The 230686-nt window shown below is 70.6% G+C and carries 193 protein-coding genes, 2 tRNA genes, 3 rRNA genes, 6 pseudogenes and 2 riboswitches (1 of these 206 cut by a window edge); of the genes and pseudogenes, 113 read left to right on the plus strand and 91 right to left on the minus strand.

All coding sequences use genetic code 11. The features are described from left to right. The 3 genes from hemL to cofD form a co-directional block, all read left to right on the plus strand. A protein-coding gene (gene hemL / locus QE412_RS14045; protein ID WP_307485042.1) for a glutamate-1-semialdehyde 2,1-aminomutase crosses the window boundary here: on the plus strand, positions 1–758 show its 3' portion. It extends 583 nt beyond the left edge of the window; 758 of the gene's 1341 nt are visible here — the last part of the coding sequence; the start codon falls outside the window, past its left edge; its stop codon occupies positions 756–758. Positions 759–856: 98 nt separating this feature from the next. Beyond that, positions 857–1336 (plus strand): DUF2087 domain-containing protein, encoded by a 480-nt coding sequence (locus tag QE412_RS14050; RefSeq protein WP_307485044.1) that lies wholly within the window; start codon positions 857–859, stop codon positions 1334–1336. Positions 1337–1843: 507 nt separating this feature from the next. Continuing rightward, positions 1844–2809 carry a 2-phospho-L-lactate transferase gene (cofD, locus tag QE412_RS14055; RefSeq protein WP_307485047.1) on the plus strand — a complete coding sequence of 322 codons (966 nt, stop codon included), beginning with the start codon at positions 1844–1846 and terminating at the stop codon, positions 2807–2809. Between the two features lie 221 nt (positions 2810–3030). Here cofD and QE412_RS14060 read toward each other — a convergent pair whose 3' ends face one another. The 6 genes and pseudogenes from QE412_RS14060 to cofG all read right to left on the minus strand — a co-directional run bounded on the left by QE412_RS14060 (position 3031) and on the right by cofG (position 10596). After that, on the minus strand, positions 3031–4101 hold the full coding sequence (locus tag QE412_RS14060; RefSeq protein WP_307485050.1) for a CU044_5270 family protein: 1071 nt from the start codon (positions 4099–4101) through the stop codon (positions 3031–3033). Continuing rightward, on the minus strand, positions 4094–4675 hold the full coding sequence (locus QE412_RS14065) for an RNA polymerase sigma factor (protein WP_307485052.1): 582 nt from the start codon (positions 4673–4675) through the stop codon (positions 4094–4096). Before QE412_RS14065 ends, QE412_RS14060 begins: the two co-directional genes overlap by 8 nt. A 234-nt stretch (positions 4676–4909) precedes the next feature. Further along, entirely contained in the window at positions 4910–5545 is a 636-nt protein-coding gene (cofC, locus tag QE412_RS14070; protein WP_307485057.1) for a 2-phospho-L-lactate guanylyltransferase, read from the minus strand. A gap of 108 nt (positions 5546–5653) precedes the next feature. After that, positions 5654–6664 carry a glucose-6-phosphate dehydrogenase (coenzyme-F420) gene (gene fgd, locus QE412_RS14075; protein WP_307487224.1) on the minus strand — a complete coding sequence of 337 codons (1011 nt, stop codon included), beginning with the start codon at positions 6662–6664 and terminating at the stop codon, positions 5654–5656. 888 nt (positions 6665–7552) lie between these two features. Next, positions 7553–8101: pseudogene (locus QE412_RS14080) on the minus strand (flavin-containing monooxygenase); the annotation flags it as partial. Between the two features lie 47 nt (positions 8102–8148). Continuing rightward, on the minus strand, positions 8149–10596 hold the full coding sequence (cofG, locus tag QE412_RS14085; RefSeq protein ID WP_307485059.1) for a 7,8-didemethyl-8-hydroxy-5-deazariboflavin synthase CofG: 2448 nt from the start codon (positions 10594–10596) through the stop codon (positions 8149–8151). 141 nt (positions 10597–10737) lie between these two features. Between cofG and QE412_RS14090 the strand changes: the two genes are divergently transcribed. Beyond that, on the plus strand, positions 10738–11127 hold the full coding sequence (locus QE412_RS14090) for a hypothetical protein (protein WP_307485062.1): 390 nt from the start codon (positions 10738–10740) through the stop codon (positions 11125–11127). A 129-nt stretch (positions 11128–11256) separates the two neighbouring features. Here QE412_RS14090 and QE412_RS14095 read toward each other — a convergent pair whose 3' ends face one another. From QE412_RS14095 to QE412_RS14105, 3 genes are all read right to left on the minus strand, one after another. After that, positions 11257–12075 carry a sulfite exporter TauE/SafE family protein gene (locus tag QE412_RS14095; protein ID WP_307485066.1) on the minus strand — a complete coding sequence of 273 codons (819 nt, stop codon included), beginning with the start codon at positions 12073–12075 and terminating at the stop codon, positions 11257–11259. Between the two features lie 86 nt (positions 12076–12161). After that, the gene (locus tag QE412_RS14100; protein ID WP_307485070.1) at positions 12162–12980 is read right to left on the minus strand and encodes an ABC transporter permease; all 819 of its coding nucleotides are present in this window, start codon (positions 12978–12980) and stop codon (positions 12162–12164) included. Beyond that, positions 12977–14269 carry an ABC transporter ATP-binding protein gene (locus tag QE412_RS14105; protein WP_307485074.1) on the minus strand — a complete coding sequence of 431 codons (1293 nt, stop codon included), beginning with the start codon at positions 14267–14269 and terminating at the stop codon, positions 12977–12979. Before QE412_RS14105 ends, QE412_RS14100 begins: the two co-directional genes overlap by 4 nt. Positions 14270–14378: 109 nt before the next feature. Between QE412_RS14105 and QE412_RS14110 the strand changes: the two genes are divergently transcribed. The 4 genes from QE412_RS14110 to QE412_RS14125 all read left to right on the plus strand — a co-directional run bounded on the left by QE412_RS14110 (position 14379) and on the right by QE412_RS14125 (position 18003). Continuing rightward, positions 14379–15443, plus strand: coding sequence for an enoyl-CoA hydratase/isomerase family protein (locus QE412_RS14110; RefSeq protein WP_307485077.1), 1065 nt, complete (start codon positions 14379–14381; stop codon positions 15441–15443). A 34-nt stretch (positions 15444–15477) separates the two neighbouring features. Beyond that, positions 15478–16302, plus strand: a complete 825-nt coding sequence (locus tag QE412_RS14115) for an LssY C-terminal domain-containing protein (RefSeq protein WP_307485079.1) — start codon at positions 15478–15480, stop codon at positions 16300–16302. Continuing rightward, positions 16299–16823, plus strand: coding sequence for a hypothetical protein (locus QE412_RS14120; protein WP_307485082.1), 525 nt, complete (start codon positions 16299–16301; stop codon positions 16821–16823). The genes QE412_RS14115 and QE412_RS14120 overlap by 4 nt, the downstream gene beginning before the upstream one ends. 253 nt (positions 16824–17076) lie before the next feature. Further along, positions 17077–18003 (plus strand): DnaJ domain-containing protein, encoded by a 927-nt coding sequence (locus tag QE412_RS14125; RefSeq protein WP_307485087.1) that lies wholly within the window; start codon positions 17077–17079, stop codon positions 18001–18003. A 27-nt stretch (positions 18004–18030) separates the two neighbouring features. Here the strand turns inward: QE412_RS14125 and QE412_RS14130 are convergent, their stop codons facing one another. The 7 genes from QE412_RS14130 to QE412_RS14160 all read right to left on the minus strand — a co-directional run bounded on the left by QE412_RS14130 (position 18031) and on the right by QE412_RS14160 (position 25641). Continuing rightward, positions 18031–19533: a bifunctional hydroxymethylpyrimidine kinase/phosphomethylpyrimidine kinase gene (locus QE412_RS14130; RefSeq protein ID WP_307485090.1), complete on the minus strand. Its 1503-nt coding sequence runs from the start codon at positions 19531–19533 to the stop codon at positions 18031–18033. Next, the gene (gene thiE / locus QE412_RS14135) at positions 19530–20174 is read right to left on the minus strand and encodes a thiamine phosphate synthase (RefSeq protein WP_307485093.1); all 645 of its coding nucleotides are present in this window, start codon (positions 20172–20174) and stop codon (positions 19530–19532) included. Before thiE ends, QE412_RS14130 begins: the two co-directional genes overlap by 4 nt. Further along, entirely contained in the window at positions 20171–20980 is an 810-nt protein-coding gene (gene thiM / locus QE412_RS14140; protein WP_307485095.1) for a hydroxyethylthiazole kinase, read from the minus strand. Before thiM ends, thiE begins: the two co-directional genes overlap by 4 nt. Then, a riboswitch (TPP riboswitch) is annotated at positions 20972–21063 on the minus strand. Its footprint overlaps the gene before it by 9 nt. A gap of 7 nt (positions 21064–21070) precedes the next feature. Then, positions 21071–21766 carry an SDR family oxidoreductase gene (locus QE412_RS14145; protein WP_307485099.1) on the minus strand — a complete coding sequence of 232 codons (696 nt, stop codon included), beginning with the start codon at positions 21764–21766 and terminating at the stop codon, positions 21071–21073. A 230-nt stretch (positions 21767–21996) separates the two neighbouring features. Further along, positions 21997–23328, minus strand: coding sequence for an HNH endonuclease (locus QE412_RS14150; protein ID WP_307485104.1), 1332 nt, complete (start codon positions 23326–23328; stop codon positions 21997–21999). 172 nt (positions 23329–23500) lie between these two features. Beyond that, positions 23501–23857 carry a GntR family transcriptional regulator gene (locus QE412_RS14155; RefSeq protein WP_307485110.1) on the minus strand — a complete coding sequence of 119 codons (357 nt, stop codon included), beginning with the start codon at positions 23855–23857 and terminating at the stop codon, positions 23501–23503. Positions 23858–23862: 5 nt separating this feature from the next. After that, positions 23863–25641 (minus strand): D-alanyl-D-alanine carboxypeptidase family protein, encoded by a 1779-nt coding sequence (locus tag QE412_RS14160; RefSeq protein WP_307485114.1) that lies wholly within the window; start codon positions 25639–25641, stop codon positions 23863–23865. 37 nt (positions 25642–25678) lie between these two features. Continuing rightward, positions 25679–25789, plus strand: a riboswitch (TPP riboswitch). Here QE412_RS14160 and QE412_RS14165 point away from each other — a divergent pair. The 7 genes from QE412_RS14165 (at position 25782) to QE412_RS14195 (ending at position 32282) form a co-directional block, all read left to right on the plus strand. After that, the gene (locus tag QE412_RS14165) at positions 25782–26414 is read left to right on the plus strand and encodes an ECF transporter S component (RefSeq protein ID WP_307485116.1); all 633 of its coding nucleotides are present in this window, start codon (positions 25782–25784) and stop codon (positions 26412–26414) included. It overlaps the preceding riboswitch by 8 nt. Then, on the plus strand, positions 26414–27862 hold the full coding sequence (locus QE412_RS14170) for an ABC transporter ATP-binding protein (RefSeq protein ID WP_307485120.1): 1449 nt from the start codon (positions 26414–26416) through the stop codon (positions 27860–27862). The genes QE412_RS14165 and QE412_RS14170 overlap by 1 nt, the downstream gene beginning before the upstream one ends. Positions 27863–27896: 34 nt before the next feature. Next, positions 27897–28682 (plus strand): energy-coupling factor transporter transmembrane component T family protein, encoded by a 786-nt coding sequence (locus tag QE412_RS14175; protein ID WP_307485123.1) that lies wholly within the window; start codon positions 27897–27899, stop codon positions 28680–28682. A 227-nt stretch (positions 28683–28909) separates the two neighbouring features. After that, positions 28910–29875 carry a hypothetical protein gene (locus tag QE412_RS14180; RefSeq protein WP_307485125.1) on the plus strand — a complete coding sequence of 322 codons (966 nt, stop codon included), beginning with the start codon at positions 28910–28912 and terminating at the stop codon, positions 29873–29875. 45 nt (positions 29876–29920) lie between these two features. Then, positions 29921–30682: an SDR family NAD(P)-dependent oxidoreductase gene (locus QE412_RS14185; RefSeq protein WP_307485130.1), complete on the plus strand. Its 762-nt coding sequence runs from the start codon at positions 29921–29923 to the stop codon at positions 30680–30682. Then, positions 30679–31455 carry an enoyl-CoA hydratase/isomerase family protein gene (locus tag QE412_RS14190; RefSeq protein ID WP_307485133.1) on the plus strand — a complete coding sequence of 259 codons (777 nt, stop codon included), beginning with the start codon at positions 30679–30681 and terminating at the stop codon, positions 31453–31455. The genes QE412_RS14185 and QE412_RS14190 overlap by 4 nt, the downstream gene beginning before the upstream one ends. Further along, positions 31452–32282: an SDR family oxidoreductase gene (locus QE412_RS14195; protein ID WP_307485136.1), complete on the plus strand. Its 831-nt coding sequence runs from the start codon at positions 31452–31454 to the stop codon at positions 32280–32282. The genes QE412_RS14190 and QE412_RS14195 overlap by 4 nt, the downstream gene beginning before the upstream one ends. 33 nt (positions 32283–32315) lie before the next feature. Here the strand turns inward: QE412_RS14195 and QE412_RS14200 are convergent, their stop codons facing one another. From QE412_RS14200 to QE412_RS14205, 3 genes and pseudogenes are all read right to left on the minus strand, one after another. After that, on the minus strand, positions 32316–32627 hold the full coding sequence (locus tag QE412_RS14200; RefSeq protein ID WP_307485139.1) for a hypothetical protein: 312 nt from the start codon (positions 32625–32627) through the stop codon (positions 32316–32318). 38 nt (positions 32628–32665) lie between these two features. Then, positions 32666–32761: pseudogene (locus QE412_RS17770) on the minus strand (hypothetical protein); the annotation flags it as partial. Positions 32762–32963: 202 nt separating this feature from the next. Continuing rightward, the gene (locus QE412_RS14205) at positions 32964–33800 is read right to left on the minus strand and encodes a Cof-type HAD-IIB family hydrolase (protein WP_307485142.1); all 837 of its coding nucleotides are present in this window, start codon (positions 33798–33800) and stop codon (positions 32964–32966) included. Between the two features lie 433 nt (positions 33801–34233). Here QE412_RS14205 and rlmN point away from each other — a divergent pair, with 433 nt between their 5' ends. Then, positions 34234–35571: a 23S rRNA (adenine(2503)-C(2))-methyltransferase RlmN gene (rlmN, locus tag QE412_RS14210; RefSeq protein ID WP_307485145.1), complete on the plus strand. Its 1338-nt coding sequence runs from the start codon at positions 34234–34236 to the stop codon at positions 35569–35571. A 284-nt stretch (positions 35572–35855) separates the two neighbouring features. Here rlmN and QE412_RS14215 read toward each other — a convergent pair. Continuing rightward, positions 35856–37229 (minus strand): annotated as a pseudogene (locus QE412_RS14215) (glutamate decarboxylase). Positions 37230–37361: 132 nt separating this feature from the next. Between QE412_RS14215 and QE412_RS14220 the strand changes: the two are divergent. The 3 genes from QE412_RS14220 (at position 37362) to QE412_RS14230 (ending at position 40830) form a co-directional block, all read left to right on the plus strand. After that, on the plus strand, positions 37362–38375 hold the full coding sequence (locus QE412_RS14220; protein WP_307485149.1) for an aldo/keto reductase family protein: 1014 nt from the start codon (positions 37362–37364) through the stop codon (positions 38373–38375). Between the two features lie 299 nt (positions 38376–38674). After that, on the plus strand, positions 38675–40354 hold the full coding sequence (locus tag QE412_RS14225; RefSeq protein WP_307485152.1) for a DUF4407 domain-containing protein: 1680 nt from the start codon (positions 38675–38677) through the stop codon (positions 40352–40354). Further along, the gene (locus tag QE412_RS14230; protein ID WP_307485155.1) at positions 40351–40830 is read left to right on the plus strand and encodes an NUDIX domain-containing protein; all 480 of its coding nucleotides are present in this window, start codon (positions 40351–40353) and stop codon (positions 40828–40830) included. Before QE412_RS14225 ends, QE412_RS14230 begins: the two co-directional genes overlap by 4 nt. Positions 40831–41020: 190 nt before the next feature. Here the strand turns inward: QE412_RS14230 and QE412_RS14235 are convergent, their stop codons facing one another. Next, positions 41021–41992: a zinc-binding dehydrogenase gene (locus QE412_RS14235; protein ID WP_307485158.1), complete on the minus strand. Its 972-nt coding sequence runs from the start codon at positions 41990–41992 to the stop codon at positions 41021–41023. A 130-nt stretch (positions 41993–42122) separates the two neighbouring features. Between QE412_RS14235 and QE412_RS14240 the strand changes: the two genes are divergently transcribed. Continuing rightward, entirely contained in the window at positions 42123–42710 is a 588-nt protein-coding gene (locus QE412_RS14240; protein WP_307485162.1) for a TetR/AcrR family transcriptional regulator, read from the plus strand. A gap of 91 nt (positions 42711–42801) precedes the next feature. Continuing rightward, positions 42802–43002, plus strand: a complete 201-nt coding sequence (locus tag QE412_RS14245; protein WP_307485165.1) for a hypothetical protein — start codon at positions 42802–42804, stop codon at positions 43000–43002. Positions 43003–43077: 75 nt separating this feature from the next. Here QE412_RS14245 and QE412_RS14250 read toward each other — a convergent pair whose 3' ends face one another. Next, positions 43078–43443 (minus strand): YbjQ family protein, encoded by a 366-nt coding sequence (locus QE412_RS14250; protein WP_307485167.1) that lies wholly within the window; start codon positions 43441–43443, stop codon positions 43078–43080. A gap of 92 nt (positions 43444–43535) precedes the next feature. Between QE412_RS14250 and QE412_RS14255 the strand changes: the two genes are divergently transcribed. The 5 genes from QE412_RS14255 (at position 43536) to QE412_RS14275 (ending at position 49476) form a co-directional block, all read left to right on the plus strand. Further along, positions 43536–44165, plus strand: coding sequence for a GntR family transcriptional regulator (locus QE412_RS14255; RefSeq protein ID WP_307485171.1), 630 nt, complete (start codon positions 43536–43538; stop codon positions 44163–44165). Next, positions 44162–45688: an MmgE/PrpD family protein gene (locus QE412_RS14260; protein ID WP_307485174.1), complete on the plus strand. Its 1527-nt coding sequence runs from the start codon at positions 44162–44164 to the stop codon at positions 45686–45688. The genes QE412_RS14255 and QE412_RS14260 overlap by 4 nt, the downstream gene beginning before the upstream one ends. Before the next feature lie 310 nt (positions 45689–45998). Beyond that, positions 45999–46898 (plus strand): methylisocitrate lyase, encoded by a 900-nt coding sequence (prpB, locus tag QE412_RS14265; protein ID WP_307485176.1) that lies wholly within the window; start codon positions 45999–46001, stop codon positions 46896–46898. A 113-nt stretch (positions 46899–47011) separates the two neighbouring features. Beyond that, complete coding sequence (locus QE412_RS14270; RefSeq protein ID WP_307485179.1) at positions 47012–48298, plus strand: citrate/2-methylcitrate synthase; 1287 nt, start codon at positions 47012–47014, stop codon at positions 48296–48298. After that, positions 48298–49476 (plus strand): thiolase family protein, encoded by a 1179-nt coding sequence (locus QE412_RS14275; RefSeq protein WP_307485183.1) that lies wholly within the window; start codon positions 48298–48300, stop codon positions 49474–49476. The genes QE412_RS14270 and QE412_RS14275 overlap by 1 nt, the downstream gene beginning before the upstream one ends. 53 nt (positions 49477–49529) lie before the next feature. Here the strand turns inward: QE412_RS14275 and QE412_RS14280 are convergent, their stop codons facing one another. Beyond that, a complete protein-coding gene (locus QE412_RS14280; RefSeq protein WP_307485186.1) occupies positions 49530–49946 on the minus strand; it encodes a hypothetical protein in 417 nt (138 codons plus the stop codon). A 38-nt stretch (positions 49947–49984) separates the two neighbouring features. On the opposite strand from QE412_RS14280, the gene QE412_RS14285 reads away from it, so the two are divergent. Continuing rightward, positions 49985–50692 (plus strand): Type 1 glutamine amidotransferase-like domain-containing protein, encoded by a 708-nt coding sequence (locus QE412_RS14285; protein ID WP_307485190.1) that lies wholly within the window; start codon positions 49985–49987, stop codon positions 50690–50692. Between the two features lie 144 nt (positions 50693–50836). Here the strand turns inward: QE412_RS14285 and QE412_RS14290 are convergent, their stop codons facing one another. After that, complete coding sequence (locus QE412_RS14290; RefSeq protein WP_307485193.1) at positions 50837–54298, minus strand: choice-of-anchor I family protein; 3462 nt, start codon at positions 54296–54298, stop codon at positions 50837–50839. A gap of 180 nt (positions 54299–54478) precedes the next feature. Here QE412_RS14290 and QE412_RS14295 point away from each other — a divergent pair, with 180 nt between their 5' ends. Then, complete coding sequence (locus QE412_RS14295; RefSeq protein ID WP_307485196.1) at positions 54479–55198, plus strand: VIT1/CCC1 transporter family protein; 720 nt, start codon at positions 54479–54481, stop codon at positions 55196–55198. A gap of 11 nt (positions 55199–55209) precedes the next feature. Here the strand turns inward: QE412_RS14295 and QE412_RS17775 are convergent, their stop codons facing one another. Continuing rightward, positions 55210–55569, minus strand: coding sequence for a DUF2262 domain-containing protein (locus tag QE412_RS17775; protein WP_373426576.1), 360 nt, complete (start codon positions 55567–55569; stop codon positions 55210–55212). A gap of 6 nt (positions 55570–55575) precedes the next feature. Then, entirely contained in the window at positions 55576–55917 is a 342-nt protein-coding gene (locus QE412_RS14305) for a DUF7021 domain-containing protein (RefSeq protein WP_307485200.1), read from the minus strand. Between the two features lie 239 nt (positions 55918–56156). Here QE412_RS14305 and QE412_RS14310 point away from each other — a divergent pair, with 239 nt between their 5' ends. From QE412_RS14310 to QE412_RS14315, 3 genes and pseudogenes are all read left to right on the plus strand, one after another. After that, positions 56157–56945, plus strand: a complete 789-nt coding sequence (locus tag QE412_RS14310) for an enoyl-CoA hydratase-related protein (RefSeq protein WP_307485203.1) — start codon at positions 56157–56159, stop codon at positions 56943–56945. After that, positions 56946–57068 (plus strand): annotated as a pseudogene (locus tag QE412_RS17780) (electron transfer flavoprotein subunit alpha/FixB family protein); the annotation flags it as partial. Between the two features lie 233 nt (positions 57069–57301). Next, the gene (locus tag QE412_RS14315; protein ID WP_307485206.1) at positions 57302–58204 is read left to right on the plus strand and encodes a cytochrome b/b6 domain-containing protein; all 903 of its coding nucleotides are present in this window, start codon (positions 57302–57304) and stop codon (positions 58202–58204) included. Positions 58205–58330: 126 nt separating this feature from the next. Here QE412_RS14315 and QE412_RS14320 read toward each other — a convergent pair whose 3' ends face one another. Continuing rightward, complete coding sequence (locus tag QE412_RS14320; protein WP_307485210.1) at positions 58331–58948, minus strand: TetR family transcriptional regulator; 618 nt, start codon at positions 58946–58948, stop codon at positions 58331–58333. Positions 58949–59002: 54 nt separating this feature from the next. Here QE412_RS14320 and QE412_RS14325 point away from each other — a divergent pair, with 54 nt between their 5' ends. From QE412_RS14325 to QE412_RS14335, 3 genes are all read left to right on the plus strand, one after another. Then, a complete protein-coding gene (locus QE412_RS14325; protein WP_307485213.1) occupies positions 59003–59608 on the plus strand; it encodes a biotin transporter BioY in 606 nt (201 codons plus the stop codon). Positions 59609–59744: 136 nt separating this feature from the next. After that, entirely contained in the window at positions 59745–60401 is a 657-nt protein-coding gene (locus tag QE412_RS14330; RefSeq protein ID WP_373426552.1) for an energy-coupling factor ABC transporter ATP-binding protein, read from the plus strand. After that, the gene (locus QE412_RS14335; protein ID WP_307485216.1) at positions 60395–61003 is read left to right on the plus strand and encodes a CbiQ family ECF transporter T component; all 609 of its coding nucleotides are present in this window, start codon (positions 60395–60397) and stop codon (positions 61001–61003) included. Before QE412_RS14330 ends, QE412_RS14335 begins: the two co-directional genes overlap by 7 nt. A 161-nt stretch (positions 61004–61164) precedes the next feature. Here QE412_RS14335 and cofE read toward each other — a convergent pair whose 3' ends face one another. After that, positions 61165–61917 carry a coenzyme F420-0:L-glutamate ligase gene (gene cofE, locus QE412_RS14340; RefSeq protein WP_307485221.1) on the minus strand — a complete coding sequence of 251 codons (753 nt, stop codon included), beginning with the start codon at positions 61915–61917 and terminating at the stop codon, positions 61165–61167. Between the two features lies 1 nt (position 61918). Next, positions 61919–62425 carry a GNAT family N-acetyltransferase gene (locus tag QE412_RS14345; protein WP_307485223.1) on the minus strand — a complete coding sequence of 169 codons (507 nt, stop codon included), beginning with the start codon at positions 62423–62425 and terminating at the stop codon, positions 61919–61921. Positions 62426–62661: 236 nt separating this feature from the next. Between QE412_RS14345 and QE412_RS14350 the strand changes: the two genes are divergently transcribed. Then, positions 62662–63222: an acyl-CoA thioesterase gene (locus QE412_RS14350; protein ID WP_307485227.1), complete on the plus strand. Its 561-nt coding sequence runs from the start codon at positions 62662–62664 to the stop codon at positions 63220–63222. 27 nt (positions 63223–63249) lie between these two features. Here QE412_RS14350 and QE412_RS14355 read toward each other — a convergent pair whose 3' ends face one another. Continuing rightward, entirely contained in the window at positions 63250–64227 is a 978-nt protein-coding gene (locus tag QE412_RS14355) for an acetylxylan esterase (RefSeq protein WP_307485230.1), read from the minus strand. A gap of 149 nt (positions 64228–64376) precedes the next feature. Next, positions 64377–65471 carry a S1 family peptidase gene (locus tag QE412_RS14360; RefSeq protein WP_307485232.1) on the minus strand — a complete coding sequence of 365 codons (1095 nt, stop codon included), beginning with the start codon at positions 65469–65471 and terminating at the stop codon, positions 64377–64379. Positions 65472–65694: 223 nt separating this feature from the next. Here QE412_RS14360 and QE412_RS14365 point away from each other — a divergent pair, with 223 nt between their 5' ends. The 5 genes from QE412_RS14365 to rocD all read left to right on the plus strand — a co-directional run bounded on the left by QE412_RS14365 (position 65695) and on the right by rocD (position 73694). Then, a complete protein-coding gene (locus tag QE412_RS14365) occupies positions 65695–68487 on the plus strand; it encodes an aldehyde dehydrogenase family protein (protein ID WP_307485236.1) in 2793 nt (930 codons plus the stop codon). After that, positions 68456–69574: an aldehyde dehydrogenase family protein gene (locus tag QE412_RS14370; RefSeq protein ID WP_307485238.1), complete on the plus strand. Its 1119-nt coding sequence runs from the start codon at positions 68456–68458 to the stop codon at positions 69572–69574. Before QE412_RS14365 ends, QE412_RS14370 begins: the two co-directional genes overlap by 32 nt. Positions 69575–69681: 107 nt before the next feature. Then, a complete protein-coding gene (gene arfA / locus QE412_RS14375; RefSeq protein WP_307485241.1) occupies positions 69682–71229 on the plus strand; it encodes an arabinosylfuranosidase ArfA in 1548 nt (515 codons plus the stop codon). A gap of 369 nt (positions 71230–71598) precedes the next feature. Continuing rightward, the gene (ddaH, locus tag QE412_RS14380) at positions 71599–72480 is read left to right on the plus strand and encodes a dimethylargininase (RefSeq protein WP_307485243.1); all 882 of its coding nucleotides are present in this window, start codon (positions 71599–71601) and stop codon (positions 72478–72480) included. Beyond that, positions 72477–73694: an ornithine--oxo-acid transaminase gene (rocD, locus tag QE412_RS14385; RefSeq protein ID WP_307485246.1), complete on the plus strand. Its 1218-nt coding sequence runs from the start codon at positions 72477–72479 to the stop codon at positions 73692–73694. The genes ddaH and rocD overlap by 4 nt, the downstream gene beginning before the upstream one ends. Before the next feature lie 333 nt (positions 73695–74027). Here the strand turns inward: rocD and QE412_RS14390 are convergent, their stop codons facing one another. Both QE412_RS14390 and QE412_RS14395 read right to left on the minus strand, forming a co-directional pair. Further along, complete coding sequence (locus QE412_RS14390) at positions 74028–74858, minus strand: PIG-L family deacetylase (protein WP_307485250.1); 831 nt, start codon at positions 74856–74858, stop codon at positions 74028–74030. Further along, the gene (locus QE412_RS14395; RefSeq protein WP_307485253.1) at positions 74855–75409 is read right to left on the minus strand and encodes a class I SAM-dependent methyltransferase; all 555 of its coding nucleotides are present in this window, start codon (positions 75407–75409) and stop codon (positions 74855–74857) included. The genes QE412_RS14390 and QE412_RS14395 overlap by 4 nt, the downstream gene beginning before the upstream one ends. A gap of 456 nt (positions 75410–75865) precedes the next feature. On the opposite strand from QE412_RS14395, the gene QE412_RS14400 reads away from it, so the two are divergent. Next, positions 75866–77032: an alpha/beta fold hydrolase gene (locus tag QE412_RS14400; RefSeq protein ID WP_307485256.1), complete on the plus strand. Its 1167-nt coding sequence runs from the start codon at positions 75866–75868 to the stop codon at positions 77030–77032. Between the two features lie 184 nt (positions 77033–77216). Next, entirely contained in the window at positions 77217–77855 is a 639-nt protein-coding gene (locus QE412_RS14405; RefSeq protein WP_307485260.1) for a glycosyl transferase, read from the plus strand. A 158-nt stretch (positions 77856–78013) separates the two neighbouring features. On the opposite strand, the gene QE412_RS14410 is transcribed toward QE412_RS14405, so the two are convergent. Further along, entirely contained in the window at positions 78014–79237 is a 1224-nt protein-coding gene (locus QE412_RS14410) for a carbamoyl-phosphate synthase large subunit (protein WP_307485264.1), read from the minus strand. 107 nt (positions 79238–79344) lie between these two features. Here QE412_RS14410 and QE412_RS14415 point away from each other — a divergent pair, with 107 nt between their 5' ends. Genes QE412_RS14415 through QE412_RS14425 form a run of 3 tightly spaced genes read left to right on the plus strand, consistent with a single transcriptional unit; the run spans position 79345 to position 82852 of the window. Then, on the plus strand, positions 79345–81084 hold the full coding sequence (locus QE412_RS14415) for a circularly permuted type 2 ATP-grasp protein (RefSeq protein WP_307485266.1): 1740 nt from the start codon (positions 79345–79347) through the stop codon (positions 81082–81084). Next, positions 81078–82010, plus strand: a complete 933-nt coding sequence (locus QE412_RS14420; RefSeq protein WP_307485270.1) for an alpha-E domain-containing protein — start codon at positions 81078–81080, stop codon at positions 82008–82010. Before QE412_RS14415 ends, QE412_RS14420 begins: the two co-directional genes overlap by 7 nt. After that, positions 82007–82852, plus strand: a complete 846-nt coding sequence (locus tag QE412_RS14425; RefSeq protein ID WP_307485272.1) for a transglutaminase family protein — start codon at positions 82007–82009, stop codon at positions 82850–82852. The genes QE412_RS14420 and QE412_RS14425 overlap by 4 nt, the downstream gene beginning before the upstream one ends. 93 nt (positions 82853–82945) lie before the next feature. Here QE412_RS14425 and QE412_RS14430 read toward each other — a convergent pair whose 3' ends face one another. Then, the gene (locus tag QE412_RS14430; protein WP_307485275.1) at positions 82946–83563 is read right to left on the minus strand and encodes a TetR/AcrR family transcriptional regulator; all 618 of its coding nucleotides are present in this window, start codon (positions 83561–83563) and stop codon (positions 82946–82948) included. Positions 83564–83635: 72 nt separating this feature from the next. Between QE412_RS14430 and QE412_RS14435 the strand changes: the two genes are divergently transcribed. Next, positions 83636–85105 carry an MDR family MFS transporter gene (locus QE412_RS14435; RefSeq protein WP_307485278.1) on the plus strand — a complete coding sequence of 490 codons (1470 nt, stop codon included), beginning with the start codon at positions 83636–83638 and terminating at the stop codon, positions 85103–85105. 1 nt (position 85106) lies between these two features. On the opposite strand, the gene QE412_RS14440 is transcribed toward QE412_RS14435, so the two are convergent. Then, positions 85107–86096, minus strand: coding sequence for a LacI family DNA-binding transcriptional regulator (locus QE412_RS14440; RefSeq protein ID WP_307485281.1), 990 nt, complete (start codon positions 86094–86096; stop codon positions 85107–85109). 139 nt (positions 86097–86235) lie between these two features. Here QE412_RS14440 and QE412_RS14445 point away from each other — a divergent pair, with 139 nt between their 5' ends. The 6 genes from QE412_RS14445 (at position 86236) to QE412_RS14470 (ending at position 93896) form a co-directional block, all read left to right on the plus strand. Continuing rightward, entirely contained in the window at positions 86236–86616 is a 381-nt protein-coding gene (locus QE412_RS14445) for an L-rhamnose mutarotase (protein WP_307485284.1), read from the plus strand. Beyond that, positions 86613–87779, plus strand: coding sequence for an L-rhamnose isomerase (gene rhaI / locus QE412_RS14450; RefSeq protein ID WP_307485288.1), 1167 nt, complete (start codon positions 86613–86615; stop codon positions 87777–87779). The genes QE412_RS14445 and rhaI overlap by 4 nt, the downstream gene beginning before the upstream one ends. 2 nt (positions 87780–87781) lie before the next feature. Continuing rightward, positions 87782–89098: an MFS transporter gene (locus tag QE412_RS14455; RefSeq protein ID WP_307485292.1), complete on the plus strand. Its 1317-nt coding sequence runs from the start codon at positions 87782–87784 to the stop codon at positions 89096–89098. Between the two features lie 26 nt (positions 89099–89124). Continuing rightward, positions 89125–91161: a bifunctional aldolase/short-chain dehydrogenase gene (locus QE412_RS14460; protein WP_307485296.1), complete on the plus strand. Its 2037-nt coding sequence runs from the start codon at positions 89125–89127 to the stop codon at positions 91159–91161. Between the two features lie 32 nt (positions 91162–91193). After that, positions 91194–92573: a rhamnulokinase gene (locus QE412_RS14465; RefSeq protein WP_307485299.1), complete on the plus strand. Its 1380-nt coding sequence runs from the start codon at positions 91194–91196 to the stop codon at positions 92571–92573. 66 nt (positions 92574–92639) lie between these two features. Then, the gene (locus QE412_RS14470; protein WP_307485301.1) at positions 92640–93896 is read left to right on the plus strand and encodes an alpha-hydroxy acid oxidase; all 1257 of its coding nucleotides are present in this window, start codon (positions 92640–92642) and stop codon (positions 93894–93896) included. 199 nt (positions 93897–94095) lie between these two features. On the opposite strand, the gene QE412_RS14475 is transcribed toward QE412_RS14470, so the two are convergent. Beyond that, a complete protein-coding gene (locus QE412_RS14475) occupies positions 94096–94755 on the minus strand; it encodes a TetR/AcrR family transcriptional regulator (protein WP_307485303.1) in 660 nt (219 codons plus the stop codon). 105 nt (positions 94756–94860) lie between these two features. On the opposite strand from QE412_RS14475, the gene QE412_RS14480 reads away from it, so the two are divergent. Both QE412_RS14480 and QE412_RS14485 read left to right on the plus strand, forming a co-directional pair. Next, the gene (locus QE412_RS14480; protein ID WP_307485307.1) at positions 94861–95685 is read left to right on the plus strand and encodes a sugar phosphate isomerase/epimerase family protein; all 825 of its coding nucleotides are present in this window, start codon (positions 94861–94863) and stop codon (positions 95683–95685) included. Next, entirely contained in the window at positions 95682–96812 is a 1131-nt protein-coding gene (locus tag QE412_RS14485; protein ID WP_307485310.1) for a Gfo/Idh/MocA family protein, read from the plus strand. The genes QE412_RS14480 and QE412_RS14485 overlap by 4 nt, the downstream gene beginning before the upstream one ends. Before the next feature lie 18 nt (positions 96813–96830). Here the strand turns inward: QE412_RS14485 and QE412_RS14490 are convergent, their stop codons facing one another. From QE412_RS14490 to QE412_RS14505, 4 genes and pseudogenes are all read right to left on the minus strand, one after another. Beyond that, positions 96831–97817, minus strand: coding sequence for a hypothetical protein (locus tag QE412_RS14490; RefSeq protein ID WP_307485314.1), 987 nt, complete (start codon positions 97815–97817; stop codon positions 96831–96833). A 10-nt stretch (positions 97818–97827) separates the two neighbouring features. Beyond that, the gene (locus tag QE412_RS14495) at positions 97828–98379 is read right to left on the minus strand and encodes a hypothetical protein (protein WP_307487229.1); all 552 of its coding nucleotides are present in this window, start codon (positions 98377–98379) and stop codon (positions 97828–97830) included. A 382-nt stretch (positions 98380–98761) separates the two neighbouring features. Then, positions 98762–100124: pseudogene (locus QE412_RS14500) on the minus strand (MFS transporter). An 8-nt stretch (positions 100125–100132) separates the two neighbouring features. Then, complete coding sequence (locus tag QE412_RS14505) at positions 100133–100612, minus strand: MarR family winged helix-turn-helix transcriptional regulator (protein ID WP_373426553.1); 480 nt, start codon at positions 100610–100612, stop codon at positions 100133–100135. A 241-nt stretch (positions 100613–100853) separates the two neighbouring features. Between QE412_RS14505 and QE412_RS14510 the strand changes: the two genes are divergently transcribed. Then, complete coding sequence (locus QE412_RS14510; protein WP_307485316.1) at positions 100854–101171, plus strand: hypothetical protein; 318 nt, start codon at positions 100854–100856, stop codon at positions 101169–101171. Positions 101172–101202: 31 nt separating this feature from the next. Then, a complete protein-coding gene (locus tag QE412_RS14515; protein ID WP_307485318.1) occupies positions 101203–102051 on the plus strand; it encodes an alpha/beta fold hydrolase in 849 nt (282 codons plus the stop codon). 64 nt (positions 102052–102115) lie between these two features. On the opposite strand, the gene QE412_RS14520 is transcribed toward QE412_RS14515, so the two are convergent. Then, positions 102116–103024, minus strand: a complete 909-nt coding sequence (locus tag QE412_RS14520) for a LysR family transcriptional regulator (protein WP_307485322.1) — start codon at positions 103022–103024, stop codon at positions 102116–102118. A 71-nt stretch (positions 103025–103095) separates the two neighbouring features. Between QE412_RS14520 and QE412_RS14525 the strand changes: the two genes are divergently transcribed. From QE412_RS14525 to QE412_RS14535, 3 genes are all read left to right on the plus strand, one after another. After that, a complete protein-coding gene (locus tag QE412_RS14525; RefSeq protein WP_307485325.1) occupies positions 103096–104046 on the plus strand; it encodes a DMT family transporter in 951 nt (316 codons plus the stop codon). A 9-nt stretch (positions 104047–104055) separates the two neighbouring features. Next, positions 104056–105105, plus strand: a complete 1050-nt coding sequence (locus QE412_RS14530) for a lipoate--protein ligase family protein (protein WP_307485329.1) — start codon at positions 104056–104058, stop codon at positions 105103–105105. A 62-nt stretch (positions 105106–105167) separates the two neighbouring features. Next, a complete protein-coding gene (locus tag QE412_RS14535; RefSeq protein WP_307487236.1) occupies positions 105168–106112 on the plus strand; it encodes a DNA-methyltransferase in 945 nt (314 codons plus the stop codon). A 333-nt stretch (positions 106113–106445) separates the two neighbouring features. Here the strand turns inward: QE412_RS14535 and galK are convergent, their stop codons facing one another. After that, positions 106446–107597 carry a galactokinase gene (gene galK / locus QE412_RS14540; RefSeq protein ID WP_307485331.1) on the minus strand — a complete coding sequence of 384 codons (1152 nt, stop codon included), beginning with the start codon at positions 107595–107597 and terminating at the stop codon, positions 106446–106448. Beyond that, positions 107594–108770, minus strand: a pseudogene (gene galT, locus QE412_RS14545) (galactose-1-phosphate uridylyltransferase). Before galT ends, galK begins: the two are co-directional and overlap by 4 nt. 48 nt (positions 108771–108818) lie before the next feature. On the opposite strand from galT, the gene QE412_RS14550 reads away from it, so the two are divergent. Further along, the gene (locus QE412_RS14550) at positions 108819–109784 is read left to right on the plus strand and encodes a LacI family DNA-binding transcriptional regulator (RefSeq protein WP_307485334.1); all 966 of its coding nucleotides are present in this window, start codon (positions 108819–108821) and stop codon (positions 109782–109784) included. A 71-nt stretch (positions 109785–109855) separates the two neighbouring features. Here the strand turns inward: QE412_RS14550 and QE412_RS14555 are convergent, their stop codons facing one another. From QE412_RS14555 to QE412_RS14580, 6 genes are all read right to left on the minus strand, one after another. Further along, positions 109856–111517: a sensor histidine kinase gene (locus QE412_RS14555; RefSeq protein ID WP_307485336.1), complete on the minus strand. Its 1662-nt coding sequence runs from the start codon at positions 111515–111517 to the stop codon at positions 109856–109858. A 180-nt stretch (positions 111518–111697) separates the two neighbouring features. Further along, positions 111698–113419, minus strand: coding sequence for a glycoside hydrolase family 35 protein (locus tag QE412_RS14560; protein WP_307485346.1), 1722 nt, complete (start codon positions 113417–113419; stop codon positions 111698–111700). Positions 113420–113433: 14 nt separating this feature from the next. Then, positions 113434–114951 carry an arabinosylfuranosidase ArfA gene (gene arfA / locus QE412_RS14565; protein WP_307485350.1) on the minus strand — a complete coding sequence of 506 codons (1518 nt, stop codon included), beginning with the start codon at positions 114949–114951 and terminating at the stop codon, positions 113434–113436. 68 nt (positions 114952–115019) lie between these two features. Continuing rightward, a complete protein-coding gene (locus QE412_RS14570; protein WP_307485354.1) occupies positions 115020–116372 on the minus strand; it encodes an ABC transporter substrate-binding protein in 1353 nt (450 codons plus the stop codon). A gap of 67 nt (positions 116373–116439) precedes the next feature. Next, on the minus strand, positions 116440–117249 hold the full coding sequence (locus tag QE412_RS14575) for a carbohydrate ABC transporter permease (RefSeq protein WP_373426577.1): 810 nt from the start codon (positions 117247–117249) through the stop codon (positions 116440–116442). 116 nt (positions 117250–117365) lie between these two features. Continuing rightward, entirely contained in the window at positions 117366–118289 is a 924-nt protein-coding gene (locus QE412_RS14580; protein WP_307485359.1) for a carbohydrate ABC transporter permease, read from the minus strand. A 111-nt stretch (positions 118290–118400) separates the two neighbouring features. Here QE412_RS14580 and QE412_RS14585 point away from each other — a divergent pair, with 111 nt between their 5' ends. Then, positions 118401–119444, plus strand: a complete 1044-nt coding sequence (locus QE412_RS14585; protein WP_307485361.1) for a LacI family DNA-binding transcriptional regulator — start codon at positions 118401–118403, stop codon at positions 119442–119444. Positions 119445–119512: 68 nt separating this feature from the next. On the opposite strand, the gene QE412_RS14590 is transcribed toward QE412_RS14585, so the two are convergent. Beyond that, positions 119513–120088: a hypothetical protein gene (locus QE412_RS14590; RefSeq protein WP_307485364.1), complete on the minus strand. Its 576-nt coding sequence runs from the start codon at positions 120086–120088 to the stop codon at positions 119513–119515. A gap of 179 nt (positions 120089–120267) precedes the next feature. Between QE412_RS14590 and QE412_RS14595 the strand changes: the two genes are divergently transcribed. Continuing rightward, positions 120268–123822 carry a glycoside hydrolase gene (locus QE412_RS14595; RefSeq protein WP_307485366.1) on the plus strand — a complete coding sequence of 1185 codons (3555 nt, stop codon included), beginning with the start codon at positions 120268–120270 and terminating at the stop codon, positions 123820–123822. Between the two features lie 177 nt (positions 123823–123999). Next, positions 124000–125046, plus strand: coding sequence for an NAD(P)-dependent alcohol dehydrogenase (locus QE412_RS14600; protein WP_307485371.1), 1047 nt, complete (start codon positions 124000–124002; stop codon positions 125044–125046). A 434-nt stretch (positions 125047–125480) separates the two neighbouring features. On the opposite strand, the gene pgm is transcribed toward QE412_RS14600, so the two are convergent. Continuing rightward, positions 125481–127127, minus strand: coding sequence for a phosphoglucomutase (alpha-D-glucose-1,6-bisphosphate-dependent) (pgm, locus tag QE412_RS14605; RefSeq protein ID WP_307485374.1), 1647 nt, complete (start codon positions 127125–127127; stop codon positions 125481–125483). 162 nt (positions 127128–127289) lie between these two features. Here pgm and QE412_RS14610 point away from each other — a divergent pair, with 162 nt between their 5' ends. Further along, the gene (locus tag QE412_RS14610; protein ID WP_307485377.1) at positions 127290–127943 is read left to right on the plus strand and encodes a response regulator transcription factor; all 654 of its coding nucleotides are present in this window, start codon (positions 127290–127292) and stop codon (positions 127941–127943) included. Next, a complete protein-coding gene (locus QE412_RS14615) occupies positions 127936–130080 on the plus strand; it encodes an ATP-binding protein (protein ID WP_307485381.1) in 2145 nt (714 codons plus the stop codon). The genes QE412_RS14610 and QE412_RS14615 overlap by 8 nt, the downstream gene beginning before the upstream one ends. Here QE412_RS14615 and QE412_RS14620 read toward each other — a convergent pair. Then, on the minus strand, positions 130047–131591 hold the full coding sequence (locus QE412_RS14620) for a chitinase (protein WP_307485384.1): 1545 nt from the start codon (positions 131589–131591) through the stop codon (positions 130047–130049). The genes QE412_RS14615 and QE412_RS14620 overlap by 34 nt on opposite strands. Then, a complete protein-coding gene (locus QE412_RS14625; protein ID WP_307485387.1) occupies positions 131588–133816 on the minus strand; it encodes a glycosyltransferase family 2 protein in 2229 nt (742 codons plus the stop codon). Before QE412_RS14625 ends, QE412_RS14620 begins: the two co-directional genes overlap by 4 nt. Before the next feature lie 260 nt (positions 133817–134076). Between QE412_RS14625 and pheA the strand changes: the two genes are divergently transcribed. Continuing rightward, a complete protein-coding gene (gene pheA, locus QE412_RS14630; protein ID WP_307485390.1) occupies positions 134077–135039 on the plus strand; it encodes a prephenate dehydratase in 963 nt (320 codons plus the stop codon). A 179-nt stretch (positions 135040–135218) separates the two neighbouring features. Here the strand turns inward: pheA and QE412_RS14635 are convergent, their stop codons facing one another. Continuing rightward, positions 135219–136277, minus strand: a complete 1059-nt coding sequence (locus QE412_RS14635) for an LLM class flavin-dependent oxidoreductase (RefSeq protein WP_307485394.1) — start codon at positions 136275–136277, stop codon at positions 135219–135221. Between the two features lie 113 nt (positions 136278–136390). Between QE412_RS14635 and QE412_RS14640 the strand changes: the two genes are divergently transcribed. Together QE412_RS14640 and QE412_RS14645 are read left to right on the plus strand one after the other, a co-directional pair. After that, positions 136391–136651, plus strand: a complete 261-nt coding sequence (locus tag QE412_RS14640; protein ID WP_307485397.1) for a hypothetical protein — start codon at positions 136391–136393, stop codon at positions 136649–136651. 121 nt (positions 136652–136772) lie between these two features. Beyond that, on the plus strand, positions 136773–137192 hold the full coding sequence (locus tag QE412_RS14645; protein WP_307485402.1) for an Asp23/Gls24 family envelope stress response protein: 420 nt from the start codon (positions 136773–136775) through the stop codon (positions 137190–137192). Positions 137193–137212: 20 nt separating this feature from the next. Here the strand turns inward: QE412_RS14645 and QE412_RS14650 are convergent, their stop codons facing one another. The 3 genes from QE412_RS14650 to QE412_RS14660 all read right to left on the minus strand — a co-directional run bounded on the left by QE412_RS14650 (position 137213) and on the right by QE412_RS14660 (position 140901). Beyond that, positions 137213–138043, minus strand: coding sequence for a nucleotidyltransferase domain-containing protein (locus tag QE412_RS14650; protein WP_307485405.1), 831 nt, complete (start codon positions 138041–138043; stop codon positions 137213–137215). 43 nt (positions 138044–138086) lie between these two features. Next, a complete protein-coding gene (locus tag QE412_RS14655) occupies positions 138087–139457 on the minus strand; it encodes a cryptochrome/photolyase family protein (protein ID WP_307485409.1) in 1371 nt (456 codons plus the stop codon). A gap of 103 nt (positions 139458–139560) precedes the next feature. Beyond that, positions 139561–140901 (minus strand): diacylglycerol kinase family protein, encoded by a 1341-nt coding sequence (locus QE412_RS14660; protein ID WP_307485411.1) that lies wholly within the window; start codon positions 140899–140901, stop codon positions 139561–139563. 164 nt (positions 140902–141065) lie between these two features. Between QE412_RS14660 and serS the strand changes: the two genes are divergently transcribed. Continuing rightward, positions 141066–142331, plus strand: a complete 1266-nt coding sequence (gene serS / locus QE412_RS14665; protein ID WP_307485414.1) for a serine--tRNA ligase — start codon at positions 141066–141068, stop codon at positions 142329–142331. After that, positions 142328–143224 (plus strand): HAD family hydrolase, encoded by an 897-nt coding sequence (locus QE412_RS14670; RefSeq protein ID WP_307485418.1) that lies wholly within the window; start codon positions 142328–142330, stop codon positions 143222–143224. Before serS ends, QE412_RS14670 begins: the two co-directional genes overlap by 4 nt. Positions 143225–143241: 17 nt before the next feature. On the opposite strand, the gene QE412_RS14675 is transcribed toward QE412_RS14670, so the two are convergent. Next, on the minus strand, positions 143242–144492 hold the full coding sequence (locus QE412_RS14675) for a DUF2254 domain-containing protein (protein ID WP_307485420.1): 1251 nt from the start codon (positions 144490–144492) through the stop codon (positions 143242–143244). Between the two features lie 80 nt (positions 144493–144572). Between QE412_RS14675 and QE412_RS14680 the strand changes: the two genes are divergently transcribed. The 6 genes from QE412_RS14680 to QE412_RS14705 all read left to right on the plus strand — a co-directional run bounded on the left by QE412_RS14680 (position 144573) and on the right by QE412_RS14705 (position 149255). Further along, a tRNA-Ser gene (locus QE412_RS14680) sits at positions 144573–144660 on the plus strand. An 834-nt stretch (positions 144661–145494) separates the two neighbouring features. Beyond that, positions 145495–146772 carry an LCP family protein gene (locus tag QE412_RS14685; protein ID WP_307485422.1) on the plus strand — a complete coding sequence of 426 codons (1278 nt, stop codon included), beginning with the start codon at positions 145495–145497 and terminating at the stop codon, positions 146770–146772. Between the two features lie 95 nt (positions 146773–146867). Further along, positions 146868–146956, plus strand: a tRNA-Ser gene (locus QE412_RS14690). 114 nt (positions 146957–147070) lie between these two features. Then, the gene (locus QE412_RS14695) at positions 147071–147226 is read left to right on the plus strand and encodes a PrsW family glutamic-type intramembrane protease (RefSeq protein ID WP_307485427.1); all 156 of its coding nucleotides are present in this window, start codon (positions 147071–147073) and stop codon (positions 147224–147226) included. Between the two features lie 107 nt (positions 147227–147333). Further along, on the plus strand, positions 147334–148227 hold the full coding sequence (locus QE412_RS14700; RefSeq protein WP_307485430.1) for a DUF808 domain-containing protein: 894 nt from the start codon (positions 147334–147336) through the stop codon (positions 148225–148227). An 86-nt stretch (positions 148228–148313) separates the two neighbouring features. After that, positions 148314–149255, plus strand: coding sequence for a PrsW family intramembrane metalloprotease (locus QE412_RS14705; protein ID WP_307485433.1), 942 nt, complete (start codon positions 148314–148316; stop codon positions 149253–149255). Between the two features lie 68 nt (positions 149256–149323). Here the strand turns inward: QE412_RS14705 and QE412_RS14710 are convergent, their stop codons facing one another. Continuing rightward, positions 149324–149887, minus strand: coding sequence for a flavin reductase family protein (locus QE412_RS14710; protein WP_307485436.1), 564 nt, complete (start codon positions 149885–149887; stop codon positions 149324–149326). A gap of 118 nt (positions 149888–150005) precedes the next feature. Then, the gene (locus QE412_RS14715; RefSeq protein ID WP_307485441.1) at positions 150006–151532 is read right to left on the minus strand and encodes a CitMHS family transporter; all 1527 of its coding nucleotides are present in this window, start codon (positions 151530–151532) and stop codon (positions 150006–150008) included. A gap of 160 nt (positions 151533–151692) precedes the next feature. Here QE412_RS14715 and QE412_RS14720 point away from each other — a divergent pair, with 160 nt between their 5' ends. Both QE412_RS14720 and QE412_RS14725 read left to right on the plus strand, forming a co-directional pair. Next, complete coding sequence (locus QE412_RS14720) at positions 151693–153306, plus strand: sensor histidine kinase (protein WP_307485444.1); 1614 nt, start codon at positions 151693–151695, stop codon at positions 153304–153306. After that, positions 153303–153953 carry a response regulator gene (locus tag QE412_RS14725; RefSeq protein WP_307485450.1) on the plus strand — a complete coding sequence of 217 codons (651 nt, stop codon included), beginning with the start codon at positions 153303–153305 and terminating at the stop codon, positions 153951–153953. The genes QE412_RS14720 and QE412_RS14725 overlap by 4 nt, the downstream gene beginning before the upstream one ends. A gap of 148 nt (positions 153954–154101) precedes the next feature. Here the strand turns inward: QE412_RS14725 and QE412_RS14730 are convergent, their stop codons facing one another. Then, a complete protein-coding gene (locus QE412_RS14730; protein WP_307485455.1) occupies positions 154102–155385 on the minus strand; it encodes an alpha-amylase family glycosyl hydrolase in 1284 nt (427 codons plus the stop codon). Positions 155386–155518: 133 nt separating this feature from the next. Next, the gene (locus QE412_RS14735; RefSeq protein ID WP_307485458.1) at positions 155519–156748 is read right to left on the minus strand and encodes an ROK family protein; all 1230 of its coding nucleotides are present in this window, start codon (positions 156746–156748) and stop codon (positions 155519–155521) included. Positions 156749–156858: 110 nt separating this feature from the next. Between QE412_RS14735 and QE412_RS14740 the strand changes: the two genes are divergently transcribed. The 4 genes from QE412_RS14740 to QE412_RS14755 are packed head-to-tail and all read left to right on the plus strand — an operon-like array spanning position 156859 to position 161702. Then, entirely contained in the window at positions 156859–158172 is a 1314-nt protein-coding gene (locus tag QE412_RS14740) for an ABC transporter substrate-binding protein (protein WP_307485461.1), read from the plus strand. Continuing rightward, a complete protein-coding gene (locus tag QE412_RS14745) occupies positions 158169–159083 on the plus strand; it encodes a carbohydrate ABC transporter permease (RefSeq protein WP_307485465.1) in 915 nt (304 codons plus the stop codon). The genes QE412_RS14740 and QE412_RS14745 overlap by 4 nt, the downstream gene beginning before the upstream one ends. Continuing rightward, complete coding sequence (locus tag QE412_RS14750; RefSeq protein ID WP_307485468.1) at positions 159080–159991, plus strand: carbohydrate ABC transporter permease; 912 nt, start codon at positions 159080–159082, stop codon at positions 159989–159991. Before QE412_RS14745 ends, QE412_RS14750 begins: the two co-directional genes overlap by 4 nt. Before the next feature lie 28 nt (positions 159992–160019). Next, positions 160020–161702, plus strand: a complete 1683-nt coding sequence (locus tag QE412_RS14755; RefSeq protein ID WP_307485471.1) for a glycoside hydrolase family 13 protein — start codon at positions 160020–160022, stop codon at positions 161700–161702. A 111-nt stretch (positions 161703–161813) separates the two neighbouring features. On the opposite strand, the gene QE412_RS14760 is transcribed toward QE412_RS14755, so the two are convergent. The 4 genes from QE412_RS14760 to QE412_RS14775 are packed head-to-tail and all read right to left on the minus strand — an operon-like array spanning position 161814 to position 165782. Continuing rightward, the gene (locus QE412_RS14760; protein WP_307485474.1) at positions 161814–162647 is read right to left on the minus strand and encodes a galactosyltransferase-related protein; all 834 of its coding nucleotides are present in this window, start codon (positions 162645–162647) and stop codon (positions 161814–161816) included. Further along, a complete protein-coding gene (locus tag QE412_RS14765) occupies positions 162644–163651 on the minus strand; it encodes a hypothetical protein (protein WP_307485477.1) in 1008 nt (335 codons plus the stop codon). Before QE412_RS14765 ends, QE412_RS14760 begins: the two co-directional genes overlap by 4 nt. After that, entirely contained in the window at positions 163645–164781 is a 1137-nt protein-coding gene (locus tag QE412_RS14770; RefSeq protein ID WP_307485479.1) for a glycosyltransferase, read from the minus strand. Before QE412_RS14770 ends, QE412_RS14765 begins: the two co-directional genes overlap by 7 nt. Further along, on the minus strand, positions 164778–165782 hold the full coding sequence (locus QE412_RS14775) for a glycosyltransferase (RefSeq protein ID WP_307485482.1): 1005 nt from the start codon (positions 165780–165782) through the stop codon (positions 164778–164780). Before QE412_RS14775 ends, QE412_RS14770 begins: the two co-directional genes overlap by 4 nt. Positions 165783–165985: 203 nt before the next feature. Here QE412_RS14775 and QE412_RS14780 point away from each other — a divergent pair, with 203 nt between their 5' ends. From QE412_RS14780 to rrf, 6 genes are all read left to right on the plus strand, one after another. Then, the gene (locus QE412_RS14780; protein ID WP_307485486.1) at positions 165986–166927 is read left to right on the plus strand and encodes a WcbI family polysaccharide biosynthesis putative acetyltransferase; all 942 of its coding nucleotides are present in this window, start codon (positions 165986–165988) and stop codon (positions 166925–166927) included. Further along, a complete protein-coding gene (locus QE412_RS14785; protein WP_307485488.1) occupies positions 166924–167919 on the plus strand; it encodes a hypothetical protein in 996 nt (331 codons plus the stop codon). Before QE412_RS14780 ends, QE412_RS14785 begins: the two co-directional genes overlap by 4 nt. Before the next feature lie 92 nt (positions 167920–168011). Next, the gene (locus QE412_RS14790; RefSeq protein ID WP_307485492.1) at positions 168012–169253 is read left to right on the plus strand and encodes a glycosyltransferase family 2 protein; all 1242 of its coding nucleotides are present in this window, start codon (positions 168012–168014) and stop codon (positions 169251–169253) included. Positions 169254–169830: 577 nt separating this feature from the next. After that, positions 169831–171353, plus strand: a 16S ribosomal RNA gene (locus tag QE412_RS14795). Between the two features lie 416 nt (positions 171354–171769). Continuing rightward, a 23S ribosomal RNA gene (locus QE412_RS14800) occupies positions 171770–174882 on the plus strand. A gap of 100 nt (positions 174883–174982) precedes the next feature. Beyond that, positions 174983–175099: ribosomal RNA gene (gene rrf, locus QE412_RS14805) — 5S ribosomal RNA — on the plus strand. The 16S, 23S and 5S rRNA genes sit together here, the layout of an rRNA operon. 218 nt (positions 175100–175317) lie before the next feature. On the opposite strand, the gene QE412_RS14810 is transcribed toward rrf, so the two are convergent. Continuing rightward, positions 175318–175917: a hypothetical protein gene (locus QE412_RS14810; protein WP_307485495.1), complete on the minus strand. Its 600-nt coding sequence runs from the start codon at positions 175915–175917 to the stop codon at positions 175318–175320. A gap of 6 nt (positions 175918–175923) precedes the next feature. Between QE412_RS14810 and QE412_RS14815 the strand changes: the two genes are divergently transcribed. The 10 genes from QE412_RS14815 to QE412_RS14860 all read left to right on the plus strand — a co-directional run bounded on the left by QE412_RS14815 (position 175924) and on the right by QE412_RS14860 (position 186326). Then, the gene (locus QE412_RS14815) at positions 175924–176625 is read left to right on the plus strand and encodes a hypothetical protein (RefSeq protein ID WP_307485498.1); all 702 of its coding nucleotides are present in this window, start codon (positions 175924–175926) and stop codon (positions 176623–176625) included. Further along, positions 176622–177659 carry an HAD-IIA family hydrolase gene (locus QE412_RS14820; protein WP_307485503.1) on the plus strand — a complete coding sequence of 346 codons (1038 nt, stop codon included), beginning with the start codon at positions 176622–176624 and terminating at the stop codon, positions 177657–177659. Before QE412_RS14815 ends, QE412_RS14820 begins: the two co-directional genes overlap by 4 nt. 19 nt (positions 177660–177678) lie before the next feature. Beyond that, on the plus strand, positions 177679–177849 hold the full coding sequence (locus tag QE412_RS14825; RefSeq protein ID WP_307485507.1) for a hypothetical protein: 171 nt from the start codon (positions 177679–177681) through the stop codon (positions 177847–177849). Continuing rightward, on the plus strand, positions 177846–178646 hold the full coding sequence (locus QE412_RS14830; protein ID WP_307485509.1) for a TlyA family RNA methyltransferase: 801 nt from the start codon (positions 177846–177848) through the stop codon (positions 178644–178646). The genes QE412_RS14825 and QE412_RS14830 overlap by 4 nt, the downstream gene beginning before the upstream one ends. Then, positions 178643–179563 (plus strand): NAD kinase, encoded by a 921-nt coding sequence (locus QE412_RS14835; protein WP_307485513.1) that lies wholly within the window; start codon positions 178643–178645, stop codon positions 179561–179563. Before QE412_RS14830 ends, QE412_RS14835 begins: the two co-directional genes overlap by 4 nt. Beyond that, entirely contained in the window at positions 179560–181257 is a 1698-nt protein-coding gene (gene recN, locus QE412_RS14840) for a DNA repair protein RecN (RefSeq protein WP_307485516.1), read from the plus strand. The genes QE412_RS14835 and recN overlap by 4 nt, the downstream gene beginning before the upstream one ends. A gap of 159 nt (positions 181258–181416) precedes the next feature. Continuing rightward, complete coding sequence (locus QE412_RS14845; protein ID WP_307487240.1) at positions 181417–183114, plus strand: CTP synthase; 1698 nt, start codon at positions 181417–181419, stop codon at positions 183112–183114. 1 nt (position 183115) lies between these two features. After that, complete coding sequence (locus tag QE412_RS14850; protein WP_307485521.1) at positions 183116–183694, plus strand: NUDIX domain-containing protein; 579 nt, start codon at positions 183116–183118, stop codon at positions 183692–183694. A 4-nt stretch (positions 183695–183698) separates the two neighbouring features. Next, positions 183699–184628 (plus strand): site-specific tyrosine recombinase XerD, encoded by a 930-nt coding sequence (xerD, locus tag QE412_RS14855; protein ID WP_307485523.1) that lies wholly within the window; start codon positions 183699–183701, stop codon positions 184626–184628. 57 nt (positions 184629–184685) lie between these two features. After that, positions 184686–186326, plus strand: coding sequence for an ABC-F family ATP-binding cassette domain-containing protein (locus QE412_RS14860; RefSeq protein WP_307485526.1), 1641 nt, complete (start codon positions 184686–184688; stop codon positions 186324–186326). Between the two features lie 101 nt (positions 186327–186427). On the opposite strand, the gene QE412_RS14865 is transcribed toward QE412_RS14860, so the two are convergent. From QE412_RS14865 to QE412_RS14880, 4 genes are all read right to left on the minus strand, one after another. After that, a complete protein-coding gene (locus QE412_RS14865; protein ID WP_307485531.1) occupies positions 186428–186772 on the minus strand; it encodes a LysR family transcriptional regulator in 345 nt (114 codons plus the stop codon). 158 nt (positions 186773–186930) lie between these two features. Next, positions 186931–188478: a GMC family oxidoreductase gene (locus QE412_RS14870; RefSeq protein ID WP_307485534.1), complete on the minus strand. Its 1548-nt coding sequence runs from the start codon at positions 188476–188478 to the stop codon at positions 186931–186933. Beyond that, positions 188475–189869, minus strand: coding sequence for an alpha/beta hydrolase (locus tag QE412_RS14875; protein WP_307485537.1), 1395 nt, complete (start codon positions 189867–189869; stop codon positions 188475–188477). The genes QE412_RS14870 and QE412_RS14875 overlap by 4 nt, the downstream gene beginning before the upstream one ends. A 257-nt stretch (positions 189870–190126) precedes the next feature. Continuing rightward, on the minus strand, positions 190127–191029 hold the full coding sequence (locus tag QE412_RS14880; RefSeq protein WP_307485541.1) for an SDR family oxidoreductase: 903 nt from the start codon (positions 191027–191029) through the stop codon (positions 190127–190129). A 139-nt stretch (positions 191030–191168) separates the two neighbouring features. Between QE412_RS14880 and QE412_RS14885 the strand changes: the two genes are divergently transcribed. After that, entirely contained in the window at positions 191169–192227 is a 1059-nt protein-coding gene (locus QE412_RS14885) for a glycosyltransferase (RefSeq protein WP_307485544.1), read from the plus strand. Between the two features lie 2 nt (positions 192228–192229). Here QE412_RS14885 and QE412_RS14890 read toward each other — a convergent pair whose 3' ends face one another. The 5 genes from QE412_RS14890 to QE412_RS14910 all read right to left on the minus strand — a co-directional run bounded on the left by QE412_RS14890 (position 192230) and on the right by QE412_RS14910 (position 200695). Beyond that, positions 192230–193303, minus strand: a complete 1074-nt coding sequence (locus tag QE412_RS14890; protein WP_307485546.1) for a glycosyltransferase family 4 protein — start codon at positions 193301–193303, stop codon at positions 192230–192232. A 136-nt stretch (positions 193304–193439) separates the two neighbouring features. Beyond that, entirely contained in the window at positions 193440–194588 is a 1149-nt protein-coding gene (locus QE412_RS14895) for a nucleotidyltransferase family protein (RefSeq protein WP_307485550.1), read from the minus strand. A gap of 231 nt (positions 194589–194819) precedes the next feature. Continuing rightward, positions 194820–197903, minus strand: a complete 3084-nt coding sequence (locus QE412_RS14900) for a chitobiase/beta-hexosaminidase C-terminal domain-containing protein (RefSeq protein ID WP_307485552.1) — start codon at positions 197901–197903, stop codon at positions 194820–194822. A 261-nt stretch (positions 197904–198164) separates the two neighbouring features. Next, positions 198165–199412 carry a D-arabinono-1,4-lactone oxidase gene (locus QE412_RS14905; protein WP_307485555.1) on the minus strand — a complete coding sequence of 416 codons (1248 nt, stop codon included), beginning with the start codon at positions 199410–199412 and terminating at the stop codon, positions 198165–198167. Between the two features lie 122 nt (positions 199413–199534). Next, on the minus strand, positions 199535–200695 hold the full coding sequence (locus QE412_RS14910) for an ROK family transcriptional regulator (RefSeq protein ID WP_307485558.1): 1161 nt from the start codon (positions 200693–200695) through the stop codon (positions 199535–199537). Positions 200696–200898: 203 nt separating this feature from the next. On the opposite strand from QE412_RS14910, the gene QE412_RS14915 reads away from it, so the two are divergent. The 5 genes from QE412_RS14915 (at position 200899) to QE412_RS14935 (ending at position 205836) form a co-directional block, all read left to right on the plus strand. Further along, a complete protein-coding gene (locus QE412_RS14915; protein WP_307485562.1) occupies positions 200899–201384 on the plus strand; it encodes a glutathione peroxidase in 486 nt (161 codons plus the stop codon). A gap of 105 nt (positions 201385–201489) precedes the next feature. Continuing rightward, a complete protein-coding gene (locus tag QE412_RS14920) occupies positions 201490–202386 on the plus strand; it encodes an esterase/lipase family protein (protein ID WP_307485565.1) in 897 nt (298 codons plus the stop codon). A 100-nt stretch (positions 202387–202486) separates the two neighbouring features. After that, the gene (xylA, locus tag QE412_RS14925; protein ID WP_307485568.1) at positions 202487–203689 is read left to right on the plus strand and encodes a xylose isomerase; all 1203 of its coding nucleotides are present in this window, start codon (positions 202487–202489) and stop codon (positions 203687–203689) included. A 524-nt stretch (positions 203690–204213) separates the two neighbouring features. Further along, a complete protein-coding gene (gene xylB, locus QE412_RS14930; RefSeq protein ID WP_307485571.1) occupies positions 204214–205605 on the plus strand; it encodes a xylulokinase in 1392 nt (463 codons plus the stop codon). An 81-nt stretch (positions 205606–205686) separates the two neighbouring features. Next, positions 205687–205836: a hypothetical protein gene (locus QE412_RS14935; protein ID WP_307485574.1), complete on the plus strand. Its 150-nt coding sequence runs from the start codon at positions 205687–205689 to the stop codon at positions 205834–205836. Here QE412_RS14935 and QE412_RS14940 read toward each other — a convergent pair. From QE412_RS14940 to QE412_RS14955, 4 genes are all read right to left on the minus strand, one after another. Then, entirely contained in the window at positions 205812–206648 is an 837-nt protein-coding gene (locus QE412_RS14940) for a hypothetical protein (protein WP_307485576.1), read from the minus strand. The two genes, QE412_RS14935 and QE412_RS14940, sit on opposite strands and share 25 nt — an antisense overlap. 131 nt (positions 206649–206779) lie before the next feature. Further along, a complete protein-coding gene (locus QE412_RS14945; protein ID WP_307485578.1) occupies positions 206780–207193 on the minus strand; it encodes a hypothetical protein in 414 nt (137 codons plus the stop codon). Positions 207194–207319: 126 nt separating this feature from the next. Then, on the minus strand, positions 207320–208861 hold the full coding sequence (locus QE412_RS14950; protein ID WP_307485582.1) for a deoxyguanosinetriphosphate triphosphohydrolase family protein: 1542 nt from the start codon (positions 208859–208861) through the stop codon (positions 207320–207322). Between the two features lie 183 nt (positions 208862–209044). After that, positions 209045–209803 carry a LysM peptidoglycan-binding domain-containing protein gene (locus QE412_RS14955; protein ID WP_307485588.1) on the minus strand — a complete coding sequence of 253 codons (759 nt, stop codon included), beginning with the start codon at positions 209801–209803 and terminating at the stop codon, positions 209045–209047. 200 nt (positions 209804–210003) lie between these two features. Between QE412_RS14955 and QE412_RS14960 the strand changes: the two genes are divergently transcribed. Beyond that, entirely contained in the window at positions 210004–210978 is a 975-nt protein-coding gene (locus tag QE412_RS14960; protein WP_307485591.1) for a TIGR03885 family FMN-dependent LLM class oxidoreductase, read from the plus strand. 171 nt (positions 210979–211149) lie between these two features. Further along, complete coding sequence (locus QE412_RS14965) at positions 211150–212202, plus strand: hypothetical protein (protein WP_307485594.1); 1053 nt, start codon at positions 211150–211152, stop codon at positions 212200–212202. Positions 212203–212318: 116 nt separating this feature from the next. Here the strand turns inward: QE412_RS14965 and QE412_RS14970 are convergent, their stop codons facing one another. Then, positions 212319–213014, minus strand: coding sequence for a GntR family transcriptional regulator (locus QE412_RS14970; protein WP_307485598.1), 696 nt, complete (start codon positions 213012–213014; stop codon positions 212319–212321). 219 nt (positions 213015–213233) lie between these two features. On the opposite strand from QE412_RS14970, the gene QE412_RS14975 reads away from it, so the two are divergent. The 5 genes from QE412_RS14975 to QE412_RS17845 are packed head-to-tail and all read left to right on the plus strand — an operon-like array spanning position 213234 to position 217477. Next, positions 213234–213683 (plus strand): PTS sugar transporter subunit IIA, encoded by a 450-nt coding sequence (locus QE412_RS14975; RefSeq protein ID WP_307485601.1) that lies wholly within the window; start codon positions 213234–213236, stop codon positions 213681–213683. Positions 213684–213725: 42 nt separating this feature from the next. Next, complete coding sequence (locus QE412_RS14980; RefSeq protein WP_307485604.1) at positions 213726–215285, plus strand: PTS transporter subunit EIIC; 1560 nt, start codon at positions 213726–213728, stop codon at positions 215283–215285. Between the two features lie 46 nt (positions 215286–215331). After that, positions 215332–216117, plus strand: coding sequence for a glucosamine-6-phosphate deaminase (gene nagB, locus QE412_RS14985; RefSeq protein ID WP_307485608.1), 786 nt, complete (start codon positions 215332–215334; stop codon positions 216115–216117). Continuing rightward, on the plus strand, positions 216117–217313 hold the full coding sequence (locus QE412_RS14990; protein WP_307485612.1) for an N-acetylglucosamine-6-phosphate deacetylase: 1197 nt from the start codon (positions 216117–216119) through the stop codon (positions 217311–217313). Before nagB ends, QE412_RS14990 begins: the two co-directional genes overlap by 1 nt. 17 nt (positions 217314–217330) lie before the next feature. Then, entirely contained in the window at positions 217331–217477 is a 147-nt protein-coding gene (locus QE412_RS17845; RefSeq protein ID WP_444875327.1) for a hypothetical protein, read from the plus strand. On the opposite strand, the gene QE412_RS14995 is transcribed toward QE412_RS17845, so the two are convergent. The 3 genes from QE412_RS14995 to QE412_RS15000 all read right to left on the minus strand — a co-directional run bounded on the left by QE412_RS14995 (position 217418) and on the right by QE412_RS15000 (position 220066). Continuing rightward, a protein-coding gene (locus QE412_RS14995) for an IS5 family transposase (RefSeq protein WP_307485615.1) occupies positions 217418–218312 on the minus strand; the annotation gives its coding sequence in 2 pieces (ribosomal slippage) (positions 217418–217960 and positions 217962–218312; 894 coding nt in all). The two genes, QE412_RS17845 and QE412_RS14995, sit on opposite strands and share 60 nt — an antisense overlap. Further along, positions 218270–218770 carry an MBL fold metallo-hydrolase gene (locus QE412_RS17785; protein ID WP_373426578.1) on the minus strand — a complete coding sequence of 167 codons (501 nt, stop codon included), beginning with the start codon at positions 218768–218770 and terminating at the stop codon, positions 218270–218272. The genes QE412_RS14995 and QE412_RS17785 overlap by 43 nt, the downstream gene beginning before the upstream one ends. Before the next feature lie 123 nt (positions 218771–218893). Further along, positions 218894–220066 (minus strand): MFS transporter, encoded by a 1173-nt coding sequence (locus QE412_RS15000; protein ID WP_307485617.1) that lies wholly within the window; start codon positions 220064–220066, stop codon positions 218894–218896. A gap of 114 nt (positions 220067–220180) precedes the next feature. Between QE412_RS15000 and QE412_RS15005 the strand changes: the two genes are divergently transcribed. Beyond that, positions 220181–221062: a LysR family transcriptional regulator gene (locus QE412_RS15005; RefSeq protein ID WP_307485620.1), complete on the plus strand. Its 882-nt coding sequence runs from the start codon at positions 220181–220183 to the stop codon at positions 221060–221062. 302 nt (positions 221063–221364) lie between these two features. Here the strand turns inward: QE412_RS15005 and QE412_RS15010 are convergent, their stop codons facing one another. From QE412_RS15010 to QE412_RS15025, 4 genes are read right to left on the minus strand one after another with little or no spacing between them, the layout of a single operon-like run. Next, the gene (locus tag QE412_RS15010; RefSeq protein ID WP_307485626.1) at positions 221365–223770 is read right to left on the minus strand and encodes a beta-xylosidase/alpha-l-arabinosidase; all 2406 of its coding nucleotides are present in this window, start codon (positions 223768–223770) and stop codon (positions 221365–221367) included. A gap of 7 nt (positions 223771–223777) precedes the next feature. Then, positions 223778–224662, minus strand: coding sequence for a carbohydrate ABC transporter permease (locus tag QE412_RS15015; RefSeq protein ID WP_307485628.1), 885 nt, complete (start codon positions 224660–224662; stop codon positions 223778–223780). Continuing rightward, entirely contained in the window at positions 224659–225672 is a 1014-nt protein-coding gene (locus QE412_RS15020; protein WP_307485632.1) for a carbohydrate ABC transporter permease, read from the minus strand. The genes QE412_RS15015 and QE412_RS15020 overlap by 4 nt, the downstream gene beginning before the upstream one ends. Before the next feature lie 11 nt (positions 225673–225683). Beyond that, a complete protein-coding gene (locus QE412_RS15025) occupies positions 225684–226967 on the minus strand; it encodes an extracellular solute-binding protein (protein WP_307485636.1) in 1284 nt (427 codons plus the stop codon). A gap of 173 nt (positions 226968–227140) precedes the next feature. Between QE412_RS15025 and QE412_RS15030 the strand changes: the two genes are divergently transcribed. After that, complete coding sequence (locus tag QE412_RS15030) at positions 227141–228148, plus strand: LacI family DNA-binding transcriptional regulator (RefSeq protein ID WP_307485639.1); 1008 nt, start codon at positions 227141–227143, stop codon at positions 228146–228148. A 384-nt stretch (positions 228149–228532) separates the two neighbouring features. Here the strand turns inward: QE412_RS15030 and QE412_RS15035 are convergent, their stop codons facing one another. Together QE412_RS15035 and QE412_RS15040 are read right to left on the minus strand one after the other, a co-directional pair. Beyond that, positions 228533–229246 carry a response regulator gene (locus QE412_RS15035; protein WP_307485640.1) on the minus strand — a complete coding sequence of 238 codons (714 nt, stop codon included), beginning with the start codon at positions 229244–229246 and terminating at the stop codon, positions 228533–228535. A gap of 130 nt (positions 229247–229376) precedes the next feature. Beyond that, positions 229377–230609, minus strand: a complete 1233-nt coding sequence (locus tag QE412_RS15040) for an ATP-binding protein (protein WP_307485644.1) — start codon at positions 230607–230609, stop codon at positions 229377–229379. Positions 230610–230686 lie beyond the last annotated feature (77 nt).

Here is a 230686-nt window from a genome sequence, read left to right on the forward strand (position 1 = left end):
AGGCCTTCGCGGTCCACGGCGAGAACATCGCCGCGATCATCGTCGAAGCGGCCTCGGCGAACATGGGCGTCGTGCCGCCGCTGCCCGGCTTCAATGCGGCGATCGCCGACATCGCGCACAGCCACGGTGCCCTGCTCATCATGGACGAGGTGCTGACCGGCTTCCGCGTGCACCCGGCCGGCTTCTGGGGCCTGCAGGCCTCGCGAGGCGAGACGTACCTGCCCGACATCCTGACGTTCGGCAAGGTCGTCGGCGGAGGGATGCCGCTGGCCGCGCTCGGTGGTCGCTCCGACGTCATGGACCACCTCGCTCCGCTCGGCCCCGTGTACCAGGCCGGCACGTTGTCGGGCAACCCGCTCTCGGTCGCGGCGGGCTTGGCGACCCTGCGTCTGGCGACGCCGGAGGTGTACGCCACGGTGGATGCCGCCGCGACCCGGGTGGCCGATGCCCTGGATGCCGCTCTGACGGCCGAAGGCGTCGTGCACACCGTGCCGCGGGCGGGCTCGCTGTTCGGTGTCGCGTTCGTCCCCGAGGTGCCGCGCGACTACGCCACGGCGCTCACGCAGCAGTCGTACCGGTACGCCCCGTTCTTCCACGCGATGCTGGATGCCGGCATCTCGCTGCCCCCGAGCGTGTTCGAGGCGTGGTTCCTCACGGCCGCCCACGACGATGCGGCGCTCGAGAGCGTGATCGACGCGCTGCCGGGGGCGGCGAAGGCCGCGGCCGAAGCGCTCGACCCGACGCTGCTCGCGCAGTAGCAGCCGCGGGCGCCGCGCGCGATCGCCTCACGTTCCGCGCTGTGCCCTCCGTGCCCGCAGAAGCAGGGAACGGCTCGACGTCATGGAAGGGAGCAGTCGTGGCGAATTCTCTCCGTCCCGTCCGTTCACTCATCGCGATGCTTCGTCGCCCGCAACTCCGATCGGCTATCGGTCACGCACTCCTCGAGGACGAGCAGTCCAGAGAGAGCGACCTGATGCAGAATGTGGCGAAGCTCGGTTTCGTCGAGCTCGTGGGTGATACCTACGCGGTCAGCGACAGATTCCTCGCAGAGGCTCTGGACGCCCTGGAAGAAGAGCTGGGGCCCCTTTCCGTTCTCCGCGGTGACGCGATTTCTCTCGGGGACCTCGCACCCGGTGAGGTAGACAGCTCGGTGGCGGCGGTGGCGCGGCGCGTCCTCGGGGAAGGTGAGCGCATCACCGAGGGGGCGCTGAACGAGAGACTTCGGATGTTCGTCGGCGACGTCGCGTTCTTTCGCCGACACGCGGTGGACACCGGCGTGATCGAGCGAGAACCCGACGGGTCTTGGTACTGGCTCGCACCGGCGCCAGGGCGGTGACAGCGGGGCCGCGAGCCGAGAGCCGTGGCCGGGCTCACGGAGACGGGCCGCGCCGATCTCATCCCTGAGAGGGAGACATCTCGTCCATTGCGACGATGTGCTCGTGTTCGCCGATGACGCAGTCTGGGGACATGCACGCCATTCCCGCTGCGCCCGTTCGTCCGTCGGTCCTGTCGCGCCTCGCGGCGTGGTGGCCGACGTCGATGGCTCCGCGTCGCAGGCGGTCGACGTGGCAGCCGTGTCCGCGTCGACGTTCCTGAGCGGGATGGGCAGATGACGCAGCGATGTCGCGTCCCGAACGTCTGACGATGGCGGCGATCGCAGGCGTGCAGAGGGTGCGGTCGCGATGCGCGGATCTTCGCTGGTGGCGGTGACGCCACCAGCACCGGCGCCTCGGCCTCTCACGAAGAGAACAGCTCTGTCACCCGCGCGAGCGTAGGCGTGCTCCCCTGAGCGAGCAGCAACATGTGAATGATCTCCTCCCACCGCGGGTGAAAGACTGGACAGATGCTTTCTCCCCAGCCCCGTGTCGTCGTTCTCGCCGGTGGAGTCGGGGGGTCGAAGTTCACGCTGGGCGTCCGTGCTGCGCTCCGGCGGCTCGGTGCGCCCGAGGCCACCGTCGTCGTCAACACCGGCGACGACCTGTGGCTGTCGGGCGTGCGCCTGCAGCCCGACGTCGACTCGATCACCTACGCCCTCGCCGGCGTCAACGACACGGTCCGCGGCTGGGGTCGCGCGGGCGACTCCGAACGCGTCAACGAGGAGCTGCAGGCGTGGGGTGCGGGCTGGCCGTGGTTCACGCTCGGCGACCTCGATCTCGGCACCCATCTCGCCCGCACCGGCTGGTTGCGGGAGGGCCTCACCCCGACGCAGGTGCTGGAGCGTATGGCGGAGCGCTGGCCGCTCGGCATCCGGATGCTGCCCATGACCGACAGCGAGGTCGACACGCACGTGCTGCTCGAGGACGGGCGGCGCCTGCACTTCCAGGAGTGGTGGACGCGGCACCGCGCGCAGCTGACACCGCGCGCTTTCGAGAACCCGGGGATCACGGATTCCGAGCCCGCCCCCGGGGTCGCGGATGCCCTCGCGGACGCCGACGTGGTGCTGCTGGCGCCCTCGAACCCCGTGGTGTCGATCGGTCCGATCCTCGCCGTCCCCGGCATCCGGGACGCGTTGCGCGCCACGTCGGCGCGTGTGGTCGGCGTCTCGCCGATCATCGGCGGGCGCGTGGTGCGCGGGATGGCCGACGTGTGCCTGACGGCGATCGGGGTGGAGACCTCGGCCGCCGCCGTCGCGCGACACTACGGCGCGCGGTCGGACGACGGCCTGCTCGACGCCTGGCTGCTGGCCGAGGAAGACGAGGACGCCGCGGCCGAGGTCGAGGCGGCGGGCATCGGGGCGGTCGTCGAGCCGCTCTGGATGCGCGACGAGGAGGCGTCGGCCGTGATCGCCGAGGCGGCTCTCCGGGCGTGAGCCGGCGCGGGGTGCCCGGCCGGTGCGCCCCGCCCGCGAGCGGAATCGGCAGATGCGCAACGACCTCGGATGCCGTGGGGCATTCTCATCCGAGTCCGTTGCGCATCTGCGACGGGGGCGCGGTCAGCGCGGTGGGGCGACCGGGGCGTCGGCATCCGGAGCCCCGGTGACGACGACCGTGTGCGTGGGCGGCAGCAGCAGGTCGGCCGGACCGACGCCGGTCACCCCGTGCACAGCGCCGTCCCCTCGGGCGCTGCGTCCACGACCGTCGTGGTCACCGACGTGGAGCCCGTCGCCGTCCCGGCCGGCATGTCGGTGATGGGGTGCAGGAGCACCTGGCGCTCGCCGATGAACGCGCCCGTTTCCGGGTCGATGATGATGTCCTGGCGGAAGCCGTTCTTGTCCTCGTCCCGGCCGATCGCGGTGCCGGTGCGACCGTTCAAGGTCGCCTGCTGCTCGGTGATCGTCACCCCGGGGATGAGCGCGGCCGTTTCGTAGAACGCTGAACGCAGATCTGCCGGGACGGTGCCCGAGCGCAGCCGGTCGGCGATCCACACGAGCGCCTCGCCGTCGCGGGAGGGGCCGGCGTCGCCGTTGTCGCGGTAGATCTTCTCGAGCAGTTCGCGGGGGTTCCGGGGCAGGCTCGCGGCGGTCTCGTCGTCGAGCAGGCCGATCGAGTACCCGCTCTCGGTCACTCCCCCCGGCAACACCGTGCGGCTATCGCCGCCCAGGATGCCCATCTCGGCGGCGAACGTCTCGGACCGGGGGCCGAACGTCTGGACGGGGATGCCCGCGCACCGCACCTCGATCCAGTCGTCCGCCCGGTCGAAGGGCACCCACAGGGCCTGCACGTTGCTCTGGAGGAACGACGTCACGTCACCCTCCTCGATGTTGCCGTCGCGCTCGCGACGTGCCACCTCGGCGTCCGCCTCGGTCGTTCCCGACGCCGCGTAGACGGCGTCCGTGCGGATCTCCAGGTACTGGCCGGCGCCGACGACGGGGTCGACGACGTTCCGTGCGGCCGTGGCGGCCGAGCCCAGGACCGCGGCGGCGGCCGGGTCGGCACCGACGGGGGCGCCCAGGGCACCGCCGAAGACGAAGACCCCGGTCAGGGCACAGGTCGCCGCGACGGCCGAGCCGACCCAGATCCACGGGCGGCGCGGACCGCGAGCCGGCGCGGTGGCGGGCGCCTCGATCGCGCGCAGGAGGGCCGCGCGCCCGCGGATCACGTCGTCGGGGTCGCGCGCGGGGACGTCGGCCCGGACGCGGTTCAGCAGCGAGATCTCATCCACGGTGGTGCTCTCTTTCTCGGCGCGGGGCCGGGGTCACGTACGGGGCGATGGCGGTGCGGACCTTCCGCCGCGCGCGGCTGAGGCGCGAGCGGACGGTCCCGAGGGGGATGCCGAGGGCCTCGGCGATCCCGGCGTAGTCGAGCTCGCCGAAGGTGTGCAGGAGCAGCACGTCGCGGTCGCCGCGGTTGAGCTCGGCGAGCGCGGTGCCGAGGTGCGGCGCGAGGCCGTTGGCATCCATCCGCTCCTCGGCGGTCTCGATGTCGTCGACGTGGACGCGGGCGATGTCGACGGCGAGCATCCCCCGCCATGCGCGCGCCTCGAGTCGCGCGTGCTTCTGCATGAGCACGGTCGCGATGCCGAGGAGCCACGGACGGGCGTCGAGGCCGCCGGTGAACGAGGCGCGGCGCGCGAACGCGACGAGGAAGGTCTCGGAGGTGATGTCCTCGGCGAAACCCGCGCCCAGCCGGCGGCTGACGTAGCGATGGATCACCCGCTGGTGTCGGTCGTAGAGGTCGGCGAAAGCGGCCCCGTGTGTCAGGGACCGGACGATGATGTCGCCGTCGTGCGTGTTCACACTGGGTATTGTCCGATTCGCGGAATCGGTTCTCGATTCGCGGAAGGAATCAGCGGGGTCACCCGAGATCGGACGTCACGGCCCGTGCGGAACGGACCGGTGTGCGCGCGTCCCTCGACGGCGCGTCCGTCCCGGGACGGACGCGTCTCGCGGTATCGCGGACACCTGCGAGCGTCGCCCGAGGCTCGCGCGATACCGGCGAGAGCGACCGTCCGCCCGGCCGCGCGGAAGGGCTCAGGCCGCCGCGGAGGCCAGCACCGCGGCCGTCCGCGGGCCCACGCCCAGCGCGACGGCCTGCGACAGCTGCGCGGCCGTGTCGACGTCGCGGCGCAACGACGACTCCCGCTCGACGGCGAGGTCGGTGCAGCCGAGCAGGCGGTGACGTGCCGCGGATTCCTCGCCGAATGCCGAGACCCACACCGCGCCCGCGCGGGCGGTGACGAGGGTGGAGCCGGTGGCCTCGGCATCCGGGACCAGGCCCCGCTCGACGGATGCCGCGAGCTCGAGGGCGGCGTCGAGGTCGGCGGGACGCAGGGCAGGGAGATCGCCGAGCAACGCGGCGCGCGGGCAGCCCACACCGGCCGCCTCGGCGCCCAAGGCGATCGCGGCGTCGAGGCCGCGGGTGTCGCCCTCGGCCACGACCTCGACGCCTCGCAGGCGCCGCAGTTCTGCGCGCACCCCGGGGTCGTCGGTGACGACGAGCACGCGGGAGACGTGGTCGGCTGCCGCGGTGGCGGTGACCGTGTCGAGGGCGATCGCGCGCGCGAGCGCCTCGCGGTCGGTGCCGACGTCTGCCAGACGCGACTTGCCGACGGCGGCGGGTTTCACCGGGACGATGATCGTCCAGCCGGGAGTGTCAGGGGTGCTCATCGCATCCATTGTGTGCCGGACTCCGGACATTTCCGGTTGGGGGTAGCGGTGTCGGCCGGGAACATGCTGGGGGTGCCCGATGCGTCCGGAGTCCGGCACACCCTCGCCTCAGGCGAACCGCTTGCGCAGACGGGGGAGGATCTCCTGGCCGTAGGTGCGCAGGAACTGCTCCTGGTCGTGGCCGGGGTCGTGGAAGACGAGGTGGCGGAAGCCGAGGTCGATGTACTGTGCGATGCGTTCGACGTGCTCGTCGGGATCGGTCGACACGATGAAGCGGGATGCCGCCCGCTCGATGGGAAGTTCACCCGCGAGGCGCTGCATCTCGAGGGGGTCGTGCACGCTCATCTTCTCTTCCGCCGTGAGGGCCAGGGGCGCCCAGAAGCGGGTCTTCTCCAGCGCCGTGTCGTGGTCGGGGTGGTACGAGACCTTGACCTCGAGGAGGGTGTCGACGTCGTCGCGGGTGCGGCCGGCCTTGGCGAGGCCGTCGTCGAGGGCGGGGAGAAGCTTGTCGGTGTACAGCTCGGGGTCTTTGCCGCTGGTGGTGATGTAGCCCTCGGCGATGCGGCCCGCGAGGCGCGTGGCGGCGGGACCGGACGCGCCGATGTAGATCGGCACCTTCTGCTCGGGACGGTCGTAGATGGTGGCATCCTTCACCGAGTAGTAGGTGCCCTCGTACGTCACCCGCTCGCCCTCCCACAGCTTGTCGATGATCGTGATGGCCTCTTTCAGGCGCTGGAAGCGCTCGGGGGGCTCGGGCCAGTCGAGGCCGAGGGTGACCTCGTTCAGCGCCTCACCGGTGCCGACGCCGAGCACGACGCGGCCGGGGTACATCACGCCGAGGGTGGCGAAGACCTGGGCGATGACGCCGGGGTGGTAGCGGAAGGTGGGGGTCAGCACGCTGGTGCCGATGATGACGCGGTTGGTGCGGGCACCGAGGGCGCCGAGCCAGGGGAGGGCGTTGGGGGCGTGGCCGCCGTCGTGCATCCACGGCTGCAGGTGGTCGGAGAGGAACACGGAGTCGAAGCCGACCTCCTCGGCCAGCACGCTGAAGTCGAGCAGCTCGTTGGGGCCGAACTGCTCGCTCGAGGCCTTGTATCCGAAACGCAGGGGAACCGTCATCTCTCTCCTCCAACTCCACAGCCGCGCACGGGGGTGCGCGCGGGCTCGAACTCCGACCCGTCGGTGCAGGCCAGGCGCTCGTGAAACGCCTGCACGGTACCCGGCCACAGCAAGGTCAGCCGCCCCGATCGGTCGTCGACGTACCAGTTGCGGCATCCGCCGGTCAGCCAGGGGGTGGATGCCGCGGCGGCGGCGATCTCGTCGGTATACGCCGCCTCGGCCTCGGGGCGCACGCGCAGGCGTCCGATCCGGGCGGCGGTCGCGCTCGGTCAGGGCACGCACGACGTACGCGGCCTGCTCCTCGGCCATGAGCACGGCCGAGTTGTGGCCGAGGCTGGCGTTGGGACCGTTCAGCACGAAGAGGTTGGGGAAGCCTGCCACGACCGTCGAACCGAACGAGATCATGCCCTGAGCCCAGTGCTCGGCGAGGGTGCCGTCTTCTCCGCGGACGAGGTCGGCGTAGGGCTGCTGCGTCGACGAGAAGCCCGTCGCCAGCACGAGGATGTCGGCCTCGTACCGGGCTCCGCTCTCGGCCGTCAACGTCGAGCCGTCGACCGCGGCGAGGGCGGTGGGCTCGAGGGTCACGGCATCGGAGACGACGGCGGGGTAGAACGCGTCGGAGAGCAGCACCCGCTTGCACCCGAAAGCGTAGTCGGGGGTGAGCGCGTCGCGCAGCGCGGGGTCGGCGACCTGGGCGTGCAGGTGCTGCAGCGCGATGTCGCGGGCCGCGGCGGATGCGGCGGCGTCGCCCGAGCGAGAGGCGTAGCGCTGCTCCCCCTCGGCGTACAGCTCGGCGCGCAGACGCGCGAGGTCGCCGGGGTTCTCCGCGAGGCGCTTCCGCTCGGCCGTGGGGATCTCGCCGCCGCCGCGCGGCACGATCCACGCGGGGGTGCGTTGGAACAGCATCACGTGGGCGGCACGTCGCGCGAGCTCGGGGACGAGCTGCACGGCGCTCGCACCGGTGCCGACGACCGCGACGCGCTTCCCGGCGAGGTCGACGTCGTGGTCCCAGCGGGCGGAGTGGAACAGCGGCCCCGTGAACGACTCGAGCCCGGCGATCGCGGGGACGTGCGGCTCGGTGAGGCGACCGCAGGCGAGCACCAGAGAGCGGGCCGTGAGGGGCTCGGCGCCGGTGTCGATGCGCCACACCGCGTCGGCGGCATCCCAGTCTGCCCCCAGCAGGGGTGTGCGCAGCCGCAGCCGATCGCCCAGACCCTCGCGCCGGGCGACGTCGCGGAGGTACGCCTGGATCTCGCCGCCGGATGCGAAGGTGCGCGACCACGCGGGGTTCGGGTGCGCGGCGAGGCTGTAGAGATGCGCGGGCACATCGCACGCGACACCGGGATAGGTGTTGTCGCGCCAGGTTCCGCCGACCTCGTCGGCGCGCTCGAGCACGACGATGTCGTCGCGGCCCGCGCGGCGCAGTGCCCCGGCCATGGCGAGACCCGCGAAGCCGGCGCCGACGATCGCGACGTCGATGACCCTCACGCGTGGACTCCGCTCTCGGCGGCGACGCGGTAGTCGGTCGTGCGCAGACGGAACGGCCGCATGAGGCTGCGGGCGATGCGCTCGGCGGCGGCGACCGGCAGTTCGAGTCCCTGCTCGATACCGGCGTCGGGCAGGACGCGCCCGTCGTACAGGGTGCCGCCGAGGTCGTCGCCGCCCGAGCGCAGCAGCACGGCGGCTGTGTCGCGTCCTACGCGCGTCCACGGGATCTGCACGTGCGGGATGCTCCCCGACAGCAGCAGGCGCGACACCGCGACCATGGCGCGATGCTCGTCGAGCGGCGCGCGTCCTGCGACGAGTGCAACGTCGCCGCCGGGCAGGGGGATGGGCACGAACTCCGCGAAACCGCCCGTGCGGTGTTGGATTTCGCGCAGCTGCCGCAGATGGGCGATGCGCTCCTCGGCGGTCTCGACGTGGCCGTAGAAGAGCACCGAGGTCGAGCGGAAGCCGGTGAGGTGTGCGGCGGCGATGGTCTCGACCCAGCGGTCGATCTCGAGGTCGCCCGGGGCGATCAGCGAGCGCACCCGCTCGCTGAGCACCTTCACGCCCGTGCCGGGCACGGTGTCGACGCCCGCTTCCCGCATCGTGGCGAGGGCTCCGTCGAGTCCGAGGCCGCCCCGGTCGGCGAGGTCTCGCACGTCGAGCGGGCGGTAGGCGTGCACGTGGATGCCGGGCGCCCCGCGCTTCACGGCGCGCACGAGGTCGAGATACCCGGCGGGCTCTTCGTCGACTCGGAGCGCGCCCTGGATGCAGATCTCGGTTGCGCCGAGTTCGGCGGCGTCGGCCGCGATGCGGGCGGCATCGTCGAGGTCGAACTCACCCGGGGCTCTGCGGCCGGTGCGGCGCAGGCCCGTGGAGGTGAGGTTGCGGTTCTGCACCAGGGTGATGGGCTCGCCGACGGTGTACCGGCGGGCGTCGTCGGCGACGGCGGTGACCTCGTCGAGTTCGGCGCCCGTTGCGCGCAGCAGCCGGGTCCAGTCGGCGTCGTCGAGAGCGAGGGGGTCGGATGCCGCGCGCTCGGCGAGCCGGCGCACGCCGGGGTCGGTGCCGGTGATGGCGGCGCGGGCTCCGGCAGCGGGTCGAGCGGAGGATGAGGGAGGAGCGGACGACGCGATGTGGTGAGTGGATCCTCCCTTCACCCCTCGCCCTCCGCTCGTCACGCTCGAGGGCGCGGCGGCCGTGCGGGTGGCCGCGACGTCGGCGGCGAGCCCTCCGGCATCGGCCAGTGCCCGCACGGGAGCGTGCAGGGCGGGGTCGATCCAGCGCTCGGCATCCTGGACGAACTCGGGGTGCGCGGTGAGGCGCTCGCGGAGCGCGTAGCCGTGCGCGGCCGTGTGGGCGGCGAGGTCGTCGATCTGCGGCCAGGGGCGCTCGGGGTTGACGTGATCGGCCGTGAGGGGCGAGACCCCGCCCCAGTCGTCGACACCCGCGTCGATGAGCAGACCGAGCTCGCGCGGGTCGGACAGGTTCGGCGGCACCTGGATGCGCATGTCAGGGCCGAACACCAGCCGCGCGGTGGCGACGGCGGCGAGGTATTCGGTCATGTCGGCGTCGGGGGCGCCCTGCATGGCCGTGCGGGGCTTCGCGCGGAAGTTCTGCACGATCACCTCTTGCACATGGCCGTGGCGGTCGTCGATGTCACGGAGGGCGACGAGGGACTCGGCGCGGTCACGCACCGTCTCGCCGATGCCGACGAGGATGCCGGTGGTGAAGGGGATGCCGGCGGCCCCCGCATCGTCGACCACGCGCAGGCGCAGGTCGGGGTCTTTGTCGGGGGAGCCGAAGTGCACCTGCCCGGGCTCCTCGAACAACCGCCGCGACGTGGTCTCGAGCATCATGCCCATCGAGGGCGAGACGGGACGCAGGGCGGACAGTTCGTCGGGGTGCATCACGCCGGGGTTGGCATGCACGAGCATGCCGGTCTCGGCCGTGATGAGCCGCGCGATGTGCGCGACGTAGTCGATCGTCGAGGCGAAGCCGTGATCGTCGAGCCAGGCGCGGGCCTCGGGCCAGCGCTCCTCGGGACGGTCGCCGAGGGTCAGCAGTGCCTCTTTGCAGCCCATCGCCCGGCCCTGGCGCACGACGGTGAGCACCTGCTCGGGGCTCATGTAGGCGGGCTTTCGCAGCAACGCGAGCTGACCGGGGGTGTCGACGAAGATGCAGTAGTGGCAGCGGTCGCGGCACAGCGTCGTGAGCGGCACGAACACTTTGCGGGAGTACGTGATGACGCGGGAGCGCCCGGCGCGGTCGAGTCCGGCGTCGCGCAAGGCGGCGGCCGCGGGCAGCAGGGCGTCGAGGGGCGCGTGCAGCAGCGCCTCGGTCTGATCGACGTCGGGCCGGTGCCCCGTGGCGATGCGAGCGAGGAGGTCGTCGATCGACGCGCCCCGGGCCGGTGCGACTCGCGGCGCCGCGCTGCCCGTGCTCATCGCTCCAGGCTATCCCGCGCCTCCGACATCCGGGCCGGTGCGGGTGCCGCCCACGCCGACGGATGCGTGGCGTGGGTGATCGTTGCGCTCTCGTGAGGTGGATCGCCGATCGCACCGCGTCGGCGCTGGCAGGATGGAGGCATGGTGACCCTGCTGCTCGATTCGACGCAGCTCGAGGTCGTGCTGTCGCCGACCGAGCGCGCGATGTCTTTCCACAAGACCAACATCGTCGTCCCCCGTGAGCACATCGATCGCGTGCAGCTCACCGACGATGCATGGACCTGGCTGCGCGGCGTTCCCAATCCGGGCATCAACCTGCCCGTCGCCGTCGCCGCCGGCACGTGGAAATCGGCGGGCGGCAACGACTTCGTCATCATCCGCGGACGCAAGCCCAGCGTCGTCGTCGACCTCACGGGCCACGACGAGTTCGAGCGGCTCGTGCTCACGACCAAGCACGGTGTGGCGCTGCTGAAGGCGCTGCGTCTCGACGTGGCATCCGAGCCCGAGAACGTCGCCGACATCGTCGCCTGACGCTCTCGCCTGACGTCGGGGTCGCGCCCGCTTCGGTGCTCGCGTGTCCATGACACCCGGAGGTGTTCTCGTGCCGTCCGGGCCTTCTGGACACTCCGCACGTGCGCGCGGCGCGGGAGCATCGCCGTGTCATCCGACGAACTGCGCCACGGTGTCCCACGCGAGCTTGACGATGAGCACCGACAGCGTCACGAGGAAGACGATCCGCACGAACCCGCTGCCGCGGCGCGTGGCCATGTGGGCGCCGATGAAGCCGCCGGTGACGTTCATCACGGCCATGGCGATACCGAGGGCGAGCAGGATCTCGCCGTGCACGCCGTAGACGACGAGGGCGGCGAGATTAGTGGTGAGGTTGGCGATCTTCGCGTTCGCACTGGCCTGCAGAAAGCCGTAGCCGAGCACGCCGACGATCAGGATGACGAAGAAAGACCCCGTGCCCGGACCCAGGATGCCGTCGTAGAAGCCCACCAGCAGACCGATCGCGCCCGCCCGCCAGGCGACCGCCCTCGCGCGGTCGTGGCGCGGTTCGTGCTGGAGCCCCATCTTCGGCTTGAGCAGGGTGTACACGGCGACGGCGATCACCGCGACGAGCACGACCGGGGTCAGCACCTCGCGCGGAACGTAGCGCGAGAGCGCGGCGCCCACGGTGGAGCCGGCGTAGGCGCCCACGACGAGGGGGATCAGCAGCACGAGTTGCACCCGGATCCGCCGCAGGTACACGCCGCTGGCCGAGAGCGTGCCGAAGAACGACGACAGCTTGTTCGTGCCGAGGATGAAGGGTGTCGCGACGTCTTTCGGCACTCCGATGACGAGCGCCGGGAGCTGGATGAGCCCGCCGCCGCCGACGACGGCATCGACCCAGCCGGCAACCCCCGCGGCGACCAGGAGCAGGATCAGCGACGCCGTCGACACGGGCAGCCATTCGGCGATCACCGGTCCATCGAGCACAGTCGATTCTCACCGCCGCGCACGGCGACCGCCAAATGCAGCTGCGCGCTGTGTCGGTGTCGGCGGCCCGGCACATGCTCGGCGGGTCAGTCGATGTCGCGGCGCCAGGTCGTCAGCAGCCCGATGACGACCAGCACCACGGCGTAGCCGAGCAGCACGAGGCCACCGGCCCACCACTCGAGCGTCCCGCCGGAACCTGTGCCCATCGCCCCGAAGATCGTCTGGCCCACGAGCGCATCGCTCGCGGCGCTCGGGAACCACTTCACGACGTCGGCGAAGCCGTCGATCACGCCGCCGATCGTGCGCACGATCGGCTCGATGAAGAGGGTCACCGCCAGCACGATGACGATCGCCGCGACCTGGTTGCGCACGACCGTGCCGACGCCGATCCCGACCAGCGCCCACAGGGCGAAAGCCAGCAGCATGCGGCCGACGAGCTCCCACGTGTCGGCGGAGCCCAGCGCGGTGTCGACGCCGAAGAAGCTCAGCACGCCCGCTCCCGCGCCGATCGCGGCGGCCGAGCCCAGGATGCCGTAGAGCAGGCCGACCACGATGCCGACGACGAACTTGCCGACCAGGATCACGCCGCGGCGGGGCGTTGCGAGGAAGGTGGGGGTGAGCGTCTTGTGGCGGAACTCCGTCGTGACCATGAGCGTTCCCACCAGCAGCGGGAAGACGTAGCCCACTGCGCTCGCCGAGCTGTAGACGAGTGCGGGGATGCCGTCGGCCGACGGGGTCGGTCCGCTCGCACCGGGTAGTCGGCCCGATGCCACCCCGCCGAAGACGAGGGCGAGGACGCCGGCGGTGAAGGCGACGTAGGCCACGAGCACGATCGCCAGCACCCACCAGCCCGCGGTGGTGAACTGCTTGGTGTACTCGGACCTGGCTGCGGCGAGGAGACTCATCGCTGCACCTCCGTGCTCGCGGAGCGGGAGTCGGCGGCGGGTTCCGTGCCGTCGCTCGCCGGGGCGGCGACGATGTCGATCACGCCCGTCGAAGCGACGGCGTACGCCGGCCGGGGGCGGTCGTCGGCCGCGGAGGGCGTGGGGCGCGCCGAGCGCGGGGGAGCGATGACCGCGACCATCTCCGTCGAGGGGCGCGGATCGGCGTCGGCGGAGTCGTCGGGGGCGTCCGATGTCGATGTCGATGTCGATGTCGATGTCGATGTCGATGTCGCGGGAGCCGGGCCGGCGACGGGTGCCGCGGGGCTCGGGCTCGGGCCGGCGGCGGGGGTCTCGGCATCCGTGGTCTGCGCGGCGTCGGCGGTCGGGGCGGGAACCGAGCCGGCGCTCGCGTGCACCCGCACGCCGCTGACGAGCTCGAGGAAGATGTCCTCCAGGCTCGCGCCCTTGCTCTGCAGGTTCGACAGCGCGATGCCCGCACCGGCGGCGAGGGCGCCGATCTCGACGGGCTCGTGGTGGCGGATGGTGAAGCCGTTGCGCAGCAACTGGTAGTCGATGCCGCGGTCGTCGAGCAGCTGCGACAGGGCCGCGCGGTCGGGCGCGTCGACGACGGTGGCGTACTCGTCGGGGTCGGCGAGGTCCTCGATGCCGCCCTGGAAGACCAGGCGTCCGCGCGAGATGATGAGCAGCGCATCGACGGTCTGCTGCACCTCGGCGAGCAGGTGCGACGAGATCAGCACGGTGCGCCCTTCTTCGGCCAGATGGCGCAGCAGGGAGCGCATCCAGCGGATCCCCTCGGGGTCGAGCCCGTTCGACGGTTCGTCGAGCACGAGCACGCCGGGGTCGCCGAGCAGTGCGGTGGCCAGGCCCAGGCGCTGGCGCATGCCGAGCGAGAAGCCGCCGACGCGCCGGCCTGCGACATCGGCGAGGCCCACGAGACCCAGCACCTCGTCGATACGTGCCGCGGGCAGGGAGGCCGCGCGCGCGTAGACCTTCAGGTGGTTGGCGGCCGAGCGGCCGGGGTGGAAGCTCGAGGCTTCGAGGGCCGCGCCGACGCTCCGCAGCGGCGAGGCGAGGTCGGCGTAGCGCTTTCCGCCGATCGTCGCGCTGCCCGCGGTCGGGCGTACGAGACCCAGGAGCATGCGCAGCGACGTGGTCTTGCCCGCGCCGTTCGGACCGAGGAAGCCGGTGACCTGACCGGGCTCGATGCGGGCGCTCAGGTCGTCGACCGCGCAGACCGCTCCGAAGCGTTTGGTGAGCCCGGCGAGCTCGAGCACATGTCCGTCGGGCATCGGGCACCTCTCGTTCGGTGGGCGTTCCGCCTATCTTCCCCGATCCGGGGCCGAAAACGCATCCCGGACGACACGCGACGACCGGCGAGCGCCTGTGTAACGTGGCAGCGTGCACGCGCAGCCATCGGAGAACGACCGCATCCTCGTCGGTGGTCGCGGCGGTCTCGGACACCTCACGCTCAACCGTCCGCGGGCGATCAACGCGCTCGACCTCGACATGATCCGCGCGCTGAACGTGACGCTCGACCGGTGGCAGCGCGACACCGACGTCGACGTCGTGCTGCTCGACGGCGCAGGCGAGCGAGGATTCTGCGCCGGCGGCGACATCCGCGCCCTGCACGGGATGGTCGTGGACGGCCGCGTCGACGAGGTGCACGCGTTCTTCCGCGAGGAGTACGCGCTCGACCACCGCATCGCCACCTCGGCCAAGCCCGTCGTCGCGATCGCCGACGGCGTGTGCATGGGCGGGGGCATCGGTCTGGCCGGGCACGCGGCGATCCGTATCGTGACCGAGCGGTCGCGGCTGGCAATGCCCGAGACCCGTATCGGCTTCACCCCCGACGTGGGCGGGTCGTGGCTGCTAGGACGAGCCCCGGGGCGCATCGGCGAGTACCTCGCCCTCACCGGTGGGACCATGGATGCCGCCGACGCGCTGTACGCCGGATTCGCCGACCACATGGTGCCCGCGGCCCACCTCGAGGCACTCTATGAGGCGCTCGAGAACCGCGCCGACCCCTCGAGCCCCACCGAGCTCGTCCTGCTCTTCGACGAGACGCCGGAGCCCTCGCGGCTCGAGAGTGCCCGGGAGTGGATCGACGACGCGTTCTCGGCCGCCGACGTTCCCGGCATCCTGGATCGGCTGCGGTCCCGCCCCGAGGTCGAGGCGCACGAGACGGCCGAGGTGCTCGAGACCTCCGCGCCGACCGCTCTCGCGGTGACCCTCGAAGCCGTGCGGCGGGCGCGCGGACTGCCGTCGCTGCGCGCCGCTCTCGCGCAGGAGTACGGCCTGGTGCTGTGGTTCGCGCAGACACAGCCCGACCTCGTCGAGGGCATCCGTGCCCAGGTCGTCGACAAGGACCGTTCGCCGTCGTGGTCACCGGCGCGCATCGAGGATCTGCCGCCCGAGAGGGTGACCGAAGCGTTCGCGTACGAGCCCGATCCGGCGCTGTGGTGACCACGAGATGACCCCGTTGCGGCGCCGATGGTCTGTGGGTCGAGCCCTCGACGGGTTCTTCTTCGTCTTCGCCGGTCTCGCCGCCATCTGGCTCGCCTACCTCAGCTTCAGCCAGTCGTTCTCGCTCGGCTGGGCCGGGGTGATCATGGTCGTCGCCTTCTGGGGGCTGCTGGCGTACCTGGTGCTGCCGCGGTTGCACCGCATCCTCACCGCGATCTACGTGCCCGACTACTTCATGGGGCGCACGCGCACCTCCGACGGCCTTCTGGGCGACCCGGTCAACCTGGCGTTCCAGGGCGACCGGGAGCGCATCGAAGCAGTGATGGCGGCGGCCGGTTGGATTCCGGCGGACCCGGTGAGCCTGCGTTCGTCGTGGCGCATCATCGCGTCGACGCTGCGCCGGCGCAGTTACCCGCGCGCACCGGTCAGTCCCCTCTTCCTGTTCGGGCGGATCCAGGATCTCGCCTACCAGCAGGAGGTCGCCGGTTCGCCGGCCCAACGCCACCACGTTCGCATCTGGCAGTGCCCGGAGGGATGGTTGCTGCCGGGTGGGCGCCGCGTCGACTGGCTCGCCGCGGGGACGTTCGACCGCGCCGTGGGACTGTCGTTGTTCACGCTGCAGGTGACACACCGCATCGACGCCGACACCGACATCGAACGCGACCACATCGTCGCCAGCGTCTCGGCGGTGCCGGGCGTGGCGGTCGACGTCATCCGTGACTTCTCGACCGGATATCACGCGCGCAACGGCGGCGGCGACAGCATCACCACCGACGGCGACCTGCCCATCATCGACGTGCGGGGGCTGGAGAGGGCGGATGCCCCCGTGCGCGACGCCGAGAGCGAGGCGCGGCGGTGAGCGTTCGACGCCCGCGCAAGCGGCCGGCGTTCGAGCCGCCGATCGATCCCACCGCGGCCGACCCCGCGATGCGCCGCCCCGGCGCGACGATCGCGGGGGCGGCGCTGGTCTTCCTGCGGGCGGCCGCCGGGATGCTGTGGGCGGCGGGAGTCGCCTACGACCTGCCGTCGTGGCTGCAGCCCCTGGCGCGCGCGTCGGGTGACGACGCCAGTTCCGTGCAGCTCACCCTGTCGGATTTCGACGCCACCCCGGGGCTCTTCATGGGGGTGTTGGGCGTGGTGGCTGCGGTGCAGGTGGTGTTCGGCATCCTGGTCCTGTGGGGGAGCAACGCGGCGCGTGTGACCGTCATGGTCATCTCGACGATCTCGATCGTGGTGTCGTTCATCGGTTGGTGGGAGCTCGGCGAGGACATCACCGTGCGCACGACGTTCATCGCCCTGAGCCTGGACATCCTCGTGCTGCTGGCCCTGTCGAGCCGGGGTGCCGCCGTATACGCCCGGCGGAGGAAGCGTCGGCGCTGACCTCGCGAGCGGTGGTGCCCGGAGAACCCGGGCGGTGGTGCCCGCGAGAACAGGGGATGCCACGAGAACAGGCCGAGTGCGTCACGTCAGGGCCTGTTCTGGCACGATCGCCTGTTCCGGCGCGGCCGGGGCGGGGCCGGGGCGCGGCCGGGGAGCGGGCGGGGCGCGGGCGGGGCGCCGCCCTCGGTACGCCCACAGCCGCGGCGGGTTAGCCTGAGAGACGCCGCACCGGGCGGCGGAACGGAAGACGTACGTGTTCGACAGCCCCATGTCGTCCTCGGCATACGAGGTGCTCCGCGTCGCGGCCGACATCGACGACGAGGGGCTCCGGCGCGCCTACCGCGTGCGCCTGCGTGAGACGCACCCCGACACCGGCGGCGACGCCGCCCTCTTCGTGCAGGTGCAGCGGGCGTGGGAGCTCGTCGGCACACCCGAGGCGCGCAGCGCATACGACCGCGGCCGGGGAGCGGCTCCCGGCGAATGGGGCGGCGGGTCCACGGCATCCGCTGCGTCGCGCCCTGCCGACACGCGCCCCCGCGCCCGCTCGTACGGCCAGCCCGGCGGTTGGCGGCGCGAGCGCTACCTCGGACTCATCCGCGAATGGGTGGGCCGCGGGGTCGATGTCGCCGACCCGTACGATCCCGCGCTCGTGCGCTCCGCCCCGCCCGAGATCCGGCACATCCTTGCCGACGCGCTCGCCGAGGAAGAGACCGCTCGTCTCGTCTCGGAGCTCGGCATGGGCTACACGGTGTGGCACGACGTGTTCGCCGATCGCGACGGGCGCGACCCCGACCACAAGCTCGACCACCTCGTGCTCGGCCCGAGCGGCCTGTACGCGCTGCTCAGCGAGGATTTCGGCGGTCCGGTCGGCGTGCGCCGCGGCGAGATCAGCGGCCCGAACGTCATCGGTTCGCCGGTCACCGAGCTCGTGTCGCGGGCCCGCGTGATCGCCCGCGCCGCGGGCGTGCGTTTCAGCGGAGCCATGGTCGTGCTGCCCGACGACGCGATCCTCGATGCCATCACCGAGCTCGGCAAGGTGCGTGGTCTGCCCGTGGCCCTGGTGACGCGCAGTGCCCTCACGACGCTGTTGCGGCGCGGTATCACGGGCGGTCGCGAGGTCGGTGGCACCGAACTGTTCGACATCCGCACGCGTCTGCAGCAGCGCGTGCGGCACGTCTGACGCGCCCGCCCGGGGGATCCGCCCGGGTCAGCGCATGAGCGGTGCCTCGAAGAACGCCAGCTCGAGCGTCATCGACCGGTCGTACGCCGCCGCCATCGCGGAGCGCGTGCGCGCGGATGCCGTTTGTGCTGCGGCGTCGACGATGCTCGCCGCCTCGGCCGACGACGCCGCGAACGCTTCGTCGCCGTAGGCGGTGAGCCAGTCGGCGTACGGGTGCTCGGGGGCGAAGGTGCCGCGCCAGCGGGCGCCGATGTCGGTGTAGAGCACGAAGCAGGGCAGGATCGCGGCGACCAGCACCGCGTACGACCCCGCGGTCGAAGCGGCGTGCAGGTGATCGGTGTAGGCGAGGGTGGATGCGGCGGGCTCCAGCCCGGTCGGATCGACGTGCGACTGGTGCAGTGCCGCCTCCTCGACCAGGCACGACACCGAGGCGGCGGCCCAGAAACGCTGCTCCTCGACGGTCGGGGCGAGGGCTGCGGCCCGGGCGAGCACGCGGGCGTACTCGCGCAGGTACAGCAGGTCCTGGCCGAGGTACCAGTCGAAGGCGTCGCGATCCAGATCCCCGGATGCCAGACCCCGTACGAACGCGCACGCGTCGACGTCGGCGCGGGTGGAGGCCGTGGCATCCCATCTCTCGGTGCTCCACGACCGGTCGAGCTGTCGGTGAACGAGGCGTACGTGCGGGCGGAGTTCGTGCAGGTGGTCGATGGGGCCGTTGCCCCGACCGACGTGCAGCGCTTCGGCGTGCTCGAGGGCGCCGGTCAGCCAGCGTTTCGCGCGGTCGAGGGCGTCGGGCCAGGAGAGCCCGTGCGCGCCGAGCGTCGCCATCGCCGACGACAGGGAACAACCCGTGCCGTGGGTGTGGCGGGTGTCGACGCGGCGCCCCGGCACCGCATGGACGTTCGTGCCGTCGACGATGGCATCCGGGCTCTGCTGGCCGTCGAGGTGGCCGCCCTTCAGCAGCACCGTCGTGCCGGCTGCGGCGGCGAGCGACTGCGCCTGGGCCACGGCGGCCTGCCACGTCGTGGCGACGGGCTCATCGACCAGGACGGCGAGCTCGGGCAGGTTGGGGGTGACCAGGTCGGCGCGGTGGCACAGTGCGCGAACGGCGGCTTCGGCGTCGGCGTCGGCGTCGAGCAGGCGATCGCCGCTGGTCGCGACCATGACGGGGTCGAGCACGACGAGGGGTGGGCGCACGTCGGCGAGCCACGCGTCGACGGTCGCGACGACGTCGGTCGAACCCAGCATGCCGATCTTCACCGCGTCGATCTCGACGTCGTCGCTCACGGCGCGCAGCTGGGCGGCGAGAAAGGCGGTCGGAGGCACGTGCACCTCGCGCACGCCGCGGGTGTTCTGGGCGACCAGGGCGGTGACCGCGGCCATGCCGTAGCCGCCGAATGCGGCGATCGATTTCAGGTCGGCCTGGATGCCGGCGCCACCGGTGGGGTCGGTGCCGGCGACGCTGAGGACGCGCGGGCTGGACGCCCTTCGCGATGCTCCGGGGGTCGTGTCGAGGGTCACCGTGGTCACGCGGCACCTCCCCAGGCCGCGCGCAGGTCGCGCACGACCGCGCCCGGGTCGTCGGCCGCGCACACCGCCGAGACCACCGCGACGCCCGCGGCGCCGACCGCGTGCAGAGCAGCGACGTCGCCGACATCGATGCCGCCGATCGCGACGCAGGGCAGGGCGGTGGATGCCGCGAGCTCGGCGAACCCGTCGACGCCCAGCGGCCGCGGGTGGTCGGGTTTCGTCGTCGTCGTGCGGATGACTCCCACGCCGAGGTAGTCGAGGGTGGCGTCGGGGAACGCCTCCGCTACGGCGAGGTGTGCGGGCGTGTTCGCCGTCCACCCCACGAGGGCGTCGGGGCCGAGCAGGGCGCGCGCGGCGTCGACGGGCATGTCGCTCTGGCCGAGGTGGATGCCGTCGACCCGGGCGCCGCGGTCCCGCGCGGCGAGGACGACGTCGAGGCGGTCGTCCACGACGAACGCGCACCGGCCGGCGATGACATCGGCGAGGTCGAGGGTGCGTGCGAACAGCTCTGCACCCGTGGCGAGTTTGTCGCGCAGTTGCACGACGCTCACTCCCGCGGTGACGGCCTCGTCGACGATGTCGCGCAGGCGGGTGAAGGGCACGCGGTGGTCGGTGACGAGGTGCAGGGAGAAGTCGCTCATCGCGAGCCCTCCACGCGAGCGTCGAGATCGGAGGGCCGGACGGCGGCGAGTTCGTCGAGGAACGCGACGGCGAACGATCCGGGTCCGCGGGCCGCGGATGCCGCCCGCTCGGATGCCACGGCCCAGACGACACTCGCCGTGATCGCGGCGTCGACGGGCGACACGACGGCGGCGAAGGCCGCCATCGCGGCTCCCAGGGCGCAGCCGCCGCCGGTCACCCTGGTCAGCAGGGCGCTGCCGCCGGGTACGCGCGCCGTGCGGTCGGCATCCACGATCAGGTCGATCGGGCCCGAAACGGCGACGGCGCCGCCGGTGCGGGCGGCCAGGGCGCGGGCGGCGCCGAGGGCGTCGTCGGTTGCGTCGGTCGTGTCGACGCCGCGACCGCCGGCGCCCGCTCCGGCCAGGGCGAGGATCTCCGATGCGTTGCCGCGGATGATCGCGGGGCGGGCGTCGAGCAGCTCGTGCGCGAGCGCCGTGCGCACCGGGAGGGCGCCGACCGCGACGGGATCCAGCACCCACGGGGTTCCGGCCCGCACGGCTTCGCGGGCGGCGTCGCGTTGTTCGGCGGTGGGCGTGCCGAGGTTCACGAGCACACCGCCCGCGAGGCCGGCGAACATGCCCGCCTCGCCCGGAATGTCGCACATCGCGGGCGAGGCGCCCAGGGCCAGGAGGGCGTTGGCGGTGAAGTTCGTCACCACCGCGTTGGTGATGCACTGCGTCAGCGGTGCGCTCTCGCGCAGGGCGCTGAGCGCCGCGGCGGGCGAGGTGATGGGGGTGGACGGAGACGACGACGTGCGAACGACCATTCGCGACATCCCTTCGCTAGTACGAACTAGATCAGGTTCGACGGGTGTGATCTCAGCCCCTGGGGGCACCCCGTGTCACTGCGAGCGACGCTAGCACGACGCGTGTCGCCTCGCTGGATGCTCATAGCGCGCGGAGAACCCGCCGTCGACGTGCAGCAGTTGTCCGCTGACCCACCGTCCCTCGTCCGAGAGGAGGAACGCCGTGTCTCCGGCGATGTCGTGGGGTGTTCCCGTGCGCCCGAGCGGGTGGAGAGCGGGCAGGGCGTCACGGGTCTCGGCATCCATCCAGCCGGTGTCGACGGGGCCCGGGTTCACGACGTTGGCGGAGATGCCCCGCGGGCCGAGCTCGCGCGCGGCCGAGATGACGACGCGGTCGAGCGCGCCCTTCGAGGCGCCGTAGGGGAGGTTGCCGGTGGTGTGGTCGCTCGTGAATGCGACGATCGCTCCGCCGGTGTCATCGACCTGTCGAGCGAAGGCGGCGATCAGCAGGAGAGACGCGCGGGCGTTCACGGCGACGTGCCGGTCGAAGCTCTCGGCGGTGGTGTCGAGGATGCCGGATTCCACATCGTGCGCGTGGCTGAGCACGAGCGCCTGTATCGGGCCGCGCTCGCGGGAGATGCGTTCGATGAGGTCGGTCGGCGCCGTGGGGTCGGAGAGGTCGCAGGGGTAGTCGCCGCTGGCGAGGTCGCTCGTCACGACGTCCCAGCCGTCGGCGCGGAGACGGGGGACGATTCCCGCGGCGATGCTGTTCGCGCGCGCGGCTCCGGTCACGAGGGCGAGGGGCATGCGGCGAGACTACGCGCTCCCCTCACCGATGCGAAGGGTGGGGGTGTGTGGTGCGGGTGGGTGGCGCGCGGTGGCTGCCCGAGCGTGGAGTGGCGTGTGTGAGGCATGCTACGGGCGGAAGTGGTGCACGCGAGGTGCGCGCGAAAGCGACGCGCGAGAGCATCGGAGAGGCAGCGTGACGCGGCATGACGCAGCGCGGTCGGCGCGCCGCGTTGCCGGCGAGAGGGGCGTCAGAACGGGGCGGGCTCGCACTCGGGCGGCGGCGGGTCGTCGGGGACGAAGCGCACGGCGGGGGAGTACGGGAGCGGCTCGTCGGCGTAGATTCTGCCCGTCGGGCTGGTCCATTCGAGCACCCCGTCGGCGAGCTGTCTGACCCTCCAGCGCGTGAACTGCTTCTGCGTGTGATGTCGCTGGCAGAGGTGGCTGAGGTTGCTCACGTCGGTGCGCCCGCCGAGTGCGTAGTCGTGAGTGTGGTCGACCTCGGCGCGCACGGCGGGAACCGAACAGCCGGGCCAGCGGCAATGCCGGTCGCGGGCGCGGAGGAACCGGTCGATAGCGGCCGTGCGCTGGTAGGTGTCGGTGCAGAGGACGGAGCCGGTGACGGGGTGGGTGACCACGCGGTCCCAGGCGACGGTGGTCGATTCCGCGAGGGCACGCGCCGTCTCGGCGTCGAGAGGCCCGTGCCCCACGAGTTCGGCCGGCTCGAGGTTCTCGTTCTCGGGGGCGAGCATCGTCAGCGCGGGCACGACGACCTGCACCCGCGCGCGGATGGCGCCGAGCGAACCGGGGCCGTCGTCGACGCGCGTCGGATCGGCCCCGGGCGTCGAGGTCAGCAGCATGTCGGCGAGGATGTCGGCTCGTACCTGCGCGGTCGTGCGTTCGTCGGTGATCGACTCGGGGGTATCGCCGCGCGCGTCGATGATCGCGCGACTCTGTTGCGTGAGACGGTCGTAGGTCCCGACGGCCAACACGGTGGGCAGCGTCGCGATGAGATCGGACTCGCCGTCGTGTCCGGTGACGATCCGCACGCATCGCGTCTCGCGACCGCGTCGGTGCCGCTCGGTGAGTGTGGTGGGTTGCAGACGCTCGGCGAGGGCGGCCAGGCGTGAGCGCAGACGCCCCGGACTGAGCCCTTCGGCTGTCGCGACCGCCAGCACGTCGAATTCGGCACGCCCCTCGGCGGGCAGGGGCGTGCCGATCTCGACGATCGCTTGCACGTGAGCACGGGAGAGCACCCCCTGCTCCCACGCCGCGAGAGTGCCGGGGTAATCGTCGACCAGGACCATGGCGCGCCCGATCTGCGCTTGCACGGCGCGATCGGAGAGATTCTCGGCCGCGGCGAGCTCTGAAGCGACCTCTCGCAGGGCCATCTCTGCGGTCCGGGACGATGACGGACGATCGGCCATCACGTCGAGGGCCAGGTGCCCTGCCTCGGCCAGCGCGCGCGTGCGACGGACCTCGGCCGCGGCGAGGTCGGCGCCGGTGCGGAGCACCTCGTCGAGCACCGCGGACAGGGCTTTCGACCCGCTCTTCGGGCCCGTCGGCGAGGTGTCTTCGTGCATGTGTGCATGCTATCGAGGACCTCCGACATCGCTTCGGGGGAGCAGGGGTAATGCAACACCACATCGGTTGGGGAGGAGGGGTGGCGCGCGGGAGGCTCTCGATGCTCCGGGCCCCCTCAAACGCAACGTGTCCCGGCGGGATCACCCACCGCGCTCCCCCGAGACGACCCGCTCACCCGTCGCCCAGAGCCGCCCGCACGAGCTCCACCGCATCGGCCGGGTCGATCCCCAGGCCGCGGACGGTCTCGGCGTACGCCCGGGCGGCCTGCCCGGCGCGGGCCGAGGCTGCGTCGGTCCCCTTCACGACGGTGCCCGCGCGCCCCCGGGTCTCGACGTATCCCGCCTCCTCGAGCTCCTTGTAGGCGCGGGCGACGGTGTTCGCGGCGAGGCTCAGCTCGCCGGCGAGGGCGCGCACGGGCGGCAGGCGGGTTCCCACGACCAGTGAACCGTCGTCGATGGCGGCGATGATCTGCGCCCGCACCTGCTCGTACGGGGGCGTCGCCGACGTGGCATCCAGGTGGATCTGCATCGACGTCAGCCGTTCAGCCCGAACAGGTCGAGGGGGTGCGTGAGGCGCCACCACGGGTCGGGCGGCTCGATCTCGCCGGCGAGGTGCACATCGACGGTGTCGGAGTCGACGGGGCCGGTGGCGGTGAACGTTCCGACCGTCGCGCCCGCGGCGGTCGTCGTGCCCAGGTCGAAGTGGGAGGACGTCTGCGCCTGGCCACCGTTCCACAGCACGACGCTCGCGTCCGACGCGGTCACCACGTCGATGTCGTCGCTCCACAGCGTTTCGACCTTGCCCACGACGGTGCCCGCGGTGACCGAGGGGCGAGGCTGAAGTTCCTGCTCGATGCGGGTGAAGAGGGCGCGGGTGGCGTCGTTGCGGGCGTCGGGTCCGGGTTGGCCGAGCACCGCCGCGTACGCACGGACGGTGGTGCCGTCAACGGTGATGTCTTTCGCGGTCAGCAGGTTCCACGCGTCGAGGGTGCCGGTCTTCACCCCCACGACTCCGGGGTCGGCGAGCAGCGCGTTGCCGTTGCGGAACGTTCCCGCTCCCGGCAGCGTCATCTCGGGGGTGCGCACGATCTCGGCGATCACCGGATTGGCCAAGGCCCTCTCGGCGAGGGCGATCAGCGCCGCCGGCGTGGCGGTGTTGCCCGCCTCGATGCCCGTCGGGTTGACGATGGTGATGCCCCCGATGCCCCGCTCGGCGAGGTACGCGTTCGCGGCGGCCGCGAACTCGGCATCCGAGGGGAAGAGACCGGATGCCAGGCGCTGGGCGTAGTTGTTCGCCGAGGCGATCAGCATGCCCTGGAGCATCTGCAGTTCGGTGAGGCTGCCGTCGACGGGAACGTCGAGAGACGACTCTCCTCGCGCCCGGTACTGCCAGTAGTCGGCGCTGTCGGCCTGCGTGAACGCGTACGACGGGCCTTGCTCGCCGGGTGCCAGCGGCAGGCGGTCGAGCACGACGAGGGCGGTGACGATCTTCGTGATGCTCGCGATCGACTCGGGAGCGGTCGCTGCCGACGACAGCGTCCCGGGCACGCCGTCGATCGCGATGGCCGCCTCGCCCTGGGCGGGCCAAGCGGGCTCTGCCGCGGGCGCCGCGATCGGCTGCACGGCGACCGAACGCACCGTGGGGGCGACGGAGGTCAGCGGCCACAGCAGCGTCGCCGCGGTGTACGACGCGACGATCAGCAGCAACAGCACGGTCGGGACGACGGTGGCCGGACGCAGGATCGAGCGTCGCCGCGTGCGCGCGAGCAGATCCGCCGGACGAGCCGGTGCGCCCGAGACCTCGAATGCCGGCGCGGGCCGGGGTGCCGCCGCCGCGTCGGGGTCGACCCAGCCCAGTGCCCCGGGAATGGCGACGGGCGGTTCGTCGGCCGAGGCCGGGTCTGCGTCGGCGGCGGAGGATGCCGACGAGGTCGCCGTCGTGGGGGCCTCCGCGCCGCCCGGCGCGGCGCCGGACCCGTGGGCCGTTGCCGCGGCCTGCGCGTGCTCGGCTTCCGCGGTCTCGGCCTGCGCGTGCTCAGCCTCCGAGGGCTCCGTCCCCGAGGGCTCCGTCTCCGCCGTCGCGGGCTCCGTCGTCGGTGTCGCCGCCGCGGACTCGGTCACCGGGGCGGGCGCGGGCGACGCCTCGGCGGCCGACGCCTCGGCGGACACCGACACCGGCGCGGTCGACTCCGCGGTGACGATGGCCTCGGCTGCCGCCGCCGGCTCGCCGTGCGTCGCAGCAGACCGCTCGGCCGGGGCCTCGGCATCCGGATCGCGCAGCGCTCGCCGTGTGGCCGGGGTCTGCTCGTGCACCCGCCCACGCTACCCCGGGCATCCCCCTATACTCGTCAGCACAACCCACGGGAGTCCGGTGAGCCGGGCTGAGAGGAAGCGAATCCACGCTTCGACCGTCGAACCTGATCCGGATCATGCCGGCGCAGGGAGGAGAAGAAATGCACACGTCCACGTCTGCCCGCACGGCCCCCGCCGTCGCCGCCAACGACCGCTTCCGGTGGCGCGTCGTCGACATCGTCGTCGCCGCCGTGCTCGGTGTCGCCGTCGGCCTGGTGTTCTGGGGCTGGAACACCGTCGGCGGTCTATGGTTCGTCGCGATGGACGGCCTCACCCCGGGCCTGGGCGGCATCGCCGTCGGGATCTGGCTGATCGGCGGCGTCATCGGCGGGCTCGTGATCCGCAAGCCCGGCGCGGCACTGCTGGTCGAGCTGATCGCGGCGATCGTGTCGGCCCTCATCGGCAACGTGTGGGGCATCACCACGGTCTTCTCGGGTCTCGCGCAGGGCCTCGGCGCGGAGCTGATCTTCCTCGCGTTCCTCTACCTGCGCTTCACGCTGCCCGTCGCGATGCTCGCCGGTGTCGGCGCGGGTGTGGGCGCGTGGGTGCTCGAGCTCTTCCTCACGCCCAACCTCGCGAAGTCGCTCGAGTTCAACCTCATCTACCTCGGCACCCTCGCCGTCTCGGGCGCGCTGCTGGCGGGCCTCGTGGGCTGGCTGCTCGTGCGGGCACTGGCCGCCACGGGGGCGCTCAGCCGCTTCGCCGCGGGGCGGGAAGCGCGCCGCGACATCTGATGGCGGCCCCCGCGCGGGTCGACGTCGAAGGGTGGGGATGGCGCTACGCCGGTCGCAAGCTCCCCGCCACGCGTGACGTCGACCTGATCATCGAGCCGGGCGAGCGCGTGCTGCTGCTCGGCGCCTCGGGAGCCGGCAAGTCGACGCTGCTGGCGGGCATCGCCGGTCTCCTCGGCGGCAGCGACGAGGGCGAGCGCACGGGCCGCATCCTCGTCGACGGTGTGCCGCCGGAGTCCCAGCGGGGACGGATCGGTCTCGTGCTGCAGGACCCCGAGTCGGGTGTCGTGCTGTCGAAGGTCGGCGACGACGTCGCCTTCGGCTGCGAGAACCTCGGCGTGCCCGCGGTCGAGATCCCGTTCCGCGTGGCCGAGGCGGTGGCATCCGTGGGGCTGAGCGTGCCCCTCGACCGTCCGACCGCGGCGCTGTCGGGCGGGCAGAAGCAACGGCTCGCGCTGGCCGGGGTGCTCGCGATGCGCCCGGGTCTGCTGCTGCTCGACGAGCCCACCGCCAACCTCGACCCCGACGGTGTGGACGAGGTGCGCGCGGCCGTCGAGCACGTCGCCCGCACCGACGGGACGACGATCGTGCTGATCGAGCACCGCACCGCGGTGTGGGTCGATCTGATGACGCGCGTGGTCGTGCTCGCTCCGGGCGGGGGGATCCTGGCCGACGGCCCGCCCGCGCGCGTGTTCGCCGAGCACGGCGACGCGCTGGCGGCGGCGGGGGTGTGGGTGCCGGGGCGTCCGGTCGGACTCCCCGTGCTCGCGCCGGCCGAGACGTCGGATGCCGTGCTCTCGGCCGCGGCGCTGTCGATCGGGCGCGACCGGCGTCAGCTCGTCGCGTCGGGACTCGACGTCTCGGTTCCGCGCGGAGCCGCAACGGTGGTGACCGGGCCGAACGGCGCCGGCAAGTCGACGCTCGCGCTGACTCTGGCTGGCCTGCTGCCGGAGTTGTCGGGCGAGGTCGTCGCGGCCCCCTCCCTCGCGGCACGCGGCGTACGGCGCCCCTCGCGTTGGCGCTCGACCGAACTGCTCACCCGCATCGGCACGGTCTTCCAGGAACCCGAGCACCAGTTCCTCGCCTCGACCCTGCGCGACGAGCTCGCCGTCGGCCCGCGCGCCTTACGGATGCCGGCGGCCCAGGTCGACGCGATCGTCGACGATCTGTTGGAGCGGTTGGATCTGGCATCCCTCGCCCTCGCGAACCCCTTCACGCTGTCGGGCGGGCAGAAGCGCCGCCTGTCGGTCGCGACGGTGCTCGCGGCTTCACCCGAGGTGGTCGTGCTCGACGAGCCGACGTTCGGACAGGACCGGCGCGGTTGGAGCGAACTCGTGGCGCTGCTGCAGCGCGAGATCGAGCGGGGACGCACCGTCGTGGCCGTCACCCACGACGCGGATGTGGTGAGGCACCTTGGACAGCACCGGATCGTGCTCGGAGACGCGGCATGAGCGGCGTGCGTCCGGCCGTTCTCCGGAGGATGCCGTGACCGCGCCCGCCGCCCTCCGCACGCGGTCGGTCTGGCTCGACGGGGTGAACCCCGTAGCCAAGGTCGCGATGGTCATCGTGCTCGCGGTGCCACTGCTGATGTCGATCGACGCGGTCAGCGCCGCCACGGCGATCGCGCTGGAGCTGCTGTGCGTGCCGCTCACGGGCCTCACCTTCGCGACCGTGCTCACGCGCCTGCTGCCGGTGCTGGTGTTCGCCCCCGTCGCCGGTCTCAGCATGCTGCTGTACGCGCGCCCGGGCGGAACCGTCTACGGCACGTTCCTCTTCGCGACGGTCAGCGACAACTCGATCGCGCTGTCTTTCGCGGTGCTCCTTCGTGTCGTCGCGCTGGCGTTGCCGATGATCCTGCTGTTCGCCCGCACCGACCCCACCGAACTGGCCGACGCGCTCGCGCAGGTGGCGAAGCTTCCGAGCCGTTTCGTGCTCGGCGTTCTGGCCGGCGCCCGCACGGTCGGGCTCTTCGTCGACGATTGGCGCACGATGACGCTCGCCCGCCGCGCCCGTGGCCTCGGTGATCGGGGTGCGGTGCGCCGGTTTCTCTCGATGGCGTTCGTGCTGCTCGTTTTCGCGGTGCGCCGGGGCACGAAGCTCGCCACCGCGATGGAGGCGCGTGGCTTCGGCGCGGGCATCGAACGTACGTGGGCGCGTCGGTCGACGCTGTCGGCTCGGGATGCCGTGGCCGTCGGCGGCGCGGTGCTGCTGATGGCCGTGGCTCTGGGGGCGGCGGTGGCGACGGGCGCGTTCCGCGTCGTCGGGTCGTAGGGCAACCGGCCCCCGGTTGAGTGTCCACGACACGCCGCTCCACGGCATCCCGGTGCGGCGTGTCGTGGACACTCAACGGGGGGCGGCGTTTGGCGGATGAGGCGCTGACGGGCGGGTGCCGACGGGTGCGGGCGGGTGGGATGCGGGAACGGTCAACCGGTCGAGGGTTTGCGCAAGACGGGCATCGGCCTCGCGAGACACCGGGCACAATGAGGGCCGGGGGTTGCATGGATGTCTCAACGGGTCTTCTCGGGGTCTGTATAGCGGTCACCGCCGCCGTGCTGGCGGTGGCGATGCCGCGCGTCGGTACTCCCGCGGCGATGAACCTCTTCCTGCGCTTCGCCGCGGTCGGCGGTGTCTGCGCCGTGGGGTCGAGTGCGATGTACCTCATCTTTGTCGCCGGTGCCGGCATCACCAGCCTCGTCATGGGCGATGTGGCCATGGTGCTGGCTCCCGCCGTGCTGTTCGTCGCGATCATCGTCCTCAGTGGCGGGCACGCTCTGCTCCCCTCGGTCGCCGCGGTCGTGCTGGCCGTCGGGGTGGCCGTGGTCACCGCAACGGTTCCGCTACCGGCATCGTCGGCGGTGAAGACCCTCGCTCTCGCGCTGGCGTGCGGTGCCACCGCGTGGGCGGCGGAGCGCGCGGGAGCGGGATCGTCGGGGCCCCTCAGGCTCATCTCGGTGACCACCGCGCTCTTCGCCGCGTACTGCGTGGTCCGCGTGACCGTGGGTTTCAGCGCGGGGTGGGAATCGCCGGTGTTCGTCGCCGGGTTCTCCTTCATCCCCACCACGGTGCTGGGCGGCGTGGGTGTCATGTTGATCGGCGCCGCCGTGGTGCGTCTGCGTTTCGGCCAGGTGCGCGACAGCGCGCCCGAGCAGTGCCCCGTGGGATCGTCGGTCGTGCTCGGGGATTGGGACCTGGCATCCGCCGCGTACGGTCCCGACCGCATGCGCGCCCTCGTCACCGAGTTGCGCTCGGCGGGGCGGGAGCTGAACCCGGACGCCGTCGACATTCCTCGCGGCATCGAGGTGTCCGTGCCCGACGCGTACGCGAAGCTCGGGGAGCGACTGCGTTCGGTCTACGGGTGGGAGCCCGAGCAGACGATCCTGCTGGTCGACGGTGCCGGAGCGACGGCGGCCACCCCGACCGTACCTCCGCCTCGCCGCCGCAGGCGGGGCTCGTCGCGGTTCTGAGTCTCGGATAAGGTGGCACTGAGTTTCAGGTTCGAGGGAGAATGCATGGACATCAGAGGAGCCTCCGCCCTCGTGACGGGCGGTGCATCGGGACTCGGGCTGGCCGCGGCGCACCGACTGACCGAAGCCGGGGCGCGGGTCACGATCGTCGACCTGCCCACCTCGCCGGGCGAGACCGTCGCCGCGGAGCTCGGCGGCTCGTTCGCTCCCGCCGATGTGACCGATGCCGCCGCGGTCGCCGCCGCAGCCGCACTCGCCGCGTCGGCCGGACCCCTGCGCGTCGTCGTCAATTGCGCGGGGATCGCGCCCCCGGCGAAGGTTCTCGACCGCGACGGCGCGCCGTCTGCGCTCGGCGATTTCGAGCGCGTCATCCGCGTCAACCTCGTCGGCACGTACAACGTCATCGCCCAGGCGTCGGCGGTGATGGCGAAGGCCGACCCGGTCGAGGGCGGTGACCGCGGCGTCATCGTGAACACGGCCAGCGTCGCGGCCTTCGACGGGCAGATCGGGCAGCCCGCCTACTCCGCCAGCAAGGGCGGCGTCCACGCGATGACGCTGCCGATCGCGCGCGAGCTCGCGCGCCACGGCATCCGGGTGGTCACGATCGCCCCGGGCATCATGGAGACGCCGATGCTGAAGGGGCTGCCGCACGCGGCGCAGGACTCTCTCGGCCAGCAGGTGCCATATCCCTCGCGCCTCGGTGCCCCCGATGAGTACGCCCGTCTTGTGCTCGCGATCGTCGACAACGGCTATCTGAACGGCGAGACGATCCGCCTCGACGGCGCGATCCGGATGGCCCCGAAATGACCGACGGCATCCTGCTCCAGGTGGAGAACGGGCTCGCCCGCATCACTCTCGACCGCCCCGCCTCACTCAATACGATGAACTTTCCGATGGCAGCGCGCTGGCGCGAGGTCGCCCACGAGGTCACCTCCGATACCGCGGTGGGCGCGGTCATCCTGGATGCCAACGGTCCCGCCTTCTGCGCGGGCGGTGACGTCGTGGCCATGGCGACGAGCGGATCGTCGGGCGCGGAGGTGACCGCGACCGCCGAGGCGATCCACGACGGCATCCGCACCTTCGCCGAGGCGCCGCTGCCGATGGTCGCGGCCGTCCGGGGTGCCGTCGCGGGCGGGGGACTCGGCCTCATGCTCACCGCCGACTACGTCGTGGCGAGCGAGAACGCGCGGTTCGTCAGCCGGTACGCGAACATCGGGCTCACCCCCGATCTCGGCGTCTCGACGCTGCTGCCCGCAGCGATCGGACAGCGGCGTGCGCTGCAACTGCTGCTGCAGGACCGGATGCTCTCGGCCACCGAGGCGCTGGAATGGGGGCTGGTCGCCGAGGTCGTGGCATCCGGAGAGCTGGTTCCACGGGTGGAGGAGATCGCGCGCTTCTGGCTGGACGGGGCGACAGCGGCGTTCGGGCAGGCGACGCGTCTGGTGCGAGCGGGAGCCGGGCGGACGTTCGCCGAGAACCTCGCCGACGAGGCCGCCACGATCGGCGCCGCCTTCGACACCCCCGAGGCGAAGGCGCGCGTCGCGGCCTTCGCCGCCGCCTCTGCGAAAGGACGCTCATGACGCTCTCGGGAAAGACCATTCTCCTGTCGGGCGGCAGCCGCGGCATCGGCCTGGCGATCGCCCTGCGCGCCGCGCGCGACGGCGCCAACATCGCGCTGCTGGCCAAGACCGACACCCCGCACCCGAAGCTCGAGGGCACGGTGCACACCGCGGCCGAGGCGATCCGGGCGGCGGGCGGGCAGGCGCTGCCCATCGTCGGCGACGTGCGCGACGAGGCATCCATCACCGAGGCGGTCACGCGGACGGTGGGGGAGTTCGGCGGCATCGACGTCGTCGTCAACAACGCCAGCGTCATCGACCTGTCGGGCTCGCTCGATCTCGCGACGAAGAAGTACGACCTCATGCAGGATGTCAACGTGCGCGGCACGTTCCTGCTCTCGCGCGCGGCCGTGCCGCAACTGCGGGAGGCCGCGAACCCGCACATCCTGTCGCTCTCGCCCCCGCTGAACGTCACGCCGAAGTGGCTCGGCGCGCACACCGGGTACAGCCTCGCGAAGTTCGGCATGACGATGGCGACGCTGGGGCTTGCGTCGGAGTTCGCCTCGGACGGGATCGCGGCGAACACGCTGTGGCCGCGCACGACGATCGCCACCGCGGCGGTGCAGAACGTCATCGGCGGCGACCGGCTCATGGCGGTCTCGCGCACGCCCGAGATCTACGCGGATGCCGCCTATGAGGTGCTGTGTGCGCCCTCGCGCGAGCTGACCGGCCAGACGCTCATCGTCGAGGAGGTGCTCGGGCGCGCGGGCGTGACCGACTTCTCGGGCTATGCCGCGGTGCCCGGGACGCCGGACGAGGCGTTGTACCCCGACGTCTTCCTCGACTGAGGCGCGGCCGCGGGTGCGGCGCGGGGGCGCCACTCACGCATAAACGCGATCCACGCACAGAAACGCGGTTTCCTCGCGTTTATGCGCGCGGATCGCGTTTATGCATGGGGCGCGATCTCCGCTGCCGTCGTTCGCGCCCTCGAAGGAGCGCGAGAACGACGTGCTCTGGTGATGCCGGCCGAGGGGAGAGACCAGGGGCGTTCCGGACGCGGGATCGGGGATCACGACGGCGTCGATGCCGAAGACCTCGCGCACCAGGTTCTCATCGACGATGTCCGAGGGGGCGCCGGCGGCCACGATGCGGCCGCCGGCGCGATCAGACCGCTCGTGCCGGTGACCGCCCACGACGACCCGCCCAGACTGCCCACCAGCCGCGTGTACGCCACGCTGACGTCGCGGATCTCTGCGCGTGTCAGCACGGTTCTGGTCAGCGCGGTCGCGAAAGCCGAGACCTCGACGCCGACGAGGATGAGCCGCATCCCGTGCAGACGGCGATTCCAGGCCAGGATGCCGATGATGACGGCGGCGACGAGGCGGCCGCGGGGAGGGAAGGGGAGTGGTGCGCATGAACATCCTGAGCGAGAACCGACGACCGGTGATGCGGTCTTCACTGAGGTAGCGCTGACCAAAGACGAAGACGCCTGCGCGCGGCTCTCCTCCGTCGAGACGCCGGGGCACGCCTCAGATCAGCCCCAGATCCGCGAAAGCGTTGTGCACGCCGTCGTCCAGTACGGCGGTCGTGACCCGGCCGGCGAGGCGCTGCAGCTCGGGCACGGCGTTGCCCATCGCGACGGGGGTGCCGACGACCTCGAACATCTCGACGTCGTTCCAGCTGTCGCCGATGCCGATGGCATCCGTCGCCGACAGGCCCAGCGCGGCGAGCACCTCGAGGATCGCCGAGCCCTTCGTGACACCCGCCGGGCCGATCTCTCCGTTCGAGCCGCCGGGGAGCGGGATCGACCCCGGGATGACGTGGAAGCCGGCCCCGAGTTCGGTCGCCGCGTGCGAGACGGTGTCGATCGACGGGCTGATGAAAACCGCCTTGGCGACGCGGTCGCGGTCGACTTCGTCGAGCGGGCGAGTGCGGGGTGCGGGCGTCACCGGCGGCTTCGCGGGCGTCCCGTGCGCGGCGAGTTCGGCCGCGCGGGTGCGGAGGAAGGAGCTCATCCGCTCGTGGGCGCCGGCGCTGGCGAACACCGCTTCGTGCGTCTGAAGGAAGTAGTGGATGCCGTGGGCCTCGAAGTACCGCTCGAGAACGTCGAGGTGGGCGCGCGGCATGGGGTGCTCGGCGATGAGCTCGTCGCCGCGAGTGATGAAGGCGCCGCCATTGCTGATCGCGCCGTCGAAGCCGATCGCCTTCACGTCGGGGTGGATGTCGCCCTCGGCGCGGCCCGTGCACAGCCACACGAGGTGGCCGTTCGCGCGAGCGCGACGGATCGCGGTCGCCGTTGTGGGGGCGATCACCGAGCCGTGCTCGAGGATCGTGCCGTCGACGTCGAGGAAGGCGATGCGGGTCATGTGTCTCCAAAAGGGGACCGACCCGGGCCGTGGGGACTCGGGGTCGATCCGGTCGGGGGGATCAGCGCGTGAGTGACGCGCCGTCGGCGCGGATGACGTCGCCGCACCCCGGGGAACGACGTCTTCCAGGAGCGCTCGGGCGTTCCGGTGCCGTCGTCGTTGCGGTCAGCGTAGATAAAACCGTATCGCTTGCTCCCTCGAGCGATGCGGGCGCTGGCGAAGAGCGAAACGATGCGGTAGCTGATGCCTTTCGCATATCGGTGACGTGGGCGACGGGTCGGGCGCCGACGACGGGTGCGGTGCACGACTCCTGCACGACGTCGGGTCTGTGCCGTGGGCGCCGCTTCGGGGGCGGATCTGCCGGAGTTGTGCGGCGCGGCGCGTATCGACGCGCCCAGCCGCGGTGCAGGCGCGCCCCGGTACCCTGGAAACCATGACTGACCAGCCCCCCGTGCGCACCACCACACCCCGGCAGGCGCGCCCCGCGGGGGCGCCGGCCGACACCGGCATCCGCGAGACGACGCCGAAGAGCACCGGCATCCGCGAGACCCGCCCCAAGGCCGGGCGACAGGTCCGCCCCCAGACTGAGGGCTGGCAGCAGGCCAAGGACGAGACCGGTCGCCCCCTCCTGCAGTTCGCCAGCCCCAAGCGCGGCAAACCGCCCGTGCACCTCGCCGACCTCACCGCCGCCGAGCGCGTCGAGAAGGTCAAGGAGCTCGGCCTTCCCGGCTTCCGGGCGAAGCAGCTCGAGAAGCACTACTTCACGCACTACACCTCGGATGCCGCCGACATGACCGACCTTCCGGCATCCGGTCGCGAAGAGCTCGTCGCAGGGATGCTGCCGCCGCTGCTCACCGAGGTGCGCCGGCTCGAGACCGACCGCGGCGACACCATCAAATTCCTCTGGAAGCTGCACGACGGGGCCCTCGTCGAGTCCGTGCTCATGCGTTACCCCGGCCGCATCACGCTGTGCGTGTCGAGCCAGGCCGGCTGCGGCATGAACTGCCCGTTCTGCGCCACCGGGCAGGCGGGCCTGACCCGCAACATGTCGGCGGCCGAGATCATCGAGCAGATCGTGCGGGCCAACGCCCTCATCGCCGCCGGCGGCCTCGGCGGCAAGAAGCGCGACGATCACTCGCTCGACCGGGTGTCGAACATCGTCTTCATGGGCATGGGGGAGCCGCTCGCCAACTACGCCCGCGTCATGCAGGCCGTGCGGGTCATGGTCGACAAGGAGCACGGCCTCGGCATGAGCGCCCGCGGCATCACGGTCTCGACCGTCGGCCTGGTGCCCGCCATCAAGAAGCTCGCCGACGAGGACATCCCGGTGACCTTCGCCCTGTCGCTGCACGCCCCCGACGATGGCCTCCGCGACGAGCTGATCCCGGTGAACTCCCGCTGGAAGGTCGATGAGGCCCTGGATGCCGCGCGCGCCTACTTCGACAAGACCGGGCGCCGCGTGTCGATCGAGTATGCCCTGATCAAAGACATGAACGACCACGCCTGGCGCGCCGACCTGCTGGCCGACAAGCTCAACGCCCGCGGTCGCGGCTGGGTGCACGTGAACCCCATTCCGCTGAACCCGACCCCGGGCTCGATCTGGACGGCATCCGAGGTGCCCGTGCAGAACGAGTTCGTGCGGCGCCTCAACGACGCCGGCATCCCGACCACCCTCCGCGACACCCGCGGCAAAGAGATCGACGGGGCCTGCGGCCAGCTCGTCGCGACCGAGGAGGACGAGGTCGCCGCCGCGGCGACACCCGTCGGCTGAGCCGGCGCGGGGGAACGGTGGCGCGGGACGGCCGTGTCGGCCGGTGTGGTCGTGTCGGACGGCGCGGCGCCCCGGGCTTGGCCGTCGGGTGCGTCGCGCGGCGTGCCGGAACGCACCCGCGCCGTGACGCGCGCGATCGAGCTCGGCATCCTGGAGACGAGGCTTCGGGGCCGCGCCCGCTCGCCGCGCCCCCGCCGCACCTCCCGGTGACTTCGGCCACTCGCACGCCGGCGAGCCTCCCGCGCGTGCATACGCCCGAAGTCAGAGGGGAGAGCGCACCCGGCTCAGTGGTGGAAACCGGGGCCCGTGCCCTCGATCGGCATCGGCGACTGCAGCTTGTCCAGGTATGAGACCTCGGTGCGGATGTCGTCGAGCAGGTCGTCGGCCATGTCGAGGCTCAGCCCGGCCCGGACCACGATCCGCTGCACCGTGCGGTCGGACATGTCGTCGGGGAGCGGATACGCCGGGACGAGCCACCCGTGCATGCGCAGGCGGTCGGACAGGTGGTACAGGTTCCAGTTCTCGGTGTACCCCGGCCGCATACGCCACGCGAACACCGGCAGGTCGCTGCCGTCGCTGATCAGCTCGAACGGGCCCATCGCACCGATGCCGTGCGACAGGTGCAGCGCGACCTTCTGCAGCCCCCGCTGCACGGTCGCGTACCCCTCGAAGCCGAGGCGCAGGAACAGGTAGAACTGCAGCAGCACCTGGGCTCCGGGGCGCGAGAAGTTCAGCGCGAAGGTGGGCATGTCGCCGCCGAGGTAGCTGACCCGGAACACGAGGTCTTCGGGCAGCCACTTCTACTCGCGCCAGACGATCCACCCGACACCGGGGTAGACGCCGCCGTACTTGTGCCCCGAGGTCGAGATCGAGTGCACGCGCTCCAGCCGGAAGTCCCACTCCAGCTCGGGCCGGAGGAACGGCGCGACCATCGCGCCCGAGGCGCCGTCGACGTGGATCGCGATGTCGAGGCCGGTCGTCTGCTCGATGGCATCCAGAGCCCGGGAGATGGATGCCACGGGCTCGTACGCCCCCGTGTAGGTCACGCCGAGGATGGCGACGACGCCGATCGTGTTCTCGTCGACGTAGTCGGCGAGGTCGTGGCCGTCGAACACCGGGTGCTCGTCGGTGACGGGGACGTAGCGGGCCTCGACGTCCCAGTAGTTGCAGAACTTCTCCCAGCAGACCTGCACCGCGCTGCTCATGACGAGGTTGGGCTTCTCGGTCGAGGTCCCGGCGGCGCGCCGCGCGTGCTGCCAGCGGCGCTTCAGCGCGAGGCCGCCGAGCATGCACGCCTCGGACGAGCCGATCGTCGAGGTGCCCGCCGCCCCGTCGACCGAGGGGGCGTGCCAGAGGTCGGCGAGCATGCGCCAGCACGTCCGCTCGATCTCGGCGGTGCGCGGGTACTCGTCCTTGTCGATCATGTTCTTGTCGTACGCGTCGGCGTACAGGCGGTCGGCGTGCTCGTCCATCCAGGTGCCGACGAAGGTCGCGAGGTTCATGCGCGCGTTGCCGTCGAGCATCATCTCGTCGTGCACGATCTGGTACGCCGTCTCGGGCAGCTCCGGGGTGCGCGGAAAACGGTCGCGGGGGCGGCGCGTGGCCTCTCCGGCGCGGTCGAAGACGGGCGTGAGGGCGTCGTCGGGTCGGTGGGTCATGGCGGTGTCCTCCGTCGGTGCGACGCCGACCGGCGCGCTCTCACCGAGCCTGGCAGAACGGGGCGGCCTCGCGCATCCGTGGATTCCGGATGCCGCGGCCCCGGTGTCGGTGGTCGGGTCTAGCGTGGAGGAATGGTCGGTTATCGCTACCTCGGAAACAGTGGATTCAAGATCTCGGAGATCACCCTCGGCAACTGGGTGACCCACGGCTCGCAGGTCGGTGACGACGCCGCGATCGCGACGGTGCACGCCGCGCTCGACGCCGGGATCACGACGTTCGACACCGCCGACACGTACGCCAACACGGCGGCGGAGACGGTGCTCGGCAAGGCCCTCGAGGGCCAGCGCCGCGAGTCGCTCGAGATCTTCACGAAGGTGTACTTCCCCACCGGCCCCATGGGTCCGAACGACACCGGGCTCAGCCGCAAGCACATCATGGACTCCATCAACGGGTCGCTGAAGCGCCTCGGCACCGACTACGTCGACCTCTACCAGGCGCACCGTTTCGACTACGAGACCCCGCTCGAAGAGACGTTCCAGGCCTTTGCCGACGTGGTTCGCCAGGGCAAGGCGCTCTACATCGGGGTGTCGGAGTGGACCGCCGAGCAGCTGCGCGAGGGCCACGCGCTCGCCACGCAGCTCGGCATCCAGCTCATCTCGAACCAGCCGCAGTACTCGATGCTGTGGCGCGTGATCGAGGGCAAGGTCGTGCCGACCAGTGAGGAGCTCGGCATCTCGCAGATCGTCTGGTCGCCGATGGCGCAGGGCGTGCTCAGCGGCAAGTACCTGCCGGGGCAGCCCGTGCCCGAGGGCTCGCGCGCGACCGACGAGAAGAGCGGCGCCACGTTCATCAAGCGGTTCCTGCGCGACGACGTGCTCGAGGCCGTGCAGCGGCTCAAGCCCATCGCCGACGAGGCCGGGCTCAGCCTGCCGCAGCTCGCGATCGCGTGGGTGCTGCAGAATCCGAACATCGCCGCGGCCCTCGTGGGCGCCTCGCGCCCCGAGCAGCTCGCCGACACCGTGAAGGCGTCGGGCGTGACCCTGGATGCCGGCATCCTCGCCGCGATCGACGAGGCGCTCGGCGACGCGGTGTTCTCCGACCCCGAGAACACGTACGAGGTGTCGCCGAAGCAGCGTCTGGTCTGAGCGCGGCGCGGGGCGGGTCGGGTGACGGCGTTCGGCCCGCTCTCGCGTGTCCGGCGGGGCCTGCGGGCGCGGCGTCGAGTGCGGGCCGGGCGCGCCCGGCCCGGCCCCGTGGCCGAAGGCGTGGGTGACGAGATCGCATTCTCGTCGAGGGCGCACGCGATTGCATCCCGACGAGTGCGGCTTCGACGAGAGACGGCGATCTCACCCGACGATGTCCGATCGCGGCCGTTGAGTGCCCGCTCGGCTGCGCCTCAGGCCCCGCACAGGGTGCGGCAGGGAACGCGTCGTACCCTGTGCGAATGTCCTTTTCCGCTCACCGGCCCGGCCGTTTCGGCTCCGACGGCCGAATCGAGTTCACGACGGACGAGGAACGCGAGCAGTATCTCGACGACATCCTCGCCGCGCAGAACGCGGCGAAGCCCGAAGCAGCGCCGCAGGATCACTCCGCCGAACCGTGGGGTGCCCCGCGCTCCGGCGACGAACCGGCAGACCCGTTCGTCGACGAGCGCGCCGCCCCGCTCGAGCGCACCGCCTCGCTCGAGCGCGACGAGACGCTCCCGCTCGACCGGGACGACACTGGCCCCCTCGACCGTGACGAGACGCTCCCGCTCGACCGCGAGACCGGAAACGACGCGCAACTCGACGCCTCATCGGCCGAGGGCGTGACGGAGCCGCCCGCGGTGACGCCCGCTCCCGTGGCGTCCGAGCCCCGCCAGCCGCGCCTGCGTCGCCACGACCCTCGCCGCCCCCGACTGTCGCTCGTTCGGCGCATGGCCGTGCTCGGTGGCGCCGACAACGACGTGCTCGACGAGGTGCCCGAAGAGGTGCCGCGCTTCGTGCAGATGTTCCTCGTGCTGGCGGGTACCGCTCTCGTGTCGGCGCTGTCGATGATGTTCGCACTGCTCACGGGCGTGCGCGTCAGCATCTTCCTCGCGATCCCGCTGGCCCTGGTGTGGGGCCTCATCATCTTCAACCTCGACCGCTTCCTCACCTCGACGATGCGCTCGACCAAGAACATCTTCCGCCTGCTCGGGCTGGCCTTCCCGCGCGTGATCATGGCGGCGCTGATCGGCATCGTCGTGGCGGAGCCGCTGGTGCTGCAGGTCTTCCAGAACGACATCGCCCGCGAGGTGAACTCCACCAACGTCACGCAGGCGTTGAGCGACCAGGACGCCGTGACCAACGGCCCCGAGAAGCAAGCGCTCGACGCCGCCAGCGCCCAGGTGTCGGCGCTCGAGAACCAGGCCGCGACCGGCATCGTCACCGGCACGTCGTCGACGTCGGCGGAGTCCGCGGCTGCCCAGCAGACCGTCGACCAGCTCACGCAGCAGCTCGCTGCGCAGCAGAGCGTGATCGATCAGGCGCGAGCGGTGTATCAGTGCGAGCTGACCGGCCAGGGCGCCGGCACCGTTCCCGGCTGCACCGGGGTCGCCGGCAACGGGGCGAGCTCGGATGCCGCGCAGGCACAGTTGGCCCAGGCGCAGGCGGCGTACGACGCGCTGTCGACGCAGCTGCAGCAGGCCCAGTCCACGCTCGCGGCCGCCAACACCGCGGGAGCCGAGTCCGCGGCATCCTCCGCCGGACAGAACAAGCAGCAGGCCGAAGACCAACTGCCCGCGGCTCGGGCCCAGTACGAGTCGGCACTGGCCGCGTACAACGCGCGCGCGGCATCCGTCGCCGACGGCAACGCGGGCGCCGTGGGCCTGCTGAGCCAGATCACGGCCCTTGAACGCCTGTCGGATCGCGAGCCGGTCCTGCGTTGGGCGCACTACCTCATCGCCGCGCTGTTCTTCATGATCGAGCTGTTGCCCGTGCTGGTGAAGGTGCTCACCGGCTTCGGCGGCCCCTCGTTGTACGAGAAGGCCGAGAGAATGCGCGGCCAGATCGCGCTCGACCGTGTCACGGCGCGCACGTTCCGCAAGCGCGCCGACGTGATCGCCGACGAGGCGGCCCGGGTTCCCGCGGCGACCGCGTCGTGACCGTCTGGAGCGCGGGCCTGCTGCTGTACCGGCTGACGCCCGCGCCCGAGGTGCTCGTCGCGCACATGGGCGGGCCGTTCTGGGCGAAGAAAGACGCCGGTGCCTGGTCGCTCCCCAAGGGAGAGTACGACCCCGACGCCGAAGGTGCTCTGGATGCCGCCCGCCGCGAGTTCCGCGAGGAGCTCGGCGTCGAGCCGCCCGAGGTCGAGTGGGCTGAGCTCGGTACCTTCGCCTACTCATCGGGCAAGAAGGTCGTCGTATTCGCGGGCGACGGTTCCGGGTTCACGGCGACCGACCTCGTGTTCGGCGAGTTCGAGATGGAATGGCCGCCGCGGTCGGGCAAGCGCGCGTCGTTCCCCGAGGTCGACCGCGTCGAATGGATGGCTCTGGATGCCGCGCGCGACGCGCTCGTGAAGGGCCAACGCCCCGCTCTCGACGCGCTCGCCGCCGCCCTCGAGGCGCTGCCCGGCGCCTGACGCGTCTGCGAAACGCGCTCGACGGCGTCACCCGCGCCCGACGCCGCCCGGAGACGTCGAGGAGCGGGTGCCGCCGCCCGGAGACGTTGAGTGTCCAAGACACGCCGCTTGGCGCCGGCCGCGTGCGGCGTGTCCTGGACACTCAACGGTGGGTGGGGCCCCGACCACAGCCGGGGCGGAAGCACACGGCTCAGGGGCGCAGCAGCACCTTGCCGACCCGGGGCGAGTCGCTCGCGACCATGGCCTCGCGCACGTCGTCGAGGCCGAAGGTCGCAGCGACCGGGAGGGTCACGGTGCCGTCGGCGAGGTAACGCGACAGTTCGCCGAACAGGGCGCCGCGGGTGTCGGCATCCATCGTCTTGCTGACGACGCTGCCCCAGAAGCCCTTCACGGTGGCCTGGCGGAAGATGATGTCGCCCGCGCCGAGCTCGAGCTTTCCGGCGCCCATCGAGCCGAAGATGACGAGCGTGCCGTTCTCGCTGAGCAGCGACAGCACCTGGCCCGCTGCGGGACCGCCGACCGAGTCGACGCCCGCGACGATACGAGCCCCCTCGGCGAGGGCGAGGGCCGTGTCGCGCCAGTCGTCGGCATCCGTCGACACGACGTTGTCGATGCCCTGTGAAGCCAGTTCCTCGACGGCGCTCTGGCGTCGCACGAGACCGATGACGTGGATGCCGCGGGCTCTCGCGATCTGCGCGACCATGCGCCCCACGGCCCCGTTGGCGGTGTTCTGCACGATCCAGTCGCCCGGCTTCAGGTCGAGCGAGTGCAGCAGGCTGATGGCGCTGAAGGGCATCGCGACGAGCTGCGCGGCGACCTCGTCGGGCAGGGCGTCGGAGACGGGGATGAGGCCGGCGGCCGGGGCGATGACGTACTCGGCCCACACGCCGAAGGTGCCACCGGTGGCGACGCGCTGGCCGATCTCGAGCGAGACGCCCTCGCCGACGGCATCCACCACGCCGACGGCTTCGGTGCCGGCGCGGGCGGGGAGCTCGGGCTTGAAGCCGTAGGTGCCGCGGATGGTCCACAGGTCGTGGTTGTGGATGGGCGAGAGGATCACGCGCAGGCGCACCTCGCCGGGGCCGGGGGCCGGGGTCTCGACCTCTTCGACGCCGAGGACGTCGGCCGGTTCGCCGAACTCGTGGTGGATGATCGCGCGCATGGTTCCTCCTGTGGTTATTTTGTAACGACCGGTCTAATATAAACCCGGGGCTGGTGAATGCAACCGGGAGGACCCTGAGCCTGTCGAAGGGTCCGGGAGGTGCTCATCCGCCCCGAAGGGGAGAGCGAACATGGGGAGAACAGCGAGCTTCGAACGCTCCGCCGTCGTCGACGCCGCGCGCGACGTGTTCTGGCGACGCGGATACGCCGAGGCGGGGATCACCGAGCTCGAAGAGGCCACCGGGCTCACGCGTTCGAGCATCTACAACGCCTTCGGCAGTAAGCGCGGCCTGTTCGATGCGGTGCTCGCCGCCTACCTCGACGACGTCGTGCGCACGCGCCTGCGTCCGCTGGGTGGGGGAGACCCCGGCGCGCTCGAGGCGTACGTCGCTGAGATGAGCGACGCCATCGCCGCGGACACCCCGCGCGCTCGGCTCGGATGCCTGCTGCTCAACGCCGGTTCGTCACCGCTCGCGAGCGACGACGCCGAGGTGCGTACGCTCGTGTCGGACTACGCCGCCGAGATGCGCGCCGCGATCCGCGCGGCCGTCGCCGATCGTCGCCCCGATCTGGCCCCGGATGCCGTGGACGCGCTCGCCGCGGTCTGCGCGTCGCTCGTCGTGGCCGGGCTGACCCTTGCCCGCGCCGATCGCGATGCCGCGCTTGCGACCCTGGCATCCATCCCGGCGACGTTGGAGGCGTGGGGTCGAGGCGTGTGAGGGGTCACGAAACGTCGAGAATCGCTTGCGGATCTCACGTTTTCTCCTGGTGAGCAAGGAGCCGCGGCGTCCTGGGGTCGATGGGCGTCGGATGACCTTGCGCATCCTGCTGGTGACCGCCGCCGCCGGCCTCGCCTTCGGGTTGAGCTTCATCTTCACCGGCCACATCGCTTCAGGCACCGAGTCAACGCAACGCAACGTGGCCGGAGTCATCGGCGTCCGCCTCGTCGAGAGTCCGGGCTTCCGCACGCGCGCGTTCCGAAGAGACCGCCACGCGAGCGCATCGCATTGACGGTGCTCGCGGGTGTGTCGACGGGCTGGCACGGACGCGCCTCGATTCGCGCGGGGCGCTTCCGTGTTCGAGGACTCAGCCGAGCTTCACCGCGGTGCCGTAGGCGACGACCTCCTGGAAGTTCTGCGCCACCTCGCTCGTGTCGAAGCGCATGGCGATCACCGCGTCGGCGCCGAGGGCCTGCGCCTGTTCGATCAGGCGCTGCTTTGCCTCGTCGCGGCTGTCTTGCAGCTGCTTGGTGAGGCCCTGCAGTTCGCCACCGAAGATCGACTTGAGGCCGGCGCCGAACTGCACGCCGATGTTCCGTGCGCGTACGGTCAGGCCGGTCACCTCGCCGTACACCTCGACGATCTGGCGGCCGGGAATGTCATTCATGGTCGTTACGAGCATGCGCTCAGTGTGACAGGGGGGTTCGGGCCGCGCGAGGGGGGAATTACCCATAATTGTGTATACGCAACCGGTGTGGATGCGAGGCAACGGGCCACGGGGATCGCCCATTGCATACACTGAATGCAGCACAAGGGAGGTGCGGCATGCGAGCCAGCGAGCGCGCTTACGTGACCCTCCTCGACGAGATCCAGACCGGCGCACTGCCCCCGGGCACCGTGCTCGCCGAAGTCGAGCAGTCCACGCGTCTCGGAGTCAGCCGCACGCCGCTGCGCGAGGCGTTGCGCCGTTTGGCATCCGATGGTCTCGTCGCCCAGGCGTCGCCGCGCGTGACGGTGGTCGCCGGCATCGACGTCGATGACATCCGCGACCTGTTCGAGGTGCGGCGTGCGCTCGAGGCGGAGGCCGCGCGTCTGGCCGCGCTGCGCGCGGACCGGCGCGTGTTCACCTCACTCGCCCGTGAGTTCACCACCATCGACACGGCCGAGGCGGACGCCTACTACGCGCTCATCGCCCGCTTCGACGCCGGGGTCGACGCTACGGTCGACAACCCCTACCTCGCGGCGGCCCTGCGAAGCGTACGCACTCACCTCGTACGGGTGCGACGGATGGCTCGCGACAACCCCCTTCGCCTCTCGGCATCCGCCCGGGAGCATGAACTCATCGCGCGCGCGATCGGCACCGGCGACCCCGAACTCGCCGTCCATGCCACCCACGTGCACCTGCACAACGCCCTCACCACCATCCTCGAAGCCTTGACGGAGGACCCCTCATGACGATCACCCACCACGTGCGCGTGCACCGCAGCGACGAGAACCTCGCCCGCGAGGGGCAGCTCGCCTGGTCTCTCGCCCGGGTCGCGGTCGATGCGGTGGCCGTCGACGACGACGTGGTCGACATGATCGTCAACCGCCTGATCGACAACGCCGCCGTCGCCGCGGCCTCGCTCACGCGGCAGCCCGTGAGCGCCGCGCGCCAGCAGGCCCTCGACCACGCCGTGTCGATCGGCGGCTCGGGCGCGACCGTGTTCGGATGCCTTCTCGAACGGCGCACGAGCCCCGAGTGGGCCGCGTGGGCCAACGGTGTGGCCGTGCGCGAACTCGACTACCACGACACCTTCCTCGCCGCCGACTACTCGCACCCGGGCGACAACATCCCGCCGGTGCTCGCCGTCGCTCAGCACACCGGACGTGACGGCGCCGCGCTCGTGCGGGCCCTCGCCACGGCGTACGAGATCCAGATCGACCTCGTGCGTGCGATCAGCCTGCACAAGCACAAGATCGACCACGTCGCCCACCTCGGCCCCGCCGCCGCCGCCGGCATCGGCACCCTGCTCGACCTCGACCAGGAGACGATCTACCAGGCCATCGGCCAGGCCCTTCACACCACCACCGCCACGCGGCAGTCGCGAAAGGGCGAGATCTCGACGTGGAAGGCGCACGCCCCCGCCTTCGCCGGCAAGATGGCGATCGAGGCCGTCGACCGCGCGATGCGCGGCGAGACCAGCCCCTCGCCGATCTACGAGGGCGAGGACGGCGTCATCGCCTGGCTGCTCGACGGTCCCGACGCCTCGTACGACGTGCCGCTCCCCGGCGAGGGCGAGAGCAAGCGCGGCATCCTCGACTCGTACACGAAGGAGCACTCGGCCGAGTATCAAGCGCAGGCCTGGATCGACCTGGCCCGTCGCCTCGGCACGGAACGCCCCGATCTGCGCGACCCGGCGAACGTGGCATCCATCGTCCTGCACACCAGCCACCACACGCACTACGTCATCGGTTCGGGCGCGAACGACCCGCAGAAGTACGACCCCACCGCGTCGCGCGAGACGCTCGACCACTCGATCCCGTACATCTTCGCCGTCGCCCTGCAGGACGGCGCGTGGCACCACGTCGACTCGTACACGCCCGAGCGCGCGGGCCGCTCCGACACCGTCGAGCTGTGGCACAAGGTCACGACGGCCGAGGATGCCGAGTGGACGCGCCGCTACCACTCCGAAGACCCGAACGAGAAGGCGTTCGGCGGCCGCGTCGTCATCACCCTCGCCGACGGCTCGACCGTCGAAGACGAGATCGCCGTCGCCGACGCGCATCCGCTGGGTGCCCGGCCGTTCGCGCGGGAGGACTACATCCGTAAGTTCCGCACCCTCGCCGAGCCCGTGCTGCTGCCCGAGGAGATCGAGCGTTTCCTCGAGCTCGTGCAGCGCCTGCCCGAGCTGACGCCCGCCGAGGTCATGCAGCTGTCGATCGTCGCCAAGCCCGGCGTGCTGGCGCTGGCGCCGGCGCCGAAGGGGTTGTTCTGATGCGCGGCGGCGGGTGCGCGCCACCGAAGCCCGAGCCGCCGGTGCGGGAGTGGGCCGGTCGGGTCGGCTGTCGTGTGGACTCTGCCCGCAGTCGGGACGGGCGGGTGGGCCGTGGTGCGGGGTCGGTCGACGGTCCCGGGTTCCGGGTGGGCCGTGGTGCGGGGTTCGTGGTCGACACGCCGGTTCGGGATGCCGTGGGGCGGCGTGTCGTCGGTGATCTCCGCCGGGCGGTCCGCGCCGCCGCCCCGGGACTCCGCCGGACGGCCCACCCCGCCGCCGCGTACCTCCCCACGAAGGAAGGAGCCCGCTGATGCTGTACGCCCAGACCACCGCGGCCGAGAAGCGCCGCGCGTTGCGCGAGAAGCTGGCATCCGGTGAGCTCGTGCGGATGCCGGGGGCCTTCAATCCGCTGTCGGCCCGGCTCATCGAGCGCAAGGGCTTCGACGGCGTCTACATCTCGGGCGCCGTGATCGCCGCCGACCTGGGCCTGCCCGACATCGGCCTCACGACCCTCACCGAGGTCGCCGGGCGCGGCCAGCAGATCGCGCGCATGACGGAGCTGCCGGCGATCATCGACGCCGACACCGGGTTCGGCGAGCCGATGAACGTGGCCCGCACGATCCAGACGCTGGAGGACGCGGGCCTTGCCGGCGCGCACATCGAAGACCAGGTCAATCCCAAGCGGTGCGGTCACCTCGACGGCAAGAGCGTGGTCGATGCCGACACGGCGATCAAGCGCATCCGCGCCGCCGTCGATGGTCGGCGTGATCCGAACTTCCTCGTCATCGCCCGCACCGACGTGCGCGCGGTCGAGGGATTGGATGCCGCGATCGAGCGCGCGAAGGCTCTGGTCGACGCCGGCGCCGACGCGATCTTCCCCGAGGCGATGCGCGACCTCGGCGAGTTCGAGGCGATGCGTTCCGCTCTCGACGTGCCGATCCTGGCGAACATGACCGAGTTCGGAAAGAGCGAGCTGTTCTCCACCGCGCAGCTGCGCGACGCCGGCGTCAACATCGTCATCTGGCCGGTGTCGCTGCTGCGCCTCGCGATGGGTGCGGCGGGCCGGGGCCTCGACGCCCTGGCATCCGAGGGCCACCTGCGCCACCAGCTCGGCGACATGCAGCACCGCGCCGACCTGTACGACCTGGTCGACTACGAGGGCTACACCCGCTTCGACGCCGACGTGTTCGACTTCACCGTCGAGCGCTGAGTCCGCTCCACCACCGCTGAGTTGCGCCGGATGCTCGCGTGGAGAGGACCTTCGCGGACATCCGGCGCAACTCAACATCAGGGCACCAGCGCACACGACTCAAGGGAGAGACGATGACCGACATCAAGAAGGGCCTCGCGGGCGTGACGGTCGACGAGACCGCCGTCAGCAAGGTCAACCCCGAGACCAACAGCCTGCTCTACCGCGGCTACCCCGTGCACGAGCTCGCCGCCACGCAGCCGTTCGAAGCGGTCGCGTTCCTGTTGTGGAACGGGGAGCTTCCGGATGCCGAGCAGCTCGCCGCCCTGCGTCGCACCGAGCGCGAGCACCGGGCGCTGCCCGACGACGTCCGAGCCGCGATCGACCTGCTGCCGACGTCGGCTCACCCGATGGACGAGGTGCGCACCGCCGTCAGCGTCATCGGCGCGCGCGAGACCGCGGGGATCTCGAACGTGATGGATGCCGTGGGCACTCCCGAAGAGAACCTCCAGCGCAGCATTCGTCTCTGGGCGCAGCTGCCCGCCGTGGTCGCGTACGGCCAGCGCCGCCGCCGGGGGCAGGAGCTCATCGCTCCGCGCGACGACCTCGATTACGCCGCGAACTTTCTCTGGATGACGTTCGGCGAAGAGATCTGCACCCCGCCGCAGGCGGCTGAGCACGTCGAAGCCACCGAGGCCGCATCGGTGCCGGCCCCTTCGACGAGCTCAGGGTCCTCGGCATCCGGCGGTGTTCCCGACCCGGTCGTCGTCGACGCCTTCACCCGCTCCATGACCCTGTACGCCGAGCACTCGTTCAACGCCTCCACCTTCACCGCGCGCGTGATCGCGTCGACCCTCAGCGACCTGTTCTCCGCGGTCGTCGGCGCCATCGGCGCGCTCAAGGGTCCGCTTCACGGTGGCGCGAACGAGGCCGTGCTGCACGTGTTCGACGAGATCGGTACCGCAGGCAACGTCGTGCCGTGGCTCGATGCCGCCCTCGCCGACAAGCGCAAGATCATGGGCTTCGGTCACCGCGTGTACAAGCGCGGCGACTCGCGCGTGCCGACGATGAAGGCCGCGCTCGACACCCTCGTGGCCCACTACGATCGCCCCGACGTCGCCGAGCTGTACGACGCGCTCGAGAGCGAGTTCGTCGCGCGCAAGGGCATCTACCCCAACCTCGATTACCCCTCGGGCCCGGCCTACGCGCTGATGGGCTTCGACACCCTCACCTTCACGCCGCTCTTCGTCGCCTCCCGCGTGACGGGCTGGACCGCGCACATCCGCGAGCAGCAGGCCGCGAACGCGCTCATCCGCCCGCTGTCGGAGTACGTCGGCCCCGACGAGCGGCACATCGACGGCTACGTCGCCGACGCGGCCGTGCGCGACGCGCAGGAGCGCCCCGAAGAGGCGGCGAGCTGATGGGCGAGCCGCGGATCGTCATCGTCTCGGGTGCCCGCACGCCCATCGGGTCTTTCGGCGGGTCGCTGTCGGGCGTCGACGCGCACGAGCTGGGGGCCGTCGCGGTCGAGGCCGCGCTGACCCGCGCCGGCGTCGCCAAAGACGACGTCGACGAGGTCGTCATGGGCTGTATCGCCCAGAACGGCCCCGATGCTTACAACGCCCGCCGCGTCGCGCTCGCCGCGGGTCTGCCCACACGCGTCCCCGCCTTCACGGTCAACCGGCTCTGCGGCTCGGGACTGCAGGCGATCTGGTCGGCCGCGCAAGAGCTTCGCTGGGGCGGTATCGACGTCGCCGTCGCGGGCGGCGACGAGAGCATGTCGCGCACGCCCTTCCTCGACTACGGCGCCCGCGGCAACAGCCGTCTCGGCGACCGCACGCTGCTCGACGGCACGCTCGCGATCCTCACCGACCCCTTCAGCGGCCGGCACATGGGCACGACGGCCGAGGTCGTGGCATCCCGATACTCCGTCTCGCGCGAGGAGCAGGACGCCTTCGCCGTCGAGAGCCAGCGACGGGCATCGACGGATGCCGCGCGCGCGGCGTTCGCGGAAGAGATCGTGCCCGTGACCACCGGTGGCAAGCGGCCGGTCGAGGTATCCGTCGACGAGCACCCGCGACCGGGCACGACCCTCGAGGCGTTGGCGGGCCTGCGCCCCGCGTTCGAGCGGGACGGGTCGGTCACGGCCGGGAACTCCTCCGGCATCAACGACGGCGCCGCCGCCACCGTGCTGCTGCGCGAAGACGATGTCCGCGATCGCGGCCTGACCGGCCTCGCGACGCTCGAGGCCGTGACGACCGCCGGCGTCGACCCCGAGATCATGGGGTACGCGCCGGTTCTCGCCCTGCAGCGTCTGTGGGAACGCACGGGGCTCAGCCCGGCCGACGTCGACGTGATCGAGCTGAACGAGGCCTTCGCCGCGCAGGCGGTCGCGGTGACCCGCGACGCGGGCCTCGACCCCGAGAAGGTCAACCCGTACGGCGGCGCGATCGCGCTGGGGCATCCCGTCGGGGCGACGGGCGCGACCCTGACCGTGCGCGCGGCCCTCGACCTGCGACGCCGCGACCTCGAGTACGCGGTCGTGACGATGTGCATCGGCGGCGGTCAGGCGCTCGCGGCGCTGCTGCGGCGGTACTGACGCCACACGACGGCCGGGCCCGGGACGGTCGACCTCGACACGGCGGGCTCTCGTCAGGGGACGAAGACGTCCGCGGCGCCGGCCCCCATGAGGAAGAGCCGGCCGCCGAACAGTACTTGCGCGGCGATCATGCCGATGAGCGAGGCGATGGCGACGCTCGCCAGGGCGTACCCCCAGGCGCGACCGGTGCGCGGTTGCCGCGGGAACACCGTGAGGCCCAGCGCGACGATGCCGACGGCGTGCGCCACGAGCAGGGGGACGGTACCGAACTCGAACCCGAAGCCGGCCATGCTCGTGCCCGCGGCCACTGCCTTCGGTTGCTCGGTCATCTCCTCCAAGAAGGCCATGCCGAACCACACCCAGGCCACGACCGCCACCACCACCCCGAGCACGCTGAGCACCCAGAACATCGCCCCCGGTGAGCGGCGTCGCGCGGTGGCCGGGCGCTGTGCGGTCCGTGTCGAGCTCATAGGGCTCAGGGTAGGCGAGCGCCCGCGATACTGAGCGCATGAGCATCCATCTCCTCGGCGGCGGGCGTGACGTCGCCCGCTGCGGCGCGCTGCTGGAACCGTTCGTCGCGGAAGCCCGCGAGAGGGCGGAGGGCCGCACGCCAGTCTTCGCGCTGCTGCTCGTGCTCGAGGCCGACGACGAGGCCTCGGTCGCGCGTTTCCGCGGTGTCCTCGAGGCTGCGGGCGCGCAGGAGATCCGGGTGGAGGCGATCGTCGAGGGTGAGACTTTCACCCCCGCGGCGATCGACGCCGACGCCCTCTTCGTCGGCGGCGGACTGACCCCGGCGTATCAGGACGCGTTCGCGGACATCGCGGCCGCCCTCCGCGCGCGGGTGCGGGACGGGATGCCGTATGCCGGCTTCTCGGCCGGCTCGGCCATCGCCCCGCAGCGGGCGCTGGTGGGCGGATACCTGTTGCACGGTGTGGAGGTGGCATCCGAGGATGCAGCCGAAGAGCTCGACGAGCTCGAGGTCCGCGACGGGCTCGGCCTCGTTCCCTTCGCGGTCGACGTGCACGCCGCGCAGTGGGGGACGGTCTCGCGCCTCATCGCGGCCGTCGACGCGGGGCTGGTCGCCGAGGGCGTCGCGATCGACGAGCACGCGGCCGTGATCGTCTCGTCGGGTGCCTCCACCGTTCGTGGGCCCGGTCACGTGTGGGACGTCGCCGCCGCGGCATCCGGAGTCCGAGTCACCCTCCGTTCGGCCTGACCGGCGCCCTCGCGCGGAGGTCGCGGGCGCCGCGCCGTCTCCGCGGGTGAGCCCCGGCGTGCCGGCGGAGAACTCCGCGGTACGACACGAGGAACGCGGAACGGCCCCCACCCGCGAGGGTGAGGGCCGTTTCCCTTTCCGGCGTCAGACGGCGCGGCGCCGCCGCAAGACGAAGGCGAGACCGCCGGCCACCACGAGGAAGACACCCGCGAGCGCGATGCCCCACGGCGCCTCGGCACCGGTGGTCGCGAGGTTCTGACCGGGGCGGGCGCCCGGCTGCGCGGCATCCGTTCCCGGCTGTGCGCTCGGCTGCTGCCCCGGGTTCTCGCTCGGCGTCGTCCCCGAGACCAGCACGGCGCGGCCCAGCGGTGCCGGGTCGACCACCGGCGTCGCCTCGAAGTACGACAGCGTCGCGTCGAGGTCGATCTCACCGGTGTCGGTGCGGTCGGTGCCCGCCGCGAAGGTCGTGAAGCCGTCGCCGCCGTTTGCGAGGAACGAGTTGGTCACGACCGTGAACGTGTCGCCGTCGGCGATCGTTCGGCCCTGGTAGGTCATCGCCACGACCGCACCCACGCGCGGGTTCGACGGATCCTGCGTGTAGGTGTACGAGAAGCCGTCCGACACACCGAGGTGCAGCTTCGGACGGTCGCCCGTCGCCTTCCACTGCTCGTTCAGGATGCCGCGCAGCTGCGCGCCCGTCAGCGTCACCGTCACGAGGGTGTTGGCGAACGGCTGCACGAGGGCCGCCTCCTTGAAGGTGACGACCCCGTCGTCGAGCAGGTCCGCTCGGAGGCCGCCCGGGTTCATGAGCGCGATCTGCGCCTGCGTTCCCGCGTAGGTCGGGTCCTGCGACGTCGCCCAGAGGTAGACGTCCGCGACCCCGTTGCCCATCGACGACTCCACGCCGCGGTCACTGCCCGAGGGGGTGCCGCCGCGCAGGATGTCGGCGCTGATCCGGCCCACCGGCTTCGCGCCGATGACGTCGGCCTGCGCGACGTAGCCCGCGACCTTCGCCGCGATCGTGGCATCCGGAGCGAAGGCCTTTGCCAGCGGGAACGTGGTTGCGGAGATGGATGCCAGGGAGCCGGTGCGCTCGTCCCACGCCAGCGACAGCTGACCCATGGCCTTGCCGTACTCGGACGCCTGGATGACCGGGCGGGTGCGGTCGGTGCCGGCCACCGGCAGGTCGCACGCGTAGGTCTGGTGCGTGTGCGCCGAGACGAACGCGTCGATCTCGGGCGACGCGTTGACCGCGAGCTTGCCGAAGCCGTCCTGGTCGGCCGCCACGGCGGCGCAGTCGTTCGAGGTCGAGGCCCCCGAGTGCGTCAGCAGCACGATGACGTCGGCGAGGTCGTTCTTCGTGATCTCGTCGGCGACGCGGTTCGCGGCTTCGAGCTGGTCGCCGAATTCCAGGCCGGCGATGCCGGCGGGGTCGACCATCGTGGCGGTGTCGGGCGTGACGGTGCCGATGAAGGCGACACGCACGCCGTCGACGTCCTTCACCGCGTACTCCTGCAGCGCGGGCTCGGTCGTGCCTTTCTTGTAGACGTTGGCACCGAGACCGAACTGGCCGCCCCCGTATGCGGGGAGCACGCGATCGGTGAGGTCGGCGAAGCCGCGGTCGAACTCGTGGTTGCCCACGGCCGAGACGTCGAGGCCGGACGCCTTGAGCGCGTCGATCGTCGGCGAGTCGTCCTGGATGAGCGAGGTGAACGTCGAGGCGCCGATGTTGTCGCCCGCCGAGACGAACAGCTTGTTCGGGTTCTGCGCCTCCTTGGCCTTGACGGCCCCGGCGAGCACGGCGGCTCCGGCCTCGCCCTGCGAGCCCGTCTCGAGGCGGCCGTGGAAGTCGTTGATCGTGAGGATGTCGATGTTCTTCACGCTGGGGTTCTCCACCGCGAACAGGGTCGTGGTGCCCGACACCTCGTTGCCGACGGCAACGAGCGGGCGGCCGGTGGGCGAGGCATCCGCGGGGATGAAGTCGACCCCCTCGGGGCCCAGGTCTCCGGCCTTCGACAGCAGTTCGCGGTCGGCCGTCTCGTCACCGGTCAGCTGGTCTTCGACCGAGACCGAGAAGTCGCGGTTGTTGACGTATCCGGCATACGTGGCGTTCTTCGGGTCGGTGATGTCGTACGTGACGATGCCGCCGACGCGCTCCAGCCCGACGAAGGCGTACGTGCGTCCGTCGACCTCACCGATCGCGAGGCTCTCGGGCTCGGGACCCTTGTCGTCGCTGCGGCCCTCGAGGTTCGAGGCGGAGTGGTTCGAGTTGAAGAACTCCGGGTTCGCGTCGTGCGTGACGCGTTCGAAAGCGGCGCCCGAGTCGAAGACCTGCTCGCCCGCGGTGTTCCACACCGAGAAGCCGCGGCCGCCGAAGGTGGAGAGCGCGGAGTAGCAGGTGCCGTCGGCGTTCAGCCCCCTGTCGGTCGCGATGTTGAGGCGGCCGAGGTCGGCGTTGCCGAGCGAGCCCGCGAGCGGGCTGTCGGCGCACACCGGCGCGAGTCCCTTCGCCCCGAGGTCTCCCACGCGCGCGGTGTCGGTGTACTCGCCCCAGGCGCGACCGTCGCCCTCGTTGGCGGTGACGAGGTAGGTCTCGCCGTCCGCCTCGTAGGCCTGGATGCCGTCGGGCATGTACATGCCGAACAGCCCCGGGTAGGTCTTCTCGTTGTAGGTGGGCGCGCCCTTGGGGTCACGGTCGCTCGCATCGAGCGTCTCGACGCCGTAGTCCTTGACACCCAGGGACCGGATGCCGGTGACCTCGGCCGAAGCCAGATCGACGATGGCGAGGGCGTTCGCCTCCTGCAGCGTGACGTAGGCCGTGCCGCCGGCGACGGCGATGTACTCGGGCTCGAGGTTACGGCTGACGCGGTTGGCCGCGAGCGGGGTGTCGCCCTGGTCGGGCGCGGCGACGTCGGGGCCGAAGACACGGACAGTGGGGTCGAGGGTCCTCGTGCCGCCCTGCTCGAAGGCGGCGAAGCCGGCGGTGCGCACGGCGTCCTGGGTGGGGGCGCTCTTGCCGGCGGGCAGAGCCACGATGCCGACCGAGCCCTCCGGGTCGCTCGTGAAGTCGTCGGCCGGCTCGCCCTCGTTGGCGACGACCGCGACCGTGCCGTCGGCGGAGATCGTGACCATGTCGGGCAGCGCTCCGACGGTGACCTCGCCGAGGACGGTCGGCTCGGCGGCATCCGCATCGAAGAAGACCAGGCGCCCCGGCGCGGTCTTGTCGGCGTCTTCCACGGCGATGACGCCGAGACCGTCGGCACGGACCGCGAGGGAGTTGGCGACGCCGGTCGCGGTGATCGCATACAGCTTCGCGGGGGACGCGGGGTTGCTGTTGTCGAGCACGTCGACGGCTCCGGCCTGCGCGTTCACGACGAACAGGCGGTTCTTGTACGCGTGCACGATCTCGGCGGCCGACTGGTCGAACACGCCGGTCTCGTACGTGCCGATCGGCCGCAGGCTCACCGCGCTGTCGGCGGGGGAGTCCCGGACGGGCTCGGGAACGATCGCGGCGGAGGCCGCGGTCACGCTCGACAGGGCGAGCGCGCACACGACGGCCGTCGTCGCGGTCACCGCGACGGAACGGCGGAGGAAGGGCGAAGGCATGGCTGTGTCCTCGGTGCATGGGGGCCATGCGCAGCGGGGGCGGCGCAGGGGGCGCCGCGCGCGGCGCACGTGACGAGTGTGTCGGCGAAGCGTGACGATGGGGGTGAACGGGTGGAAAACGCGATCGCTCGGCAGTCACGGTCGCTGCGCGCCGCTCGGCCCCCCGTTTACTCTGGGCGCATGACGACGCCCGCCGACTCCCATCCCGACGAGCCCCACCGCCAGGGCCTCGCCCAGCGACTGAACGGCCTGCGCGCCGGAGTGCTGGGCGCGAACGACGGCATCGTCTCGACGGCCGCCGTCGTGGTCGGTGTGGCCGGTGCCACGAGCGACGTGGGACCCGTGCTGGTGGCCGGGCTCGCCGCGCTCGTGGGCGGGGCGGTGTCGATGGCGCTCGGCGAGTACGTCTCGGTCTCGAGCCAGCGCGACAGCGAACGGGCGCTGATCCAGAAGGAGCGGCGCGAGCTCGCCGAGGATCCGGATGCCGAGTTCTCGGAGCTCGTGGGTCTGTACGAGGCCCAGGGGCTCACGCGCGACACCGCGACGCGCGTGGCGACCGAGCTCACGGCATCCGATGCCCTCAAAGCCCACCTCGCGGTCGAGCTGAACATCGACGCCGACGACGTGGTGAGCCCGTGGACCACGGCCCTGGCGTCGGCGGCGGCGTTCACGATCGGGGCGCTGCTGCCGATGCTGACGATCTTGCTCGCGCCGGTCGAGGTGCGCGTGCCGCTCACGTTCGGGGCGGTGCTGGTGGCCCTCGCGGTCACCGGCTACGTCGCCGCGTGGATCGGCGGTGCCCGCCGCGGGCTCTCGATCCTGCGCACGGTCATCGGCGGCGCGCTCGCGCTGGGCGCGACGTATCTCGTGGGCTCGCTCTTCGGGGTGGCGGCGGGGTAGCGCTCGGACCCTCAGCCGGCGATGGACGCGTCGGTGAGTGACCCGTCGGCCTGCAGGTCGATGACGATAACGTGGCCGATGAACAGGTCGCCGTCGTCGTAGTACGGCGTGGCCGAGCCGTCGGCGGCGATGCCGAGCTCGCTCAGGCGGATCCGCTCCGCGAACGTCTCGCGGGTGATCGGCGCCGGGTCCGGTGCGTCGTCGTCTTCGTCCTCCTCCTGCCACTCGTTCGCGAGGTCGGTGAGCTTCTCGGCCGCGAAGGCGCGCCAGCGGTCATCGACGTCCGGCAGGTCGGCGAGCAGTCCCCGTAGGCGAGCGAAGGCACCCTCGCAGGTCTCGGCGCCTTCGCGAGCGTCGTCGTCGATGCTCAGGCTGACCTATACGCGGTCACCCGCCCAGGGGACCTCTCCCGTGAACCACCCGAAGGAACGATCGAGGGCGAACGCGCCCAGGTCGGTGGAGAGGACGACAGGGCGGACCCACTCTTCGCGCCGGTCGCCGAGCACAGGGACGGTCAGGTCGCGCTCGATGACCTCATCGAGCGCGAAGTGATGCGAGAGATCGGGCACGGGGAGGTTGTACCTCGCGTACTCCGCGGGGTCGGGGGTGGCGCGGCGGACTCGCACGCGGTACTGCGTCAGGGCCGTGAGAGCGTGGACCCACCCCTCGCGTTCCGCGCCGGTGGCGAGCCGCGACAACCTCCCCTCGTCGGCGACCACGGCGCCTCCTGCCTCACCGACCCCGGTGCCGGATCCGATGCGGCGGCGGTCACGACCTCGGCGACCTGCGGGTGCATCGCATCCTCGAGGGCACGAACGAGATCAGGCGCCTCATCGTGGGCCGGAGCGTGCTGGCGGCGTGAGCCGGGGGAGCCGTGCGGAACCCCCTCGATCCATGTCGGGGGAGCGTGCGAGCATGCCAGGGCGGGATCACCGCGCGCCGGAACGACGGGAGTGACATGACGAACCAGGATGCCGAGTACCAGACCATTCGCGTCGAGCAGCGGGGCCGCGTCGGGTGGATCACGCTGGATCGCCCCGAGGCGCTCAACGCTCTGAACACGGCGACGATGCGTGAGGTCGTCGCCGCGGCCGAGACGTTCGACGCGGACGAGGGCGTCGGTGCCATCGTCGTCACGGGCAGTGAGAAGGCGTTCGCCGCGGGGGCCGACATCAAGGAGATGGAGAGCAAGTCGAGCGTCGAGATGACGCTGACCGACCACTTCGGGGCGTGGGCGCGGTTCGCCGCCGTGCGCACGCCGGTCGTCGCGGCGGTGTCGGGCTACGCCCTCGGCGGCGGGTGCGAGCTCGCCCTCATGTGCGACGTGATCCTCGCGTCCGACCGGGCGCGGTTCGGCCAGCCCGAGGTGCAGCTCGGGGTCATCCCGGGCATGGGCGGCACGCAGCGTCTCGTGCGCGCGCTCGGGTACTACAAGGCCGCCGAGCTCGTGCTCACCGGCCGCATGATCGACGCGGCCGAGGCCGAGCGGGTCGGGCTCGTCTCGCGGGTCGTGCCCGCGACCGACCTCCTCGACGAAGCGCAGACGGTGGCCCAGACGATCGCCGAGAAGCCGCTGCCCGCCCTGTACGCCGCGAAGGCGGCGCTCGACGCGGCGCTGGAGACCTCACTCGCCGAGGGGCTGCGCTTCGAGCGGCAGGCCTTCGCGGGCCTGTTCGACACCGCCGACCAGAAGGAGGGGATGGCCGCGTTCCGCGAGAAGCGCGCGCCGTCGTTCACCCACCGATGAATCGTCTCGGTCGACAAAGACTCAGACCATCCCATCTTCGCCGTCGCCGACTTCGGTATCGTCGGAGACCTGTTCACCGTCGTCCCGCAGTTCATCAGCGCGCGCGACGCCCACAAGAAGTAGTCCCTCACGTATAGATGGCGTCGACACCCGATAACCCACGTCGCGGGCTGCCGCGCGTTCCCGGCGGGGAGCCGTGGCCGCCCGCGGGCTCCGGCGTGCCCGAGGCGGGTGCGGGGGAGCCGGCCGCCCCGCGCGCACCCCTCTCGGTGCCGCGGACGGTATGGCCGGGCGCGGCGGCATCCGCTGTCCGAGAGAGACCCGCGGAACCCCGCCGTATCGGCCCCTACACACCGGTGCAGTGGCTCGCGTCGATCGCGGTGCTCGGCGTCTTCGCGCTCGCGCTCGCGGGTATCGCGGTGCTGCTCGCCCGCTTCGTGCTCGCCCTCGAGCCGGGGCAGCAGTTCCTCGCCGCTTTCCCCGGCGAGTACCGCCTGCCCGAGGGGGCACCGGTGGGGATTCCCGCCTGGCTCAACTGGTCGCACTTCCTGAACAGCTTCTTCCTGCTCTTCATCATCCGCACCGGCTGGCAGGTGCGGCGCGAGAAGCGTCCCGCCGCGTTCTGGTCGCCGCGCGGCAACAAGAAGCGTCGCATCAGCCTGGCGCTGTGGTTCCACCAGGCGATCGACATCCTGTGGATCGCGAACGGCGTGGTCTTCGTCGTGCTGCTGTTCGCGACCGGGCAGTGGATGCGGATCGTGCCGACGTCGTGGGAGGTCTTCCCGAACGCGCTGTCGGCGGCCCTGCAGTACGTCTCGCTCGACTGGCCGACCGAGAACGGCTGGGTGAACTACAACAGCCTGCAACAGCTGTCGTACTTCGCGATCACGTTCCTGGCCGCGCCCCTCGCGATCGTCAGCGGGGTGCGCCTGTCGGGCGTCTGGCCGAAGGATGCCGAGAAGCTCAACCGGTGGTACCCGATCGAGTGGGCGCGCCGCCTGCACTTCCCGGTGATGCTGTTCTTCGTGGCGTTCATCGTGGTGCACGTCGGTCTCGTGCTCGCGACCGGTGCCCTCCGCAATCTCAACCACATGTACGCCGCCCGTGGTTCGGTCGACCCCGAGGCGTACGCGAGCGATCCCACCGGATTGCTGATCTTCGCGGCATCCCTGCTCGTGATGGCCGTGGGCTGGGTGGCGGCGCGCCCCGCGGTGCTCGTGCCGATCGCCCGCCTGTTCGGCGACGTCAAGCAGCGCTGACGCGTCGCGGCGAGGACGCCCTGGCTGTCGAGGACGTACCTCGTCGTCGAGGACGCACACGATCGCGCACAGAACCGTGCGTCCTCGGCAAAGCCCGTGCGTCCTCGGAGGTGGGCGCCGCGCGGCTCAGACCCGGCCGCGCGCCCGCAGACCGTCGGCGATGAGGGCCAGGCCGAACGCGAAGTCGTCGCTCGCGAGGCCCGCGGGGTCGCCCTCGGCTGCCGGGATGCCGTCCGCCGCGCTGTCGCCCTCGACCCCGCCTGCCGCGCCGCCGCCGACCCGCACGCCGACGCTGTCGTAGTGCAGGCGCTGCTGCTCGTGCCACGCGAAGCCGAGCACGTAGTGCAGCACGGTGGTGGCCACGCGCCGCGCCGTCTCGGCGTCGGCGCCGGTCGCGGCCACGGCCGACGCGAGCCGGTCGTGCGCGAGCGAGGACCCGAGCCCGAGCGCCAGGGTGCTCGAGACCACCTCGGCGCCGTCGCGGTACGCCAGCAGCGCGTCGCGCAGGGCGTGCGCCTCGACGAGCAGGTCGACGGCGGGACCGGATGCCATGCGGCCGACGATGCGGTCGGAGAGCTCGGCGAGCAGCGACTGCTTGTTGGGGAAATGCCAGTACAGCGCGCTGGGCTGTACCTCGAGCGCGGTGGCGAGCCGGCGCATCGTGAGGTCGGGCAGGCCGTGGTCGTCGAGGAGGCGCAGGGCGGCGCGGGCGACGTCGTCGGCGGAGTGTCCTCGGGGTGCCATGCCTCTGACTATAGTGAACGCTGTTCATGTGAACACCGTTCAGGAAGGTTCCTCATGTCTCGTACTCCGGATGCCACCGACCTCGCCCGCGTGGCCGTCTTCGCCGCGCTGATCGCGGTGCTGGGTCTGCCGGGGAGCTTCCCCGTGTTCGGCGGCGTGCCCATCACCGCCCAGACCCTCGGCGTGATGCTCGCGGGAGCCGTGCTCGGACCGTGGTTCGGGGCGCTCTCGGTCACGGTGCTCCTCGCGCTCGTCGCGGCGGGTCTCCCGCTGCTCGCCGGTGGTCGCGGCGGCTTCGGCGTCTTCCTCGGGCCGACGGCCGGCTACGCGCTGGGGTGGATCCTCGGTGCGATCGTGATCGGCCTGATCGTCCACGCGGGCGGCCGACGCCCGGTCGTCTGGCGCACCGCGCTGGCGATGGTCGCCGGCGGGATCGGCGCCATCTACGCCCTCGGCATCCCGGTGCAGAGCCTCGTCACCCGTTTGCCGCTCGCCGAGACCGCGCTCTCCAGCCTCGTCTTCGTGCCCGGCGATCTGCTCAAGGCCGCGCTTGCGACCGTCATCGTCACCGCGCTCGTGCGCGCGTACCCCCGCGGATTCCGTCGCGCGTGGCGCAGCACGCCCGCGCGCGAGCGGGCGCGGGTGAGTGCCGCGGCGTGATCGCCGTCGATGTCGCCGGGTTGCGCCCGGCCGGACGCCGTGCCGACATCGATGAAGCGTGGGACGCCATGCTGGTCGACGGTGCGCGCGGAACGACGGGGCCGTCCCGGTGATCCTGCGCTGCACGGGTCTGGGCGTGCGTCTGGACGACCGTACGGTCCTGCGCGATGTCACCCTCGACCTCGCCGCCCGCACGATCGCGGTGGTGGGCGACAACGGATCGGGCAAGTCGACCTTCGCGCGCGTCGTCGCGGGTCTCGTCCGCCGCACCGAGGGCTCGCTCGAGGTCGGTGGTCACGACCCCGACGCGGATGCCGCGGCGCACCGCCGACGCGTCGCCCTGGTGCTGAGCAACCCCGACGCCCAGATCGTGATGCCCACCGTGTCGGAGGACGTCGCGCTCTCCCTCCGGCCCGAGCGGCTCGGGCGCGCGGAGCGCGACCGTCGCGTGAGCGAGGCGCTGGTCCGCTTCGGCCTCGACGGTTTCGGCGACCAGGCCGCGCATGCGCTCTCCGGCGGGCAGAAGCAACTGCTCGCGCTGTGCGGGGCGTTCGTGCGCCGCCCCGAGATCGTCGTGGCCGACGAGCCGACCGCGTGCCTCGACGCCCGCAACGCGCGGGTCGTCGCCGGCCATCTGCTCGCCGACACCGGCCACACGCTCATCGTGGTCACCCACGACCTGGCTCTCGCGCGGCGGTGCGAGGCGGCGGTGCTGTTCGAGGACGGCCGGGCCGTGGCATCCGGAGCCGCCGTCGACATCGTGGATGCCTACGAGCGGGCGCTGTCGTGCTGAGTCTGTATCGCCCGGGAGACGGGTGGATGCACCGGATGCCGGCCGGCCCGAAGCTCGCGCTCCTGTCGCTCGTCGCGCTCCTCGTCGCCGCGCTGCCGTCGGTGTGGGCGGCGGTGCCGGTCGCGGTCGGCGTGCCGGTGGTGCTGTATCTCGGCGCCGGCATGGGCGCGACGGCGGGGCTGCGGGAACTCGCGCGTCAGGGGTGGGCGCTCCGCTGGGTCATCGTGATCACCGCGGTGGGGCAGCTGATCTTCCTCGGGCCGGAGGCGGCTGCCGCCAACACGGCGCGGGTCGTGGCCGCGCTGCTCGTGGTGGGGCTGCTCCCGCTGACCACGCGCGTGTCGGCGATGCTCGACGCGATGGAACGCGGCATGACGCCGCTTCGCCGCGTCGGCGTCGACCCGGTGCGGGCGGCGCTCCTGCTCACGGTGACCCTCACGACCATCCCGGTGCTCGCGCGCCTGGCCAGCGAGATCCAGGACGCGCAGCGTGCGCGGGGCCTGCGCCCGTCGCTCGGTCGCAGCGCCCTGCCGTTCCTCATCGTGGCCCTGCGTCACGCCGACGATCTCGGCGACGCGCTCGCCGCGCGCGGCATCCGCTGATCCGCGCCAGATCACACGATCCGCGCGAGGTCGCGCGATCCGCGGGTACAGGAGCGTGTGCTCTCGGCCCGGACGTGTGATCTCGGCGCCGCGCGCCGGCGACCGGGCGCCCAGCGACGCCGCGCGCCGACGACCGGGGCGGGAGGCGGGCGCGAGCAGGGTCAGGACCCCGCCGCGCGACCCGCCGCGAACCCTTCCGCATACGCCTCGTCGGCGCCCTGGCGAAACATGTCGCGCGCCGGGTCGCGCACGATCGAGCGGGCTCCGGGCAGGTCGAGGTCGCCGACCAGGTCGGCGCGTCCGCGCACGACGGCGACGGGCCGGCGCGCGGCCTTGCCCTTGACGAGGTCGGTGGCCGCGGCGATCTCGTCGGCCACGCACGGCAGCGTCACCACGAGCGGGCGGCCCTCGGTATCCGTCGTCCCACGGAGGTCCTCGAAGACGTGGATGCCGCCGGCCCCGATCGCGTGATCGGTCTGGCCCTCGCGCCAGGCGCGGCCGAGCGTATCGGTGATGATCACGCCGACGCGGGCGACGGCGCGCAGACCCTCGGCGAGGCGCCGGGCGGAGGCGTCGGGGTCGACCGGCAGCAGCAGCACGGTGCCCTCGGGGGTGTTGCTGGCATCCACCCCGGCCGCGGCCGACACGATCCCCAGCGGGTTCTCGACGATGCGCGTCACGTGCCCGGTGGGAGACGTGCGGGATGCCACGAGGCGGACGGTCTCGCGGGTGATCGCGTCTTCCCGGTCGTCGGCGCGGATGATGCGGCCCTCGGCCTTCGAGACGACCTTGCTGGTGACGACGACGATGTCGCCGTCTTCCAGGGGCCGATCCACGGCATCCAGGATCACCCCGACGAGGTCGTCGCCCGGGGCGATCTCGGGGATGCCGTCGAGGGCCCAGATCTGCAGCACGTCAGCGGACGAAGCGCACCTCGGTGAGCTCCTCGCCGAGGAAGGGCTGCACCTGCGTCGCGCCGTCGAGAGCGAAGCCGTTGCGCGTGTAGAAGCGGTGCGCGCGGGGGTTGTCGTCGGCGACCCAGAGGTACACGCCCTCGTCTTCGCCGACGGCGGCGTCGAACAGTCGCTGGCCGATGCCCGTGCCGTGGTAGGCGTCGAGCAGGTAGATGAAGTACAGCTCGCGCTCGCGCGGCGCGTCGTCGTCGCGGGCGGGTCCGGACCCGACGAAGCCGACGATCTCGCCGTCGACGAGGGCAGCATGCATGCGGTAGCCGTCGCCCTGGGCCGCCCAGTGGGTCCAGAGCTCGGCCATCCGGCGGGGGGAGACGGCCTCGAGCGCCGCCTTGCTGATCAGGTGGTCGTAGGTCTCGTGCCAGCAGGCGGCGTGCACGCGGCCGAGGGCTTCGGCGTCGACGTCGCGCACCGGACGGACGACGATGTCGGTACGGGTTTCGGCAGTCATGGCGTGACTCTACGCGCGGCGCCCGCCGAGGTGAAATCGGCGGACGCGACGGCGCGGATGCGGTAGAGGGTGTCCAATCCGGCGCGCCTCGATCGCCTCGCCACCCGTTTCCGGATGCCATTGCTCACGGCCTTCGCGGGGCGTGTTGGCGGCGAAGCCTGTCGTGCCCCCGCTGATTTGTACTACTCGCACAATGACATCGCGGATCCGTCATCGAATCGCTACGCTCGCCGATCGTGAACGTCCTCTGGCGCACCCTCCTCGTCCTCCTTCGCGCGCGTCGTCGCCTGCGGCGCGAGGGGCCCGTCGACCCCACCACCGTCGCGCGCCTGCGCATCCGCGTGCTGCCGAGCGACATCGACCTGCTGCGCCACCTCAACAACGGCCGCTACCTGTCGCTGTTCGACCTGGGGCGGTGGGATCTGCTGACCCGCGCCGGCCTCATGGCGGCGATGACGAGACAGGGCTGGTACGCCGTGGTGGCGGCCGAGACGATCACGTTCCGCCGCTCGCTGGAGCTGTGGCAGCGCTTCGACCTCGAGACGCGTCTGATCGGACACGACGACCGCGCGGTGTATCTCGAGCACCGCGCCCTGGTGAAGGGCGAGATCTACGCGCGCGCGATCATCCGCGCGCGCATTCTGCGCCGCACCGGCGGTACCGTGCCGCACGACGAGCTCTTCGCCGCGGTGGGTCGCCCCGAGGGACTGCCCGACATCGAGGCATGGGTGCACGAGTGGGCCGACGGCTCGGCGCTGCCGTCGACGAAGCGGCCGGCGCCGAGCGTCTGGGAGTGAGACCCCGGCGCCCGAGCCGCCGCGTCGTCAGCGCCCGAAGCGCGCGTCGAGCCAGGCGACCTGGCGCATCCAGTGGCGATGACCGCCGCCCTCGTGTCCGTTGTACGGGTACACCTCGATAGCTGCATCCTCGGAGGCCAGCGCGTGGAACGCGGCGAACACCCCCGAGGGCAGCACGATGTCGTCCATCAGCCCGACCGAGAAGAACGCCGGCGCCGTGATGCGGCGCGCGAGGATCGCGCCGTCGATGTGCGACAGGGTGTGCAGGGCGCGGTCCACGTCGTCGCGGTGGACCGACAGGTAACGCGTGATCTCGGTGAAGGGTGCCGACGGCGTGCGCACGATCGCGTTCGGGATGTCGCACAGGAACGGCACGTCGGGCAGCACCGCCGCCACCGCGTCGCCGCTCAGCGCCGCCGCGGCGATCGACAGGGCACCGCCCTGGCTGCCCCCGGTCACGGCCACCCGGGCCGAGTCGACGCCGGGCAGCGCCCGCACCTCGTCGACGAGTCGAGCGGCGTCGGTGTACAGGCGGCGGTAGTAGTAATCGCGCGGATCGAGGATGCCGCGGGTCATCACACCGGGGAACGCGGCCGTCGACCCGTGGGGGTCGGGGGTGTCGCCGAGGCTCCAGGTGGAGCCCTGCCCGCGCGTGTCCATGATCACGTGGACGTAGCCCGCGGCGGCCCACGTGAGCTTCTCGCCCGGGAGTCCTCGACCGCCGCCATAGCCGATGTACTCGACGACGGCGGGGAGGACCTCGTCGCCGACCGGGCGCACGACCCACCCACGGATCTCGTCACCGGCGAAACCGGTGAAGGTGAGATCGTGCACGCTCAGCGCCCGCACCGGGGCGTCGACGGGGGTCAGGGTGATCGGCCGGGCGACCTCACGCGCCTCGGCGAGCGTCGCCTGCCAGAACGCATCCAGTCCGTCGGGCACGGGGAGGGCCGGACGGTACTCGCGCAGCAGCTCGAGGGGCATGTCGGTGAAGGTCTGGGCCATGCGTGGTCTTTCGTCGAGGAGGGGCTGCACCGACAGTAGCGAATCCCGTGCCGACGTCGGCGGGTACGTGACGCGAGGAGACGCGCGGCACAGACGACGGCCCCGACCGCGCGAAGCGGCCGGGGCCTTCGGGGTACCGGGGAACGGGACTAGCTGGTGAGCAGGCGCAGGCCGTAGTTCTGCAGGATCTCGTTGACGGGCTGGAAGTAGGTCGTCCCGCCCGACGAGCAGTTGCCCGAACCGCCCGAGGTGACGCCCTGGGCCTGGTTGCCGGCGAGCAGCGACCCGCCCGAGTCGCCCGGCTCGGCGCAGACGGTCGTGCGGATGAGGCCCGAGACCGTTCCTTCGGCGTAGCGCACGGTGGAGTTGTACGCCTGGATCTGGCCGCAGTGCCATCCGGTCGTGGAACCCGAGCGGCAGACGGTCGCGCCGACCGCGGCCTGGGTGGACCCCTTCACCGCGACGGCGCCGCCGGCGTAGTCGTCGACCTGGCCGACCGGGGTGTGACCGGGGGTGGCCACCCAGGCGTAGTCGTTGCCGGGGAACGACGATCCCTGGAACGTGCCGTAGGTCGTGCTGTCGCCGACGTCGCCGCAGTGGCCGGCGGTGACGAAGCCGCCCTGCACCGCGAAGCCGACCGAGCAGCGACCCTGGTTGTTGATGTAGTACGCGATACCGCCGCGGATCGTGGCGAGCGTCTCGGGCGCTTCGACGCCCGTCTGCAGACGCACCGCATCGGCGGGGACACCCAGGGTCTCGACGAAGTCGGCGGCGGCCTGGTCGCCACCGGCGACGACGTCGACCACGACGTCGTTGCTCGCGACGTCGATCCACCACGAGGGGATGACGTCGGGCACGCTGCTGGACTCGAGCTGGGCGGCGATCGCCTCGAGATCGTCGAGCGAGTGCGCGGCGGCGACGGGCACCGCGCCGGCGTCGGCCGCCGCGGACAGCGCCGTGTCGGTCGTCGCCGCGGCGTACACCGTGCGCGTGGTCTCGTCGAGCCAGGTGCCGGCGAACGCGTCGCCGGTGGCCGCGGCGACATCGTCGGCCGTACCGGTGGCGTCGGCCTGGAAACGCAGCACGTCTTCGGCGCCGGTGATGTCGGTGCCGAGCTCGGCCGCCATGGCGTCGAGCAGCTGCGGGTCGACGCCGTCGACGGCAGCGTCCGGTGCGGGAGTCTGCGCCAGGGCGGGAGCCGTGGCGGCGGTGGTCAGGAACAAGCCGAGGGCAGTAATGCCCACGGCCGCTTTCGATATGCGGTTCACGTGGAGTGACCTTCCATCCAGGGGGGATAAATGGTGGGGTACCCACCGACATGTAAACACGATCCGGACGAAAAGCGAAGGAATTCCTGGTAATTCTTGTTACGAGTGCAAAAACCCCTCGTGCTCCGCTCTCCATTCCGATCCGACGTTGCGCGGCGGGCCGCGCGAGCGCTCCGCGCGCGATCCCTAGGCTGGCGGCATGAGCATCGAAGACCCGCGCGGCACCGGTTTCACGCTCTCCTGCGACATCGCCGCGCGCGCGGCCGAACGCGCGGCGGGCTTCGTCGCCCGCTCGCCCCGCGCCTCCGGTGAGACGCGCCGCAGCGAGCTTGCGCGCGATGCCGCCGCCGCCGGCTTCCTCGCGGCGGTCGCCGACGGTGTGCTCCGCCCCGAGAGCACGACCGCAGCCGCAGCGACCCTGCACCGTCTGGCCGGCGAGATCCCCGCGAGCCTTCCCTGGCTCGTGCGCGGTGCGCTGCAGATCGGCGGCGCCGTCGCGCCCGTCCTCCCCGCCCCGGCCGTGCCCCTCGTGCGACGCGCGCTGCGTGACGTGCTCGGCGGGCTCGTTCTCGACGCGCGCCCCGACCGGCTGGGGGCGGCGCTGTCCGCGCTCGCGGCTCAGGGTGCGCCCGCCGACGTGCGGCTCCTCGGTCCCGCCGTGCTCGGCGAGGCGGCCGCGCGGCGCCGGCTCGACGGCATCCGGACCCTCGTCGCCCGCGACGACATCACGCGCGTATCGCTGCCCGTCGGCGACGTGGTGGCCGGGCCCTCGCCGTGGGCGTTCGACGCCGACGTCGAGCGCGCCGCCGAACGCCTGCTTCCGCTCTTCGTCGACGCGCTCGCCCACGACACCCACGTCACGCTGGTCGCGCAGGGCCGAGACGACCTCGATCCGACGGTCGCTGTGCTCACCCGCGTGCTCGAGGAGCCTCGCCTGCGCGGCCTGTCCGCGGGCATCTCGGTGCCGGTCGCCGTCGTCGAAAGCCTGGATGCGGTGCGCGAGCTGGCGGCGTGGGGGCGGCAACGGGTGTCCGACGGCGGTGGCCGCCTCACCGTGCGTCTCGATGACGCCCCACCGTGCACGGCGGACGCCGTCACCGCCGCTCGCCACGGGTGGAGCGTGCCCGCACTCACCGGCCGCGACGACATCGATGCCCTCACGGTGCGTATCGTTCGTGAGGCATCGGGTGCCCGTGCCCGCGATGGTCTCGCCGTCGAGTTCGCCACCGCCGATCCCGAGCGGGCGGCTCTCGTGCTCGCCCTGGCCGACGACGCCGGGAGCGATGTCACCCTGACGCTGCCGACCGCAGCCGCCTGGTCGCCGGACGCCCCGCACCTCGTCGTCGCGGCCGTCGCCCACCCCGATGATCTCGACGTGATCGCCGCCCGCCTGGCCTCGGCCTACGCCGATCTCGTGGCGAGCGCGCCGCCGCTTCCCGTCATGGCGCCTGACACCGCCGGCCTCGACGGCACCCCGGGCCCGCAACCGGACGCCTCGCCGTCCGCGCAGGCGGCCGGCGCCCAGGGCGACGGCCTCGACGCGGACGCGGACACCATCGCCGCCGAACCGGCTCCGGCCGCCGAGGCGGACACCGCGCCCCTCGACGAGGGAACTCGCCCTATCGCCCCCGAAAACGCCGCGGTCGCCGCCCGCGCGCAGCGGGCACTCGTCGCCGCCGAAGCCCCGGCCCCGGCGGGACGCACGCCGCAGCGCGACGTCGCCGCCGATCGCGCGATCCTCCGCGAGCGCGCCGACGACGATGCGGTCGAACCCGGGCTCACCCAGGCGGTGCTCGGCATCGCGCGTGAGGCCGCGGCATCCGGGGACACCTCCGCCCTGGGATCCGACGTGCAGCAGATGCTCTTCGGGGGGCAGGCCTTCGTCGACACCGCGGTGTTCTCGGTTCGCGAGAGCGCTGAGCTCTCGGGAGGCGCGCCCGGTTTCCGTAACGTCGCCGACACCGATCCCACCGTGCCCGACGACCGCGCCTGGGCGCTCGCCGTGCTCGCGCGCGTCGCGGAGTCGACCGCGGGCGATGCCACCGCGGCGGCGGGACGCGTCGACGACGAAGCCGGCCTCGACGCCGTCGTCGCCCGCGTCCGTGCAGCCGCCGAGCCGTGGGGCGCACTGGCCGCCGCCGACCGGGCGGCCGTGCTGCAGTCGGCGGCGCGTGCCCTGGCGGACCGTCGCGGGGAGCTCATCGAGGTGCTCGCCTCGGAGGGCGGTGCCCTGGTGGCAGAAGCCGATGTCGAGGTGAGCCAGGCGGTCGACGCCGCCGCGTACTACGCCGCGACGGCGAAGGAGCTCGACCGCGTACCCGGAGCCGTGTTCGTGCCCGACCGCGTCACCGTGGTCGCTCCGCGGTGGAACGCTCCGGTGGGGCTCTGCGCGGCTGAGGTGCTCGCGGCTCTCGGCGCCGGCTCGGGCGTCGTGCTCACGCCGTCGCCGCGCGCGCGGCGGGCGGGCGCGGTCGTCGCCGAGGCGCTCTGGGCCGCCGGCGTGCCGCGCGACCTGCTCGCCTACGTCGACCTGAATGAAGAGGCCTCGGGGCGCGCGCTCGTCGTGCACCCGGGTGTCGACCGCGTGCTGCTCGCCGGTGCGCGCACCACCGCGGAGCGTTTCGCCGCGTGGCGTCCGGCGTTGCCGCTGCAGGCGTTCACCGCCGGCCGCAACGCCGTGATCGTCGCCCCCTCGGCCGACCTCGACGAAGCCGTTGCCGACATCGTGGCCGGTGCCTTCGCGCGCGCGGGGCAGGCCGCCACGGCCGCCTCGCTCGTGATCCTCGTGGGGGCGGTCGCCCGGTCGGCGCGATTCACCGACCAGTTGAAGGATGCCGTCTCGTCGCTGCGCGTCGGACCGGCCGATGATCCGCTGTCCGACGTCGGCCCCCTGGTCGAGGAGCCCCGCCGGCGAGGTGCGGCGTGCGCTCACCGTGCTCGGCGAAGGAGAGCGGTGGCTGGTGCAGCCGCGCGAGCTGGATCTCGGGCCTGAGACGGCCGGCCGGTTCTGGACGCCCGGCGTTCGCACCGGGGTGAACGCCGGCTCGCACCTGACGCGTGCCGCGGTCGCGGCGCCCGTGCTCGGCATCCTGCACGCGCCGACGGTGACGCGTGCGATCGAACTGCAGAACGCCATCGGTTCCGGGTACGTCGCCGCGTTGCACACCCGCGACACGGCCGATCTCGACCTCTGGCTCGACGGGGTCGAGGCCGCCGTGCTGCGGGTGAACCGTCCGACCACGGGGGCCGTGGTGCAGCGCGAACCGGTCGGCGGATGGGGCGAGGCCGTCGTCGGCGACGTGGCGATGTCGGGCGGACCGAACCGTCTGGTGACCCTGGGCACGTGGCGGCCGTCGTCGGGCGGCGCCGCCTCGTCGACCCTGCACCTGCGAGGGCTCGACAGTCGTATCACCGCGCTCATCGAGGCGGCGCAACCGACGCTGTCGTACGAGGCGTTCGATTGGCTTCGACGCGGGGCCCTGTCCGACGCCGTCGCGTGGGATCGCGAGTTCGGCCGGGTCAAAGACGTGTCGCGCCTGGGCGTGGAGCGCAACCTCTGGCGGTACCGCCCCACCGATGTCGCCGTGCGGGCGACCGGCGACGCCGCGTGGCATGCCGTGCTGCGGGTGCTCGTCGCCGCGGTGCGTTCGGGATCGACCTTCAGCCTCAGCACGCCCGTGGGTCTTCCCGCCGCGGTGCGCCATCTGCTCGGCGAGTCCGGCGTCGCCGTCTCGGTCGAGAGCGACACGGAATGGCTGCAGCGTCTGTCGGGCGGCGTCGCCAATGTCGCCGAGGCCGTGGTGGCTGCCGACGACGCGCTCGACGCCGAGCTGATCGACACATCTGTCGGCGGGTCGCGCCCGTCGCGCGTGCGCCTGGTCGGTCCGGCTGCGACGACGGCGGGCCTGCGCGCCGCCATCGCCGAGACCGTGGCGGGAGAGGTCTCGTCGACCGTCTACGCCGACGAGGTCACCACGGCCGGGCGTCTCGAGTTGCTGCCTTTCCTGCGCGAGCAGTCGGTCTCGATCGCGGCCTTCCGCGGGGGCCGCCGCGACGCCTGGAGCGCCGAGGTCATCTGACGCGGTGCCCGATGACGCCGAGGCACGCCGGGACGGCGGTTTCGAAAACGTTCAGCGAACGGGTCGCTCCGAGCTAGCGTGGGCGGCGACACGCGCAAGGAGCACCGATGACCGCTGCCCGACTCACCGTCGACCCCCGCTTCGCGATCGGCCCCGTGCGCCGCCGCCTGTTCGGCGGTTTCGTCGAGCACCTCGGCCGCCACGTGTACGACGGCATCTACGAACCGAGCCATCCCTCGGCCGACGAGCAGGGTTTCCGCGTCGATGTGCTGGAGCTCGTGCGCGAGCTCGGCGTGTCGATGATCCGCTATCCCGGCGGGAACTTCGTCTCGGGCTTCCGGTGGGAAGACAGCGTCGGCCCCCGCGAGGAGCGTCCGCGGCGGCTCGACCTCGCCTGGCATTCGACCGAGACGAACGAGGTGGGCCTGCACGAGTTCGCCGACTGGCTCGACAAGGCCGGCAGCGACCTCATGCTCGCCGTCAACCTCGGCACGCGCGGCACGCTCGAAGCCATCGATCTGCTCGAGTACGCCAACGTCCCGGGCGGCTCCACGTTGTCGCAGCAGCGCGTCGACAACGGCCGCGCGGCGCCGTTCGACGTGCGCGTGTGGTGCCTCGGCAACGAGATGGACGGACCGTGGCAGCTGGGCCACCGCTCGGCCGACGACTACGGCAAGCTCGCATCCCGCACGGCGAAGGGTATGCGGCAGGTCGACCCCTCGATCGAGCTCGTCGTGTGCGGATCGTCGGGCGCGCAGATGCCCACGTTCGGCGAGTGGGAGCGCGTGGTGCTGGAGCACACGTATGACGACGTCGACATGATCTCGTGCCACGCGTACTACCAGGAGCACGACGGCGACATCGACTCGTTCCTCGCCTCGGCGGTCGACATGGATCGCTTCATCGAGGCGGTGGTGGCCACGGCCGACCACGTGGGAGCCGCCCGCGGCAGCAGGAAGCGCATCGACATCTCGTTCGACGAGTGGAACGTCTGGTACATCGACCGCGTGGCGTCCGTGAAGCCCACCGCGATCGACGACTGGCCGGTCGCGCCGCGCCTGCTCGAGGACGTCTACTCGGTTCTGGATGCCGTCGTGTTCGGCAGCCTGCTCATCTCGCTGCTCGCCCACGCCGACCGGGTGGCATCCGCGTCTCTCGCCCAGCTGGTGAACGTGATCGCGCCGATCATGACCGAGCCCGGCGGGCCCGCATGGCGCCAGACGACGTTCTTCCCGTTCGCGATCACCTCGCGTCTCGCCCGGGGCGAGGCCGTGCGCCTGAGGATCGAGGCGCCCACGATCGAGACGGCCGCGCACGGCACGGTGCCGGCGGTGGATGCCGTGGCCACCCACGACGCCGACACGGGAGCCGCCGCGATCTTCCTCGTGCACCGCGGACGAGAGCAGGCCGTCGAGGTGTCGATCGACGTGAGCGGTCTCGGCGACGTCGAGGTCGTCGAGACGCACGTGCTGCACGACGGCGATCCGTACGCGCGCAACACGCTCGACGACCCCGAGCGCGTGCGGCCCGCCGTCGTCGAGACGCGGCTCGACAACGGCATCCTGTCTCTCACGCTGCCACCGATCGCCTGGGCGGCTCTGTCGCTGCGGCGGCGGGGTCGCCTCGGCATAACTCCCGTGATGCGCGCGAGGTGAGCGAATCTCGAGGGGATGCCGCTGAGGTTGTGCGTGTTGCTGAGGTTGTGCGCGCGGGGGCTGGGCGTGTGCCCGGGTGTGCGTGACCTCCGCGGATGACTGAGCGTGCGCTCGGGCCCGCGGCCAGCGCGACTCGCGCACAACCTCAGTGATTCGCACAGTCTCCGCCGGAAACCGCCGGGGCAGGCTGAGGATGTGCGAATGACTGAGGTTGGGCCCGTCGTTCGCGCCGGCACGGGCGGTCATGCGACAATGAATACGGCGTGCTCGGACCGACCTTTCCCCGCGCGGTGTACAGACACTGACGGGTTCGAAGGGCCACCGGGCCCCAGGACAGCGTCCGCCGCACCTTTTCTCCGAGGAGCAGAGATGTCCGCTACCCCCGCCGCCGCTGTCGCATCCGAGACGGTCGAGCGCGTCCAGCAGCACCGTCGATACCTGATGTGTCGCCCCGACCACTTCACGGTCAGCTACAGCATCAACCCGTGGATGGAGCCCTCGCGCCCCACCGACACCGACCTCGCCCTGAAGCAGTGGCAGTCCCTGTACGACACGTACACGGAGCTCGGCCACGAGATCGAGCTCATCGACCCGCTCGAGGGTCTGCCCGACATGGTCTACACCGCCAACGGCGGATTCGTCATCGACGGCGTCGCCTACGGCCCCAAGTTCCGCTTCCGTGAGCGCGCGGCCGAGGCGCCCGCCTTCATCGAGTGGTTCGCCGCCAACGGCTTCGAGGTCGCGGAGCCCATCGAGGTCAACGAGGGCGAGGGCGACTTCCTGCTCGTGGGCAACACGATCCTCGCCGGAACGGGCTTCCGCTCCACCGGCGACAGCCACCGCGAGGTGGGCGAGGTGTTCTCGCGCGAGGTCGTCTCGCTGACCCTCACCGATCCGCGGTTCTACCACCTCGACACCGCCATCGCCGTGCTCGACCCGGTCGAGGGCCCCGGCGGCGTCGAGAAGGCGAACATCGCGTACCTTCCCAATGCGTTCGACGAGCAGAGCCAGGCGATCCTGCGCGAGCGCTACCCCGATGCCATCCGTGTCTCGGATGCCGACGGCTCGGTGTTCGGACTGAACTCGGCCAGCGACGGCAAGAACGTCATCATCTCGCCGCGCGCCGTCGGCTTCGAGGCGCAGCTGCGCGAGCGCGGCTACAACCCGGTGATGGTCGACCTTTCCGAGCTGCTGCTCGGCGGCGGTGGCATCAAGTGCTGCACCCTCGAGCTGCGCGGCGGTGCCCGATGAGCACCGTCGTCGACGACCTCGGCGCGCGCCTGATCGCCGAGGAGAGCGCGCATCTCGCGCACAACTACCACCCGCTTCCCGTCGTCGTCTCGCGTGCCGAGGGCGTCTGGGTCACCGACGTGGAGGGAAAGCGCTACCTCGACCTGTTGTCGGCCTATTCGGCGCTGAACTTCGGGCACGGTCACCCCGCGATCCTCGCGGCCGCGCGCGAGCAGCTCGAGCGCCTGACGCTCACCAGCCGTGCGTACCACAACGACCGCCTCGGCCCCTTCGCCACCGCGCTCGCGCAGCTGTGCGGCAAAGACCTCGTTCTGCCCATGAACACGGGTGCTGAGGCCGTCGAGACCGGCATCAAGGTCGCCCGCGCGTGGGGCTACCGCACGAAGGGCATCGCGCCCGACGCGGCGACCATCATCGTTGCGAACGGCAACTTCCACGGGCGCACGACCACGATCGTCGGCTTCAGCGACGACCCGGTCGCCCACGACGACTTCGGTCCCTACGCGCCCGGCTTCGTCCACGTTCCTTACGGCGACGCGGATGCCATCGCCGCGGCGATCGACGAGAACACTGCCGCGGTGCTGCTCGAGCCCATCCAGGGCGAGGCCGGCGTCGTGCTCCCGCCCGACGGGTTCCTGCAGCGGGTGCGTGAGATCTGCACCGAGAACGACGTGCTGTTCATCGCCGACGAGATCCAGTCGGGTCTGGGACGTGTGGGCGAGACGTTCGCGTGCGACCGCGAGGGTGTCGTTCCCGACGTCTACCTGCTCGGCAAGGCCCTCGGCGGCGGCATCCTGCCCCTGTCGGCGGTCGTCGCGAACGACGACGTGCTCGGTGTCATCCGCGCGGGCGAGCACGGCTCGACCTTCGGCGGCAACCCGCTGGCGGCGGCTGTGGGTCTGCGGGTGGTCGAGATGCTGGCATCCGGGGAGTTCCAGGCCCGCGCGAAGGCGCTGGGCGCGCACCTCGAGACGGCTCTGCAGGCGCTCGTGGGCCACGGTGTCACCGCCGCGCGCATCGCGGGGCTGTGGGCCGGTGTCGACATCGACCCCGCGTACGGCACGGGGCGCGAGATCGCCGAGAGACTCCTCACCCGTGGCGTGCTCGTCAAAGACACTCACGGTCAGACGATCCGCATCGCCCCGCCCTTGACGATCCGTGCCACCGAACTCGACTGGGCGGTCGAGCAGGTACGGCACGTGCTGTCGGCCTGACCCGCTTCACGACGAGGCCCCCGCATCGCGCAGGGGGTTCTAGCGGTGGTCGCAACACCCCAGATTCTGGGAGGTTGCGGCCACCGTGTCGTTCTCGGAGGGAATGCGTCTGCGACTGCGGCTGTCGGCCACGATCGCGCGGCAGTGCAGTGTGTGCGATCCGCTCGTGGCGTTCCCGGGCAGAGTCCACTGCAGCCGGAGCCTCGGGAGCCGGGCGAACGCGGGTGCCGTCTGCGTCCGAACTCACGGGCGACCGGCATGAGGCGTGTCGCCCGCGCCCCCGGGCCGTGCCGGCGGTCGTACCGGCGTTCGCCCCCGCGCTCGTGAAGGGCGTCAGCGATGCACGTCGGCCCGGATGACGTCGCGATCCTCGACGAGGTGCTCGCGCCGCAGCCATTCGCCGAGGCCGGGGAACGCGAGGTAGTCGTCGCGGTCGCGGCGCATGACCTCGTCGTGTTCGCCGTAGGCCGCGAAGACGGCGAGCTTACGGGCGACGGTCTCGGCGGGGAGGTTGGCCGGCCATGCGCCGCGAGGGTATCCGACGGCGTAGCGAACGATCGTGCCGTCGACGAGTCCCGCGTCGACCGCGGCGGCGACGATCCGGCCGGCACTGCCGTGGTCGGGGTGGTCGCCCTCGCCGTGCGGCGAGAGGTCGGGCATGTTCGCAAGCACCGACGTCGCTTCGGACGCGGAGAGGAACGCGGCGACCGTCTCGATGAGCAACTCGGCCGTGAACGGCGTGTCGGTGTCGAGAGTGGTCAGCGACGGCACCTGCCCGCCGAGGAGCTTGGGGATCGTCCGGTATCCGGTCGCGAACCAGCCGCCCCCGGTGAGGCCCCCGTCGGGTAGGCGCAGGAACGCCAGGACGATGCGGGGATCGTCCTCGGGCGAGGTCGTCATGACCGTGACGCCGTTGCGGAGCACCGTCTCCTGGTCGATCCAGGGTGTCGAGCGCCCGCGCATGACGTCGTAGGCGGCGCGGATGCCCGTCTCGCGGCCCATGGCGTACCTCGACATGCCGGTGCCGGCGTCGGAAGCGGTCAGGAACAGGTTCCGTATGCGGTGGCCGTCGCGGATCGCACGATCGATCGTCGGGGTGGCGAAGAGCAGATCGTCGTCGTAATGAGCCCAGACGCCCGCGACGGTGGGGATCGGGGCGTTCACCGGCGGGTGAAGAAGTCGTATCGGTGGGCGTAGTGGGTCGGCGTCACCAGGTGGTCCGCGCGGGCGGCGGGGAGCACTGCCCGGTCGAAGTGGCGGGCGGCGAGAGCATCGAGGTCGGGAACGCGTCGACCCGCCATGTCATTCCAGCCCACCACGAGCCAACCGCCCGGACGCAGCACGTTCGCGCTCGCTTCGAGGCCGCGGGCGACCTGGTCGGCGGTGTTCAACCCCCATCCGAACACGCCGTTGCACATGACCAGGTCGAAGGTGTCGGGCGGGTACACCGTGGCCAGGTCGGTCATCGAGAGGGTGCGGTGATGGGGTCCCGCGATCCGCTGCATCGCGGGGTCGACGTCGATCGTGTGGTACTCGATGCCCCGATACAGTCGTGGGTAGGTGCGGGTGTACCAGGCCACTCCGACATCGAGCACGCGCGTGATGTCCTCTTGGCCGAGGAACTCGGGCACGATGACGTCCTCGAGCATCACCCGGTCGGGAGTCGCGAGCCGCCACCGGCCGTTCTTCAGTCGCAGTCGGCTGCGCAGGCGCATGCTGCGAGGGACGATTCGTCTCCAGAGGGGGGACATTCGCTCTCCAAGAGTCGGCGCGATCGGTCGATCGTCTCGTGCCTATGATCGCCCACGTGCGGCCCCGTGTCATCACCGCCATGCAGACGCGGATCTTTCGGAGCGGGTCCACCGCCCCGGATGTGGCCGGAAGCGTGCTCTCCCGTGTCGGGGTGGAAAGCACCGGGAGACGGGGGTCCTCGCGCACTTGCGCGTGTGGGAACGGGGGCTTATGGTTCTGTCGAACCAGTTCGATGAGGAACGCCGAACATCGACAAGCTCACCTTCACCGCGACCAAGTCGGCCACCGTCGAAGCGCCGTACACCGCCCGGAACTGACGTGGCGGGTGGGGGGCGTTCGAGCCCGTCCCCACCGGCCGCGTCCGCCCGCGCGGCGGACGCGTTACGCTGCGGCGTCGGCTGCGAGGTAGCGTTCTTCGCATGCGCGAGACACTGCGGCGGTTGCGGCGCCCCGCCGCCGACGAAGCGCCGGCGTTCGAGCTCACCTACGTCCGCTCCGGACCCCGTGGTGAGACGCCCGTGCTCGTCATCCCCGGCGGGCCGGGGCTCGCCTCGGTCCTGCCCTACCGGGGTCTGCGCCGGTGGGCCGCGCGCGGCGGGCTCGACCTGATCATGGTCGAGCACCGCGGCATCGGCCGCTCGCGCACCGACCTCGACGGCCGGCCCCTGCCGCCGGCCGCGATGCGGGTCACCGCTGTTCTCGACGATCTCGCGGCGGTGCTCGATGCCGAGGGGATCGACCGCGCGGTCATCGTCGGTTCGTCGTACGGCAGCTACCTGGCCATGGCCTTCGGGGCCCGGCATCCCGAACGCGTCGCCGCCATGCTGCTCGACTCGGCCCTGCAGTCGGCGCATGACATCGACATCGAGCGCGACCGTCTGCGGGAGCTGTTCTGGGATGCCGACGACGACATGGCCCGAGGCGTGCGGCGCCTCGTGCACGACGGGGTCTCGGAGCGGGTCGTGCTCGACATCGTGCGTGCGGCCTACGAGCTCGGCGGCACCGATCTCATGCATCCGCTGGTGCGGCACAAGCCCGGTTTCGCGTGGCGCGCGCTGGGCGCCTACGCCACGCGCGACGGGTCGATCGCGCGGATCCCGGGCATCTTCGAGTTCGACCTCGTCGGCACGATCGCCTTCCGCGAGCTCGGCTACGGCGGCACGCCCGACGGGCACCCGCTCGACCCCGCGCGGACGTACCTGCCGCTCGCGCCCCGCTACCCGGCGTTCGTGGGCGAGCCGTACGACCTCATCGCGGCCGTGCGCCGCTTCGACTGGTCGCTCGTCGTGCTCTCGGGCGACCGCGATCTGCGCACCCCGTCGGCGATCGCCGAGCGCGTGGTGGCGGCGGCTCCGGATGCCGTGCTCGTGCACATCCACAACGGCCACAGCGCCCTCGACACTCACCCGATGGCGCTGTTGAACGCGGTGCGGCGACTGGTGCGCGGGCAGCAGGATCGCTTGTGCGCAGAAGAGGCGGCCCTCGATCGGCTGCCGCGCAAGGGCCTGTCGGCGACGTTCCCGCGGGTGCTCGTGCATCTCGCGCGCCTGGACGCCCTGCTGCGCCGGCGCGTGCTGCGCCGCTGAGTCGTGGCCCGGGACGGTCCGTGCCGTCTCGCGGAGTTCGGGCCCGGCGCGCCGTCGCGACCGGGGGTGGGGCGGCGTGTCGCGTGCGGGCTCCGCACGACGGTACGCGTCAGCCGTCGTCTGTCTCCGCACCGTCGCGGTGTCAAGGCCCTGCAGAAAACGGCGGCCCGAGAAGAATCGAAGGGTGACCGACGGTGACCATCCCCCTTTCCCCCTGCTGCTCCCGCCCGACACGACCGGCCTCGACGACGTCCGTGCGGCCTTGGAGCGAGCGGATGCCGTCGGCGACCTCGGCACCGACATCGCCGCCACGCTGGCCTGGGCGACGAGCGTCACCCGGCCGCGCTCGCTCGCCGCGACGTGGGAGGTGCTCGCCGCGGTCGCCGCGCGGAATGTCGCCGCGGCCGACTCCGCCGTGCCGCTCGACTGGATCACGCATCAGCTCGACCTGATGGATGCCGGGATCGACCTCGTCCTGGGCACGGTGCGACCCGACTTCGCCGACCTCAGCGTCCGGCACGTGGCGTACTGGCGTGCCACGCACCACCGGGGACGACCGGCGGGCAACGTCCACGGGGCCAATCTCGGCGTGCGGGCGAGCACGTACGCCGCCGCGGGTGGCATCCCGGATCTCGCCGAGCACGAGGACGTCGCCCTCGTGCGGGCCGTCCGCGCGCTCGGTGCGCGGGAGCGGGTGAGCGACGCGCACGAGGTCGAGACCTCGGGGCGACTCGCCGGGCGGACCCCGGCGGGCTATGCCGCGTTCCTCGCGCGCGTGCACGCGTGGATCGACGCCCCCTCGATCGCGGCGCCGGGCACCTGACGAGATCGTCGACCTCACCGGGAGCGCGGCGCCGCCCGCATCGCCGTGCCGTCGTGCGGAGAGTGACGGCGGCACGCCGTGACGGGTGGGGCCCCACCGGCGTGTCGGCTGCGGACTCCGCACGACGGCACGCGCACGGGATGCCGGGATGCCGGGTCTCAGACGCGGCCGGCGTGCACCGCCTCGAGGGCCTCGGCATCGGCTTCGGACATGCCCTCGATGGGCTCGCCGTTCCAGACGATGTCGTCGCCGAGGGCCGCGAGGATCTCCTTACGGTCGCCGTGCGAGATCTTCGCGCCGTGCACGATGGTCGCCGGGCTCCAGAGCATCGCTGCGCCGTCCCACCATCCGGCGCCCACGTCGCGCACGTGCAGCAGGTCGTGCAGCGTCTTGGGCAGGTGCGAGAGCGGCTCGGTGAACGCCTCGGCGAGGACGGCGAGGGTGATCTGACGCTCCGTGCCGGGGACGGCGACGACGGGCTCGGTGAGCTCGCCCTGGATGGCCTTCGAGACGTCGTCGGCTTCGAGCAGGATGACGCCGTTGGTGGGGCGCGGGTTGCACTCGATGATCTTGTAGTCGGGAGCAGCGTCGGTGCCGTGGTCGACGAAGTCGAACGAGATCTGGCCCGTGAAGGTCGGATCGAGGGTGTCGACCAGCTGCTGGGTATAGCGCAGGGTGTCGGTGCTGTCGACCGCGATGAAGGAGATCGCCGTCGAGTGAGCCCACTGCTCGGCGGCCTTGTAGGTGGTGTGCGCCAGCACCTTGCCGTCGACGACGACGCTGTAGGTGCACACCATCGGGCCGTCCACGAACGGCTGCACGAGCCACGGCTGCTCGGGCGTGGGCACGCACTCCTCGACGGGGATCTTGCCCGCGAGCGGGCCCGTGTTCGTCAGCAGTCCCACGCCGCCGCGCGAGAACGCCGCGCGGGCGAAGTACCGCGGGAAGCTGTCGATGGCGGTCCGCAGCTCTTCGGGGGAGGTGACGACCACCGTCTCGGGGATGGGGACCCCGGCATCCTGCGCCAGGCGCTGGAAGCTCGCCTTGTCGTGCAGGCGGGCGAGGTCGGCGAAGCTGCCGGCGAACAGGCGCACGCGCGAGGGGAGGTCGGCCGCGCGGGCGGCGAGGTAGAAGACCTCCTCGAAGGTGGGGATGATGACATCGATGTCGTGCGTGTCGACGTAGTCGCTCACCGTGGCGATGAAGGCGTCGGTATCGAACCGCGGCGACGGCGTCGCCAGGTGGCCGGCGAGGAAGCGCGAGTGATTGCCCACGGCACCGTCGTAGGTGTCGCTGGCGAAGACGGTGTGACCGACACTGCCGAGCTTGCGGATCAGATCGAGAGCGAACGTGTTACGGGAACTGGTGACGAGCACGCGCATGGAGGCACCCTTTGTCGTGGCGGCGGACGTTGGCGTCACTCTATCGATCGCATGGACGCGTCGTGGGGGAAACCTCTCTGCAACACGGCCCTGAGTAGAGTCATCGCATGGGTGACCTGTTCGACGGTTACGGCTCCACGCTGGCGCCGCGCAAGACCGCATCCGGCGTCCCGGCGTACGACGAGATGTTCGGTGCGCCGGCGACGTCCGGCGATGCCTTTCCCTCTCGCGAGGCGTATCGGGAGCTGTATCACGCGCTCGCGAAGATGACACAGGAAGAGCTGCGCGGGCGCACCGATTCGTTGGCGCGCTCCTACCTCGCGCAGGGCGTCACCTTCGACTTCGCGGGTGAGGAGCGGCCGTTCCCACTCGATGCCGTGCCCCGCGTCATCGCGTACGACGAGTGGTCGCGCATCGAGGCCGGCGTCAAGCAGCGCGTCCGTGCGCTCGAGGCCTTCCTCGACGACGCGTACGGCAATCAGCACTGCGTGCGCGACGGCATCCTGCCGGCGGGTCTCATCGCGTCGTCGCAGTACTTCTATCGCCAGGCCGCCGGCATCCGCAGCGCCAACGGCGTGCGCATCCAGGTGTCGGGCATCGACCTCATCCGCGACGAGCACGGCGAGATGCGCGTGCTCGAAGACAACGTGCGCGTGCCCTCGGGGGTGTCGTACGTCATCTCGAACCGCCGGGTGATGGCCCAGACCCTGCCCGAGCTGTTCGTCTCGATGCGGGTGCGACCGGTCGGCGACTACCCGAACAAGCTGCTCGCGGCGCTGCGCGCCTCGGCCCCGCCCGGGATCGACGACCCGAACATCGTGGTGCTCACCCCGGGTGTCTACAACTCGGCGTACTTCGAGCACACGCTGCTCGCGCGCCTCATGGGCGTCGAGCTCGTCGAGGGACGTGATCTGCTGTGCATCGGCGGCAAGGTGTTCATGCGCACCACGCGGGGCCCGCAGCGCGTCGACGTGATCTACCGCCGCGTCGACGACGACTTCCTCGACCCGCTGCAGTTCCGCGCCGACTCGATGCTGGGCGCGCCCGGGCTCATGCTCGCCGCGCGCCTCGGCAACGTCACGATCGCCAATGCGGTCGGCAACGGCGTCGCCGACGACAAGCTCCTCTACACCTACGTGCCCGACCTCATCCGGTACTACCTGGCCGAGGAGCCGATCCTGAAGAACGTCGACACCTGGCGTCTGGAAGACCCCGGTGCGCTCGAAGAGGTGCTCGACCGCCTGCCCGAGCTCGTGGTGAAGCCCGTCGACGGATCCGGCGGCAAGGGGCTCGTGGTGGGGCCCGACGCCTCTCCCGCCGAGCTCGAGAAGCTGCGCAAGCGCCTGCTCGCCGACCCGCGCGGGTGGATCGCGCAGCCGGTCGTCATGCTCTCCACCATCCCCACCCTGGTGGAAGACGGGATGCGTCCGCGCCACGCCGACCTGCGCCCGTTCGCCGTCAACGACGGCGACGACATCTGGGTGCTGCCCGGCGGCCTCACCCGCGTGGCTCTCCCCGAGGGCCAGCTCGTGGTCAACTCCAGCCAGGGCGGCGGCTCGAAAGACACGTGGATCGTCGGCGGCGCCGCCCCCGGACACGTCGAGTACGGCCAGGGCAACGGAGTATCGGGCCTCGTCGCCGACCAGGCGGCGGTGACCGAGGCCATCCCGATCATCTACGACGGCCAGCCCGCTCCCGATACCGCGCCGCGCGACCACCGGCCCGATCGCGATCAGCAGGAGCAACAGCAGCAGAGCGCCAGCGTGCAGCACGGTCCGCAGGCCGAGCAGCAGCAGCAGATGCGCGCCTCGACGACGTCGCAGAGCGAGGAGTCCGGAGCATGCTGAGTCGTATCGCCGAGAGCCTGTTCTGGATCGGTCGCTACATCGAGCGCAGCGACGGCACGGCGCGCATCCTCGACGTGCACCTTCAGCTGCTGCTGGAAGACCCGTGGATCGACGAGGACACCGCGTGCCGTTCGCTGCTGAGCGTCATGGGCTCGGAATGGCCCGAGAACGTCGACTCGGTGCGCCGCGACGACGTGCTCGCGCGTCTCGCCGTCGATCGGATGAACCCGTCGAGCATCGCCTACTCGATCACCGCCGCGCGAGAGAACGCTCGCCGTGCGCGCGAGATCGTGTCGACCGAGCTGTGGGAGGTGCTCAACACCACGAACTCGCGCATGCCGCGACGTCTGCAGACCGACAAGGTGCATGAGTTCTTCCAGTGGGTGCGCGAACGTGCGGCGCTGGCGATCGGCATCGTCGACTCCTCGACGAACCGCGACGAGGCGTGGCAGTTCTTCACGCTGGGTCGCAGCATCGAACGCGCCGACATGACCGCTCGCCTGCTCGCGACCCGCTCGCTGACCGAGGTGTCGGGCCCGTCGTGGACGACGATCCTGCGTTCGTGCGGCGCCTACGAGGCCTACCTGCGCACGTACCGGGGCATGCCCAGTGCGCGCAACGCCGCCGAGTTCCTGCTGCTCGACCGCCTGTTCCCGCGCTCGATCATCTACTCGATCCAGCGCGCAGAAGACTGCATGAGCGCGATCGACCCGCGCGCCGATCGCGTCGGTCACTCCAACACCGTGCTCCGCGCGCTCGGACAGATTCGCAACGACCTCGAGTACCGGCCGATCAGTGAGATCCTCGCCGAGTTGCCCGAGCACATGCATCGAGTGCAGACCGTGACCCGCGAGGCTTCCGAGGCCATTCGGTCGCGCTTCTTCCCGACGCAGGCCGAGCCCGCGTGGATCGGAGAGATCTCATGAAACGTCTGCGTATCGAGCACCAGACCGGGTTCGCCTACCCGGGCGACGTGTCGGCGTCGTACAACGAGGCGCGCATGCTGCCGCACTCCACCGACAGTCAGTTCGTGCTCAGCTCGTCGCTCGACATCGAGCCGTCGACCTCGGTGAACCAGTACGTCGACTACTTCGGTACGAGCGTCGCGGCGTTCGACGTGCTCTCGCCGCACGCCGCGTTGACGATCACCGCCCGTTCGCTGGTCGAGGTGCGCCCGCGGCCCATCGCTCACACCGACATCACGTGGGAGCAGCTCGCCGACGAGGCGGCGCGATCGATCGCGACCGTCGAGCAGCTCACGCAGACGCCGCGCACGACCCCGCATGCCGAGGTGGTGGCGCTGGCGCGCTCCATCGCCGCGCAGCACGACCGTCCGGGGCCCGCCGCTCACGCCATCGCCGAGGCCGTGGGCGATGCCATCGAGTACATGCAGGGTGTGACCGGCGTGCACTCGACGGCCGTCGACGCGTGGGAGGCGCGCAAGGGCGTCTGCCAGGACATCGCGCACATCGCCCTCGGGGCCCTTCGTGAGGTCGGTATCCCGGCGCGTTACGTCTCGGGGTATCTGCACCCGAAGCCGTCGGCCGAGGTGGGCGAGGTCGTCGCGGGCGAGTCGCACGCCTGGGTGGAATGGTTCGCCGGTGACTGGCAGGGCTTCGACCCGACCAACAACATCGAGATCGGTGACCGGCACGTGCTCGTGGGTCGCGGCCGCGATTACAACGACGTGCCGCCGCTGCGCGGCGTCTACGCGGGTCCGGGCAAGAGCCAGCTCAAGGTGAAGGTGACGATCACGCGCGAGACGTGACGGCCACCGGTGCGTCATACGGGCCCGACATGCTCGCGGTGATCGGCGTCCCGCGCGCATGAGTGCGGAGCCGACAGGGGCGGCGGCGAGGCGTCAGGGCCTCAGCGCCGCAGCGAAGCGCGCCTGCACCTCGCGGTGCAGGTCGACGAGGCTGCTCGTCTCGCCGTCGTCGTAGCAGCGCGCCCATTCATCGAGGGTCATGCGCATCTCGAGGCCCGCGGCGCTGAGGGCCGCGCGCACGTCGAGTTCGGCGAGTCCGGTGCGCTGGGCGATCCCGGGGACGAAGCGGTCGGCGGAGGTCACCTCGCGACGCACCGCGGCACCGAGCAGCGCGGACTCGTGCGCGATGAGCCGGCGCACGCGCAGGAAGCGTTCGCGCGCCCGGGCATCGGCATCCAGGAGCGCGAGCTCGCGCGCGAATTCCCCGCGGAGCACGGCGAGGAGGGCGGCGATGTCGTCGCAGGGCTCCCCGACCTCGGCCAACGCTGCGGCGAAGCGACCGTCGTCGACGAAGACCGCGTCCTCTTTCGTTCCGGCCAGGCGGAAGAAGGTGCGCGGCGAGACGCCGGCACGCGCGGCGATCTCGTCGACGGTCGTGCCGTGGACGCCCTTCTGCTCGAACAGGTCGAGGGCGGCGGCGCAGATCTCGATCGACGTCTCGCGGCGTCGGCGATCGCGCAATCCCTCGACGGCAGCTACCGGGGTGGTCATGTCCGCTAGAGTAGTCCACGTCGTATTGGCAGTTGCTGCCAACTTGTCGTGAACTGCTCAGATTGGTCGCCCATGGTCTCCACCGGAACCGTCCCCACCTCCGCCTCGCCGGGCAAGACCGCCACGCGCCCCGGTGCCGTCATCGCCCTGCTCGTGATCGCCGCCTTCGTCGTCATCCTGAACGAGACGATCATGGGTGTCGCGCTGCCCGAGCTCATGCGCGAGCTCGACATCGCCGCCAGCACCGCCCAGTGGCTCACCACCGCGTTCCTGCTGACGATGGCCGTCGTCATCCCCACGACCGGCTTCCTCATCCAGCGCTTCCCGCTGCGCGCACTGTTCTTCACCGCGATGGGGCTGTTCACGCTCGGCACGGTCATCGCCGCCGTGGCTCCCGGCTTCGGCGTGCTGCTCATCGGGCGCATCGTGCAGGCCACGGGCACGGCGATCATGATCCCGCTGCTGTTCACGACCGTGCTCAACGTCGTTCCGGCGCACCGGCGCGGGCGCATGATGGGCCTCATCTCGATCGTGATCTCGGTGGCCCCGGCGGTCGGCCCGACCGTGTCGGGACTGATCCTGTCGGTGTTCCCGTGGCGCGCGATGTTCATCGTGATGATCCCCATCGCGCTCGTCGCGATCGCCCTCGGGGCCCGGTGGGTGCAGAATCTCACCGACACCCGCGGCGTGACCCTCGACATCCTGTCGGTCGTTCTCTCGGCCCTGGCATTCGGCGGGATCATCTTCGGGCTCTCCAGCATCGGTGAGGCCGCCGGCGGACACGAGATCGTGCCGGTGTGGATGCCGCTGGCGCTCGGCGCCCTCGCTCTCGTGGCGTTCGTCGTGCGTCAGGTGCGCCTGGGGGCGACCGACCGCGTGCTGTTGAACCTCGGTGTCTTCCGGCACTCGTCGTTCACGATCGCGGTGATCCTCGTCGTCGTGGCCATGACGACGCTGTTCGGCGTGCTGATCCTGCTGCCGCTGTACCTACAGAACGTCCTGGGCCTCGGGACGCTGCCCACCGGGCTCATGCTCCTGCCGGGTGGTCTCCTGATGGGACTCATGGCGCCGTTGGTCGGCAACCTCTTCGACCGCTTCGGTGCCCGCCCGCTCGTGCTTCCGGGGGCGATCGTGGCGAGTGTCGCCCTGTGGGGCTTCGCGACGCTGTCGACCGACACGTCGGTCGGGTTCGTCATCGCCGTGCACTGCCTGCTGAGTCTGGGCCTGGCGTTCATGTTCACGCCGCTCATGACCTCGGCGCTCGGGGCGCTGCCGCGTGAGCTCTACCCCCACGGCTCCGCGATCGTGTCGACCGTGCAGCAGCTCGCCGGTGCGGCGGGCACGGCGGTGTTCGTGACCCTGATGACGGTGGGGGCGGCGGCCTCGGCGGCGCAGGGGACGGACGTGGTGGATGCCACGGCCACCGGCATCCATTCGGCTTTCTTCGTCGCGGCGTGCCTGTCGGTCGCGGTGATCGTTCTCGCGGCGTTCGTGCGGACGCCGGCGCAGGGCGAGGAGTCCCCGGCCCCGTCGGGGAGCTGACTCAGGCGCCCGTGGACGCCCGGGCGACGAGCTCGGGCCGGTACCGCACGACGCGCGGCGCGGCGGACGGGTCGGCGATGCTCTCCAGGAGCAGGTCGACCGCCGTCGCGCCGATCGCGTGCGCGGGCTGACGGATGGACGACAGCGGCACAACGGTCGACTGGGCGAAGTCGATGTCGTCGTACCCGATGAGCGCGAGGTCGTCGGGCACGCGGATCGAGCCGAGGATCGTCGCGCCCTGCAGCACGCCCACCGCGAGCAGGTCGTTGGCGCAGAAGGCGGCATCCGGCCGATCGGCGCGGGCGGCGAGCTGCTCGCCGACCGCCCGACCGGCGAGCACCGTCAGTGCCGGTGTGGTGATGACCTCGAGGTGCGCGCGGGGGACTTCGGCGAGGGCGCGGCGCGCGCCGGCGAGACGATCGGCCACCTGACGGATCGACGGCGGGCCGCCGACGAAGGCGATGTGTCGTCGTCCCCGGGCCAGCAGGTGTCGCGTCGCGAGGTAGCCGCCCTCGACGTCGTCGACGGTGACGGCTGGAAGGTTCGCGGCGGGCGTCTCGCCGTCGACGAGGATCAGCGGGATCCCGGTCGAGGCCAGGACGGCGGAGTCGAGATCGCTGGGGGTGAGCAGCACGCCGCGCACGCGCTGCTCGCGGAAGAGGTCGAGGTAGGCCGACTCGCGGGCCCCGTCGTGGCCGCTGTTGCCGAGCAGAACGGTCATGCCGTTCTCGGCCGCGCGGTCTTCGGCGCCACGGGCGACCTCGGCGAAGAACGGGTTGCCGCTGTCGAGCACGATGAGTCCGAGGGAGCGGCTCTGTCCCGCGCGGAGCTGTCGCGCGGCGTCGTTGCGCACGAAGCCGAGGTCGTCGATGGCCTCGTGCACGCGCTCGACGGTCGACGGTGACACCTTCTCGGGGCGATTGAGCACGTTCGAGACCGTGCCGACCGACACGCCGGCGGCGGCGGCGACGTCTTTGATGCTCGGCGTCATCGCTTCTTCCCCCCGATTGTTGACGAACGCTGGGATACAGGTTACTCTCTGAAACGATTCACCGATTGGAACGATTCAACATCGAGTCGTCCGGGCCATGTGCGCCCCCTCCGTCGGTGGACGACCACAAAGGAGTGACATGACACACCGCGTCGCCTTCACGCTGCGCGTCAGACCCGACCTCGCCGACGCCTACGTCGCTCGGCACAGTCCGGTGCGCGCCGAGATGCTCGCCGAGATCGCCGCGGCGGGACGCCGCAACTACTCCCTGTTCCTCGATCGCGGCACCAGCACGCTCTTCGGCTACTACGAGACCGACGACGACGCCGCGGCCCGCGCCCACCTCGCGGCTTCGCCGATCGCCGCGGACTGGGAAGCCGAGATGGCCCCGTTCTTCGACGGCCTCGACGGTCGCCCCGACCAGGCCGCGACCTCCCTCGTCGAGGTGTTCCACCTCGCCGACCAGCTCGCGGACGCTGAGACCTCGGCATCCGCCCCGACCGAAAGCACCCGCTCATGACGACGCTGTCACCCGGCATCCTCGCCGCTCTCGAGAAGCAGGCCATCGAGCTGCCCTCGTGGGCCTTCGGCAACTCCGGCACGCGCTTTCGCGTGTTCCCCACGCCCGGCACTCCGCGCGACGTGTTCGAGAAGGTCGCCGACGCCGCCGAGGTCAACCGCCTCACCGGGCTTTCCCCGAGCGTGGCCCTGCACATCCCGTGGGACCTCGTCGACGACTTCGGGGCGCTCCGTCGTCACGCCGAAGACCTGGGCGTGCGTCTCGGCACGATCAACTCCAACACCTTCCAGGACGAGGACTACAAGTTCGGCGCCCTCACCCACCACGACGAGCGCATTCGCCGCAAGGCCATCGAGCACCACCTCGCGTGCATCGACGTGATGGATGCCACGGGCTCGCGCGATCTGAAGATCTGGCTCGCCGAGGGGTCGAACTACCCCGGTCAGAACGACATGCGCGACCGCCAGGACCGTCTGAACGATTCGCTGCGCCAGATCTACGCGCACCTCGGCGACGACCAGCGCCTGGTGCTGGAGTACAAGTTCTTCGAGCCGTCGTTCTACCACACCGACGTTCCCGACTGGGGGACGTCCTACGTGCAGGTGGCTTCGCTCGGCGACAAGGCCGTGGTGTGCCTCGACACCGGGCACCACGCGCCCGGCACCAACATCGAGTTCATCGTCATGCAGCTCCTGCGGCTCGGAAAGCTCGGCTCCTTCGACTTCAACTCCCGCTTCTACGCCGACGACGACCTCATCGTCGGTGCAGCGGACCCCTTCCAGCTGTTCCGGATCCTCGTCGAGGTCGTGCGCGGGGGTGGGCTGAACAACCCCGACGTGGCGTTCATGCTCGACCAGTGCCACAACATCGAGGCCAAGATCCCCGGGCAGATCCGCTCCGTGCTCAACGTGCAGGAGATGACCGCCCGGGCGCTCCTCCTCGATCGCGACGCGCTCGCCGCCGCGCAGCGCGAGAACGACGTGCTCACCGCGAACGCGGTCTTCATGGACGCGTTCTCCACCGACGTGCGTCCCGCCCTCGCCGAATGGCGCCAGTCGCGGGGCCTGCCCGCCGACCCGATGGGGGCGTACGCCGCCTCCGACTACCAGACCCGTATCGCCGCCGACCGTGTCGGCGGCACCCAGGCCGGATGGGGAGCTTGACCATGACCACGACCACCACGAAGCGCCCGCTGTCGGCGTGGAAGGCCACCATCGCCGTGGCCATGTCGAACTACATCGAGGCCGGTGCCATCATCGCCCTCGCGACCAGCCTCACCCTGTGGCAGGAGTCGTTCGGCTTCAGCGACGGCGTCGTCGGCGTCATCGCCGCGCTGTCGGCCAACGCCTTCGGCTCCGCGATCGGTGCCGCGATCGGCGGCCCTCTCTGCGACCGCCTCGGCCGCAAGTTCATCTACACCTACGACCTCATCGTGTTCATGCTCGGCGCCCTGCTCGTGGCTTTCTCGGGCAACGTCGTCGTGCTCATGATCGGCGTCATCCTCATGGGCATCGCGGTGGGCGCCGGGGTGCCGGCATCCTGGACCTACATCGCCGAGGAGGCGCCGAGCGAACAGCGCGCGGCCCACGTGGGCACGGCACAGCTGGCCTGGTCCATCGGCCCCGCCGTCGGGTTCCTGCTCGCCGTCGTGGTCGGCCCGCTGGGCCTGTGGGGCTCGCGCCTGATCTTCCTGCACCTGTTCGTCATCGCCGCGATCACCTGGTGGGTGCGCCGGGGTCTGCCCGAGTCGCGCCGCTGGAAGGAACAGCGCGCGGCTGCGACCAGCGCGGGGGAGCGCATCTCGTTCTTCAGCGGCCTCGCGGGGCTCCTGCGCGAGCGCAAGAACTGGACGGCGCTGCTGTTCCTGCTCGGCGTCTACGGCCTGTGGAACACCGTGGCGGGACAGGCCGGCATCTTCCAGCCGCGCGTGTACGACGCCTCGGGCCTGCACGACCCGGTGCAGCAGAACCTCCTGCAGGTGCTCGTGTGGACGCTCACCGCCGCGGCCACGTACTTCGGTTTCATGCGCTACGGCGACCGCGTCAGCCGCCGCTGGCTGTACTTCGGCGGCGCGGCCCTCGGCGTGGTCGCGTGGGCGGTGCTCATCTACGCCCCGCCGGGTCTGGGCTCGCTGCTGTTCTTCGCGGTCGCGTGGGGCGTCTCGGCCGGTGTCGGTGCGCAGGCGTTCTACGGCCTGTGGACGGCGGAGCTGTTCGCCACCCGGTACCGTGCGAGCGCGCAGGGCGTGCTGTTCATGCTCGCCCGCGTGATGGTGGGTCTGCTGAGCCTGGTGTTCCCGATCCTGCTCGCCCAGACGGGGCTGGCCGTGCTCGGGCTCATCATCCTCGCGCTGCTCGTAGCCGCGATGGTCATCGGCACCGTGTGGGCCCCGCGCACCGAGGGCAAGTCGCTCGAGCAGATCGAGCAGGAGCGCTACGGCGCGAACGTGCCCCTGTCCACGCCCGTGCCCCCGAACCTCTGATCGCTCTCTTCCAGGAGGACACTTCCATGACCAGCTCCACCGCTGCCGCCCTCGTCGCGCGCAGCAACCGCCTCGGCTCCGACCCGAAGGTCACCAACTACGCCGGGGGCAACACCTCCGCCAAGGGCACCGACATCGACCCCGTCACCGGGGAGCCGGTCGAGCTGCTCTGGGTCAAGGGGTCGGGCGGTGACTTGGGCACGCTCACCGAGAAGGGTCTCGCCGTGCTGCGGCTGGACCGTGTGCGCGCGCTCGTCGAGGTCTACCCCGGCATCGAGCGGGAAGACGAGATGGTGGCGGCGTTCGACTACTGCCTGCACGGCAAGGGCGGCGCCGCCCCCTCGATCGACACCGCGATGCACGGCCTCGTGGATGCCGCGCACGTCGACCACCTGCATCCCGACGCGGGCATCGCGATCGCCACGGCGGCCGACGGCGAGGAGCTGACGACGAAGATCTTCGGCGACAAGGTCGTGTGGGTGCCGTGGCGCCGCCCGGGCTTCCAGCTGGGGCTCGACATCGCGGCGATCAAGCAGAAGAACCCCCAGGCGATCGGAACCATCCTCGGCGGCCACGGGATCACGGCCTGGGGCGACACCTCCGAGGAGGCCGAGCGCAACAGCCTCTGGATCATCGACACGGCCCAGGCCTACATCGACGAGCACGGCGTCGCCGCGCCGTTCGGCGGTGTGCGCGCGGGATTCGCGGCCCTGCCCGAGGCCGAACGCCGGGCGAAGGCGGCGGCGCTGGCCCCGACGATCCGCGGCCTCGCCTCGACCGACAGACCGATGGTCGGCCACTTCACCGACAGTGACGTGGTGCTCGACTTCTTGGCATCCGAGAAGGCCCCCGCCCTGGCCGCGCTCGGCACGAGCTGCCCCGATCACTTCCTGCGCACGAAGGTCAAGCCGCTGCTGCTCGACCTGCCGGCCGACGCATCCGTGGAGGAGTCGATCGCGCGTCTCGGCGAGCTGCACGAGCAGTACCGCGCCGACTATCAGGCCTACTACGACGCGCACGCGGACGCCTCCTCGCCGGCCATCCGCGGAGCCGACCCGCTCATCGTGCTCGTGCCGGGCGTCGGCATGCTCTCGTACGGTGCGAACAAGCAGACCGCGCGCGTCGCGGGGGAGTTCTACGTCAACGCCATCAACGTCATGCGCGGCGCGGAGGCCCTGTCGACCTACGCTCCGATCTCGGATGCCGAGAAGTTCCGCATCGAGTACTGGGCGCTGGAGGAGGCGAAGCTGCAGCGGATGCCGAAGCCCAAGACGCATCAGGGACGCATCGCGTTCGTCACAGGCGCGGCATCCGGGATCGGCAAGGCCATCGCCACGCGCCTGGCCGCCGAGGGCGCGTGCGTCGTCGTCGCCGACCTCGACCTCGACAAGGCCCAGGCCGTCGCCGCCGAGCTCGGCTCGACCGACGTCGCGATCGGCGTCGCCGCGAACGTGGCGGATGCCGAGGGCGTGCAGGCCGCGATCGACGCCACCGTGCTCGCCTTCGGCGGCATCGACCTCGTCGTGAACAACGCCGGGCTCTCGCTGTCGAAGCCGCTGCTGGAGACCACCGAGAAGGACTGGGACCTGCAGCACGACGTCATGGCGAAGGGCTCGTTCCTCGTGTCGAAGGCCGCGGCGAAGGCGCTGATCGCGCAGCGGATGGGCGGGGACGTCATCTACATCTCGTCGAAGAACTCCGTGTTCGCGGGCCCCAACAACATCGCGTACTCGGCGACCAAGGCCGACCAGGCGCACCAGGTGCGTCTGCTCGCCGTCGAGCTCGGCGAGCACGGCGTCCGCGTGAACGGCATCAACCCCGACGGCGTCGTGCGCGGCTCGGGGATCTTCGCCGCCGGTTGGGGAGCCAACCGCGCCGCGACGTACGGCGTCGACGAGAAGGATCTCGGGCAGTTCTACGCCAACCGCACGATCCTCAAGCGCGAGGTCGTGCCCGAGAACGTCGCCGATGCGGTGTACGTGCTCACCGGCCCCGAGCTCTCGCGCACGACCGGCCTGCACATCCCCGTCGACTCGGGCGTCGCGGCGGCGTTCCTGCGGTGAGCGCGGCGGCGGAGGGCGCCGGAGCGAGGGCGGTGGCGGCCGTCGATCTCGGCGCGACCAGCGGCCGGGTGATGATCGGTCGCGTCGGGGCCGGGGTGCTCGAGCTCGAACAGGTCGCCCGTTTCGCGAACGGACCCGTCCAGCGCGCAGACGGGTGGCACTGGGACCTCGAGGCCCTGTCGGCGAACGTGCGGGCGGGCCTGGCCGAGGCGCTGCGCCGCGAGCCCTCGATCGAGAGCGTCGGCATCGACTCGTGGGCCGTGGACTACGGCCTGCTGGGCGCGGACGGCCTGCTCGCCGAGCCGTTCCACTATCGCGACGAGCGCACGGTCCGGGGCGTGGACGCCGTGCACGCGGTCGTGCCGTTCGAGGAGCTGTATCGCCGCAACGGGCTGCAGTTCCTGCCGTTCAACACGCTGTACCAGTACGCGGTCGACGCACGTCTCGCCGACGCCGAGGCGAGTCTGCTCATCCCCGATCTGTTGGCCGAGCGACTGACCGGCCGTCGCGTCGCCGAGCGGACGAACGCCTCGACCACCGGTCTGCTCGATCTGCACACCGGGCAGTGGGATCACGCGCTCGCCGAGGCGCTCGGCATCCCGATCTCCGTGCTGCCCCCGCTGGTCGACCCGGGGGAGACGATCGGGGCGGCGGGTGAGGTCGCCGGGCTCCCGGTCATCGCCGTGGGCTCGCACGACACCGCCTCGGCGGTCGTCGCCGTTCCGCTGTCCACCCCGCACGCGGCCTACATCTCGTGCGGCACGTGGGGGCTGGTCGGCCTGGAGCTTCCGGCGCCGATCGTGACGGATGCCGCCCGCGCGGCCAACTTCACCAACGAGGGCGGCGTCGACGGGCGCGTGCGGTTCCTCCGCAACGTCACGGGCCTGTGGCTGCTGAGCGAGACGGTGCGGGCCTGGTCGGAGGCGGACGGCGCCCCGGTCGATCTGCCGTCGCTGCTCGCTGCCGCCGCGGACGCGCCGACCCCCGCGCGGCTGTTCGACGCGGACGATCCCTCGCTCGCCGCCCCCGGGAACATGCCGGAGCGCATCGCGACGCTGCTCGGGATGCCGGCACCCGGTGCCGAGGCACGGCCCGCGTTCGTGCGCGTCATCATCGAGAGCATCGCCGAGGCCTTCGCCCGGACTGTGCGGGCGGCGGCGGATCTCGCCGGGCGCGAGGTCGATGTCATCCACCTGGTCGGAGGCGGGGCCCTCAACGCCCTGCTCTGCCAGGCCACCGCCGACCGCAGCGGCCTGCCGGTTCTCGCCGGGCCCGTCGAGGCGACGGCGCTGGGCAACGTCCTGGTGCAGGCGCGGGCCCTCGGCGCCTTCGGGGCCGATGCGTCGCTGGAGGACCTGCGGGCGCGCGTGGCGGAGACATTTCCTCCGCGGCGGTTCGATCCGCACCCCTGAACCCCCTTCCCGCCCCGTCGGGCGGGAACTACTATGTGGTCAGACCACACGAAAGAGAGAACTCCCATGGTCCAGCGCCAGCTGCCCAAGGTCGGCGAGCTCCTCGAGCTCATGCAGTTCAAGAAGCCCGAGCTCGACGCGCGTAAGCGCCGCCTCGACGCCGCCCTGACGATCGGCGACCTGCGCACGATCGCGAAGCGCCGCACGCCCAAGGCGGCCTTCGACTACACCGACGGTGCGGCCGAGGGCGAGCTGTCGCTCGATCGCGCTCGCCGCGCATTCGAAGACGTGGAGTTCCACCCCGACATCCTGCGTCCGGCCGCGCACGTCGACACCTCATGCGAGATTCTCGGGGGACCTTCCGCCCTGCCCTTCGGCATCGCCCCCACCGGCTTCACGCGTCTCATGCAGACCGAGGGCGAGACGGCGGGTGCGTCCGCCGCCGCCGCGGCCGGCATCCCGTTCACTCTGTCGACGCTCGGCACGACCTCGATCGAGGGCGTGAAGGCCGCGAACCCCGCAGGCCGCAACTGGTTCCAGCTGTACGTCATGCGTCAGCGCGAGATCTCGTTCGGGCTCGTCGAGCGGGCCGCCGCCGCCGGCTTCGACACGCTCATGTTCACCGTCGACACCCCGATCGCCGGGGCCCGACTGCGCGACAAGCGCAACGGATTCTCGATCCCGCCGCAGCTGACGCTCGGCACGATCGTCAACGCCATCCCGCGCCCGTGGTGGTGGTACGACTTCCTCACCACGCCGAAGCTCGAATTCGCCTCGCTCAGCACCACCGGTGGCACCGTGGGCGAGCTGCTGAACGCGGCGATGGACCCGACGATCAGCTACGACGACCTCGACGTCATCCGGGGCATGTGGCCGGGAAAGCTCGTGGTCAAGGGCGTGCAGAACGTGACCGACGCCGCGCGCCTGGTCGACCTCGGCGTCGACGGCATCGTGCTGTCCAACCACGGCGGACGTCAGCTCGACCGCGCGCCGATCCCCTTCCACCTGCTCCCGAACGTCGTGCGCGAGGTGGGCAAGGACGCCACCGTCATGGTCGACACCGGCATCATGAACGGCGCCGACATCGTGGCATCCGTCGCCCTCGGCGCGAAATTCACGCTCGTCGGCCGGGCCTACCTCTACGGCCTCATGGCCGGCGGGCGCCAGGGCGTCGACCGCACGATCGCGATCCTGCGCAGCGAGATCGAGCGCACGATGGCCCTGCTCGGTGTCTCCTCGCTCGCCGAGCTCGAGCCGCGTCACGTCACGCAGCTGACGCGCCTGGTGCCGGTGACGGCCCCGGGAGCGGACGCGCGCGTCTGACGCCGGGCACCGCGGCGGTGCGCAACCTCCGTGATGTGCGCATCCTCTGCGCGCTCGCGGCGACGGGGCTGAGGTTGTGCGCATCGCTGAAGTTGTGCGCGCTGCCGTGGGTGTGCGCATCCTCCGCGCGCTCCCGCGACGCGGCTGAGATCGTGCGCATCGCTGAGGTTATGCGCGCCCTCGGGTCGGCGGCGTCGTCCTACCGCGGCGGCGCCAGCAGGCCGCCCAGCGCGCCGAGCACATCGGCGAGCGGGATCGACGGCTCGAGCAGCCACTGCACCTGCAGCCCGTCCGAGGCGGCGATGAGGAGTGCGGCCACCTGGTCGGGGTCGCAGTCCGCGCGGACGCGGCCGTCGGCCTGCTCGGCGCGCAGGCGCTCGGCGAGCTCGGCGCGCAGGCGCGCGAAGCGCTCGGTGAAGTAGGCGCGGGCGGACGCGCTGTCGTCTTTCAGCGAGGCCGCGACGAGCGTCGTATAGAGCTCGACCAGTCCCGGTACCGAGGTGTTGTGGGCTGCGGCGTCGGTGAGCGACGACAGGGCGGTGGCGTCGGGAGCGGGCGGCGTCTGCCGGTTCGCGTGGTCGTAGACGGCGACGAGCAGCTGCTCGCGCGAGTCGAAGTAGTGCAGCAGGGCAGCGTGCGAGACGCCGAGCGCCCGCGCGATGCTCCGCAGTGAGGCGCCCTCGGCGCCGCGTTCGGCGAACACGTCGATCGCGCGATCGAGGATCTCCTGTCGGCGGGCGACGCCCTTCGTGTAGGCGCCCGAGCGGCCGAGGCGGTCGTGGGTCGCGGGTACGCCGTCGGGCGGGTGCGCGCCATCGAGCGGGTGCGCGCCCTCGGCGGCCTCGTCGTCCCGTGTCATCGGGCCAGTGTAGACGCGCAAAAAAGTGACCACTGGTTGGTTTGCTGGTAGCGTTCCCACAGGTGCCGATCGCGGCACCGTTCGACGACGAACGAGGAAGGCCCGATGTCGCTCCCCACCCCCTCCGTGCAGCTCTACACCCTGGTCGAGGAGTTCCGCGCCGACCCGGCCCGCTCGCTCGACAAGCTGGCCGCTCTCGGCCTGCGTCACGTCGAAGCCTTCGATTTCGTGAGTCGCCCGACCGAGATCCGCGCGGCCCTGGATGCCAGCGGCCTCACCGCGGCGACCGGACACGCGCCCCTGCTGTCCGACGAGCTATGGACGCCCGACGGCACGATCCCCACCCCCGAGCCGGAGGCCGTGCTGGAGGCGGCGGCGACGCTCGGACTGACCACGGTGATCGATCCCTTCGTCGAACCCGAGCGCTGGGCCACGGTCGACGGCGTGGCCGAGATCGGCGAGCGACTCAACGCCGTCGCCGACCTCGCCGCCACCTACGGGCTGGGCGTCGGCTACCACAATCACGCGCAGGAGTTCCTGCTCGACATCGACGGCGTGAGCGCCTTCGAGTACGTCGTCGCCCACACCGACGAGCGCGTCGCGATCGAACTCGACCTGTTCTGGGCGCTCACCGGTGGGCAGGACGTCCCCGCCCTGGTGCGGCGCCTCGGCTCGCGCCTGCTCGCGGTGCACGTCAAAGACGGTTTCGTCCCCACCGAGAACCCCTTCGCCCCGGGTGCCGACCGCGACGTGACGCGTCACCTCGACCAGCGCCGCCCCGGAGAGGGCCAGGTGCCCGTCGTCGAGGCCATGCGGGCGACGGATGCCGTGCGCTGGGCCGTCATCGAGTACGACCGGTCGCCCGGCGACGTGTTCGACGACATCGCCGCGAGCTACGCGTTCCTGCTCGAGAAGGGCCTCGCGGCGTGAGCGGTCCCGTCGGCGTCGGCGTCATCGGAGCCGGCGTCATCAGCGACACCTACCTGACGAACCTCACCTCGTTCCCCGACGTCGCCGTCGTGATCGTCGGCGACCTGCACACCGAGCGCGCGCGGGCGCGGGCCCAGCAGCACGGCGTGCCGTCGTGGGGTACCGCCGACGACGTGCTGGCCCACCCCGACGTGCAACTCGTGGTGAACCTCACCGTTCCCGCCGTGCACGTCGAGGTCTCGGCCGCCGCGATCGCCGCGGGCAAGCACGTCTGGACCGAGAAGCCGCTGGGGCTCGACCGCGAGAGCACCGCGCGGCTGTTGCGGGATGCCGATGCGGCGGGGCTGCGCATCGGCTCCGCCCCCGACACCCTCCTCGGGCCGGGCTTCCAATCGGCCAAGCGCGCCCTCCTGGCCGGGGCCATCGGCGAACCCCTGTTCGCGCAGGCGTCGTTTCAGACGCAGGGGCCCGACCTCTGGCATCCGGGACCGCAATTCCTCTTCGCTCACGGGGCCGGTCCGTTGCTCGATATGGGGCCCTATTACGTCAGCGCGCTGGTGAGCCTGCTCGGTCCGGTCGACCGGGTCGCCGCCATCGGCACACGCGCGCGTCGACGACGGCGCATCCACACCGGTCCCGCTGCGGGCGAGGTCTTCGACGTCGAGGTCCCCACGACCGTGCAGCTGATCGCGGCGTTCGAGAACGGCCTGCAGGCGCAGGGGCAGTTCAGCTTCGACTCGGCACTCGAGCGGCACGGCGTGCTCGAGGTGCACGGCACCGAGGGCACGCTCGTGCTCCCCGATCCCAACCACTTCGAGGGCGTCATCGCGCGCGTCGAGCCGCTCGGGGTGCTGCTCGACGACGAGCGTCCCGAGCAGCCGTGGATCGACGTGCCGCAGGAGGGCGTCGTCGTCGGTCGCGGGCTCGGCGTGCTCGACATGGCGCGTGCGATCGCGCAGGACCGGTCTCACGTGGCCACGGGAGAGCTCGCGTATCACGTGCTCGACGTGCTGCTCTCGGCCGAGGAGTCCGCCGCCGGAGCCGGGTTCGTCACCGTGCGCAGCACGCTCGACCAACCGGTGCCCGTGGTGCCGAGCGAACTCGACCCGTTCGCCCGCACGCTGTGACGGCGTCCTCGGGCGGCGTCATCGGCAGTAGGGCCGCCCGAGGATGAACAGCCGCCCCCCGATCGCGACCGATTCCGAAGACTCGGCGCTCCAGCGCTCCGCGACGTTGACGCGGACCGTGACCCGATACGACGACAAGAGCGCGTAATAGCGGTCGGTGGGTACGCGCGTCGAGCGCGTCGAGGGCGAGAGGTTCTGCGCGACGACCTCGCCGTCGACCAGGAGGTCGAAGCTGCGAGGCTGCCATCCGTCGTACGTCCACGAGATCACGGCACCGCTGTTGCCGTTGTTGGCGCAGGCGATCGCCCACGGTGCCGTCACGCGACCGGCATCGACGCGCGCGAACGCCCACGTGTCCTCTCCGAGCGCCGCCCACGCCGGGGTTGCCGCGAGGCCGCTGGTGAGCGCCACCGCCGCGACGATCCCCGCCGCCCGGCGAGCCCGTCGGGTCGTCGGGACGGCCGGCGTGTCGCCCGCGGTCGTGGTCACGGGGGGAGGGGCGTTGTCGTCGCCCTCCTCGTCTTCGCCGCGTCGCAGGGCGATACTCAGGCACAACAAGAACCCCACCGCGGTCGCCGCCAGGGGCGCGATCTCTCCCGTGCGCAGCCACACGATGGGCAGACCCACCCACGGCACCCGCAGCACCCCGATGCCCAGGGCGGCATCGGGGTGCAGCGGCGACGTGTCGGCCGACGGGTTGGCATCGCCCTTGGTGATGAACGATCCGTCGTCCGTCACCTCGACGAGACGGTGCAGCCGCAGGCGGTCGGGCCAGTCGGGGTCGCGTGCCAGCAGAACTCGGCCGGGCACCATCTGCGTGCGGTCGGCGGGCTTGGCGACCACGACATCGCCCGCGTCGATGGCCGGGGTCATCGACGCGGTCATGACCGTGGTCGGCGACCACCCGAGCACGACGGGTGCCGCCGCCCAGAAGCCCAGGGCCAGGACCATCGTGATCGCCGCCCGCGCCGCCGCCACCATGGCGACGACGATCGTGCGCCCCACGCGCATCGGCTCAGCTGTTCTGGGCTTCCCAGACGAAGGACGTCGCGGCGGTCCCGCCCTGCACGCCGTTCGCCGCGTCGGAGACGAGCTGCCATGTGATGCGGAAGGTGCGGGTCTCGCTGCCCGTGCCGGTCGGGCTCCACGTGGTCGCCCCGTTGCCGAACGAGGTGTGCGCGCCGGTGAATCCGGCGAGGCGCCCATCGAAGACGGTGGACTGCGACGAGAACCCGGTGCACGAGCCGTACCCGCCGCCGACGCCCTGCTCGATCTTCAGCGTCAGGTTGTCGGCGAGCCCGTTGGTGCTGCTGACGTTGGCGGCATACAGGCGCACCTGCGAAGCGAGCGTGCCGGTCGAGGTGACGGCGATGCAGTTCTGGCCACCGTCGCCCGGCTTGGCGTTGGTGGCGCTGAACAGTGCGCGACCGGCGTCGTCGTCGTCGATCTGGACGGTACCGGCCCGCCAGTTGTTGCCCTCGTTCGAGGTGGTGCCGCTGAAGGCGGCGTACGAGCTGGTCGACACCAGCACGCCCGCCGCGATGACGGCGGCGGGAATCGCGATCACGGTCGCGATGCGAGAGGAACGGCGAGTGAGCTTCGGCATGGACAATCTCCCGACGAGAGTGACGGTGCGTGGACAGGCAGCACAGTAGAAAAACGCCCAGCCACACGCGTGACACGCCCCCCTCTTGACAATCCCCCTTCACCATGCATGTATTCACGAGAATGGAGGCGTCGTCCGGTGCGGCGGGTGTCGGTGTCCCGTTCCGCCCGCCGACCACGGTGCCGGTGTTCCGTCCCGCCCGCCGACCACGCATAAACGCTTCTCGCGCGCATAAACGCGCTCTGCACGTGTTTCTGCGCGCGGATAGCGTTTATGCGTGGCGTGGCGTGGCGTGGCGGTGGCGCGGCGTGGCGGCCTCGACCGGCCGCGGGTGCGCGCGGCGTCAGGCGCCGTGGCGCGGGCGCGGGTTCATGCGCGGCTCGCGCTCGCCCGGCGGCAGGGGCAGCGGGGTGGTGCCGGCGACCTCGTCGCTGAAGTCCTCCGGCTCGGGCGTGACGGTGTGCAGCGGCTGCGTCTCGTTCTACCGTGAGGCGGAACCGCCGAGTCTCGTGGCGGTGCACGCGGCCCGAGGCGAGCGTCCAGGTCGCGCCGATCCCGCACGCCACGAAGGCGACGGCGGCGGCGAGGCCGATCGCCACGCGCGGGCCGAACTCGCCGGCGACGGCACCCACGATGGGGGCGCCGACGGGAGTTCCCCCCAGCAGGATCGCCATGTACAGCGCCAGCACTCGCCCCCGCAGGGCGGGGTCGGTGGTCGTCTGCACGTATCCGTTCGCGGTGGTCAGGGTGGTCACGACCATGAAGCCGGTGATCACCAGGGTCGCCGCGTACGCGCCGTAGCTGGGTGCGAAGACCGAGAGAGTGGATGCCACGGCGAAGCCGCCGGTGCCCAGGATCACCACGCGCATCCGCGCACGCTCGCGGCGAGCGGCGAGCAGTGCGCCCGTCAGCGACCCGATCGCCACGAACGAGCTGAGCAGTCCGAACCCGTCGGCGCCGCGACCGAACTCCAGCGCCATGGTCGAGGCGAAGATCGGGAAGTTCATGCCGAAGGCCCCGAGCAGGAACACCATCACGAAGGTCACGACGAGGTCGGGACGCCGGGCGACATAGCGGAAGCCGTCGGCGAGGCGGGCGGGGCCGCCGCGTCGATGGTGCACGACGAGTTCGTGCGGGCGCATGGCGAGCAGCGCGCCGATCATCGCCAGGAACGTGAACGCGTTGACGAGGAACACCCACCCGGTACCGACGACGACGATCATCACGCCCGCGACGGCCGGGCCGATCAGTCGGGCGGTGTTGAACGACGCGGCGTTGAGGGCGACCGCGTTGGAGGCGTTCTCTTGGGCGACCAGATCGGAGACGAACGCCTGCCGCGCGGGATTGTCGAAGGCGGTCACCACGCCCAGGGCGAGCGCGAATCCGTACATCAGGGGAAGAGTCATCGCGCCGGTGAGCAGCAGGATGCCGAGGGCGACGGCGAGCAGCAGCAGGGCCGCCTGCGTGCACATGATGAGTTTGCGCCGATCGAAGCGGTCGGCCACCCAGCCGGTCACGCTCACCAGCAGCAGCGGAGGGGCGAACTGCAGAGCCATGGTGACGCCCATCGCGGCGGCGTCGTTGTCGGTGAGCTGCGTGAGCACGACCCAGTTCTGCGCCGTGGCCTGCATCCATGCGCCGACGTTCGAGACGAGTGCGCCGAAGAACCACACGCGGTAGTTGAAGATCGACAGCGACCGGAACATCGAGGTGCTCATCGCTCGGCCATCTTCCTCATGATCTCGGCCGCGCGCGCCAGGGCCTCACGCTCGTCGGGGGCGAGGCTGCTCAGGGCCTCCTCCAGCCACGCGTCGCGGCGGCGCACGGTCTCGTCGACCACTGCGCGTCCGTCGTCGGTGAGGTCGATCGTGACTTTTCGCCGGTCGACCTCGTCGGGCGTGCGCGTGAGGTAGCCGGCGTTCTCGAGCAGTGTGACCGTGCGGTTCATCGACGGTGCGGTGACCCGCTCGCGGTCGGCCAACTGGCCCAGGGTGTGCGCGCCGTGCACGGTGAGGGCCGCCAGGACGGCGAACTGTCCGTCGCTCATGGTGTCGACGGCGCGTTGCGCTCGCAGGCGCCGCGCGAGGCGGAACGTCGCCATGCGCAGGTCGGATGCCGCGGCGCTGAGGTCGGGGGCCGGGGTGCGGGCGAACGTCAGGTCGGGGAGGGGGGATGCGTCGACGCTGTCATTCATGTTCGTGATAGTTAGCATAGCTCATTAGCGTTGCTAACAAAAGACGGCGAGGGTGGAACGTCGCCACGAACGCCTTATGCACACGGGAGAGGCCCGTGTAAAGCCCCCCTTTCCCGGCCGGTCCGATGCGTAACCTGGCCGCGACGTGTCGTTCGACGGGCGCCCACGTCGTTTCTCGCCGCCCGTTCCCCTGCCGTGGACGATCACGTCGGTGATCAACGAGTCAGCCGGGAGGCGAAACGTGTCGCCACATCCCTCGCCGTCGTCGTCGATCTTCCTGGTCGGCGCGTCCGGTCTCGTGCTGGCCGGCGGAGTGTTGTTCGCCGTCCACCTCTCGCAGAACCCGCCCGCGGCCTGCGCGCACGTGGTGGTGGCCGGTCTCTGCCTCGTATCCGCCTCGCTCTACGCGGTGGTCTGGGGTGCCCTCCGTCTCCGGCGCCCACCGCGTCCCCCACGGGGCCCGAACCGCGACGAGTCGCACGCTGCGCCGAACGCCTCGAGCGCCGCTGTGCGGCCGGTCGATACGCTGCAGGTCGCCTCTCGACACCGCGGCTGGTGACCCCGAAGAGCCCCCTGCCTAGACTCGGCCCATGCCCGAGTTCGTCGACGCCTACGGGATCACGATCGTCTACGACGCGTACGAGGCCGAACGCCCCCGGGCGGTCGTGCACCTGCTGCACGGTGTCGGCGAGCACGCGGGGCGGTACGCCGCCCTTGTCGCCGCACTCGTGGCTGAGGGGTACACCGTCTACGCCGACGATCATCGCGGTCACGGGCGCACGGGCCTCGGTCAGTGGGGTGGCGATCACGGCAAGCTGGGCCGTCTCGGCCCCGGCGGCCTGGGTGCGGCGCGCGACGCCGTCTGGACCCTTTGCCAGCGCATCCGCGAGCAGCACCCCGATCTTCCGCTCGTGCTCCTCGGACACTCGTGGGGGTCGTTCCTCGCGCAGATGCTGCTGAACCGGCATCCGGATTCCTTCGACGCGGTCGTACTGAGCGGATCGGCCCTGCGCTGGCCCGGTTCGCTGAACGCGGGCGATCTCAACGCCCCGTGGAAGCACCTGCGGGGTTCGGGCATGGAGTGGCTCTCGAGCGATGAGCAGATCGGACGCGACTTCGTCGCCGACCCGCTCACGACGTCGGTGCCGCTGCGCACGCTGTTCGGCCCGGTCGAGGCGGCGAAGCTGTTCGGGCGCCCCCGGCGCGATCTCGGTCGCGACGTTCCCCTCCTCCTCCTGGTGGGGCGCGACGACACCGTCGGAGGTCCGCGAAGCGTTCACCGTCTCGCTGACGCCTACCGGCAGCGCTCCGGGCTGACCGACGTGACGACCCTGGTGTATCCGGGTGCCCGCCACGAGATCTTCGCCGAGGCGTGCCAGGCCGAGGTCCGCGCCGATCTGCTCGCCTGGCTCGACGCGCGGCTGCCCGCGCGTCTCTGACGCGGCGCGCTCATCGCACCGGAGGGGCGCGGTCCCTCGCCGTGGCCGCCGCGTCGCGCGGGGGTCAGCCCGCGGCATCCGTCGCCCGCGCCGCCACGATCTGCAACGCTCGCAGCACGCGGCGGACCGCGGCGTAGGCCAGGGCATCGGGGCGCGCGAGGGCATCGACGTGTCGTACGAGCGTCAGATCGGACAGTGGGCGCAGCACGAGGCCGTCGACGGCGAGCGGGATCGCGGTCGTTCGCGGCATGACGGCGATCGCGGCTCCCGCGCGCACGACCTCGGCGGTGACCGAGAACTCGTTGATGCGGTGGGCGATCTCGAGCGGGCGTCCGACGTGCGCGGCCAGGTGGTCGAGCACGCCCGCGAGCGGGAAACCCGGGTGCACCGACACCCACCGCTCCTCGGCGAGGTCGCGGGCGACGAGCCGCTCCCGCGCTGCTAGCGGGTGCGCCGCGGGCAGCGCGATGTCGAGGGGCTCGGTCAGCAGTTCGGTGGCCACCACGCGTCCGCGCGGCCAGGGGGCGTCGTGGGCGAGCCGGTGGGCGACGACGAGGTCGTGATCGGCCGTCAACCCGGGAAAGTCGCGGTGCGCGACGTCGGCATCGGCGAGGTGCAGGGGAGGGATGCCGTCGAGCTCGCGCAGCAGCGGACCGAACAGCGCGAGCCCGGCGCTGTGGAATGCCGAGACCCGTACCGGCCGATCGGTGTCGTCGAGGAACGCGCCCACCGCCTCGCGTGCGGCGGTCAACGCCTCGTCGACCCGGGTGCCCGCCGCGGCCAGCGCCTCGCCCGCGGGAGTCAGGACGAGCACCCGCCCCCGTCGTGTCGTGAGGGGCACGGGCACGCGTGCCTGAAGGCTGGCGATCTGCTGCGACACCGCCGACGGCGAGACGCGCAGGGCCTGGGCGACGGCGGCCACGCTCCCGCGGTCGGCGAGCTCGCGGAGCAGGCGGAGGTGTGCGGCATCCATAAGTGTGAACTTACGTCACGATGAAGAACCTCGCGCTTGTTCTTCCGGTTTGCGCGCACGAGGCTGGGTCCATGACCCGCCGCGCCTCCGAGATCCTCGTCGATGGTCTGCTCGTGGCGGTGGCCGCGGTGTGGGGTGCGAGCTTCCTCGCCGCCAAAGAGCTCACGGGCGAGGTGGGGGTCGCGCCCGCCGTGGCCCTGCGTTTCCTCGTCGCCGCGACCGCACTCGGGCTCGTCTGCCTCGTGCGTCGCGAACGGATGCCGCGCGGCCGAGGCCTCGCGATCGCCGCGCTGCTCGGCTGTTCGCAGGCCGCCATCATCGGGCTCGAGACCGCGGGAGTGCACCTGACCTCCGCGACCAACGCGGGACTGCTCATCAGCCTGGCGCTGATCTTCACGCCCCTGCTCGAGAGCATCGCGTCGCGGACGTGGCTGCCGCGGTCCTACTTCGTGGCCGCCGTGGCCGCGGTCGTCGGTGTGGCGCTGCTGGTGTCGGGCGGCGGGTTCCGCCTGCCGACCATCGGCGACGCCCTGGTCATCGCTGCCGCCGCGGTGCGCGCCGTGCACGTGACGGCGAGCGCGCGGCTCACCCGCGGGCGGCATGACAGCACGTTCGCGGTGGTGCTCGTGCAGCTCGCCGTGTGCGCGGCCACGTCGGCGGCGGTGGCCGGTGCCGACCTCCCCGTCGCCGTCGGCCGGCTCACGGCATCCGGATGGGTGAACGTGCTGTTTCTCGGACTGATGTGCTCGGTGTTCGCGTTCGTCGTGCAGTTGTGGGCGATTCGCCGCACCTCGGCGACGCGCGCGAGCATCCTCATGGGCACCGAGCCGGTGTGGGCCGTCGTCGTGGGCGTGGTCATCGGCGGCGACGTTCTCGGCGCGCCGGGCGTTGTGGGTGCCGCTCTCATCGTGGCCGCGTCGTATGCCGGCCAGGCCATCGAGCGCCGTCACCGTCGTGCGCTCGCGGCTCGCGACGCCGGGCAGTCGTCCGACTCCGTGCTGGTCGCCGCGCCACCGCCGTAGGCTGGGGGGATGCACGGCGAGTACAAGGTCCCCGGCGGGAAGCTGGTCGTCGTCGACCTCGAAGAGCGCGAGGGGCGCATCCACGGCTTCCACCTGGCCGGCGACTTCTTCCTCGAGCCCGACGACGCCCTCGACGACATCGACGCGGCCGTGAACGGGCTGCCCGTCGAATCCGACGTCCCCACGATCGCCGCGGCCATCCGTGCCGCCCTCCCCGAGGGAGCGCAGCTGCTCGGCTTCACGCCCGAGTCGGTCGCCACCGCCATCCGTCGCGCTCTCGTGACGGCCCCGGGCTGGGCCGACTTCGAGTGGGAGGTCGTGCACGACGCTCCCGTCTCGCCGCGCATGAACCTCGCCCTCGACGAGGTGCTCACCGCGCGCGTCGGTGCGGGGCTCCGAAAGCCCACGTTGCGCCTGTGGGAGTGGAACGAGAGCGCCGTCGTCATCGGCTCGTTCCAGTCCCTGCGCAACGAGGTCGATCCCGAGGGAGCCGCCAGGCACGGGTTCGACGTCGTGCGCCGCATCTCGGGCGGCGGAGCCATGCTCATGGCCGCGAACTCCATCGTCACCTACTCGCTGTACGTGCCGGCGGCGCTCGTGGCGGGCATGACGTTCGCCGACTCCTACGCGTTCCTCGACGACTGGGTGCTGCAGGCGCTGCGCTCGCTCGGAATCGATGCCGTGTACCAACCGCTCAACGACATCGCAGGGCCCCACGGCAAGATCGGCGGAGCCGCCCAGAAGCGTCTCGCCAACGGCGGGGTGCTGCACCACGCGACCCTCAGCTACGACATGGACGCTCAGGTGCTCACCGAGGTCCTCCGCATCGGCCGCGAGAAGCTCAGCGACAAGGGCACCGTCTCGGCGGCCAAGCGGGTCGACCCGCTGCGGAGTCAGACCGGCTTGCCGCGTGACCAGGTGATCGACCGTTTCATTCAGACCTTCACGACCCTCTACGGGGCCACGCCCGGACATATCACCGAACAGGAATATGCCGAGGCCGAGGCCCTCGTCGAGACCAAGTTCGCCACCGATGCGTGGCTGCAGCGCGTCCCGTGAGCGCTGAGACCCTCGCCGGCGTGCTCGACCAGGGCAGCGTCGAGATCCACCACGCCGACAACATGTCGGTCACCCCGGCCTTCCCGGACGGGTCCTTCGCACTCGTCTACCTCGACCCGCCGTTCAACACCGGCCGCACGCGCTCCAAGGCGGTGGAGTCGGCGACGTGGACGGCGCCCGCCGATGAGACCCCGGATGCCGTGGATGCCGAGGCGCTGGCATCCGTGCCCGTCGTCGAAACGCCCGTCGTGGAGTCCCCTGCCGCGCTCGCGCACGATCCGTCGATGCTCGTGTTCCCCGACGATGAGCCCGACACCGCGCCCGAGCCCGCGCCGGTGGTGCAGCGCGGGTTCCACGGGCGCGAATACTCGCGGCTGCGAGGTGACCTGCGCACCTACGACGACCGGTTCGACGACTACTGGGGCTTCCTCGAGCCCCGTCTCATCGAGGCATGGCGGCTCCTGGCCGACGACGGCACGCTGTATCTGCATCTCGACTACCGCGAGGTGCACTACGCCAAGGTCATGTGCGACGCGCTGTTCGGGCGCGACAAGTTCTTGAACGAGCTGATCTGGGCGTACGACTACGGCGCGAAGACCAAGCGCCGCTGGCCCACCAAGCACGAGACGATCCTCGTGTACGTGAAGAACCCGTCGACGTACTTCTTCGATTCCGACGCCGTCGACCGCGAGCCGTACATGGCGCCGGGGCTGGTGACGGCCGAGAAGGCGGCGCGCGGCAAGATGCCCACCGACGTCTGGTGGCACACGATCGTGCCGACCACGGGCCGCGAGAAGACCGGCTATCCGACGCAGAAGCCCGAAGGTGTGCTGCGGCGCATGGTGCAGGCGTCGAGTCGGCCCGGTGATCGCGTGCTCGACATGTTCGCGGGCAGTGGCACGCTCGGTGCGGTCGCCGCCCCGCTGGGCCGGCACAGCGTGCTGATCGACGACAACGCGGATGCCGTGGCCGTGATGCACAAGCGTCTGGAGGCGTTCGCGCGTTGAGGCGGTGCCTGGTTTGGGGCGCGTTCCGGCGTTTGGGGCGCGCTTTTTCGCGCCCCGAACGGAACCTCGCGCCCCAAATCGGGAGACGGGGCGCCGCGGGTTCGGTCTCGCCGATGCGGGGGGCGGGGCCTCTTCAGGCGCTGAGTCCAGGTGTCCGCTGCCGGGCGTCGTCGCACGCATAAACGCGTTTGGCGCGCGGAAACGCGGGGACAGCGCGTTTATGCATGCGGGAAGCGTTTATGCCGGCGAATTCGCCCGCCCATATCCCGCGTCCCGCATCGCCGCACCGCGCCGCGCCGCACCGCCGCGCCCGCGCCGCGCCCCACCGCCCCGTCACGCGTCGCGCCGCGCGCCCTCCGACGGTGCCACCGTGAAGACGTTCGGGGTGCGGAACCGGGATGCCGCGAACGCGGCGCGCACGGCGTCGGTCGCCGTGGGCACGAGGTCGGTGGGGATCAGCGCGATCGCCGCTCCGCCGAACCCGCCGCCCGTCATGCGTGCGCCGAGCGCGCCCGCGGCGAGCGTCGTCTCGACGGCGAGATCGAGCTCGGGGACCGAGATCTCGAAGTCGTCGCGCATCGAGGCGTGCGAGGCGACGAGAAGGTCGCCGATGGCGCGCGGCCCGTCGGCCTCGAGGGCGGCCACCGTGTCGAGCACGCGCTGGTTCTCGGTCACGACGTGGCGCACGCGGCGGAAGGTCACGTCATCCAGGATCTCTTCGGCGCGCGCGAGGTCGTCGACCGTGAGGTCGCGCAGCGACGGCACGCCGAAGGCGGCGGCCCCCCGCTCGCACGCCTCGCGCCGCTCGCGATACCCACCGGTCGAGTGCGCGTGCTCGACGAGCGTGTCGACGACGAGGATCGCCAGGCCCGCAGGCGTGAAGCCCAGGGTGACCGGTCGCGTCTCGAGCGTGCGGCAGTCGAGGAAGGTCGCAGCGTCCGCGACGCCCAGCATCGACGCCATCTGGTCCATGATCCCGGTCGGTGCACCCACGGCGTCGTTCTCGGCGATCCGGCCGACGCGGGCCAGGGCGATCTTGTCGAGGCCGGCGTTCCACACGTCGTTGAGGGCGGATGCCACGGCTCCCTCGATCGCGGCGGACGACGACAGCCCTGCCCCCACCGGGACCTCCGACGCCAGGGCGATGTCGACGCCGCGAGGCGTGGCATCCGGAGCCTCCCGGAGGAGGGCCCAGGCGACTCCGAGCGGGTATCCCGCCCAGTCGAGGCCTTCGGCCGCGATGCGGGCGTCGAGCTCGGCGAGCGGCACCTCGACCGCGTCGGGGGCGAAGGTCGAGCGCACGCGGATGACGTCGTCGGAGCGGACGGCGACGGCGGCGGCGGTGCGCTGCGCGATCGCGAAGGGGAACACGAACCCTTCGTTGTAGTCGGTGTGCTCGCCGATGAGGTTGGCGCGACCCGGGGCCGACCACACCCCCACGGCGGGAGCGGCGAGCAGGGCGCGGGCGTCGTCGACGGCGGTCATGCCGTCACCTCCGGAACGGTGTCGAGGGCGGCGCGCAGGCGCTCGGCCTGCGACTCGGGGGTCACGTCGCCGATCCAGGCGCCCATGGCGGCCTCGCTTCCGGCGAGGTACTTGAGCTTGTCGGCGGCACGACGGGGCGAGGTGATCTGCAGATTCAGGCGCACGGCATCCCGAGCGCGATCGACCGGGGCCTGATGCCACGCCGCGATATAGGGGGTGGGGGTGTCATACAGTGCGTCGATGCCGCGCAGCAGCCGCAGGTAGAACGGCGCGAGCTCGTCGCGCTCGGCGTCGGTCGTCTCGGGCGAGGTCGGCGACGTGACGGTGGGGCAGCACGTGCACCTCGACGGGCCAGCGCGCAGCGAACGGCACGAAGGCCGTCCAGTGCTCGCCGCGGAGCACCACGCGCTCACCGGCCGACTCGAATGCCAGGATGCGGGCGAACAGGTCGTTCGAGGTGCGCGAGATCGTGTCGAGCAGGCGGTGCGTGCGCGGGGTCACGTACGGGTAGGCGTAGATCTGGCCGTGCGGGTGAGGGAGAGTGACGCCGATCTCCTGCCCGCGGTTCTCGAACGGGAACACCTGACGGATGCCGGGCAGAGCCGACAGCGCCGCCGTGCGATCGGCCCACGCTTCGATGACGGTGCGTGCGCGGGTGCGGGAGAGCGACCCGAACGACCCCTCGTGCGCCGGGCTGAAGCACACGACCTCGCAGCGCCCGACGGAGGTGCGGGTGCGACCGAGGCCGAGGTGCTCGAGGTCGTCGTCGCTCTGCGGAGGGTCGACGGCGGCGGGGGCGTCGGAGGTCGCGACGTCGAGGGCCGGACCGAACGACGGCGACTTGTTCTCGAAGACCGCGACGTCGTACAGGGACGGGATCTCCGACGGATTCGTCGGCGTCTGCGGCGACAGCGGGTCGAGGTGCGCGGGAGGAAGGAACGCACGGTTCTGACGATTGGATGCCACGGTGATCCAGTCGCCGGTCAGCACGTCCTGCCGCATCGTCGCGGTCGTCGGGCGCGGGTCGAGGGTGCGGGCGTCGACGGCCCGTTCGGCGCCGAGCGCGGTGCCCGGGTCGTCGAAGTAGATGAGCTCGCGGCCGTCGGCGAGGCGCGTCGGCCGCTTGACGACACCGGCTCCCAGGGGCTCGGCGGTGAGGCTGTCCGTGTTCACGATAACACGCTAGCGGGCGCCCGTGATATCGTCAACACGAGGAGCAATATGCGTGTATCGATGGCCGACGTGGCCGAGCGGGCCGGAGTGTCGGCGCAGACGGTGTCGCGCGTGGCGAACGGCAGCCCGCGGGTCGACCCCGGCACCCGGGCTCGCGTCGAGCAGGCGATGGCCGACCTCGGCTACCGCATGCACCGCGCCGCGCGCGCCCTGCGTACCGGGCAGACCTCCACCATCGGTCTCGTCGTGTCGACCCTCGCCTCGGTCGGCAACTCCCGCATGCTGCAGGCCATCTCCGAGGCCGCCGCTGCGGGCGACTACGCGTTGGCGGTCGTGACGGTGGGCGAGCGCGGCATCCGCGACGCCTTCGCGCGCCTGCGCTCCCAGGGAGTCGACGGTGCCGTAGTCCTGAACGAGGCCACCGAGCTCGCGCGCGATGTCGCGCCCCCCGCCGATCTGCACCTCGTGGTCGTCGACTCCCGCCCCGATGCGCGCTTCTCGATCGTCCAGACCGATCACGCCGGCGGAGCTCGAGCGGCGACGGCGCACCTGCTGTCGCTCGGTCACGAACACGTCCACCACCTGGCGGGCCCCGTGGGCTCTTTCGCCGCGGCCGAACGCGAGCGCGGCTGGCGAGAGGCTCTCGCCGACGCCGGGATCGAGGCGCCCGCACCCGTTCGCGGCGACTGGACCTCGGCATCCGGCCACCGTGCCGCGGACGCTCTGCAGAGCGCGTCCGCTGTCTTCGTCGCGAACGATCAGATGGCCCTCGGTGCCCTGCGTGCCTTCGCCGACGCGGGGCGCCGTATCCCCGAAGACGTCGCCGTGGTGGGTTTCGACGACATCGTGGATGCCGCCGAGTACCGCCCGCCGCTGACGACCGTGCGGCAGGACTTCGATGTGCTCGGTGCACGCGCGGTCGCGGCCCTCATCTCCGCGATCGAGGGCAACGCCCCGTCCGTCGAGGCGGTGCCGACCCGTCTCGTCGTCCGTGCGAGCAGCGTCCCGAGCTGACGCCCCTGTCGGCGAGCCGTTCCGTCCGCTCCGCGAGGCAGGGGGCGCCGGAGTGCATCGCTGCGACGCGGCTACGTGCCGAGAGTGTGGTCCGCGGCTTCCGGCAGATGCGCGGGCAGGTCGAGCGCCACCGTCGTTCGTGCCCCGGGGACGCTGTCGATGCGCACGGTGCCGCCGTGGGCGACGGCGATCGCGCGCACGGTGGTCAGACCGAGCCCGAATCCCTGGATCTGCCGGGAGCGCGCGGACGGCCCGCGATAGAACCGGTCGAAGGCGCGACGTTGCTCGGCCTTGTCGAGCCCGGGTCCTCCGTCGGTGACCGAGATCTGGGCCCGTCCGTCGTGCACGCCGGAGACGAGGGTGATGGGGGCGCACGGGATGCCGAACTTCACCGCGTTCGTGAGCAGTTCGGTGACGGCGACCAGCAACTGCGAACGATCGACGAACGCCGGCGGTGACGGAGCGGACACCGTCTCGATGGTGTGGCCGTGCGTCGCGGCGAGGGAGGCGACGGCATCGACCGCGGTGCGGACGAGATCGTCGAGGTCGACGGCATCCCGCTGCACCGTCTTCTCGCTCTCGCCGGCGGCGAAGAGATCACGGAAGCGTCGGGCGAGATCGTCGGCTCGACGGGTCGCGATGTCGATGTACTGCCGCAGCTTGTCGTCCCCGGGGGCGATCGCGTCCTCGATCAACTCCAGGAAGCCCGTGACGCTCGTGAGGGGCGTGCGCAGTTCATGCGAGACGGTGCGCAGGAACTGCTCGCGCACCTCGATCGCCTCGGCGAGCTCGGTGACGTCGTGGATGACGATGACGGTTCCGAGTATGTCGCCCTCGCTGCGACGGACCCGGCTCGAGGAGGCGAGCACCGCGACCTGCGACTCCGCCGGTCCCCACCACTGGAACTGATCGCTCACGGTTTCGCCCGCGAGGGCGCGGGGGATGACCTGGTCGTCGTGGGGGACGGTGCTCGTCCGGTCCGTGCGGAGCACCTCTTCTCCGGCGTAGGGCTGCGCGTCCAGGCGGAAACCGCCGAGCTCCGCGAAGCGGTGCGCGCGGGAGTTGGCGATGCGCAGTCGCCCCGCCGCATCGTAGAAGGCCACCCCGGCGCTCACGGTGTTCACGATGCCCAGCGCCAGGGACTCGGCATCCCGGGCCTCCGCGAGGGCGTCGGCCTGTGCGCGGTTGGCCTGCGACAGGTGCAGGGACTTCAGCCGCAGATTGCTGGCCGCGAGGAAGACGACGACGGCGACGCCCACGATGACCGTGGGCAGGACGAACACGTTGGCCCACTCGAGCGCGGTCGCCGGCCACGCTCCGGCGTAGGCGAAACGGAAGGAGGTGATGAACACCGCCCCGAAGACCGCCACCACCATGCCGTACCAGCGGAATCGGTACGAGAGCCACAGAACCGGGAAGATCGCGAGGATCGCCACGGCGGGGACGAACGGCAGGAGTGCTGCGCGTAGCAGTGCCACCGCGAGCAGGTCGAGGATCGCGACGCTCATGGTCCACGGCAACGGAAGGCGCTCCCACGGCACCAGGAGGGCGGCGAGCGTGGCGATCACGGTGAGGAGAAGCCCGGCCGTGACGATTCCGAACGACAGCGTCGACGGTTCGGCGAGACCGACGACCCCCACGACGAAAAGGACGGCCAGAAGAAAGGGGAGCTGCGCTCTCGCGAAGACGCGTATGCGTCCGCGTGCGTTCGCCCTTGTTTCGAACAGCGGCACCGCTGATCCCTTTCTTGGTCTTTCCTGCGCCCTTCGATTCGCGCTCTCCGAAAATACTGCGGAATGCGGCCGGTGAGACGAATTCGCGGCCTTTCTTCGCTTACACGTCAGCAGGCGGATCAGATGAGAGCAGGCCGACCCCCGAAGGGATCGGCCTGCTCTCCTCTGATCCGGAGTCGCCTACTCCTCGAGCTGTCCCAGCGAGGGCGCGGCCACGAAGCGGGCGACCGCGGCGACCGCGTGCTCCAGCTCGAGGACGACGATCTCGTTGGCGCCCGCGCGCGTGGCGGGCGCGGGTACGTAGAGCGTGTTCTGCGGCACGTTGTTCCAGTACCGGCCCAGGAAGAAGCCGTTCACGAAAGCGAAGCCTTTGCCCCAGGAGGAGGTGTCGAGGAACAGATCGACCGGGGCGTCGAGGGAAAACGATCCCCGCAGCAGTGCGCGACCGGTTGCTCCCTCGCCGACGCCGACGGCGGAGGCGAGGTCGATCGCGGTCGCCGACCAGCCCGTGAGCGGTTCCCCGTTCAGGGTCACCTCGCCGATGAGGCCCTTCGCCTCGCCGAGGCGGTCCGCGTAGTTGACCCGTCCCTGGTCCTCCACGAGCACCGTCAGCCGCGCACCCGAGGGGATGCTCAGGGCACGTTCGTGAAGAGTCCGCGACAGACGACCCACCGGTGCGCCGTCGACGTGGACCCAGGCCAGGTCGCGCACCTCGCCGAAGACGAGGGCGGCGCGGCCCTCGAAGGCCGGCAGCTCCACGTCATAGCGCACGAGGGCGCCGAGGTGTCCGAGATCCTCGAAGGTCGACGGATCATCGGTGACGGCGGAGGCGGTGGATGCCGGCATCCATTCGCCCTCGCCCGTCAGGGCCACCTCGAACGCCGGCGCGGAGGGGCGCGGCGTGGGAACCAGCTCGGGAACCGCGGTGTACTTCGCGATCACGTCGCGGAACGCGTGGAACTTCGCCGTCGGGTGCCCGCACTCGTCGATGGGCGCGTCGTAGTCGTAAGACGTGACGATCGGGTCGAACCGGCCCTTGTCGTTCGCGCCGTTGGTCGTGCCGAAGTTCGTGCCGCCGTGGACCATGTAGATGTTCACCGACGCCCCGGCCGCGAGCAGCACGTCGAGATCATGCGCGGAGGCGGCGGGGTCGGTCGTGTGGTGGATGCTGCCCCACCAGTCGAACCAGCCGTCCCAGAACTCGCTGCACATGAGCGGGCCCGTGGGCTGGTGCTCGCGGAGGGTCGCGAGGCGCTCCTCCGAACGGGAGCCGAACGAGCCGGTGAGGTGCAGCTCGGGCAGGCTCCCCGCCTCGAGCATCCACGGCATGGGTTGGTCGACGGTGGTCAGCGGCACCGTGATGCCGGCATCCTTCGTCACCCGCACGAGCTCGCGCAGATACTCCTTGTCGGAGCCGTAGGCGCCGTACTCGTTCTCGATCTGCACGAGCACGACGTTGCCCCCGCGATCGATCTGCCGCGGCGCGACGATCTCGTACACGCGCCGCAGGTACTCCGACACGGCCGCGACGAACTGCGGCTCCGAGCGACGGATGCCGATGCCCGGCGTCGAGGTCAGCCACACGGGCAGCCCGCCGTTGTGCCACTCCGCGCAGATGTAGGGCCCCGGGCGCACGATCGCGTGCAGTCCCTCGTCGGCGATCAGGTCGAGGAAGCGTCCGAGGTCGTTCCAGCCCGTGGCATCCCACTCGCCCTTCACCGGTTCGTGGGCGTTCCACGCGACGTAGGTCTCGATGGTGTTCAGGCCCATCGCCTTGGCCGTGCGGATGCGGTCGGCCCAGTGCTCGGGGTGGATGCGGAAGTAGTGCAGCGTTCCCGAGATGACCTGGTATGGCTGGTCGTCGAGGAGGAAGTCGGTCTCGCCGATGGAGAAAGTGCTCACGGTGTCTTTCGAGGTCAGGCCAGCCGCGCGCGCACGCGCGCCCAGGCCAAGGCGGGGAGGGTGAGACGCAGGATGCCGTCGTCGCCGACGTGGACGTCGAGGGTCGCGGGGGCGACGGGCTCGGCGTCGGCGGAGTTGGTGGTGTGGCGGTCACCGCCCGCGGGAACGGTGATGACCACGGCCTCGACGTCGGTCACCGCGCCGAGATCGAGCTCGACCTCGGTGGCGGCGTCGAGCTCGCGGTGCGCGAGGAACACCGACACGGCGTCGCCGTCGACGGTGGCGACCGTGTCGACCGCGTCCACCGCGCCGTGGCGGGCGGTGTCGATCGTCGCGCCTTCGACGCGGGGGATCACGACGCGGCCCGTCGCGGCGCGCGCGGTGAGGGCGAAGGGGTGGAAGGTGCTCTGCCGCCACGCCGGCCCGCCGCCGGGCTCGGTGCGAATCGGCGCGATGACGTTCACCAGCTGGGCGAGGTTCGCCATCGACACGCGGTCGGAGCGCCGGATGAGGGTGATGAGGAGCGATCCGACGACCACGGCGTCGGTGACGGTGTAGTCGTCCTCGATGAGGCGGGGAGCGACGGGCCAGTCGCCGGTGAACACGCGCGGCTTGTCGACCTCGTTCCAGCGGGTCTGGTTCCAGACGTTCCACTCGTCGACGCTGATGCCGATGGTGCCGCCGTCGGGGGTCGTCGCGCCGACCTCGTCGATGATGTCGATCACGTCGGCGATGTAGCGGTCGAGCGCGGCCCCGCTGGCGAGGAAGCTGGCCGGGTCGGTCGGGTCCTCCTCGTAGTAGGCGTGCACCGAGATGTGGTCGATGAGACCGGCGGTGTGGCGCAGCACCGTACGCTCCCACTCGCCGAAGGTCGGCATCTCGTGATTGGAGCTGCCGGCGGCCACGAGCTCGACGTTCGGATCGATGAAACGCATCATGCGCGCGGTCTCGGCGGCGAGACGGCCGTACTCGTCGGCGGTCTTGTGGCCGATCTGCCACGGACCGTCCATCTCGTTGCCGAGGCACCACAGTCGGATGCCGAAGGGCTCCTCGCGCCCGTTCGCGCGGCGCCGGTCGCTCAGGGCGGTGCCCGAGGGGTGGTTGGCGTATTCGAGCAGGTCGGCCGCCTCCGCCACACCACGCGTGCCGAGGTTGACCGCCTCCATGACCTCGAACCCGGCGGCATCCGCCCAGTCCGCGAACTCGTGCAGGCCCACCCGATTGGTCTCGGTGCTGTGCCACGCGGCATCCAGGCGCACCGGACGCTCCTCGCGGGGCCCGACACCGTCCTCCCAGCGGTAGCCCGAGACGAAGTTGCCGCCGGGGTAGCGCACGACGGTCGCGCCCAGCTCGCGCACGAGCTCGAGCACATCGGCGCGGAAGCCGTCGGCGTCGGCGGTCTCGTGACCGGGGGAATGGATGCCGTCGTACACGCAACGGCCCATGTGCTCGACGAACGAGCCGAACAGGCGGCGGGGCACCTCGGCGCCGGCGGCTTCGCGGTCGACGGTGATGCGGGTGGGGGTGGTCATTGCTCTCCTGGCGCGGAAACGGGTGGGGCGGGTCGCATGCGGCGCACGCGACCCGCCCCGGGAACTGCTTACTTGTTGACCGAGAAGCCCTGGTCGTTGCCGTACTGCACGAGCTGGTCCTGCCACGCGGTGAGGCCCGCGTTCAGGTCGCCCTTGGTGGCGTAGGCCTGGCCCACGGTGTCGTTGAAGATGCTGTTCGCGTACACCTGGTAGGGCAGGTAGCTCCAGCCCTCACGCACCTCGCTGGACGCCTGCGTGAGCACCTGGTTGATCTGCTGGCCACCGAAGTAGTCCGACGCCTGGTCGACGAAGGCCGGGTCGTTCAGCTGCGCGGTGGTCGAGGGGAAGCCGCCCGACTCGGCGAAGATCTTCAAGCTCTCCGGGTCGTTGTTCAGCCACTTGAGGAACCCGGCCGCGAGGGCGGGGTTCTTGCTCTGCTTGGTCACGGCCTGGCCACCGCCACCGTTCTCGGCCGTGACGGCCTTGCCGTCGTAGGTCGGGATGGGAGCGACAGCCCACTTGCCGGCGCCGTCGGGGACCGAGGACTCCAGCACGCCCGGCATCCACGCGCCGATGACCAGCGAGGCGATCGAGCCGTCACCGAGGCCCTTGAACCACTCGTCGCTCCAGCTCGGGGTGTCCGAGATCAGGCCGCCCTCGATGAGGCGGTTCCAGTTGTCGGCGAAGGTCTTCGAGCCGTCGTCCTGCAGGTCGATCGTGACATCGGTGCCCGAGGTCGTGAACGGCGTGCCGCCCGCCTGCCAGATCATGCTCGTGGTGAAGCCGGCGTCGCCGGTGTCGGCGGTGATGAACTTGGTCGGGTCGGCCGCGTGCAGCTTCTGCGCGGCGGCGTAGTACTGGTCCCAGGTGGTGGGGACGGCGATGCCGAACTGGTCGAACACGGCCTTGTTGTAGAACAGCGCCATGGGGCCGGAGTCCTGCGGCAGACCGTAGATTCTGCCGTCGAAGTCGACCGAGTTCCAGGTGCCGGAGCTGTAGTCGCCCTCGAGGTCGGCGAAACCGTACGACGACAGGTCGAGCAGCGAGTCCGACAGGGCGAACTGCGGGAAGGCGTAGTACTCGATCTGCACGACGTCGGGGGCGCCCGAACCGGCCTTGATCGCGTTCTGGAGTTTGGCGTACTCGTCCTTGTTGGTGCCCGCGTTGACGTAGTTCACCTTGACGTTCGGGTACTTCTTCTGGAACGCCGCGACCTGCGCCTCGGCCGAGGGAGTCCACGACCAGTACGTGATCTCGCCGCCGGACTCGAGGGCCTTCTCGATGTCGTCGGCCGAGCCGGCGGCGCCGCCGCCACCGGTGGTGCCGCCCGAGCACGCGGTGAGCGCGCCCACCGACAGGGCGGTGGCGGCCACGGCGAAGACGGCCCGCCGAGCGGCGGTGCTCTTACGGATGAATGTCATCGGGATTCCTTCACTTCGTTGTTGTGGATTCCGGGGCAGGACGCACCGGTGGAGGGGAGTCAGCGGATCACTGCTTGACGCTGCCGGCGCTCAGGCCCGACTGCCAGAAGCGCTGCAGCAGCAGGAACGCGGCGACGATCGGGATGATCGACAGCAGCGCCCCGGTGATCACGAGGTTGTAGATGGGCTGCGCTGCAACACCGGTCGCCTGCGCGTTCCACTGGTTCAGGCCCACCGTGAGGGGGTACCACTGCGGGTCGCTCAGCATGATGAGCGGCAGGAAGTAGTTGTTCCACGTCGCCACCACCGCGAACAGCAGCACGGTGACGATGCCGGGGGTCAGCAGGCGGATCGAGATCGTGAAGAACGTGCGGAACTCGCCCGCACCGTCCATGCGCGCGGCCTCGAGCAGTTCGGTGGGGATGGCGTCGGTCGCGTACACCCAGATGAGGTAGAGGCCGAAGGGGCTGATGAGGGAGGGGATGATGATCGCCCACGGGGTGTTGGTGAGGCCCAGCTGGCTGAACAGCAGGAAGGTCGGCACCGCGAGCGCCGTACCCGGGACGGCGATCGCGCCGAGCACGACGGCGAACACCGCCTTGCGCCCGCGGAAGTTGTACTTGGCCAACCCGTATCCCGCGAGGGTCGCGAGCAGGGTCGCCCCGCCGGCGCCGACGACGACGTAGAGCAGCGTGTTCCCGAGCCAGCGCAGGAAGATTCCGTCGCGGTACGTCAGGGTCTGGGCGATGTTGTCGAACAACGCGAAGCTGTTGCCGGGGCCGAGACCGAAGGTGGTGAAAAGGTCGGGCTGGGTCTTGGTGGCGTTGATGACGAGCCAGGCCAGCGGCACGAGCGTGTACAGCAGGTACAGGCCCATGACGATGCTCAGTACGACCGATTTCTTGCCCTGCGTGGGAGACGCGTGGGCGAAGCGGGCGCGCGGGCGCGAGGTCGTCACGGCGACGGTGTCGGTGCGGGGTGCGGTCGCGGTGGTCATCGCGCCTCCTGACGTGAGCCGCGCAGCTGCACGACGTAGGCGATGACGGCGGTGATGACGCCCATGATGATGGCGATCGTGGCGGCGTAGTTGTACTGCTGGCCGGCGAACGACAGGTTGTAGGCGTACATGTTCGGCGTGAAGTACGTCGAGATCGTGTTGGGAGCCAGGGGCTTGAGGATGTTCGGCTCGTTGAAGAGCTGGAAGCTGCCGATGATCGAGAAGATCGTGGCGATGACGATGGCGCCGCGCACCGCGGGAATCTTGATCGAGAAGATGGTGCGCCAGGCTCCGGCTCCGTCGATGGATGCCGCTTCGTAGAGCTCGCCGGGGATGGTCTTCAGCGCGGAGTAGAAGATCAGCATGTTGTAGCCCACGAACTGCCACGTGACGATGTTGCCGATCGACACGAGCATCCACTCCGGCACGAAGGGCTGCACGAAGGTTCCGCCGAGCAGGTCGTTCAGGTTGCGGGTGAGACCGAACTGATCGCCGTAGATGTACCCCCACATGAGCACCGCCACGACGGCGGGCACGGCGTAGGGCAGGAAGATCACGATGCGGTAGAAGCCCGCGGCGTGAAGGCGCGCGCTGTCGATCGCGAGCGCTGCGGCCAGAGCGAGCAGCAGCATGATGGGCACCTGCACGACGAGGAAGATCGCGACGCGGATCAGGCCGTCCCAGAACTGCGGGTCGTTGAAGGCCGTGACGTAGTTGGAGAGCCCGACGAAAGCGTTACCGCCGATGAGCTGGTCGCGGAAGAGGCTCAGGTAGATCGAGTACGCCAGGGGCGCCAGGAAGACGAGCGCGAAGACGAGGGCGAACGGGGCGACGAACAGCCAGCCGCGGTCATCGATTCGTGCGCGCCGTTTGCGCCGCGGAGTGCGCAGCGCGGGCGGGGGTGCCGCGGTGGTCGTCATCGTCCAGTGCCTCATCATTGGTGCGCATCTCGGCCGGGTCGTCGAGATGTTGACGTAAACATACCGCCGCCCCGATAGTGTGTCAACGTCAACATCCCGAAGGGAGCAGCCATGAGCGAGACGACGACGTCGACCGTGATTCCGGCGCGCGGGAGACGGCGCGAGGTCTCGATGGCCGACGTGGCCGCGGCCGCCGGCGTCTCGGGGCAGACCGTCTCGCGCGTGGCCAACGGCCGCACCAACGTCGATCCCGACACGCGTCAGCGCGTGCTCGACGCCATGGCCGCCCTCGGCTACCGCCCGAACAGCGCCGCCCGTGCCCTGCGCTCCGGACGTTTCCGCAGCATCGGCGTGATCATGTTCTCGTTGAGCTCCTACGGCAACACGCGCACGCTCGACGCGCTGGCGTCGATGGCTGCGGCATCCGGGTACTCCATCACGCTCATCACCGTGCAGTCCGCGTCGCAGTCCGACGTGTCGGGGGCGTTCTCGCGTCTGCGCGAACACGCGGTCGACGGGATCGTCATCCTGATCGAGACGCACCGGCTCGGCGAGAACGAGTTGTCGATCCCCTCGGGGCTGCCCGTGGTCGTCGTCGACTCCAGCGCGGACTACCCGTACGCGGTGGTCGACAACGATCAGGCGCAGGGGGCGCGCTTGGCGACGGAACACCTGCTCGACCTCGGTCACGAGACGGTGTGGCACGTGTCGGGACCCCTCGAGTCGTTCGCCGCCGGGCGTCGCCGCGATGCGTGGCGTGCCGCTCTGGAGGACCGTGGATGCCGCGTCCCCGAGGTGCAGATCGGTGACTGGACCGCCGACTCGGGGCATCGTATCGGCGACGCGCTCGCGAACGATCCGGCCGTCACGGCGGTCTTCGCCGCCAACGACCAGATGGCACTCGGCGTCATCCGTGCCCTCCACGAGGCCGGTCGCGACGTGCCGGGCCAGGTGAGCGTCGTCGGCTTCGACGACATGCCCGAGGCGGCGAACTTCTGGCCCCCGCTCACGACGGTGCGACAGCGCTTCGAGCGGGTGGGCGAAGAGGCGATGAGCGCGCTCATCGCCGACATCGAGGGCACCGGCGGCGAGCACGCGCGCACGCTCGTGCCCACTTCGCTCGTGGTGCGGGCGAGCTCCGGCCCGCGGGGCTGAGGCGGTTCGCCCGCCCGCGTCGGCGCGAGGCCCCGCCGCGTCGGGCGAGGGCGTCTGCGGTGCGCGGCTCAGGCGATCGGCGGGCCGATCACGACGTCGGTCGCGGCCTTGGTGGGTGCGAGGATCACGGCATCGCCGGTGAACAGGAACGTCTGCCCGTAGCGCACGTCGATCTCGTAGGTCAGGTACGTGCCGCGCGGGCCGTCCTCGGCGAACCAGGCGCTGTCGGCGGTGAACTCCGCGACGAGGGCGTCCCAGTCCGATCGCGAGGCCGGGGACCAGGCGTAGAAGTCTCCCGTGCCGCCGTCGGTGGCGCAGTTCGGGCCCTGCGCGAGCACGGGGACGGTCGGGGTCGCCGCCGCCCCGTCGGGGAGGACGACCTCCCCCACGGTCGTGCCGGATGCCGGGTCGAGGATGTTGTCGCACGTCGGGGCCACGCGGGCGGCGGCGGGTGCGGTCGCGCGGGGGTCGGTCGACGGAGTCGGGGTCGAGCTCGGTGCGGGCGTGGGCGACGCGTCGGCGGTCGGGTTCGCGCCGTTCGTGGGCGCGGCATCCGCAACGCAGGCCGTGAGGCCCAGCAGAGCCGCCGCGGCGACCGCGAGAATGGCGCACGCGCGCGCGGCGCGGAGGGCGGGAACGGGCACGGTGTCACCTTTGCGGCGCCGCCCCGTTCGCGCGGAACGGGGCGGTCGAGCCGCGTTCGTCGGGGCGAGGAAGCGTTGCGCGCGGCGCGGCGGGTCGCTTAGGCTCACTGTCGACGTCGACATGTTGACGTCAACATCCCCCCACAGGCCGCACCGGAGCGGCCGGAACGGAAACGACGATGACGTCTCGTGTCCTGTCCTTCGCCTGCGCCGCGGCCCTCGTCGCCGGTGCACTGACCGCCGGGGCGGCCGCCGCGCCCCCGCCGGCACGCGCGGCCGACGCCCCGGAGGCCGTGCGCATCACGCCCAATCCCGCGTCGGCCACCGCGGCCTTCGAAGGATGGGGAACGAGCCTGGTGTGGTTCGCCAACGCCACCGGCAACTACCCCGCCGACGTACGGCAGAAGCTCTTCGACGCCGTCTTCGGCGACGAGGGGCTGAACCTCAACATCGCCCGCTACAACGTCGGCGGCGGCAACGCCACCGACGTGCCGCCGTACCTGCGTGCGGGGGGAGCGGTGCCGGGTTTCTGGAACCCCGACCTTCCCGCCACCGACGCCGACGGCGAGATCACCTCGACGTACGCCGACCGCGATCGCTACCGCGACGCGTGGAATCCCGACGACCCGGCGCACTACGACTTCGCCGCCGACTCCGCCCAGAGATGGTGGCTCGACGCGCTCACCGACAAGGTCACGCACTGGGAGGCCTTCAGCAACTCCCCGCCGTACTTCCTCACCGACAGCGGCTTCGTCTCGGGCGGCATCAACGACGCCACGAGCGAGCAGCTCGCCTCGGCCGACATGGAGAAGTTCGCCGGGTATCTGGTGACGGTGGTCGACGAGCTCGAGAAGGCGCACGGCATCCGTTTCGACACGATCGACCCGTTCAACGAGCCGAACACGAACTACTGGTCGACGCGCATCGAGGACGGGCAGCAGTGGCCGTCGGGCGGTCGGCAGGAGGGCGCGCACGTCGGTCCCGAGCGTCAGGACGAGATGATCCGAGCCCTCTCCGCACGCCTCGATCGCGACGACACGACGACGGATGCCGTGATCTCGGCCATGGACGAGACGAACCCGGGCATCTTCGCCCGAAACTGGAACACCTGGTCCGACGCCGCCAGGGACGCGGTCGACCAGCTCAACGTGCACACCTACGGCACCGGCGGACGCCCCGTGGTCCGCGACATCGCCAAGGCCGCCGACAAGCCCCTGTGGATGAGCGAAGTCGAGGGGAACTGGACCGACACCAGCCGCGGGTTCGTCACGAACGACATCGAGAACGGCCTCGGCATGGCCTCGCACATCGTCGGCGATCTGCGCGAGCTCGAGCCCGAGGCCTGGGTGTTCTGGCAGCCGGTCGAAGACCTCTACAACATGGAGAAGGTCGAGCGCCTCAACTGGGGCAGCGTCTTCATCGACTTCGACTGCAACGCCGACGGGCTCTCGGAGCGCCGCATCGCCGACGGCGACGCCGACCCGAGCTGCCAGGTGCTGACGAACGAGAAGTTCAACACCGTGCGCAACTTCACGCACTACATCCAGCCGGGTGACCGGCTCATGGCGACGAACGATGCGAACTCGACCGCGGCGATCGACGCCGACGGGCAGGGCGCGTCGATCGTGCACGTCAATGCCGGCGATACCGAGCAGATCGTCGACGTCGACCTCAGCCGTTTCGGCGAGATCGCCGAGGGTGCCACGGTCACCCCGATCGTCACGACCCAATCGACCGCCGAAGAGCCCACCGTCAACGCGCTGCGCGCCGGCGAACCGGTCGCGGTGGATGCGGCATCCGGAGTCGCCCGGCTCACGATCCCCGCGAAGTCCGTCGTCACGTTCGAGGTCGAGGGCGTCTCGGGCGTCGCCGCCGACGCCCCCGCGTTCCGCGACGGTGACACGGTGCAACTCGTCGGCGTGCAGAGCGGCCTCGCGCTGAACGGCGACACCGACCTGACGATCGAGGCGGATGCCACCACCCCCGGGGCCGCGCGGGCCCAGGGGTGGACCGTGCGCACCATCGACGGCGCGGGCACGAACCGCCACCGCTTCACACTCGAGAACGGCGACGGGCTGTTCCTCGCCTCGAGAGACGGCGGCACCGCCCTCGTCGAGACGAACGCCGCCGCCGCGGCGGACGACCCCGCGACCCAGTGGATGGCCTCGACCCTCGACGGCTCGACGTACTCGGTGCTGAACGTCGCCGCTGAGCGCGTGCTCGACGTGGGCGGAGAGAGCCGCGACGCCGGGGCGGGCGTGGGACTGTGGACCTCGAACGGGGCCGGCAACCAGACCTGGCGCCTGGTGAGCACGACCGCCGTCGGGGTCGATCCGGTCTCGGTCGCGACGGCGGTGGGAACGGCACCCGTCCTGCCCGACACCGTGACCGTGCGCTACGCCGGCGGCGTGGGCCGTGCGGCGCCCGTCGCGTGGAACACCGACGGCATCGACGTCGGCACGGCGGGAACGGTGACCGTGCCGGGAACAGCGGCCGACGTGTTCGGCGCCACCGTCGCGGCCACCGCTCAGGTCGAGGTGGGCACGTTCACGGCCACCCGGCCGCGCTCGGTCACCGTCGTCGCCGGGATCGCGCTCGCCGCGGTGCAGGCCCAGGCCGACGACACCGTGCTCGCCGAGCTGCGCCCCTCGGGCGCGGGATATGCCGTACCGGTCACGTGGTCGTGGAACGACATCGACGACGCGGCCTTCGCCGAGCCCGGCACCGTCGAGGTGGCCGGTACGACCGAGGGGGGACTGGACGCGCGACTGGCCGTCATCGTCACCGCCGCCGTCGCCCGCAACGTCGCCCCCGACAGCACGCCCGCGGCCAGTTACACCGAGAGCGGCTACGGCGTGGAGCGCACGATCAACGGCGGCACGTCCGACAAGGGCTGGTCGAACTGGCGACCGGATGCCAAGAACGCCGAGGACACGCTCACCTACGCCCTCGCCGCACCCGAGGCTGTACGCGGCGTCGCGGTGCAGTTCTTCCGAGACGGTGGCCCGAGCTGGGCCGACACGCTGCGAGTGGACCACCGCCTCGATGCAGGCGCCTGGATCGCGGGCGAGCCGGTGACGGTGCCGACGCCGTCGCAGGGGGCGCCGCGGGTCGAGGTGCCGATCGACGGTGCGCGGGCCGACGAGGTGCGGGTCGTTCTCACCGCGCGCGAGAACCAGCACATGATCGTGTCTGAGGTCGAGATCCTCGCCGATGCGCCGGCGCCGGCCGGTGTCGCCGACCTGGCGCGGCTGACCGTGGGCGACGCCGCGGTCGCCGACTTCGACCCGGCGAGCACGGAGTACGCCGTGGCGCTCGAGGGCGACACGCTTGCGCGGGTGTACGCGCTCCCGGTCGACGAGGACGCGGCCGTCGAGATCACGCAGCCCCAGGATGCCGCGGGCACCGGCACCGTCCGGGTCACGGCTCCCGACGGGACGGTGCGCGTATACACGGTCGTTGTGACCCTCGCGGCGCCGGGCGAACCGGGGACCCCGGGTGAGCCGGGGACCCCGGGTGAGCCGGGGACCCCGGGTGAGCCGAATCGGCCCGGAGGTCCGGATCAGTCCGGCGGTGGCGCCGACTCGGGTCAGGGACGGGGCTCTGACCGCGGGAACCTGGCATCCACCGGTCAGGACGTGACGGGCATGATCGTCCCCATCGGTGCGGCCGCGCTGCTGCTGGCACTCGGCGGGATCCTGGTCGTGCTCACCCGGCGGCGGGCCCGGGTGTGAGCCTGTGCGGTCCGCTGCCGAAGCGCGGCGGACCGCACATCGCGACGCGCGCCCCGACCCCGTCGGAGACGGCCGAAGTCTTCGCTGGCATCTCCCGCACATCCGTGCAAGCCCGCTCCTTCCCGCTCGGGCAGGGGGAGGATGGATGCATCCGCATCGACCCTCCTGAGGAGACCCATGCACGTCAATGCCTACGCGGCGTCCTCCGCGACCTCCCCCCTCGAGCCCACGACCATCGAGCGCCGCGAGGTCGGCCCGAAGGACGTCCTCATCGACATCGCCTACGCCGGCATCTGCCACTCCGACATCCACACCATCCGCGGCGAGTGGGGCGAGGTGCCCTACCCCCTGACCGTCGGCCACGAGATCGTCGGAACGGTCGCCGAGGTCGGCTCGGATGTGACGAAGCACAAGGTCGGCGACCGTGTCGGCGTCGGCTGCATGGTCAACTCGTGCCGCGAGTGCGAGAACTGCCAGGCGGGCGAGGAGCAGTACTGCCTGAAGGGCAACATCGGCACCTACGGTGCGAAAGACGTCGACGGCACCATCACGCAGGGCGGGTACAGCGAGAAGGTCGTCGTCGACGAGGACTTCGTGCTGCGCGTTCCCGAGGCGATCCCCTACGACAAGGCCGCCCCGCTGCTGTGCGCCGGCATCACCACCTACTCGCCGCTGCACCACTGGAACGCCGGTCCCGGTAAGAAGGTCGCGGTGGTCGGCCTCGGCGGTCTCGGTCACATGGCCGTGAAGATCGCGCACGCCATGGGCGCTGAGGTGACGGTCCTGTCGCAGACGCTCAGTAAGAAGGACGACGGCCTGAAGATGGGCGCCGACCACTACTACGCCACGAAGGACGAAGAGACCTTCTCGAAGCTCAAGAACACGTTCGACCTCATCGTCAACACCGTCAGCGCCCCGCTCGAGCTCAAGCAGTACCTGGGCCTGCTCGCCCGCAACGGCACGATGGTCAACGTCGGCGCCCCGCCCGAGCCGTTGCCCATCGAGGTGTTCACGCTGTTCGCGAACCGCCGCTCGTTCGCAGGCTCCGGCATCGGCGGCATCCAGGAGACCCAGGAGATGCTCGACTTCTGCGCCGAGCACGGCATCGCGCCCGAGACCGAGCTGATCTCGGCCGACAAGATCAACGAGGCGTACGAGCGCGTGCTCAACAGCGACGTGCGCTACCGCTTCGTCATCGACGCGAAGACCTTCGCCCCGGCCTGACCCGCGGTTGCACCGGCCCCGGCATTCTCCCGAGCGCCGGGGCCATGTCGTGTGCGCGGGGCGTGGGCGGGGTGTGGGCTGGGTGTGGCGTGGCGTGGGCGGGGCGTGCGTCACTCCCCGGCATAAACGCGATTCACGCGCATAAACGCGCTGTCCTCGTGTTTATGCGCGCGGATGCCGTTTATACGTGCGCCCCGGGCGCGGGCCGCCCCGTCCCACACCCGGGCCCGCCCGCCCCCGATTCGCCGCAGGCCCTGGCCCGTCTTGCGGAGTTCGCCGGTGACACGCCGGCTCACAGGCCCCGGATGCCGACGTGTTGCCACCGAGTCCGCGTGACGGCCCAACCCATCCGACCCACCCGATCCGCCTCATCCGACCCGCTCGCCCACACGAAAGCGGCGCCGCCCCGAGGGCGACGCCGCTTGGCGAAACCGTCAGGCCTGGCCCAACGCAGCCGACACGACCGCGCGGGCCTCTTCCTGCACATCGCGCAGGTGCTCCTCACCGCGGAGCGACTCGGCGTACAGCTTGTAGACGTCCTCCGTGCCGGAGGGGCGGGCGGCGAACCACGCCGACTCGGTCTGCACCTTGAGGCCGCCGATCGCCGCGCCGTTGCCGGGGGCGTGCGACAGCTTCGCGGTGATCGGCTCACCGGCGAGCTCGGTGGCGGTCACGGCATCCGGAGACAGCTTCGACAGCGCCGACTTCTGCGCGGGCGAGGCGGGCGCGTCGACGCGCTGGTAGGCCGAGGCGCCGAACTCCGCCTCGAGCTCGGCGTAGCGCTGCGAGGGCGTCTTGCCGGTGACGGCGAGGATCTCGGCGGCGAGCAGGCAGAGCAGGATGCCGTCCTTGTCGGTCGTCCAGACCGTTCCGTCTTTTCGGAGGAAGGACGCTCCGGCAGATTCCTCACCGCCGAAGGCGACGGAGCCGTCGAGCAGGCCCGGCACGAACCACTTGAAGCCCACCGGGACCTCGAGCAGCTGCCGCCCGAGCGAGGCGGCGACACGGTCGATGATCATCGACGACACGAGCGTCTTGCCCACGGCGGCGTCCGTCGGCCAGCCCGGACGGTGCGAGAAGACGTAGTCGATCGCGACGGCCAGGTAGTGGTTGGGGTTCATCAGCCCGGCGTCGGGGGTGACGATGCCGTGCCGGTCGGCGTCGGCGTCGTTGCCGGTGAGGATGTCGTACTCGGCGCGGGCGGCGACGAGGGATGCCATGGCCGACGGCGACGACGGATCCATGCGGATCTTCTCGTCCCAGTCGAGCGTCATGAACTTCCACGTCGGGTCGACCTCGGGGTTCACGACCGTGAGGTCGAGGCCGTAGACCTCGGCGATGAGCGCCCAGTACTCCACCGACGCCCCGCCCAGCGGGTCGGCGCCGATGCGTACGCCCGCGTTCTTGATCGCGTCGATGTCGATGATGGATGCCAGATCCCGCACGTACGCGTCGCGGAAGTCGTACTGGCCGAGGCCGTCGAGGTCGATGTCGGCGTGCGGGGTGCGTTTGACGCCCTCGAGGCCCGCGGTGATGAGCTGGTTCGCGCGGTCGGCGATCCAGCCGGTGGCGTCGGTGTCGGCGGGGCCGCCGTGCGGGGGGTTGTATTTGAAGCCGCCGTCGCGCGGCGGGTTGTGCGAGGGTGTGACGACGATGCCGTCGGCGCGGCCCGGGTCATCGCTCGCGCGACCCTTGTTGTAGGTGAGGATCGCGTGGCTGAGCGCGGGGGTCGGCACCCACGAATCGCGCGCGTCGACGCGCACGTCCACACCGTTCGCGACGAGCACCTCGATCGCGCTGCGCTCGGCGGGAAGCGAGAGCCCGTGCGTGTCGCGGCCCAGGAACAGCGGGCCGGTGATGCCCTGCGCCGCCCGGTAGTCGACGATGGCCTGCGTGGTGGCGAGGATGTGGTCCTCGTTGAAGCTGGTGCTCAACGATGAGCCCCGGTGACCGCTGGTGCCGAAGGCGACGCGCTGCTCGGGCACCGTGGCATCCGGCTTGCGGTCGTAATACGCGGCGATCAGGTCGTCGATGTCGATGAGATCGGATGCCTCGGCGGGCTGTCCTGCGCGACTGCTCATGCGCCCAGTCTGCCCGCTCCCTCCGACATGCGCACACGCTGTGACGCATTCTGGGTGAATCCGTCGCCCGCCGAGACGCGGTCTATACAGCGCGGGCTGACCGGCCAGGCTGGAGGACGTGGTTTTTCACCCCATCCACTCGAATACGTCATACTCATGGCCATGGAGCCCCAGGGTGGCGTGCGGATCGCGATCGTCGACGATCACGAACTGGTCGCCCTCGCGGTGCAGAACCTGCTCGCCGATGCCGAGGGCCTGACGTTCGCGCGCCACGCCGACGGCGTCGCCGAACTGGTCTCCCGCGCGCGAGACGCCGATCTGGTCCTGCTGGATCTCAGCCTGCGCGACGGGTCCACCCCCGCCGAGAATGTCGCCTCACTGCGCCGATGGGGTGCGCACGTACTCGTCCTCACCTCCGGTGAGGACCCCTTCCTCGTGCGGGCCGCGTCCCGCGCCGACGTCGCGGGCATCGTCCGCAAGTCCGCCCCACCGACCGCTCTTCTCGCCGCCATCACGGCGGCGGCCGCCGGCGAGCACGTCGCCACGACCGAGTGGGCCTCGGCCGTCGACGCGGATCCGCTGCTGCCGGGCGCGCCGCTGACCGCGCGCGAACGGGAGGTGCTGGCTCTCTACGCGTCGGGTCTGGGCGCTCGTGAGGTCGCGGCACAGCTTTTCATCTCCGAGAACACCGTCAACGACCATCTGCGGCGCATCCGCGCGGTATACCAGATGCTCGGTCGGCCGGCTCCGTCGAAGGTCGAGCTCTACCAGCGCGGCATCGAGGACGGGTTCGTCCCCGGCCCTCGTCATGGGTGACGAGCGGTCGGGCGTCCGGGCGGCGCGCCTCGTCGTCATCCGCAGTGCCGCGTTCCTGGTCACCATCGTCGGCGCGGTCAACGCCGGGTTCCTCAGCCAGGGCCATCAACAGGGCTTCCCCGTCTGGTACAACGTCATCGGCTGGGGCGCGGGCGCGATCACCCTCGGTGTGGGTGTCATCGCTCCCCTGCTGCGCCCCGCTGCTCTGCGTGTCGGCGCGGGGGCGGCGGCGGCGCTGTACGTCGTCTTCGTCGCGTTCTTCCCGCTCGCCGCGCACATCGGCCACGTCGAACGGATGCCGTGGCTGCTGACCGCGTCGAGTGCGGCGGTCGCCGCCGCCCTCGTCGCCGGCGGCACGCCGTGGGGCTGGGCCACGGTGCTGTTCGGCGCCTGCGCCGGGGTGGTCTACCGGATCGGATTCGGCGGCTTCGACGTCGCCGGTGTCATCAACGACGCCCACGCGGTGCTGACAGCCGCGGTGATCTGCGTGCTGGGCGGGTACGTGCTCTCGGTCGGGCGCGGTCTCGACGACGCCGCCGCGTCGCGTCGCGAGGCCGGCTCTCGCGAGTACGCGGAGCGGGGCCGGCTGGCCGCCCACACGCGCACGGCGGCGATCGTGCACGACGAGGTCCTGGCGACGCTCGCACTGGCCGCGTCGCCACTGCCCGTGCCGGTGGATCGTCTGGCCGCGCAGGCGCGTCGCGCAGTGACGATGGTGACGCGACTCGTCGACGACGACGCTGGGGAGCCCGTGCCCGTCGACCTGGCCGTCGCGGCCGAGGCACGCCGGGGCGCCGCCGCGTTCCTCCCGCCGACTCGGGGCGTGCCGCCGATGCCCGCCGCCGTTCGCGAGGCCCTGCTCGCCGCCACCCGCCAGGCCCTCGACAACGCGCGGCGACACGCTCCGGATGCGCGCCGGTCGGTGAGCGTGCGGGTGGTCGGCGCCGGGGTCGAGGTCGAGATCGCCGACGAGGGTGGGGGCTTCGATCCCTCCCGCATCGCCGATGACCGGCTGGGTATCCGCCAGAGCATCGTCGGCCGCATGTCGCGCGTGCCGGGTGGCCACGCCCACGTGGACTCCGCTCCGGGCGCGGGGACGCGGGTCGTGCTGTCGTGGGCAGCCGAGTCGTCGGCGGAGGTCACCGCGGTGGGGGATCGACGATCTCTGAGCCGCGGTGCGGCTGTCGTGACGGCGGCTTTCCTCGTGCTGCAGGTCGTCTGCGCCGTCGCGGCCGTGGTCGGGACGCCGTCGTCATGGCCGCGCCAGGTCGCGATCCTGATCCTCGTCCTCATCGCGGCCGAGGCGCTGCGGCGCTCCCCGGCGGTGGTCCCCTCGCGGGGCCGTTCCGCCCTCATCGTCGCCACCGTCGTCGTCGGAGTCATCGTGACCGTGGTCGCGGCGCCGACGACGTACGGCGATCTCTGGCCGGTGGTGGCCCTCGCGTTCCTCTTGGTGGGGCTCGCGGTGCGCGGTCGCGCCGCCACGGCGCTCGCGGCGCTGGCGGTCGTCGTCGGGGCGGTCGTCGTCGGGGGCGTCGTCGATGGCGCGGCGCCGGGCCAGATCGTCACCGTCACGGCCCGGCCGGCACTCATCGTCATCATCACGACCATGATGCTGCTCGTGGTGCGACGGATGCAGGGACGCATCGCCGCGCTGCACCGGGAGGCCGTGGCGGCTGCCGAGCAGCGGAGCTGGTCGCTCGGGGCCCGTGCGGAACTCGGCGAACGCACCGATGAGCTCGCCCGCACGGTCGTGCCCCTGCTGACGCGCATCGCCGAGGGGCGTGTCGCGTCCGAGGCCGACCGACGCGACTACGCGGCTCTCGAAGGAGCGCTGCGCGACGGGTTACGCGCGGGAGCGCTGGCACACGAGCCGCTTCGTCGTGCCGTCGCGCAGGCCCGAGGGCGCGGCGTCGACGTCGTCCTCCTCGACGACAGTGATCGTGTTCTCTCCGAGGCCGAGCTGCGCGCGGTCTCGGACTGGATGGTCGCCGCCGTCGCCGAGGCGCGACACAGCGTGGTCGGCCGGCTGCTGCCGCCCGGTCGCTCGACCGCCGCGAGCGTGACCGTCGACGGCCGTGCCCTCGTCTACGACGTGACCCGTCAGGGCTCAGAGAGCAGTTTCCACGGCGAGTAGTCGCGGTCGGTCACGGAGCGGTCGGGCCGCTGTCCGCGTGACCACCATTTCGCCTCGTAGCCGGTGCCGTCGTACATCACCCGGTCGCCCTGGTTGTACAGCTCGCTCGCCGCCCATTCGGTATAAGTGCCCGCCGGGAGCGTCGGCAGCGCGAACGGCCGATCCGCGGCGAGGACAGGACCGATATACGTCCACGCCGAGGCGTCGGCATCCAGGGTCGGGTCGTCCGGCACGTCGCCGTCTTCGTTCCACCATTTCGACACGTAGACCGATCCGTGCCAGACGACGAAGACGCCGGCGGAGTAGAACGACTGCGACGACCACACCGGGAAGGGGCTCGTCTCGGGGTCGTCCGCGATGCTCGGGGAGTCGCCGGTGGGCGCGGGCCGCCCGGAGGGGGTGCCGTCGCGCCCGTCTCCGAGCACCCCGGAGAACGTCTCGCCGGCCTGCTCGACTCCGCTGCACGACACCGACACCGTACGCGGGTGCGGGTAGTTGCTGCCGCAGGTGCGGTCGCGGTTGAGCGACCACATCGACACGCGTTCGAGACCCGCCTCGTCGGCGAAGCGCGCGAGGGCGCGGGCATCGTCGAGGCTGAACACGTCGTGCGCGACATCGTTCTGACCGATCATGGGGGTGGCCCCCATGAGCGACCAGGCCCCTCCCGGCGGCGGCGGCACGTCGTGCTCCTGCCACGCCGTCTCGATCTGGGACGCGGTCGCCCGCAGGGAGCCGATCGAGAGGTCCGCCATCGACACGGAGCGGTCGTCGGCGTTGAAGTTCATGGTCATCGCATTCACCCCCGCGAGGTGCACGCCGGCATCCAGCATCGACGACACCTGGCCGAGCCCTTCGTCCGTGAGGCCGTCGGGTGCCACCGGCAGCGTGAGCCAGACGTCGAGCGGGGTGCCCTGCTCGGTGCGTTGGCGTTGCAGCTGGGCCACGGCCGCCGCCCGGCGTGCGGTCGTCTCGGCATCGTTCAGGGCGTCGCCTTCGATGTCGAGATCGATCACGTCGATGCCGTAGCGGTCGAGGACGAGACCGTAGGCCTGGGCGAGGGCGTCGACGGTGGTGCACGCGGCGGCCAGCTCGGTGTTGATCGCTCCGCCGAACGACACCGCGAGCGGACGCCCCTCCCGCCGCAGGCGCTCCACGCGTCGGTCGAGGTGGAAGCGGGATGCCGCGTCGTCGAGCGTGTACGCCTTGCCCCACGTCGGGGTGCACTCGTCGTCGCCGGCTGCCACCACGAAGGCGAGGATGACACCGCCCGGACCCTGCGCCATCGTGCTGCGGGCGAGCTGCTCGCCGCTGTCGAGCGTGACGTCGTAGTATCCGGCGAACCAGCGGTCGGTGCCCGACGAGGCGGCAGGCGCCGTGAAGACGGGCACCACGGCGGCGGCGGCCCCGACGCCGACGACGACGAGCCCCGCGACCACGGTCAGCGCGATGCGCGCGAACGACAGGCGGCGCCCCGCGAAACGGGAGCGCGCCGGGGCGACGAGGGGCCTCACGCGGCGACCTCCGCCGGCTCGCGGGGGCCGTCGTCGAGCACGCTCACCCACCGGGTACCGCCATGGTCGGGCGAAACCGATGCCGCGGCGGGCGCGACCCAGATCCAGTCGAGCCAGGCGAACCACAGATCCGAGACGGTGTGGCGAACGCCGATCAGACGGAGGACGGCCCAGGCGATCGCCAGCGCGGTGAAGGCGGCGAACACGGTGGTGCCCCACGCCTGGGCGAACACCGAGCGCACGGCGACGACGGTCGCGATCGTGGCGATCGCCAGCGGTGCGACGAGGTAGAACGCGGGTACCCGGGTTCTCGTCGAGACCTTCGGCGTCCGCGCGAAGCGCGCGCGCCGGCCGCTCAGCACCTGCACGATCGAGGCGACGCCGCCCGCGAGGTTCACCGGCAGCAGCAGCAGGTTCAGTCCGTAGACGGCGGCCACGTCTCGACGGCGGTAGCCGAGGGTGTGCAGGTCCGAGGCCATCTCGGTGAAGTACGGCACGGCGATGAGCAACAGCAGCACCGTCACCAGCTGTCCGTCCATGGGGTACAGCGTCAGCACGGCGAGAAGCCCGAGGGTCACCCACGACACCGAACCCAGGTAGTTCAGACGGAGCAGACGTTCCGCCATCCGCAGCGGAACCCCCTCCTGACGGCGTCGACCGGCGAGGTCGAAGAGGTTCGGCAGGATCAGCAGACCGCCGTCTGCCCACCGTCGGCGCTGGATGACGAGCGTTCCGAAGTCGGGGGGCGTGGCGCTGTAGCTGAGGCGTTCCGGGTAGTTCAGCAGCGACCAGCCGTGCGCGGCGATGTCGATCGACGATTCGGTGTCCTCGATCGCGGTGCGGTCGGAGATGAATCGCACCACCCGGATGCCGTCCTCGTCTCTCTCGCGGCGCAGTCGACGGACCGCGTCCCACCGCAGCACCGCATTCGCGCCCACCCAGAACGTCGCGTCGAATGCGGTCAGGCCCTGGTGCACGATGTGCTGCAGGTCGGTCGTCGCCCCCGCGAGGCGCTCGAGACGCGTGGGCGCGCCCCGGTACGCCGAGTAGGGGGTCTGCGCGATGGCCACTCGCGCGTTCTCGGGCTGGTCGAGCACATGCACGAGACGCAGGCAGTACTCCGGCAGCAGCATGGAGTCGGCATCGAGGGTGAGGACGAAGTCCGGCTCGCGGACGTTCAGGTCGACCGGACCCTCGTCGACCCGCACGAGGGTGAGGCCCTCGGGGGTCACCTGTTCGCGGTAGCGCCCCCCGAGCAGGCCCAGGTACGCGTTGAGGTTCATCGCCTTGTTGGCGGCGTGCGACAACCCGGCGTAGCGCCGTCGCTCGAACGTGCTCAGCCGTACGCCGAAGATCCGCACGAGCCGATCCGCCAGGTGACGCGCTCGATCAATGGTCAGCGGCGGTTCCCCGGCCTCGGCCGCGTCGAGAAGGGCGCGGGCCGTGGCATCCAGGTCGTCGGCGAGGCGGCGCAGCACCTGTTCGACGAAGAACACGTTCACGTGGGTCGTCGTCGGCTCCTCGGCCGCTCGCGCGCGCAGCCACTGGGCGCAGGCGGCGTGCTCGCGCATCACCGTCTCGGTCGCGTCGACGCGGCTGATCGTGTGCTCGTGAACGCGTGCCCTCGCGGCGTGCACGCGGTCGAAGACCGGCTGCAGCGTGGCGGCGAGATCGGCGGTGAGTCGGCGGCATCCCTCCAGTCCTGCCCGTGCCGCGTCGTCGCTCGGGCGGGGATCGTCGTCGAGCAGGAGCACCACTTCGAGGTCGGGGAACTCCTGCAGGGCCGTGGACCACAGGGCCATGCGCACCAGTGCGGGGTCCTCGGCACGTGACGGCAGGAGCGCCGTGAGCCGGGGCGCACGGTCGGCGAAATGCTCGTCGAGCACGATCCGGCGGGTGCGTCGGTGCGCGGCGAAGCGCGGGAGGGCGCCCGAACGCGCGAGCAGATTCATGCACGCCGAGAGCGCGAGGAACGTCACCGAGATCAGGAACACCGCGGTCGTGATCAGCTGCGCCGCATCGACGAGAGCACCGCCGTGCGAGAGAGCGACCACGACGGTGGCGCAGTAGAGCACCCACATCAGGGCGCACAACACCACGGCCAGACGCGCGCGGGCGATGCGCCCGGCCGAGGGACGCGGGTGGGTGACAGGTTGCGGGGTGGCGTCACGGTCGGTGCCGCGTTGGCGACGCGGGGCGGGGACGCTCGGAGTCTTCTTGGGCATGGTCGACGGCTTTCGGATGGCTGCCCGGCGGGTGGTGTCTCGCCGGGGTGGGCGACGGGTGCTGAGGCCGGTGCCTGCGTCGCATCCTTCCGAGGTGGGCGTGTCAGAAAAAGCTCCGCCGCCCACCGACATCGGTGGTTTTCGCGCGCAGATGCCGCAGCCCGCGGCCGTCGCCCGGCACAACCACCGGAATCGGTGGGCGAACCCTCGGCGCGAGCGCTCCGGGACGCATCCCTGGTCCGGCGCACTAGGCTGAGCCGGTGCTGCCCGACACAGACCTTCCCCCGGCTCGCCGTACCTACAGCTACCTCGGCCCCGCCGGCACCTTCACCGAGGCCGCGCTGGCTCAGGTGCCCGAGGCGCGCGACCAGATCTGGCGCCCCGTCCGCAACGTCGGCGAAGCGCTCGCCGACGTCGTCGAGGGCCGGTCCGATGCCGCGATGATCGCGATCGAGAACTCGGTCGACGGCGGCGTCTCGACGGCGCAGGATGCCCTGGCGACCGTTCCGGGTCTGCGGATCGTGGGCGAGTACCTCGTGCCGGTGAACTTCGTGCTCGTCGGTCGCCCGGGCGCGACCCTCGACGACGTCTCGCTCATCGCCGCGCACCCCGTGGCGTACGGGCAGTGCCTCGGCTGGCTGAGCGAGAACGTCCCCGCGCACGCGCACCTGCCCGCGTCGAGCAACGTCGCCAGCGCGCTCGGCGTCCTGGACGGTTCCAGCGGAGCGGATGCCGCGATCGCGGCGCCCGGCATCGTCGACCATCACGAGGTCGAGGTGCTCGCCGAGAAGATCGGCGACAACCCCAACGCGGTGACCCGCTTCGTCCTCGTCAGCCGCACGGTGGCACCGGCTCCGCCCACCGGCGCCGACAAGACGTCCCTCGTGGTCGAGCTGCCCGAGGACCACCCCGGCGCGCTGCTGGAACTGCTCGAACAGTTCGCGACGCGCGGTATCAACCTGAGCCTTCTGGCATCCCGGCCCATCGGCGATGCCCTCGGTCGCTACCGCTTCGTGATCGACGCCGACGGCCACGTGCACGACGAACGCATGGCCGACGCGCTGCTGGGTCTTCGTCGTTTCAGCCCGAAGGTCATCTTCCTCGGCTCGTATGCCCGCGCGGATCGCGCCATCGTGCGCTACCCCCAGCGCTACAGCGACGACGTCTTCGTCGAGGCGCGCGACTGGCTCCGCGGCCTGCTGAGCGGCGAGCCCGGGGCGTAACGCCCGAACCGCCGCGTACCGTCATGCGGAGTCGGCGCTCGACATGCCGGTTCAGGATGCCGTGAGCCGGCGTGTCGCCCGCAGAATCCGCACGACGGCCCGCGGCGCCGACCCGCCCTGCGGCGCCGACCCGCCCTGCGGCGTCGGCGCCGACCCGACCCGGGCGCCCCCGGGCGGGGTCACGCCGCCACGGCTGCCGATGCCGCGATGAGCTCCAGCGTCTGGGCACGACCCTCGGCGATGTCGAGCGATTCGCCGTCGTAGGCCCCGGCGACCGGCGACACCATGATCTCGTCGACGCCGTGCTGCGCGGCGAAGGCGGCGAGCTGCCCCTGCACGTCCGACCCGGTGCCGACGAACCACTTCTGCCGCGTCGAAGCCATGATCGACTCGGCCATCGCGTCGAACGGGTCGGCCTTCGCCTGCTCGACGGTCTCGAGGGGTACGAGCGGCTTGTTGGTGCGCAGGCGCGCCATCATCCGCAGTTGCGGCAGCGCGCGCTCCTCGGCCTCGTCGGCGGTCGGTGCCGCGACGACGTTGGCCGTGACGAAGGTGCGCGGACCCGCGCCCGACTCGTTCGGTCGGAACTGGTCGCGGTACAGGTGCAGGGCGCGGTCGAGTCCCTCGCCCGCGAAGTGGTTCGCGAAGACGTACGGCAGCCCGAAGCCGGCGGCGAGCTGCGCGGAGTAGTCGCTCGATCCGAGCAGCCACACCTGCGGCATCCCGGATGCCGAGGGCGTGGCCTTCACCTGGTACTCCGTGCCGGAGGTGAAGCGCACCGTGGCCCCCTCGGGAGAGGTGAGCGCCATGATGTCGGTGACGTGGTCGGGGAAGCGCGAGACGTCGCTCGTGGTGCCCGAGCGGTTCAGCAGCTGCGTGATGACCGGGTCGCTGCCGGGGGCCCGCCCGATTCCGAGGTCGATCCGGCCGGGGGCCAACGCTTCGAGCGCGGCGAACTGCTCGGCCACGATGAGCGGCGAGTGATTGGGCAGCATGACCCCGCCCGATCCGACGCGGATGCGGGAGGTGCGGGCGGCTGCGGCCGCGATCAGCACCGGGGGAGTCGTCGAGGCGACGGCGGGCATGTTGTGGTGCTCGGCGAACCAGTAGCGGCGGTAGCCGAGGCGATCGGCGCGCTCGACCAGGTCGAGCGACGACGCGACAGCCTGCGCGCTGGTCTGGCCGCTGCGCACGGGTACCAGATCGAGAACGGAGAGGGAGGGGATGGCATCGTTCACGACGATCCCAACCTCTTTGCGTACGCCGATATTCCGTTCTTCAGGCCTGCGCAACCCCATCGATCGGCTCGGGGACGGTCTCCAGCGTCCACGGTATGAGTAGCTTGCGGACGATGTTGCGGACACAGATCTCTCTCGACGACCACGCCTTCTTTCTGGTCCAGGGGCAGGATCTCGACACGCTCCAGAGGCGAATCGAGGATGCCGTGCGTTCGGGCGGTCGGTTCGAACGCTTCATCGTGGTGGGCAACCGCGAGATGTCGGTGCTGTTCACGCCGACATCCCGCGTCGCCTTCGCGGTCGAGACGGTGCAGGAAGACCTCCGCGACACCGGTGACACCGACGCGCCATTCGGCGGTTTCTTCGACGAATGAGGTCTCGGCATCCATCCCCAGCGTTCTCTCAGCGAAACGGCGTGACGAATCCGTCGGCGGTTGCGTCTTCCCTGTGACATCACGGGGCGCACGGTCCCGGGTATGACGAAAGGAACCGCTCATGGCCACCCCCAGCACCGCCACCACGCCGACCACCACCGACGGCGGCAAGACCGTCATCGTCGACGCCGTCGTCGCCAAGGTCGCCGGCATCGCTGCGGCCGAGGTTCCCGGCGTGCACGCTCTCGGCGGCGGAGCCGCGCGCGTGATCGGCAACATCCGCCAGGCCGTCGGCGCCAAGGACCACGCCCAGGGCGTGAGCGTCGAGGTCGGCGAGACCGAGGTCGCCGCCGACATCGCCATCCAGGTCGACTACCCCGAGCAGCTGCAGCGGGTGGCCTCCGACGTGCGTTCGGCCGTGGCACAGGCCATCACCGAGCTCGTGGGCATGAAGGTCGCCGAGATCAACGTGACCGTGGTCGACGTCTACATCCCGGGCGACGACGACGAGGACGAGGCCGAAGAGGCCCGCGTCAACTGACATCCGTCACGAGAGGGGCGTCACCGCGAGGTGGCGCCCCTCTCGTCTGCCCGTACACCCGACGCGGTGCCGATCTGCGAGCGGAAGAACGCGTCCGCGACGCGGCGCACCGTCGCCGGATCCTTCTGCGGTGCGGCGCCCTCGAAAGAAGCCGCCGCCTCGAGTTCGTTCGAGACGAACCGCTCGAGCACGGTCGGCGGTGCCCCGGTGCCCACCTCGCGCGTCTGCGCCTTCAGCGCGATCAGCTCGGTCGCAGCGTTTCGGACGTCGCCTGCGACATCGCCCTCCGCGAGCAGACGTGGAAGGTCCATCGGTGGAACCACGGCGTCGGGGTGCGTCGCGAGCCAGCGCAGGGCGGCGGCCGGCCGTAGCACGTAGAAGAACCTCTTGAGGGTGGCCGAGCCTGCACGCTGCTGACGAGCGACGTGCAGATAGTGTCGGCCGATCGCTCCACGTTCCACCGTGTCCTCGGCCAGAGCCAGCAGGTCCGCACGGAAGTCCTCGTCGCCCGTGTAGATGATCGGCGAGTTGAGCCATTCGATGGCGGTGGCGTTGCCCTTCACGATGAGGGCGACGGTCTTGGCGAGGTCCCACCCGTTGACGTCGAAGGTCTTGTCGAGCGGCGTCTCGATCACGTCGCGCTCGGGCCACAGCGAGAGGTAGCTCTCCGGCGGCCGGATGTAGAGGAAGCGGCAGTCGTAGTCGCTGTCGGGCGAGGGGAAGCCCCACGCGCGGCTTCCGCTCTCGATCGCCCAGGGGATCCGCACGCCGTGCTCGACCTCGACGGAAGCCAATCTGCGGTCGATCTCGGCGACGACGGCTGGGTCGAGAGAGGAGGGGACGGCACGCATCGCTCGACGATACCGCCCCCACCGCGGGGTGCTCGGGGCGCGATCAGCCGCCGTGCCGTACCTCGGCGTAGGCGTCGAGCGCGCGCTTGCGCGTCTCGCCCAGGTCGACCATCGGCTCGGGCGGGCCGTCGTCGAGGAACTCCGGCGCCCACTCCCGCACGTACTCGTCGTGTGGGTCGAACTTCTTCCGCTGCGTCTCGGGATTGAACACGCGGAAGTAGGGGGCGGCATCCGCACCGGAGCCCGCGACCCACTGCCAGTTGAACGGGTTGCTCGCGGCATCCGCGTCGACGAGGCAGTCCCAGAACCACTGCTCGCCGTGCCGCCAGTCGATGAGCAGGTTCTTGATGAGGAAGGATGCCGTGACCATCCGCACGCGGTTGTGCATGACGCCCGTGTGCCAGAGTTGTCGCATCCCGGCATCCACGACGGCGACGCCGGTCTTGCCCTGCTGCCAGGTCTCGAGGTGGTCCCGGTTGAGCTTCGGCCAGGGGAACGCGTCGAAATTCCGTCGCCAGTTGACGGTCGCGATGTCGGGGGAGTGGTAAGTCACGTGCCAGGCGAACTCGCGCCACACGATCTCCGACAGGAAGCCGCTCGCGCTTTTCGCATGCTCGCCCGACCCTCTGTGCTCCAGGGTGTCGTGCCACACCTGGTACGGGCTCAGTTCGCCCCAGCGCAGGCGCGGCGAGAGGTTCGAGGTGGCGCCCCCGGCGAACTCGTCGCGGTACTTCGCGTAGTCGCCGAGATCGTCGTCGAGGAACTCCGTCAGCCGCGCTTTCGCCGCGGGCTCGCCCGGCTCCCACGTCTCGCGTAGGCCGCCGGCCCAGTCGGGCTTCGTCGGCAGCAGGCCCCACGACGACAGGTCGTCGGAGTCGACGGATGCTGACACCCCGGGCACCTTGCGCGCCTCCGGCATCGGGGGCCGCGGTGCCGGCATCTTCTGCACGGCGCGGGCGAAGGGGCTGTAGATCCCGTAGGGCTTGTCGGCTCCGGTGCGCACGGTCCACGGCTCATAGAGGAGGTTGGCGGCGAATGAGGCGACCGTCAGCCCGTCATCGCGCAGCTTCTCTTTGATGCCGGCGTCGATCTCGCGCTCGACGCCGCCGTAGCGGCGGTTCCAGAACACGGCGCCCGCGCCCAGATCGTCGACGACGGCGGGCAAGACCTTCGACGCCGCTCCCCGACGCAGGATGAGCGTCGATCCTCGCTCGTTCAGGCGTTCGCCGAGGGATGCCAGAGACCCGTGCAGCCACCAGCGCGCCGCCCCGCCGATCTCGCGCACCCCGTCAGACTCCTCGTCCAGCACGTACAGCCCGACGATCGGCTCGTCGCGCTCGAGCGCCGCGCGCAGAGCCGGGTTGTCGGTGAGCCGAAGGTCGTCGCGGAACCACACGATCGAGGGTGATGGCATCCTCCGACGCTATCCACCGCGGCATCCCGGTCGGTGGGCTTGACACCCGCCCGTCCCGTCGGCCGCCCCACTCACCCTGACGGCGCGCGGTCCCGCGCGCGCCTCAGAGCGTCGAGATGTCGTGTCCCTTCGGCAGCGCGACCGACAGACCGCCGGGGATGATGCGGGTGTAGATGCGCGTCGCCTCACCGAACTCGTCGCCGTCCAGCTCGATCGGCTGCGCGGGTGCCGTGGCCAGTTCGATGCCCGTGCCCCGGAGGTAGCGCACGGAGGTGTCCTTGCGGCGTTCGAGCACGCGGCGACCGGCGCGGAAGCGGCGCAGCACGGAGTTGTCCCACACGATGCTCCGCCAGACGCCCAGCCAGCCCAGTACGCCGCTCGGCTGAAGGACGGCCACATCGAGGCGACCGTCTGCGACGGAGGCATCGGGGATCAGCGCCACACCCCCCTGCAGGGCGCCGCAGTTCGCGAAGAGCACGCTGTGCACCTTGGCGGAGTGCAAGCGGTGCCCGTTGAGCTGATACATGACGCGGAAGGGCTTGGCCGAGACGAGCGATCGCGCCGCTCCGTCGACATAGGCGACCCACCCGACCTGCTTCTTGAGGTCGGAACGGGTGTTCTGGATCATCGCGGCATCCAGGCCGATTCCGGCCATGACCGAGAACCCGTGCTCCTCGATCTCGCCGTCGGCGCGGCGGATGCGGGCAAGCCCCGTGTCGATGGAGTGGACGTCGCCCTCGAAGGTCGCGCGGATCATCGCGTCGGTGTCGGTCAGTGGAAGGTTGAGGTTGCGGGCCAGCAGGTTCCCCGTGCCGCTCGGCACGATCGTGAGGGGAACATCCGTGGAGGTCAACGCCTCGGCCACCGCGCGCACCGTCCCGTCGCCGCCGGCCGCGAGGACGGCATCCACCTTCTCGTCGAGGGCGGCACGCGTCGCGTCGTCGCCCAGGTCGTCGACCGTCGTCTCGTAGAAGAGCGGTTCGGCCCAGCCGGCCTCGGCGGCGAGTTCGGCGACGCGCGCACGCAGCGTCTCGGGCTCGACCTTGGTCGGGTTGTAGACGAGGGCGGCGCGCTTCTTCTGCGTCGGCTCGGCGTCCATGGGCGCCTCTTCGCCCTCCGCGTCGACGCGCTGGGTCTTTCCCGGCGTCTCTTCCGACGAGTCGGGGGCGACGTCCTCGGGCTGGTGGATGACGTCGTCGGGTTCGGCGGCCTCTTTCGGGTCGGGCTTGCCCTGCCCGGGGGCATCGCTGGTGTCGTCGCGGAGTCGGGCCGCGTGGAAGTCGTCGTGCGAGCCCTCCGCGGCGGCCGCGTCGGCGGCGACCTCGGCCGGCGAGTCCTCGTCGATGCCGTTGTCCTCGTCGGTCGAGATGGGCGCGTCGGCGTCGCGGGCGGAGGCGGTCTCGGGGGACTCCGCGTCGTCGCGCGGTTCGTCAGGGGCGGCCATGGGTCCACCCTAGGACCGCGGCCGCATCCCCCGCCGGACGAATCGGCGGGGTTGACGGGGGGATGCCGGTGGCCCATTGGGCGGTTCGGGTTCGCCGCCGCGTCGGGTTCGCGCAGTGCTGGGCGAGGCGAGGACCGGCCCGATGCCGACCGTAGGATGGACGCGTGATCGACCTGACTCTGCTGCGTGATGATCCCGAGCTCGTGAAGCGCTCCCAGATCGCCCGCGGGGAGTCGCCGGACTCGGTGGACGAGGCCCTCGCCGCCGACCGCGACCGCCGCGCCGCCATCACCGCCTTCGAAGAGCTGCGCGCCGCGCAGAACGCGCACGGCAAGCGCGTCGCGCAGGCACCGAAAGACGAGAAGGCCGCCCTGGTCGCCGAGGCCAAGCAGCTCAGCGAGCAGGTCAAGGCCGCACAGCACGCGGTCGCCGAGGCCGAGGCCGCCGCCGACGCCGCGCTCTCGCGCATCGAGAACATCGTGCTCGAGGGCGTCCCGGCCGGCGGGGAGGAGGACTTCGTCACCCTCCGCACCCACGGGGACATCCCCACGTACGACTTCGAGCCGCGCGACCACCTGGAGATCGGTGAACTCCTCGGCGCGATCGACATGGAGCGCGGCACCAAGGTCTCGGGCAGCCGCTTCTACTTCCTCACCGGCATCGGTGCGCGCCTCGAGCTCGCGCTCATGACCCTGGCCCTCGACCGGGCCCTGCGGGCGGGCTTCACGCCCATGATCCCGCCGACGCTCGTGCGCCCCGAGGTCATGCGCGGCACCGGGTTCCTCGGCCAGCACGCCGACGAGGTCTACCACCTGCCGAAGGAAGACCTCTATCTCGTCGGCACGAGCGAAGTCCCTCTCGCCGGCTACCACATGGACGAGATCCTCGACCTCGAGCGCGGCGCCAAGCGCTACGCCGGCTGGTCCACCTGCTACCGCAGCGAGGCCGGGTCGTACGGCAAGGACACCCGCGGCATCATCCGCGTGCACCAGTTCAACAAGCTCGAGATGTTCGTCTACACCGACCCCGCCGACGCCGAGGCCGAGCACGACCGTCTCGTCGCCATGCAAGAGGGCATGCTGCAAGACCTCGGCCTGGCCTACCGCGTGATCGACGTCGCAGCGGGCGATCTGGGCTCCAGCGCCGCGCGCAAGTTCGACATCGAGGCCTGGGTGCCCACGCAGGACGCCTACCGCGAGCTCACGAGCACCTCGAACTGCACGACCTATCAGGCTCGTCGTCTCAACACGCGTTTCCGCCCCGAGGGAAGCAAGACCGCCCCGGTCGCCACCTTGAACGGAACGCTCGCCACCACCCGCTGGATCGTCGCCCTCCTCGAGACGCACCAGCGCGAGGACGGATCGGTGACCGTCCCCGAGGTCCTGCGGCCGTACCTCGGCGGCCTTGAGGTCATGGAGCCGATCGCGTGAGCGACGAGGCCGCTCTGCCCGACACCGGCGCCGTCGAGAGCGCCCCGAAGCAGGAAGCGGCCGACGTCGTCGCCGCGCTCGCCGACGACGCCCCCGGGCGCATGCTCATCGCCCTCGACGTCGACGGCACGGTTCTGCTCGAAGACGACACGCTCAGCCCGGGTGTCGTCGAGGCCGTGACGGGTGCCGCCGACGCGGGCCACGAGGTCATGCTCGCCACCGGCCGCAGCTGGGACAGCACCCACACGATCATGGATCGCCTCGGCATCCGCCCCGAGTACGCCGTCTGCTCGAATGGCGCGATCGTCATGCGACGCATCGGCGAGGGGGATGCCGCGACCTACGAGCGCGCGCACGTCGAGACGTTCGACCCGACCGAGGTGCTGACCCTGCTCGGTGAGCACCTCGCGGGGGCGCACTTCCTCGTCGAGCTGCCCGACGGTTCGCGCCTGTTCACCGACTACCTCGACGACTGGAATCTGCAGGGCGCCAACAAGGTCTCGTTCGAGCGGCTGTCGGACCAGCCCGTCTGCCGTGTCGTCGTCGTGGCGCCTGAGCAGACCGACCAGGACTTCCTCGAGCTCGTCGAGCGCATCGGGCTCAGCCAGGTGTCGTACGCGATCGGCTGGACGGCGTGGCTCGACATCGCCCCGCAGGGGGTCGACAAATCCACTGCGCTCGAACTCGTGCGCGGGTGGCTCGGCATCCCCGCGGAGCGGGTGCTCGTCATGGGCGACGGTCGCAACGACATCGAGATGATGCAGTGGGCCGTGCGCAACGGCGGCCGCGCCATCGCGATGCACCAGGGTCCGCCCGAGGTGCACGCCGCCGCCGGCGAGGTGGGGCTGTCGGTCACCGAGGGTGGTGTGGCGGCGGTCCTGCGCGCCCTCTAGCGCCCCTGTAGCGCTCTTCAGCGCGCCCACGCCTCCCGCATCGCCGCGCGCAGCGTGCGCCCATCGGCTCGGTCGAGCTCACGGCGGCTGCGCTCGAACGCCGCGCGTGCGGCATCCCGGAACACGTCCGCGTGCGCGGGGGCCGACGCCGCGAGCGACGCCAGACACTTCTGCAGGCGCACCTGCACCTCGATATCGGCCGCCCCGTCGCGCGCGAGCGGACGGAATGCGTCGTCGACCAGGTCGGCGAGCAGCGGTGGCGGCACGTACACACGGTCGTAGTCGACCTCGGTGCGGCGTTCGACGGCGAGGCCCCGCGCGAAGACGCGGTGCAGAGCCGCGATCACTTCGATGGCGGTGCCGGGGTCGTTCGTCGCAGCCGACAGGGCACGGCTGCCGATCTCGGTCAGCGCGATCACGCCGAAGCGCGGGTCCTGCTCGTAGGTGCGGTGACGCTCGATGCGAAACGCCCGCCGGATGCCGGTACGCACGTCGTCGTCGACCGTACCGGTCACGGCCACGAGCGGTACACGTGCATCGGCGATACGCCCGGGTGTCGCACGCACGTGGATCTCGACGTCGTGCTGGTGCGCCACCCGGTCGAGGCCGGCGATATCGACGTGCGTGACGTATCCGACCTCGTCGGCGTGGACGGCCACGGCATCCGAAGGCACGGTGCCGCCGGCTCGAGCGCCGAGCGTGGGCGCCTCGGCGTGCAACTCGAACGAGGTGGTCGCCGCCTTCTCGACGCGGTCGATCACGTCGGCCATGCGCCCGAAAGTCGACAGGTGAGAGATCCACCGCAGCAGAGTGAACACCACGATGCCGATGATCACGAGCGTGGCGACGAACAGGATGGTGCGCCCCTGCGCGGGGTAGTAGCCGGTCGAGAGGGCGACGAGCCCCACCAACGAGAAGGTGAACGCACCGACGAAGGTCGACACGGCGTTCTGCGAGGTGGGATCGGCGATCAGTAGCGGCGTCGACCGGGGCGTTGCGGTCGTCGTCGCCGACGAGAACGCGGTGACCATCGCCGTGACCGAGAACGTGCTCACCGTCAGCATCGCGGTCGCGATGATCTGTAACAGCGACCCCACGGAGTTCTGCGCGAGGTCGATCCCGAACTCGAAGGGCAGCAGGGCGCCCAGAAACCCCCCGGCCAGGGCGACGATCACGGCGATGACCGTGAACAGTGCCGCCCGCACCCATACCTGCCGTCCGAGCCGCAGGAAGAAGGATGCCAAGGAGCCGCGGACCGTCATCGCCATGCGTCGACGTTATCCAGTCGCCGGGTGCGCTGCGGGCTGGACGCGGGAGCCCGGGGTCGTCGGTAGACTCGGGACGTTCAGGAGGGTTGTCCGAGCGGCCGATGGACCTGGTCTTGAAAACCAGTGGGCAGCAATGTCCCGTGGGTTCGAATCCCACACCCTCCGCCAGTTGAGGGGTGGCTCCACGCGGAGCCGCCCCTTGCTACAGCCCACCCCGGCCCGAGGTGCCGGATGCCTCGAAGCGCCGCCGCTGTGGTCGCATCCGTGGAAGGCGCCATCGCGATCGACGAGAGTGTTGTCCGCGCGCCCACAGCGTGACCGGGGGGGGGCGTGAGTGCGTGTGTCGCCGGCCTTCTTCCGCGATGGCCATATCCGGATCGGCTCAGGCAGACCGCGCCTGCGATCTGGTGGTTCGGCGCTCAGCTCACCCTCCATTACGCCACGGTCGGGCACGCCGCGCAGGGACGAGTGGCCCAATGCGCGGGGCTGCTCAGCGAAGCCGCGTGCCGGACCGCTCACGCGATCCTTTCCCACCGAGGTGAGTGGATCACGAATGAGAAGCGGCTCCTGGAACGTTCGGAGCTCCGAGGTATGAACGAACTCATCGCGGGCATTTCCCAGGACGAGTACGGTCTCCTCGACACCGCCCGCAACGCGACGGCACTGCTCACGGAAGCGATAAGGCGCGAGGGAATTGGCGGCTGATCGGTCGGTGGGGCGCTCGAGCGCGCGAGCGCGAGCGCCCGTCGCGGTGATCATCGCGTCCTCTACCGGATCGTCGATCAGCAGCTGGCGATCGAGATCGCGTGGTTCGTGCACCGCCGGGACACCTACCGGCCGGTGCGCGTGGGGCCGAATGAGATCGGGCGCGTGGATCGCGCAGGACGCGCCGACCCTCACGCCATTCACAGCCGGTCGTCCCTAGTATTACTGCGACCTCCGGCCCCGAACCGGAGTCGCGACGTGCCGCCGGGCCGGTGGCATCCGTTCGAAAGGACCCGAGTGAGCAAGACGACCCCGCGCGGTCAGAGGACCATTGCGCGCCACGGCCGGCTGACGTCGCCGGGCCCGCTCTCGCAGCTGTTCCGCGGTCTCGCCATCGTCGTGGCCGTTCTTCTCGTGGCGGGCGCCGGTATCGGTGCCTACATTGCGATCGACCTGTCGCGTAGCTTCACGGCCGACGCGGTCGAGCTGAAGAACCAGCCGGCGGTCCCGCCGGACCTGGGTGAACTCAAGGGTGGTGTGAACCTGCTCCTCGTCGGCACCGACGAGTGCGAGCCCGACTTCGCGCAGTACTTCGGCGACCGGTGCTCCGGCGCCGACTCGGGCGACAGCCTGAACGACGTCAACATGCTCGTGCACATCTCGGATGCACCGCGTCGGGTCACCGTCATCTCGTTCCCGCGCGACCTGATGGTGCCGATCCCGTCGTGCACCGACAAAGACGGCGTCGAGCACTCCGCGATGACCAAGCAGCAGATCAACAGCGCCTTCTACTACGGCGGACTCTCGTGCGTCGTTCAGACCATCTCCGAGCTCAGTGGCCTCGAGATCCCGTTCGCGGCGAAGGTGAGCTTCGGCGGCGTCATCAATATCACCGACGCCATCGGCGGTGTCGACGTCTGTATCGCCAACGGCATCAAGGACCCGTACACCGGTATCGACTGGCCTGCCGGCACGCGCACCGTGGTCGGGCTCGACGCGCTGCAGTTCCTGCGTACCCGCCACGGCGTCGGTGATGGCGGCGACCTGGGTCGCATCTCGAACCAGCAGCAGTACATGTCGCGACTGGCGAACAAGCTGAAGAGCCAGGACGTGCTGTCGAATCCGGCGACGCTGTACAAGCTCGCCTCGACGGCTCTGCGCAATGTCGACCCGTCGACCTCGCTCACGAACCCGCTCACCCTCGTGCAGATCGCGTCGGCGGTGAAGGACGTGCCGTTCAACGAGATCGTCTTCATCCAGTACCCGACCTACACGGACCCCGACAACCCGAACCGTGTGGTCCCCGATCGCAGTGCCGCCGACACGCTCTGGGCGGCGCTCGCGGCGAACCAGCCTCTGCAGCTGTCGGGAAACCTGAGCGACGGCAATGGTGTGGTCGTCGACGAGAACGCGACCCCGGCGCCCACGACCGCCCCCACCGACGCCGCCACTCCCGGCCCGACCGACAGTGCCGCGCCGACGCCGGCGCCGAGTTCGTCGGCCGTGGTGCTGCCGTCGGAGATCGCCGGTCAGACCGCCGCGCAGTCGACCTGCTCGAACGGTAACGTCCGCTGACCGTCGTCGCCCGGCATCCCGATCCTGGTTCGGATGCCGGGCGGCGACCGGTTAGTATGGACCGGTGTGTTCGCGCCGTAAGGCCTCGAACACCTGGAGACGTCGCATAGTCAGGCCTAGTGCACCACCCTGCTAAGGTGGAGTCCCCGTAAGGGGACCGAGGGTTCAAATCCCTCCGTCTCCGCACTCGAAAGCCCCGGTCCGCCGGGGCTTTCTGGATCATGGTCCACCGTCTGCGAACCACCGACACCGTGACCGCCGTCGCGTTGATCTTCGCGGCGGCCGCAGCACGCCGGTCATGGGCTCATCCGCCATCACGTTCGGCGGCTTTGCCGAGGAGCTCGCCAAGGGCGCGCTCATCGTGGTCGTCGGGTGGAAGCTCGCCACGTCCACGCGCGACGGCCTGTTCGTCGGCGGTGTCGTTGGTCTCGGTTTCGCGATCCTGGAGAGCTGAAGCCGGACCACCGCCGCCGCGGCGTGTCTGGCCGATAGTCTCGCTGCAGGACCACTGTCCGCGGCGGCCGTCGGCCGTCGCAGCCCTCGACCCCCGGAGAAGCTCACATGTCTGTCGGTCTGCTCGCCGTCGTCGACGACATCCTCAGCGCGGCAATGAAGGCCAGCGCGAAGACGGCGGGTGTCGTCATCGACGACGCCGCCGTGACCCCGCAGTACGTGCAGGGCCTCACCCCCGCGCGAGAGCTGCCCGTGGTGTGGAAGATCGCCCTCGGCAGCATCATCAACAAGTACGTCGTCATCATTCCGATCGCGTTGCTGCTGACGGCGTTCGCCCCGTGGGTGCTGCCGTACCTGCTCATCATCGGCGGCGGGTTCTTGTGCTTCGAAGGCGCCGAGAAGGTGCTGGAGTGGTTCGGGGTGCACCACGGTGCGCACGACGACGGCCCGCGCGACGAGAAGAAGCTCGTGCTCGGCGCGGTCCGCACCGACCTCATCCTCAGCACCGAGATCATGCTGATCGCCCTGTCGAGCCTGGATCCCGGCTTCGGGATCTGGATGACGTTGGGCGCGCTGCTCGTCATCGGTCTGGCCATGACGGTCGTCGTCTACGGTGCGGTCGCGCTGCTGGTGAAGATCGACGACATCGGCCTGCGGTTCATGAAGAGTCCTGCCCGGCGCGTGCGTCGCTTCGGCGTGCGGGTCGTGGCATCCATGCCCGCGGTGTTCCGCGTGATCAGCATCGTCGGAACCGTCGCGATGCTCTGGGTCGGTGGACACCTCGTGGTGCAGAATCTCGCCGAGACGTTGTGGTCCGGGCCGTACGGCCTCGTGCACGTCGTCACGCACGCGATCGAAGCGACGGGACCGGTCGTCGTGTGGATCGTCGACACCGCGATCTCGGCCGTCTTCGGGCTCGTCCTGGGGCTGATCATCGTCGCCGTGGTGATGGGTGTCACGCGTCTGACGACGCGCGACGCGCCGGCTGACGCCTCTCACTGACACTCGGCGACGCGCACAGTTCCCCGTTTCTGCCACACTCAGCAGCGGGGACGCGCTGGGCGCGCTCCCAGACGAGGGGGAAAGCCGTGAGCACGACAGGGAAGAACGCCGCCCCGAGCGGCCGCACGCACGTTCGACACCGTCGGGAGCACCGACGCACTCATACAGCGGCGTTCGTGCTCGGCGCGACCGCCCTGTGGCTGTATCTCGGGTTCGTGATGCTGCACCTGCTGCACAACAACGACGTGCTCCCGGCGTGGGTCTTCGTGGGCGCGGCAGTGGTGCCGGTGACGCTCCTGTGGGTCATGGTGCACCGTCTTCGCGTCACGGACACCCTCACGTGGGGGAGGCTGGCCATCGCGGCGGGCTTCGGCGGTCTCCTCGCGCTGGCGTTGGGGAGCACGCTCGACTCGCTCACCGGGTTCATCCCCCAACCGCATCCGGGTGGCGATGCGGGCGTCGTCAGCCTCGCGGCCGCCGGCTTCGTCGAGGAGTTCGCCAAGGGGGTGCTCATCGTCGTGGTGGGGTGGCGTGTGGTGAAGTCCACGCGCAACGGTCTGTTCGTCGGCGGTGCGGTCGGTATCGGGTTCTCCGTCTACGAGACGATGGGATACATCCTGGGCCACTACGGCGGCGATCATCCCGTGTTCATCGGCACCGCGGTGGCGATCGAGCGGGGCATCCTCGCACCGTTCGGCCACGTGCTGTGGAGCTCGTTGCTGGGTGCGGCCCTCTTCACCGCCGCCGCGAAGACGGGCCGGTTCCGGGTGACCGGCCTCGTGCTGGGCGCCTACGTGGGCGTCGCCGTGCTGCACGGACTCTGGGACGGAGCCTCGCCGCTGGTCACCGCGTCGACGGGCTCGCAGGTGCTCGCCATGGTGACGGAGATCGGTGCGGGGGTCGTGACGATCCTGGCCGGTGGTCTCATCTGGCGGCACGTCGCGCGCTCCGCACCCGCGCCCGCGGATGCTCCGGACGACGTCGCGGCGACGACGGATGCCGTGTCCCCGGCGCCGCCGCCCGCCTGATCCGCGCCTCGCGAGCGGGTTCTCGCGCGCTGCCCGTCCCCGGTATGGTGGGCGACGCGCTCTCGGTGTCAGTCCAGACGCGAGTGATCGCCCAGGCGGTGCCAGGCGCGGTTGTGGTACACCAGGGCGCTGCCGGCTTCGCCGACCTCGAGGTCGCGTTCGACGTCGACCTGCAGGGCTTGAGCCGCGATGACCGTCGAGGCTCCGGCATCCATTCGACTCACGATCTTGCATCGCAGCCACGCGCGCACGCCGTGGTAGACCGGCTCGCCCGTGGCGAGACGCGACCACGCTGACGTGTCGGCGAAGCGGTCGACGCCGCTCGTGGAGGCCGTGCGCGCCAGGCCGATGTCCTCGGCGTCGAGCAGGTGCACCACGATCGTGTCGGCCTCGACGATGGTCGGCGTCGCCGACGACAGGGCCGAGACCGAGAAGATCAGCAGTGGCGGCTCGGCGCTCACCGACGACACGCTCGACGCGGTGAGGGCCACGGGACCGTGCTCGCCGTAGGCGGTGATCACGGCGATGCCGCCGGGGTGTCCGCGGAAGGCGCGTTTGAAGTCGTCCGCCGAGACCGAGGTGCCGATCGCGGGGGCGCTCTCGGAGGAGTGCTCGTGCGGAAGCGATGTCATGGATACGACGGTAGGCGCTCTCGCCGGGATCGGCACCGTTCGGCGCAACATGCCGAAACCGACGGTGACACGATGGCCCCGGGATGCCACGGCATCCCGGGGCCATCGTGTCACGGCCTCAGCCCAGCAGGGGCACGGATCCCACCAGCACGCCGACGGCGAGCATCACGAGCGAGACGATCGTCGCGCGCCACAGCACCTTCTTGTGGTGGTCGCCGAGGTTCACGCCGGCGAGCGAGACGAGCAGCAGAATCGCGGGCACGAGCGGGCTCTGCAGGTGCACGGGCTGGCCGGTGATCGAGGCGCGGGCCATCTCGACCGGAGCGATGCCGTAGTTCGCGGCGCTCTCGGCGAGCACCGGCAGGATGCCGAAGTAGAACGCGTCGTTCGACATGAAGAACGTGAACGGGATCGACAGGACGCCCGTGATGACGGCGAGGAACGGACCCATCGACGAGGGGATCACCTGCGTGATCCACGACGCCATCGCGGTCACCATGCCCGTGCCGTTCAGCACACCGACCAGCACGCCGGCCGCGAGCACCATCGACACGACCCCGACGATGCTGGGAGCGTGGGCGACGATCTCGTCGGCCTGTGAGCGGAGCTTCGGGAAGTTCACGATGAGCGCGAGCGCGGCGCCGACCATGAACACGAAAGCCAGCGGGAACAGGTCCATCACGAGCAGCACCATGACCGCGATCGTGAGGGCGAGGTTGAACCAGAGGAGCCTCGGGCGCAGCGTCGCGCGGTTGGGGTCGAGCATCGTGTCGGCCATCGCCGTGTCGGCGGTGTCGACGAGCTGTGCGGCGGCGACGGCATCGCGCCCGCCGCGCACGGTGACGATGTTGCCGGTGCGCAGTGACGCGAGGGCGCCCGGCTTGTGCTCCGCGCCGCGGAAGATTCTCGGGGCGCCAAGGCGGCCGAAACCGCCGGGGGCGTCGAGCTGTGACGTGTCCACGGCGCCGGCCAGACGGCGGCGCTCCGACAGGCCCAGGAACCACGCGAACACGAGCGAGACGACCAGACCCGCGGCCAGCGAGGGCAGCATCGGCACGAACACGTCGGTGGGCTGCAGGCCCAGAGCGGTGGCGGCGCGAACGGTCGGACCGCCCCACGGGACGATGTTCATCGTGCCGTTCATCAGGCCCGCGACGCAGGTGAGCACGACGGGGCTCATGCCCAGGCGCAGGTAGAGCGGCAGCATCGCCGAGGTGGTGATGATGAAGGTCGTCGAGCCGTCGCCATCGAGCGAGACGGCACCGGCGAGGATGGCCGTGCCCAGCACGATCTTGGCCGGGTCATCGCCCAGCACGCGCGTGACCACGCGGATGAGCGGGTCGAAGAGTCCGACGTCGATCATGATGCCGAAGTACATGATCGCGAACATCAGCAGCGCCGCCGTCGGCGCCATCTTGCTGATCGCATCGATCACCATGTCGCCGAGGCCGAAGCCCGCGCCGGCGATGAGACCGAAGATCGTCGGGACGACGATGAGGGCGACCATCGGGGTGAGGCGGCGCGTCATGATCAGCGCCATGAACGACAGGACCATGAGGAAGCCGAGGGCCACGAGCACCCCGTCGGCGGGCGTGTAGGCCACCGGGTACTCGGCCGTGTCGGCCGCAAGGATCAGGGGGGTCATCGCGACTCCTTCGTCGTGACGGGCGCGGGAATCGCGCTGTCGATCCGGCGACACTACGGATGCCATGGCCTCGGGCGCGCGCTTGCTCGCATTGCGCCGGGTTATGCGCGTACCGTGTCTTCTGCGCATTTCGCGCACGACGTGGTGTTCGAGGAGGCACATGCGGTTCGCAACTCGAATGCTCGTGGTGCAGGTGGCGACCCAGGTGGTCGTCGTCGCGGTGTGCACCGCGGTCTTCGCTTGGCTCGGGGTGCAGCAGCTCAAGGCCGAGGCCGACTCCTCGGCGCTGAATATCGCCCGCTCGGTCGCCGAGGCGCCCGACGTCCGCGATCTCGTGGCCGCCTACTCCGCCGATCCGGGAACACCGGATGCCGCGGACCTGCGTGACGGGATGCTGCAGCGGTACGCGGTCGAGGTCACCGCCCGCACGGAAGGCCTGTTCGTCGTGATCACCGATGATCACGGCATCCGTCTGGCCCACCCCGATTCCGATCGCCTCGGCCAGGTCGTCAGCACGAGCTTCGCCGACGCCCTCGCTGGCCGTGAGGTCGTGACGTGGGAGACCGGGACGCTGGGGGAGTCCGCGCGCGCGAAGGTCCCCGTGTATCCGCCCGGCGGAGGCGCCCCGGTGGGAGAGGTCAGCGTCGGCTTCGAGAGGGCGAGCGTCTTCGACGACCTGCCCGCGCTGCTCGCCGGGATCGCGGTCGCGGTGCTGCTGGCCGTCACCATCGGCGCGCTCGTCGCGCTTCTCATGCGCCGCCGGCTCGAGCGGCTGACCCTCGGCGTGCAGCCCGAAGAGCTCGTAGCCCTCGTGCAGACCCAGACGGCGGTGCTCGAGGGTGCCGACGAGGGGGTGCTCGCGTTCGATGAGACGGGGGTTGTGCGGGTGTGCACGGCGACCGCCGAGCGTCTGCTGGGAATCACGGATGCCGTGGGCCGCCCCCTCGCCGATCTCGGTCTCCCGCCCGCCGTGGCCACCGCGCTGGCCGCGGGCGGGGCGAGCGTGGGGCTGCCCGTCGGGGGTCGTGTCGTGTTCATCGACGTCCGCCCGGTGCGTCGGGGAGCGCGGGCGCTCGGTCGTGTTGCGGTGCTGCGCGACCGCACCGACGTCGCCGCGCTGTCGGAGCGCCTCGACAGCGTGCGCGCGATGGGCGACGCCCTGCGGGTTCAGCGGCACGAGAACGCCAACCGTCTGCACGCGGCCGTGGGTCTGCTCGATGCGGGGCGCGCCGCCGAGGCCCGCGCATTCCTCGCCGACCTCGTCGACCGCGGTTCGGTCGACTGGGCCGTGCCGGGCATCGATCTCGTGGGAGATGCGATGCTGCAGTCCTTCCTCGGGGCGAAGGCTCTTGCGGCGCGCGAGCGCGGGGTCGCTCTGCGCGTCTCCGACGATACGTTCCTGCCCGGCACCGTCGACGAGGTCGAAGACGTCGTCGCCGTGCTCGGCAACCTCATCGACAACGCCGTGACCGCCACGGCATCCGGTCCCGAACCCCGCGAGGTCGAGGTGGCGGTTCTCGGCGACGGCGAGGCGGTCGTGCTCACCGTGTCCGATACGGGCGGCGGGATCGCCGACGTCGACGCCGTCTTCGCCCCGCCCGAGCGCGACGACGATCCCGCCGCGGTGCACGGGCTCGGGATCGGTCTGCCGCTCTCGCGCGAGTTCGCCCGACGACGCGGCGGCGAGGTGTGGGTCGTCGATCCGGGCGGCGACGACCACGGCGCCGTCGTGGCCGCGCGTCTGCCCGGCGTCCTACGAGGAGGTACTCCGTGACCGACATCCGTGTCCTGGTCGTCGACGACGACTTCCGCGTGGCGGGGCTTCACCGTGACGCTGTCGCCGCGCGTGCGGGGTTCATCGCGCTCGAGCCCGCGCGCACGGTGGGCGAGGCCCGAGCGGTGATCGCCGCGCACGCCCCCGACCTGTTGCTGGCCGACGTCTATCTGCCCGATGGCGACGGCGTCGAGCTCGTGCGCTCCGCCGGCGTCGACGCCTTCGTGCTGTCGGCGGCGACGGATGCCGCGACGGTCCGCCGCGCGTTCACCGCCGGTGCCCTCGCCTATCTCGTCAAGCCGTTCGACACCCGCGTGCTGGCGGAGCGGCTGGATCGTTACGCCCGCTACCGCAACCTGCTCTCGAGTGCGCGGCCGCTGAGCCAGGACGACATCGATCGCGCGGCATCGGTCGTGCGCGGTGAGCGTGAGGGCCCGTCGCTCGCCCGGTCGGCGACCGAGCAGACGGTGCTGGCCGCGCTCGGCTCCGATGAGGCGTCGGCGACCGAGGTGGCCGAGCGCATCGGCGTTTCGCGTGCGACCGCGCAGCGTCACCTCACCGCGCTCGCCGAGCGGGGCCTCGTGCACGTGAGTCTGCGGTACGGCTCGACCGGACGCCCCGAGCACCGTTTCCGCGTCGGCCCCTGATTCACGGCTCCCGCCGGACGGCATCCCGTGTCCCCCTTCGTGCAGCTTCGGGACGCACGTCTCGCACCTTCTGGGACGAGCCTCGCTTGGTGCCGGCCCGACCGGGATGCCGCCCGACCGGCGCCGCCCCGATAGGGAGGCCGTCGGCTCAGGCCTCCAGTACCGCCCACCCCCGCGGCCCGAGGGTGATGCGGTCGTCCGCCGGTGACCCCTCGCCCGCGACGAGAGCCCGTCCGTCCGCGATCGGCAGCGACACCGGCTCGTCTCCGACGTTGAGGGCGACCACGACGGCGTCGTCGCCCACTGCGGTCCGCAGCGCCATCGCGGTGTTGGCGACCTCGATCACGTCGGTGTGCGCGCGCCAGAGCCACGGCTTGCGTCGTCGGAGCGCGATGAGCGCCTGATGGGCCTGGAGGATGCGTTCGTCGGGCTCGACGTCGCCCGGCCCCGCGGGGAACGCGGGGCGCACCGCGTCATCGCCTCCGAGACGGTGCTCCTTCACGCCCGTCCACCCGAACTCGTCGCCCGCGTACACCGACGGGGTGCCCGCCACGGTGAACAGCACCGCGAGCGCGTGCGGCACGAGGTCGGCTCCCACGGCCGACGCGATCCGGGTGACGTCGTGGTTGCCGACGAAGGTCTGCGGCACGAAGGTCGACAGCAGCTCGTCGTGACGCTCGAGAGCGTGACTCAGCTCGAACAGGTTCCGGTCCGCGATCCCGTGCCAGATGCCCTGCCACAGCTCGTACTGCGTGAGGGAGTCCATCGTCGACTCCCGCACGATCGCCGTCGCGTCGCCGTGGATGACCTCGCCGAGGAACCACGCCTCCGGAAAGCGTTCGCGCACGCGTGGCAGCATCTCGGCCCAGAAGGACGACGGCACCGCGTACGCGGCATCCAATCTCCACCCGTCGATCCCTCGGTCGAGCCAATGGCACATGATCTCGACCACGAGGTCGACCACCGCGGGGGAGGAGTGATCGAGCGCGACGAGGGCGTCGTGCCCCTCGAACACCTCGGCCTCGAACCGGCCGTCGGTCCACCGCCCGCGGAACAGCTGCGGACCGTCCTTCGTCAGGTTCTGGAACGCCGGATGCCCGCGCCCCACATGGTTGAACACCCCGTCGAGGAGGATCCGGATGCCGCGCTCCCGCGCCGCGTCGACGAGCCGGGCGAAGTCCTCGTCGTCGCCCAGTCGCGGGTCGATGCGGAAATGGTCGACGGTGTCGTAGCCGTGGGTCTCGGCGGCGAAGACCGGTCCGAGCAAGACGCCGTTCAGCCCCAGCGCGATGACATGGTCGAGCCACGGCTCGAGTCGGTCCAGGCGGTGCGCGGGCTCGGCATCCGGATCCACGCCGTCGCGGATGGGCGCACCGACGAATCCCAGCGGATAGAGGTGCCACCACATCGCGTGCTCGGGCCAGGTCGGCATCCGGTCTCCTCTCGGCGGTGCTTCGACGCTAACGGCCCCTCCGGGCATCCCCGCCGGGGTTGCGGCCCGACTTCCACCGCGTCAGGCGCTCGCCGTCGTGCCCGAGCGACAGATCCCGGTGCCTTGCTCGGCGTCACGCTTGAGCCCGCACCTCGGCCGGAGCGAAGACGGCGAGATCGATCGCCCGTGTACGCGCGGCGTCCACCGCGGCTGCGACGGCCCCGATCGAGACGATGTCTGCGCCCAGGGGGGAGGCCACCAGTTCGGGTGCCGGAAGGTGCAGCTCGGTGGGCAGGGCTGCACTGGCCGCCTCGATGATCGGGCCCGCCCCGGCGGCGATGGCCCCCGACACGACCACGCGTCGCACGTCGAACAGGCTCCCCAGCACCCCCGTCACCGTCGCCAGAGCCGCACCGACCTCGGCGGCCACAGCCAGTGCCCCCGGGTCGCCTCGGCCGGCGAGGTGGAGCACCGTCTTGGCATCCAGGCTCTCGAGCGGAACGCGTGCCAGGTCGCTGTCGGCGGGCAGGGTTCCCGCGGTGATCGCCGCGCGGGCGGCCTCCACGCAGCGCGGGGCGAGACCGAAGGCGCTGCCGACGCCCTCGACGCGGTCGAGGGCCACGGTCTCACCCGCTCCGCCGTGTGCTCCGCGCAGCAGACGCCCGTCGATCCACAGGCCCGCTCCGAAGCGCTCACCGGCCAGCAGTGCGATGAAGTCGTCGCACCCGACGGCCGCACCCTGGGCGTGCTCCGCGACCGCGGCGAGCGACGCATCGTTCTCGACGCGCACGACCGGGGCCCATGCGGCGAAGGTGTCGACGAAGTCGGGGTTCATCCGCTGCCAGAACCCGTCGTGGTGCACGGGGGAGCGGCCCGCGCGGTCGACCGGCGCGGGCACGCCCACGCAGAGCGCGACGACCCGGTCCCGCGAGGCGCGGGCCCGGGTGAGCGTGGCATCGACGACCTTTTCGGTCGCGCGGCGCCGGCGCTCGGGGGAGTCGCGTTCGGGATCGACGGTCAGGCGCGAGGTGGCGACCGGGGTGCCGCGCAGGTCGGCGACGGTCGCGGTGACGTGACCGCGACCGGCGTCGACGCCCACCACCAGTCCGGCGTCGGCGCGCAGGCAGAAGCGCCGTGCCGGGCGCCCCTTGGAGTACTCGCCCCCCAGGCGCGCATTGGGCATCTCGACCAGCAGACCGCGGTCGACGAGTTCGTCGAGCACGTCGATGGTGGTCGATCGCGTGAGCATCACCGCCGCCATGACGTCGCTGGCGGTGAACGCCTCAGCCTCCCACGCGTAGGCGAGCACGGCGTCGAGGCTGCGGCGGCGGAGCGAGGGCACCGAGGACGAGGCAACCGTCATGGACCTTGACCCCCTTCGTGTCTGCTGCAATACTGCCGTCAACACATTGATTTGGCGAGTAGATTTACTCGTCGATTTTAGATGGTCGCAAGGACGCGAGGAGGAACCAGGTGTCGACGAAGACCAGGGCCGGGCGACGATGGGTCGCCGCGACCGCGGTGGGAGTGCTGGGGGCGGCGATGCTCGCAGGCTGTTCCACCGACGGGCGCGAGACGATCCGCTTCACCTTCAGCAAGCGCGAGGCGCTGACGTTCATGAACGACGTCGTCGCGCAGTACAACGCCTCGCAGGACAAGGTGCGGGTCGAGATGGATGCCTCGGGCGTCGACGTCGTGTCGGCGAGCTTCGTGCGCGGCAACCCGCCCGACATCATGCTCGCCAACTACAACTACGAGACCGCCCGTTTCGTGCAGCGGTGCGCGCTGAGCGACCTTTCCGACACGACGGCCGCGAGCACGGTGCGCGCCGACCTTCAGCCCCTCATGGACCAGTACGGCTCGTGCGAGGGGCGAACCAGCGCGCTGCCCTACTCGGTCATGGCCGCGTCGGTGATCTACAACCAGCAGATCTTCGAGCAGTACGGCCTCGAGGTCCCCACCACGTGGGACGAGCTGCTGCAGGGTTCCGAGACGCTGAAGGCGAACGGCGTCACGCCCTTCTACGGCACCTTCAAAGACGACTGGACCGTCGGTCAGGGCTGGTACGACTACTCCGTCGGCGGATCGCTGAACGTCATCGACTTCTTCGACGACCTCGCCGCCGAGGGCGCCGACGTCGGCCCGCAGTCGACGGTGTCGTTCGCCAAGGACTTCACCGAGCCGATGGAGCGCATGCTCCAGCTCGCCGAGAACTACACGAACCCGGATGCCGAGAGCCGGGCCTACGGCGACGGCAACCTCGCGTTCGCCCAGGGGCAGGCGGCGATGTACCTGCAGGGGCCGTGGGCGCTCGGCGAGATCGCCAAGACCTCGCCCGACCTCCCGGTCGGTACGTTCCCGCTGCCGATGACCGATGACCCGGCCGACTTGAAGGTCCGCGTCAACATGGACCTCGCGGCCATCATCCCCGAGGCATCCCGGCACAAGGATGCCGCCCGCGACTTCCTCGAGTACCTGTACCAGCCCGAGGTGATCGAGGCCTACAACGAGTCGCAGCTCGGCTTCGCCCCGACGAAGGATGCCCCCTCGCCGAGCGACCCCCGCATCGCGGGGATGATCCCCTACTACGACGAGGGCCGCATCTACCAGGGCGCCTCCGTGCTCGTGCCCAAGACCATCCCGGTCTTCAACTACGTGCAGGCGATGCTGTTCGGCGCCTCGCCGCAAGCCACCCTGAGCACCATGGACGAGGACTGGTCGCGGCTCGCCTTCCGCCAACCGCCGGCCTCGACGACCGACGCATCCGGCGAGGAGGCCGCGCGATGACCACGACGACCACGATCGTCACGGGCGGCAAAGCGACCGTGCGTCGCAGCAGCCGCCGCGTCGAGCCGATCTACTACCTATTCCTGCTCCCCACCCTGGTGCTCTTCACCCTCGCCATCACGGTGCCCGGCATCATCGGGATCTTCTTCAGCTTCACCGACTCGATCGGTCTGGGGGAGTGGAACTTCACGGGGCTCACCAACTACATCGCCATCTTCAGCGACCCGGCCATCCTGCAGGCCTACCTGTTCACGTTCGGGTTCTCGGTCGCCACCGTCATCGTCGTCAACATCGCGGCCTTCCTGCTCGCGGTGGGGCTCACCGCGCAGATCCGCTTCAAGAAGGCGCTGCGCACGGTCTTCGTCATCCCGATGGTGATCTCGGGCATCATCATCGCCTACGTCTTCAACTTCCTCTTCAGCAACTCCGTCCCGCAGGCCGGAGCCTCGCTCGGCATCCCGTGGCTCGAGACGAGCCTGCTGGCCAATCCCGACCTGGCGTGGGTCGCGATCGTGATCGTCACCGCGTGGCAGGCGATCCCCGGGACGCTGCTCATCTACATCGCGGGCCTGCTCTCCGTGCCCGGAGACGTGTACGAAGCGGCCGGTCTCGACGGGGCGAGCAAGACGCAGCAGCTCCTGCGCATCACGCTTCCGCTCGTGGCGGGGTACGTCGTGATCAACGTCATCCTGGGCTTCAAGGGCTTCCTGAACGCCTACGACATCATCGTCGGTCTCACCGGCGGTGGTCCCGGCACCGCGACGCGGAGCGTCGCGATGTCGATCATTCTGGGATTCAACGGCGGTGACTACGCGTACCAGATGGCGAACGCGGCCCTGTTCTTCATCGTCGCCGTCGTCATCTCGCTCCTGCAGCTCTCGCTGACCCGGGGAAGGAACACCCTGTCATGACCGCTCTCAACCAGCCCGCGCTCGCCTTCGAGCAGGCCGAGCTCGCCGTGCCCTCCCGTCGGGGCGCCCGTGTCCGCCGCGTCGGCACGGAGCGCATCAACTGGTCGGCGACGACCATCCTGGTGCTCTGCACGCTGACCGTGCTGTTGCCGCTGTACGTCACCATCTCGATGGCGCTGAAGAGCGGCACCCAGGTGGTCGACGGCAACGCCTTCTCGTTCCCGTCGCCGATCAGCTTCGACGGGTTCGTCCAGGCGTGGACCCTGACGAAGTTCCCCGTGGGGCTCGCGGTCTCGCTGTTCGTGACGGCCGGCACGGTCGTCGCGACGATTGTCCTCGCCGCCTTCGCCTCGTACGCGATCGCCCGCAACTGGGACCGCAAGCTCTTCCGCTACTCGTTCTTCTACCTGCTCGCGGCGATGTTCATCCCGTTCCCGGTGGTCGCGCTCCCGCAGATCCAGCTCACCGGCCGCGTCGGTCTCGACAACCCCGTCGGCGTGATCATCCTCGCCACGATGTTCCAGTTGAGCTTCAGCGTGCTGTTGTTCACGGCGTTCCTGCGCTCCATTCCGCTCGAGCTCGAAGAGAGCGCGCGCATCGACGGCGCGACGACCTGGCAGACGTTCTGGCGGCTCATCTTCCCGCTTCTGGCTCCGATGAGCGCGACGGTCGGCATCTTCGCGTTCCTCTACGCCTGGAACGACTTCATGATGCCCTCGCTCATCATCAGCGACCCGGCGCTGCAGACCCTGCCGGTGCGCCAGAACCTCTTCCAGACGCAGTTCAGCAACAACTACAACGTGGCCTTCGCCTCGTACCTCATGGCCATGGCCCCCGCGATCGTCGCCTACCTGTTCACCCAGCGATGGGTGATGGCGGGCGTGACGCAGGGCGCCGTCAAGGGCTGACACCGACCACCCCCTCGAAAGGACAACCGTGACCACCGCCGCACCCTCCGTGCAGACCCGCGAGCTCTCCGACGCCCCCGACTGGTGGCGCCAGGCCGTCGTCTACCAGGTGTATCCCCGCAGCTTCGCCGACACCGACGGCGACGGCCTGGGCGACATCAAGGGCATCACCTCGCGCGTGCCGTACCTGGCCGAGCTGGGGGTGGATGCCATCTGGCTCAGCCCCTTCTACCCCTCCGACCTCGCCGACGGCGGATACGACGTCGCCGACTACCGCGACGTCGACCCCAAGCTCGGGACCCTGGCCGACATGGACGAGCTCATCGCGCAGCTGCACGCCCACGGCATCCGGATCGTCGTCGACATCGTGCCGAACCACACCTCCGACAAGCACGTGTGGTTCCAGGAGGCGCTCGCCGCCGGCCGCGGCTCCGCAGCCCGCGAGCGGTACATCTTCCGCGAGGGCACCGGCGTCGACGGCGCCGAGCCGCCGACCGACTGGGAGTCGCTCTTCGGCGGGTCGGCGTGGGAGCGCGTCGATGACGGGCAGTGGTACCTGCACAACTTCGACGTGTCGCAGCCCGACCTGAACTGGGACAACCGCGAGGTGCGCGACGACTTCCTCACGACGCTGCGTTTCTGGAGCGACCGCGGGGTCGACGGGTTCCGCATCGACGTGGCGCACATGCTCACCAAGGACCTGACTGAGCCCCTGCCCTCGCGCGCCCAGCTCGAGGCGCTGCCGTTCGACGGCACGCACCCCCTGATCGACCGCGACGACGTCCACGAGGTCTACGCCGAGTGGCGCGAGGTCTTCAACTCGTACGATCCGCCGCGCACCGCCGTCGCCGAGGCGTGGGTGCACCCCTCGCGCGTGCCGTTGTACGCCAGCGCCGAGAGCCTGGGCCAGGCGTTCAACTTCGACCTGCTCGAGGCCGACTTCGACCCCGCGCAGTTCCGCCGGATCGTCGCCGACAACCTCGCGCTCGCGGCGGAGTCGGGCTCGTCGACCACGTGGGTGCTGTCGAACCACGACGTCGTGCGTCACGCGACCCGCTACGGCCTCCCGGATGCCGAGCGCGGCGCCGACGGACGCCCGACCCGCAAGCACGGCAACGAGTGGCTGCTGTCCGGTGGCGAGACTCCCGTGCTCGACACGGCTCGCGGCGAGCGCCGCGCACGCGCCGCAGCGACGTTCGTCCTGGGCCTCCCGGGTTCGGCGTACCTCTACCAGGGCGAGGAGCTGGGCCTGCACGAGGTCGCCGAGATCCCCGACGCCGATCGGCAGGACCCCACGTTCTTCCGCAGCCCCGGCATTGACCAGGGGCGCGACGGATGCCGTGTGCCTCTGCCGTGGACCGCGGAGGGGTCCGCGTTCGGCTTCGGCGCGAAGGGTGCCCACTTGCCGCAGCCTGCGTGGTTCAGCGCTTATGCGGTCGACCGACAGGACGGCGACCCGGCCTCGACGCTCTCGCTGTACCGCCGGGCGCTCGACCTGCGCCACGAGCTGCAGACCGACGAGCAGTTGCAGTGGATCGACGCGGGCCGCGACGACGTGGTGGCGTTCGAGCGCCCGAACGGCTGGACGGTCGTGACCAACTTCGGCACGGAGTCGGCGCCGCTTCCCGCCGGCGAGGTGCTGCTGTCCAGCGCCGAGCTCACCGGCGACGCCCTCCCCGCCGAGACGACGGTCTGGCTCCGCCGCTCCTAACTCCCCCGCTCCCCCCCTCCCCCCCTCCCCTCCCCCCCCCCCCGTAAAACCCCTGTTGAGTGTCCATGACACGCCGTTGTGGTCGGCCGCGATACGGCGTTTCCTGGACACTCAACGGGGTTGGCGGCCGCGTCCGTGCACCCGCGCCCATCCCCCGCCGCGTCGCTCGATCGCGCCGGCGGCGGCGAACGCCTCCAGCCAGCCGCTCATGGGCCACACGCCCCATCGCTCGTGGAACATCGCGCCGTTGCGCAGGATGTCGTCGAGGTGCTGCCACGGGGGAGAGGACACCGGATGCCACTGGTGGTAGGCGTCTGCACCCCCGACCCAGCGCATCTCGACGCCGCGGGCGCGCGCCGACCAGGCCAGATCGGTGTCTTCCGCGCCGTAACCCTCATACACGGGCGCGAAGCCGCCGATGCGCTCCCAGGTCGGCGGAGCCACGGCGAACGACAGCGACCAGAAGAGGTCGTACTCGGCCGCGGTCGCTCGGCGGTTCACACCGAGCGGCAGGGCGGGGCGAGCGCGGTGAGGCCGAGTGAGAAACGGCAGATCGGCTGCGCTTTCGGGGCGCTGCACGCTCGCCAGGTACGTCACGGGTCCGGCCAACAGCGCGTCCGGGTACGCGGCGGCCGCGGAGCGATAGGCGGGCAGCAGGTCGGGCCCGGGCAGGCAGTCCACGTCGAGGAACACCAGCAGCTTCGCGCCCGCGGCGACGGCCGCCTCGGCCGCGCGGTTGCGTCCCTCTCCGACCCGGAGTCCCACGGGCCCGGGCGGCACGTGCAGCGTGAGGCTCTCGGCATCCTGGATCCCGGCCGGAGCGGTCTCGTCGAGCCACGCTTCGACCCGCACGATGTCGGCGGCGACCTCGGCCAGCACGCGACGTTGACGCTCGAAGTGTTCGCGCCGCGCCGACGACGCGACCGTGATGACGGCGGTTCTCACGGCAGAACGGCTTCGACGGCGGCGGCCATGCGTTCGGCGGCGCCCGCGACCTGCCACCGCGACCAGTCGGGCTCGGCGCCTGCCGCCCGCTCGATGTGGTCGACGAGGCTCTCGGCCGTGGCGTGCTCGTCGGCGCGTCGTGCCAGACCCCACCGCTGCAAGGCGTCGGCGGTGGCCCGCTGCTCGTCGAAGGGGCGAGCCTGCGCGACGACCACGGCCCGGCTGCCGGATGCGGCGAGGTCGGCGACACTGTTCTGACCCGCCGCGCTCACGACGACGGTGCTGCGCGTGAGGAGCGGCCAGGGATCGTCGATGCGCGAGGCGTCGTCGTAGCCCACGGCGTCGACTCGCCACCCGCGAGCGGTCAGGCGGTCGGTGACGTCCGCGCGCACGGCGGGCTCGAGCACGCGTCCGAGCAGCAGCACCGACCGCCGTGACGAAGGCTGCTCGGCGGCGCGCCCGTCGTAGCGTGAGATGCCGCCGGTCCACACCACGCGGTCGCCGTGCGCCGCGAGCGCCGGCGTGGGCACGGCGCCGTGCGCCCACGGGGCGACGATCCTGTCGGCGAGGGCGTAGGCGAGAGCGTGCGGGGCGTCGGTGCGTGCGCCGGGCTGCGTCACGGCGATCGTGCGGAGCCCGAGCAAGCGGGCGAAGGCGACGACCTCGGCGCTCACGTCGACGACGAAGGCGGCCAATCCGCGTTGCGACGCGGTGGCCGCGATCGTCGCGAGCCGTGCGCGGTGTCCCGGGTGATCGTGCGGGGCCCAGTGCAGATGGCCGCGCGCGGTCGGGTCGGCGTCGCGCGGGTCGATGTTCGAGCCGTCCGAGCTCTCCACCGTGTCGGCGTCCCCGGGCAGTTCGATCCACTCGGTCGCCGCGTCGAGTCCGGCGGGGCGGGGAAGAGATGAGAACACGACGACGCTCGTCCGCACGTGCGGGCGCACCGCGAGCAGCCGTGCGATGTGACCGAAGCCGTGGTGGTGGACGTACCAGCCGATCACCATGACACCGCCGGCACGCGGCGCGCCGCGACGGGCTGCGAGGTGTGGGCGAGCACGCGCTCGACTTCCCGGTACCGCTGCGCGAGCGAGTGCTGACGCACCGCCGCCCGACGTGTCCACACGCGGGTCAGGGGTTCGCGCGCTCCCTGCGCGGCCAGCTCCGCCGCTGCCGTGCCCAGCGCGACGACGTCGCCCGGCATCACGGTGGCGGATCCCGGGATCCCGGCGAGCACCTCCGACACGCCGCCGATGTCGAACGCCGCGACCGGGGTGCCGGTGGCCAACGCTTCGGCGATGACGAGGCCGAAGGGTTCCTCCCACATGGGCGTCACCAGGGCGACGGCCGATGAGCCGACGAGGCGGCACAGGTCGGGCTGGCGCAGCGGACCCACGTAGCGGGCGTGCACCCCGAGGCGCGGCACCACCTCTTGCTCGAAGTAGTCGACGTCGCCGATGCGACCCGCCAGAACGATGTGGGCGTCGGCCGATCGTGCGGCCTCGATCGCGAGATGTGGCGCCTTCTCCGGAACCACGCGTCCCGACCACACCCATGACGTGCCGCCGGTACCGCGCGTCCACTGGTCCGTGTCGATGCCGTTCGGGAAGACGAAGGCGTCGACGCCCTCGACCGACCACGCGCGGGCCGTGGCCTGACTGACGGCGACGAAACGGTGCGCGCTGTCGCCCAGGTCTGCGGACGCCTCCAGCATCGGTTCGAGCGGCGGGGTGTGCAGGGTCGTCACGACGGGGATGTCCGCGTCGCGACTCCACCGGATCGGGGCGGCGTGGAGGCTGTGGTTGTCGACGACGTCGTACAGGTGCCGATCGGTGATCAGACGCTCGCGCGCGGCGTCGAAGGCAGCGTCGACGGCGGCCGCGTAGCCGCTCGGGTACTCGGTGTCCGATGCCTCCTCCGGGCGCGTCCAGGCCGGCGTGGGGAGGTGGAACTCCTCGACGTCACCGAGGAAATCCGATCCCTCCGCCGCGCACAGCGTCACCTCGTGGCCCCGCGAGCGCAGCCAGCGCACGCGGTCCCAGACGCACGCCTCGAGCCCGCCCGCGTGCGGCTGGCGCAGCGGGTATCGCGAGGGCGCCACGACGAGCACCCGCAGCAGACGCGTTGCCCGGATCATGCCGCGACCACCCTCGTGAGCGCGCTGCGGTACACCTCGACGTGCGCCGCGCGCACTCGCCCCCGCTCCGCGAGGCGCTGGCCACGGCGGCGGTCGACCTCAGCCGCGCGTGACGGCGAACCCGGCCGCGACCACCCCGGCGAGGCGGCATCCACGATCGCCCGGGCGAGCGAGAGGGGGTCGCCGACGTCGAAGGAGTGGAAGTCGCCCGGATGCTGCGCGGCGATGTGTCCGACGCGGGTGCCGATGACGGGGACGGCGAGGTCGTAGCAGAGCTCCGCCCACCCCGACTGGGTGCCGTGGCGGTAGGGGAGCACGCACGCGTCGAGGTCGGCGAGCCACGCCGCGAGGGCGGCGTCGTCGAGGCGTGGTCCGTGCTCGACGCTCACACCGTCGGCACCTCGGGCGAGGAGGTCGATGGATGCCGCGGCCTCGTCGTCGCGGACCCGCTCGTTCAGTCGCACCACGGCCTCGACCCGCGTGCCCTGCGCGCGCAGGTCGGCCACGGCGCGTACCAGGGTGGCGCAGGTTCCGACGCCGTCGATGTTGGGCCGTAGATCACGCAGGTGCACGCCGACCCGGGCGACGTCGTGCACCCGGCCCACCGGGCGCGGTGCGTCGGGCAGCAGCGTCGGGTGCGCGATCACGGTCGTCGGACGCCGCGCGATCGCGCGGACCTCGCCGTCGGTGGTATCGGTGAGGGTGATGAGGGCGTCGGCGGCGGCAGTGAGCACCTCGAGTGACGCGCGGTGTTCGTCCTGCGTCGTCAGCTGCGGGTTGTCGAGGTCGTGCACCGTGTAGACGAACGGCTTTCCGAGCCGTCGGAGGGCGGTCACCGTCTCCCGCAGCTCGGTGGCGCTGTACGACTCGATGCCGAAATGCACGTGCACCAGGTCGAAGTCCGCCGCGTGGGCCTCCAGCCACGCGGGAAGCAGCACCTGAGGAGGCCACCACTGGCCGGCCGGTGCGCCCGGGGGCGGCGGGTCGGCGAGCAGGGTCACGCGATCGGGATCGGTGACGGCGATGACGTAGGGATGTGCCGAGGGAACGGCTGCGATTCGGACCGGGGGGACGGTGGTGGCGACGATCTTCTCTCCTCCTCGTGCGTTCGAGTGCGTGACGGTGCGCGTACCGCATCGCCAGGCACATCGCAATGCAAGGGGGCGGTTGGGACGACGATGGCACCGACGGATACGTTCACATCATGGGTGTCGACACGGCGCGGCCAGGAAGCCTTGCGGACCACGGCGAGGCGGTGATAGCGCGTCGTCGGCACTACGCCGAGTTCTTCGGCGAGGCCCCGCTTCCCGCAGATTTCGGCCTGGTCGTGGGCAATTGCCAGGCCGAGTCGTTGCGGCTCGTGATCGCCTCGGAGGAGCTTCCCGCGATCCGCGTCCCGGCCGTTCACGAACTCACCGCCGCCGATGCGGCACGCCTGCACGGCCTTCTCGCCGCGGCGGCCTTCCTGGTCGTTCAGCCCATCCGCGACGATTATCGCGGCCTGCCTCTGGGCACCGCCCAGCTGCGCGCGTCGCTGCCGCCGTCAGCGCGCGTGGTGGCCGTCCCGGCCGTGCGCTTCGCCGGGCTTCACCCCTTCCAGGCGGTTCTGCGCTTGCCCGAATACCCCGAGGATCCGCCGCTCGTGGCTTATCACGACGTCCGCACGGTCGCCGAGGCGGCGGGGCGACCCGTGCCCTCGGAGATTTCCCCCGCGGCAGTGCGCGCGCTCGCCGATGCGTCGGTCGCCGAGCTGCGTCGCCGTGAGGCGCTGGGGCTGGACATCCCGGCATCCGATCTGCTGTCCCCCGTGGTCGACGATCTGGCGCGCACGGTCAACCACCCGGGCAACGCCCTCTTCCTCCCGCTCGGCGAGCGTCTCGTCGAAGCCCTCGGCGCTCCCGGACGCGTCGTCGACCCGGGCCGGCCCCTGTTGGCGAGCGTTCGCGCGCCCCTCGAGAGCTGGGTCGTCGACGCGTGGAACCTGGATGCCGAGCCCCGGCCCGACTGGATCGTCGCCGGCGAGGTCCTTCCCGCCGCCGTCGTGCGCGAGGCGCACCTGGCCTTCTACGCCGAGCGGCCCCCGCTCCTGGCCGCCGTCGTCGCGCGCATGGAGCCGCTGCTGCTCACGTGGGGGGCTGCCGCGTGAGCGCGTCGTCGATCCCGGATGCCGCCGTGCCCGTGCTGCTCGTGCACCCCGGGTCCCACGGGGTCGCGGTCTACGCCCGCGAGATCGCCGCCGAGGTGATCCGGCATGCCCTCGGAACCCGGCTGAGCGCACCCGACGCCCTCGCGGCGGTCCCGGCCGGCACGCCCGTGCACGCTCACGTGACCGATCGGTTGTGGGGTGCCTCTCCCGAGGAGGCCGCGCGCGCCCTCACGGCTCTGGCCGGCCGGCATCCGCTCGCCGTGACGTTGCACGACGTTCCGCAAGCATCCGACGGAGAGCGCAATCTGCCCCGCCGTCGGGCGTTTTATCGAGCGGTCGCCGAGGCCGCCCGGGGTGTCGCGGTCAACAGCGTGCACGAGCATGAACTCCTGCGCGAAGAGGAGGTCTGGCACGGCGCGGTCGAGGTCGTCCCGTTGCCGGTGCAGAGCGTGGCGCCCACGGACCCCGGGCCGAGCGATGACGCAGTCGGCGTGCTGGGGTACTTCTACCCCGGGAAGGGGCATGACGAGGCGCTTGTCGCGACGGCCGCCGCGGGGATGACGCGCCTGGTCGTGCTGGGGCGGGCCTCCGACGGTCACGGTGCCGATCTCGAGGCCTTCGTTCGCCGGGCCGCCGACCGGGGTGTCGCGGTCGAGGTGACGGGATGGCTCGACGACGCTGACATGGTGCAGCGGGCCCGCCGGGTCGCGGTTCCCGTCATCGCCCACCGGCACGTGTCGGCGTCGGGATCCCTCGCCTCCTGGATCGGTTGGGGCAGGCGTCCCGTCGCGGTGCGCAACCGGTATGTCGACGAGATGGCTGCCCTGCGCCCGGGCACTCTCCAGGTCGTGGATTCCGACGCGTTGGCCGTGGCGGTGAGTACGGCGCGCGGCGATGCCGCCGGCACCTGGCACGGCATCGACCCGGTGCCGTTCGGTCGGTCCGACGCCGCCCGATCCTATGTGCGCTGGTGGGCGGAGGTGTTCCGGTGACGGTCGGCGACCAGCGCTGGAACGAACGGATGCCATGGGTCCCGGGCAACCGATGGGACTTGGTGGCGGACCGACAGCCGGAACCCCCGCGGGTGAGCGTCATCGTGACGCACTATGACCAACCCGACGAGCTCGCGCGTACGCTCGTCGCGCTTCAGCGGCAGGACCACCCGTCCGAGCTGGTGGAGATCATCGTCGCCGACGACGGTTCGCCCCGCGAGCCCACGGTTCCGGCGGGGGTGCGGCTGGTGCGCCAGGAAGATCGGGGGTTCCGTGCCGCCGCCGCCCGTAATCTGGGTGCCGCGGCAGCGACGGGCGAGGTGCTCTGTTTCCTCGACGCCGACACCGCCCCGGAGCCGTCGTACGTGCGTCGCCTCTCGCGCCTTCCCGCCCTGCTCCCGGAGGCAGTGACGGTCGGGCGGAGGCGGCATGCCGATCTGGCGGGACTCGCTGCCGAAACACCCGTCGAGCAGGCGGGGCCCACCCGCGAGCTGCCCGAGCCGGCGTGGTTGCGCGAGGCCTACACCCGTAGCGAGAACCTTCTCCACGCCGACGACCGCTCGTACCGGTATGTCATCAGCGCGGTGGCGGCGTGCTCACGGACGTTCTTCGAAGAGCTCGGGGGATTCGACGAATCATTCTCGTCGTACGGCGGCGAGGACTGGGAGTGGGCGCACCGCGCGTGGCAGGCGGGTGCGGTGCTGGCGCACGTGCCCGATGCCGTGGCCTGGCACGACGGACCCGACTGGGCCGACCGCGAAGGGGTCGACCGCGCTCGCGAGGGCAATCGTCAGACGATGCGGCTCGCGTCGATGATCCCGGTGGCGGGATCCGCGGGGCGTGGACTTCTTCCGGCGAAGCCGGACCTGCTCGTGCATCTGCCCGCGCAGCTCCCGGCGTCGGCGCAGTTCGCGTGCGTCGATTCCCTCCTCGCGGCGTTCCCCCGCGCGACGGTGGTTCTGCCGGATCCGAGTGACGAGCCTCTGATCGGCGGCGACCCCCGCGTACGCGTGGACGATGGGGGTCTCGACGACGACGTGCGCGTCACCCTTCGCCTCGAGCGGGCCGTGGTGATCCTCGACCCGAGCCCGTTGTCGGCGGCCCTGGCGTCGTTGGGCCACGACGGACGGGGTTCGCTTCGCGTGGTGTCGCAGGAGGGCGTCGCCATCGGACGCGCTGAGGCGCGACGCGCACGGCGACGTCTGCAGCGGTGGGGCACGTCCGCGGGATTCGAGGAGCAGGCCGTGACCTTCGAGGGCGTGCACGCCGTCCGTGACGAGCCGCACCTCGAGGCATGGGTCGGAGAGTGGGGCGGGAAGGACCGCCTCGTCTGAGGAACACCACCGTTCGTCGCTGAGCACACGTTCTGCCGCGTTTTTCCGCGGTTTCGGGTGTGCGACACGCCCGGGCGGCGCTGTGGATTGGACGAGTGGGCGGGATCCGCGTAACTTATTACTTGTTCGCCCCACAGGGGAGAGCGGAGCGGCCGAAAGGCCCCGCGTCCTCTCAAGTGGTGAACCGCCCCCAATACAAACACTTGAAAGTTTCGTCTTTCTGGTCTAAGGTTGGGATCCTGCCACTCGGCACATGTCATCGACACAAACTCTTCTTCGCGAAGTAGCTCTGCGTTGTTTTGACGGTCGAGGCGGCACACAAGAGAAGTGAACTGCCTCACGGGTAGGTCGAGAGATCGTTTCTGTGGGTGCGTCCGTTCCTTGAGAACTCAACAGCGTGCACTTGTCAAATGCCAATTTATTCCTCGTCGGTCCGTTTTTCGGATTGCGAGAAATTCCTTTGGATCAAAGTCCAACTCTTTCGGGGGTTGGCGATGGATAGTCAGCAATGATTTATCTTTTTGGTCAGATTGAACTCGCTTGTCCCGGCCTTATTCCGGTTGGGCGGCATTTTTCTTTTACGGAGAGTTTGATCCTGGCTCAGGATGAACGCTGGCGGCGTGCTTAACACATGCAAGTCGAACGGTGAAGCCAAGCTTGCTTGGTGGATCAGTGGCGAACGGGTGAGTAACACGTGAGCAACCTGCCCTGGACTCTGGGATAAGCGCTGGAAACGGCGTCTAATACTGGATATGAGCTTTCACCGCATGGTGGGGGTTGGAAAGATTTTTCGGTCTGGGATGGGCTCGCGGCCTATCAGCTTGTTGGTGAGGTAATGGCTCACCAAGGCGTCGACGGGTAGCCGGCCTGAGAGGGTGACCGGCCACACTGGGACTGAGACACGGCCCAGACTCCTACGGGAGGCAGCAGTGGGGAATATTGCACAATGGGCGGAAGCCTGATGCAGCAACGCCGCGTGAGGGATGACGGCCTTCGGGTTGTAAACCTCTTTTAGCAGGGAAGAAGCGAGAGTGACGGTACCTGCAGAAAAAGCGCCGGCTAACTACGTGCCAGCAGCCGCGGTAATACGTAGGGCGCAAGCGTTATCCGGAATTATTGGGCGTAAAGAGCTCGTAGGCGGTTTGTCGCGTCTGCTGTGAAATCCCGAGGCTCAACCTCGGGCCTGCAGTGGGTACGGGCAGACTAGAGTGCGGTAGGGGAGATTGGAATTCCTGGTGTAGCGGTGGAATGCGCAGATATCAGGAGGAACACCGATGGCGAAGGCAGATCTCTGGGCCGTAACTGACGCTGAGGAGCGAAAGGGTGGGGAGCAAACAGGCTTAGATACCCTGGTAGTCCACCCCGTAAACGTTGGGAACTAGTTGTGGGGACCATTCCACGGTTTCCGTGACGCAGCTAACGCATTAAGTTCCCCGCCTGGGGAGTACGGCCGCAAGGCTAAAACTCAAAGGAATTGACGGGGACCCGCACAAGCGGCGGAGCATGCGGATTAATTCGATGCAACGCGAAGAACCTTACCAAGGCTTGACATACACCAGAACACCGTAGAAATACGGGACTCTTTGGACACTGGTGAACAGGTGGTGCATGGTTGTCGTCAGCTCGTGTCGTGAGATGTTGGGGTTAAGTCCCGCAACGAGCGCAACCCTCGTTCTATGTTGCCAGCACGTAATGGTGGGAACTCATGGGATACTGCCGGGGTCAACTCGGAGGAAGGTGGGGATGACGTCAAATCATCATGCCCCTTATGTCTTGGGCTTCACGCATGCTACAATGGCCGGTACAAAGGGCTGCAATACCGTGAGGTGGAGCGAATCCCAAAAAGCCGGTCCCAGTTCGGATTGAGGTCTGCAACTCGACCTCATGAAGTCGGAGTCGCTAGTAATCGCAGATCAGCAACGCTGCGGTGAATACGTTCCCGGGTCTTGTACACACCGCCCGTCAAGTCATGAAAGTCGGTAACACCTGAAGCCGGTGGCCTAACCCTTGTGGAGGGAGCCGTCGAAGGTGGGATCGGTAATTAGGACTAAGTCGTAACAAGGTAGCCGTACCGGAAGGTGCGGCTGGATCACCTCCTTTCTAAGGAGCATCTGACGCCCTGTAGTGGGGTTGTTCAGGCGCCAGGTCAGTACCGAATGTGTGCTGCTGGTTAGCTCATGGGTGGAACATTTGACTTGGTGCTCATGCCGATATCTTCGGGTCTAGTACGCAGCTTGCTGTGGGAACGGTCCGGGTTGGAGGGGTGGGGACATGCACGCTGTTGGGTCCTGAGGGGCCGGGCGCTGATCGGGCTAGTCGGAAGGCTGGTGGTGGTTGGTGGCTGTTCCTCGAGGGCCTGTTCTGGCGCCACGGTTGTGGTTGCTGGGGTGGGTACCGCCCGTACTTTGAGAACTACACAGTGGACGCGAGCATCTTCGACATGATCCTTCGGGATGGTGTCGTGAAGATGATCTTAAAGATCATTAGTCAATTTTTTGACGATTCAACTCATGTGATTTCAAGTCTTTAAGAGCAAACGGTGGATGCCTTGGCATCTGGAGCCGAAGAAGGACGTAGCAATCTGCGATAAGCCTCGGGGAACTGATAAGCGAGTTTTGATCCGAGGATGTCCGAATGGGGAAAACCCCGCCAGGGCGCGTGCGTACCTGGTGACTCCCGCCTGAATATATAGGGCGGGTAGAGGGAACGTGGGGAAGTGAAACATCTCAGTACCCACAGGAAGAGAAAGCAACAGCGATTCCGTGAGTAGTGGCGAGCGAAACCGGAAGAGGCTAAACCTAGCGTGTGTGATAGCCGGCAGGCGTTGCATGTTGGGGGTTGTGGGACTTTTCTGATTGTTCTGCCGAGCAGTCGACGTGACAAGAGGGTATAGACGAACGGTTTTGAATGGCCGGTCATAGAGGGTGCGAACCCCGTAGTCGAAATGCCTGTTCTTGGCGTGAAGAGTATCCCAAGTAGCACGGGGCCCGAGAAATCCCGTGTGAATCTGTCAGGACCACCTGATAAGCCTAAATACTCCCAGATGACCGATAGCGGACAAGTACCGTGAGGGAAAGGTGAAAAGTACCCCGGGAGGGGAGTGAAATAGTACCTGAAACCGTTTGCTTACAAACCGTTGGAGCCTCCTTAGTAGGGGTGACAGCGTGCCTTTTGAAGAATGAGCCTGCGAGTTAGCGATACGTGGCGAGGTTAACCCGTGTGGGGTAGCCGTAGCGAAAGCGAGTCTGAATAGGGCGATTCAGTCGCGTGTCCTAGACCCGAAGCGAAGTGATCTATCCATGGCCAGGTTGAAGCGACGGTAAGACGTCGTGGAGGACCGAACCCACTTAGGTTGAAAACTGAGGGGATGAGCTGTGGATAGGGGTGAAAGGCCAATCAAACTTCGTGATAGCTGGTTCTCTCCGAAATGCATTTAGGTGCAGCGTTGCGTGTTTCTTGCCGGAGGTAGAGCTACTGGATGGCCGATGGGCCCTACAAGGTTACTGACGTCAGCCAAACTCCGAATGCCGGTAAGTGAGAGCGCAGCAGTGAGACTGTGGGGGATAAGCTTCATAGTCGAGAGGGAAACAACCCAGACCACCAACTAAGGTCCCTAAGCGCGTGCTAAGTGGGAAAGGATGTGGAGTTGCTTTGACAACCAGGAGGTTGGCTTAGAAGCAGCCACCCTTGAAAGAGTGCGTAATAGCTCACTGGTCAAGTGATTCCGCGCCGACAATGTAACGGGGCTCAAGCACGCCACCGAAGTTGTGGCATTGACATTTTTGGTAGGCCTTCGTGGTCCAGCCGTGTTGATGGGTAGGAGAGCGTCGTGTGGCGAGTGAAGCGGCGGGGTGACCCAGCCGTGGACGCTACACGAGTGAGAATGCAGGCATGAGTAGCGAAAGACGTGTGAGAAACACGTCCTCCGAAAGACCAAGGGTTCCAGGGTCAAGCTAATCTTCCCTGGGTAAGTCGGGACCTAAGGCGAGGCCGACAGGCGTAGTCGATGGACAACGGGTTGATATTCCCGTACCGGCGAAGAACCGCCCCAGTCAATCCAGTGGTGCTAAGAGTCCTAGCTCATGCTTTAGCTGATCCCTTCGGGGTGAGGCGGGTGTGTGTGAACGCTCGACCCCATGCTGGTGCGGCTAGCGTATTAACAGGTGTGACGCAGGAAGGTAGCCCAAGCCAGGCGATGGTTGTCCTGGTGCAAGTGCGTAGGCCGACTCTTAGGCAAATCCGGGAGTCATTCAGGCTGAGACACGATGCGGATAAAAAGTGGGTGATCCTATGCTGCCGAGAAAAGCATCGACGCGAGGTTCTAGCTGCCCGTACCCCAAACCGACTCAGGTGGTCAGGTAGAGAATACCAAGGAGATCGAGAGAATCGTGGTTAAGGAACTCGGCAAAATGCCCCCGTAACTTCGGGAGAAGGGGGGCCATCCACTTATTAGGACTTGCTCCGAAAGGGTGTGGTGGCCGCAGAGACTAGTGGGTAGCGACTGTTTACTAAAAACACAGGTCCGTGCCAAGTCGCAAGACGATGTATACGGACTGACGCCTGCCCGGTGCTGGAAGGTTAAGAGGACCGGTTAGCCGCAAGGCGAAGCTGAGAATTTAAGCCCCAGTAAACGGCGGTGGTAACTATAACCATCCTAAGGTAGCGAAATTCCTTGTCGGGTAAGTTCCGACCTGCACGAATGGCGTAACGACTTCCCAACTGTCTCAACCGCGAACTCGGCGAAATTGCATTACGAGTAAAGATGCTCGTTACGCGCAGCAGGACGGAAAGACCCCGTGACCTTTACTACAGCTTGGTATTGGTGTTCGGTGTGGCTTGTGTAGGATAGGTGGGAGACGTTGAAGCATTCACGCCAGTGAGTGTGGAGTCATTGTTGAAATACCACTCTGGTCACTCTGGATATCTAACTTAGGACCGTGATCCGGTTCAGGGACAGTGCCTGGTGGGTAGTTTAACTGGGGCGGTTGCCTCCCAAAATGTAACGGAGGCGCCCAAAGGTTCCCTCAACCTGGTTGGCAATCAGGTGGCGAGTGTAAGTGCACAAGGGAGCTTGACTGTGAGACTGACAGGTCGAGCAGGGACGAAAGTCGGGACTAGTGATCCGGCAGTGGCTTGTGGAAGCGCTGTCGCTCAACGGATAAAAGGTACCTCGGGGATAACAGGCTGATCTTGCCCAAGAGTCCATATCGACGGCATGGTTTGGCACCTCGATGTCGGCTCGTCGCATCCTGGGGCTGGAGTAGGTCCCAAGGGTTGGGCTGTTCGCCCATTAAAGCGGTACGCGAGCTGGGTTTAGAACGTCGTGAGACAGTTCGGTCCCTATCCGCTGCGCGCGTAGGAAGTTTGAGAGGATCTGACCCTAGTACGAGAGGACCGGGTTGGACGAACCTCTGGTGTGTCAGTTGTTCCGCCAGGAGCACCGCTGATTAGCTACGTTCGGGATGGATAACCGCTGAAAGCATCTAAGCGGGAAGCCGGCCTCAAGATGAGACTTCCATGCCCTTTGGGGTGAGAGGCTCCCAGCCAGACTACTGGGTTGATAGGCCGGATGTGGAAGCGTAGTAATACGTGAAGCTGACCGGTACTAATAAGCCGATGACTTGATAACACACCGTTTTTGGTGCTTGCGTCCACTGAGTGGTTCTCGATGTACGGTCGGGAACGCAGCAATGATTGATCGTTGTTGGTTTTTGAAACATCAATAGTGTTTCGGCGGCCATAGCGAGAGGGAAACGCCCGGTTACATTCCGAACCCGGAAGCTAAGCCTCTCAGCGCCGATGGTACTGCAGGGGGGACCCTGTGGGAGAGTAGGACACCGCCGGACTTCCTTTAACGAAATGGCCACCCAAAGCTGGGTGGCCATTTCGCATTTACGGACCTTTTCCGGGGAGGACAGTCATGTCGACCGACGACGCGAACGACCGCAAGAGCAACGAAGGACGCTCCGGCGACCGCGCATCCGGTCGCGCGCCGTCGTCTCGCGGTGGGGGGCCAGCTCCGCGTGGCGACCGATCCTCCCGTCGCGACAACGAGGGACGTTCGTCACGATCGGGCGGCGACCGAGCCGGACGTGACGGCGATCGTCCGTTCCACCGGGACAAGGACTCCCGTCCGCGTCGAGAAGGAGACCGTCCCGTCCGTCGTGATGGTCAGGGTTCTGGCCGACCGCCACGTGACGGCGACCGAGCCGCACGTCGCGACGGCGACCGTCCTTTCCGTCGCGATGGTCAGGGTGCGGGCCGTCCCGGACGGGACGGCGACCGTCCCGTCCGTCGTGATGGTCAGGGTTCTGGCCGACCGCCCCGCGATGGTGATCGTCCCGTCCGCCGGGAGGGGGACCGTCCGTTCCGTCGCGACAACGACGCGCGTCCGCCGCGCGACGGTGACCGTCCATTCCGTCGTGACGGGGAGGTGCGCGGTTTCCGGGGCGCCGATCGGCGCCCCTCGGGCGATCGTCGCCCGGGTGCGGGCGCGCCGCGTCGTTTCGACCGTGATGATGCCCGCGTCACGCGGCCGCCTCAGGATCGGCGCGAACGCGGTCCCGAGATCCCCGAGGAGGTCACCGCGTGGGACCTGCCCGGCGCGGCCCGCAACGAGCTGAAGACGCTGAGCAAGGACAATGCGGAGAATGTCGCGCGCCATCTGGCCATGGCTGCACGACTCATCGACGACGACCCCGAACTCGCCCACCAGCACGCGCTGGCGGCTTCCCGCAGTGCGGGACGTGTCGGCGTCGTGCGCGAGACCGTCGCGATCACGGCCTACGCCGTGGGCGACTTCGCGCTGGCGCTGCGCGAGTTGCGCACGCACCGCCGCATCACCGGCTCCGACGAGCAGTTGCCACTGATCGTCGACAGTGAGCGTGGAGTGGGTCGTCCCGATCGCGCCCTCGAGGAGGGTCGTGCCGTCGACCGGTCGACGCTGTCCGTCCCCGTGCGGGTTCAGCTGGCGATCGCGATGTCGGGCGCGCGACTGGATCTCGGCCAGACCGATCGGGCTCTGCAGGAGCTCGAGATTCCCGAGGCGGACCCCGACCGGGCATTCGAGTGGAGCCCCGCGTTGTTTGCGGCGCGTGCAGCGGTGTTGGAGGAGCTCGGGCGCGACGAGGAAGCTGCCGAGTGGGACCGTCGCGCGAGGATCGCCGCCGAGGCACTCGACGCCGCGGCGGGCGTCGCCGACCGTGAGGTGATCGTCGTCGAGGAGATCGACCTGATCGACGACGAAGGCGGTGTCGATGTGGCATCCGGAGTCATCCCCAGCGCGGATGTCGACGAGATCGATGGCGCGGACGCGGGCCAGGACACCGCCGGTGCGGACGCGTCCACGTCTGAGGAGGGCGACCCGCGATGATCTTCGGGAAGAGCAAGGCCCAGGCGACCCCGCTCGACGGGATCGACGTGGTGCTCGCCGATCTCGACGGTGTGGTCTACGCCGGTCCCGGCGCCCTTCCCCACGCGGTCGACAGCCTGAACCGGGCGCACGACGAAGGGCGTCGCCTCGGGTACATCACGAACAACGCCTCGCGCACCGACGCGTCCGTCGCGGCGCACCTCACCTCGCTGGGGCTGCGCGTCGCCGCCGATGACGTAACCACGAGCCCCCAAGCTGCCATGCGCCTCATGCGTGATCTGGTGCCCGCGGGCTCCACGCTCCTCGTCGTCGGCGGCGAAGGACTCGTCGTCGAGGTCGAGAAGGCCGGATTCGTCGTGACGCGCAGCGCCGATGATGCGCCGGCCGCGGTCGTCCAGGGCTTCGCGCCCGAGGTCGGCTGGCTGCAGCTGGCCGAGGCCGCCTATGCGCTCGCGACCCCCGTCGAAGAGGGCGGCATCCCGTGGGTGGCGACGAACACCGACTGGACCATCCCCCAGGCGCGCGGCATCGCTCCGGGCAACGGCACGCTCGTCTCGGCCGTGCACACCGCGGTGGGCCGGCTCGCCACGATCGCGGGCAAACCGGAGCGACCCATCTTCGACGAAGCGCTTTCGCGCACCGGCGCACGGGCTCCGCTGTTCATCGGCGATCGTCTCGACACCGACATCCAGGGTGCACGTACCGCGGGCATACCGTCGGTCCTCGTGCTCACGGGGATCGACCGGCCGAAGCAGGTACTGGCCGCGATCGCCTCCCAACGTCCGGACTACATCGTGGAAGACCTGCGGCAACTCTTCGAGCCGTACCCGGCCACCATCGTCAAGGGAGAGCGGACGCGCGTCGGCGATGCGATCGTCGAGATCGACGGCGTCGATCTGCGCATCCTCGCAGAAGGGGACCGTCAGATCGACCTGCTGCGCGCGGGAGCCGCAGCAATCTGGAACTCCGGACGCGCGATCTTCGGCTTCCGCGTTCCCGAGAAGCTGTACGCCGACCCGTTCCGCGTGCGCTGACCTCGGTAGCATGGCATCCATGTCGGACAGCACCGCGCCGGATGCCGCGCCCGAACTGCTCGATCGCCTGCGGGTGATCGAGGAGCAGCCGCTGGCCGCGCGTGCCGAGGCCTACGCCGCGGTGCACGAGGAGTTGGCCCGGCGCCTCGAATCCGCGCCGACCGACGCCGCGGCATCCCTGCGCTCGTGAGCGCGCGCCTCGACGCCGCTCTCGCGGCACGCGGGTTGGCGCGTTCCCGCTCCCACGCAGCCCAGCTGATCGCCGACGGTCTGGTCAGCGTCGATGGACGGCCGGTGGTCAAGGCGGCGACGTCGGTCGGCGACGACAGCGTTCTCGAGGTCGCGGGTGCGGATCATTACGTCAGCCGCGCGGCTCACAAGCTCATCGCCGCACTCGACGCGTTCGACGTGCACGTCAACGGCGCGGTCGCCCTCGACCTCGGCGCCTCGACCGGAGGTTTCACACAGGTCTTGCGCGAACGCGGGGCGCGTCCTGTCCTGGCCGTCGACGTCGGACACGGACAGTTGTCCACCGTCATCTCCGCCGACCCCGACGTGGTGTCGGTGGAGGGGTATAACGTGCGGTTCATGACCGCCGACTCCCTCGCCGCCGCCACCGGAATCGCCGAGCGCCCCCGGGCCGTCACGGGCGATCTCTCCTTCATCTCTCTCCATCACGTCATCCCCGCGATCGCCGATACCGCTGACTCCGATGCCGACGTCGTCCTGCTGATCAAGCCCCAATTCGAGGTGGGCCGCACCGCGGTGAAGGGTGGGCTCGTCACAGACCCCGCGCTGCGGTCAGACGCTGTCCACGGTGTGCTGTGGGCGGCGTGGGACGCCGGTCTGCGCACGAACGGACTCATCGCATCGCCCATCGTCGGAACCCACGGCAACCAGGAGTACGTTGCGTGGTTCTCGGCCGCCCACGGCACGAACCCCTCAGAATGGGAGAGCACCGTGACCCGATTGACCGGAAGCCGATGACCTCCAGCGAACGCCGCATCCTCCTCGTCGTCCACGCGCGCCGCGACGACACTGTTCAGGCCGCCCAGCGCATCATCTCGGCGGTGCGGGCAGCCGGAGCGGTTCCTGTCGTGTCGCTCGAGGACCGACCCGAGCTCGCTGAACGGCTCTCGCTCGAGGCCGTGGCCACGCTGGGCGTCGACGTCGAAATAGACGACGTCGAGCTGGCCATCGTGCTCGGGGGCGACGGAACGATCCTGCGGGCAGCCGAGATGGTGCGGGGCGGGACGGCTCCCATCCTGGGGATCAACATGGGGCACGTGGGATTCCTCGCCGAGATCGAGCGCGACGACATGGACGACGCGGTCCGACGTGTCATCGCGCGCGACTACGCGGTCGAAGAACGCCTGGCTCTCGCCGTGAAGATCCAAGACGCCGACGATCGCGTCATCTTCGAGACGTGGGCACTGAACGAGGCCACGGTCGAGAAGGCGAGCCGCGAACGCATGCTCGAGGTGGTCATGGCCGTCGACGGGCGACCCCTGTCGTCGTTCGGATGCGACGGCGTCGTCATCGCGACCCCCACGGGTTCCACGGCCTACAACTTCTCCGCGGGAGGACCGGTCGTGTGGCCGACGGTCGAGGCGATCGCCGTCGTGCCCCTCTCCGCCCACGCGCTTTTCGCCCGCCCCCTGGTCGTCGGCCCCGACGCCAGCGTCGCGGTGGAGGTGCTCGAGCGCACCAGCGGAAGCGGCATCCTATGGTGCGACGGCAGGCGCTCGCACGAGCTGCCTCCCGGCGCCAGGGTCGTCGTCCGGCGGTCCTCGCGTCCGGTACGTCTCGCACGGCTCCACCCTGCCGCGTTCACCGAGCGACTGGTCCGAAAGTTCCGCCTCCCGGTCACCGGGTGGCGTGGCGCTGGCGGAGGTGCCGCATGATCGAGGAGATGCGCCTGCGCGATCTCGGCGTGATCGCCGACGCCACCTTGCCGATGGGGCGCGGTTTCACCGCCATCACCGGTGAAACCGGCGCGGGAAAGACGATGGTGGTGACCGGCCTCGGTCTGCTGCTCGGCCAGCGCGCCGACTCCGGTGCCGTCCGCAAGGGCGCCGCGCAGGCCGCGGTGGAGGGGGTCTGGATCGTGCCCGAAGACGGCGCGGTCGCTGCCCGCGTGCGCGAGGCTGGCGGCGACGTCGAGCCCGTCGGCGGGGGCGCCGCTGAGCTGTACCTGGGCCGCACCGTCTCGAGCGAAGGACGCGGACGCGCCACCGTGGGAGGACGCACCGCACCCGCGGGGGTCCTCGCCGACCTGGCCGACGATCTCGTCGTCGTGCACGGGCAGTCCGACCAACTGCGGCTGAAGTCATCGTCGGCCCAGCGCGAGGCCCTCGACCGTTTCGGCGGCGAGCCGGTGACCACGGCTCGCGCGGCTTACAGCGCGGCATGGGACGCCTGGCGTGCGGTGGACGCCGAGCTGGCCGCCCTCACCGCAGACCGCGACGACCGCGCGCGCGAGGCCGAGCAGCTGCGCGCCGCGATCGCCGAGATCGAAGCCGCGGCGCCCGTCGCCGGCGAGGACGAAGAACTCGCCCGTCGGGCCGAGCGGCTCACCAACGCCGAAGAACTGCGGGTGGCGGCGGTCACGGCCCATGCCGCCTTGTCGAACGACGACGGCACGCCCGACGTGATCACGCTGCTGGCCGAAGCGCGCCGCGTTCTCGAGCGCATCGCCGGAAGCGATGACGCCCTCGCCGCAATCGGAGAGCAGGTGGCCGACCTCGGCTACCGCGCCACTGACGTCTCGGTGGCGCTGTCGGGCTACCTCGCCGACCTCGACGAATCCGGCCCGCACGAACTCGCCGCCGTCGACGAGCGGCGCGGTGTGCTCGCCGGCCTCGCCCGCACGCACGGGTCGGTGGATGCCGCGATCGCGCTGCTCGAGACCGGTTCGGCCCGTCTCGTCGAGCTCGACGACGACGGAGACCGGCTCGAGCGTCTCGAGGCCCAGCGCGACACCGCCGCGGACGCACTCGACGAGGCGGCGGCGGCTCTCACCGCTGCACGTCGCGAAGCGGCCCAGCGCTTGAGCGCGGCCGTCACAGAGGAGTTGCACGCGCTGGCTCTGCCCGACGCGCGTCTGACGGTCGACGTAGCGCCAGCCACCCCCGCGGGGCACGGCCGCGACGAAGTGTCGATCCTGCTCGCGCCGCACCCGGGCGCCGACCCGCGTCCCGTATCGCGAGGCGCCTCCGGCGGAGAGCTCAGCCGCGTCATGCTCGCCATCGAGGTCGTCATCGCCGGGGTCGACCCCGTGCCCACCTTCGTCTTCGACGAGGTCGACGCCGGGATCGGTGGAGCCGCCGCGATCGAGGTCGGACGCCGCCTCGCGCGTCTCGCAGAATCGTCGCAGGTCATCGCGGTGACGCACCTCGCTCAGGTGGCGGCGTTCGCCGGCAACCACCTGACCGTCGTGAAGGGCAACGACGGTGCGGTCACGGCATCCAGCGTCCGGCGGCTCGACGGCGCCGAACGCGAGGCCGAGATGGCTCGTCTGCTGTCGGGGCTGAGCGACTCGGATGCGGCGCTGACACACGCGCGGGAGCTGCTCGAGACGGGGCGCGCCGTCGGCTGAGCGCCGCCCGTTCGGCGCCGCCGGCCGACCCGCGACCGGACTCGGGATCGTCATGTCGTCGTGACCCGGATGTCGGAGGGGCCTGCAAGACTGCCGGGCAACGCGGGAGGAATCCGCGCGTTCCATGCACAGATGCGACTGATAGGATCGAAGCCCGTGATGCAGACTTCGGACGCGGGACATTCAGACGACACGACCTTCACGACGAAGCACATTTTCGTCACCGGAGGAGTCGTCTCCTCCCTGGGTAAAGGCCTGACGGCGGCAAGCCTCGGCAACCTCCTCACGGCTCGTGGGCTGCGCGTGGTCATGCAGAAGCTCGACCCGTACCTCAACGTCGACCCGGGGACGATGAACCCGTTCCAGCACGGCGAGGTCTTCGTCACCGACGACGGTGCCGAGACCGACCTCGACATCGGACACTACGAGCGCTTCCTCGACATCGAGCTCAGCCAGGCGGCCAACGTCACCACCGGGCAGATCTACTCGCAGGTCATCGCCCGCGAGCGCCGCGGCGAGTACCTGGGTGACACGGTGCAGGTCATCCCGCACATCACCGACGAGATCAAGCGCCGCATGCGCCTGCAAGCGAGCGAGAGCCCGCAGCCCGACGTCATCATCACCGAGATCGGCGGCACCGTCGGCGACATCGAGTCGCAACCCTTCATCGAGTCGGCGCGCCAGATCCGCCACGAGCTCGGCCGCAAGAACGTGTTCTTCGTGCACGTCTCGCTCGTTCCCTTCATGGGCGCCTCTGGCGAGCAGAAGACCAAGCCGACGCAGCACTCCGTCGCCACGCTCCGCTCGATCGGCATCCAGCCCGACGCTCTCGTGCTGCGAAGCGACCGCCCCGTCACCGAGTCGAACAAGCGCAAGATCGCTCTGATGTGCGACGTCGACGAAGACGCCGTGGTCAACGCCATCGACGTGCCCAGCATCTACGACATCCCGACGATGCTGCACGATCAGGGCCTCGACGCCTACATCGTCGACGCGCTCGACATCGCCAAGGCGGCCGACGTCGACTGGTCGCGCTGGCAGCGCGTGCTCCAGGCGGTGCACAACCCCAAGCACGAGGTCACCATCGGCCTGGTCGGGAAGTACATCGACCTGCCCGACGCCTACCTGTCGGTCACCGAGGCGATCAAGGCCGGTGGGTTCGGACAGGAGACCCAGGTGAAGATCACCTGGATCCCGTCCGACCTGTGCGAGACGCCCGAGGGTGCCGCCAAAGCACTCAGCACGGTCGACGGCATCATCGTCCCTGGCGGCTTCGGCATCCGCGGCATCGAGGGAAAGCTCGGCGCGCTGCGCTTCGCACGCGAGCAGGGGATCCCCACGCTCGGCATCTGCCTCGGCCTGCAGTGCATGGTCATCGAGTACGCCCGCACCGTGGCCGGGCTCGAGGGGGCGTCGTCGAGTGAATTCGATCCCGACACCGTCCACCCCGTGGTGGCGACCATGGCGGAGCAGGTCGACATCCTCGAAAGCGGTGACCTCGGCGGCACCATGCGCCTGGGTCTGTACCCGGCCGACCTGGCCGAGGGCTCGCTCGCGGCCGAGGTCTACGGCGCGAACCGCATCTCGGAGCGCCACCGTCACCGCTACGAGGTCAACAACGCCTACCGTCAGCAGCTGAACGACGCAGGACTTGTCTTCTCGGGTCTCAACCCCGACCTCGACCTCGTCGAGTTCGTGGAGCTGCCGCGAGACGTGCACCCGTACTACATCGCCACCCAGGCGCACCCCGAGCTGCGCTCGCGTCCTACCGAACCGCACCCCCTGTTCCGCGGTCTGGTCGCGGCGGCGCTCGATCGGCACCGTTCGAGTGAGCTGTTCGACGTCGAGGAGGACTGACGTGGAGGAGCTCCGCGACGAGCGCGTCGACCTCGAGGTCATCTCGAGCGAGCTGGTCTACCAGGGGGCGGTATGGAACGTCCGTTCCGACACCGTCCGCTACGGCGACAGCGAGATGACGCGTCAGTACGTCGCGCACCCGGGAGCTGCGGCGGTCGTGGCGATCGACGACGACGAACGGGTCGTGCTGATCCAGCAGTACCGGCATCCGATCAAGGAACGCGACTGGGAGATCCCAGCGGGTCTGCTCGACGTCGCGGGCGAGCCCCCGCTCGAGACCGCGAAGCGCGAACTGACCGAAGAGGTCGACCTCGCGGCGGAGCGCTGGCAGCACCTCGTGTCGATGCACACGACCCCGGGCGGCAATGACGAGGTCGTGCACATCTTCCTCGCGCGAGGCCTCAGCCACGTCGAGAGCGACTACGAGCGCGAGCACGAGGAGTCCGACATGCGGGTCGAACGACTGCCCCTCGCCGACGTGATCGACGGTGTGCTGGCGGGACGCCTGCGCAACGGCATCCTCGCCACGGGAGCGCTCGCCGCGGCCGAGGTGCTGCGCCGTGAGGCCGCCGCGGTCTGACGTCGTGGAGCTCGAGCGCGCGGTCGAGGGGTATCTCCGCCACGTCGCGCTCGAGCGTGGGCTTTCGGACCACACCGTCGCCGCCTATCGACGCGATCTCGCGATGTACGCGGACTGGTTACGGGACCACGGCGTCGATGTGATCGAGACGGTGACACCGGCGCTGATCGCCGATTTCGCGGCGGAGCGGGCGTCGACCGAGCCGCCGCCCGCGTCGTCGTCGCTCGCGCGCCTGCAGTCGTCGGTGCGGGGGCTGCATCGTTTCCTCGTGCGCGAGGGGCGTGCCGACGACGACCCGACGGGCCGACTGCGTCCGCCCAAGGCGCCCCGGCGCCTGCCGAAGGCGCTCACCATCACGCAGGTCGACGCGCTCTTGGATGCCGCGGGGCCAGCGCCCGGGTCGGATGACGCCGCGGCGGCGGATCCCGCGGCCGTCCGCGACCGCGCGCTGTTGGAACTGCTGTACGCGACGGGTGCCCGAGTGTCGGAGATCGTGCAGCTCGACGTCGACGACACCGCGCACGGGGACCTGCTGCGGCTGCGCGGCAAGGGCGACAAGGAGCGCGTCGTTCCCGTCGGCTCGTACGCGCGGGACGCGATCGAGGCATACCTCACGCGTGTGCGGCCGGCCTTGGCGGCGAAGGGGAGGGCGACGCCCCGGCTGTTCCTCGGCGTGCGCGGCGCGCCGCTTTCGCGCCAGAGCGCGTGGCTCATCATCCAGGAGGCCGCCGAGCGTGCGCGTCTGACGGCGCATGTCTCGCCGCACACGCTGCGGCATTCGTTCGCCACACATCTGCTGCAGGGCGGCGCCGACGTGCGCGTCGTGCAAGAGCTGCTCGGTCACGCGTCGGTCGCCACGACGCAGATCTACACGCACGTCACGGTCGATGCGCTGCGGGACGTGTACGCGACCTCGCACCCCCGGGCGCGTTGAGCCGGCGCGCAGCGGTGTCGCACGGTATCCCGGCCGCCGTGCTGAGAACATAGAGGGATGACCGCCACCCTCGTCGCACAGAACCTCGCCGGCGGGCACGGCCACCGCACGCTCTTCGACGGCGTCGACCTCACCGTCGCACCGGGCGACGTGATCGGTGTCGTCGGGGCGAACGGTGCGGGAAAGTCCACGCTGCTGCGTCTGCTCGCCGGGGTCGACGAGCCGCAGGCCGGCTCGATCAGCCTCGCGCCCGCGGACGCGTTCGTCGGCTGGCTCCCGCAGGAGCACGAGCGCGTGCCCGGCGAGACCGTCGCACACTACATCGCGCGGCGCACGGGATGCGCCGAGGCCACGCGCGAGATGGATGCCACGGCGGCAGCGCTCGGCGACCCCGACGCCGAGGGAGCCGACGACGCGTACGCGACGGCACTCGAACGCTGGCTCGCCAGCGGCGCGGCCGACCTCGACGAGCGGTTGCCGCAGGTACTCGCCGACCTCGGGCTCGACGTCGGCTCGGATGCGGAGATGACGGGGTTGTCGGGCGGCCAGGCGGCGCGGGTGGGCCTGGCGGCGCTTCTGCTGTCGCGCTTCGACATCGCCCTGCTCGACGAGCCCACCAACGACCTCGACCTCGACGGCCTGGAGCGGCTCGAGACATTCGTGAAGGGCCTGCGCGGCGGCGTCGTGCTCGTGAGCCACGACCGCGAGTTCCTCGCGCGGTCGGTCACGCGCGTGCTCGAACTCGATCTGGCGCAGAACTCCCACCGCGTGTACGGCGGCGGCTACGACGCCTACCTGGAGGAGCGCGCGACACTGCGCCGCCAGGCGCGGGAGAAGTACGAGGAGTACGCCGAGACGAAGGCCGATCTCGTCTCGCGCGCCCGGACGCAGCGCGAGTGGTCGAGCCAGGGTGTGCGCAACGCGATGAAGAAGTCGCCCGACAACGACAAGATCCGCCGCAAGGCCGCGACGGAGTCGAGCGAGAAGCAGGCGCAGAAGGTGCGGCAGATGGAGAGTCGCATCGCACGACTCGAAGAGGTCGAGGAGCCGCGCAAGGAGTGGCACCTGGAGTTCACCATCGGCTCGGCCCCGCGGTCGAGCTCTGTGGTGTCGACGCTGTCGGGAGCGGTGTTCCGGCAGGGTGACTTCACCCTCGGGCCGGTCTCGTTGCAGGTGAACGCGGGGGAGCGGATCGGCATCACGGGGCCGAACGGTGCCGGAAAGTCGACGTTGCTGCGTGGCATCCTGGGTCGTCAGGTGCCCGATGAGGGAACGGCGAGCCTGGGCGCGAGCGTCGAGATCGGCGAGATCGACCAGGCTCGGTCGCTTCTGGTGGGTGATCGCCCGTTGGCCGAGACGTTCGAGGGGTTCGTGCCCGCGCTGAACTCCGGTGAAGTGCGGACACTGTTGGCGAAGTTCGGGCTCAAGGCCGACCATGTCACACGTCCCGTCGACGGGTTGTCACCGGGCGAGCGCACGCGCGCGGGGCTTGCGCTGCTGCAGGCGCGCGGGGTGAACGTGCTCGTGCTCGACGAACCGACGAACCATCTCGACCTGCCCGCGATCGAGCAGCTCGAGCAGGCGCTGGAGTCGTACACCGGCACGCTGCTGCTCGTCACGCACGACCGCCGCATGCTCGCCGCGGTGGAGACCGATCGGCGGTGGCGTGTCGAGGCCGGGGTCGTGACCGAGCTGTAGGCGGTAACGCCCCTCATGCATAAACGCGATTCGCGCGCAGAAACGCGAGGAGAGCGCGTTTATGTGCGCCGATCGCGTTTATGCATGAGGGGGCGGCGGGGTCAGCGGCCCTGACGCTTCTTGTACGGCTTCGGCTCGCCCTTCACGATCGGGGCGCGGCCCTTGCCCTTCGACGCCTTGGCCTTGCCGCCGCCGGGAGCCTTCTGCTTCGGCGCGGGCGGCGGGGCATCGGCGATGCGGTGGTGCGCCTCTTCGAGCAGCAGGCGGCCGGCGGGCGTGAGCTGCGTGGGCGGGGTGCGCGAGACGAGCGACTGCCCCACCTCTTCCTCGAGCTTGTCGATCGTCGTGTACAGCGAGGCGAGGGGGATGCCGAGCTTCTCCGCCGCGCGGGGGAAGTGCAGCTCCTCGGCGAGAGCGGCGAACCGGCGCAGGTGCTCGAGCTTCATGGCATCCATTCTCCCGGGTCGAGCGGCGTGCTGGTGAGTGTCCAAGACACGCCGTGCTGGGTGGGGCCGTGACGGCGTGTCTTGGACACTCAACGGGAGGGGGGAGGGGGGAGGGGGGAGGGGGGGAGGGGGGAGGGGGAGAGGGAGAGGGAGGGGGGTCAGGTGGCGGACAGGAAGCGATCGGCGGTGCGCAGGGACAGAGCCATGATCGTCAGCGCGGGATTCGCGGCGATGGCGGACGGGAAGACGGAGTTGTCGCAGATCCAGAGGTTGGGGATCTCGTGCGAGCGGCCGTCGGCATCCACGACGCCGTCCGACGGATCGGTCGACATCCGGCAGGTTCCGATCGTGTGCGCGGTGCGGGCCAGCACCATGGTCTCGCGCGCGCCCGCAGCCTCCATCACCCGCAGCATGAACGCGGTGGCGTGCTTGTCGAGCGCCTTCTCGTTCGTGCCCGCGGTGAAGCTCACCCGTGCCCGCGGGATGCCGAACTCGTCGGTCTCGTCGGACAGTTCGAGCCGGTTGTCGTCCGACGGCAGGCACTCCGCATTGATGCCGATGCCGGCCATGGATCGCGCTTGCTCCAGCCGCTGCATGAGCTCCGGGCCCCACAGGCCGCCGCCGCGGACAAGCGTCGTCGAGAAGGTGAGGGGCATGACGCCGAGACTCTGCACGAGGTACCCGCCGGCGAAGTCGGCGTCGGCCGGACGCATCATGTCCTCGCTGATGAGCGACGACGGGTAGCCGCGGTGCCCGCGGACGGGCTCGTCGAACCGGCCCCACACCTGCGTCGCACCATGCGCGAGGAAGTTGCGGCCCACCTGACCGTTGTCGTTGGCCAGGCCCGTGTGCAGCAGCAGTCGCGGCGTCTCGACCCCGCCCCCGGCGAGGACGAGCGCCCGGCAGCGCTGGCGCACGTCGATGCCGTCTCGGCGGTACACGACCGCCTCGACGCGCCCACGGGCGTCAAGCTCGATGCCGTGGACCATCGCCTCGGCGCGGATCTCGGCGCCGGCGGCGACCGCCGCGGGCAGGTACGTGTTGGCGGTGGAGGCCTTGGCATCCATCCGGCACCCCTGGTGGCACTCGCCGCAGTTGACGCACGCGCCGCGCTCGCCGTGGTGATCCTGCAGGCGGGCGCGGGTGAGCACCGCGGCCGGGGCATCGGCCCAGCGGATGCCGAGGGCGTCGCAGCCCTTCGCGACGAGGTTCGCGGGAGCGTTGCGCTTCGCGGGCGCGTACGCGTACTGGCGTGACGGGTCCCACGGGTAGGGGGTCGGACCCGAGACGCCGATGTCTCCCTCGACCCGTTCGACGTACGACAACAGCTCGTCGGGATCGACGGGCCAGTCGCGGCCCTCGCCGCTTTCGGTGCGCAGCGCGAGGTCGCGGCGATCGGGGCGCGGAGTGAACGCACCCCAGTGCAGCATCGAACCGCCCACGCCGCGACCGCTGTTGTTCGGGCCGAAGGCCGTGGGGTCGTCGCCGCCGCTCAGACGCTCCGACATCCAGTTGATCTCGACGGCCTCGGTCTCATCCGGCGTCAGGTCGTCGAGCGTGAAGTGGCGCCCGGCTTCGAGCGCGACGACGCTCAGACCCTTCTTCGCCAGCTCCGCCGTGAGGGGCGCGCCCCCGGCGCCCGTGCCGATCACGACGACGTCGACGATCTCGTCGGTGCCGAACGTGCGCATCCGGTCGATGTTCATGCCGCGTCTCCCGTCGCCACGGAGCCGCCGACGCCGACGGGCTCCCAGTCTTCGCGGCGTCCCAACCGCAACTCCACGTACCCGCGGATGGGGTTACCGCCGGTCGCGAAGCCGTCGTAGCCGATGCGGGCCATGCTCGCGGGGTGTGCCAGCCACTGCCGCACGAGGTCGTTGCGGACGTCTTCGAGCCACGCCTTCAACCGCTCCGGGTCGAAGGGGCCCGCGGCATCCGTCTTCCCCTCGATCCCGGCGCGCAACACGGCCTCCCGCTCGACCGGGTCGGTCGGCCACACGCTCGCGAGGGTGTCGAGGCCGGCGCGATAGGCGTCGGGGTCGGGTGGCAGGTCTGCGTTGCGCCAGCCGTCGCCCTCGCCGCGCGCCAGCTGGGCGTCGACGCGGGCGGCGATATCGATCGCGGGGCCGTCCTGCGGCACCACGAGGTCGGCGACCTCGCGCAGCACCGTCAGCTGCGCGACGTCGAGCACCTCGGGCGCGTAGCCGCGGTCGTCGGGGACAGCACGGCGGTTCAGGATGCCGCGCACCCGCGCATCCACGCGGTCACCGGCGATGAGGGCCGCCCAGTCGTCGGGCACGACGGGGCCGACGAGCACCTCGTCGGCGACGAAGGCGGCGATCGCCGCGGCCGCTCCGGCGGTGCGCTCGAGGGGGATCAGGTGGCCGGTGTCGGCGAGGGAGACGAAGCGGGCACGGGGATACACGGATGCCAGCAACCCGGGCTGGGCGGCTGCACCGAGGTCGGCGTCGTCGGTGCCGGCGAGCACCAGGACGGGAAGGTCGAGGGTGCCGACTTCGGCGGAGGCGTCGATGCGGCTCCCGGTCTCGAGCCAGGCACGCCAGGCGGCGGGCGAGGTGCGCTGCAGGTCCGCGACGGCGTGCGCGTGCGCGGCATCGTCGAGCGGCTCGGCGGTGTTCTGCGCGAGGAAGGTCTCGGCATCCTGCATCGACATCGGTCCGTCGGCCACCCACGAGAGCATGCGCTCGCGGCGCTCGTCGTCCATCGGCTCGGGGCGCGGGGGCGACGGTGCCATCAGCACCATTCCGGCCAGTCCCGCCAGCGGCGCTTCGCCGCGGAGGACACGGGATGCCACGAGGGCCGCGATCTTGCCGCCCATGCTGTGTCCGCCGAGCATCCAGCGACCGCGGGCGTGGCGAGCCAGGTGGTCGACGACGTGGTCGACGCTCGTTCCGAGCGAGGAGTCGTGCGCGTCGGCGAGCGTGCCGAAGCCCGGGAGGTCGATGCCCTCGACGCGCACGCGACCGTCGAGGCCGTCGGCGAGACGGCCGAAGGACGCGGCACTCGCGCCGAGCGCGTGCAGCAGGTACAGGGTGACGGGCGCCCCGCCCGGGGCGGTGGCGTTCTCGATGGGCATGCCTTCACGCTCGCTTACGGGCGGGGTCGGAACGGGTCGCTTGCGGATCGGCACGTTTTGCGCAAGGGCGTCGACTCTGCGGCGAAAGGTGGCGGTCGCGCGGGCCGAACTCCTGAGCGGTTCCGCCACGGGGGTGGGCACGTCGCCCGGCGGCGCGGGCGCGGAATGTCAGGGATCTCGCACGCGGGGGCGGGGTGGCGCCGCCACGAACGCCGCGGACCGCATCGCGGGCGGGCCGGGGCGTTCCCGGGCGGGTGTCAGGGCGTGACCATGCCGCCGTTGACGTTCAGGGTCTCGCCCGAGACGTAGCTCGACTCCGCCGACGCGAGGAAGACGAACGCCGGGGCGATCTCGGCGGGTTGGCCCGCGCGCTGATAGGTGCTCTCGTCGTCGAAGTGCTCCATCTGATCGTCGGAGACGCCCTGGCTCACCTGCAGCGCCGACCACGTGGGACCCGGGGCGACGACGTTGACCCGGATGCCGCGCGAAGCCAGCTGCTGGGCCAGGCCCTTCGACAGATTGTTGATCGCCGCCTTCGTCGCGGCGTAGTCGAGTCGGTCGGGTGCGGGGACGTACGCCTCGAGCGAGGCGGTGTTGATGATCGTGCCGCCCGGGGGCAGGTGTGCGAGAGCGGCCTTGGTGATCCAGAACGGGGCGAAGACGTTGGTGCGGAACGTCTGCTCGAACTGCTCGTCGGAAAGGTCGTCGACCTTCTCGACCATCACCTGCTTGCCCGCGTTGTTCACCACGATGTCGAGTCCGCCCAACGCCTCGGCGGCGCGGGCGACGAGCTCGCGGCACGCGCCGGGATCGGTGATGTCGGTCGCGATCGAGACGCCGGTGCGGCCGGCATCCAGGATCTGGCCGAGGACGTGGTCGGCGTCGCGCTGCTCGTCGGGCAGGTGCACGATCGCGACGTCGGCGCCCTCGCGGGCGAATGCGATCGCGACGGCCCCGCCGATGCCCGAGTCGCCTCCGGTGATCAGCGCCTTGCGTCCCACGAGACGACCGAGCCCGCGGTACGTCTTCTCGCCCAGGTCGGGTACGGGTGTCATGTCGGCCTGGACGCCCGGCTCGGGCTGGTGCTGAACGGGCGGTTCCACGCGCGCGTAACGAGTCACGGGGTTGTCGAAGGTGAACTGATCGCGATCGGAGGTCATGCCTCGACGCTAAGCACCGCCCCGGGCGAGGAACGGGGCCTTGACGCGGTGCGGGATGCCACGCACGCGGCGCCTCACCCGGGGGCGGCGTTCGTGTCGCCCGGTCGCCGAAGGAGGGGGAGATCTCTACCGTCGACGCGTGACCGCCCCCGCCGCCCCGCGCATCCTGCATCTCGTCGACCGTGTGGCCGGAGGCGTACCGGTCGCCGTGCGGACCTACGTCGCGAACTCGCCCGCGGGGGTGGAGCACGTCATCGCCGCGCCGTTCGCGGACGGGGCCCCTGCGCCGGTGTGGGCGGGGACGGCCGCGGCGCTCGTCGCGTGGGACACCTCGTCGGTGCCGCGTGCCGTGCGGGGCCTTCACCGGCTCGTGCGCGCAGAGCGATTCGACGTGGTGCACGCGCACTCGAGCTTCCCCGGTGTCTACGCCCGGCTGCTCGGCCTCGGGCGTCGGACGCGACTGGTCTACACCCCGCATTGCTTCGCCTTCCTGCGCACCGACGTCGCGCGCCCGGTACGCGGGGCGTATCGCTTCATCGAGTGGGTGCTGCGGGGCCGTGCGACGATCGTCGCGGCGTGCGGCCCCGGCGAGAAGGCGGAGGCGGTCGGTGTCGGCGTGCCCGTGGACCGCGTGCTGATGGTGCCGAACGTCGCGTCCGTGCCCGTCGACCCGGCCGATGTCCGCCGCTCGCGCGCCGCGGGAGCGCCGGTCAACGTCGGCATGCTCGGGCGCGGAGCCCCGCAGAAGGATCCGGCCTTCTTCCGCGCCCGGGTCGCGGAGTTGCGCGCGGCACTGGCGGTGCCCGTGCAGGCCTGGTGGATCGGGGACGCAGCGGACCACGATCCCGCGGTGCAGGTGACGGGATGGCTGACCCCCGCCGAGGTGGCCGCCCGCTTGCGCGCGCTCGACCTGTACCTGCACACCGCCGCATGGGAGGGCTTTCCCATCGCCATCCTCGACGCGCACGCGATCGGACTCCCCGTGCTCGCCCGGGCGATCCCGGCACTGCCCGGCCTGCCCGCTGAGCTGACGATCGCGGGCGGGACGGGCGGTTTCGTGGATGCCGTCCACGCCGGGGGTCTCGCGCAGTGGAGCGCCGAGAACCATGCCGCATGGGCCGCCTACCTGGGCCCCCGCACGCCCGACGCGCAGCGGGTTGCGCTGGCGCACGCCTGGGATGTGTCTCTCGGGCGCTGAGGTCAGCGTCGGATCTCGGCCCGCACCTCCGCCACCACCTCGGCCACGCGTCGGGCCGAAGCGGCCCAGGAGTACGTGGCCTCGTTGATGCGCCCTCGACGCGACAGCTCGGCGCGTAGCGCGGGGTCGCCGTCGAGGCGCTCCAGGCCCCGTCGGATGTCGCCGGGGTCGCGAGGATCGACCCAGAGCACCGAGTCGCCCAGCACCGCCGGGAGGGAGGCCGCCCGCGCCGCCAGCACCGGCGTGCCCGATCGCTGCGCTTCGAGCGGCGGGATCCCGAACCCCTCGTACAGCGAGGGGAATGCGAAAGCTGTCGCCCCGCGGTAGAGCCGCGCGAGTTCGTCGTCGTCCACACGGCCGAGGAAGCGGACCCGTTCGTCGTCGTCGCTGCGCGTCGACGCATGGAAGGCTCGGGCCTGGCCTCCGACGATGAGCAGGCGCCGGATGTGGTGCAGTTCCGCGTGGTGGAACGCCGTGAGCAGGGCGTCGAAGTTCTTGTGCCGATTGGGGGAGGACACGGCCAGCAGGTAGGGGCACCCCTCGTCGTGGGCGGGGCCGACGGCTGCGAAGTCGCCGGCGACGGCGTTGGCGACCACGCGCAGCTTCTCGGTCGGTACCCGGTAATGCTGCGCGATCTCGCCGGCGGAGAACTCGCTCACGGTGATGACGCGGGCGCTCGCGCGCAGCAGCGGGGGGATCAGTGCTCGGTAGAGAAGGCGGAACGACCGCGTGAAGCTGTCGGGGTGGCGCACGTAGGTGATGTCGTGGTGCGCCACGATCTGCGGACGGTAGCGTGCCGGTCCCGTGGTGGCCAGGCCCAGCAGTAGGGGACGACCCGCGCGGCGGAGGTACACCGGCAGGTCGATCTGCTCCCAGGCGTGGCCGTGCCGACGTCCCACCTGGCGGACCTCGACGCCGAGATCGGCATCGATCAGGTCACCCGGCGGCGCGACGATCACGAGAGGAGTGAGCGGCGCGAGCTCGCGGATGATCTCGCGGGCGAACCGTTGGACGCCGGTGGTGCGGTGGGTGAGGAAACGGCCGTTGACGACGGTCGGCGCGTCGGGCGTGGTCATGCGAGGGGGCTCCGAATGAGGATCGGGACGAGAGGGAGAAGGGTGGTGCCGGACTCAGCTTCGGTGCCGCGCTCGCCGCATCGGGAACCGCCTCGAAGGTGACGGATGGGGTGAATCGTCGCATCGAGGGGGTGCCTCACGATCGCGCGCGCAGCCAGTCGCGCACGCCCCGGCGCAGACGGCGCCACCGCGCGCGGGTGGGGTCGTCGGTGGGCTGGCCGGCGCGCTGTGCCGAGGCCAGTGCGATGTCGTCGGGGGGCCAGATGAAACGGATCACGAGGCGTGCGCGCGTCGACCACGGCAGCTCGCGCATCGCCGCCCCGTAGGCGCGCGCGCGACTCGACTCGGTGCGCCAGGTCCAGTCGCGCGGAGTGCCGCGCTCGGCGTCGAGTTCTCCGGGGGCAGCCAGCGGGGCGAGCTCGTCGCGCAGCGCGGGCACCGCGCCCAGCTCCCGCGCCCGCGTGAGCGCGTCGGGAGCGCGAGCGAGCAGGCGGGCGGCGGTGTCGGAGGCGTCGCGGGAACGGGGGCCGGCACCGATGACCGGCCGTACCGCGTGGACGGCGGCGAGCACGGCGTGCGTCGAGATGCTCGGCACGAGCACATCGACGGCGCCGAAGCGCAGGGGTTCGGCATCGCGCAGCACGATCTCGAACGCCGCGGCGTCGTCGATCGTGAACCCGGGGAAGCGTCGGTGGATGTCGATCTCGCAGCCCCAGCGCTCGGGCCGCATGGTCGCGGTGTGATGCACCGCGGTGCCGCGCCAGGGGTCGGGCTCGCGCGACCACCCCCAGGGCTCCAGGGCCGCCGCCAGGTCGTCCCATCGCGCGGGGTCGCACCAGACATCGACGTCGCCGGAGTGCTCTCTCTCGCGCAAGCCCTGCAGCCTCAACGCGGGCCCCTTGGCGAACACGCACCGGATGCCGTGCCCTGCGGACACGCGGGCCGTGAGCGCGTACACGAGCTCGTGCAGCGGCGAGGAGAGGACGGGGGGAGCGAGCTTGGTCACCCGAGCCGGGTGGGCGGCGTCGCGTGTGACGATGCCCGCGTGGGTCATCTCGGCGAGGATGGTGCGCTCGACCGGTGAGATGTCGTGCTCCCGCACGGGGGCGCCGTCGACGAGGCGCCGCCAGAGCGCGGCGCCCTCTCCCACCAGACAGAGTGCGTCGCCCGGGACGGTCGGCACGAGCAGAACCTCGGCTCCTGGCTCGAAGAGGGTGGAGCCGCTCACGTCGAGGGATCCGTACGCGATCGCGAACCACCCGTCTACGGGTGGGAAAGAAGTCATGCATCGCTCCGGGCAGGGTAGGGGGCGATCTCTCACTCTCCCGCCTGCCCGGCTGAGCGGGGCCAGGGGCCGGGTATTCGCGGGCGACGCGTGCCGAATATCACCCGCGGAGTCATCTGCTCCGCGGGGCGAGGGGCGTCACGGTCGGGGTCGGGCAGAACGACGCGACGGGATCCGACAGTGCGCGACGACGGCGTTCGGCCCGGGCGCGAACCCGGGCCGAACGCGACATCAGGGAACGGGCGTCAACGAGACCGCGTCGATGAAGGCCGTGGCATCCCCGCTCGGGGCCGACCCGCGGAACGTGATCTGCCGATCGCCCGCCGGCACCGTGAACGACGCCGTCGTGTGAGAGGTGAACGTGGCGGTCGGGGGAGCGAAGCTATCGACCACCACCCCGTCGACGAGCACCTGGATCGTCTGCACCGCTGTGTACCCCGGGCGCCGCGACGCCTGGTAGCTGAGCGTGTAGTCGCCGGCATCCATGTCGAGGGTCTGCGAGAACGACCCGTGCTCACCGTTGCGCGACTGCAGCAGCGCGGTCTGCGTCCCCTCCGGGGCGGTCGGTGCGCCGAAGGCGCTGCCGTTGTGCTGGATGCCGGAGCGCCCGACGAACGACCAGCCCTCGGTGAAGGGCGCGGACTTCACGCCGGTCGTGGACGGCGCCTCGAAGCCGGTGTTCGCCAGCTGCGCCGGCTCCGGCGCCACGGGCGCCTCGATGCGGACGGCGTCGAGGAACGCCGTGCGGTCGCCGGAGGGTGCCGTCGCGCGGAACGTGATCGTGTGCCGGCCGCCGTCGGAGGTGAACGCCGGGGTGCGCTCGGTCTCGTACGAGCTCGTCGACCCCACCGTGAACGAACCGATCACGGTGTCGTCGTACAGCACGTCGAAGCTCTGCGCGGGATAGCCCGAGCGCCCGGACAGGGCGAAGACCACCTGGTACTCCCCGGCCGGGAACGCCGCCTCCTGCGAGATGGTGCCCTGCACCCCGGCATCCGTCTTCAAGTACCCGACCTGCTGTCCCTCGCTGGGGGCGGGAGGACCGAGCGGACCCTGCCCGTTCTGGATGCCGGAACGGCTGTCGAAGGTCCAGCCGTTCGTGAAGGGGCCGGTCTTGGATTTCGTGCCGCCGGGCTTTTCGAACCCGGCGTTGGTCAGGGTCACCAGCGGGTAGGACGACGGCAGCTCGGGGCTGACGTAGCACCGCTGCGTGCCGGTGGGGTTCGGGTCGCCGAGGGTCGCGGTGTCGCACGAGACCGGTCCGGTCTTCGCCTGATAGGTGAACAGGCCGTCGCCGCCGAAGGCGACGCTCTGCTGCCCGGAGAAGAAGCACTCGCCGCCCTCGTTCGCGCACAGGGTGTACCCGTCGGGGCCCTCTGAGACGCCGCCGACCTTGAACAGACGGCTCGTGATGCCCGAGGTCTGCTTGCCGCTCGCGAACGCAGCGGCCCGGTAGAGCTTCGTGGACGTCTCGGCGAGGATGAGGGGCCGCTCGTACAGCGCCGAGCTCGCCGTCGGGTCGGAGCCGTCGGTGGTGTAGCGGATCTGGGCTCCGGCCGTCGGGGTCGACAGCGTGAGCACCTCGGACCCGGCGTATACGCCGCTGTCGAGGTCGAAATGCACCGGATCGACGCGGTTCGCGCTCAGCTGTGGGGTGACGGTGACGATTGAGACCCCGGAGGACGTGGGGTCGGCCGTGCTCGTGGCCCGCACCGCGATCTCGCGCTCGGAGTCGACGACGGGCGGGGTGTAGACGCCCGTCGACGACACCGAGCCGTTGCCCGTGCCCTCGACCGACCAGGTCACCCCGGCCGCGCCGTCGATCACGTCGGCGCCGAGCTGCAGCGTCGAGCCCGAGGCGACGGTGGGGTCGACATCGCTCATCCGCACCTGCAGAGCCGGGTCCGCCGTGGTGTAGACGGCGAACGAGTAGCCCTCGGCCAGGTCGTCGGTGAAGCTCGAGCCGGCCGGCAGGGTCGCCGAGACCGCGGGGAGCAGGGCGTTGTCGTCGGGGACCAGGTCGTTCGTGTAGGCGACCCGGTGGAAGTCGGCGTTCACGGCGGTGCCGCCGAAGTCGACGGTGAGGTCGGTCGGGGCTTCCCCTTTCGACTCCACCAGGACCGTGTAATCGCCCGCGGCGTCGCGGAAGGCCGCCGAGCGGACGTTCGACGACGACGACGTGGATGCCAGCACCTCGCTGTGGGCGGGGATGTAGCGGTTCAGCAGGCCCGCCGAGAGGAACGTCTTGCGCGGCTCGAGCCCGAGGGGGAGGGCGTCCCACATGTTGTACGTGCCGTTCGTGTCGCCGTCGGGGTCGACGGTCCACGTGCCGTTGAGCTGCCAGACGAGCAGCGAGTGCAGGCCGAGGTTCGCTCCCGCGATGACGTAGTTGGCGTAGCCCGAGTCCCAGCCGCTCGCGTTGTCGTCGGACCACCCGAACTCCGACATGTTGACGGGCTTGCCGCCGGCGGAGTTCTTGCGCGCGTTGATACTGTTCGGCACCGAGCCGTACGAGTCGCCGTAGGTGTGGAAGCTGTACTGGTCGAACGCGTCGCCGCCGTTCTGGGCCATATAGGTGGTCCAGGCGGGAGCGCCCGTCTCTTCCGGCCCCCAGATCTCGACCTCGTCGCGCAGGCCGTCGGCCACGAGTCGCTGGTGAACCGCCTGGGCCATCTGCAGGTAGGCGGCCTGCTGGTCGCCCGGGGCTTCGAAGTCCCAGCTGCCGTTGGGCTCGTTGTAATAGGTCAGGTACTTGACGTTGTCGTAGCCGCGGACGTTCTTCAGCTGGTCGATGAGGGCTGAAGCGGATGCCGCGTACGCGGCGTTGTCGTTGGGCGCGCTGGTCCACGGGTCGACGCCCGCGATGGGGAACCAGTCGTGCACGGTGGAGCCGACTTTCCAGCCGAAGTTCAGTTCGATGTCGGTGCCGGCGGCCTGGAAGGCGTCGAGGTAGCGGTAGAACGCCTTCATCCGGTCGCTGTCCCAGGTGTAGACGCCCTTGTCGGGCTCCATCCAGTCGATCTGGAACCACACGCGCGCGACTTTGGGACGGATCGTGGCGATGCGCTCAGCATCCACCGCCCAGTCGGCGTCGCTGTAGCCGAAGCCGCGCGAGCGTTCCATCAGCGCGGAGGGGATGACGTTGACGCCGATGCCGAGGAAGTCGTCTTGGACGACGGCGCCGGTGTCGATCGAGACGGTGGCGGTGTCGTCGGCGGAGGCGGCCGATACATTGCCGGCGATCGCGAGGGACGCGATCACCGCGCCGGTCGTCGAGAGCGCCAACCATCGGCGCGGTGAGCGGGGGGATCTCATGAGGACTCCGTCGTCGTTGAGGGATGAGGAAGCCGCGAGGTAGTTCAACTACATACTTCGGCTCTCGGTGAGAGTAATCGGGTGCATCGGGTCTCCACAAGGGTATTTGAAAGGTAGTGTGTGTAGTTTAGCTACCTTACTCGTGGTCTCCGCGGGGTGAGACGTCGACTTCACCCTCGACGGCTACGGCTGCCCGTGGTCGGGTGTCATCCGTCCGGGAGAACGTCGCATCGCGTGAGGTGATCCCCGTAGGGGCCCGCGCTACAGGCCCAGCGTCCGCCGCAGGAAATCGTTGCGGAAGACCCCGCGCGGGTCGGCATCCCGTGCCGCGGCGAGAAAGCCATCGACTCGGGGAAGCGTCGCGCGCACGGCCTCGCCGGGCATGGCGAACGCCTTGCCCCAGTGCGGGCGAACCTCGAACGGTGCCAACGCCGCCTCGATGCGCGGGAGCACCGCGAGCACGCCCTCGGTGTCGTTGCGCCAGGTGAAGTGGATCGCGAGGACGTCGCGCTGGAAGGCGGGGCTGAGCCACAGCTCGTCGGCGGCGACGGTGCGAAGTTCGGTGACGAGCAGCTGTGCGTCGAACGCCGGCGCGATGGCGCGGACGGCGGCGAGGGCCTCTCGCGCGGCCGAGAACGGCACGAAGTACTCCGACTGGATCTCGTCGCCGTCGCTGGGCAGGGCATCGGCGCGGAAGTGCGGCAGCCGGGTGTGCCAGGGGCCCTCGGTGCCGCGGGGAGTGGTGTTGTCGACGGTGCGAATACGTCCGAGGTGGATGTCGTCGCCGACGGGTCGTCCGCCGAGCTCCTCCACCCAGTCGGGCGCGCCGTCGTCGCTCTTGGCCCAGACGAGGTCGTGCGCCGGGTCGCCCCACGTCGTGAAGACGCTGACGCTGCGCGAGCCGCCGAACACCCGCTCGGGGTCGCCGGCGATGTCGTCCCAGGCCACGCCCGTGTACGCCTGCTGCGTCACGGTGTAGGTCGGCTCGGTCTGCAGCTCGAGGGCGATGATCACGCCGAAGGCGCCGATTCCGAGAGCCGCGGCGGGGAACCACGCGTGCGCCCGATCGATCCGGTGCGTCTGGCCCTCGGCATCCATGATCTCCAGCGCGCGGACGGCGCTCGACAGATTGCCGTTGCGCACCCCCGAGCCGTGGGTGCCCGTGGCGGTGGCGCCGGCGACGGAGATGTGCGGGAGCGAGCCGAGGTTGTGCAGGGCACGGCCCTCGGCCTCGATGACGGGCGCGAGTTGCGCGAAGGTGACGAGCCCCTCGACGCGCACGCGGTCGCCCACCATCTCGACGCGGATCGGCAAGCGCTCGAGCGATACCAGGGCCGCGTCGGAGTCGGCCACATCATTGAACGTGTGCCGCGTGGCTTGTACGCGCAAGGTGCGGGCGGATGCCACGACCTCGGCGAGCTCGTCGAGATCGCCGGGAAGCAGCACGTCGGTCGCGCGGTAGCGGTGGTTGCCCGACCAGGTCGTGCCGGCGTCACGTCGTTGGGTCACGCCTCCATCCTGCACCGTGTCACCGAGATCGGGGCGAGAGCCGTCACCGCCGCAAACAGGGAACCGTCACCGCCGTCACCGTCGTGGGCGCCGGGGAGGGAGGGAGAGGCGCGGCCCCGATCTCAGCGCGCAGGGAACAGCGCGGCCTCGAACACCGCCTCGGCGGCCCCCACGAGCAGGCGGTCCTCGCCCAGCTCGGCGACGGCCAGGCGTAGTCCCTCGGTGCAGGCCGGGATGGTCTGGGTGCGCACGGCGGCGTCGAGAGCCTCGAGGTCGTGGGCGGCCAGGACCGCGAGGAACCCGCCCAGCACGATCACCGCGGGGTTCAGCACGTTGGCGGCGTTGGCGAGCGCCGTCGCGAGGATCCGCCGCTGCCGGTCGACCTCCGCGTGGGCCGCCGGGTCGGTGGTGGATGCCAGGGCTGCGGCCAGGACCGCATCGTCACCGCCCTCGAGCCCCACGGCCTCGAGCAGGAACGCGCGGCTGACCTCGTCTTCGAGCACGCCGTCCGGTGCGCGCCGGTCGGCTGCGTCGGCGATGCCGGGCCGATTCTGGCCGAACTCCCCGGCGTACCCGCCCGCCCCGCCGAGAGGGACGCCGCCCACGATCACGGCACCGCCGATGCCGCTCGCCCCGCCGTTGAGGTAGACCACGTCGTGCGCGCCGCGCGCGGCGCCGAAGAGGTACTCGGCCAGGGCGCCGAGGGCTGCGTCGTTGCCGACGTGGGCGCGCAAGCCCGTGGCATCCGCGAGCATCACCCCGATACGCGCCTCGATCCAGCCGAGGTGCGGCGCCTCGCGGACGACGCCGTCGGCGGCGCGAACCGGGCCGGGCACGGCTGCGCCCACCCCGACGATGCGAGCGCTCGCCAGGGGGCCGCCATGCCACACCGACAGGCGTTCGGCGACGAGTTCGGCGACGCGCGCCGGAGTCACCAGCGCGGGCTGCTCGATGCGCTCGCGCACGACGACGGTGCCGTCCAGGCTGATCGCGCCGATGTCGACCGCGTCGACCTCGGGGTTGACCGCGAGGGCGACGACCCGGGGATCGGGCATGACGATGGGCGACGGTCGACCGACGCGGCCCTGGGCGTCGGAGGCGCGCTCGACGACGAGTCCCGCGCGCTGCAACTCCCCCACGAGGTCGGCGATCGTCGAGCGGTTCAGCCCCGTCGCCTCGGTGAGGGCGGCGCGCGATCGCGGACCCTCCCGGTGCACGGTGCGCAGCACGAGAGAGAGGTTGGCACGGCGCATGCCGTCGCCTCGACTGCCCGCGGTGACCATGCGACCACTGTGCCACGGGCGCGTGCCCCGCCGCGTCGAGGGCCGCTCGCTCGGCGGCATAAACGCGATTCGCGCGCATAAACGCGGTGTCAACGTGTTTCTGCGCGCGGAAGGCGTTTATGCGTTGGTGGCGCGGGGTGCTCATCGCGAGGCATCGCCGCCATTCCCACCCCCGGTCACGCGGGCGGTGCCAGGATCGGAGCATGGACCTTTCCGGCATCCCCGTCACCACCCTCCAGGGCGAACAGACCACGTTCGGCGCGCTCGCCGACGGCAAGGCCGCGCTCGTCGTGAACGTCGCCTCGCGCTGCGGGCTCTCGGGTCAATACGAGACGCTCGAAGAGCTGCACAAGCGCTACGCCGACCGCGGGTTCACCGTGATCGGCTTTCCGAGCAATCAGTTCCTGCAGGAGTTGAGCGACAGCGAGAAGATCGCCGAGTACTGCTCGGCGACGTGGGGCGTCACCTTCCCCATGACCGAGAAGGTCAAGGTCAACGGTCGCAACGCCCACCCGCTGTACAAAGAGCTGACGCAGACTCCGGATGCCGAGGGCAAGACCGGCCGCATCTCGTGGAACTTCGAGAAGTTCGTGGTCGCCCCCGACGGTCGCGTCACGCGTTTCAGCCCGCGCACGCTGCCCGACGCACCCGAGGTCATCGCCGCGATCGAGGACGCGCTGCCGCGCTGACGCGTCGCCCGCGCTCGTGCAGCCGCGCCCGCGCCCGCCCGGCGGGGAAGGGCGCGGGAGATGGGGGCCTATCCTGACCGGGACCCGATCCGCGAAGGAGTCCCCATGGCAGATGCCGTCGTCCTCGTCTCCGGTGGTGCGGCCGTCACGCCGTACACCGATCCCGAGCGGGCCGCGGCGACCGGTCTCGCCGCGGGCAACACCCTCACCGCGCTGCGCGCCCACCTGCTCGAGCGCGGGGTGCCGGTGTTCACCGCGCCGGCGCGCCTGGGCGTCGGAGAGGTGCGGGTGGATGCCGGATGGCAGGGCTTCGATGACGTTCCCGTCGTGCTGCCCGAGGGCGTCACCATCAACTCCGTCGGCGCGATCGACGACGCCGGCGTGGCGCTCGCCGCGTTCCTGCGGTGGCTCGCCGACGAACATGCGCTGACCGGCATCGATCTCGTCGGGCATTCGATGGGCGGGCTGTTCTCGCGGGCGGCGATCCGCGAGCTGGCGTCTGGCGGTCCGCGCGTCGAGCGCTTGATCACCCTCGGCACCCCGTGGGACGGCGCGGTGCTCGGCGACGCCGTCGCGGGCGAGATCACGGATGCCGACGCGCACGGCGACCCGGCCACCTCGACGATTCTCGCGCAGGCGCGGGAGTACGCGGCCGCGCACTCGCAGGGCGCGGCCGAGCAGGTGGCGCGGGGCTTCCTCCGACCGTGGAACGTGGCGCAGGCGGGGGTGCTCGACGATATCGCGGTGACCGCGATCGGTGCCGGGTATTTCGCGGCGGCGACCGAGCCGGCGCAGCTGTGGCCGCACGACGGCCTGGTGTCTTTGCGCAGCGGGCGCGCCGACGACGTGCCCGCTGCGGTCCTGCCCCGAGTCGAGCGGCACTCGTTCGCCGACGACGTGCACAGCATCTTCTTCGCCGACGCCTTCGGGTTGCCGTGGGAGCGTGCGCTGACGTGGAACCCGGAGGTCTTCGCCGTCGTCGACGCGGCTCGGGGAATGTGACGGCAGCGCTGGACGCGGTGGCATCCGGGGTATATGTTGTGAAAACCAACAAACCCGGGGGCGTCACCGCGCGCCCGTGCGTCCATGCGAAGGAGCAGGAATGCCCACCCCCACCCGCGATGACAAGTTCTCGTTCGGACTCTGGACCATCGGCTACAACGGCGCCGACCCGTTCGGCGGCCCGACCCGCCCGGCGCTGGACGTCGTGCACGCGGTCGAGAAGCTCTCGGAGCTCGGCGCCTACGGCCTGACCTTCCACGACGACGACCTCTTCGCCTTCGGCTCCACGGATGCCGAGCGCCAGATGCAGATCGACCGCCTCAAGGGCGCTCTCGCCGACACCGGCGTGATCGTGCCGATGGTCACGACGAACCTCTTCTCGGCCCCCGTCTTCAAGGACGGCGGCTTCACCTCGAACGACCGCCAGGTGCGTCGTTTCGCGCTGCGCAAGGTGCTGCGCAACCTCGACCTCGCCGCCGAGCTCGGCGCGAAGACGTTCGTGATGTGGGGCGGCCGCGAGGGTGCCGAGTACGACTCCGCGAAGGACATCCGCCAGGCCCTCGAGCGCTACCGCGAGGCCGTCAACCTGCTCGGCGACTACGTCACCGACAAGGGCTACGACATCCGTTTCGCGATCGAGCCCAAGCCCAACGAGCCCCGCGGCGACATCCTGCTGCCGACCCTCGGGCACGCGATCGCGTTCATCGACTCGCTCGAGCGCCCCGAGCTGGTGGGCCTGAACCCCGAGGTCGGCCACGAGCAGATGGCGGGCCTGAACTTCGCCGCCGGTATTGCCCAGGCGCTGTACCACGGCAAGCTCTTCCACATCGACCTCAACGGCCAGCGCGGCATCAAGTACGACCAGGACCTCGTCTTCGGCCACGGCGACCTGCACAACGCGTTCGCCCTCGTCGACCTGCTCGAGAACGGCGGCTACTCTGCTGATGGGCACCCCGGCGTCCCCGCGTACGACGGTCCCCGTCACTTCGACTACAAGCCCTCGCGCACCGAGGACGAGTCGGGCGTCTGGGACTCGGTCTCGGCCAACATGAACACCTACCTGCTGCTCAAGGAGCGCGCCGCGGCCTTCCGCGCCGACCCCGAGGTGCAGGAGGCGCTCGCCGCCGCCAAGGTGCCCGAGCTCGCGCAGCCCACGCTGAACGAGGGCGAGTCGTACGACGACCTCCTCGCCGATCGCTCGGCGTACGAGGACTTCGACACCGACGCGTACCTCGGCGGCAAGGGCTTCGGCTTCGTCCGCCTGCAGCAGCTCGCCACCGAGCACCTGCTCGGCGCGCGCTGATCCCCCCGGGGTCCGGATGCCGGCGGCATCCGGACCCCGCGAGCCGCGGCATCCGGGCGCCCGGTAGTTCTCCGTTGAGTGTCCAAAACACGCCGCACAGGTCGCACCCCACGCGGCGTGTCCTGGACGCTCAACCCCGGCCCGGCCCGCGCGGAACCTACTCACCCCCGCCCGACCCGCGCGGGCACGCGCGAAACCCCTCCCGTTGAGTGTCCAAAACACGCCGCGCGGGTCCCACCTCACGCGGCGTTTCCTGGACGCTCAACCCCGGCCCGGCCGGCGCGGGCACACGCGCCATCCCTCTCATTGAGTGTCCGAGACACGCCGCACAGGTAGCACCAGACGCGGCGTTTCCTGGACACTCAACTCCGGCCCCGGCCCGGCCCGGCCTGGGCCCCGGCCGCGGCCTGGGCCCCGGCCCCGGCCCGCCCGACCCGGCGGGTGCCGCACAGGCGGCACCTACTCAACGGGTAACACCGACACCACCCGCGCCGAAGAGGGCGCGACAGACAGAAGGGCAGAGCATGGCGCTCGTCATGGGAGTCGATTCGTCGACGCAGTCGTGCAAGGTCGTCGTCGTCGACGCCGAGACCGGGCGAGTGATGCGCGAGGGGCGCGTGTCGCACCCCGCCGGTACCTCCGTCGACCCCGAAGCGTGGTGGAGCGCGCTGCAGGATGCCATCGCCCGGGCCGGCGGCCTCGACGACGTCGCGGCGGTCTCGATCGCCGGGCAGCAGCACGGCATGGTCGTGCTGGATGCCGAGGGCGCCGTGATCCGTGACGCTCTGCTGTGGAACGACACCCGTTCCGCGCAGGCCGCGCGCGACCTCATCGCCGAGGTCGGAGCCGACGCCTACGCCGAGCGCACCGGTGCCGTGCCGGTCGCGTCGTTCACGGGCACGAAGCTGCGGTGGCTGCGGGATGCCGAGCCCGACGACGCCGCGCGCGTGGCCGCCGTTGCTCTGCCGCACGACTGGCTCACCTGGCGCCTGCGCGGGTTCGGGCCCGGCAACGCCGTGCTCGACGAGCTCGTCACCGACCGATCGGATGCCTCGGGCACGGCGTACTGGGGAGCCGACGGCTACGACCTCGACTTGTTCCGCCGCGCCCTTGGACACGACGCCGTCCTGCCCCGCGTGCTCGGACCGTGGGAGAGTGCGGGGACGCTCCCTGTCGGTGCGCTCGTCGGCCCCGGCGCGGGAGACAACGCGGCTGCGTCGCTCGGCCTCGGCGCCGGGGTCGGCGACGTCGTCGTCTCGCTCGGTACCTCGGGCACGGTCTTCGCCGTCGCCGATGCCCCCACCCGCGACACCACCGGCACCGTCGCCGGGTTCGCCGACGCGACCGGGAAGTTCCTGCCGCTGGTGGCCACCCTCAACGCCGCCCGTGTGCTCGACGCGTTCGCCGGGCTCCTCGGCGTCTCGCACGACGAACTCGGTGCCCTCGCGCTCGAGTCCGAGCCCGGCGCCGGGGGCGTCGTGCTCGTGCCGTGGTTCGAGGGCGAGCGCACGCCCAACCTGCCGCACGCGCAGGCGTCGCTGACGGGCCTGACGCTGGCATCCACCAATCGGGCGAATCTCGCGCGGGCGGCGATCGAGGGGATGCTGAGCGGCCTGGCTGTCGGTCTCGAGGCGATCCAGGCGCAGGGCGTCGACGTGCAGCGGATCCTGCTCATCGGCGGCGCGGCGGCGAACGAGGGTGTCGCGCGCATCGCGGCGCAGGTGTTCGACGCCGAGATCGTGGTGCCGGCGGCGGGGGAGTACGTCGCGCTCGGCGCCGCCCGCCAGGCCGCGGGGGTCCTGGCCGGCGGGCCGATCGACTGGACGGTTGCCACGACCCGCGCAGTCGACGCCGATCACCGACCCGAGATCCGCGAGCGGTACGACGTGGTGGCGGGGCTGCGGGCGGCCGAGTAGATCGGGAGGGGGATGCCAACAGCCCCATGCTCCTCGTCAACCGCCTGTCGGTCGGCCGTCGGCCCGCTCTAGCGTCGCGTCATGATCCGCATTCGCCTGGACGCGCCCACCTTCCACCGCGACGTCGACGTGGAGGCCGCCGACGACCTCGTCGAGGCCGAGGGGATGACGTGGACGCGAGACGGCGAGGTCGACGCCTTGCCGCGCTACGTTCCGGCGGCGACCGGCTGACTATCGCCCGTCGTCGCGTCGGCGTCGGCCTCCGAGCGGGGGCGTCGGCCGGCCGGCCGTGGCATCCGCACCGGGCCGTCCGTCTGCTGCACGTCGACGTACGACGGCTGCCGCGCGGCCCGCACCCACGTGTATGCTCGCGCTCCCGGAATCGGTCGCCGCACCGCGTCGAATCGCAGACCGCGGTCGTCCTGATCGGCGTCGGCACGCAGCTCGAGGGTCGCGAACGGATGCCACGGTCCCAGGGCCGTCGCGTGTCCGAGCGTCAGCACCCAGGCGCCGTCGTCGGCACCGGGAAGCTCGCGAGGATCGGTCGCCGGCGCGCGCCCCGACCGCGTGCGAGCGACGAGCAGCACCGGCCCGCGCTCGCCGCGATACGGCAGCAGCGTTCCGAGCCGCGCCCGCTCGACCCGCCGATGTGCGAGCAGGGCGAAGCGCGCGGGCACGTTCCACCCGGTCGAGGCGAGCTCGATGTCTGCCGGGGTCGAGGTGGCATGTGCGTGCCACGCCGCTGTATCGAATCGCAACGCCAGCCCGATGATGTCAGGCAGGGGCGCGGGCAGTCCGAGCGAGCGCGAGACACGCGCCACCACGGGCACCGACCGAGCGGGGGCGTCGTCGATGAACGCGAGGCCCGCGGGCTCGGCATCCGGAATCCACGTCATCGCGCCGCTCAGCACCACGCCCCTGTCGTGGATCGGACGGGGGTGGCGCAGTCGTTGCGCGAGAGCGAAGCCGCTCTTCAGAAGCCTGCCGATCGCGCCGGCGAGCGGGGAACGTGACAGGGGAGGGATGCCGGTGGGCGGGGCCATGCGCTTATGGCAGCCCGAGAATCCCAGGGAGCCGAGGGGGTTGCGCGGTGCCGCCGCTCGGCACAGACCGCACGGCGGGTGTGGCGCGGCTCAGCGGGCGGCGTCTGCCAGCGGGCCGGCGAGCCACCTCTTCACGTCCTGTGTGCTGCGTAGGTGGACGACGGGGAGGTCCGCGTCCAGCGCGGCGATTCGATCCCGATAGATGTGCCGGGCGGAGATCGGCCACCGCACGATGTGCTCGGGGTCGGTGAAGAACGTGCGCAGGAGCGGCCGATGTTGCCGTTCCACAGCGGCACGCGACCGAGGCGTCGACGCAGCGTCCGGGCGATCACGCGCGGCAGGGTCACGGTGGCGAAGGGCCGGTCGAGCCAGACGAGCAGGTCGGCGCGCGCGGCGAGCAGCGGGCGCGCGGGAGCGTACTGCCACTCCGTCACCCACGCATCCTGCGCGACCAGAGCCCGCACGTCGGCGACGAACTCGGGGTGGGGCGTCCAGTCCGGCCCGTGGAACAGCGCGTCGATCTCGGTGTGAGGGATGCCGAGCACCTCGCCGATCCGCGCCGCCAGGGTCGTCTTCCCCCGCCGTCGCCCGTTTGGGGCGCGAATGTCCGTTTGGGGCGCGGCATTCTCCGCCCCAAACGGAAGAACGCGCCCCGAAACGGGTGGAGGCCATTACAGCCGCTGCCCCAGCGCCCACAGCCGATCTGCCCGGCCGGAGATCGCCTCCGAGAGCGCGAACGCCTGCGAGTCGGTGAGGGATGCCACGTAGTCGACGATTCCGCGGGATCGCGCGAGGCGCTCGGTCTCGGCATCCGAGGGGCGACGCTCGGTGGGCAGGGCCGCGTACTGCTCGCGGGCGAGGGCGATGAGCTCGCGCAGGCGCCGCGGGGTGCGTGCGCGGTCGAGGTCGTCGTCGAGCCATTCGCCCAGCGCGCGCACCGAGCGGGCGAGGATGCGGCTCATGCCGCGCTGCTGGATCGCCAGGTCGGGGCGACTCAGCACGAAGCGTTTGTGCACGAACTTCAGCACCTCGACGTGGTGCCAGGCCCACGGCGACAGCACGACCGGTCCCGCCCGCGGGGTGTCGAGCGGACGCAGCCGCGCCGACTCCTGGAACCGGCGGATCCACCGATCGGTGAACGACGCGAGCCGGCGCTCGGCCGTCAGCGACCCGTCGAACGGGCGGGCGAGCAGGTCGGTGACCATCTCGGCATCCACGTCGCTGACGGCGGCGAGGAACGCCTCGTCGTCGGCGATCCACGGGTCGTCGCGGCGCATCTTGCGGCGCAGGCGCTCCAGACCGGCCCCGGGCATGAGTTCGGCGCGCACTTCGGCGTCGTCGCGCTCGCGCCACTCGAGCACGTCGTCGAGCCAGCCGCGGAACTCCGCCGCGATCGGGGCGTGATCCAGGATGCCGGCGCGGTAGAAGTCGTCGACGTCGTGCACCGAGTACGCGATGTCGTCGGCGAGGTCCATCACGGCGCCCTCGATGCTCTGGCGGAGCGGCTCGGCATCCACCCCCTCGCGGGCGGCGGCGAGGTCGTCGAGATCGAGGTCGTACGCCGAGTACTTGTGCACGCGATACGCGCCGTCGGGGGAGCGGCGGATGCCACGGGGCGGGCCGATCCGCTCGACCTCGGCCGCCTCGACCGACGGCGCCCACGGGTACTTCGCCGAGGCCGCGCGCACGGCGGCGGTGAGGTTGAGCCCGCGCGGGGCGTTCTCGATGACGTCGAGCGCGGTGAGGATGCGATAGGTCTGCGCGTTGCCCTCGAAGCCGTCGGCAAGGCCCAGCTCGTCGCGCGCGAGGCGGTCGAGCGTGGACTCGCCGAGGTGTCCGAACGGCGGGTGGCCGAGGTCGTGCGCGTAGGCCGCGGCCTCGACGACCGTGGCGTTGCACACGTCGCCCTCGCCGGCTTCGCGTGAACGCGTGTTGAGCTGCAGGGCCACCACCCGGGCGATCGCGCTGACCTTGAGCGTGTGGGTCAGGCGGTTGTGCACGGGCGCGGCGCCGATCGAGGGCGAGACCACCTGCGTCACGGCCGAGAGTCGGGAGAAGTACGGCGAGAACTGGATGCGTTCGAGGTCGATCGACCACGGATCGGCGCGGGCGTCGTCGTGGTCGGGGTGGATCCGGGATGCCGGGTTGCCGATGATTCCGTCGACTGCCGGCCTCGCGTCCCCGGCGGGGGGAGTGGTCTCGTGGTGGAGCAAAGCGGTCCTCTCGCGGCATCGGCGACGTGGCTCCACGCTAACGCGCCGATTCGACCACCGCGTTCCCCGTTGACGCGCAGCGTACGGAGCCACGCGGCCGGGTCAGCGGACTGCGAGAGGACGGGGGGTTGCGTGAGGTCGTCCGTGCCCGCCGGTAGGGGCTGCACCCGAGCCGACGAACGGTCAGGCGAACATCTGCCGGAGGATGCGGAGGTCGCCGACGTCGAGGGCGTTCGCGATGAGGTCCGCATCGGCGGGGTTCGGGAACAGCCCGGACAGGTCGTTTCGGAAGATCACGCGCATCGCATCGACGTCGCCCGCCTGCGCAGCAGTGCTCATCGCCTCGACCGCGTCCTGATACGGGATCTGCTGGTAGCCGGCGGGTGCGTCGTCGGGGGCGAAGTATGGGATCCACGGGATCGACTCATCGGGGTGCAGCAGCAGAACCTCGCCGGGGTGAATCGTGCGGGTGTGGTTGAGCTCGGCGATCGTCAGGGCGTTCGCGATACAGAACCGTTCCGCGATCGCGTCGAGGGCGTCGCCGGCGGCGACGGTGTACGTCACGATCCAGCCCTCCGCATCCAGCCCGGCGCTTCCCGCCGCGAATTCGCGTGCGCCGCGGTCGAGGAGTTCCCCGCCCACGCTGGCCGTCATCCGGCCCAGGTGCAGCCACGCCGGGTTCTCGCAACCCTCCGGACTGTTCCTCGGGATCATCGTGCCGTTTCCCACGTCCACGTAGTCGTCACCCAACGGGTCGACCGTCTCCGCCGTGTCAACGCCCGCCCCGGACCGCGGCTGCTCGGAAGGCTCCGGATCCTGCGCGAAGACCGGCCAGGAGGCTAGTTCCCCCTGCACGGCCGCCACCGTCGGCATCGCCATCGCGAACAGGCCGGCCACGACGAAAGCGGACACGCCCACGGCGACCTTTGCGGCTCGGTTCATGCGATGAACGTATGCGAATCGCACTGCTGAGGGAAGCCGCGAACCACGATCGCGCGGGCGTACGAGCTCGGTGTCGAGGGCACCTCGCCGGGCGGCTGTACTCGCACGCATTTTTCGCGGGATGCCGCAAGCCACTGTCGATGCAACACCGGGCCGCTACAAACGGGCGTATCGCATCAGCTGGCTGCAGGGAGTTTTCGATGACGATCTACGGGTATCACGCCTCACACGAGCAGATCGCCCCGCGCGAGCTCCTCGCCTCGGTCAAGCGCGCCGAGCAGGCGGGCTTCGACGCGGCGATGTGCAGCGACCACCTCACCCCGTGGAGCGAGCGGCAGGCGCACTCCGGCTTCGCCTGGTCGTGGCTCGGTGCTGCGTTGGAGGCGACGTCACTGACGTACGGGGTGGTCAACGCACCCGGACAGCGGTATCACCCGGTCATCATCGCCCAGGCGATCGCGACCCTCGAGCAGATGAACCCCGGCCGTTTCTGGGCCGCGCTCGGGTCGGGACAGGCGATCAACGAGCACGTCACCGGCGACCGGTGGCCCGACAAGGACACGCGCAAGGCGCGGCTGCGCGAGAGTGTCGACGTGATCCGCGCCCTGCTCGCGGGTGAGGAGGTCACCCACGACGGTCTGATCACCGTCGATCGCGCCCGCGTGTGGTCGCTCCCGGACACCCCGCCGCCGCTGATCGGCGCCGCGATCACCGAGGCGACGGCGAAATGGGCGGGGGAGTGGGCGGACGGCCTCATCACCATCTCGCAGCCCCTCGATCAACTGCGTCGGGTGGTCGGTGCCTACCGCGACGCGGGCGGCCGCGGAGACGTGTTCATTCAGGCGCAGGTCAGCCTGGAGGACACCCGCGACAAGGCGCTCGCCGTGGCGCACGATCAGTGGCGCACGAACATCTTCCCGTCGCCGCTGAGCTGGGATCTGCCCACCGTGGAGCACTTCGACCAGGCCGCCGAACACGTGAGCCAATCCGCTGTGGCCGAGGCCGTCTTCTGCACCGCGGATGCCGGTGAGCTCGCCGAGCACCTGCACGCTTTCGAGTCGGTCGGTGCATCCCGCGTCTACATCCACGGTGTGACGCAAGACCAGGCCCGCTACATCGACCGCATGGGGGAGCAGGTGCTGCCGCAGCTGCTCGAACGTGCCAGTGATAAGTGAAGCGACCGCCGGCTACCTCTCCCAGAATCAGTCACGGCCGGGATCGGGCCGGCGCCTGGCGCAGGACCACCCTGAACCGCCGAACCCGATGGGGCCGCAATCTCAAGCCGTCCGTGCAGCGAGGTGGGGTGCGCTGAGGAATCCCACGCCCACTCCTGACAAACTGACGGGATGCCGGGGGAGTACGGGTGGCAGCGGGTGCGCGTCGGGAACGCGACCATATCGATCGCCGAGGACGAGCCGATCGCCCTCGTGCGTTGCCCGGACGAATCGGAACGGGTGGCCACGTGGCCCGATCTCGACCTCGGCGCACGCGCGACCGGGATGACACTGCTGTGCACTTCGACGGGCGTATGGGTCGTGTACCGCCCGCAAGAGGCCCTCGACGAGACGATCGCACGCGGCCGCAGCGCCGCCGTGCACGTCGGCCTGGATGCGTCGCTGGGAATCGCTGAGTCGTTGGGTGACGCTCAACTGATCGGCGCAACCGTCCACGGTCTGTGGTTCCGAGATCCGGCGGCCTCGAGCGATCCGGATCGGACCGACGCCTGGCTGTCGGACGACGTGCGGATCCGCTCGGTCGACGGCGCGGAGCACCGGATGCTGGTCGACTGGCGCATCGCGTGGGTGATCGATGCCGGGACCTCCGACGCGTGTGTGGCCGTCCACACGGAGCCGCCGCGCCGGTCGCGACGGGGGTGGGAGTACGCGACTGCCGAGATCGTCCTCCCCTCGGGAGCGCTGCCGGGCGAGCTTCGCACTCAGGGCTCTTCTCTCCACCCCGTAAACGACTCCGAGATGATGGCGACGATGAGAGCGCTTCTGCCGCAACGCGTCCCGCGCGCGAGCGGCGACGCGCGTGCGTCATGGCAGCCGGCGACCATTCGCGCCGCCGATATCGCGGCCGCGGTCGATGCCGTGACCCACGAGTTCGCCGACCTCGAACGGTACTGGACCGATCCTTCCGGGAAGTCGGGACCGCTCGTCGGTGGTCTGCACGAACCCAGGGTCGATGTGCACGGGGAGTGGCCCGACACGCGCGTGGAGGTCAGCTTCCGGCATCCGTATTTCACGGACGGACGGTTGCGGCGGGTGCTCCGTGTCTTCGACCCCGCTGGGCGGTTCGCGCCGCCGCTCTACGCGTCGGTGCACCTGATGGAAGACCTCGCCACGGGCAGGCTCCCGCCGATCGAGACGGCAATCGACGGCGTGCTGGATTTCTGACTGCGATACCCCCGGGTGTGACGAGCCGGCCGTCCGCCACTCGGCGTCGGGGGGCGGCGCTGACGTTCGGCACCTGGTGCAAAACCGATCGGTTTCGCGCCACATCACCCGGCCGATCAGCTCGCGGCGAGATCCATATGCACTTGATACCGATCACCTCGATACCACGAGGTGACGTACTCGATCGGTTGTCCATCCGCACGAGATGTGCGTCGGAAAACAAGGACTGGCGAGTGCGGCGAGATGCGGAGCGAGGCGGAAATGTCGTCGCTGGCAATCTCGGCCCACACTGTCTGCTCAGCCGCGTCGATGCGGACCCCATAACGGTCGTCGAGCAGGCTATAGAGCGAGCCAGTGAGGTCATGCTGGCCCAAATCATCCGCAACGCGGGGCGAGTACCACCCGGTTTCGAGAGCCATCGGTGTGCCGTTGGCGAGGCGAAGGCGCTTGATAGACCAGCCCCGCTCGCCCTCGTTGAGACCGAGCGCCGCGCGCGCTTCAAGAGGCGGGGCGGCGAGAGCGGCCTCCAGGACGAGCGTTGTGGCGACCATCCCTCTACGCCGCATGTCCTCGGTGAACGAGGCCAGGTGCAGCTGTGACTGGACGCGTTCACCCGCAACGAAAGTGCCCTTGCCGTGGACCGTGTAGAGCTTCTGCTCCTCCATGAGCTGGCGGACTGCCTCACGAACGGTCGCTCGGCTTACCCCATGCAGGACCGCCAGCTCGCGCTCAGACGGTATGGCTGCATGGGCAGGCCAGGTCGTGCCGATGTCCGCCAGCAAGATCGCGCGCAGTTGTGCGTGCTTCGGCACGGGACCAGAGGTCACGGTGGCTGTGGTGGCTAGCGAATTACGGGGCATGTCGGCGGTGACTTTCCATGTTGACACGATTAGGTCCGGTCACTATTTTCTACTGGTACGTACCAGTAAGGACCATACTTCGAGGGTCTAGCGGCGGATACGTCTAGCTTCCAATGTAGGCGGCTGTCAGTGGTGCGTACCACTGCCCCGCCGCCTACCAAGGGAATGGTTATGACTGAAGTTCTGTCCCCGCTCGCAGGAAGTGTCCTTTCGCTGTCGGCCGTCCCCGACCAACTGTTCGCGGTCGGAGCGATGGGCCCCGGTATCGCCATTGAGCCTCCGGCCGCCGTCGTGGAGGTCGTGTCGCCCATCAGCGGGACGCTGCTGCAAGTCTTTCCTCACGCATTCGTCGTCGTCGGCGACGACGAGCTTGGCGTTCTCGTTCATCTGGGAATCGACACGGTGCAGTTGAAGGGTGAGGGCTTCACAGCCCTTGCGGGCAAGGGCGACTTTGTGAGTGCTGGCGCTCCCGTCATCAGTTACGACGTTCCGGCAATCCGCGCAGCGGGGTTTGCAAGCATCGTCCCCGTCGTCATCCTCGAGCGCCCCGCCGACACCCTCGTTGTTCTTCCTGCTGAGGGAGACGACGTGCTCCCCGGCACGCCTCTGCTGACCGTCTGATCCGACCCGACCCATTTCTTCACTGCCGAAAGAGAACTTCTCATGACCACTACCACCCCCGCCGTGCGCCGCCGCGGTGTCCCGGGCTTCGCCCAGATGCAACGACTCGGCAAGAGTCTGATGCTCCCCATTGCCGTACTGCCGGCTGCGGGCATCTTGCTCCGACTCGGACAGCCCGATCTGCTCGGCCAGATCGACCTTCCGGTCATTGGTCCCTTCTTCCAGGCCATGAGCGCCGCCGGTGGAGCGCTCTTCGACAACCTCGCCTTGCTGTTTGCCGTGGGTGTTGCGATCGGCTTCGCGAAGAAGGCGGACGGCTCCACCGCCCTGTCTGCGGTCGTCGGGTACCTCGTGCTCGCCAACGTTTTCAAGGTGATGTCGCCGGTAGTCCTTGCCGGACAGGCGACCGCGTCAGGCGACCAGGTGCAGATTAACTACAGCGTGTTCGGCGGTATCATCGTCGGTCTGCTCACAGCGTGGCTGTTCGACCGCTATCACACGATCCAGCTGCCGCCTTACCTGGGCTTCTTCGCTGGACGTCGATTCGTGCCGATCATCGTCTCCTTGACGAGCCTGGTCGTGGGCTTCGGTCTCAGCTACTTCTACCCGATTTTCAACACCGGCCTGACGGGCCTCGGCGCCTTCATCGGCGGCACCGGCGCTATCGGCGCCTTCGTCTACGGCTTCGCCAACCGCATGCTCATTCCTCTCGGCTTGCACCACATCCTCAACTCCTATGTGTGGTTCCTGCAGGGCTCCTACACCAAGGGCGACGGCAGCACCGTGACCGGCGAGCTAACGCGCTTCGCCGCAGGCGACCCCACCGCAGGAGCGCTCACCTCCGGCTTCTACCCGGTGCTGATGTTCGGCCTTCCTGCCGCGGCGCTGGCAATGATTCACCTCGCCAACCCCTCGCAGCGTAAGGCCGCGATCGGCATCCTCGGAGCCGCGGGACTCACCGCCTTCTTGACCGGCGTGACCGAACCCCTCGAGTTCGCCTTCATGTTCGTGGCCTTCCCGCTGTACGTCGTCCACGCTCTCCTCACCGGAATTTCCCTCGCGGTGGCCTACCTACTCAATATCCACCTCGGCTTCTCCTTCTCCGCAGGTCTTTTCGATTTCCTGCTGTACGGAACCGCCCCCGCAGCGAGCAATGTATGGCTCCTGCTGGTGATGGGTGTCGTCTACTTCGGCGTCTACTATCTGCTCTTCCGCTTCGTCATCAAAAAGTGGAATCTGCGCACCCCTGGCCGTGAGGATCTGTCCGCCCCCGCACACGACGTTGCAGCTGAGGACGATCCTGCCCCCGCGCCGAGCGCGACGGGCACCAACTCTGCGGTAGCTGTCGCACCGGTCGACACCGCCACCGGCTCCACCGCTGAGCAGCTGATCGCCGCGTTTGGTGGACGAGAGAACCTCGTCCACGTCGACGCCTGCATCACGCGCCTTCGCATGGAGGTGGCCGACCCCAAGCTGGTCGACCACGCCCGCCTCAAGCAGCTGGGCGCCGCCGGGGTACTCGAAGTCGGTGACAACGTGCAGGCGGTGTTCGGCCCGCGGGCGGAGTCGTTGAAGAACGACATCATGGACGTGCTGCGATGACCCAGTGCGCCACCGCCCACCAGCCTGCCCGAGGGAGGCGCAACTGATGGAAGTTGTTGTCGTAGAAAGCCCCGACGAGGCAGCCGGCATCGTTGCAGACATCTACACATCCCTGCTGACACGACGCCCCGACGCCGTGCTGGGCCTCGCCACCGGCTCGACGCCTCTGCCTGTCTACAAGGAGCTAATCCGGCGCCACCGCGAAGAAGGGCTCAGCTTCGCGCGCGCACGGGCCTTCCTGCTCGATGAATACGTGGGTCTACCTGTTGGGCATCCCGAAAGGTATCGCGAGTTCATTCGCAACGAGCTCGAGCAGCACGTCGACTTCACCGCCGACGCGATCCTCGGCCCCGGCGACCTTGACGTTCCCCCGACAGAAGCGGGGGGAGCATATGAGGAGGCCATTGGTCAGGCTGGAGGCGTTGACCTGCAGATCCTTGGGATCGGCACCGACGGACACCTCGCCTTCAACATGCCGATGTCGAGCTTGGCCAGCCGAACGCGCCTGAAAACACTGACCCCGCGCACTCGTCAAGACAACGCAAGGTTCTTCGGCGGCGACATTGGTCAAGTTCCTACGCAGTGCCTGACCCAGGGACTCGGGACCATCTTGGACAGTCGTCACGCGGTCATGCTCGGCTTCGGCCGCGGCAAGGCACAGGCGGTGCGGGAAGCTGTCGAAGGCCCGTTGTCGTCTCGGTGGCCCGCGTCCGTACTGCAGATGCATCCGCACGCCACGATCGTTGTCGATGAGGACGCCGCAAGTCAGCTCTCGTTCGTCGACTACTACCGGTCGACCTACGCCGGCAAGCCGGCCGGACAGGGGCTGTGATGCGCCTGCGTGCAGGGCAGGCGCTGATTGGCGGCGCGTTCGTCGGCCCCGTCGTCATCGACGTTGCCGCGGGTGTCATCACCCGCGTGCGGCCGGCGACGGGCGAGGAAACCGTCGACTACGAGGCGAACGAAGGCGTTGTGACCGCGGGGCTCATTGACCTCCAGGTGAACGGCTCGTTCGGCGTTGACGTCGCAACCGCTGGCGAGCCGGAATGGCACACCCTGTTGGCAGGGCTCGCCAGTCGCGGGGTTACGAGCGTCGAGCCCACGATCATCACCGCCCCTCTTCCTGACCTCACGCAGGCGCTTTGTCGTGTCGATCAGGCACAACGTACGTTTGCCGACCAACCCGTCGCTCGGGTGCTGGGCGCGCACCTGGAAGGACCCTTCATCTCTCCGGAGAAGAAGGGAGCGCACCGCGCCGAGTGCATGGCACTGCCGACGCACGAAAACCTCGATGCGTTGCTCAGCGTGAGCGCTGCTCGAGAATCCCTCCTGACGGTCACCCTCGCCCCCGAGCTTCCAGGTGCCCTCGAAGCGACTCGCCGCTTGACCGCGGAGGGTTACATCGTCGCGGTCGGTCACACCGACGCCACCGCGGCTCAGGTACACGCGGCAGGGGACGCCGGCGCCACCATGACAACTCACGTTTTCAACGCACAACGCCCCTTGAAACCCCGCGAACCCGGCGTGCCCGGCGCAGTACTGACCGATGATCGTTTCTTCGTCGGCACCATCATCGACGGGCAACATCTCACACCGAGCGTCGTTTCTCTCGTGTTGCGAACGGCAGGCCGTCGTATGGTGGGTGTGACCGACGCGATCGTTACCGCCGGGCTTGACGCCGGCGTGTGGCACTCCTTCGGTGGGCAACCCGTCGCCAACGACGTCACAGGACTGGGGCGCCGACGCGACGGCACGATCGCCGGTGCTGGTGTCGTGCTTGACGAGGCAGTGCGCCGCATGATCGCCGCAGGACTGGACTCCGCCGCGATCCTCTCCGCCTGCACAGAAAGTGCTGCTCGCTCGCTCGGACGCAGCGACATCGGGCACATCGCAGAGGGCGCTGCGGCCGACCTCGTGCACTGGAGTTCCGACTGGACCCCCTCGTCCGTGTGGGTTCGCGGCCGCAACGTGCAACGTCAATCTGACCCCACCGACAACGCACCCGAACGGAAGAGCCACAGTCAGTGAGGACGTTCCTCGAGACCATGGAATACCCCTGCACGCGAGAAGACCTCCTGCGGGAAGGTTCGCGAGCAGGACTCGACGCAGTTTTCATGAGGGAACTGAGCCACCTAGGGCATGTCTCCCAAATGTCGTGTCCAGGCGATGACGGCGTTGAAGACGGCTGCTGAGCGGTAGACGGTGGCGAGTTTGTCGTAGCGGGTGGCGAGGCCTCGCCATTGTTTTAGGGTGGCGAAGCGGCGTTCGATGACGTTGCGGTTTCGGTAGTCGTCGCGGTCGTAAGTGATGGGTCGTCCGCCGTGTGAGCCGCGTCGGATTCGGTGGCCGATCTGATCGGCTGGCTGCGGGATCACGGCTTGGATGCTGCGGTCGCGCAGGTGCTGGCGTATCGCGCGTGACGAGTACGCTTTGTCGCCGCGGACGCGGTCGGGTCGGGTCCGGGGGCGCCCGATGGGGCGGGTGATGCGCAACTGTTCCAGTAACGGGATCAGCATCGGTGAGTCCCCGGCTTGGCCGGGTGTCACAGCGATTACCAGCGGCAGGCCGCGACCGTCGACGAGGTGGTGCAGCTTGGTAGAAAGTCCGCCGCGGGAGCGACCGAAGCCATGATCAGGCGGCTCGATCAGCGGATTGTTGTAGTTCGACGAAGCCCCCCGTGACCCGGGTGATGTTCGTCGCGTGCTGATGAGCGCGGGCGATGGTGGAGTCCACCGACACGGACCAGTCGACATTGCCGGTCGCGTCGGCGCGGGCCAGTAGTGCCGCGTGGACGCGATCCCAGGTTCCACCTCCGGCCATCCGGCGATGCCATTTCCACGCCGTCTGCCACGGCCCGAACGCCGCGGGCAGATCCCGCCACGCGATCCCGGTCCGATAGCGGTATGCGATCGCCTCGACCATCGTCCGCGCGTCCGAGAAGGGGCGACCTTTTCGTCCCGTCGGCCCAGGCAAGAACCCCGCGATCAGGTCCCACTGAGCATCCGAGAGCAACTGAAAACGCGACACTGCCCCAGCATCACCGAATCAACCCACCCAATTGGGAGACACGCACCTAGGTCGACCACCGGAAACCGTGCCGCGATGTCTTCGACAGCAGCGAGGGAGGCATTATCGCCCGAGATGTACACGGTCCGCCCGTCCACTGACTCAAGAACGAAACCGATGACGGGGCCCGTGAGGTGTTCCGTCCCATCGGGGCCGTGTTGTGCGGGGACTGCCGTAACTGTTGTGTCGCCGGCCCTCGTCTGTTCCCAGACCCTTAATCCGCGGCAGTGCCCGCTAAGTCGACTCGCCGCCAAGCTTGTGGTCAACGTGACGGAAGTCGAGTCTTCCACGTACTTCCTTCCCAGACGGTTGAGATTGTCGGGATGTTGATCGTGAGAGAGGAGCACGGCATCGATCTGGCCAATCTGCGTGGGATCGAGGAACGAGTCCGTGGTCTTAGTGAGCGTGCGGGCGCCGATGGGGTACTCACCTGCGTCATCAAAGGTCGGGTCTACGTTGAATCCTGACGGTGCTTCATCCGGTTGTTAAAGGCGGCGAGAGCGTCGCGCTTTGAGTTCGGTCCTGAGCGTCCTGCGGCCCGGTCATCGGACCTCGCTCTGATGACGCGACGTCCATCCTCGCGAGATCGCCACCGCCGCGATCGCCATGATCACGCCGGCGCCGGCGGACTCGACAAAGACCGTCGGATAACTCCCGGATGCTTGCTGAGCCGTGACAGCGACAGCGAGCGCACTGCCGATAAACACTGAGCAGACGAAGAGCGATACCGTCGTCGCTCGAGATGTTGGAGTGAGCTCCGTCGCGATTCCCTGCAGCGACGCGTGCAAGAGCGAGTTGCACAAGCCGAGGAGCGCCGCCGCGAGGGTGAGGCCGATTGACGTGGGCGATGCGGCTGCGAGGAGGTAGGCGGCGACGAGCAGGCCGCTGCCGATGGTGATGCTCCAGGTGCGGCTGACACGGGCGCTCACTCGCCGCGACGTCATCGCACCGACGATGATGCCGACTCCGTACGCGGATGCGAGAACCCCGGCCAAGGCGACGCCCACTCCGGCCTGTTCCAGGGCGGGCACGATGTAGGAGAAGATGCCGAGCAGAACCCCACCCTCGACGATGCCGACGAGATAGAGAGCGACAGGCCAGCGGCCGAAGGACACCCGGATAGCCCGGGGTGCGACACCGCGAGAAGGCTCAGTGATACGCCCGGCGAAGAGGAAGAGCGCCACCGCCCCCATCCCCGCAATCAGAAACAGGGTGCGCCACCCGGCCACGACGCCGATGACGCCTGCCGTCAGAGTGGCTGCGGTCGTGCCGATAGCTGTGAAGCTCTGCAGGCTTGAGATCTGCCGGGTACGCTCCGGGCCGGAGTACCGGTCCCCCAGCAGCGTCAAGACCGTCGGGAAGAGGGCGCCGACGAACAGACCTGTCACGGCACGGACGATGAGAAGAGAGCTCAGATCAGGTGTCAAGGTACTGGCAACGCTCCCGACGGCCATGCCGGCCAACGCGAGCAGAAGCACCGGCTTGCGTCCGGTTCGGTCGCTGACAAGCCCCCAGAGGGGCTGGCCGAAGGCATAGGTGAGCGCATACACAGTGACGAGTTGGACGGCAGCAGACAGCGGCACGCCCAGATCTCGCACGACGAGCACAAGAAGCGGTGCTGTCGCGAAGCGGTCGAAGAACGACAGCATCCCGATCATTCGAAGACGCCCCACGCCGGTCACACCTGCACCGTGGTCATTCGTCTGGTCGGTCAAGATCCTCACCTCTCTGCGTCTCGTTCTACTCAGAGCCAATATGCGACCCGCGTCCGAATAAGAGAAGACGGATAATTTCTCTTCTTTGTATAGGCGTCGCCTATACTGCGAAGAATGGATCTTCGCGCCCTGGAGTGCTTCGCGGCGGTCGCCGACGAAGGGTCGTTCAGCCGCGCGGCAGACCGTCTGGGTATTGCACAACCATCGGTCAGTCAGCAGGTGGGCAAGCTCGAGCGCGAACTCCTCACTCCCCTGTTCGAGCGGAGTAGCCGGGGTGTCAGTCTGACTCCGAGCGGGCGCTCACTCCTGCCGTCCGCACGGCGCGCGCTGAATGCAGTCGAAGACTTACGCAATGCCGCCGATGAGCGAGCGGGCCGGCTCACTGGCGGCTTGAACCTCGGCGTCGTCGATGGCTTGGAGGTCACCGCTTTTCCCGCCGCGATGGGCGTGGTTCGCCAGCGGCATCCCTTTCTCGAGTTGCGTCTGAGGGATGGAACCAGCGGCGTCCTCCTGAAAAAGCTCATGGATCGAAGCCTCGACGCGGTCGTGATCGCCGAGCCATCTCGAGCGCTTCCTCACTACCTCGGCACTCGCCTGCTTCTTGAAGAAGATCTGGTCGTCGTCCGGCCCGCATCTTCGGGCGAGCACAGCACAGGTCCGCTCCGCCTTACGGACGTCAGCGCCGAGCTCACCGTCTCGTACCCGTCGGAGAGCGGCATCGGCGCGCTCATAGCCGATGCCGCACGTCGCACCGGTGCAGAGCTGCACTTCCCATACACGACGAACGACGCATCTCTGCACGTGGCGCTTGCGCTAGCAGGCCTCGGCGCAGCGCTCACAGTCGGGAGCGCTGAAACGTACGAAGCCGCTCGCGGCGCACGTGTCCTCCCGCTCGATCCTCCGATCCGGCTGCGCAAGCTTCTCGTCTGGATCAGTGAGCCCCGCCCGTCCCGAGCCGTTAGAGAGCTCGTCGCCGCGTTCGACGCCGTCGCATGACCGACACAGGGAGAAGCGTCACAGCTGAGCGGCCAAGGCGTCGGAATCGAACACCGCTTACACCGACTGGATGCGGTCGGGTTCGTCGAGCAGGAACGTGTTGATTCCACTCCAACCGCACGCCCTGAGGTAGAAGAGTGTTGGATGGCGCAAAACCGATCGCTTTCGCACCACCCGCGGCAACGCCTCCCGCCGGCGCTGTGACGCCCGGAATCCCGCGGGGGAGCGCGATGCGAAACCCCGGTGCGAAAGTCGAACGCGGTGCGAAACGGCTGTCGACCGTTTCGCACCGCGCCCGCGCCTCAACCCCGCCGCACCTCCACGTCGGCCACGCGCGCATCGTTCACGCTCAGCTCGTACACCGGCCCGGTGACCCGCAGCGCCACCGCCTCGTCGACCGCCGCGCACGAGGGCCCGAGCCGCAGCTCCACCTCGCCGGGCTCTACCACGCGACGGAACGCGCGGTCGCTGTAGGCCAGCCGCGACGCGGGCACCGTGAAGCGCACCTCGGCGCTCTCGCCGGGCTCGAGCTCGACCCGGGCGTATGCGACGAGCTGTGCGACCGGCCGCGTCACGCTGGCCACGGCGCGGTGCGCGTACACCTGCACGACGTCGGCGCCGTGCCGGGCTCCGGTATTGGTCACACGAGCCGACACCGTGAAGGCGTCGCCCGCGCGCACTTCGGCGACGGTTCCGGAGCCCGGCACCTCGTCCGCCGCGACGCCGCTGGCGCCCGCGCGCACCTCGGCGGTTGTTCCGGACGCCGGGACCCCGACCTCGCGCGCCGGCACCCCGTCTACCCGCAACTCCCCGCGCTCGAACGTCGTGTACGACAGCCCGAACCCGAACGGTCGCACCGGGGTCGAGTCGGTGCTCGTCACGCCCGAGGGGCCGCCGAGGATCGGGTGCAGGTACGAGTACGGCTGCGCGCCGGCCGACCGGGGGAGCGAGACGGGCAGGCGCCCCGAGGGGGTGGCATCCCCCGCCAGCAATGCCGCGAGTGCGGACGCGCCCTCCTCTCCGGGGAAGAAGGCTTGCAGCACCGCGGCGGGGCCGGAGGCGCCGTCGAGCGCCCAGCCCAGAGCGTACGGTCGCCCGGTCAGCAGCACGAGCACCACCGGGGTGCCCGTCGCGACGACGGCCTCGACGAGCTGGCGCTGCACGCCCGGCAGCTCGAGCGAGTCGGCGTCGTTGCCCTCGCCGACGGTGCCGCGGCCGAAGAGCCCGGCGCGGTCGCCGACGACGACGATCGCGACGTCGGCATCCTGCGCTGTGGCGACGGCCTCCGCGAAACCGGAGGTGTCGGAACCCTCGACGGCACAGCCCGCGGCGTACGAAACCGCCCCGAACCGCGAAGCCAGAGCCTCGCGCACCGTCGGCAGCGAGAACCCGAGCGGAACGCCGGGGTGATGGGCGAGCACGTGATTCGCGAACGAGTAGCAGCCCATCAGTGCCTCGCCGCTGTCGGCGTTCGGCCCGATCACCGCGATGCGTCCCGGCGCGCGAAGCGGCAGCACGTCGTCGTTGCGCAGCAGCACCACGCTCTCGAGAGCGAGACGGTAAGCGAGCGCCCGGTGTTCGGCGTCGTCGAGGTCGATCTCGGTCGGGGCGTCGGTGAAGTCGGCATCCAGGAGTCCGAGGTCCTCCTTCTCGGCGAGCACGCGCGCGACGGCGCGGTCGACCACGGCCTCCGGAAGGGCTCCGGATGCCACCCGCTCGGCCAGCTGCGGATACGCGTCGGGGCCGGGCAGCTCCACGTCGATCCCGGCCTCGAGGGCCAGCTGCGCCGCCTCGCCGAGGGAGCCGGCGATGCCGTGCATCGAGCGGAGGAACTCCACCGCGAAATAGTCGGAGACGACGGTGCCGTCGAAGCCCCACCGGCCCCGCAGCAGATCGGTGAGCAGCTCGCGCGACGAGGCGACGGGCACGCCGTCGATCTCGGCGTACGAGTTCATGACGCTGCGCACGCCGCCGTCGCGCACGGCCATCTCGAACGGCGGCAGGAAGACGTCCTGCAGCTCGCGCTGTCCGGCGTGCACGGGGGCGTGATTGCGGCCGGCCCGCGAGCCGGAGTACCCGACGAAGTGCTTCAGCGTCGCGTGGACGCCGGCGCCCTGCAGACCCCGCACGTACGCGGTGCCGATCGTGCCGACCACGTACGGGTCCTCGGCGATGCACTCGTCGACGCGCCCCCACCGCGCGTCGCGCACCACGTCGAGCACGGGCGCGAGCCCCTGGTGCACGCCGAGGTCGCGCATCGAGCGGCCGATGGTGGATGCCATGAGCTCGATCGTCTCCGGATCGAACGAGGCGCCCCACGCGAGCGGCGTCGGGAAGGTCGCGGCCTTCCACGCCGCGAACCCGGTGAGGCACTCCTCGTGCACGAGGGCCGGGATGCCGAGGCGCGTCTCGGTCTGCAGACGCCTCTGCTCGCCCCACAGCCACTGCGCGCGCTCGATCGGGTGGACCGGCCGCGTGCCGTAGACGCGGGTGAGGTGGCCGAGGCCGTGCACCGTGGCATCCGTGTAGGCGGCGGTCGTGACCTTCTCTCCCGAGAGCGGGGCGACGACCTCGTCGCCCTGGTCGACCCAGTAGCCGACGAGTTGCGCGAGCTTCTCATCGAGGGTCATCTCGGCGACGAGTGCGTGAACGCGCGGCGAGATCCCGGGGGCGAGGGCAGCGCCGACGTCGGTGTTCTGGATGGTCATGGTCGGATCAGCCCTTCACGGCGCCGGTCAGGCCGCCGACGATGCGCCGCTCGAACACGCTGAAGAACAGCAGAGCGGGGATCATCGACAGAGAGGTGAACGCGAGCACGCGCGCGGTGTCGACCGAGTACTGCGAGGCGAACGCCTGCGTCCCGAGCGGCAGCGTGTACGCGGCTTCGTTGTTGAGGATGAACAGCGGCAGCATGTACGAGTTCCAGCTGTTGACGAAGGCCAGGATGCCGACCGTCACCACCGCGGGAACTGCGAGCGGCAGCACCATGCGCCAGAAGAACCCGAGGCGGCCGAGGCCGTCGATCGACGACGCCTCCTGCAGTTCTCTCGGGATCGCGGCGAGGAACGGCGACAGGATGATGATCGTCAAGGGCAGCGCGAACGCGATCTGCGGCACGATGACGCCGGCGAGCGAGTTCATCAGGCCGAGGTTGCGTACGAGGATGTACAGCGGCGTGATCGCGACGGTCATCGGAAACATCAGCCCCGCCGTGAACAGCGCGTACACGGCGCCGCGGCCGCGGAAGCGGTAGCGCGACAGCGCGTAGGCGGCCATGAGTCCCAGGGCCACGACGAAGACGGTCGTTGCGATCGCGGCGATCGCCGAGTTGGCGACCTGGCCCCAGAACACGCTGCTGCCGAGCACCTCGGAGTAGTTCTGCCAGTTCCAGACGCTCGGGAAGCCAGCCGGGTCGACCGTGATCTCGGCGTTCGAGCGGAAGCCGCCGAGGATGATGTACACGACCGGAGCGAGCATCATGCCGATGAGCAGCAGCGCGACGAAGCCGACCATCACCGAGCTGCCGCGGTTCGCCCCGGCGGGGCGTCGACGCGGGGGCCTTGCGCCGCGAGGCGTCACGAGGGTGGCGGTGGCGGTCATTTCGAGCCTCCGGTGAGGGCGCCGTCGGTGTCGCGACGCAGCACGAAGCGCTGGTACACGAGGGCGACGGCGAGCGAGATGAGGAACATCACCACGGCCACCGCGCTGCCGTAGCCGAAGCTGCCGGCGTTGCGGCCGTTGGCGACCATGTAGGTGGCCATGGTGGAGGTGCCCGCGGTGGAGGCCACGTACTGGCCCCAGATGATCCAGACCAGGTCGAACAGCTGCAGCGACCCGATGATCGACAGGAACGCCCAGATGCGGATGGTGGGTCCCATCAGCGGCAGCACGATGTGACGCTGGATCTGCCAGTAGGACGCACCGTCGATCGCGGCGGCCTCGCTGAGCTCTTCCGGAATACCCTGGAGACCGGCGAGGAAGAGGATCACGGCGAAGCCGATGTACTTCCACGTGATGATGATGAGCAGGGTCCAGATCGCCAGCGCCGGGTCGGAGATCCAGTCGGCGCGGAGCGTGCCGAGCCCGATCTTCTCGAGCGCCCCGTTGAGCGCTCCACCCGACTGCAGCATCAGGCCCCAGCCGAGGCCGACGACGACCTCGGAGATGACGTAGGGCACGAAGATCAGCACGCGGATGAGCGACTGCGCCCGCATCTTGCGGTTCAGCAGCAGCGCCAGGCCCAGCGCGAGCGGGCCCTGCAGGACGAGAGATCCGACGACGATGAACGCGTTGTGCCCGAGCGCCTCGTGGAACGCCGGGTCGGTGAGGATCGTGACGTAGTTGCGGATGCCGACGAAGTCGGTGGGGGTGCCGAAACCCGACCACTTGTAGAAGCCGTAGTAGGCCGCGAGGGCGACCGGCAGGATGACGAACGACACGAACACCACCAGGGCGGGGCCCAGGAGGATCGCGAGTTCGCCGCGGATGCGCCAGTTCTCGAGTCGGCGCCGGGCGGGCGACCGCCCGGCCGAGGCGGCGCGGGTGGCGCCCTCCCCGACCGGGCGGCGAGCCCCGGCATCCGTCGCCGAAGCGGCGAGCTGGGTGGTCATGGCCGGTGTCCTCAGCGCGAGGCGGCGGCGTTGACGGCGTCGACGATGCCCTGCGGGCTGCCCTTGCCGGCGAAGAGATCGACGACCGCGACGTTCAGCGCGTTGCCGACGTTCTGCCCGTAGAGCGTGTCGAGCCAGACCGAGACGTAGGGGGCGTCGGTGTACGCCTGCAGCGCGGACTGCAGGGCGGGGGTGGTGACGGCATCCGTCGCCTCGCTCGAGGCGGGGATCGTCTGGAAGGCGTCGGCGTAGCGCTCCTGGTTCTCCTTGTTCACGAGGAAGTTGAGGAAGTCGGTGCACTGCGCGGGGGCGTTGACCCAGCACGAGTAGCCGTCGACGCCGCCCATGATGGCGCCGGGCTCGCCGTCACCGCCGGGGACCTCGGGGAAGGGGAACCAGCCGAGGTCGGCCAGGGGCTGCTCGTCGGGGGTGAGCGAGGCGATCACGCCGGGGTTCCACGCGCCCATGAGCTCCATGGCGGCCTGGTGGTTGGCGAGCAGCCCGGCCGAGGAGCCGGCGCCCTGCTGAGCAGCCGTGGTCAGGAAGCCCTCGTTGAACGGCTGCGTCTGAAGGAACGACTGCAGGTTCTCGCCCGCTTCGAGCCAGCACGGGTCGTCGAAGCTGCGGCTCTCGGCGGCGGTGTCGAGCACGTCCTTCGAGCAGGCGCGCAGCGCGAAGTTGTAGTACCAGTGGGCGGCCGGCCACGCGTCCTTCGCGCCCACGGCGATGGGGGCGACGCCGGTGGCGCGGATCCTCTCGTTCGCTGCCTCCAGGTCGGAGATCGTGGCGGGGGCCTGGGTGACGCCCGCGGCGGTCAGCAGATCCTGCGAGGTGAAGATGCCCGAGGGGAGCACGGCGACGGGCATCCCGTAGTTCTTGCCGTCGACCGCGAACGCGTCGAGCGAGGTGCCGAGGGCGGTCTTGGCATCCGCCGAGATCTTGTCGGTGAGGTCCATCGCCTGCCCCGCCTCGACGATGTCGGCGAGCTTGCCGCCGCCGCGCGCCACGAACAGGTCGGGGGCGTCGCCGGAGTTCAGGGCGGTCTGCAGCTTGCCGTCCATCTCCTCGTTCTGCACGGCCTGGATCTCGACGGTGACGCCGGGGTTGGCCTCTTCGAACGCGGCCGCGGTGTCTTCCCAATACTTCTTGCCGTCACCCGTGGTCGAGTTGTGCCAGAGGGTGAGGGTGGTGTTGCCGTCGGCGTTCTGTCCGCCGCCGCCACCGGCGCATCCGCCGAGGGCGAGGGTGCCGGCGACGGCGAGGGCTGCGCCGGCGAGGATTCTGCGCGTGTTCATGTGATTCCCGTTTCTCTTCGTCGAGGTGCGTCCGCGAGGGAGGCTTCGGTTGTCATCGGCATCGATGCCGTCTGCGGGGCGGTGCGGTGGCCCCAGGTTCTGAGCAGTGTTGCCCGCGGCCTCGCGAGCGTCAAACGTTTTCGAAAATGTTTTCCACGCTAGGGTCGGATGCCATGACGAGGCGCGCGACCATCCACGACGTCGCCGCGGCGGCCGGTGTCTCGGTCGCCACGGTGTCGAAAGCCGTCAACGGCCGCTACGGGGTTTCGCCCGAGACGGTGGGCCGGGTCCTGGATGCCGTGAAGCACCTCGGCTATGAGTCCAGCCTCGTTGCGAGCAGCATGCGCTCGCGCCGCACCGGGGTGATCGGCGTGCTCGTCGCCGACATCGAGCCGTTCTCGGCGGAGATCCTCAAGGGCGTCGGGGGAGCGCTCTCCGACACCGGGTACGACCTGCTCGCGTACACCGGCGCCCGTCGCGACGGCGAGGGCTGGGAGCGCCGCTCGCTCAGCCGTCTCAGCGGCACGCTCATCGACGCGGCGATCATCGTCACCCCCACGGTGGTGAACGTCGCCGGCGAGGTGCCCATCGTCGCGATTGACCCGCACACCGGCCGGGGCGATCTGCCCACGGTCGAATCCGACAGCTTCACCGGCGCGCAACAGGCGGTGCACTACCTCGTGCAGCTGGGCCACCGTCGCATCGGCTTCATCGCCGGCCGTCCTGACCTGCGCTCGGCGGTGGCGCGTGCGTCCGGGTACCGCGCGGGGCTGTCGGCCGCCGGCATCCCCTTCGATCCCGCCCTCGTGGGCGTCGGTCGGTACGAGCAGGACGTGGCCCGCGAAGCCGCCGAGGCCATGCTGTCGCTCGACGACCCGCCCACGGCGGTGTTCGCGGCGAACGACCTCTCCGCCCTGTCGATCATCGACGTCGCCGCCGCGCGCGGGCTGCGTGTGCCGGACGACCTCTCGGTCGTGGGATTCGACGACGTGCCCGAGGCCGCCCGCGCCCAGCCCGCCCTGACGACCGTGCGGCAGCCGATGAAGCGCCTCGGCGCCGAGGCCGTGCGCATGGTGCTCGCCCTGCTCGCGGGTGAGAAGCTGCCGCAGACGCACATCGAGCTGCCCACGCGCCTCGTCGCTCGCGGCACCACGGCGCCGCCGCGGGGCAGGCCGTGTTGAGTGTCCAGGAAACGCCGCGCGTGCGCGGGTGGTGCGGCGTGTTGTGGACACTGAATGGGCGGCGCCGGGGCTGGGGAGGCTTGGCGCGGTGTGTTGTGGACAGTCAACGGGCGGCGCCCCGCCGGGGTGGCGCCGGTCGAGTTCGGCGCGCGCTGAGTCGGCTGGCGCCGGTGTCGCGGGCCGGGCCGTGTTGAGTGTCCAGGAAACGCCGCGCGGGTGCGGGTGGTGCGGCGTGTTGTGGACACTCAACGAGCAGCGCCGCGGCTGGGCAGGCTCGGTGCGGCGTGTTGCGGACACTCAACGGGCGGCGCCGCGGCTGGGCAGGCCCGGCGCGGCGTGTCGCGGACACTCAACGGGCAGCGACACAGCAGGGGGGTGATCGGCTCAGCGCGCGGCGAGCCGGTACAGCACCTCGGGCCGGCCTCGAGCGCCGAAGCGGTGCGAGACGTCGACCTCGCCGCGCGCGACGAGCACGTCGAGGTACCGCCGTACCGTCGCCCGTGATGCGCCCGACGCGGCGGCGATGTCGCGCGCGCTCGCCGGGGTCACGGGGTGCAGCGCCGCACGGACGGTGTGCATGGTCGACTCGACGAGGCCCTTGGGCAGGAGGGGACCGGATGCCGCGACCGCACGCCCGGGAGCAGTTGCCGGCCCCACCAGCCGGTCGATGTCGCCCTGGCCCATGCTCACGGGCACCTCGGCGGGGCGCTCGGCCCGCCCGCGTCGGTACTCGTCGAGTCGGCGCACGAACGCCTCCTTCGTGAACGGCTTGGCGAGGTAGCCGACCACGTGCGCGGCCGCGGCCTGACGGATCGTCAGGGTGTCGCGCGCCGAGCTGATCACGAGCACGTCGACGTCCCACTCCCGCACGAGTCGCAGCCGGTGCAGCACCTCGACCCCGCTGAAGTCGGGCAGGTTCATGTCGAGCAGCACGAGGTCGACGTCGGTCCCCGCCGCGAGCGCCGCCCCCGCGGCGCCGGTCCGGGCGGTTCCCACCAGGCGGAACCCCGGCAGCGCGTCGAGGTAGGCGGTGTGCAACCGCACCACCGCCGGGTCGTCGTCGACGATGACGGTGCGGATCACGGCATCCGGGTTCATGCCCGCCCCTTCCCGCTCGGTTGAGCGTCCAGAACACGCCGCATCTCCCGACGTGCGGCGGCGTGTTGTGGACACTCGACGCTTGCCGACGCGGGTGAACGCGTGCATGCGCACGAGAAGGCGCCGCCGGTCATGCCCGCACCCCCGCGGTCGGCAGCTCCACGGTGAACCGCGCCCCGCCCGATGCCGAGCGCCCGACCGTGATCGAGCCGCCGCGCGCGCCCGCGATGCGGCGCACGAGGTCGAGCCCCACACCGCGTCCCGACGCCGCCTTCGAGCTCACGCCGCGGTCGAAGATGCGCGTCACGTCGGCGGGGGCGACGCCCGGCCCGTCGTCGGCGATGTCGATCGTGAGTCGCTCGGCGCCCGCGAGGACGAGCAGGTCGATCCGCCCGGCGGGCCCCGCGGCCTCGGCGGCGTTGCGCACGAGGTTGCCCACCACGGTGAGCACCTCGTCGTCGACCGACCCGCGCGGCGCGAGGCTCGCGGGGTCCACGCGCAGTCCCGGCAGTTCCGAGACCAGCCCGTCCAGCAGTGCCCGCAGCGCCGGATCGTCGATCGCCAGACCGGATGCCACGGGCGCGAGCCCGCCGATGTAGGTGAGCGCGTCGCCGGTCTCGCCCTCGGCGACGAGCCCGCGGATCACGTGCAGGCGCGTGTGGAACTCGTGCGTCTGGTCGCGGAGCGCGCCGGAGATGCGCCGCTGGGTCTCGAGTTCGCGCGCGTCGGCTTCGAGACGCCGCACGCGCCGGCGAAGGGCCGCGGTCAGCAGGCCGCTCAAGACGACGCCGAGCACGATCGACCCCGCGACCCACGGCAGCATGCCGCCGACGGCCTCGTCGAAGCTGCGCGAGATCTCGGACTCGAGCACGCCGACCGAGGCGGTACCGACGACGTCTCCGTCCTCGGAACGCACGGGCACCTTCGCCCGCAGGCTCGGCCCGATCGTGCCGGTCTCGGTGCCCAGGAACGTCTCTCCGGCCAGCACCGCCGTGGCATCCGTCGACACGCTCCGCCCCCGCTCGGCGGGATTCGGGTGGGTCAGCCGGATGCCGCGGGCATCGGTGACCACGACGTAGTCGACTCCGGATGCCGCGGCCACGACGTCGGCGAGAGGCTGCAGCTCTGCGGTGGCGGCGGCGGTGTCGAGCAGCACGGCGCCCCGCACCTGGTCGAGCTCCACGAGGCTCGCGGCCACGTCGAGCACGCGTTCCTCGGTGGCCGCGCGGATGCTGCGCTCCTGCACGCTCATCGCGACGAGGGTCGTCGCGAGCACGCACACGAGGACGACGGTGCACTGCAGCGCCAGCAGCACCGCGAGGCGCACCCGCACGGGGGCGCGCTCGGACCGGACGGTCGACATGGGCACCTCCTCGTGCGCGGCGCTTCGTGAGCGGGTCGTCGTGAGCATCAAAGAGCGCAAAGGCTCCCGAGCGCGCC

It is taken from the genome of Microbacterium trichothecenolyticum (assembly GCF_030818955.1).
Lineage (GTDB): Bacteria > Actinomycetota > Actinomycetes > Actinomycetales > Microbacteriaceae > Microbacterium > Microbacterium trichothecenolyticum_B.

Coding starts and splice junctions, on each gene's coding strand:
- cofD (WP_307485047.1), top strand. CDS start 1,844: ATGCTTTCTCCCCAGCCCCGTGTCGTCGTTCTCGCCGGTGGAGTCGGG.
- cofC (WP_307485057.1), bottom strand. CDS start 5,545: ATGAGCACCCCTGACACTCCCGGCTGGACGATCATCGTCCCGGTGAAA.
- fgd (WP_307487224.1), bottom strand. CDS start 6,664: ATGACGGTTCCCCTGCGTTTCGGATACAAGGCCTCGAGCGAGCAGTTC.
- cofG (WP_307485059.1), bottom strand. CDS start 10,596: ATGAGCACGGGCAGCGCGGCGCCGCGAGTCGCACCGGCCCGGGGCGCG.
- QE412_RS14090 (WP_307485062.1), top strand. CDS start 10,738: ATGGTGACCCTGCTGCTCGATTCGACGCAGCTCGAGGTCGTGCTGTCG.
- QE412_RS14100 (WP_307485070.1), bottom strand. CDS start 12,980: ATGAGTCTCCTCGCCGCAGCCAGGTCCGAGTACACCAAGCAGTTCACC.
- QE412_RS14105 (WP_307485074.1), bottom strand. CDS start 14,269: ATGCCCGACGGACATGTGCTCGAGCTCGCCGGGCTCACCAAACGCTTC.
- thiE (WP_307485093.1), bottom strand. CDS start 20,174: ATGAGCGACTTCTCCCTGCACCTCGTCACCGACCACCGCGTGCCCTTC.
- thiM (WP_307485095.1), bottom strand. CDS start 20,980: ATGGTCGTTCGCACGTCGTCGTCTCCGTCCACCCCCATCACCTCGCCC.
- QE412_RS14145 (WP_307485099.1), bottom strand. CDS start 21,766: ATGCCCCTCGCCCTCGTGACCGGAGCCGCGCGCGCGAACAGCATCGCC.
- QE412_RS14150 (WP_307485104.1), bottom strand. CDS start 23,328: ATGCACGAAGACACCTCGCCGACGGGCCCGAAGAGCGGGTCGAAAGCC.
- QE412_RS14155 (WP_307485110.1), bottom strand. CDS start 23,857: ATGCAGATCCACCTGGATGCCACGTCGGCGACGCCCCCGTACGAGCAG.
- QE412_RS14165 (WP_307485116.1), top strand. CDS start 25,782: ATGCACACGTCCACGTCTGCCCGCACGGCCCCCGCCGTCGCCGCCAAC.
- QE412_RS14170 (WP_307485120.1), top strand. CDS start 26,414: ATGGCGGCCCCCGCGCGGGTCGACGTCGAAGGGTGGGGATGGCGCTAC.
- QE412_RS14180 (WP_307485125.1), top strand. CDS start 28,910: ATGGATGTCTCAACGGGTCTTCTCGGGGTCTGTATAGCGGTCACCGCC.
- QE412_RS14185 (WP_307485130.1), top strand. CDS start 29,921: ATGGACATCAGAGGAGCCTCCGCCCTCGTGACGGGCGGTGCATCGGGA.
- QE412_RS14190 (WP_307485133.1), top strand. CDS start 30,679: ATGACCGACGGCATCCTGCTCCAGGTGGAGAACGGGCTCGCCCGCATC.
- QE412_RS14195 (WP_307485136.1), top strand. CDS start 31,452: ATGACGCTCTCGGGAAAGACCATTCTCCTGTCGGGCGGCAGCCGCGGC.
- QE412_RS14205 (WP_307485142.1), bottom strand. CDS start 33,800: ATGACCCGCATCGCCTTCCTCGACGTCGACGGCACGATCCTCGAGCAC.
- rlmN (WP_307485145.1), top strand. CDS start 34,234: ATGACTGACCAGCCCCCCGTGCGCACCACCACACCCCGGCAGGCGCGC.
- QE412_RS14220 (WP_307485149.1), top strand. CDS start 37,362: ATGGTCGGTTATCGCTACCTCGGAAACAGTGGATTCAAGATCTCGGAG.
- QE412_RS14225 (WP_307485152.1), top strand. CDS start 38,675: ATGTCCTTTTCCGCTCACCGGCCCGGCCGTTTCGGCTCCGACGGCCGA.
- QE412_RS14235 (WP_307485158.1), bottom strand. CDS start 41,992: ATGCGCGCGATCATCCACCACGAGTTCGGCGAACCGGCCGACGTCCTC.
- QE412_RS14240 (WP_307485162.1), top strand. CDS start 42,123: ATGGGGAGAACAGCGAGCTTCGAACGCTCCGCCGTCGTCGACGCCGCG.
- QE412_RS14245 (WP_307485165.1), top strand. CDS start 42,802: ATGACCTTGCGCATCCTGCTGGTGACCGCCGCCGCCGGCCTCGCCTTC.
- QE412_RS14250 (WP_307485167.1), bottom strand. CDS start 43,443: ATGGGTAATTCCCCCCTCGCGCGGCCCGAACCCCCCTGTCACACTGAG.
- QE412_RS14255 (WP_307485171.1), top strand. CDS start 43,536: ATGCGAGCCAGCGAGCGCGCTTACGTGACCCTCCTCGACGAGATCCAG.
- QE412_RS14260 (WP_307485174.1), top strand. CDS start 44,162: ATGACGATCACCCACCACGTGCGCGTGCACCGCAGCGACGAGAACCTC.
- prpB (WP_307485176.1), top strand. CDS start 45,999: ATGCTGTACGCCCAGACCACCGCGGCCGAGAAGCGCCGCGCGTTGCGC.
- QE412_RS14270 (WP_307485179.1), top strand. CDS start 47,012: ATGACCGACATCAAGAAGGGCCTCGCGGGCGTGACGGTCGACGAGACC.
- QE412_RS14275 (WP_307485183.1), top strand. CDS start 48,298: ATGGGCGAGCCGCGGATCGTCATCGTCTCGGGTGCCCGCACGCCCATC.
- QE412_RS14280 (WP_307485186.1), bottom strand. CDS start 49,946: ATGAGCTCGACACGGACCGCACAGCGCCCGGCCACCGCGCGACGCCGC.
- QE412_RS14285 (WP_307485190.1), top strand. CDS start 49,985: ATGAGCATCCATCTCCTCGGCGGCGGGCGTGACGTCGCCCGCTGCGGC.
- QE412_RS14290 (WP_307485193.1), bottom strand. CDS start 54,298: ATGCCTTCGCCCTTCCTCCGCCGTTCCGTCGCGGTGACCGCGACGACG.
- QE412_RS14295 (WP_307485196.1), top strand. CDS start 54,479: ATGACGACGCCCGCCGACTCCCATCCCGACGAGCCCCACCGCCAGGGC.
- QE412_RS14310 (WP_307485203.1), top strand. CDS start 56,157: ATGACGAACCAGGATGCCGAGTACCAGACCATTCGCGTCGAGCAGCGG.
- QE412_RS14320 (WP_307485210.1), bottom strand. CDS start 58,948: ATGGCACCCCGAGGACACTCCGCCGACGACGTCGCCCGCGCCGCCCTG.
- QE412_RS14325 (WP_307485213.1), top strand. CDS start 59,003: ATGTCTCGTACTCCGGATGCCACCGACCTCGCCCGCGTGGCCGTCTTC.
- QE412_RS14345 (WP_307485223.1), bottom strand. CDS start 62,425: ATGACTGCCGAAACCCGTACCGACATCGTCGTCCGTCCGGTGCGCGAC.
- QE412_RS14355 (WP_307485230.1), bottom strand. CDS start 64,227: ATGGCCCAGACCTTCACCGACATGCCCCTCGAGCTGCTGCGCGAGTAC.
- QE412_RS14365 (WP_307485236.1), top strand. CDS start 65,695: ATGAGCATCGAAGACCCGCGCGGCACCGGTTTCACGCTCTCCTGCGAC.
- arfA (WP_307485241.1), top strand. CDS start 69,682: ATGACCGCTGCCCGACTCACCGTCGACCCCCGCTTCGCGATCGGCCCC.
- ddaH (WP_307485243.1), top strand. CDS start 71,599: ATGTCCGCTACCCCCGCCGCCGCTGTCGCATCCGAGACGGTCGAGCGC.
- rocD (WP_307485246.1), top strand. CDS start 72,477: ATGAGCACCGTCGTCGACGACCTCGGCGCGCGCCTGATCGCCGAGGAG.
- QE412_RS14395 (WP_307485253.1), bottom strand. CDS start 75,409: ATGCGCCTGCGCAGCCGACTGCGACTGAAGAACGGCCGGTGGCGGCTC.
- QE412_RS14400 (WP_307485256.1), top strand. CDS start 75,866: ATGCGCGAGACACTGCGGCGGTTGCGGCGCCCCGCCGCCGACGAAGCG.
- QE412_RS14410 (WP_307485264.1), bottom strand. CDS start 79,237: ATGCGCGTGCTCGTCACCAGTTCCCGTAACACGTTCGCTCTCGATCTG.
- QE412_RS14415 (WP_307485266.1), top strand. CDS start 79,345: ATGGGTGACCTGTTCGACGGTTACGGCTCCACGCTGGCGCCGCGCAAG.
- QE412_RS14420 (WP_307485270.1), top strand. CDS start 81,078: ATGCTGAGTCGTATCGCCGAGAGCCTGTTCTGGATCGGTCGCTACATC.
- QE412_RS14425 (WP_307485272.1), top strand. CDS start 82,007: ATGAAACGTCTGCGTATCGAGCACCAGACCGGGTTCGCCTACCCGGGC.
- QE412_RS14430 (WP_307485275.1), bottom strand. CDS start 83,563: ATGACCACCCCGGTAGCTGCCGTCGAGGGATTGCGCGATCGCCGACGC.
- QE412_RS14435 (WP_307485278.1), top strand. CDS start 83,636: ATGGTCTCCACCGGAACCGTCCCCACCTCCGCCTCGCCGGGCAAGACC.
- QE412_RS14440 (WP_307485281.1), bottom strand. CDS start 86,096: ATGACGCCGAGCATCAAAGACGTCGCCGCCGCCGCCGGCGTGTCGGTC.
- QE412_RS14445 (WP_307485284.1), top strand. CDS start 86,236: ATGACACACCGCGTCGCCTTCACGCTGCGCGTCAGACCCGACCTCGCC.
- rhaI (WP_307485288.1), top strand. CDS start 86,613: ATGACGACGCTGTCACCCGGCATCCTCGCCGCTCTCGAGAAGCAGGCC.
- QE412_RS14455 (WP_307485292.1), top strand. CDS start 87,782: ATGACCACGACCACCACGAAGCGCCCGCTGTCGGCGTGGAAGGCCACC.
- QE412_RS14460 (WP_307485296.1), top strand. CDS start 89,125: ATGACCAGCTCCACCGCTGCCGCCCTCGTCGCGCGCAGCAACCGCCTC.
- QE412_RS14470 (WP_307485301.1), top strand. CDS start 92,640: ATGGTCCAGCGCCAGCTGCCCAAGGTCGGCGAGCTCCTCGAGCTCATG.
- QE412_RS14475 (WP_307485303.1), bottom strand. CDS start 94,755: ATGACACGGGACGACGAGGCCGCCGAGGGCGCGCACCCGCTCGATGGC.
- QE412_RS14480 (WP_307485307.1), top strand. CDS start 94,861: ATGTCGCTCCCCACCCCCTCCGTGCAGCTCTACACCCTGGTCGAGGAG.
- QE412_RS14505 (WP_373426553.1), bottom strand. CDS start 100,612: ATGAATGACAGCGTCGACGCATCCCCCCTCCCCGACCTGACGTTCGCC.
- QE412_RS14515 (WP_307485318.1), top strand. CDS start 101,203: ATGCCCGAGTTCGTCGACGCCTACGGGATCACGATCGTCTACGACGCG.
- QE412_RS14520 (WP_307485322.1), bottom strand. CDS start 103,024: ATGGATGCCGCACACCTCCGCCTGCTCCGCGAGCTCGCCGACCGCGGG.
- QE412_RS14525 (WP_307485325.1), top strand. CDS start 103,096: ATGACCCGCCGCGCCTCCGAGATCCTCGTCGATGGTCTGCTCGTGGCG.
- QE412_RS14530 (WP_307485329.1), top strand. CDS start 104,056: ATGCACGGCGAGTACAAGGTCCCCGGCGGGAAGCTGGTCGTCGTCGAC.
- QE412_RS14535 (WP_307487236.1), top strand. CDS start 105,168: ATGTCGGTCACCCCGGCCTTCCCGGACGGGTCCTTCGCACTCGTCTAC.
- galK (WP_307485331.1), bottom strand. CDS start 107,597: ATGACCGCCGTCGACGACGCCCGCGCCCTGCTCGCCGCTCCCGCCGTG.
- QE412_RS14550 (WP_307485334.1), top strand. CDS start 108,819: ATGCGTGTATCGATGGCCGACGTGGCCGAGCGGGCCGGAGTGTCGGCG.
- arfA (WP_307485350.1), bottom strand. CDS start 114,951: ATGACCACCCCCACCCGCATCACCGTCGACCGCGAAGCCGCCGGCGCC.
- QE412_RS14570 (WP_307485354.1), bottom strand. CDS start 116,372: ATGACATTCATCCGTAAGAGCACCGCCGCTCGGCGGGCCGTCTTCGCC.
- QE412_RS14575 (WP_373426577.1), bottom strand. CDS start 117,249: ATGGGCCTGTACCTGCTGTACACGCTCGTGCCGCTGGCCTGGCTCGTC.
- QE412_RS14580 (WP_307485359.1), bottom strand. CDS start 118,289: ATGACGACCACCGCGGCACCCCCGCCCGCGCTGCGCACTCCGCGGCGC.
- QE412_RS14585 (WP_307485361.1), top strand. CDS start 118,401: ATGAGCGAGACGACGACGTCGACCGTGATTCCGGCGCGCGGGAGACGG.
- QE412_RS14595 (WP_307485366.1), top strand. CDS start 120,268: ATGACGTCTCGTGTCCTGTCCTTCGCCTGCGCCGCGGCCCTCGTCGCC.
- QE412_RS14600 (WP_307485371.1), top strand. CDS start 124,000: ATGCACGTCAATGCCTACGCGGCGTCCTCCGCGACCTCCCCCCTCGAG.
- pgm (WP_307485374.1), bottom strand. CDS start 127,127: ATGAGCAGTCGCGCAGGACAGCCCGCCGAGGCATCCGATCTCATCGAC.
- QE412_RS14610 (WP_307485377.1), top strand. CDS start 127,290: ATGGAGCCCCAGGGTGGCGTGCGGATCGCGATCGTCGACGATCACGAA.
- QE412_RS14615 (WP_307485381.1), top strand. CDS start 127,936: ATGGGTGACGAGCGGTCGGGCGTCCGGGCGGCGCGCCTCGTCGTCATC.
- QE412_RS14625 (WP_307485387.1), bottom strand. CDS start 133,816: ATGCCCAAGAAGACTCCGAGCGTCCCCGCCCCGCGTCGCCAACGCGGC.
- QE412_RS14640 (WP_307485397.1), top strand. CDS start 136,391: ATGTTGCGGACACAGATCTCTCTCGACGACCACGCCTTCTTTCTGGTC.
- QE412_RS14645 (WP_307485402.1), top strand. CDS start 136,773: ATGGCCACCCCCAGCACCGCCACCACGCCGACCACCACCGACGGCGGC.
- QE412_RS14650 (WP_307485405.1), bottom strand. CDS start 138,043: ATGCGTGCCGTCCCCTCCTCTCTCGACCCAGCCGTCGTCGCCGAGATC.
- QE412_RS14655 (WP_307485409.1), bottom strand. CDS start 139,457: ATGCCATCACCCTCGATCGTGTGGTTCCGCGACGACCTTCGGCTCACC.
- QE412_RS14660 (WP_307485411.1), bottom strand. CDS start 140,901: ATGGCCGCCCCTGACGAACCGCGCGACGACGCGGAGTCCCCCGAGACC.
- QE412_RS14675 (WP_307485420.1), bottom strand. CDS start 144,492: ATGGCGATGACGGTCCGCGGCTCCTTGGCATCCTTCTTCCTGCGGCTC.
- QE412_RS14695 (WP_307485427.1), top strand. CDS start 147,071: ATGGGCTCATCCGCCATCACGTTCGGCGGCTTTGCCGAGGAGCTCGCC.
- QE412_RS14700 (WP_307485430.1), top strand. CDS start 147,334: ATGTCTGTCGGTCTGCTCGCCGTCGTCGACGACATCCTCAGCGCGGCA.
- QE412_RS14710 (WP_307485436.1), bottom strand. CDS start 149,887: ATGACATCGCTTCCGCACGAGCACTCCTCCGAGAGCGCCCCCGCGATC.
- QE412_RS14715 (WP_307485441.1), bottom strand. CDS start 151,532: ATGACCCCCCTGATCCTTGCGGCCGACACGGCCGAGTACCCGGTGGCC.
- QE412_RS14720 (WP_307485444.1), top strand. CDS start 151,693: ATGCGGTTCGCAACTCGAATGCTCGTGGTGCAGGTGGCGACCCAGGTG.
- QE412_RS14730 (WP_307485455.1), bottom strand. CDS start 155,385: ATGCCGACCTGGCCCGAGCACGCGATGTGGTGGCACCTCTATCCGCTG.
- QE412_RS14735 (WP_307485458.1), bottom strand. CDS start 156,748: ATGACGGTTGCCTCGTCCTCGGTGCCCTCGCTCCGCCGCCGCAGCCTC.
- QE412_RS14745 (WP_307485465.1), top strand. CDS start 158,169: ATGACCACGACGACCACGATCGTCACGGGCGGCAAAGCGACCGTGCGT.
- QE412_RS14750 (WP_307485468.1), top strand. CDS start 159,080: ATGACCGCTCTCAACCAGCCCGCGCTCGCCTTCGAGCAGGCCGAGCTC.
- QE412_RS14765 (WP_307485477.1), bottom strand. CDS start 163,651: ATGGTGATCGGCTGGTACGTCCACCACCACGGCTTCGGTCACATCGCA.
- QE412_RS14770 (WP_307485479.1), bottom strand. CDS start 164,781: ATGATCCGGGCAACGCGTCTGCTGCGGGTGCTCGTCGTGGCGCCCTCG.
- QE412_RS14780 (WP_307485486.1), top strand. CDS start 165,986: ATGGGTGTCGACACGGCGCGGCCAGGAAGCCTTGCGGACCACGGCGAG.
- QE412_RS14810 (WP_307485495.1), bottom strand. CDS start 175,917: ATGGCGCGCGACATTCTCCGCATTGTCCTTGCTCAGCGTCTTCAGCTC.
- QE412_RS14815 (WP_307485498.1), top strand. CDS start 175,924: ATGGCTGCACGACTCATCGACGACGACCCCGAACTCGCCCACCAGCAC.
- QE412_RS14820 (WP_307485503.1), top strand. CDS start 176,622: ATGATCTTCGGGAAGAGCAAGGCCCAGGCGACCCCGCTCGACGGGATC.
- QE412_RS14825 (WP_307485507.1), top strand. CDS start 177,679: ATGTCGGACAGCACCGCGCCGGATGCCGCGCCCGAACTGCTCGATCGC.
- QE412_RS14835 (WP_307485513.1), top strand. CDS start 178,643: ATGACCTCCAGCGAACGCCGCATCCTCCTCGTCGTCCACGCGCGCCGC.
- recN (WP_307485516.1), top strand. CDS start 179,560: ATGATCGAGGAGATGCGCCTGCGCGATCTCGGCGTGATCGCCGACGCC.
- QE412_RS14845 (WP_307487240.1), top strand. CDS start 181,417: ATGCAGACTTCGGACGCGGGACATTCAGACGACACGACCTTCACGACG.
- QE412_RS14860 (WP_307485526.1), top strand. CDS start 184,686: ATGACCGCCACCCTCGTCGCACAGAACCTCGCCGGCGGGCACGGCCAC.
- QE412_RS14865 (WP_307485531.1), bottom strand. CDS start 186,772: ATGAAGCTCGAGCACCTGCGCCGGTTCGCCGCTCTCGCCGAGGAGCTG.
- QE412_RS14870 (WP_307485534.1), bottom strand. CDS start 188,478: ATGAACATCGACCGGATGCGCACGTTCGGCACCGACGAGATCGTCGAC.
- QE412_RS14875 (WP_307485537.1), bottom strand. CDS start 189,869: ATGCCCATCGAGAACGCCACCGCCCCGGGCGGGGCGCCCGTCACCCTG.
- QE412_RS14880 (WP_307485541.1), bottom strand. CDS start 191,029: ATGACCTCCGATCGCGATCAGTTCACCTTCGACAACCCCGTGACTCGT.
- QE412_RS14890 (WP_307485546.1), bottom strand. CDS start 193,303: ATGACCACGCCCGACGCGCCGACCGTCGTCAACGGCCGTTTCCTCACC.
- QE412_RS14895 (WP_307485550.1), bottom strand. CDS start 194,588: ATGACTTCTTTCCCACCCGTAGACGGGTGGTTCGCGATCGCGTACGGA.
- QE412_RS14900 (WP_307485552.1), bottom strand. CDS start 197,903: ATGAGATCCCCCCGCTCACCGCGCCGATGGTTGGCGCTCTCGACGACC.
- QE412_RS14910 (WP_307485558.1), bottom strand. CDS start 200,695: ATGGTCACCGCGGGCAGTCGAGGCGACGGCATGCGCCGTGCCAACCTC.
- QE412_RS14915 (WP_307485562.1), top strand. CDS start 200,899: ATGGACCTTTCCGGCATCCCCGTCACCACCCTCCAGGGCGAACAGACC.
- QE412_RS14920 (WP_307485565.1), top strand. CDS start 201,490: ATGGCAGATGCCGTCGTCCTCGTCTCCGGTGGTGCGGCCGTCACGCCG.
- xylA (WP_307485568.1), top strand. CDS start 202,487: ATGCCCACCCCCACCCGCGATGACAAGTTCTCGTTCGGACTCTGGACC.
- xylB (WP_307485571.1), top strand. CDS start 204,214: ATGGCGCTCGTCATGGGAGTCGATTCGTCGACGCAGTCGTGCAAGGTC.
- QE412_RS14935 (WP_307485574.1), top strand. CDS start 205,687: ATGATCCGCATTCGCCTGGACGCGCCCACCTTCCACCGCGACGTCGAC.
- QE412_RS14940 (WP_307485576.1), bottom strand. CDS start 206,648: ATGGCCCCGCCCACCGGCATCCCTCCCCTGTCACGTTCCCCGCTCGCC.
- QE412_RS14955 (WP_307485588.1), bottom strand. CDS start 209,803: ATGAACCGAGCCGCAAAGGTCGCCGTGGGCGTGTCCGCTTTCGTCGTG.
- QE412_RS14960 (WP_307485591.1), top strand. CDS start 210,004: ATGACGATCTACGGGTATCACGCCTCACACGAGCAGATCGCCCCGCGC.
- QE412_RS14965 (WP_307485594.1), top strand. CDS start 211,150: ATGCCGGGGGAGTACGGGTGGCAGCGGGTGCGCGTCGGGAACGCGACC.
- QE412_RS14975 (WP_307485601.1), top strand. CDS start 213,234: ATGACTGAAGTTCTGTCCCCGCTCGCAGGAAGTGTCCTTTCGCTGTCG.
- QE412_RS14980 (WP_307485604.1), top strand. CDS start 213,726: ATGACCACTACCACCCCCGCCGTGCGCCGCCGCGGTGTCCCGGGCTTC.
- nagB (WP_307485608.1), top strand. CDS start 215,332: ATGGAAGTTGTTGTCGTAGAAAGCCCCGACGAGGCAGCCGGCATCGTT.
- QE412_RS14990 (WP_307485612.1), top strand. CDS start 216,117: ATGCGCCTGCGTGCAGGGCAGGCGCTGATTGGCGGCGCGTTCGTCGGC.
- QE412_RS17845 (WP_444875327.1), top strand. CDS start 217,331: ATGGAATACCCCTGCACGCGAGAAGACCTCCTGCGGGAAGGTTCGCGA.
- QE412_RS15005 (WP_307485620.1), top strand. CDS start 220,181: ATGGATCTTCGCGCCCTGGAGTGCTTCGCGGCGGTCGCCGACGAAGGG.
- QE412_RS15010 (WP_307485626.1), bottom strand. CDS start 223,770: ATGACCATCCAGAACACCGACGTCGGCGCTGCCCTCGCCCCCGGGATC.
- QE412_RS15015 (WP_307485628.1), bottom strand. CDS start 224,662: ATGACCGCCACCGCCACCCTCGTGACGCCTCGCGGCGCAAGGCCCCCG.
- QE412_RS15020 (WP_307485632.1), bottom strand. CDS start 225,672: ATGACCACCCAGCTCGCCGCTTCGGCGACGGATGCCGGGGCTCGCCGC.
- QE412_RS15025 (WP_307485636.1), bottom strand. CDS start 226,967: ATGAACACGCGCAGAATCCTCGCCGGCGCAGCCCTCGCCGTCGCCGGC.
- QE412_RS15030 (WP_307485639.1), top strand. CDS start 227,141: ATGACGAGGCGCGCGACCATCCACGACGTCGCCGCGGCGGCCGGTGTC.
- QE412_RS15035 (WP_307485640.1), bottom strand. CDS start 229,246: ATGAACCCGGATGCCGTGATCCGCACCGTCATCGTCGACGACGACCCG.
- QE412_RS15040 (WP_307485644.1), bottom strand. CDS start 230,609: ATGTCGACCGTCCGGTCCGAGCGCGCCCCCGTGCGGGTGCGCCTCGCG.